The 223,979-nt window shown below is 63.4% G+C and carries 229 protein-coding genes, 1 tRNA gene and 1 pseudogene (2 of these 231 cut by a window edge); 135 read left to right on the forward strand and 96 right to left on the reverse strand.

Features of this window, described 5'->3' with window-relative positions; translation table 11 throughout:
- Positions 1-163, forward strand: the final stretch of a protein-coding gene (locus FJ953_RS09710; RefSeq protein ID WP_140624125.1) for a DUF2314 domain-containing protein. The gene continues 332 nt to the left of window position 1, outside the view; the window shows 163 of its 495 coding nt (coding positions 333-495); its start codon lies beyond the left edge, outside the window; the stop codon is at positions 161-163.
- Between the two features lie 16 nt (positions 164-179).
- Here the strand turns inward: FJ953_RS09710 and FJ953_RS09715 are convergent, their stop codons facing one another.
- Both FJ953_RS09715 and FJ953_RS09720 read right to left on the reverse strand, forming a co-directional pair.
- A complete protein-coding gene (locus FJ953_RS09715) occupies positions 180-1,130 on the reverse strand; it encodes a DUF3137 domain-containing protein (protein ID WP_181171614.1) in 951 nt (316 codons plus the stop codon).
- A gap of 183 nt (positions 1,131-1,313) precedes the next feature.
- Positions 1,314-2,342, reverse strand: coding sequence for a CapA family protein (locus FJ953_RS09720; RefSeq protein WP_140624128.1), 1,029 nt, complete (start codon positions 2,340-2,342; stop codon positions 1,314-1,316).
- A gap of 143 nt (positions 2,343-2,485) precedes the next feature.
- On the opposite strand from FJ953_RS09720, the gene FJ953_RS09725 reads away from it, so the two are divergent.
- The 9 genes from FJ953_RS09725 (at position 2,486) to FJ953_RS09765 (ending at position 13,284) form a co-directional block, all read left to right on the forward strand.
- Positions 2,486-3,739 (forward strand): hypothetical protein, encoded by a 1,254-nt coding sequence (locus FJ953_RS09725; protein ID WP_140495988.1) that lies wholly within the window; start codon positions 2,486-2,488, stop codon positions 3,737-3,739.
- A 618-nt stretch (positions 3,740-4,357) separates the two neighbouring features.
- Entirely contained in the window at positions 4,358-6,016 is a 1,659-nt protein-coding gene (locus tag FJ953_RS09730) for a DUF2778 domain-containing protein (RefSeq protein WP_140567039.1), read from the forward strand.
- Positions 6,017-6,143: 127 nt separating this feature from the next.
- The gene (uvrB, locus tag FJ953_RS09735) at positions 6,144-9,305 is read left to right on the forward strand and encodes an excinuclease ABC subunit UvrB (protein WP_140624130.1); all 3,162 of its coding nucleotides are present in this window, start codon (positions 6,144-6,146) and stop codon (positions 9,303-9,305) included.
- Positions 9,306-9,720: 415 nt separating this feature from the next.
- On the forward strand, positions 9,721-11,247 hold the full coding sequence (locus tag FJ953_RS09740) for an ABC-F family ATP-binding cassette domain-containing protein (RefSeq protein ID WP_140624132.1): 1,527 nt from the start codon (positions 9,721-9,723) through the stop codon (positions 11,245-11,247).
- 64 nt (positions 11,248-11,311) lie between these two features.
- Positions 11,312-11,590: a type II toxin-antitoxin system RelE/ParE family toxin gene (locus FJ953_RS09745; RefSeq protein ID WP_140624134.1), complete on the forward strand. Its 279-nt coding sequence runs from the start codon at positions 11,312-11,314 to the stop codon at positions 11,588-11,590.
- A gap of 27 nt (positions 11,591-11,617) precedes the next feature.
- Positions 11,618-11,926 (forward strand): HigA family addiction module antitoxin, encoded by a 309-nt coding sequence (locus FJ953_RS09750; RefSeq protein WP_140556065.1) that lies wholly within the window; start codon positions 11,618-11,620, stop codon positions 11,924-11,926.
- 129 nt (positions 11,927-12,055) lie between these two features.
- Positions 12,056-12,238 (forward strand): hypothetical protein, encoded by a 183-nt coding sequence (locus tag FJ953_RS09755; protein WP_140556066.1) that lies wholly within the window; start codon positions 12,056-12,058, stop codon positions 12,236-12,238.
- A gap of 153 nt (positions 12,239-12,391) precedes the next feature.
- Positions 12,392-12,817, forward strand: a complete 426-nt coding sequence (locus FJ953_RS09760) for a glyoxalase/bleomycin resistance/extradiol dioxygenase family protein (protein ID WP_140624136.1) — start codon at positions 12,392-12,394, stop codon at positions 12,815-12,817.
- Positions 12,818-12,930: 113 nt separating this feature from the next.
- Positions 12,931-13,284 carry a DUF1428 domain-containing protein gene (locus FJ953_RS09765; protein WP_140624138.1) on the forward strand — a complete coding sequence of 118 codons (354 nt, stop codon included), beginning with the start codon at positions 12,931-12,933 and terminating at the stop codon, positions 13,282-13,284.
- A gap of 51 nt (positions 13,285-13,335) precedes the next feature.
- On the opposite strand, the gene FJ953_RS09770 is transcribed toward FJ953_RS09765, so the two are convergent.
- Together FJ953_RS09770 and FJ953_RS09775 are read right to left on the reverse strand one after the other, a co-directional pair.
- On the reverse strand, positions 13,336-14,970 hold the full coding sequence (locus FJ953_RS09770) for a tetratricopeptide repeat-containing sulfotransferase family protein (RefSeq protein ID WP_140624140.1): 1,635 nt from the start codon (positions 14,968-14,970) through the stop codon (positions 13,336-13,338).
- Between the two features lie 187 nt (positions 14,971-15,157).
- Positions 15,158-15,382, reverse strand: a complete 225-nt coding sequence (locus FJ953_RS09775; RefSeq protein WP_140495997.1) for a hypothetical protein — start codon at positions 15,380-15,382, stop codon at positions 15,158-15,160.
- A 323-nt stretch (positions 15,383-15,705) separates the two neighbouring features.
- Between FJ953_RS09775 and FJ953_RS09780 the strand changes: the two genes are divergently transcribed.
- The 5 genes from FJ953_RS09780 to FJ953_RS09795 all read left to right on the forward strand — a co-directional run bounded on the left by FJ953_RS09780 (position 15,706) and on the right by FJ953_RS09795 (position 17,125).
- Positions 15,706-15,912 (forward strand): cold-shock protein, encoded by a 207-nt coding sequence (locus tag FJ953_RS09780; RefSeq protein ID WP_140495998.1) that lies wholly within the window; start codon positions 15,706-15,708, stop codon positions 15,910-15,912.
- A gap of 168 nt (positions 15,913-16,080) precedes the next feature.
- Entirely contained in the window at positions 16,081-16,350 is a 270-nt protein-coding gene (locus FJ953_RS09785) for a hypothetical protein (RefSeq protein WP_140516870.1), read from the forward strand.
- A complete protein-coding gene (locus tag FJ953_RS09790) occupies positions 16,347-16,631 on the forward strand; it encodes a hypothetical protein (protein ID WP_140560619.1) in 285 nt (94 codons plus the stop codon). The genes FJ953_RS09785 and FJ953_RS09790 overlap by 4 nt, the downstream gene beginning before the upstream one ends.
- A 42-nt stretch (positions 16,632-16,673) precedes the next feature.
- Positions 16,674-16,811, forward strand: coding sequence for a hypothetical protein (locus FJ953_RS30405; RefSeq protein WP_181165218.1), 138 nt, complete (start codon positions 16,674-16,676; stop codon positions 16,809-16,811).
- A gap of 89 nt (positions 16,812-16,900) precedes the next feature.
- Positions 16,901-17,125 carry a hypothetical protein gene (locus FJ953_RS09795; protein WP_140496001.1) on the forward strand — a complete coding sequence of 75 codons (225 nt, stop codon included), beginning with the start codon at positions 16,901-16,903 and terminating at the stop codon, positions 17,123-17,125.
- Positions 17,126-17,202: 77 nt separating this feature from the next.
- Here FJ953_RS09795 and FJ953_RS09800 read toward each other — a convergent pair whose 3' ends face one another.
- A complete protein-coding gene (locus tag FJ953_RS09800; RefSeq protein WP_140496002.1) occupies positions 17,203-17,607 on the reverse strand; it encodes a Kazal-type serine protease inhibitor in 405 nt (134 codons plus the stop codon).
- A 581-nt stretch (positions 17,608-18,188) separates the two neighbouring features.
- Here FJ953_RS09800 and FJ953_RS09805 point away from each other — a divergent pair.
- The 3 genes from FJ953_RS09805 to FJ953_RS09815 all read left to right on the forward strand — a co-directional run bounded on the left by FJ953_RS09805 (position 18,189) and on the right by FJ953_RS09815 (position 19,549).
- Positions 18,189-18,401, forward strand: a complete 213-nt coding sequence (locus tag FJ953_RS09805; protein ID WP_006202520.1) for a cold-shock protein — start codon at positions 18,189-18,191, stop codon at positions 18,399-18,401.
- Positions 18,402-18,723: 322 nt separating this feature from the next.
- A complete protein-coding gene (locus FJ953_RS09810) occupies positions 18,724-18,936 on the forward strand; it encodes a cold-shock protein (RefSeq protein WP_006202521.1) in 213 nt (70 codons plus the stop codon).
- Between the two features lie 190 nt (positions 18,937-19,126).
- Positions 19,127-19,549, forward strand: coding sequence for a BA14K family protein (locus FJ953_RS09815; RefSeq protein WP_140516874.1), 423 nt, complete (start codon positions 19,127-19,129; stop codon positions 19,547-19,549).
- 87 nt (positions 19,550-19,636) lie between these two features.
- Here the strand turns inward: FJ953_RS09815 and FJ953_RS09820 are convergent, their stop codons facing one another.
- From FJ953_RS09820 to FJ953_RS09830, 3 genes are all read right to left on the reverse strand, one after another.
- Positions 19,637-20,275 carry an MBL fold metallo-hydrolase gene (locus tag FJ953_RS09820; RefSeq protein ID WP_140496004.1) on the reverse strand — a complete coding sequence of 213 codons (639 nt, stop codon included), beginning with the start codon at positions 20,273-20,275 and terminating at the stop codon, positions 19,637-19,639.
- Positions 20,276-20,445: 170 nt separating this feature from the next.
- Positions 20,446-20,760 carry a hypothetical protein gene (locus FJ953_RS09825; RefSeq protein WP_140496005.1) on the reverse strand — a complete coding sequence of 105 codons (315 nt, stop codon included), beginning with the start codon at positions 20,758-20,760 and terminating at the stop codon, positions 20,446-20,448.
- A 146-nt stretch (positions 20,761-20,906) separates the two neighbouring features.
- Entirely contained in the window at positions 20,907-21,800 is an 894-nt protein-coding gene (locus FJ953_RS09830) for a branched-chain amino acid aminotransferase (protein WP_140496006.1), read from the reverse strand.
- A 258-nt stretch (positions 21,801-22,058) separates the two neighbouring features.
- Between FJ953_RS09830 and FJ953_RS09835 the strand changes: the two genes are divergently transcribed.
- The 4 genes from FJ953_RS09835 to FJ953_RS09850 all read left to right on the forward strand — a co-directional run bounded on the left by FJ953_RS09835 (position 22,059) and on the right by FJ953_RS09850 (position 26,033).
- Positions 22,059-22,592 (forward strand): MarR family transcriptional regulator, encoded by a 534-nt coding sequence (locus FJ953_RS09835; RefSeq protein ID WP_181165219.1) that lies wholly within the window; start codon positions 22,059-22,061, stop codon positions 22,590-22,592.
- The gene (locus FJ953_RS09840) at positions 22,579-23,298 is read left to right on the forward strand and encodes a response regulator transcription factor (RefSeq protein ID WP_140496007.1); all 720 of its coding nucleotides are present in this window, start codon (positions 22,579-22,581) and stop codon (positions 23,296-23,298) included. Before FJ953_RS09835 ends, FJ953_RS09840 begins: the two co-directional genes overlap by 14 nt.
- A 48-nt stretch (positions 23,299-23,346) precedes the next feature.
- Complete coding sequence (locus FJ953_RS09845; RefSeq protein WP_140624142.1) at positions 23,347-24,762, forward strand: ATP-binding protein; 1,416 nt, start codon at positions 23,347-23,349, stop codon at positions 24,760-24,762.
- 248 nt (positions 24,763-25,010) lie between these two features.
- Entirely contained in the window at positions 25,011-26,033 is a 1,023-nt protein-coding gene (locus tag FJ953_RS09850) for a glycosyltransferase family 1 protein (protein ID WP_140624144.1), read from the forward strand.
- Positions 26,034-26,046: 13 nt separating this feature from the next.
- Here the strand turns inward: FJ953_RS09850 and FJ953_RS09855 are convergent, their stop codons facing one another.
- From FJ953_RS09855 to FJ953_RS09865, 3 genes are all read right to left on the reverse strand, one after another.
- Complete coding sequence (locus tag FJ953_RS09855) at positions 26,047-26,406, reverse strand: tRNA-binding protein (protein ID WP_140567062.1); 360 nt, start codon at positions 26,404-26,406, stop codon at positions 26,047-26,049.
- A gap of 16 nt (positions 26,407-26,422) precedes the next feature.
- Positions 26,423-26,923, reverse strand: coding sequence for a YbjN domain-containing protein (locus FJ953_RS09860; RefSeq protein ID WP_127855850.1), 501 nt, complete (start codon positions 26,921-26,923; stop codon positions 26,423-26,425).
- Positions 26,924-27,239: 316 nt separating this feature from the next.
- On the reverse strand, positions 27,240-27,542 hold the full coding sequence (locus FJ953_RS09865; protein ID WP_140516880.1) for an accessory factor UbiK family protein: 303 nt from the start codon (positions 27,540-27,542) through the stop codon (positions 27,240-27,242).
- Between the two features lie 216 nt (positions 27,543-27,758).
- Here FJ953_RS09865 and FJ953_RS09870 point away from each other — a divergent pair, with 216 nt between their 5' ends.
- The 7 genes from FJ953_RS09870 to FJ953_RS09900 all read left to right on the forward strand — a co-directional run bounded on the left by FJ953_RS09870 (position 27,759) and on the right by FJ953_RS09900 (position 34,235).
- Entirely contained in the window at positions 27,759-27,998 is a 240-nt protein-coding gene (locus FJ953_RS09870; RefSeq protein ID WP_031250360.1) for a BrnA antitoxin family protein, read from the forward strand.
- A 131-nt stretch (positions 27,999-28,129) separates the two neighbouring features.
- Complete coding sequence (gene lgt / locus FJ953_RS09875; protein ID WP_140624146.1) at positions 28,130-28,990, forward strand: prolipoprotein diacylglyceryl transferase; 861 nt, start codon at positions 28,130-28,132, stop codon at positions 28,988-28,990.
- On the forward strand, positions 28,987-30,084 hold the full coding sequence (locus FJ953_RS09880) for a class I SAM-dependent methyltransferase (RefSeq protein WP_140624148.1): 1,098 nt from the start codon (positions 28,987-28,989) through the stop codon (positions 30,082-30,084). The genes lgt and FJ953_RS09880 overlap by 4 nt, the downstream gene beginning before the upstream one ends.
- Before the next feature lie 357 nt (positions 30,085-30,441).
- On the forward strand, positions 30,442-31,236 hold the full coding sequence (gene pgeF / locus FJ953_RS09885) for a peptidoglycan editing factor PgeF (protein ID WP_140516884.1): 795 nt from the start codon (positions 30,442-30,444) through the stop codon (positions 31,234-31,236).
- The gene (locus tag FJ953_RS09890) at positions 31,236-32,387 is read left to right on the forward strand and encodes a Xaa-Pro peptidase family protein (protein WP_140516886.1); all 1,152 of its coding nucleotides are present in this window, start codon (positions 31,236-31,238) and stop codon (positions 32,385-32,387) included. Before pgeF ends, FJ953_RS09890 begins: the two co-directional genes overlap by 1 nt.
- A gap of 43 nt (positions 32,388-32,430) precedes the next feature.
- Positions 32,431-33,060 (forward strand): hypothetical protein, encoded by a 630-nt coding sequence (locus tag FJ953_RS09895; RefSeq protein WP_140624150.1) that lies wholly within the window; start codon positions 32,431-32,433, stop codon positions 33,058-33,060.
- Positions 33,061-33,299: 239 nt separating this feature from the next.
- The gene (locus FJ953_RS09900) at positions 33,300-34,235 is read left to right on the forward strand and encodes a ribose-phosphate pyrophosphokinase (RefSeq protein WP_140496017.1); all 936 of its coding nucleotides are present in this window, start codon (positions 33,300-33,302) and stop codon (positions 34,233-34,235) included.
- 117 nt (positions 34,236-34,352) lie between these two features.
- Here FJ953_RS09900 and FJ953_RS09905 read toward each other — a convergent pair whose 3' ends face one another.
- Positions 34,353-35,222: a helix-turn-helix transcriptional regulator gene (locus tag FJ953_RS09905; RefSeq protein WP_140496018.1), complete on the reverse strand. Its 870-nt coding sequence runs from the start codon at positions 35,220-35,222 to the stop codon at positions 34,353-34,355.
- 151 nt (positions 35,223-35,373) lie between these two features.
- Between FJ953_RS09905 and FJ953_RS09910 the strand changes: the two genes are divergently transcribed.
- Entirely contained in the window at positions 35,374-36,597 is a 1,224-nt protein-coding gene (locus FJ953_RS09910) for an MFS transporter (RefSeq protein ID WP_140666080.1), read from the forward strand.
- 40 nt (positions 36,598-36,637) lie between these two features.
- Here the strand turns inward: FJ953_RS09910 and FJ953_RS09915 are convergent, their stop codons facing one another.
- The 5 genes from FJ953_RS09915 to msuE are packed head-to-tail and all read right to left on the reverse strand — an operon-like array spanning position 36,638 to position 41,283.
- The gene (locus FJ953_RS09915; RefSeq protein ID WP_140496020.1) at positions 36,638-37,396 is read right to left on the reverse strand and encodes an ABC transporter ATP-binding protein; all 759 of its coding nucleotides are present in this window, start codon (positions 37,394-37,396) and stop codon (positions 36,638-36,640) included.
- A gap of 17 nt (positions 37,397-37,413) precedes the next feature.
- Positions 37,414-38,412 carry an ABC transporter substrate-binding protein gene (locus FJ953_RS09920; RefSeq protein ID WP_140524904.1) on the reverse strand — a complete coding sequence of 333 codons (999 nt, stop codon included), beginning with the start codon at positions 38,410-38,412 and terminating at the stop codon, positions 37,414-37,416.
- 47 nt (positions 38,413-38,459) lie between these two features.
- The gene (locus FJ953_RS09925; RefSeq protein WP_140496422.1) at positions 38,460-39,308 is read right to left on the reverse strand and encodes an ABC transporter permease; all 849 of its coding nucleotides are present in this window, start codon (positions 39,306-39,308) and stop codon (positions 38,460-38,462) included.
- A gap of 24 nt (positions 39,309-39,332) precedes the next feature.
- The gene (locus FJ953_RS09930; protein ID WP_140524905.1) at positions 39,333-40,691 is read right to left on the reverse strand and encodes an LLM class flavin-dependent oxidoreductase; all 1,359 of its coding nucleotides are present in this window, start codon (positions 40,689-40,691) and stop codon (positions 39,333-39,335) included.
- A gap of 34 nt (positions 40,692-40,725) precedes the next feature.
- Positions 40,726-41,283, reverse strand: coding sequence for an FMN reductase (gene msuE / locus FJ953_RS09935; protein ID WP_140524906.1), 558 nt, complete (start codon positions 41,281-41,283; stop codon positions 40,726-40,728).
- 97 nt (positions 41,284-41,380) lie between these two features.
- On the opposite strand from msuE, the gene FJ953_RS30410 reads away from it, so the two are divergent.
- Positions 41,381-41,527: a hypothetical protein gene (locus FJ953_RS30410; protein ID WP_181168390.1), complete on the forward strand. Its 147-nt coding sequence runs from the start codon at positions 41,381-41,383 to the stop codon at positions 41,525-41,527.
- Between the two features lie 185 nt (positions 41,528-41,712).
- Here the strand turns inward: FJ953_RS30410 and FJ953_RS09940 are convergent, their stop codons facing one another.
- Entirely contained in the window at positions 41,713-43,683 is a 1,971-nt protein-coding gene (locus FJ953_RS09940; protein WP_140524959.1) for an EAL domain-containing protein, read from the reverse strand.
- 321 nt (positions 43,684-44,004) lie between these two features.
- Here FJ953_RS09940 and FJ953_RS09945 point away from each other — a divergent pair, with 321 nt between their 5' ends.
- The 5 genes from FJ953_RS09945 to FJ953_RS09965 all read left to right on the forward strand — a co-directional run bounded on the left by FJ953_RS09945 (position 44,005) and on the right by FJ953_RS09965 (position 49,042).
- Positions 44,005-45,039, forward strand: a complete 1,035-nt coding sequence (locus FJ953_RS09945; RefSeq protein ID WP_140524907.1) for a class I SAM-dependent methyltransferase — start codon at positions 44,005-44,007, stop codon at positions 45,037-45,039.
- 379 nt (positions 45,040-45,418) lie between these two features.
- The gene (locus FJ953_RS09950) at positions 45,419-46,057 is read left to right on the forward strand and encodes a 50S ribosomal protein L25/general stress protein Ctc (RefSeq protein WP_140496025.1); all 639 of its coding nucleotides are present in this window, start codon (positions 45,419-45,421) and stop codon (positions 46,055-46,057) included.
- Between the two features lie 23 nt (positions 46,058-46,080).
- Complete coding sequence (gene pth / locus FJ953_RS09955) at positions 46,081-46,794, forward strand: aminoacyl-tRNA hydrolase (protein WP_140524908.1); 714 nt, start codon at positions 46,081-46,083, stop codon at positions 46,792-46,794.
- A 95-nt stretch (positions 46,795-46,889) separates the two neighbouring features.
- The gene (gene ychF / locus FJ953_RS09960) at positions 46,890-47,993 is read left to right on the forward strand and encodes a redox-regulated ATPase YchF (RefSeq protein WP_140524909.1); all 1,104 of its coding nucleotides are present in this window, start codon (positions 46,890-46,892) and stop codon (positions 47,991-47,993) included.
- Between the two features lie 143 nt (positions 47,994-48,136).
- Complete coding sequence (locus tag FJ953_RS09965) at positions 48,137-49,042, forward strand: EamA family transporter (RefSeq protein WP_140524960.1); 906 nt, start codon at positions 48,137-48,139, stop codon at positions 49,040-49,042.
- A 25-nt stretch (positions 49,043-49,067) separates the two neighbouring features.
- Here the strand turns inward: FJ953_RS09965 and guaD are convergent, their stop codons facing one another.
- Positions 49,068-50,432 (reverse strand): guanine deaminase, encoded by a 1,365-nt coding sequence (gene guaD / locus FJ953_RS09970; protein WP_140524910.1) that lies wholly within the window; start codon positions 50,430-50,432, stop codon positions 49,068-49,070.
- Between the two features lie 135 nt (positions 50,433-50,567).
- On the opposite strand from guaD, the gene FJ953_RS09975 reads away from it, so the two are divergent.
- The 4 genes from FJ953_RS09975 (at position 50,568) to FJ953_RS09990 (ending at position 54,197) form a co-directional block, all read left to right on the forward strand.
- On the forward strand, positions 50,568-51,902 hold the full coding sequence (locus FJ953_RS09975) for a solute carrier family 23 protein (protein ID WP_140624152.1): 1,335 nt from the start codon (positions 50,568-50,570) through the stop codon (positions 51,900-51,902).
- Between the two features lie 267 nt (positions 51,903-52,169).
- Entirely contained in the window at positions 52,170-53,144 is a 975-nt protein-coding gene (corA, locus tag FJ953_RS09980; RefSeq protein WP_140624154.1) for a magnesium/cobalt transporter CorA, read from the forward strand.
- 124 nt (positions 53,145-53,268) lie between these two features.
- Positions 53,269-53,739, forward strand: coding sequence for a MaoC family dehydratase (locus FJ953_RS09985; protein ID WP_140624156.1), 471 nt, complete (start codon positions 53,269-53,271; stop codon positions 53,737-53,739).
- Positions 53,736-54,197: a MaoC family dehydratase gene (locus FJ953_RS09990; protein ID WP_140516910.1), complete on the forward strand. Its 462-nt coding sequence runs from the start codon at positions 53,736-53,738 to the stop codon at positions 54,195-54,197. Before FJ953_RS09985 ends, FJ953_RS09990 begins: the two co-directional genes overlap by 4 nt.
- A gap of 44 nt (positions 54,198-54,241) precedes the next feature.
- Here FJ953_RS09990 and FJ953_RS09995 read toward each other — a convergent pair whose 3' ends face one another.
- The 5 genes from FJ953_RS09995 to petA form a co-directional block, all read right to left on the reverse strand.
- Positions 54,242-54,787, reverse strand: a complete 546-nt coding sequence (locus tag FJ953_RS09995) for an adenine phosphoribosyltransferase (protein WP_140624158.1) — start codon at positions 54,785-54,787, stop codon at positions 54,242-54,244.
- 191 nt (positions 54,788-54,978) lie between these two features.
- Positions 54,979-56,124, reverse strand: a complete 1,146-nt coding sequence (locus FJ953_RS10000; protein WP_140624160.1) for an alpha-hydroxy acid oxidase — start codon at positions 56,122-56,124, stop codon at positions 54,979-54,981.
- Positions 56,125-56,309: 185 nt separating this feature from the next.
- Positions 56,310-57,182, reverse strand: a complete 873-nt coding sequence (locus FJ953_RS10005) for a cytochrome c1 (RefSeq protein ID WP_140524913.1) — start codon at positions 57,180-57,182, stop codon at positions 56,310-56,312.
- Positions 57,183-57,209: 27 nt separating this feature from the next.
- Positions 57,210-58,511: a cytochrome b N-terminal domain-containing protein gene (locus FJ953_RS10010; RefSeq protein WP_140624162.1), complete on the reverse strand. Its 1,302-nt coding sequence runs from the start codon at positions 58,509-58,511 to the stop codon at positions 57,210-57,212.
- Between the two features lie 16 nt (positions 58,512-58,527).
- The gene (gene petA, locus FJ953_RS10015) at positions 58,528-59,088 is read right to left on the reverse strand and encodes a ubiquinol-cytochrome c reductase iron-sulfur subunit (RefSeq protein ID WP_140496036.1); all 561 of its coding nucleotides are present in this window, start codon (positions 59,086-59,088) and stop codon (positions 58,528-58,530) included.
- 372 nt (positions 59,089-59,460) lie between these two features.
- Between petA and FJ953_RS10020 the strand changes: the two genes are divergently transcribed.
- Positions 59,461-59,745 carry a cupin domain-containing protein gene (locus tag FJ953_RS10020; protein WP_246674773.1) on the forward strand — a complete coding sequence of 95 codons (285 nt, stop codon included), beginning with the start codon at positions 59,461-59,463 and terminating at the stop codon, positions 59,743-59,745.
- Positions 59,746-59,875: 130 nt separating this feature from the next.
- Positions 59,876-60,760 (forward strand): alpha/beta hydrolase, encoded by an 885-nt coding sequence (locus tag FJ953_RS10025; RefSeq protein WP_140624163.1) that lies wholly within the window; start codon positions 59,876-59,878, stop codon positions 60,758-60,760.
- Here the strand turns inward: FJ953_RS10025 and FJ953_RS10030 are convergent.
- From FJ953_RS10030 to FJ953_RS10050, 5 genes are read right to left on the reverse strand one after another with little or no spacing between them, the layout of a single operon-like run.
- Positions 60,741-61,052: a DUF6665 family protein gene (locus tag FJ953_RS10030; RefSeq protein WP_140624165.1), complete on the reverse strand. Its 312-nt coding sequence runs from the start codon at positions 61,050-61,052 to the stop codon at positions 60,741-60,743. The genes FJ953_RS10025 and FJ953_RS10030 overlap by 20 nt on opposite strands.
- 1 nt (position 61,053) lies before the next feature.
- The gene (locus tag FJ953_RS10035) at positions 61,054-61,521 is read right to left on the reverse strand and encodes a GNAT family N-acetyltransferase (protein WP_140624166.1); all 468 of its coding nucleotides are present in this window, start codon (positions 61,519-61,521) and stop codon (positions 61,054-61,056) included.
- A gap of 4 nt (positions 61,522-61,525) precedes the next feature.
- The gene (locus tag FJ953_RS10040; protein WP_140624168.1) at positions 61,526-63,409 is read right to left on the reverse strand and encodes an ABC transporter ATP-binding protein; all 1,884 of its coding nucleotides are present in this window, start codon (positions 63,407-63,409) and stop codon (positions 61,526-61,528) included.
- 13 nt (positions 63,410-63,422) lie between these two features.
- Positions 63,423-65,324, reverse strand: coding sequence for an ABC transporter ATP-binding protein (locus tag FJ953_RS10045; RefSeq protein WP_140624170.1), 1,902 nt, complete (start codon positions 65,322-65,324; stop codon positions 63,423-63,425).
- Between the two features lie 28 nt (positions 65,325-65,352).
- Entirely contained in the window at positions 65,353-65,874 is a 522-nt protein-coding gene (locus FJ953_RS10050) for a hypothetical protein (protein WP_181167235.1), read from the reverse strand.
- 283 nt (positions 65,875-66,157) lie between these two features.
- Between FJ953_RS10050 and FJ953_RS10055 the strand changes: the two genes are divergently transcribed.
- Both FJ953_RS10055 and soxR read left to right on the forward strand, forming a co-directional pair.
- A complete protein-coding gene (locus tag FJ953_RS10055; protein ID WP_140624171.1) occupies positions 66,158-66,631 on the forward strand; it encodes a tRNA (cytidine(34)-2'-O)-methyltransferase in 474 nt (157 codons plus the stop codon).
- A gap of 150 nt (positions 66,632-66,781) precedes the next feature.
- A complete protein-coding gene (gene soxR / locus FJ953_RS10060) occupies positions 66,782-67,252 on the forward strand; it encodes a redox-sensitive transcriptional activator SoxR (protein ID WP_140624173.1) in 471 nt (156 codons plus the stop codon).
- Positions 67,253-67,321: 69 nt separating this feature from the next.
- Here soxR and FJ953_RS10065 read toward each other — a convergent pair whose 3' ends face one another.
- Complete coding sequence (locus tag FJ953_RS10065) at positions 67,322-67,579, reverse strand: hypothetical protein (protein ID WP_023770299.1); 258 nt, start codon at positions 67,577-67,579, stop codon at positions 67,322-67,324.
- 119 nt (positions 67,580-67,698) lie between these two features.
- Here FJ953_RS10065 and hemF point away from each other — a divergent pair, with 119 nt between their 5' ends.
- The 3 genes from hemF (at position 67,699) to FJ953_RS10080 (ending at position 69,584) form a co-directional block, all read left to right on the forward strand.
- Positions 67,699-68,613, forward strand: coding sequence for an oxygen-dependent coproporphyrinogen oxidase (gene hemF, locus FJ953_RS10070; protein WP_140524918.1), 915 nt, complete (start codon positions 67,699-67,701; stop codon positions 68,611-68,613).
- Positions 68,614-68,922: 309 nt separating this feature from the next.
- Positions 68,923-69,183, forward strand: coding sequence for a DUF1344 domain-containing protein (locus tag FJ953_RS10075; RefSeq protein ID WP_140524919.1), 261 nt, complete (start codon positions 68,923-68,925; stop codon positions 69,181-69,183).
- A 215-nt stretch (positions 69,184-69,398) separates the two neighbouring features.
- On the forward strand, positions 69,399-69,584 hold the full coding sequence (locus FJ953_RS10080) for a DUF1059 domain-containing protein (RefSeq protein ID WP_140496047.1): 186 nt from the start codon (positions 69,399-69,401) through the stop codon (positions 69,582-69,584).
- 58 nt (positions 69,585-69,642) lie between these two features.
- Here FJ953_RS10080 and FJ953_RS10085 read toward each other — a convergent pair whose 3' ends face one another.
- From FJ953_RS10085 to FJ953_RS10095, 3 genes are read right to left on the reverse strand one after another with little or no spacing between them, the layout of a single operon-like run.
- Complete coding sequence (locus tag FJ953_RS10085) at positions 69,643-70,908, reverse strand: CCA tRNA nucleotidyltransferase (RefSeq protein WP_140624175.1); 1,266 nt, start codon at positions 70,906-70,908, stop codon at positions 69,643-69,645.
- The gene (locus FJ953_RS10090) at positions 70,905-71,537 is read right to left on the reverse strand and encodes a CoA pyrophosphatase (protein WP_140524963.1); all 633 of its coding nucleotides are present in this window, start codon (positions 71,535-71,537) and stop codon (positions 70,905-70,907) included. The genes FJ953_RS10085 and FJ953_RS10090 overlap by 4 nt, the downstream gene beginning before the upstream one ends.
- Before the next feature lie 13 nt (positions 71,538-71,550).
- Complete coding sequence (locus FJ953_RS10095; RefSeq protein ID WP_140517010.1) at positions 71,551-72,180, reverse strand: DUF1285 domain-containing protein; 630 nt, start codon at positions 72,178-72,180, stop codon at positions 71,551-71,553.
- A gap of 135 nt (positions 72,181-72,315) precedes the next feature.
- Here FJ953_RS10095 and FJ953_RS10100 point away from each other — a divergent pair, with 135 nt between their 5' ends.
- The 4 genes from FJ953_RS10100 (at position 72,316) to FJ953_RS10115 (ending at position 79,294) form a co-directional block, all read left to right on the forward strand.
- Complete coding sequence (locus tag FJ953_RS10100) at positions 72,316-73,320, forward strand: MoxR family ATPase (protein WP_140496049.1); 1,005 nt, start codon at positions 72,316-72,318, stop codon at positions 73,318-73,320.
- The gene (locus tag FJ953_RS10105; RefSeq protein WP_140624178.1) at positions 73,320-74,333 is read left to right on the forward strand and encodes a DUF58 domain-containing protein; all 1,014 of its coding nucleotides are present in this window, start codon (positions 73,320-73,322) and stop codon (positions 74,331-74,333) included. The genes FJ953_RS10100 and FJ953_RS10105 overlap by 1 nt, the downstream gene beginning before the upstream one ends.
- Entirely contained in the window at positions 74,330-77,152 is a 2,823-nt protein-coding gene (locus FJ953_RS10110; protein ID WP_140496051.1) for a DUF4159 domain-containing protein, read from the forward strand. Before FJ953_RS10105 ends, FJ953_RS10110 begins: the two co-directional genes overlap by 4 nt.
- 63 nt (positions 77,153-77,215) lie before the next feature.
- Complete coding sequence (locus FJ953_RS10115) at positions 77,216-79,294, forward strand: hypothetical protein (protein ID WP_140624181.1); 2,079 nt, start codon at positions 77,216-77,218, stop codon at positions 79,292-79,294.
- Positions 79,295-79,340: 46 nt separating this feature from the next.
- Here FJ953_RS10115 and clpS read toward each other — a convergent pair whose 3' ends face one another.
- The 4 genes from clpS to FJ953_RS10135 all read right to left on the reverse strand — a co-directional run bounded on the left by clpS (position 79,341) and on the right by FJ953_RS10135 (position 80,856).
- Positions 79,341-79,646 (reverse strand): ATP-dependent Clp protease adapter ClpS, encoded by a 306-nt coding sequence (gene clpS, locus FJ953_RS10120; RefSeq protein WP_140496053.1) that lies wholly within the window; start codon positions 79,644-79,646, stop codon positions 79,341-79,343.
- Positions 79,647-79,746: 100 nt separating this feature from the next.
- Positions 79,747-80,070, reverse strand: a complete 324-nt coding sequence (locus tag FJ953_RS10125) for a hypothetical protein (protein WP_140624184.1) — start codon at positions 80,068-80,070, stop codon at positions 79,747-79,749.
- A gap of 211 nt (positions 80,071-80,281) precedes the next feature.
- The gene (locus tag FJ953_RS10130) at positions 80,282-80,515 is read right to left on the reverse strand and encodes a hypothetical protein (protein WP_140496055.1); all 234 of its coding nucleotides are present in this window, start codon (positions 80,513-80,515) and stop codon (positions 80,282-80,284) included.
- Between the two features lie 38 nt (positions 80,516-80,553).
- Positions 80,554-80,856 (reverse strand): hypothetical protein, encoded by a 303-nt coding sequence (locus FJ953_RS10135; protein ID WP_140556114.1) that lies wholly within the window; start codon positions 80,854-80,856, stop codon positions 80,554-80,556.
- A gap of 280 nt (positions 80,857-81,136) precedes the next feature.
- On the opposite strand from FJ953_RS10135, the gene FJ953_RS10140 reads away from it, so the two are divergent.
- Positions 81,137-81,853: a response regulator transcription factor gene (locus FJ953_RS10140; RefSeq protein WP_140556209.1), complete on the forward strand. Its 717-nt coding sequence runs from the start codon at positions 81,137-81,139 to the stop codon at positions 81,851-81,853.
- Positions 81,850-83,259 carry an ATP-binding protein gene (locus FJ953_RS10145; protein WP_140496058.1) on the forward strand — a complete coding sequence of 470 codons (1,410 nt, stop codon included), beginning with the start codon at positions 81,850-81,852 and terminating at the stop codon, positions 83,257-83,259. The genes FJ953_RS10140 and FJ953_RS10145 overlap by 4 nt, the downstream gene beginning before the upstream one ends.
- Before the next feature lie 15 nt (positions 83,260-83,274).
- On the opposite strand, the gene choV is transcribed toward FJ953_RS10145, so the two are convergent.
- The 4 genes from choV to FJ953_RS31100 form a co-directional block, all read right to left on the reverse strand.
- Positions 83,275-84,456, reverse strand: a complete 1,182-nt coding sequence (gene choV, locus FJ953_RS10150; RefSeq protein WP_140496059.1) for a choline ABC transporter ATP-binding protein — start codon at positions 84,454-84,456, stop codon at positions 83,275-83,277.
- Positions 84,453-85,307 carry a choline ABC transporter permease subunit gene (gene choW, locus FJ953_RS10155; RefSeq protein ID WP_140496060.1) on the reverse strand — a complete coding sequence of 285 codons (855 nt, stop codon included), beginning with the start codon at positions 85,305-85,307 and terminating at the stop codon, positions 84,453-84,455. Before choW ends, choV begins: the two co-directional genes overlap by 4 nt.
- A 139-nt stretch (positions 85,308-85,446) precedes the next feature.
- Positions 85,447-86,382, reverse strand: coding sequence for a choline ABC transporter substrate-binding protein (locus FJ953_RS10160; RefSeq protein ID WP_140496061.1), 936 nt, complete (start codon positions 86,380-86,382; stop codon positions 85,447-85,449).
- A 37-nt stretch (positions 86,383-86,419) separates the two neighbouring features.
- A complete protein-coding gene (locus FJ953_RS31100; protein WP_263483040.1) occupies positions 86,420-86,545 on the reverse strand; it encodes a hypothetical protein in 126 nt (41 codons plus the stop codon).
- A 75-nt stretch (positions 86,546-86,620) separates the two neighbouring features.
- On the opposite strand from FJ953_RS31100, the gene FJ953_RS10165 reads away from it, so the two are divergent.
- The 8 genes from FJ953_RS10165 (at position 86,621) to FJ953_RS10200 (ending at position 96,937) form a co-directional block, all read left to right on the forward strand.
- A complete protein-coding gene (locus FJ953_RS10165) occupies positions 86,621-87,232 on the forward strand; it encodes a thymidine kinase (RefSeq protein WP_140516940.1) in 612 nt (203 codons plus the stop codon).
- Between the two features lie 136 nt (positions 87,233-87,368).
- On the forward strand, positions 87,369-87,758 hold the full coding sequence (locus tag FJ953_RS10170; RefSeq protein WP_140496063.1) for a cytochrome c family protein: 390 nt from the start codon (positions 87,369-87,371) through the stop codon (positions 87,756-87,758).
- Between the two features lie 326 nt (positions 87,759-88,084).
- Positions 88,085-89,173, forward strand: a complete 1,089-nt coding sequence (locus FJ953_RS10175) for a hypothetical protein (RefSeq protein ID WP_140496064.1) — start codon at positions 88,085-88,087, stop codon at positions 89,171-89,173.
- Between the two features lie 40 nt (positions 89,174-89,213).
- Entirely contained in the window at positions 89,214-90,359 is a 1,146-nt protein-coding gene (locus FJ953_RS10180) for a hypothetical protein (RefSeq protein ID WP_140624186.1), read from the forward strand.
- A 24-nt stretch (positions 90,360-90,383) separates the two neighbouring features.
- Positions 90,384-92,294 carry an ATP-binding protein gene (locus FJ953_RS10185; RefSeq protein ID WP_140624187.1) on the forward strand — a complete coding sequence of 637 codons (1,911 nt, stop codon included), beginning with the start codon at positions 90,384-90,386 and terminating at the stop codon, positions 92,292-92,294.
- 42 nt (positions 92,295-92,336) lie between these two features.
- Complete coding sequence (locus FJ953_RS10190) at positions 92,337-93,635, forward strand: DUF6638 family protein (protein WP_140624189.1); 1,299 nt, start codon at positions 92,337-92,339, stop codon at positions 93,633-93,635.
- Positions 93,636-93,740: 105 nt separating this feature from the next.
- A complete protein-coding gene (locus FJ953_RS10195) occupies positions 93,741-94,865 on the forward strand; it encodes a DUF2333 family protein (protein ID WP_140582174.1) in 1,125 nt (374 codons plus the stop codon).
- Between the two features lie 392 nt (positions 94,866-95,257).
- Positions 95,258-96,937: a formate--tetrahydrofolate ligase gene (locus tag FJ953_RS10200; protein ID WP_140624191.1), complete on the forward strand. Its 1,680-nt coding sequence runs from the start codon at positions 95,258-95,260 to the stop codon at positions 96,935-96,937.
- A 69-nt stretch (positions 96,938-97,006) separates the two neighbouring features.
- Here the strand turns inward: FJ953_RS10200 and FJ953_RS10205 are convergent, their stop codons facing one another.
- Positions 97,007-97,651 carry a cysteine hydrolase family protein gene (locus FJ953_RS10205; RefSeq protein ID WP_140516952.1) on the reverse strand — a complete coding sequence of 215 codons (645 nt, stop codon included), beginning with the start codon at positions 97,649-97,651 and terminating at the stop codon, positions 97,007-97,009.
- Positions 97,652-97,785: 134 nt separating this feature from the next.
- Here FJ953_RS10205 and FJ953_RS10210 point away from each other — a divergent pair, with 134 nt between their 5' ends.
- Positions 97,786-98,781 carry a helix-turn-helix domain-containing protein gene (locus FJ953_RS10210; protein WP_140624192.1) on the forward strand — a complete coding sequence of 332 codons (996 nt, stop codon included), beginning with the start codon at positions 97,786-97,788 and terminating at the stop codon, positions 98,779-98,781.
- Positions 98,782-98,796: 15 nt separating this feature from the next.
- Here FJ953_RS10210 and FJ953_RS10215 read toward each other — a convergent pair whose 3' ends face one another.
- Entirely contained in the window at positions 98,797-99,354 is a 558-nt protein-coding gene (locus FJ953_RS10215) for a sugar O-acetyltransferase (RefSeq protein ID WP_140624194.1), read from the reverse strand.
- Between the two features lie 133 nt (positions 99,355-99,487).
- Between FJ953_RS10215 and FJ953_RS10220 the strand changes: the two genes are divergently transcribed.
- The 6 genes from FJ953_RS10220 to FJ953_RS10245 all read left to right on the forward strand — a co-directional run bounded on the left by FJ953_RS10220 (position 99,488) and on the right by FJ953_RS10245 (position 107,206).
- Positions 99,488-99,949, forward strand: coding sequence for a DUF4126 domain-containing protein (locus tag FJ953_RS10220; RefSeq protein ID WP_140516958.1), 462 nt, complete (start codon positions 99,488-99,490; stop codon positions 99,947-99,949).
- A complete protein-coding gene (locus tag FJ953_RS10225; protein ID WP_140624196.1) occupies positions 99,946-101,322 on the forward strand; it encodes an FAD-containing oxidoreductase in 1,377 nt (458 codons plus the stop codon). The genes FJ953_RS10220 and FJ953_RS10225 overlap by 4 nt, the downstream gene beginning before the upstream one ends.
- Before the next feature lie 192 nt (positions 101,323-101,514).
- Positions 101,515-102,693 carry an MFS transporter gene (locus FJ953_RS10230; RefSeq protein ID WP_140496075.1) on the forward strand — a complete coding sequence of 393 codons (1,179 nt, stop codon included), beginning with the start codon at positions 101,515-101,517 and terminating at the stop codon, positions 102,691-102,693.
- A 92-nt stretch (positions 102,694-102,785) separates the two neighbouring features.
- Entirely contained in the window at positions 102,786-103,841 is a 1,056-nt protein-coding gene (locus FJ953_RS10235) for a succinylglutamate desuccinylase/aspartoacylase family protein (protein WP_140516964.1), read from the forward strand.
- A 222-nt stretch (positions 103,842-104,063) separates the two neighbouring features.
- Positions 104,064-106,253 carry an anthranilate synthase gene (locus FJ953_RS10240; protein WP_140624198.1) on the forward strand — a complete coding sequence of 730 codons (2,190 nt, stop codon included), beginning with the start codon at positions 104,064-104,066 and terminating at the stop codon, positions 106,251-106,253.
- Between the two features lie 5 nt (positions 106,254-106,258).
- Entirely contained in the window at positions 106,259-107,206 is a 948-nt protein-coding gene (locus FJ953_RS10245) for a cation diffusion facilitator family transporter (protein ID WP_140561428.1), read from the forward strand.
- 6 nt (positions 107,207-107,212) lie between these two features.
- Here the strand turns inward: FJ953_RS10245 and FJ953_RS30835 are convergent.
- From FJ953_RS30835 to FJ953_RS10260, 3 genes and pseudogenes are all read right to left on the reverse strand, one after another.
- Positions 107,213-107,596: pseudogene (locus FJ953_RS30835) on the reverse strand (type II toxin-antitoxin system VapC family toxin).
- A complete protein-coding gene (gene vapB / locus FJ953_RS10255) occupies positions 107,593-107,838 on the reverse strand; it encodes a type II toxin-antitoxin system VapB family antitoxin (protein WP_140561430.1) in 246 nt (81 codons plus the stop codon). The pseudogene FJ953_RS30835 and the gene vapB overlap by 4 nt, the downstream one beginning before the upstream one ends.
- A gap of 66 nt (positions 107,839-107,904) precedes the next feature.
- Positions 107,905-108,996 (reverse strand): hypothetical protein, encoded by a 1,092-nt coding sequence (locus tag FJ953_RS10260; RefSeq protein WP_140624200.1) that lies wholly within the window; start codon positions 108,994-108,996, stop codon positions 107,905-107,907.
- A 98-nt stretch (positions 108,997-109,094) separates the two neighbouring features.
- Here FJ953_RS10260 and FJ953_RS10265 point away from each other — a divergent pair, with 98 nt between their 5' ends.
- The 5 genes from FJ953_RS10265 to FJ953_RS10285 all read left to right on the forward strand — a co-directional run bounded on the left by FJ953_RS10265 (position 109,095) and on the right by FJ953_RS10285 (position 112,194).
- On the forward strand, positions 109,095-109,532 hold the full coding sequence (locus FJ953_RS10265) for a DsrE family protein (protein ID WP_140524937.1): 438 nt from the start codon (positions 109,095-109,097) through the stop codon (positions 109,530-109,532).
- A gap of 69 nt (positions 109,533-109,601) precedes the next feature.
- Complete coding sequence (locus tag FJ953_RS10270; protein ID WP_140496082.1) at positions 109,602-110,393, forward strand: SDR family oxidoreductase; 792 nt, start codon at positions 109,602-109,604, stop codon at positions 110,391-110,393.
- Positions 110,394-110,456: 63 nt separating this feature from the next.
- Entirely contained in the window at positions 110,457-110,765 is a 309-nt protein-coding gene (locus tag FJ953_RS10275) for a putative quinol monooxygenase (RefSeq protein ID WP_140496083.1), read from the forward strand.
- A 5-nt stretch (positions 110,766-110,770) separates the two neighbouring features.
- Complete coding sequence (locus FJ953_RS10280) at positions 110,771-111,028, forward strand: type II toxin-antitoxin system prevent-host-death family antitoxin (protein ID WP_140496084.1); 258 nt, start codon at positions 110,771-110,773, stop codon at positions 111,026-111,028.
- Between the two features lie 62 nt (positions 111,029-111,090).
- A complete protein-coding gene (locus tag FJ953_RS10285; RefSeq protein WP_140496085.1) occupies positions 111,091-112,194 on the forward strand; it encodes an AbrB family transcriptional regulator in 1,104 nt (367 codons plus the stop codon).
- Positions 112,195-112,234: 40 nt separating this feature from the next.
- On the opposite strand, the gene FJ953_RS10290 is transcribed toward FJ953_RS10285, so the two are convergent.
- Positions 112,235-113,311, reverse strand: coding sequence for a siderophore-interacting protein (locus FJ953_RS10290; RefSeq protein WP_140496086.1), 1,077 nt, complete (start codon positions 113,309-113,311; stop codon positions 112,235-112,237).
- A gap of 541 nt (positions 113,312-113,852) precedes the next feature.
- Between FJ953_RS10290 and leuA the strand changes: the two genes are divergently transcribed.
- The 4 genes from leuA to FJ953_RS10315 all read left to right on the forward strand — a co-directional run bounded on the left by leuA (position 113,853) and on the right by FJ953_RS10315 (position 119,408).
- Positions 113,853-115,589, forward strand: coding sequence for a 2-isopropylmalate synthase (leuA, locus tag FJ953_RS10300; RefSeq protein ID WP_140624202.1), 1,737 nt, complete (start codon positions 113,853-113,855; stop codon positions 115,587-115,589).
- A gap of 182 nt (positions 115,590-115,771) precedes the next feature.
- On the forward strand, positions 115,772-117,547 hold the full coding sequence (locus tag FJ953_RS10305; RefSeq protein ID WP_140524941.1) for a hypothetical protein: 1,776 nt from the start codon (positions 115,772-115,774) through the stop codon (positions 117,545-117,547).
- 329 nt (positions 117,548-117,876) lie between these two features.
- Positions 117,877-118,680 (forward strand): alpha/beta fold hydrolase, encoded by an 804-nt coding sequence (locus FJ953_RS10310; RefSeq protein ID WP_140518309.1) that lies wholly within the window; start codon positions 117,877-117,879, stop codon positions 118,678-118,680.
- A gap of 110 nt (positions 118,681-118,790) precedes the next feature.
- Positions 118,791-119,408 (forward strand): hypothetical protein, encoded by a 618-nt coding sequence (locus FJ953_RS10315; protein WP_140496090.1) that lies wholly within the window; start codon positions 118,791-118,793, stop codon positions 119,406-119,408.
- Here FJ953_RS10315 and FJ953_RS10320 read toward each other — a convergent pair.
- Entirely contained in the window at positions 119,392-120,315 is a 924-nt protein-coding gene (locus FJ953_RS10320) for a metallophosphoesterase (RefSeq protein WP_140496091.1), read from the reverse strand. The genes FJ953_RS10315 and FJ953_RS10320 overlap by 17 nt on opposite strands.
- Positions 120,316-120,368: 53 nt before the next feature.
- On the opposite strand from FJ953_RS10320, the gene FJ953_RS10325 reads away from it, so the two are divergent.
- The gene (locus FJ953_RS10325; protein ID WP_140556147.1) at positions 120,369-120,866 is read left to right on the forward strand and encodes an NUDIX domain-containing protein; all 498 of its coding nucleotides are present in this window, start codon (positions 120,369-120,371) and stop codon (positions 120,864-120,866) included.
- Position 120,867: 1 nt separating this feature from the next.
- On the opposite strand, the gene FJ953_RS10330 is transcribed toward FJ953_RS10325, so the two are convergent.
- Positions 120,868-121,866, reverse strand: coding sequence for a glutathione S-transferase family protein (locus FJ953_RS10330; RefSeq protein ID WP_140624204.1), 999 nt, complete (start codon positions 121,864-121,866; stop codon positions 120,868-120,870).
- Between the two features lie 287 nt (positions 121,867-122,153).
- Here FJ953_RS10330 and FJ953_RS10335 point away from each other — a divergent pair, with 287 nt between their 5' ends.
- From FJ953_RS10335 to FJ953_RS10355, 5 genes are all read left to right on the forward strand, one after another.
- On the forward strand, positions 122,154-122,690 hold the full coding sequence (locus FJ953_RS10335; RefSeq protein WP_140496094.1) for an N-acetyltransferase: 537 nt from the start codon (positions 122,154-122,156) through the stop codon (positions 122,688-122,690).
- Positions 122,691-122,749: 59 nt separating this feature from the next.
- Positions 122,750-123,511, forward strand: a complete 762-nt coding sequence (locus FJ953_RS10340) for a 3-hydroxyacyl-CoA dehydrogenase (protein WP_140556150.1) — start codon at positions 122,750-122,752, stop codon at positions 123,509-123,511.
- 67 nt (positions 123,512-123,578) lie between these two features.
- Entirely contained in the window at positions 123,579-124,358 is a 780-nt protein-coding gene (locus tag FJ953_RS10345) for a HugZ family protein (protein WP_140582207.1), read from the forward strand.
- A 156-nt stretch (positions 124,359-124,514) separates the two neighbouring features.
- Positions 124,515-124,859, forward strand: coding sequence for a metalloregulator ArsR/SmtB family transcription factor (locus tag FJ953_RS10350; RefSeq protein ID WP_140496438.1), 345 nt, complete (start codon positions 124,515-124,517; stop codon positions 124,857-124,859).
- Between the two features lie 139 nt (positions 124,860-124,998).
- Positions 124,999-125,802, forward strand: a complete 804-nt coding sequence (locus FJ953_RS10355; protein ID WP_140524945.1) for an RNA methyltransferase — start codon at positions 124,999-125,001, stop codon at positions 125,800-125,802.
- A gap of 2 nt (positions 125,803-125,804) precedes the next feature.
- Here FJ953_RS10355 and FJ953_RS10360 read toward each other — a convergent pair whose 3' ends face one another.
- Both FJ953_RS10360 and FJ953_RS10365 read right to left on the reverse strand, forming a co-directional pair.
- Positions 125,805-126,953: a hypothetical protein gene (locus FJ953_RS10360; RefSeq protein ID WP_140496098.1), complete on the reverse strand. Its 1,149-nt coding sequence runs from the start codon at positions 126,951-126,953 to the stop codon at positions 125,805-125,807.
- Positions 126,954-127,140: 187 nt separating this feature from the next.
- Positions 127,141-127,677: an EipA family protein gene (locus tag FJ953_RS10365; RefSeq protein WP_224704666.1), complete on the reverse strand. Its 537-nt coding sequence runs from the start codon at positions 127,675-127,677 to the stop codon at positions 127,141-127,143.
- Between the two features lie 386 nt (positions 127,678-128,063).
- Here FJ953_RS10365 and FJ953_RS10370 point away from each other — a divergent pair, with 386 nt between their 5' ends.
- Both FJ953_RS10370 and FJ953_RS10375 read left to right on the forward strand, forming a co-directional pair.
- The gene (locus FJ953_RS10370; protein WP_140564027.1) at positions 128,064-128,693 is read left to right on the forward strand and encodes a histidine phosphotransferase family protein; all 630 of its coding nucleotides are present in this window, start codon (positions 128,064-128,066) and stop codon (positions 128,691-128,693) included.
- A 242-nt stretch (positions 128,694-128,935) separates the two neighbouring features.
- Positions 128,936-129,304, forward strand: coding sequence for a response regulator (locus tag FJ953_RS10375; protein WP_140496100.1), 369 nt, complete (start codon positions 128,936-128,938; stop codon positions 129,302-129,304).
- 90 nt (positions 129,305-129,394) lie between these two features.
- Here FJ953_RS10375 and ctrA read toward each other — a convergent pair whose 3' ends face one another.
- Positions 129,395-130,090 carry a cell cycle two-component system response regulator CtrA gene (gene ctrA / locus FJ953_RS10380; RefSeq protein WP_006203583.1) on the reverse strand — a complete coding sequence of 232 codons (696 nt, stop codon included), beginning with the start codon at positions 130,088-130,090 and terminating at the stop codon, positions 129,395-129,397.
- 451 nt (positions 130,091-130,541) lie between these two features.
- Between ctrA and FJ953_RS10385 the strand changes: the two genes are divergently transcribed.
- On the forward strand, positions 130,542-130,919 hold the full coding sequence (locus FJ953_RS10385; RefSeq protein ID WP_140496101.1) for a flagellar export protein FliJ: 378 nt from the start codon (positions 130,542-130,544) through the stop codon (positions 130,917-130,919).
- A 61-nt stretch (positions 130,920-130,980) separates the two neighbouring features.
- Here FJ953_RS10385 and FJ953_RS10390 read toward each other — a convergent pair whose 3' ends face one another.
- A complete protein-coding gene (locus tag FJ953_RS10390; protein WP_140496102.1) occupies positions 130,981-131,379 on the reverse strand; it encodes a helix-turn-helix domain-containing protein in 399 nt (132 codons plus the stop codon).
- Positions 131,380-131,468: 89 nt separating this feature from the next.
- On the opposite strand from FJ953_RS10390, the gene FJ953_RS10395 reads away from it, so the two are divergent.
- Entirely contained in the window at positions 131,469-132,395 is a 927-nt protein-coding gene (locus FJ953_RS10395) for an NADP-dependent oxidoreductase (protein WP_140518054.1), read from the forward strand.
- Positions 132,396-132,462: 67 nt separating this feature from the next.
- Here FJ953_RS10395 and FJ953_RS10400 read toward each other — a convergent pair whose 3' ends face one another.
- A complete protein-coding gene (locus FJ953_RS10400) occupies positions 132,463-132,738 on the reverse strand; it encodes a DUF1153 domain-containing protein (RefSeq protein ID WP_006203587.1) in 276 nt (91 codons plus the stop codon).
- A 98-nt stretch (positions 132,739-132,836) separates the two neighbouring features.
- Between FJ953_RS10400 and FJ953_RS10405 the strand changes: the two genes are divergently transcribed.
- Positions 132,837-133,031 carry a hypothetical protein gene (locus FJ953_RS10405; RefSeq protein WP_140518053.1) on the forward strand — a complete coding sequence of 65 codons (195 nt, stop codon included), beginning with the start codon at positions 132,837-132,839 and terminating at the stop codon, positions 133,029-133,031.
- A complete protein-coding gene (gene mnmA / locus FJ953_RS10410; RefSeq protein WP_140496104.1) occupies positions 133,028-134,218 on the forward strand; it encodes a tRNA 2-thiouridine(34) synthase MnmA in 1,191 nt (396 codons plus the stop codon). The genes FJ953_RS10405 and mnmA overlap by 4 nt, the downstream gene beginning before the upstream one ends.
- Before the next feature lie 37 nt (positions 134,219-134,255).
- On the opposite strand, the gene FJ953_RS10415 is transcribed toward mnmA, so the two are convergent.
- The gene (locus FJ953_RS10415) at positions 134,256-135,221 is read right to left on the reverse strand and encodes a Gfo/Idh/MocA family oxidoreductase (RefSeq protein WP_140496105.1); all 966 of its coding nucleotides are present in this window, start codon (positions 135,219-135,221) and stop codon (positions 134,256-134,258) included.
- A gap of 240 nt (positions 135,222-135,461) precedes the next feature.
- On the opposite strand from FJ953_RS10415, the gene FJ953_RS10420 reads away from it, so the two are divergent.
- Positions 135,462-135,538, forward strand: a tRNA-Met gene (locus FJ953_RS10420).
- Between the two features lie 116 nt (positions 135,539-135,654).
- On the opposite strand, the gene FJ953_RS10425 is transcribed toward FJ953_RS10420, so the two are convergent.
- On the reverse strand, positions 135,655-136,467 hold the full coding sequence (locus tag FJ953_RS10425) for a helix-turn-helix transcriptional regulator (protein WP_140518024.1): 813 nt from the start codon (positions 136,465-136,467) through the stop codon (positions 135,655-135,657).
- A gap of 53 nt (positions 136,468-136,520) precedes the next feature.
- On the opposite strand from FJ953_RS10425, the gene FJ953_RS10430 reads away from it, so the two are divergent.
- The 7 genes from FJ953_RS10430 to FJ953_RS10460 all read left to right on the forward strand — a co-directional run bounded on the left by FJ953_RS10430 (position 136,521) and on the right by FJ953_RS10460 (position 145,482).
- Entirely contained in the window at positions 136,521-138,599 is a 2,079-nt protein-coding gene (locus tag FJ953_RS10430) for a CocE/NonD family hydrolase (RefSeq protein WP_210242376.1), read from the forward strand.
- A gap of 188 nt (positions 138,600-138,787) precedes the next feature.
- The gene (locus tag FJ953_RS10435) at positions 138,788-140,362 is read left to right on the forward strand and encodes an ABC transporter substrate-binding protein (protein ID WP_140496108.1); all 1,575 of its coding nucleotides are present in this window, start codon (positions 138,788-138,790) and stop codon (positions 140,360-140,362) included.
- Between the two features lie 131 nt (positions 140,363-140,493).
- Positions 140,494-141,432 (forward strand): ABC transporter permease, encoded by a 939-nt coding sequence (locus tag FJ953_RS10440; RefSeq protein WP_140556163.1) that lies wholly within the window; start codon positions 140,494-140,496, stop codon positions 141,430-141,432.
- A gap of 1 nt (position 141,433) precedes the next feature.
- On the forward strand, positions 141,434-142,327 hold the full coding sequence (locus tag FJ953_RS10445; RefSeq protein ID WP_224704661.1) for an ABC transporter permease: 894 nt from the start codon (positions 141,434-141,436) through the stop codon (positions 142,325-142,327).
- Positions 142,324-143,343 carry an ABC transporter ATP-binding protein gene (locus FJ953_RS10450; RefSeq protein ID WP_140556165.1) on the forward strand — a complete coding sequence of 340 codons (1,020 nt, stop codon included), beginning with the start codon at positions 142,324-142,326 and terminating at the stop codon, positions 143,341-143,343. Before FJ953_RS10445 ends, FJ953_RS10450 begins: the two co-directional genes overlap by 4 nt.
- Positions 143,340-144,356, forward strand: a complete 1,017-nt coding sequence (locus FJ953_RS10455; protein WP_140561444.1) for an ABC transporter ATP-binding protein — start codon at positions 143,340-143,342, stop codon at positions 144,354-144,356. The genes FJ953_RS10450 and FJ953_RS10455 overlap by 4 nt, the downstream gene beginning before the upstream one ends.
- Positions 144,346-145,482, forward strand: a complete 1,137-nt coding sequence (locus tag FJ953_RS10460) for a succinylglutamate desuccinylase/aspartoacylase family protein (protein ID WP_181168601.1) — start codon at positions 144,346-144,348, stop codon at positions 145,480-145,482. Before FJ953_RS10455 ends, FJ953_RS10460 begins: the two co-directional genes overlap by 11 nt.
- A 96-nt stretch (positions 145,483-145,578) precedes the next feature.
- Here the strand turns inward: FJ953_RS10460 and FJ953_RS10465 are convergent, their stop codons facing one another.
- The 10 genes from FJ953_RS10465 to FJ953_RS10510 all read right to left on the reverse strand — a co-directional run bounded on the left by FJ953_RS10465 (position 145,579) and on the right by FJ953_RS10510 (position 156,032).
- Entirely contained in the window at positions 145,579-146,325 is a 747-nt protein-coding gene (locus FJ953_RS10465; RefSeq protein WP_140624206.1) for an SDR family oxidoreductase, read from the reverse strand.
- Between the two features lie 16 nt (positions 146,326-146,341).
- The gene (locus FJ953_RS10470; protein ID WP_140522211.1) at positions 146,342-147,283 is read right to left on the reverse strand and encodes a 3-hydroxyacyl-CoA dehydrogenase; all 942 of its coding nucleotides are present in this window, start codon (positions 147,281-147,283) and stop codon (positions 146,342-146,344) included.
- Positions 147,280-148,155, reverse strand: coding sequence for an N-acyl homoserine lactonase family protein (locus FJ953_RS10475; protein WP_140518016.1), 876 nt, complete (start codon positions 148,153-148,155; stop codon positions 147,280-147,282). The genes FJ953_RS10470 and FJ953_RS10475 overlap by 4 nt, the downstream gene beginning before the upstream one ends.
- Entirely contained in the window at positions 148,127-148,744 is a 618-nt protein-coding gene (locus tag FJ953_RS10480; protein WP_140547228.1) for a hypothetical protein, read from the reverse strand. The genes FJ953_RS10475 and FJ953_RS10480 overlap by 29 nt, the downstream gene beginning before the upstream one ends.
- Positions 148,737-149,780 (reverse strand): LacI family DNA-binding transcriptional regulator, encoded by a 1,044-nt coding sequence (locus FJ953_RS10485; protein ID WP_140624208.1) that lies wholly within the window; start codon positions 149,778-149,780, stop codon positions 148,737-148,739. Before FJ953_RS10485 ends, FJ953_RS10480 begins: the two co-directional genes overlap by 8 nt.
- A 23-nt stretch (positions 149,781-149,803) precedes the next feature.
- Positions 149,804-151,093, reverse strand: coding sequence for a histidinol dehydrogenase (hisD, locus tag FJ953_RS10490; protein WP_140563985.1), 1,290 nt, complete (start codon positions 151,091-151,093; stop codon positions 149,804-149,806).
- Between the two features lie 65 nt (positions 151,094-151,158).
- The gene (locus FJ953_RS10495; protein ID WP_140624210.1) at positions 151,159-152,379 is read right to left on the reverse strand and encodes a sugar ABC transporter substrate-binding protein; all 1,221 of its coding nucleotides are present in this window, start codon (positions 152,377-152,379) and stop codon (positions 151,159-151,161) included.
- Positions 152,380-152,482: 103 nt separating this feature from the next.
- Positions 152,483-153,511 (reverse strand): ABC transporter permease, encoded by a 1,029-nt coding sequence (locus FJ953_RS10500; protein WP_181169642.1) that lies wholly within the window; start codon positions 153,509-153,511, stop codon positions 152,483-152,485.
- The gene (locus tag FJ953_RS10505) at positions 153,508-154,500 is read right to left on the reverse strand and encodes an ABC transporter permease (RefSeq protein ID WP_140624214.1); all 993 of its coding nucleotides are present in this window, start codon (positions 154,498-154,500) and stop codon (positions 153,508-153,510) included. Before FJ953_RS10505 ends, FJ953_RS10500 begins: the two co-directional genes overlap by 4 nt.
- The gene (locus tag FJ953_RS10510; RefSeq protein WP_140556178.1) at positions 154,497-156,032 is read right to left on the reverse strand and encodes a sugar ABC transporter ATP-binding protein; all 1,536 of its coding nucleotides are present in this window, start codon (positions 156,030-156,032) and stop codon (positions 154,497-154,499) included. The genes FJ953_RS10505 and FJ953_RS10510 overlap by 4 nt, the downstream gene beginning before the upstream one ends.
- A gap of 641 nt (positions 156,033-156,673) precedes the next feature.
- On the opposite strand from FJ953_RS10510, the gene FJ953_RS10520 reads away from it, so the two are divergent.
- Complete coding sequence (locus FJ953_RS10520; protein ID WP_140522221.1) at positions 156,674-157,111, forward strand: GFA family protein; 438 nt, start codon at positions 156,674-156,676, stop codon at positions 157,109-157,111.
- 28 nt (positions 157,112-157,139) lie between these two features.
- Here FJ953_RS10520 and FJ953_RS10525 read toward each other — a convergent pair whose 3' ends face one another.
- The 12 genes from FJ953_RS10525 to FJ953_RS10580 are packed head-to-tail and all read right to left on the reverse strand — an operon-like array spanning position 157,140 to position 169,041.
- A complete protein-coding gene (locus FJ953_RS10525) occupies positions 157,140-157,394 on the reverse strand; it encodes a cytochrome C oxidase subunit IV family protein (RefSeq protein ID WP_140522223.1) in 255 nt (84 codons plus the stop codon).
- Between the two features lie 5 nt (positions 157,395-157,399).
- Positions 157,400-158,041, reverse strand: a complete 642-nt coding sequence (locus FJ953_RS10530) for a cytochrome c oxidase subunit 3 (protein WP_140522225.1) — start codon at positions 158,039-158,041, stop codon at positions 157,400-157,402.
- Positions 158,038-159,681 (reverse strand): cytochrome c oxidase subunit I, encoded by a 1,644-nt coding sequence (ctaD, locus tag FJ953_RS10535; RefSeq protein WP_140496126.1) that lies wholly within the window; start codon positions 159,679-159,681, stop codon positions 158,038-158,040. Before ctaD ends, FJ953_RS10530 begins: the two co-directional genes overlap by 4 nt.
- Positions 159,678-160,637, reverse strand: coding sequence for a cytochrome c oxidase subunit II (coxB, locus tag FJ953_RS10540; protein ID WP_140518009.1), 960 nt, complete (start codon positions 160,635-160,637; stop codon positions 159,678-159,680). Before coxB ends, ctaD begins: the two co-directional genes overlap by 4 nt.
- A complete protein-coding gene (locus FJ953_RS10545; RefSeq protein WP_140518008.1) occupies positions 160,634-161,386 on the reverse strand; it encodes an SCO family protein in 753 nt (250 codons plus the stop codon). The genes coxB and FJ953_RS10545 overlap by 4 nt, the downstream gene beginning before the upstream one ends.
- Entirely contained in the window at positions 161,383-161,883 is a 501-nt protein-coding gene (locus FJ953_RS10550) for a hypothetical protein (protein WP_140496129.1), read from the reverse strand. Before FJ953_RS10550 ends, FJ953_RS10545 begins: the two co-directional genes overlap by 4 nt.
- On the reverse strand, positions 161,876-163,006 hold the full coding sequence (locus tag FJ953_RS10555; protein WP_140624218.1) for a hypothetical protein: 1,131 nt from the start codon (positions 163,004-163,006) through the stop codon (positions 161,876-161,878). Before FJ953_RS10555 ends, FJ953_RS10550 begins: the two co-directional genes overlap by 8 nt.
- Positions 163,003-163,539 carry a cytochrome c gene (locus FJ953_RS10560; RefSeq protein ID WP_140518006.1) on the reverse strand — a complete coding sequence of 179 codons (537 nt, stop codon included), beginning with the start codon at positions 163,537-163,539 and terminating at the stop codon, positions 163,003-163,005. Before FJ953_RS10560 ends, FJ953_RS10555 begins: the two co-directional genes overlap by 4 nt.
- Positions 163,536-164,063: a DUF3341 domain-containing protein gene (locus FJ953_RS10565; RefSeq protein WP_140624220.1), complete on the reverse strand. Its 528-nt coding sequence runs from the start codon at positions 164,061-164,063 to the stop codon at positions 163,536-163,538. The genes FJ953_RS10560 and FJ953_RS10565 overlap by 4 nt, the downstream gene beginning before the upstream one ends.
- Positions 164,060-165,433, reverse strand: a complete 1,374-nt coding sequence (gene nrfD / locus FJ953_RS10570; protein WP_140518004.1) for an NrfD/PsrC family molybdoenzyme membrane anchor subunit — start codon at positions 165,431-165,433, stop codon at positions 164,060-164,062. The genes FJ953_RS10565 and nrfD overlap by 4 nt, the downstream gene beginning before the upstream one ends.
- On the reverse strand, positions 165,426-168,401 hold the full coding sequence (locus FJ953_RS10575) for a TAT-variant-translocated molybdopterin oxidoreductase (RefSeq protein WP_140624222.1): 2,976 nt from the start codon (positions 168,399-168,401) through the stop codon (positions 165,426-165,428). Before FJ953_RS10575 ends, nrfD begins: the two co-directional genes overlap by 8 nt.
- Positions 168,385-169,041, reverse strand: coding sequence for a cytochrome c3 family protein (locus FJ953_RS10580; RefSeq protein WP_140496135.1), 657 nt, complete (start codon positions 169,039-169,041; stop codon positions 168,385-168,387). The genes FJ953_RS10575 and FJ953_RS10580 overlap by 17 nt, the downstream gene beginning before the upstream one ends.
- A 195-nt stretch (positions 169,042-169,236) precedes the next feature.
- On the opposite strand from FJ953_RS10580, the gene FJ953_RS10585 reads away from it, so the two are divergent.
- The 5 genes from FJ953_RS10585 (at position 169,237) to FJ953_RS10605 (ending at position 175,742) form a co-directional block, all read left to right on the forward strand.
- On the forward strand, positions 169,237-171,705 hold the full coding sequence (locus tag FJ953_RS10585) for a membrane-bound PQQ-dependent dehydrogenase, glucose/quinate/shikimate family (RefSeq protein WP_140624224.1): 2,469 nt from the start codon (positions 169,237-169,239) through the stop codon (positions 171,703-171,705).
- Positions 171,706-172,266: 561 nt separating this feature from the next.
- On the forward strand, positions 172,267-173,292 hold the full coding sequence (locus FJ953_RS10595) for an HlyD family secretion protein (RefSeq protein WP_263483076.1): 1,026 nt from the start codon (positions 172,267-172,269) through the stop codon (positions 173,290-173,292).
- Complete coding sequence (locus FJ953_RS10600; protein ID WP_140522246.1) at positions 173,289-174,887, forward strand: DHA2 family efflux MFS transporter permease subunit; 1,599 nt, start codon at positions 173,289-173,291, stop codon at positions 174,885-174,887. Before FJ953_RS10595 ends, FJ953_RS10600 begins: the two co-directional genes overlap by 4 nt.
- A 101-nt stretch (positions 174,888-174,988) precedes the next feature.
- Positions 174,989-175,153, forward strand: a complete 165-nt coding sequence (locus FJ953_RS30415; RefSeq protein WP_181165226.1) for a hypothetical protein — start codon at positions 174,989-174,991, stop codon at positions 175,151-175,153.
- A 145-nt stretch (positions 175,154-175,298) separates the two neighbouring features.
- On the forward strand, positions 175,299-175,742 hold the full coding sequence (locus FJ953_RS10605) for a PPC domain-containing DNA-binding protein (protein WP_140522248.1): 444 nt from the start codon (positions 175,299-175,301) through the stop codon (positions 175,740-175,742).
- A gap of 19 nt (positions 175,743-175,761) precedes the next feature.
- On the opposite strand, the gene FJ953_RS10610 is transcribed toward FJ953_RS10605, so the two are convergent.
- Positions 175,762-176,370, reverse strand: a complete 609-nt coding sequence (locus tag FJ953_RS10610; protein WP_140522250.1) for an isochorismatase family cysteine hydrolase — start codon at positions 176,368-176,370, stop codon at positions 175,762-175,764.
- Between the two features lie 256 nt (positions 176,371-176,626).
- On the opposite strand from FJ953_RS10610, the gene FJ953_RS10615 reads away from it, so the two are divergent.
- Genes FJ953_RS10615 through FJ953_RS10625 form a run of 3 tightly spaced genes read left to right on the forward strand, consistent with a single transcriptional unit; the run spans position 176,627 to position 178,462 of the window.
- Positions 176,627-177,025, forward strand: a complete 399-nt coding sequence (locus tag FJ953_RS10615) for a GFA family protein (protein WP_224704864.1) — start codon at positions 176,627-176,629, stop codon at positions 177,023-177,025.
- A complete protein-coding gene (locus FJ953_RS10620) occupies positions 176,977-178,032 on the forward strand; it encodes an ATP-dependent DNA ligase (protein WP_140560377.1) in 1,056 nt (351 codons plus the stop codon). Before FJ953_RS10615 ends, FJ953_RS10620 begins: the two co-directional genes overlap by 49 nt.
- A 13-nt stretch (positions 178,033-178,045) precedes the next feature.
- Entirely contained in the window at positions 178,046-178,462 is a 417-nt protein-coding gene (locus FJ953_RS10625) for an HD domain-containing protein (protein WP_140513578.1), read from the forward strand.
- 77 nt (positions 178,463-178,539) lie between these two features.
- Here FJ953_RS10625 and FJ953_RS10630 read toward each other — a convergent pair whose 3' ends face one another.
- Positions 178,540-178,878: a DUF427 domain-containing protein gene (locus FJ953_RS10630; RefSeq protein WP_318012459.1), complete on the reverse strand. Its 339-nt coding sequence runs from the start codon at positions 178,876-178,878 to the stop codon at positions 178,540-178,542.
- 364 nt (positions 178,879-179,242) lie between these two features.
- Here FJ953_RS10630 and FJ953_RS10635 point away from each other — a divergent pair, with 364 nt between their 5' ends.
- On the forward strand, positions 179,243-179,524 hold the full coding sequence (locus FJ953_RS10635) for a hypothetical protein (RefSeq protein WP_140496145.1): 282 nt from the start codon (positions 179,243-179,245) through the stop codon (positions 179,522-179,524).
- Positions 179,525-179,622: 98 nt separating this feature from the next.
- On the opposite strand, the gene FJ953_RS10640 is transcribed toward FJ953_RS10635, so the two are convergent.
- Entirely contained in the window at positions 179,623-180,240 is a 618-nt protein-coding gene (locus FJ953_RS10640; RefSeq protein WP_140513580.1) for an NAD(P)H-dependent oxidoreductase, read from the reverse strand.
- A gap of 149 nt (positions 180,241-180,389) precedes the next feature.
- Here FJ953_RS10640 and FJ953_RS10645 point away from each other — a divergent pair, with 149 nt between their 5' ends.
- From FJ953_RS10645 to FJ953_RS10655, 3 genes are all read left to right on the forward strand, one after another.
- A complete protein-coding gene (locus FJ953_RS10645) occupies positions 180,390-181,103 on the forward strand; it encodes an MgtC/SapB family protein (RefSeq protein WP_348640074.1) in 714 nt (237 codons plus the stop codon).
- Positions 181,104-181,265: 162 nt separating this feature from the next.
- Positions 181,266-181,652, forward strand: a complete 387-nt coding sequence (locus FJ953_RS10650; protein ID WP_140624226.1) for a hypothetical protein — start codon at positions 181,266-181,268, stop codon at positions 181,650-181,652.
- 77 nt (positions 181,653-181,729) lie between these two features.
- The gene (locus FJ953_RS10655; RefSeq protein WP_140496148.1) at positions 181,730-182,920 is read left to right on the forward strand and encodes an NADH-quinone oxidoreductase subunit D; all 1,191 of its coding nucleotides are present in this window, start codon (positions 181,730-181,732) and stop codon (positions 182,918-182,920) included.
- 54 nt (positions 182,921-182,974) lie between these two features.
- Here FJ953_RS10655 and FJ953_RS10660 read toward each other — a convergent pair whose 3' ends face one another.
- Both FJ953_RS10660 and FJ953_RS10665 read right to left on the reverse strand, forming a co-directional pair.
- A complete protein-coding gene (locus tag FJ953_RS10660) occupies positions 182,975-183,412 on the reverse strand; it encodes a CBS domain-containing protein (protein WP_140496149.1) in 438 nt (145 codons plus the stop codon).
- 121 nt (positions 183,413-183,533) lie between these two features.
- Positions 183,534-183,707, reverse strand: a complete 174-nt coding sequence (locus tag FJ953_RS10665; RefSeq protein ID WP_140496150.1) for a hypothetical protein — start codon at positions 183,705-183,707, stop codon at positions 183,534-183,536.
- A 202-nt stretch (positions 183,708-183,909) separates the two neighbouring features.
- On the opposite strand from FJ953_RS10665, the gene FJ953_RS10670 reads away from it, so the two are divergent.
- A complete protein-coding gene (locus FJ953_RS10670; RefSeq protein ID WP_140496151.1) occupies positions 183,910-184,095 on the forward strand; it encodes a hypothetical protein in 186 nt (61 codons plus the stop codon).
- Positions 184,096-184,119: 24 nt separating this feature from the next.
- Here FJ953_RS10670 and FJ953_RS10675 read toward each other — a convergent pair whose 3' ends face one another.
- Together FJ953_RS10675 and FJ953_RS10680 are read right to left on the reverse strand one after the other, a co-directional pair.
- Entirely contained in the window at positions 184,120-184,869 is a 750-nt protein-coding gene (locus tag FJ953_RS10675; RefSeq protein ID WP_140496152.1) for a metallophosphoesterase, read from the reverse strand.
- The gene (locus FJ953_RS10680) at positions 184,862-185,671 is read right to left on the reverse strand and encodes a nucleotidyltransferase family protein (protein WP_140496153.1); all 810 of its coding nucleotides are present in this window, start codon (positions 185,669-185,671) and stop codon (positions 184,862-184,864) included. Before FJ953_RS10680 ends, FJ953_RS10675 begins: the two co-directional genes overlap by 8 nt.
- Before the next feature lie 269 nt (positions 185,672-185,940).
- On the opposite strand from FJ953_RS10680, the gene FJ953_RS10685 reads away from it, so the two are divergent.
- Positions 185,941-187,644, forward strand: coding sequence for an HAD family hydrolase (locus FJ953_RS10685; protein WP_140624228.1), 1,704 nt, complete (start codon positions 185,941-185,943; stop codon positions 187,642-187,644).
- A gap of 99 nt (positions 187,645-187,743) precedes the next feature.
- On the opposite strand, the gene FJ953_RS10690 is transcribed toward FJ953_RS10685, so the two are convergent.
- The 5 genes from FJ953_RS10690 to FJ953_RS10710 all read right to left on the reverse strand — a co-directional run bounded on the left by FJ953_RS10690 (position 187,744) and on the right by FJ953_RS10710 (position 193,609).
- A complete protein-coding gene (locus FJ953_RS10690) occupies positions 187,744-187,941 on the reverse strand; it encodes a hypothetical protein (protein WP_140496155.1) in 198 nt (65 codons plus the stop codon).
- 173 nt (positions 187,942-188,114) lie between these two features.
- Positions 188,115-189,461 carry a sorbosone dehydrogenase family protein gene (locus FJ953_RS10695; protein ID WP_140624230.1) on the reverse strand — a complete coding sequence of 449 codons (1,347 nt, stop codon included), beginning with the start codon at positions 189,459-189,461 and terminating at the stop codon, positions 188,115-188,117.
- A complete protein-coding gene (locus FJ953_RS10700) occupies positions 189,448-189,906 on the reverse strand; it encodes a DUF2231 domain-containing protein (protein ID WP_140496157.1) in 459 nt (152 codons plus the stop codon). Before FJ953_RS10700 ends, FJ953_RS10695 begins: the two co-directional genes overlap by 14 nt.
- Before the next feature lie 106 nt (positions 189,907-190,012).
- On the reverse strand, positions 190,013-191,194 hold the full coding sequence (locus FJ953_RS10705; RefSeq protein ID WP_140624232.1) for an acetate/propionate family kinase: 1,182 nt from the start codon (positions 191,192-191,194) through the stop codon (positions 190,013-190,015).
- A gap of 27 nt (positions 191,195-191,221) precedes the next feature.
- Complete coding sequence (locus FJ953_RS10710; protein WP_140624457.1) at positions 191,222-193,609, reverse strand: phosphoketolase family protein; 2,388 nt, start codon at positions 193,607-193,609, stop codon at positions 191,222-191,224.
- Between the two features lie 164 nt (positions 193,610-193,773).
- Between FJ953_RS10710 and FJ953_RS10715 the strand changes: the two genes are divergently transcribed.
- The 6 genes from FJ953_RS10715 to FJ953_RS10740 all read left to right on the forward strand — a co-directional run bounded on the left by FJ953_RS10715 (position 193,774) and on the right by FJ953_RS10740 (position 198,589).
- A complete protein-coding gene (locus FJ953_RS10715; RefSeq protein WP_140624234.1) occupies positions 193,774-194,376 on the forward strand; it encodes an alpha-ketoglutarate-dependent dioxygenase AlkB in 603 nt (200 codons plus the stop codon).
- A gap of 147 nt (positions 194,377-194,523) precedes the next feature.
- Positions 194,524-194,964 (forward strand): DUF2267 domain-containing protein, encoded by a 441-nt coding sequence (locus tag FJ953_RS10720; protein WP_140522271.1) that lies wholly within the window; start codon positions 194,524-194,526, stop codon positions 194,962-194,964.
- A gap of 49 nt (positions 194,965-195,013) precedes the next feature.
- A complete protein-coding gene (locus tag FJ953_RS10725) occupies positions 195,014-196,783 on the forward strand; it encodes a thiamine pyrophosphate-dependent enzyme (protein WP_140513588.1) in 1,770 nt (589 codons plus the stop codon).
- Between the two features lie 354 nt (positions 196,784-197,137).
- Positions 197,138-197,602, forward strand: coding sequence for an Hsp20 family protein (locus FJ953_RS10730; RefSeq protein WP_140496161.1), 465 nt, complete (start codon positions 197,138-197,140; stop codon positions 197,600-197,602).
- Positions 197,603-197,668: 66 nt separating this feature from the next.
- A complete protein-coding gene (locus FJ953_RS10735) occupies positions 197,669-198,133 on the forward strand; it encodes a hypothetical protein (RefSeq protein ID WP_140624237.1) in 465 nt (154 codons plus the stop codon).
- 153 nt (positions 198,134-198,286) lie between these two features.
- Positions 198,287-198,589, forward strand: a complete 303-nt coding sequence (locus FJ953_RS10740; RefSeq protein ID WP_140496450.1) for a DUF982 domain-containing protein — start codon at positions 198,287-198,289, stop codon at positions 198,587-198,589.
- A gap of 141 nt (positions 198,590-198,730) precedes the next feature.
- On the opposite strand, the gene FJ953_RS10745 is transcribed toward FJ953_RS10740, so the two are convergent.
- From FJ953_RS10745 to FJ953_RS10760, 4 genes are read right to left on the reverse strand one after another with little or no spacing between them, the layout of a single operon-like run.
- Positions 198,731-199,519 (reverse strand): SDR family oxidoreductase, encoded by a 789-nt coding sequence (locus tag FJ953_RS10745; RefSeq protein WP_140624239.1) that lies wholly within the window; start codon positions 199,517-199,519, stop codon positions 198,731-198,733.
- 53 nt (positions 199,520-199,572) lie between these two features.
- On the reverse strand, positions 199,573-199,908 hold the full coding sequence (locus tag FJ953_RS10750; protein WP_140496164.1) for a hypothetical protein: 336 nt from the start codon (positions 199,906-199,908) through the stop codon (positions 199,573-199,575).
- On the reverse strand, positions 199,908-200,774 hold the full coding sequence (locus FJ953_RS10755; protein WP_140556704.1) for a DUF6772 family protein: 867 nt from the start codon (positions 200,772-200,774) through the stop codon (positions 199,908-199,910). Before FJ953_RS10755 ends, FJ953_RS10750 begins: the two co-directional genes overlap by 1 nt.
- 52 nt (positions 200,775-200,826) lie before the next feature.
- Positions 200,827-201,966 carry a mandelate racemase/muconate lactonizing enzyme family protein gene (locus FJ953_RS10760; RefSeq protein ID WP_246674774.1) on the reverse strand — a complete coding sequence of 380 codons (1,140 nt, stop codon included), beginning with the start codon at positions 201,964-201,966 and terminating at the stop codon, positions 200,827-200,829.
- A 133-nt stretch (positions 201,967-202,099) separates the two neighbouring features.
- Between FJ953_RS10760 and FJ953_RS10765 the strand changes: the two genes are divergently transcribed.
- The 17 genes from FJ953_RS10765 (at position 202,100) to FJ953_RS10845 (ending at position 221,720) form a co-directional block, all read left to right on the forward strand.
- Positions 202,100-202,858 carry a FadR/GntR family transcriptional regulator gene (locus FJ953_RS10765; RefSeq protein WP_140496166.1) on the forward strand — a complete coding sequence of 253 codons (759 nt, stop codon included), beginning with the start codon at positions 202,100-202,102 and terminating at the stop codon, positions 202,856-202,858.
- Entirely contained in the window at positions 202,855-203,643 is a 789-nt protein-coding gene (locus tag FJ953_RS10770; protein WP_140496167.1) for an SDR family oxidoreductase, read from the forward strand. Before FJ953_RS10765 ends, FJ953_RS10770 begins: the two co-directional genes overlap by 4 nt.
- A 79-nt stretch (positions 203,644-203,722) precedes the next feature.
- A complete protein-coding gene (locus FJ953_RS10775; protein ID WP_140496168.1) occupies positions 203,723-204,967 on the forward strand; it encodes a sugar ABC transporter substrate-binding protein in 1,245 nt (414 codons plus the stop codon).
- A gap of 23 nt (positions 204,968-204,990) precedes the next feature.
- Entirely contained in the window at positions 204,991-205,911 is a 921-nt protein-coding gene (locus FJ953_RS10780; RefSeq protein ID WP_140624458.1) for a sugar ABC transporter permease, read from the forward strand.
- Positions 205,908-206,750 carry a carbohydrate ABC transporter permease gene (locus tag FJ953_RS10785; protein WP_140496169.1) on the forward strand — a complete coding sequence of 281 codons (843 nt, stop codon included), beginning with the start codon at positions 205,908-205,910 and terminating at the stop codon, positions 206,748-206,750. The genes FJ953_RS10780 and FJ953_RS10785 overlap by 4 nt, the downstream gene beginning before the upstream one ends.
- A gap of 8 nt (positions 206,751-206,758) precedes the next feature.
- A complete protein-coding gene (locus FJ953_RS10790) occupies positions 206,759-207,784 on the forward strand; it encodes an ABC transporter ATP-binding protein (protein WP_140624244.1) in 1,026 nt (341 codons plus the stop codon).
- A 120-nt stretch (positions 207,785-207,904) separates the two neighbouring features.
- Positions 207,905-209,368 (forward strand): phosphatidylserine/phosphatidylglycerophosphate/cardiolipin synthase family protein, encoded by a 1,464-nt coding sequence (locus tag FJ953_RS10795; RefSeq protein WP_140624246.1) that lies wholly within the window; start codon positions 207,905-207,907, stop codon positions 209,366-209,368.
- 107 nt (positions 209,369-209,475) lie between these two features.
- Complete coding sequence (locus FJ953_RS10800; protein WP_140513604.1) at positions 209,476-210,276, forward strand: endonuclease/exonuclease/phosphatase family protein; 801 nt, start codon at positions 209,476-209,478, stop codon at positions 210,274-210,276.
- 112 nt (positions 210,277-210,388) lie between these two features.
- On the forward strand, positions 210,389-210,721 hold the full coding sequence (locus FJ953_RS10805; protein WP_140496173.1) for a hypothetical protein: 333 nt from the start codon (positions 210,389-210,391) through the stop codon (positions 210,719-210,721).
- Positions 210,722-210,846: 125 nt separating this feature from the next.
- Positions 210,847-211,449, forward strand: a complete 603-nt coding sequence (locus FJ953_RS10810; RefSeq protein ID WP_140624248.1) for an ANTAR domain-containing response regulator — start codon at positions 210,847-210,849, stop codon at positions 211,447-211,449.
- Positions 211,450-211,451: 2 nt separating this feature from the next.
- Entirely contained in the window at positions 211,452-212,678 is a 1,227-nt protein-coding gene (locus FJ953_RS10815; protein WP_181168328.1) for a CmpA/NrtA family ABC transporter substrate-binding protein, read from the forward strand.
- A gap of 210 nt (positions 212,679-212,888) precedes the next feature.
- Positions 212,889-213,209 (forward strand): hypothetical protein, encoded by a 321-nt coding sequence (locus tag FJ953_RS10820; protein ID WP_140496176.1) that lies wholly within the window; start codon positions 212,889-212,891, stop codon positions 213,207-213,209.
- A 68-nt stretch (positions 213,210-213,277) separates the two neighbouring features.
- Positions 213,278-214,579, forward strand: coding sequence for a nitrate/nitrite transporter (locus tag FJ953_RS10825; protein WP_140556650.1), 1,302 nt, complete (start codon positions 213,278-213,280; stop codon positions 214,577-214,579).
- A gap of 20 nt (positions 214,580-214,599) precedes the next feature.
- Positions 214,600-217,050 (forward strand): nitrite reductase large subunit NirB, encoded by a 2,451-nt coding sequence (gene nirB, locus FJ953_RS10830; protein WP_140624251.1) that lies wholly within the window; start codon positions 214,600-214,602, stop codon positions 217,048-217,050.
- Between the two features lie 208 nt (positions 217,051-217,258).
- On the forward strand, positions 217,259-217,588 hold the full coding sequence (gene nirD / locus FJ953_RS10835; protein WP_140522291.1) for a nitrite reductase small subunit NirD: 330 nt from the start codon (positions 217,259-217,261) through the stop codon (positions 217,586-217,588).
- Between the two features lie 3 nt (positions 217,589-217,591).
- On the forward strand, positions 217,592-220,483 hold the full coding sequence (locus FJ953_RS10840; RefSeq protein WP_140624253.1) for a nitrate reductase: 2,892 nt from the start codon (positions 217,592-217,594) through the stop codon (positions 220,481-220,483).
- Positions 220,484-220,865: 382 nt separating this feature from the next.
- Positions 220,866-221,720 (forward strand): hypothetical protein, encoded by an 855-nt coding sequence (locus tag FJ953_RS10845; RefSeq protein ID WP_140556645.1) that lies wholly within the window; start codon positions 220,866-220,868, stop codon positions 221,718-221,720.
- 187 nt (positions 221,721-221,907) lie between these two features.
- On the opposite strand, the gene FJ953_RS10850 is transcribed toward FJ953_RS10845, so the two are convergent.
- Positions 221,908-223,422, reverse strand: a complete 1,515-nt coding sequence (locus FJ953_RS10850; RefSeq protein WP_140624256.1) for an aldehyde dehydrogenase family protein — start codon at positions 223,420-223,422, stop codon at positions 221,908-221,910.
- A 171-nt stretch (positions 223,423-223,593) separates the two neighbouring features.
- Positions 223,594-223,979 carry the 3' portion of an RNA polymerase sigma factor gene (locus FJ953_RS10855; protein WP_140624258.1) on the reverse strand. The gene runs 877 nt beyond the window's last position, so 386 of the gene's 1,263 nt are visible here — the last part of the coding sequence; the start codon falls outside the window, past its right edge; its stop codon occupies positions 223,594-223,596.

Raw genomic sequence — 223,979 nt, forward strand, 5'->3', positions numbered from 1 at the left:
CGTGCTCGGTCAGAACATAGAATTCACCAGGGACGACATTTCCGACTGGGGATATACGCGGGACGGCCGTCAGGTCGGCAGCTTCACGATCTGCGTAATGTTCAAGCGAATGTCGAAAGAAGAGGCGGACAATATGCGCGGAAAGTACGGCTTCGATTGCTGACGGGAACGCCGGCTGATCAAGCCGCTTCGTCCCTGGCGCCGATCTTGCGCACCAGCGCTGCCGTCGCCAGCATCGCGCCCATGTCCGATATCACCGGCTCGACATGGGCTTGGTAGTCCAGTGGCACCGAAATGGCGGGCAGTTCGAAGAAATTCTTCGCCTGCGGCAGGAGCAGAAAACCGTCGCTGCCGTTGAGGGCCACGCGCGCCGGTTCCTCCGGCCAGGTTTCGCCCAGCCATTTCAGCGCTTGCGCCAACCGGCCGCTCACCAATGGCTGCGCCGCCTCGGCATTGTCGGTGCGGAACTCATAGGAGGCATCGAGTTCCGGCACGCCGGATGACAGTTCCTGCATCTTGCTGGCGAACATGCCACGGAAGAAGCCGACGACCGCGTTGGTGCGCCGCGTCGCCACCAATATTCCCGGAAACGGTTCGATGGCTTCGAAGGCGACGATCACGCCTTTGAAGGCCGTCGATGGGCCCTTGCCTGTCCCTTCCCGCAGTTCCGCTTCGTAGAGCTCGAACGGAAACTCTTCGTAGCGGCCGGAAACGACATCGTCGAACGACTGCCGGTTGAACGGCCCGACCGCCTCACGCGGCAGCCGGTCGAAGGAATTTGGCCCCCCGCCATGCGCGTAACGCACGTCGCGGATGAAGCCGAAGATGATGGGCAGCAGTGTTTGCCGAAATGATTGCTGCAGCCGCGTCGCCGGCTTCATCGCCTGGAAATAGAGCAGGATCGAAACCGCGAAGCCGGCGACATAGAGGAATACGTGCGGCGTCGAGAACCATTGCTCGTTGGGATCGGCGACCTTGTTGAACAGCCAGGCGATCAGCACCACCGTCGCCAGCACCAAACCGACGAACAGCGGCACCCGCCAGCGTACCTGCCGCACCACGGAGGCCCGCGCCGCTTCATAAGCCTCGACGTTTTTCCGGATGCCGGCAATCACGGCGTCGCCAGGCATGAAATCCGCTGTTTCCACCGCCACCCCCTGCTTGCCTGGACCGGTTCATGATAGCCGGTTTTGTCTGAAGTATCGACTGTGGCGCCTCTTCAACAGATGCTTGCGCGGCCCCTCATTTCTCCAATCATCAGCGCTTGGAAAAGCGCCGACATGGCGATCTTGGCCGGTGTCCACCACCTGTAGTTACGGAAAGACCGCGCTCAACCGCCTCTCCACCTTGTCACGCATGCGGGCCTCCAATCCCTCCACTGGCGCCAGCCGCTCATGATCCCCGGCGCGCAGCCGCACAAAGGGATGCATCCGGTAGGAAACGACTGACCCCTGCGTTCCCGCATCGGCGCTGACGTCGGCGACAAGAATCCCGCCAATGCGTCCCGGCCAAGGTTGGCGGACAAGGGCGGTGCCGAGGAAATCGCCAAGTCCATAGGCGACGATCGTATCGCCGATCCGCTCCACCGGCTGCACGACATGGGCATGGTGGCCGGCAATCAGCCCGACGCCCTGCCCTGCCAGGCGCTTCGCCAGTGTCCGCGTTTCGGCGCGCGGAAAGTGGCGGAACTCCCAATCCCAATGCGGCACGGCGCAGAGGAGATCGAACCCGTCACCTCGCCGGCGGGCAATATCGCTTTCCATCGAAACGCGGCCGGCGAACAGGTCCTCGCCCGCATTGCGCCACAGCGTGAAGGCGGCGAACCCGACAGTCAGCGGCCCGACTTCGACAGGCTGCACCGGGCTGTTGCCGGCGAGGCCAATAGTGCCGATACCGAGCCGCTTCAGCGCCGCCACGGTCTCATCGAAACCGGCGACGCCCTGGTCGAGCACATGGTTGTTGGCCAGCGACAGCACCAGTCTTTCACGCGAGATGCCGACTGCCGCCAACGCGTCGCCGAGAAAGCGCTCGCTCATCGCGTGATGGGTGCCGAGCCTGGTGCCGAGCACGGCGCTTGGCTTGTCCACGATCGGGCTTTCGCAATTGCCGATCACCAGGTCGGCCGCGCCAAGCAGCGTTTTGATCACCGGATCACAGTCGGGCGCGCTGCGGTTGGCCACCGCCGAAATGTCGCCGACGAAGGCGAGCCGCACCGTCCGTTTCGGCGCCCGATCCACCATCGTTCCGGCCAGGGGCGCGAAGCCTTGCACACCACCGGACAGCGACGGTTTCAGGAATCGCGGCAGCCACGACAGTTTGTAGGAGAGCGGATAGTTCGACACGCGATGTCCAATCGTTTGCCCTGTGTAGACCGTCTGCCGGGCGCGTTGAAGCCAGCCAATGGCAATCATGCATCAGCGCCCGGCAGACGCGGCATTGCAAATGCGTGTATGATTGCCGGCACGACGCGCATGGGAGGGGGAAAATGACACCACTGGCAAGCCTGCTGGCATTGGCACTTGCTCTGGTTCTGCCGATGTCTTCGGCGCAGGCCGCCATGCCCGAAACCGCGGCCGCTCTGTTCGAGGCCAAAACCGTGGTCGCGCGCGACACGGCGCTCTCGACGCTGGAGGCAGCCGCATCCACCGACCCGGCATCCGCCTATGCCGCCGGCGCCGGCGAATTCTTCACCGCGCTGGAATTGCTGGCCAGCGGCCTGCACCGCCACGGCTTCGAGAGCCCGCGATCCTTCATGCTGCCGCTGATGCGGCTGCCTGTGCCGGAAAACCCGAACCCCGAACCGCTGACCTACGAACAGTTCCGCGCCATATTGGTCGCCTTCCGCAACCGGCTCGAGAAATCCGCAGCCACGCTGGGCTCGGTGCCTGCCGATGCCGATATCGGCATTGTCATTGACCTCACCCAAGTCGGCATCGACCTTAACGAGGACGGCACGATCGCGCCGGACGAAAGCATTGCCGCCATAATGGCCTCGCTGTCGCGCGGCGTGGCGCCCGACGATGCCGCGCCTGCGCTCACCTTCCGCTTCGACCGCGCCGACGGTTATTGGCTGCAGGGCTATGCCGAGTTCCTGATGGCGCAGGCCGATTTCTGGCTGGCGCATGATTTCAGGAGCACGTTCGACGGTTCCTTCCACATGCTCTTCCCGCGCGCAAAACTGCCGTTGCAGGACATCCTCGTTCCGCCGGCTGGCGACATGGGCAGCAGCATCTTCTCCTCGGAATGGCGCATCGCCGATTTCATCTCGCTGGTGCATCTCGTCAACTGGCCGGTGGTCGAGCCCGAGCGGCGGCAGGCGGCGCGCCGTCACCTGCTGGAGATGATCCGGCTGTCGCGCGAGGACTGGAAGGCGATCCGCGCCGAGACCGACAATGACCGCGAATGGCTGCCGGGACCGCAACAGAAGGGCGAAAACCCGCTCACCGGCCTCGAAGTCGGAGAGCAGCAGGTCGCGGCCTGGCTCGCCACCTTGACCATGGCCGAGGACCTGCTCGAAGGCCGCGTGCTGCTGCCGCATTTCCGCATCACCGGCAAGGGCATCAACATGAAGCGCTTCTTCGACGAGCCGAAACCCTTCGACCTGGTGCTGTCGATCACCGGCCCGGCCATCGCGCCCTATCTCGAAAGCGGCAGGATCCTGACCAGCGACGATTTCGACCAGATCCAGAGCGAGTTCGGCGGCGGTGGCTTCCTGACGTTTGCGCTGTGGTTCAACTGAGGGCCCAAGAGGGCTGCGTTCCTGGGCGGTCAGCGCCAGCCCCCCAACCGGACCTGCGGTCCAACCTCCCCACAAGGGGGAGGTAGAAGCTCCATTGCAAACCCTAGAAAATCGCGCCTTGGTACAGCACCGCTTCCGCCTCCTCCGGCGCGAACCGCCGCGCCAACACGGTGGCCGATCAATGGTCGCCGCGAAACCGCGGTACGGGCCGGTTATCTGCGGCGGGCGGGTAGCAGTTTTGGGGCGACGCGCTGGGCCTTCTCGGGAGTACGGAATGACACGCGCCACCGTCGCGGCCCCGCTGAAACGGCCATTCGCTTCAATTAGCGAGAGCTGTTTTGCTTGACTCGGCCGTTAAAAGCAGGCAGCAAAATACTCTTGGAAGGGCTGCAATACCGCGTTCATGGTCGTGGACGAGCCTTTTTTGGCACAAAGTCCACGTCTCTCGGTTGGTTTTGAGAGGGATTGGTTAACCAACTTTGTCCATATTTTGAAGCAATCGGCAACCAAAGACAGGCGCGGCAAACGCGTCGGGGACCACCTGGGATCACTCACAGAATGGTCGTCGCGGCTATCACAGCCGCGGACGTGGGAGCCGATTGGAGCAAGATTGGTTGAATGGCGTTCTTGAGTAAGAAAATTGTCGGGGACAGGCGTTGGGACGGCGAAGCTGCCGACAACGCGTCACGTGCCTCATCCTTCAACTCTAAGCGGATCGTCCGCTGGGTCGCCGTGCCCGGCGTCAGCGCTGCCGTTGGCCTGTGGCTGGTCGGGACAATGGCTGGTCTGAGCTCAGTCGGCGCTTCGCTGTGGTCGACGTCGAGTGTCCTGCCGCAGAGGCTGGCCATGCCGGGCTCGCTCGCTCTTGCCGATCCGCTGAAACAGCATTTCCTGATGCCCGCTGCGCCATTCGCACTGGCCAACGCCGATGGCGGCACGCAGGCGCTGCAGAACCACGCCGTGCAATGCGGCTCCGGATGCTTCAGGCTGGCCGCGCTCGCTCCTCGGGCGGAAAAGTCGGCGCGCCTCGTGGCCGCGTCCACGGCACACCCTGTCCCGGTCGCCAAGACGACCTCGCAGGAGCGCTTCGAGCGCATGGAAGCATCTCTCTCGCCAAGCAAGCTCGCCGCCGCCTTCGCCAACGCGGCCAAGCCCGTGGCCACGGCCGGCGCACCCGCCCGTCCTATCATCTCGACCTCCGCTCCACAGGTCGCCGAGGCATCGCTGGTGCCGGGCGCCAAGCTCGTCGCCAGCCTGTCTGAAGACTTGCCGGCACCCGCGGCGGAGCGCTTCGCCCGGATCGACACCGGCTCGGTGGTTGTCCAGACAGCGCCGCAGCCGATGCATTTTGCCCAGCCGGATGCCGGCACGCCGGACAATTCGCAACTGGCCCTCGCGCTTGCCCGCTCGCTGCCTGTCGAGGACGAGGCATTCGCCTCGCCATTGCCGATGACGGACTCTTCGGCCGATGTCGCGGTTTCGCCTGTCGAAACCCAGCAGGAACAGCCGGGCGATGCCGCGGCCTTGCCCGACGCGCTCACCGATGACGTGCCGCTGCCGACCCGTCGGCCGCAATTCGACGCGCCGGAGCCGTTGAAGTCCGTGGAGCAGGAAAAGCCGACTCAACAGCCCAAGGTCGTGCAGCAGAAGCCGGCACCTCAGACAAAGCCGGTCCAGCAAGCCCAGCCGGCAAAGCCGATCCAGCAAGCCCAGCCGGCAAAGCCGGCCCGGCAGGGCCGGCCGGCGGATGGCGGCGACGCGTTGGCCTATGCAAAGCCAGACACGCCTTCGGGCGGCCTCGGCCAGGCGTTCAGGAACCTGTTCAACGCGCCGGGCGGCTCCAGGAGCGGAGCCGGCAGCGGTGTCGCCATCTATGACATCAGCGCCAAGACCGTCTACATGCCCGACGGTTCGAGGCTCGAAGCGCATTCGGGCATCGGCGCCATGGCGGACCAGCCGCGCTATGCCGATCAGAAGAACCGCGGACCGACACCGCCCAACACCTACAATCTGTCCTTGCGCGAGTCGCGCTTTCATGGTGTCGAGGCTTTGCGTCTGACACCCGTCGATGGCCGCAATAAATACAACCGCGACGGGCTGCTGGCCCACACCTACCTGCTTCGGGGCCGCTACGCACAGTCCAGTGGATGCGTCGCCTTCAAGGACTATGCGCGCTTCCTCGCCGCCTTCAAGAAGGGCAAAATCAAGCGCCTCGTCGTAGTGCCGCGCCTGAACGGATCGCCGACACGCGTGGCGGACAACGCACGCGGCGCCTGACCGCAATAGGCAGGCATCACCGGCACTTGCCTCCTCCTGACAGCCTTCTGTCAGGAGCTGCATCTGGAGATGCGCCTCGGCTGATCGCGCTCTTTCCATTTTCGCCAAGACCTCCCATATTCCGGCCATGGTCAAATCCACCGAAAAGAGAACGCCGTCGACGGCGAATGACGACCGCGCCGCGCCCAAGCGGCGCAGCCCGCTGACCGATTTCCTCGACGCCTCGGAACCGCTGCACAAAGGCGGCTTCGCCGAGATGCCGCAGCCCGAACTGTCGGGCACGCCGCTCACCGGTTCGGTCGCGGACTGGGCCGAGCAGATCGAGCAGGAAGCCGAACGCGAAGGGCGCCAGGCCGGCAAGGACGGCGGCAAGTCGCCGAAGCCGTCGAAGAAGATCCCCGAGCGCTCCGCAGCGCCCGGGCGCACGGCGCGTGGCACCTCGATGGGCGGCGCGGCGACAGCCCGCGAGCGCGCGGCGGCCGGCCTCAATCCCGTCGCCGGCCTCGACGTCTCGCTCGAGGAAGCCGAGACGATGACGTCGAGCGGCGTCACCGCGACGGTGGCGGCTCTCTCGGCATTGATTGAATCCGGCAATCCGCTGCACAAGGACGGCGTGCTGTGGACGCCGCACCGGCCTGCCCGGCCGGAAAAGTCCGAGGGCGGGATCATCATCAAGATGGTGTCGGATTTCGAGCCGGCCGGCGACCAGCCGACCGCCATCAAGGACTTGGTCGAGGGCGTCCAAAACAACGACCGCACGCAGGTGCTGCTCGGCGTCACCGGCTCGGGCAAGACCTTCACCATGGCCAAGGTGATCGAGGAGACGCAGCGTCCCGCCTTGATCCTGGCGCCGAACAAGACGCTGGCGGCGCAGCTTTATTCCGAGTTCAAGAAATTCTTCCCCGACAATGCGGTGGAGTATTTCGTCTCCTACTACGACTATTACCAGCCGGAAGCCTACGTTCCGCGCACCGACACCTTCATCGAGAAGGAATCCTCCATCAACGAGCAGATCGACCGGATGCGCCACTCGGCGACGCGCTCGCTGCTCGAACGCGACGACGTCATCATCGTCGCTTCGGTCTCCTGCATCTACGGTATCGGCTCGGTCGAGACCTATACGGCTATGACCTTCCAGATGCAGATCGGCGACCGGCTCGACCAGCGCGCTCTGCTCGCCGACCTCGTCGCCCAGCAATACAAGCGCCAGGACATCAATTTCGTGCGCGGCTCGTTCCGCGTGCGCGGCGACACGATCGAGATCTTCCCGGCCCACCTTGAGGATCGCGCCTGGCGCATCTCCATGTTCGGCGACGAGATCGAGGCGATCACCGAATTCGACCCGCTGACCGGCCAGAAGACAGGCGAGCTGAAAAGCGTCAAGATCTACGCCAATTCGCACTATGTGACGCCGCGCCCGACGCTGAACCAGGCGATCAAGTCGATCAAGGAAGAGCTCAAGCACCGGCTGGCGGAACTCGAACGGGCCGGCCGTCTGCTCGAAGCACAGCGCCTGGAACAGCGCACCCGTTTCGACCTCGAGATGCTGGAAGCCACCGGCTCCTGCGCCGGTATCGAGAACTATTCGCGCTATCTGACCGGCCGCCAGCCGGGCGATCCGCCGCCGACGCTGTTCGAATACATTCCCGATAACGCGCTGGTCTTCATCGACGAGAGCCACGTCACCGTGCCGCAGATCGGCGGCATGTATCGCGGCGACTTCCGGCGCAAGGCGACGCTGGCCGAATACGGTTTCCGGCTGCCGTCCTGCATGGACAACCGGCCACTTCGCTTCGAGGAATGGGACGCCATGCGCCCGTCTTCGATCGCCGTTTCGGCGACGCCCGGCGGCTGGGAGATGGAGCAGTCCGGCGGCGTCTTCGCCGAGCAGGTCATCCGCCCGACCGGCCTGATCGATCCGCCGGTCGAGGTGCGTCCGGCCAAGAGCCAGGTCGACGATGTCGTCGGCGAGATCCGCGAGACGACCAAGGCCGGCTACCGCACGCTGGTCACCGTGCTGACCAAGCGCATGGCCGAGGACCTCACCGAATATCTGCACGAGCAAGGCGTGCGCGTGCGCTACATGCACTCCGACATCGACACGCTGGAGCGTATCGAAATCCTGCGCGATTTGCGCCTCGGCGCCTTCGACGTGCTGGTCGGCATCAACCTTTTGCGCGAAGGCCTCGACATCCCCGAATGCGGCTTCGTCGCCATACTCGACGCCGACAAGGAAGGTTTTTTGCGCTCGGAGACGTCGCTGATCCAGACCATCGGCCGCGCCGCCCGCAATGTCGATGGCAAGGTTATCCTCTATGCCGACCAGGTCACCGGCTCGATGGAACGCGCCATGGCCGAGACCAATCGCCGTCGCGAAAAGCAGATGGAGTGGAACGCCGCCAACGGCATCACGCCGGAATCGGTCAAGTCGCGCATCTCCGACATTCTGGATTCGGTCTACGAGAAGGACCATGTCCGCGCCGACATCTCACAGTTCACCGACAGCGCCGGCGCCATGATGGGCAACAACCTCAAGGCCCATCTGGACGCGCTGGAGAAGCAGATGCGCGACGCCGCCGCCAACCTCGATTTCGAGAAGGCGGCCCGCATTCGCGACGAGATCAAGCGGCTGCGTGAGATGGAGATGTCGATCTCCGACGATCCGCTGGCCAAATACGCCGATATGGAAAGTCCGGTCTCGGGCCGCGAAAAAGGCAAGCACAACAAGGGCGTGGCCAGGCATCGTACATCGGAGGAACAGGAGCGTTTCCGCAAGCTCGACGAAGCACGCGCCGCCGAAGAGGCAGCCAAGGCTGCCCGGCCCAACCTCTTCCGCAAGCCCGATCTCGACGAGATGGGTGCCGATGGCGCGGTGCCGGTGAAGAAGCCGCTGTTCGCCAAACCGTCGATCGACGATATGGGTCCCGGCACCGACATGCCGACGCCGGCCGGTGCGGTGTCGCGCTCGCTGTTCAAGAAACAATCGGCGTCCGAAGCACACGGCTCGGATTTCGGCATTCCCGGCGAGCCGACCAAACCGCTGTTCAAGAAAAACTCTCTCGACGAGATGACCGTGCGCCGCACCGAGAAACCGGTCGAGGGAAAAGTGCCGGCGAAGCCTCAGCCGATCTCCCCCGTTGTTGGGGCCGGCAGGACAGACGGGGGCGCGAAGGAACGCGAGGACAAACCCGTCGTGCGCCAACGCGCCGGCATTGGTTCTTATGAAGACCCCGGCGACGCCCGCCGCGAAAAGCGCCGGCCCGCGAAGACAGGACGGCCCGGAAAGTAGTTCGTTCGAAATGCCGGCGGGACGGCGCCCCCACTGTCCTGCCCGTCCTCCGCAGCAGCTGCGCTGCAGCTGCGGAGGGTGGACCGGACATCTCCCCACGAGTGGGGAGATTGGCAGCTTCAGCGCCCCGCTCGACACTACCCTCCTCTTGCCCAGCGCATGACCTTTGGTGTACTCAGTCCCCACACTCAAACGTCTTGAAAGGAGGGCTGCGTGTTTATCGATCACCATCGTCAGCGTGGCCCGATTTCCGCCCTGCGAGCTTGCTTGCAGGGCTGACCAGGGACGGTCCGGGTTTTTCCCGCTTCGATTTTTTGGTCTGCCCTTCGTGGTGCGCATTGCCGAGCCTGATGGCCGCTTGCGCACTGACAAAGTGCATTGAGCCGGACTTTCCGGATAGACCAGAGAAATCGACATGGCCCTGATCAGCCTCAAATCCCTCGGCGTCACGATGAGTGCGCCGCTCTTTTCCAATCTCGACCTCACCATCGGCAGCGGCGACCGGCTCGGCATCGTTGCCGCCAACGGTCGCGGCAAGTCGACCTTGCTCAAATGCCTGGCCGGCGAGATGGAGCCGACCTGCGGCGACATTACCCGCACGCGCGGCTTGCGCGTCGGCCATGTCGAGCAGTCCGTTCCTGCTGCCCTGCTTGGCCGCAGCTTTCATCAGGTGGTGGCTGACGCTTTGCCGCCCGAGCAAGCCGAAAGCGAACTATGGCGTGTCAATGTGGTGCTGGATTCGCTCGACGTTCCTGAGGCGATGCGCGAGCGAGAGATGCAGGCGCTGAGCGGCGGCTGGCAGAGGCTGGCACTGATCGCGCGTGTCTGGGTCACCGATCCCGACATGCTGCTGCTCGACGAACCGACCAACCATCTCGACCTTGCCCGCATCAGCCAGCTCGAAACTTGGCTGAACGCGCTACCGCGAGAGGTGCCGGTGGTGATCGCCAGCCACGACCGCGCCTTTCTCGACGCCGCCACCAACCGCACGTTGTTCCTGCGCCCGGACCAGTCGCCGGTGTTTTCCCTTCCCTACTCCCGCGCCCGGCAGGCCCTCGATGAGGTCGATGCCTCGACGGAGCGAAAATTCCAGCGCGACATGAAGGTGGCGCAGCACTTGCGACGCCAGGCCGCCAAGCTCAACAATATCGGCATCAATTCGGGCAGCGACCTTCTCACGGTCAAGACCAAGCAGCTCAAGCAGCGCGCGGAGCGACTTGAGGACGCGGCGGCCCCGGCGCATCACGAGAAATCGGCGGGGGCGATCCGGCTGGCCAATCGCGGCACGCACGCCAAGGTGCTGATCACGCTCGACGACGCGGCGGTGGAAACGCCTGACGGCACGCTCTTGTTCAGGACCGGCAAGCGCCACATCTGCCAGGGCGACCGCATCGTGCTGCTTGGCCGCAACGGCGTTGGCAAGTCGCGCTTCGTCACGCTGATCCGCAACGCCATTATCGAACCCGACACGGTTCAGAACGTGAAGGTGACGCCGTCGACGGTGCTCGGCCACAGCGACCAGGCGCTGTCCGGCATCGGCGGCGACGATACGCCACTGGCCATGGTGTCGCGCCGTTACGATGTCGGCGAACAGCGCGCCCGCTCGCTGCTCGCTGGCGCCGGCGTCGGCATCGAGATGCAGGAGAGAAAGATCGGCGTCTTGTCCGGCGGGCAGAAAGCTCGGCTGATGATGCTGGCGCTCAGGCTCGCCAACCCCAACTTCTACCTGCTCGACGAGCCGACCAACCATCTCGACATCGACGGCCAGGAAGCGCTGGAGGAGGAATTGCTCAAGCACCAGGCAAGTTGCGTGCTCGCCTCGCACGATCGCTCCTTCATCCGTGCCATCGGCAACCGCTTCTGGCTGATCGAGAGGCGGCGGCTGACCGAAGTCGACGATCCCGAGGAGTTCTTCCGCTCAGTGGCTGAAGGGGCGGGATAGATCGGATTGTAAGTTATCCGCTTACAGGTCCTTGAATCTTGTAAGCGATCTGTTTACATACGTCATGATCAAGCCTTTCAGGAACAAGGCCCTGTCAGAGCTCTTTCAAGCCGGGAAAACCGGCAAGATCGACACCAAGATGCACAAGCGCGTTCTTGTCCGGCTTGACCGCCTGGAAGCTTCAGAAAAGCCGGAGGAGATGAACCTTCCTGGCTTTGCCTTCCATGCGCTGAGAGGCTTCGATCCCATCCGTTACACGGTCCACGTCAACGGCCCGTGGTGCATCACGTTTGAATTCGACGGCAAGGACGCCGCCCGCGTCGATTTCGAGCAATACCACTGAGGCGGCCAGATTGGAGAAGTTCGACCAATGAGCGTGCACGAGCCGACGCGTCCTATCGAGCGCTGTCCCTCCCACCCGGGAGCGCTGCTTGGGGACATTATCCCGGCAACTGGAAAGACCAAGGTGGAAATTGCAAACCTGCTCGGCATCTCCCGGCAGCAGCTCTATGATATCATCCGCGAAAAGAAGCCGGTTTCACCGGCTGTGGCCGCCCGCCTTGGGAAGCTGTTCGGCGATGGAGCCGCGATCTGGCTTCGCATGCAGGCAGCTTTCGATGCCTGGCATGCCGAACGTGAGGTGGATGTTTCGGCTATTCCGACGCTCAAGGTTGCGTAGGCCGTGGCGCTCGAATGAGAAATTAAACGCTGCGAGAAAAAAAACGACGACCTGTCGGATCGCCTGAACCTGCCTCGTCCTTGGGATGCCGACACGATGATGTCGGCGCCAACCCAGGGAGAATGCATCATGTCCGTCCTTTCCTCCATCGGCCGCATCGCAACCCGATATGCGGCGGCGCGTGCCCGCCATCGCAGCGAGCGCATCCTGCTTTCGCTCCCCGCCGAACTGCGCAAGGACGTTGGCTTTCCGGAGCTCTTCGACGCGCAGAACAGCCGCCGCTCAGCCGCCGTCTCGGCCAAGGTCATATGAGCGGCCGAGCCATGCGTCTATTGCTGGAGTTCGCCGGTCGCCCGGCCAGTCCGGGCCCGGCCCACGAGAAAAATTTCAAGCCCATCTAGGACCGCCGTCACCTCACGCGTCCTATGTCCGCAAGGCCAAATCAAACGTGAAGAGGAACACGCAATGACCGACCAGCCCCCTGTTCAGCCCAAGGCGAAAGTGCTCGGCGGATTGACCCCCTATCTGCAGGTGGACGGCGCCTTCAAGGCTGCCGAATTCTACCAGAAGGCGTTCGGCGCCGAACAGGTCTTTGCCTACCCCGCGGACGAAAAAGGCCGCACGATGCATGTCCACCTCCACATCAACGGCTCGACGCTGATGTTGGGCGACGCCTATCCCGAGCACGGCCACCCGCACCAGGCGCCGCAGGGCTATACGCTCCAGCTTCATCTCGGCAGCGACGAGATCGACGGCTGGTGGCAGCGCGCGGTCGACGCCGGCTGCGAGATCGTGACGCCGCTGCAGGTGATGTTCTGGGGCGACCGCTGGGGCCAGGTGAAGGACCCTTTCGGAGTCGCATGGGCGATGAACGCTCCAGTGGAGCAATAACCGTCGCAATTCGATAGCGGGCGTCAGCACTCTCGGCGAGAAGTGCGCGCCCACCTGCCCCGGGTCGCATCCCTGCCGGCCCGGCGCCGGATGCAGCAAACAAGGAGATTGCCATGTCCTATGTCGACGGTTTCGTGCTTGCCGTGCCAAAGGCAAAACTCGACGATTACAAGAAGCTGGCCAACACCGCCGGCGCCGTCTGGAAGGAACACGGCGCGCTCGCCTATGTCGAGTGCGTCGGCGACGATGTGCCTTATGGCGAGGTCACGTCGTTTCCACGCGCCGTGCAGGCCAAGGACGACGAAGTCGTCGTCTTTTCCTGGATCGTCTACAAATCCAGGCAGGACCGCGACGCGGTCATGGCCAAGGTGATGGCCGATCCACGATTGCAGCCGGATATGTCGACAATGCCGTTCGACGGCAAGCGCATGATCTTCGGCGGATTCCAGACGTTCATGGAATTGTAGGCAACGCACTTGGGCGGAGCGGGAGCGCTCCGCCGGAAATGCCGAGCCGCATTAAGCCAGTCTGTCCAGCAGAGGCTTCAGCCTGTCGCCGTAGCGCTTCCACAGGTCGACCGAGCCTTGATACATCGGCTGGCGCACCTGCGCGGCGGAAGCCGTGCGCACCGGCCGGTCGGTCTGGTGGAACGACAGCACGGCATCGTCCCATGGCAGCCCGAGATAGTTGATCAGCGCCCGGCTCTGGCCTTCCTGGTCGGCGACGAAATCCTCGTAGCGCACATCGTGCACGACGCCAGGCAGCACCTTGTGCCAATGCGCCATGATGTCCGTGTAGAGATTGTGGAAATCGGCGAGTTCGCCCAGATCATAGCCGTAGCGGTGGCTGTCGCCGCGGAAATGCACCTTGTAGATCGAAAGGCAGGTTGCCGCCGCATCGCGGGCGCAATGGATGATCCTGGCCTTTGGCATCATCATGTGGATGAAGCCGACAAGCAGGAAGTTGCCCGGCATCTTGTCGGTGACGTGGCGCATGTGCGGATAGCGGGCATGCAGCATGTCGAGATAGGCGCGTCCCGCCTCGGCAAAATCCGTATCGGGCGCATCCGAAACGCCCCAGGGGAAGCCGCCGGGCATGGTCGCCGGGAACTGCCTGCCGACCGCCGTCTTCAGGATGCCGAGCTCGCCGGCGCCGTAGACCTGCGGATGGCTGGCGATGATCTGCTCGACCAGGGTCGTGCCCGAACGAGGCATGCCGACGACGAAGATCGGCGTATCGTCGGAGATCGCGCTGGGCCTGTGCTTCTGGAAGAAATCCCTGTCGAACACCGTTTTCATAGCCTCGAATTCGGCGCGTGTCCTTTCCGCGTCGTAGTCGATGCCCTTGCGGCGGATGGCATTGCCTTCGGCGAAATAGTCGAAGGCTCTGTTATAATCCTTCAGATCGTCGTTGACCTTGCCGAGGCCGAAGGCAAGCTGCATGCGCGCCAGGCTGTCCGGCAGCGCCTTGGCGTGCTGTGCCTCCATCCCGGTCAATTCGGCATCGCGCTCCTTCTGACGCTTGACCTGCGTCAGCATCAGCCAGGCGCGCGCCATGCCGGGATCGGCCGCCAGCGCCTGCCGGAACAGGTCGGCCGCCTCGTCGAGCTCGCCTTTTTCCATCAACCCGACGCCCAGCCCGTGCAGCAGTTCGGCGTCCTTCGGACGGATCGACAGCGCCTCGCGGAAGACGGCCAGCGCCTCGTCCAGGCGCCCCGCTTCCTGCAAGGTTTCGGCAAGCCCGATGCGGGCGCGGAAATGGAAGGGATTGCGCGCGACCGTGCCGCGATAGATCTCCTCGGCGCCCTCGAACTGCCCAAGCTGTTTCAGTGACGAGCCGAGATTGTCGCGCGCCGCGAGTTGGTCCGGCCGCAGCGCCACCGCGCCGCGGAAGAAGTCGGCGGCCGCCGCAACACGGCCGAGATCGCGCATCACCGTGCCGAGGTTGTTGAGGAAATCCGGATTCTTCGGCTGCAAGCGCACCGATTGCTCGAGGAGACCGAGCCCCTCGGCGCTGCGCCCGGTCTGGTGCAGCAAAAGACCGAGAAAATGCGCAGCCGCCGCATGGTTGACCTTGTGCGTCAGCACTTGCCGATAGAGCGCCTCGGCCTCTTGCCGCCGCCCCGCCTGATGCAGTTGCAGCGCCCTCTGCACATGCTGGTCGAGACTCGACGGCGGCTGTCCGCCCGAGCCGGAGTTGGCGCCAGCACCCGCCGCTCGTCTCTGATCTCTGTTAATGGGAAACCTGCCGTGTTTGTCCGCCTGCCGCGATCTAGGCCATTGGCGCGGCGGGTTCAAGGCTTTGCTTGGTTTCTTGCGCTTGCCATCGGCGCGGACAAGATCAAATCAGCCGGTTGGTCTCGGCCGTCTGCCTGGCGCGCCGAACCGTTCCGTCAGTATCGGCGATCGTCCGCCTTTCAGCCTCGTCGCTTCTGATGGTCAGCCGCGCCGACTTGACGATCATAGGTTTGCCGGTACGCCCGATGGCGACGGCATATGCGGTGGCCGGCCTGATGGGCGGGTTGATCGCTGTGGTATTACCTCTTGAGCTTCTCGCAGAAACCATGGTTTTTGTCCTTTTTGGAGAAATAAAACGCAAATTTCGGGAGTGGACCCCGAAATGATTTTTTGAGAATTTTTGGAAAATATCATCAAACCATAGCAGAGTTTTTCAAATGAACGCAGCAATCTTTTTCCTTTGGCTTACTTATTTTTCCAAATCTTCTTGAAAACCATGCAAAGTCGAGCTAGATATATACGAGCGTTTGGGCCAGAATTGGCATTTCGCGGCGTCAGAGGTTCTCGACCCGCCAATCTCACTCCAAATCATCGATATCGGCAGCGCGGCGCATTTGCTCCGCGACCGTTCTCATTCTTCGAAAGACACCCATGAACACCGGAACCGTGAAATTCTACAATGGCCAGAAGGGTTTTGGCTTCATTCAACCAACCGACGGCGGCAAGGACGTTTTCGTCCACGTCAGCGCATTGGAACGCGCGGGCTTTCCTGGCCTCGCCGAAGGCCAGAAGCTGCAATTCGAGTTGGAGCGTGATGCCAAGGGCCGCGAGTCGGCCGCCAATTTGCAACTGATCTGATCCGGCCGAATTCGATGACCGCTGACCACGGATGTACTGGCAGCTCTCGAAAATGGCTTATTTCCAGCGATTGCCGGAAATAGGAAAGCGGGGCTCGTCCCCGCTTTTTTGCTTTGAGGCTCTCCGCCTCGCATGTCGCCACAGGGCTTAAAACATCAAGGCAGGACAATGCCGGACCGCACGACCCATTCCGTCGCACATTTCATGGCTCCTTTCGTACTCGGCGGGCTGGAAGGGCAACTGCCGGCGGGCGACTACGACATCGATCACGACGAAGAGCTGATCGAGGGCATGTCGCGGCTTGCCTGGCGCCGCGTCGCCACCTTCATCCATTTGCCGGCAAGAGCGGTGAAAAACCCGACCACCAGTCAACTCGTCGCCATCGATTACCTGGACCTCGAAACAGCGCTGAAGCGCGACAGGGAGAATGCAGCATGATCCGTTTCCAGCAGAATGCGCGTCCGCGCACCGACACGCCCTCGCATCTCTTCGCGGTCGGCCAGACCGTGCGCATGAAGAGCCGCACAGGGCTCCTCAACAAGACTGCGGAGCTGTTCGAGATCAAGAGCAGGCTGCCGGTCAAGGACGGCTCCCCGCAGTACCGCATCCGCAGCGAGCAGGAGACCCACGAGCGGGTCACCACGGAAGACAATCTCGAACCAGCCGACAATCCGATTGGTACCGACAATCCGATCGTTGGCAACGATCCGGCGGTCTGAGACCCCGGCGACGCCAGACCACCAGCACGAGGAGCAGACAAGATGGCCAAGGGTCAACAGCGCAGCAACCGCGAAACACGCAAGCCCAAGAAGGATAAGGTGGTGGCCAAGCCCGCCTCCCCGTTCGGCTCGTCGGTCAAGCAGGCCGAGAGCGGCCTGAAGCCGAAATCGAAGAGCTGATCGCGGACGACTTCTTCCGCGCCCATCCCTGCCGCAGAATCTCCTGCCGGAGAATCTCCCTGGCGGAACAACGCATCATGGAGGCGTCCTTGAATTTCGTCATCGAGTTTTACCGATCGCGCGAAGCCGAGGAAGCGACGCTCGACAAGGTGTCGCTGGAAGCCCCTACCCTGCGCGCAGCCTGGCAGGGCGCCACCGCGCTCTTCCATACGCTCGCAATGCCGCAAATCCCCGACCGCGTGCGCATCTGCGATGAGCACGGCAGCGAGCTTTACTCCGGGCCGGCCGACGGCGCCTATCCATCCGCGTTGTGACCGTCACACGTCCCCGAAATTTGTTTTAGACGGCATCCGCGTTTCCCAAAGTGCGGAAAAGACGAACACCCGGCCTTTCAGCAGCGCCCCCCGCCAACGATGCGGTAGTCGGCGGCGCGTGCCTCGCAGGCGTTGGGGAAGGTTCGCAACTCGCCGCCGCGCCGGGCGCAGACCGGCGCGTATTCGCGGGTGCAGAAGGTCTGCTCGCCGCCACCCTCGCCGCCGTCACGGCAGGGACCGTCGCGCACGATGCCATAACCCGCCCGGTCGGCAAGACAGGCATTGGCGAAGGTCTGGCGGTCGCCACCGCGCCGGGCGCAGACGGGCTCGTACTGTTTGGTGCAGAATTGCGGTCCCGGCCGCGGCGGCCGTGGCCGCGGTCCCGGGCCGTCGTCGACGACCACTGTACAGGCGGCAAGAACAGCCGATAGGAACAGGACGACAAAACCCTGTCGCGAGAAGATTGCCGCAAGAAACCTCATGATCGTCTCTCCCTCGATCCTCGCCTCGCTGCGTGCCGCTCCAAATACGCAGCTGTTCGGGACAATGATATTCACGAAGCAAAGGCTCAAACCAGTCGCGCTGTTGCGATCCTCCGCATTCCATCGCCGATTGCAACCCTCGTTTGCAGCCGGCTGCTAAAAAGAACGTCGCCTGGATTATCCCGGCGCCTCGCACCGCCAGCCGTCGCCGCCGCTGGCCCATGCGTGACGGGGCTGTGGCCGATGACCCCTCAGGCAACGAGGCCTATTTGCGGCGCGTCGATGCTCGGATTGGTCGATTCATGCGTCGGGACGCGCCCATCGGGGGCGGCCCGCGGCGCTATCTTGCAACCTTCACTTTTCCGTGCGATAAATTCCGTGTTCGGGCATTTGCGACCCGGAGAGCGGAACGTTTTGGACGACCTTTCCCCGATACTGTGAATCTCTGACGGCCCCGTTTTTCGGCGGGGGGTTTGACCATGCGCCAATGCATGACTGCCGAAAGCTACCACCGGGAACTGCCCTCGACGCGAGGTGGCGGGCAGGACCATCAAGACTGAACGGGTGAAGGAGTTTCCCCAATGGCCCAGACCGGCACCGTTAAATTCTTCAACGCGACCAAAGGCTTCGGTTTCATCACGCCCGACGGTGGCGCCAAGGACGTATTCGTCCACATTTCCGCGATCGAGGCCTCGGGCCTGCGCACGCTCGTCGACGGCCAGAAGGTCACCTTCGACGTCGAGCCGGATCGCATGGGCAAAGGCCCCAAGGCCGTCAACCTCCGCGCCGCCTGAGCCATCGGCCAGCAGCACGCCCTTCCTGGCCGTGCGACTGAGGCTCCGAAGCTTGAATGACTTCGGAAGAGGCAAACGAATTTTGAAGGCGCGGCGATTTTCGTCGCGCCTTTTTCATGTCGCAGCGCAGCAAAAATGCTGTCGCCCCAAAGTGGATCCGGTGTCGGGTCAACGACATGCATCATAATGAAAACTTAAAGCGCGACGCGCTTTAAGTGCCCGCAAAACTTTCTCTTGCCGATGACGCTAAAATAAAGGACAAATTTCCATTCGGGCATTTGCCGGCCCGAGACTGGAGTTTATGGGATCAAAGGAGCTTCCCATGCCGCAGACCGGCACCGTCAAATTCTTCAACCATGCCAAAGGGTTCGGCTTCATCACACCGGATGATGGCGCGAAGGATGTCTTCGTTCATATTTCGGCCGTGCAGGCGTCGGGTCTTCCCGGTCTTGAGGATGGGCAGAAAGTGACATTCGACACCGAGCCTGACAAGCGCGGCAAGGGTCCCAAGGCCGTCAACCTGTCGATCGGCTGAGCCTGCTCCGGAACGGCGGCTGTTCTGGCAGGACAGCTTCGCTCCCTGGAGCGTTCGATAGTTGATGCCCGTGCCCTCCGGTCAGGCAAAAATTCGTTCAGCCCCCGTTCAGCCACGGTCTCATATTAATCTTTCGTAAAGCCGGACCGCATCCCCGGAATTCTTACGGGCCGGCACGAAGGAGATCGACATGAACCGAATTTTCAAGACAGCCGTGCTGTCCGCCGCAGTGGTTGCCACCACGTTCGCGGCCTTGCCCGCGGCCAATGCGGGCGATTGGCGTCACCGCCACCATCATGACCATGGCGATGCCATTGCCGCCGGCGTCCTCGGCCTCGCGGCCGGCGCGCTGATCGGCGGTGCGTTGGCCAACCAGCAGCCGCCGCCCCGCGACTACTACGATGATGGCTATTACGATCGCGATGTGCGGATTCGCCCGGCGCCGGTCCGCCGCTACTATGCCGAACCGCAAGTGGTCTACGCCGACCGCTATGCCGAACCGTGGACGCGCGGCTGGTACGACTATTGCTCCGACCGGTACCGCACCTTCAACGCCCGCACCGGCACCTTCACCGGCAATGACGGCGAGCAGCATTTCTGCACTGCTAACTGATCAAGGGCTTCCCTGCCTCAACAAAAGCGCTGACCGCAAGGCCGGCGCTTTTTTGTCAAGCCGGCACCGGCTTCGGCGCGACGCGCTTCACGTCAAAAACGGATTGCTCCGCCGCTCCTCGCCGAAACGCCCGCCCGGACCGTGGCCGCAGATGAAGCCGATGTCGTCGCCGAGCGGCAAAAGCTTGTCCTTGATCGAGGCGATGAGTGCCGCATGATCGCCGCCCGGCAGGTCGGTGCGCCCGATCGAGCCGCGAAACAGCACGTCCCCGACATGGGCGAACTTGGCCGCGCGGTTGTAATAGACGACATGGCCGGGCGCGTGGCCGGGGCAATGCAGCACCTCGAAGAGATGCGAGCCGAACGAGACCGTCTCGCCTTCGGTGAGAAACCGGTCGGGCACGCAGTTGCGCACGCCGGCAATGCCATAGCGCTCGCCCTGGTTCTCGAGATTGTCGAGCAACATCCTGTCGGCCTCGTGCGGGCCGATGATCTCGACGCCGAGCGCTTCCTTCAACTCCATCGCGCCGCCGGCATGGTCGATATGACCATGCGTGATCCAGATCGCGCCGGCCGATATCGCATTGTCCTTCAGCGCCGCCAGCACCTTGTCGATATCGCCGCCCGGATCGACGACGACACCGTGCTTGTCGTCCATGTCGAACAGGATCGTGCAATTCTGCTGGAAAGGCGTGACCGGCACGATGCCGGCATTGAGCTGACCCATGATCGTCCTTTCGATGTTCACGCCGTGATGTAGAGGCGCGAGCGAAGGGCGTCCACCCTTGGGATCGGTCGTTCCAAAGCGCGTCGCGTCGAAACGCATTCATGCGGCGCGCTCTGGAAACAGAAATGGGCGGCCGAAGCCGCCCATTTGGCCAGCCCGAGATCGCAGGCTTACTTCTTCATGGCGCCCATGACCGCGCCGATAATGCCGGTCAGGATCGCGCCGCCGCCGGCGCCGCCGACGATGTTCTGCAGGTTGAGCGCGCTGCCCAGACCACTCGTCGCTGCCGCAGCCGCTGCCGGATCGACTGTGCCGCCGAGCAGGCTGCCGAGGATCGCCGCGCCGCCGACGCCGCCAATGGCGCCGCCCAGGATCTTGGGAAGCTGCCCCAGCGCCGCCGTCTTGATCGCCGCGCCGACCGCCTGACCACCGATGATGCCTGTAATGATCTGAACGATGATCGGAAGAAGCGTATTCATGTCCATCTTACCAGTCCCTCCATAGCTGCCAGCCTCCCGGGCCGACACCATCATGGAGACGCTGAATTCGGCGAAAGTCAAATGCAGAAACGCTGAAATAAAAGGGGCGGCCCGAAAACCGCCCCTGCTTGCGTGAAAAGCTGTGACTTTCGTTATTCTGCGGCGATCGCGTGCTTCGGCTGAACGGCCGCAGAATAGTCATTCATCAGAGTCTTGGCGATCTCGCCGACCTCGAATCGGTACGGCCCGATCTCCGAAACCGGGGTCACTTCCGCTGCCGTTCCAGTCAGGAAGCACTGCTCGAAGCCCTCGAGTTCTTCCGGCATGATGGCGCGCTCCACCACCTCCAGGCCGCGGTCCTTGGCGAGGCCGATGACCGTGCGGCGGGTGATGCCGTCGAGGAAGCAGTCCGGCTTTGGCGTGTGGATCCTGCCGTCCTTGACGAAGAAGATGTTGGCGCCGGTGGCTTCCGCGACCTGGCCGCGCCAGTCGAGCATCATGGCGTCGGCATAGCCCTTGGCCTCGGCGGCATGCTTGGACATGGTGCAGATCATATAGAGGCCTGCAGCCTTCGATTTGGACGGCGCCGTGCGCGGGTCGGGCCGGCGCCATTCAGCCATATCGAGACGTATGCCTTTCAGCTTCTGCGCCGGATCGAAGTAGCTAGGCCACTGCCAGATGGCGATGGCGCAATTGATGCGGTTGTTCTGCGCCGAAACGCCCATCTGCTCGCTGCCGCGCCAGGCGATCGGCCTGACATAGGCATCCTTGAAGCCCTGCTTCTTCAGCAGGGTGCTGGAGGCGTCGTTGAGCTCGGCCACCGAATAGGGGATCTTGAAGCCGAGCAGCCGCGCCGATTCATGCAGGCGCTCGGTATGCTCGTTGAGCTTGAAGATCTCGCCACCATAGGCGCGCTCGCCCTCGAACACCGCGCTGGCATAGTGCAGGCCGTGGGTCAGCACATGGATCTTGGCCTCGCCCCATTGCACGAACTCGCCATTCATCCAGATGAAGCCGTCCAGTTGATCAAAGGGAACGGATGCCATGGTAACCTCCCGCGGGCGGCAGCCCGCATATCGTTGTTCGTTGCGTGCTCTTGTCGGCCGCGCCATCTGGTTGGGGCGCCTGCCGCTGTCTAGAAAGGTAGGCGGATAATCGTGCTCTGGCAAACTCAGGAAGTTCCGGAAAACCCGGCCTGCCTTGCCTTTTCGTTCGCAATCCGCCCAAAACCTTGTCAAAAATTACCATTGCAGGGAAATTACGTCAATAGTACTGACATAATCTTCCCTGCCCATGGAGAAAAGATGACGGATCGAAGCCGAGCAGCCGGGACACCGATCAGGACCGCGATGTCAATCGAGGATGGCATTGATTTCGCCCTCATCGAGCTGTTTTTCTTCGCCTATCGCGATTTCACCTCGGATCCCGATCAGATCCTGGCCGACTATGGCTTCGGCCGCGCCCACCACAGGGTGCTGCATTTCGTCAACCGCAGGCCGGGCCTGACGGTCGCCGAACTGCTCGATGTCTTGAAGATCACCAAGCAGAGCCTGGCGCGCGTGCTGAAGCAGCTGATCGACACCGACCATGTCGTGCAGTTGCAAGGGCCGCGCGACCGTCGCCAGCGCGAACTGTATCCGACCGCCAAGGGCCGCGCGCTGGCGCTGGCGCTGGCACGGCCACAGTCGCGCCGCATCCATGCTGCATTGGAAGATTCCGGAGCCGCCGAACGGACCCAGGTGGAACGCTTCCTCGAAGCAATGGTCAATCCGGAACTGAGAGCCCAGATCGACGTTGGGTCCGCAAAAATGTCAGGGAAAAGCCATGGAGAGCACTGAACGCGCTGATCACGCGGCCGCACCGGACGACGATGCGCCGCATCTGCTTGTGGTCGATGACGACACCCGCATCCGCAACCTGCTCAAGCAATATCTGACCGAAAACGGTTTTCGCGTCACCGTCGCCGGCAATTCGGGCGAAGCCCGGCGCAAGCTCGCCGGCCTCGACTTCGATCTTCTTGTGCTGGATGTGATGATGCCCGGCGAAAACGGCGTCGACCTGACCAAGGCGCTGCGGGCCGAGAAGAACGTGCCGATCCTGATGCTGACGGCGCTATCGGAAACCGACAGCCGCATCACCGGCCTGGAGGCCGGCGCCGACGATTACCTGCCAAAGCCCTTCGATCCGCGCGAATTGATCCTGCGCATAAACAACATCCTGCGCCGCGGCGGCCCTGCGACCACGCCCAAGGTGGAGCAGCTCGTCTTCGGTCCCTACACATTCCAGATCGCCAGGCGCGAATTGAAGCGTGGCGGCGAGGCGCTGAAGCTGACCGATCGCGAGCAGGAGATCCTGGCGATATTCGCCGCGCGCGCCGGCGAAACCATCCCGCGCCACGAACTGGTCGGCGACGAATCGGATGTCGGCGAGCGCACCATCGACGTCCAGATCAATCGGCTGCGCCGCAAGATCGAGCGCGATCCCTCCAATCCGGTCTGGCTGCAGACGGTCCGCGGTATTGGGTATCGGCTCAGCGTCGAATAGACTACCGCCTTCGGCCTGCCTGACGGCCACGGAGCGAGCGAAAGGTGAATGGCGACCACGGAACTGGAACAGCCGGAATCTGACGGCTTGAGCATGCGCTCCACCCGGCTGCTCAAGAGGGTTCCGCGCGTCTGGAACCGGTTCTGGCGCCTCGTTTCGCTCTATATGCCCAAGCGCCTCTACGCGCGCTCGCTGATCATCGTCATCGCGCCGATGATCCTGCTGCAATCGGTGGTCGCTTTCGTCTTCATGGAGCGGCATTGGGCGACCGTGACGCAGCGCCTGTCGCAGGCGACCGTGCGCGACATCGCCGCCATCATCGACCTGATCGAGACCTATCCGCACGACGCCGACTACGCCAACATCATCCGCATCGCCCAGGACCGCATGCAGTTGAAGGTCGACCTCCTGCCGCCCGACCCGCTGCCGCCGCCCGGGCCGAAGCCGTTCTTCTCCATCCTCGACGACGTTCTCTCCGCCGAGATCACCCGCCAGATCAACCGGCCGTTCTGGATCGATACGGTCGGCAACTCCAACATCATCGAGGTCCGCGTCCAGCTCGAAGGCAAGGTGTTGCGCGTCTTCGTGCGCCGCAGCCAGGCCTATGCTTCGAACACGCACATCTTCCTGATCTGGATGGTCGGTACCTCGCTGGTGCTGCTGATGATCGCCATTCCCTTCCTGCGCAACCAGATCCGGCCGATCCTGACGCTGGCCGAAGCCGCCGAAAGCTTCGGCAAGGGCCGGCCGATGCCGCGTGATTTCCGCCCGCGCGGCGCGGAGGAGGTCCGCCGCGCCGGCTTTGCCTTCATCCAGATGCGCGAGCGCATCGAGCGCCAGATCGAACAGCGCACCGCCATGCTCACCGGCGTCAGCCATGACCTCAGAACCATCCTCACCCGCTTCAAGCTGCAGCTGGCGCTGGCGGGCGGCAAGGCCGAGACGAAGGCCGCGCTCAACCAGGACATCGACGACATGCAGTCGATGCTCGAAGGCTATCTTGCCTTCGCCCGCGGCGAGGCCTCGGAAGACACCGGGCGCTTCGATCTCGAAGCCTATTTCCAGAAGCTGAGCGAGGAAGCTCGGTTGCGCAAATGCAAATTGTCGACGACGCTTTCCGGCGATCCGACCGTGCATGTGCGGCCGAACGCCTTCGCCCGGCTGATGTCGAATGTCATCGGCAACGCCTTCCGCTACGCCAAGACGGTGGAGGTGGCCGCCAATCATGGCCGCGGCTCGCTCGTGGTCACCATCGACGATGACGGTCCGGGCATTCCGGCCGAAAAGCGCGAAGAGGTGTTCAAACCCTTCATGCGGCTCGACGAGGCCCGCAATCTCGATGCCAGCGGCACTGGCCTCGGCCTGTCGATCGCCCGCGACATCGCCCGCAGCCATGGCGGCGACATCACGCTCGATGTCAGCCCGCTCGGCGGCTTGCGCGCCGTGATCAAGGTTCCGGCCTGACAGGGACTTAATCGCGGGAAGCGGAAACCGTTTCCGGACGAGGTCATGTTCGGCCGATTTCATTGGCGCGTCATGAAACCATGCTGAAGAGCGCGCATGAAGCGCGCGACCTCACTTGATTCGAGCCCCCCGTCTCACTTCGATCCCGTGCCCGCCCGGGTGCGCTGGAGCGAAGCGAGGGCCGCAGGCTGGTCGCCGTCCCGGCATCATACCGAGGCAACCGCCGACCTTTCGAGCAAAGGCCCGCCATGCGCATATTGATGGTCACCGACGCCTGGCGCCCGCAGGTCAATGGCGTCGTCCACACGCTGGAGCGGCTCACCGAGACGCTGAAATCGTTCGACGTCGCGGTGGATTTCCTGACGCCCAACATCTTTCACACTTTGCCCTTGCCGACCTATCCCGATATCCGCCTGGCGCTGACCACGCCAGGTCATGTCGCGCGCCTGATCGAGGCCTACAAGGCAGACCACATCCACATCGTCACCGAAGGTCCGCTCGGCATCATGGCGCGGCGCTACTGCCGCAATGCCGGCCGGCCGTTTACCACCAGCTACCACACACGCTTTCCCGAATATCTCAGCGCCCGGCTGCCGGTGCCGGAAAGCTGGGCCTATCGCTGGCTGCGCGATTTCCACAATTCCGGCCAAGGCACGCTGGTCGCGACGCAGTCGCTGGCGGATGATCTTGCAGCGCGCGGCTTCAACAAGCTGAGGCCATGGACGCGCGGCGTCGATACCGATCATTTCCGGCCCGACAAGAGGAAGGATCTCGGCTTCCCCGGCCCGTTGTTCCTCTGTGTCGGCCGCGTCGCCATCGAGAAGAACCTCTCCGCCTTCCTCGATCTCGACCTTCCCGGCAGCAAGGTGATTGTCGGCGAGGGCCCGGAACTGGCGAAGCTCAAGGCGCGCTACCCCGCCGCGCATTTCCTTGGCCACCGCCCCAACGACGAACTGGCCGAAATCTACGCCTCGGCCGACGTCTTCGTCTTTCCGAGCCGCACCGACACCTTCGGCAACGTCATCATCGAAGCGCTCGCCAGCGGCACGCCGGTCGCCGCCTTTCCGGTCACGGGACCGATCGACATCGTCGGCGACGGCTTCGGCGGCGCGATCTCCAACGACCTGCGCGCGGCATCGCTCGCCGCCCTCGATGTCGACCGCGCCCAGGCGCGAGAACGCGCCATGCGCTACAGCTGGAAAGCCTGTGCGGAAATGTTTCTCGATACGGTCCAGGAGGCGCTGGGCACGACGCGGAAGCTGGCAGCCTGACGCTACCTCTCGGCTAAAACAGCCGCCCGCCGTCCGGCACCTTGCGCTCGATGGCGCCGAGCACCACGGCGCCCTCCTCGTCGGGAAAGCCGAGCGTCAGCACTTCCGACATGAACGGCCCGATCTGGCGCGGCGGAAAATTGACCACCGCGAACACCTGCCGGCCGATGAGCGTCTCGGGCGTATAATATTTGGTGATCTGTGCCGACGATTTCTTCACCCCGATCTCGGGGCCGAAATCGATCTTGAGCTTGAACGCCGGCTTGCGTGCCTGCGGAAACGGTTCGGCCTCGAGGATCGTGCCGGCGCGGATGTCGACACGATCGAAATCGGCGAAACTGATCTCGGGCTTGCGCTCGCTGCTTGAACTCATGTCGAAAACATCTTGGTCAGGCGTTGCCGAAAGTCTCGAACAGCACCCCCGCCAGCGCGTCCTTGGCCGATGTGCCGGACCAGACGACGAACTGGAACGCCTGGAAGTAGCATTCGCAGGCCTCCAGCGCCGACGACAGCAGCACCTCGACCTGCTGGCTCGATGGCTCGACCCCGCCCGCCAGAAGCAGCGACTGGCGGAACATGATCGCGCCTTCCTGCTCCCACAGGTCGAAATGGCCGAACAGCATCTGTTCGTTGATCAGCGACAACAGCCGCATCACTTCCAGCGCGCGCGCCTCCGGCACCTTGATGTCGAAGGCGCAGGCCAGATGCAGCGCCTCGAAATCCTCCATCCACGAGAAGGAGACGTGATAGTCGGTCCAGCTTCCGGCGACCGAGATCGAGATTTCGTCGTCGCCGGCCCGTTCGAAGGACCAGTCATTGTTGTGGGCCACCTGCTCAATGACATCCACCGGATGGATTTCGCGGGAGAATTCGAGTTCGAGAAGTTCCATGGAATGCTTCCTGTGTTCAGGGGAGCGCCACACGCTCCGCGGGGCACACACGACGAACAATCTGATCTAGAACTCGGACGGCCAGGACTTCTCGACGCAAAGACCCCAGACCGGACCCCACCGCCCGGCGCATGACCCTGCTCCGAATCATGCAACAAATTCAGTCTATTGATCGGGAGTCGCGTGAACAGCCCAATTTTTCGCGCTGCGTCATTCGCATGTGGAAAGGCGCTGTCACACAGAGTCACGCAATGCCGGTAAGCGATTCACGGCAAAGCGCTTTTCAGGCTGGTGCTTTGTGGAAAAGTTTAACGAATTATTTTTTCGGCCTGGGCTTTGCGGAAGCCGCAGGTGTGGCCTGCCCGGTCAGTTCGGCAAGCCTGGCCTCGAGCGCCTCGATGCGGTCGACAAGGCGAGCATTCTCTTCCCTGGCCTTGGCGGCCATTTCGCGCGCGGCCTCGAATTCCTCGCGCTGCACCACGTCCATCGAATTCAGGATGCGTTCGGCCTGTCCCTTGAAGGCGGTCTCCACCTCGCGCCGCACGCCCTGCGCGGCGCCCGCGGCATCGGTCATCAGCTTGGCGAATTCATCGAGAATGCGGTTCGGTCCGGTCGACATGGCAAATCCTCGGTTGCTGGAATTGAGTTAGTAGTACGGCGCGCCGAATGCAAGAACGTTGAGGGTTGCCGCGCTGTCTGCGTTGCTGTGGCGCATGGCCGTAGCATTCCTGTAAGAAGCTCTCAGACGGGCGCCAGAGCTGTACTTGAGGGCGCCAGCTCGCCTATTGTGTTCTCGTCTCGCATTGCCTCAAGCACACTTCAGTCAGGGTCACCAATGGCAACCCCTCCGCGCCGACCGACCAATCCGATGGCAGCCGCCGAAGCTGCCTTCAAACCGGTGAAGAAGCCGGCACCGCCAATTCGCGAAGCTTCGGCCGCGCCGAACGTCCGCGAGCTTGTTTCGATCCGGATCGACCGGGCCGTGCTCGATCATTTCCAGGAAGATGGCCCCGGCTGGCAGGACAGGATCAACGACGCGTTGCGGCAGTTGGTGGCCGCCAAGCCAAGGGATTGAGCTCACCGCCCGCACGGCGCGATGGGCCTGCAAGCGGTGATCCGATCCGATCTTTGAGGCCGACCACCTTGCCTTGACCCCGCCAAAACCCTGCCGCATGGTCCGCGCCAAACGCAACCGAGAGCTCCCCGTTGAACGAATATTTCCTGCTGCCGCTGGCCTCGTTGCCCTTTCCCGACATCGACCCGGTGCTGATTCAGATCGGGCCGCTGGCGGTGCACTGGTACGGCGTCGGCTACATCGTCGGCATCCTGTTCGCCTGGTGGTACGCCAAGCGGCTCGCCGCCAATCCGAAACTCTGGCCCGACGGCATCCTGCCGATGAAGCCGGAGGACCTCGATGATTTCATCATCTGGGCGGCCATCGGCGTCGTGCTGGGCGGGCGCACCGGCTACGTGCTGTTCTATGAGCTGCCGCGCTATATCGCGCATCCGCTCGACATCTTCGCCGTCTGGCAGGGCGGCATGTCGTTCCATGGCGGCCTGCTCGGCGTCATCCTCGCCATGACGCTGTTTTCGATCAAGCGCGGCATCCGCACCTGGTCGCTGTTCGACGTCGTGGCCGCTGGCGTGCCGGTCGGTCTTGGCCTCGTGCGCGTCGCCAACTTCATCAACTCCGAGCTCTGGGGCCGGCCAACCGACGTGCCGTGGGCGATCGAGTTTCCCAATGGCGGGCCGTTTACCCGCCATCCGAGCCAGCTTTACGAGGCCCTGCTTGAAGGCCTGGTGCTCTTTCTCGTGCTGCGCTTCCTCACCCATTCGCGCCTCAAGCTGAAGACGCCGCGCTTCGTCGGCGGCGCCTTCATCTGCGGCTATGGCCTGTCGCGCATAGCAGTCGAATTCTTCCGCGAGCCCGACCAGCAGCTCGGCTATCTCCTTGGCACCAACTGGCTGACCATGGGCATGATCCTGTCCTCGCCGATGGTGCTGGCCGGCATTTGGGCGATGACGACAGCCAAGCCGGTGCCGCAGTCACGGCCGCAGGCGACATGACGCGGCTGAAGGCACGCATCGTCGATCTGATCGAGGCGACAGGGCCGATCCCCGTCAACGAATACATGGCATTGTGCCTGTTCGATCCCGAGGCGGGCTACTACACCACGCGCGAACCGTTCGGCGCCGCCGGGGATTTCGTCACCGCGCCGGAGATCAGCCAGATGTTCGGCGAGCTCGTCGCCGTCTGGCTCTACCAGGCCTGGCTGGCGGTCGGCCGGCCGACGCCGGTCACTATCGGCGAGATCGGCGCCGGCCGCGGCACGCTGATGAAGGACGTGCTGCGCACCCTGTCGCGGCTCGAACCGGCACTGGCCAACGACGCTGCGTTCGCCATGATCGAGACCAGCCCGCGCCTGACCGAGGTGCAGAAACAGACGCTCGGCGCCACACCGTTCTCCATTCGCTGGCACGAGACCATCGACACGCTGCCGCCACAGCCGCTTTTCATCGTCGGCAACGAATTGTTCGACGCCATCCCCATCCGCCAGTTCGTCCGCACCGGCACCGGCTGGCGCGAGCGCGTGATCGGCCTCGACGGCGCTGACAATCTTTGCTTCTTCGCCGGCGCCGGCTCGCTCGACCCGACGCTGCTGCCCGCCGATGCCGGCGAGGCGCCGCAAGGCGCGATCGTCGAAGTGGCGCCGGCGCGCAGCGCCCTGATGGCGACCATCGCCGAGCGCATAGCGGCTCACGGCGGCTCCGGCCTGTTTGTCGACTATGGCCATCTGCGGCCGGGTGTCGGCGACACGTTGCAGGCCTTGCGTCGTCATGATCACGAAGATGTGCTGGCCAATCCCGGCGAAGCCGATCTCACCTCCCATGTCGATTTCGCCGCCCTTGCCGGGGTGGTGCGCGCGCATGGTCTCGACGCCCATCTGTCGACGCAGGGCGATTTCCTGCTCGGCCTGGGCATTCTGGAGCGCGCCGGCCGGCTTGGCGCCGATGCCAGCCAGGCGGCTCGCGACAAGATCGCTGGCGATGTCGAACGCCTCGCCGGGCCGCAGGCCATGGGCGACCTGTTCAAGGTGCTTGCCATAGTGCCGCGCGGCGTTGCCGTTCGCCCCTTTGCCCAGGCTCCGAGCTCGGATTGACAAGGCGTGACGACGGCCAGTCCGGTTGTGTCGGTAGCTTTTCATGGCCGACAACTTCTCATGATAGGAATTTTTTCTTGACAGGGTGAAGGCAACTATGGTAGATATTTGGTTATGGTGCTGAGTTGCGCCAGGGACCCGCCGCACAGGCGGGTTTTTCCGTTCAATGCTCCCTCACCGCGCAGCGGCGAAGGAACCGTTACCCCGGATTGGTTGCGTTGCCCCTTCGCCACGCCGGATTGACTTTTCACCGTCACCCCTCCCAATCTCCCGTCCGGTAAAAGAGCGGCTGAACGCCGGCCGTCTCGCTTCGGACTTTTTCTTGACGAAACCGCCCACACGGACAACAACGCCCACATGCTGAATCAGACCAAACTGGATCCCGTGCGGTCGCCGCTGCTGGACCTGGCGCAGGCACAAGGCATCCGCCACGGTTATTTCACCCGCGTCGGCGGCGTCTCGCCCGGCATCTATCAGGGCCTCAACATCGGCACCGGCTCGGATGACGACCAGGCGCTGGTCGCCGAGAACCGCCGCCGTGTCGCCGCCTGGATGGGCGTGCCGGCGGACCATCTCCTGACCGCCTGGCAAGTCCATTCGCCTGATGTCGTCGTCGCCAGGGGACCCTTTGCAGGCGAGCGTCCCAAGGCCGACGCCATCGTCACCGACCGGCCGGGCATCGCCATCGGCGCCTCGACCGCCGATTGCGGCCCTGTGCTGTTCGCGGATGCCGCGGCGCGTATCATCGGCGCGGCGCATGCCGGCTGGAAAGGCGCCTTCACGGGGGTGCTCGAGAACACCATTGCCGCCATGGAAAGTCTCGGCGCCAGGCGTGAAAACATCGTCGCCGTGCTCGGCCCCTCGATCGGCCCGGAAAACTACGAGGTCGGGCCTGAATTCGTCGCCCGCTTCGTCGAGGCCGATGGCGAAAATGACAGATATTTCGCGCCTTCGGCGAATCCCGGTCGTTCGATGTTCGACCTCAACCGCTACACGCTGGACCGGCTCGACAGGGCGGGTGTGACCGCGCAAGGTCTCGGCCGCTGCACCTATGCCGAGGAAGATCTGTTTTACTCCTACCGGCGCACGACGCACCGCAAGGAACCCGATTACGGCCGTCAGGTGTCGGCAATCGTTTTGGAGAGTGAATGATGGCGCTGCATTTTGAACGATCCGAATTCGACGCGCGCCGCGACCGGCTGGTGATCGAGATGGCCGAGAAGAAGCTCGACGCAATCCTGCTCTTCGCACAGGAAAGCATGTATTGGCTGACCGGCTACGACACGTTCGGTTTCTGCTTCTTCCAGTGCTTGGTGGTGAAAGCCGACGGGTCCATGGTGTTGCTGACCCGCTCGGCCGACCTGCGTCAGGCGCGCCACACCTCAATCATCGACAACATCGTGCTGTGGACCGATCGCGATGGCGCCAATCCGGCCGTCGACCTGCGCAATCTGCTGAACGAGCTCGACCTGCTCGGCGCCCGCATCGGGGTCGAATACGACACTCATGGGCTGACCGCCTATAATGGCCGCCGCCTCGACGAGCAGCTGCAGACCTTCGGCCAGATCGCCGATGCGTCCGGCATCGTCGGTCGGCTGCGCCTGTTCAAGAGCCCGGCCGAGATCGCCAAGGCCGAGAAGGCGGCGAACCTGGCCGACGACGCGCTGGATGCGGCCTTGCCGCTGATCAAGCAGGGCGGTGACGAGGCGCTGATCCTTGCCGCCATGCAAGGCGCGATCTTTGCCGGTGGCGGCGACTATCCGGCCAACGAATTCATCATCGGCTCCGGCGTCGACGCGCTGCTGTGCCGCTACAAGGCCGGTCGCCGCAAGCTCACCAAGAACGACCAGTTGACGCTCGAATGGGCGGGAGTCTTTCATCACTATCATGCGCCGATGATGCGCACGGTGCTGACCGGCAAGGCCTCGAAGCGTCACCAGGACTTGTTCGACGCGGCCCGTGCCGCGCTGCTGGCGGTCGAGAAGGCGATGACGCCGGGCAACAGTTTCGGCGACGTGTTCGACGCGCATGCCCGTGTCATGGAGGCGCGTGGACTGACCAAGCATCGGCTGAATGCCTGCGGCTACTCGGTCGGCGCCCGCTTCACCCCGTCCTGGATGGACATGCCGATGTTCTACCAGGGCAATCCCGAGCCGATCGCGCCGAACATGACGTTGTTCGCCCACATGATCATCATGGATTCCGAAACCGAGACGGCGATGACGCTTGGCCGCACCTATCTCACGACCGAATCACAGCCGAAGCCGCTTTCCCGCCATGATCTCGACTTGATCGTACAGTGAATCCACGATGGGAGGCGTTCTTCGCCAAGGAGTTAGAAGGCAAATGAGACGATCGCAGCTGACGACCGTGTCATTGCTCGTGGTCCTGGCGCTCGCCGCCTGCACCAACGCAAAAGACGTCCTCGAACCCTCCGCCATCACCCCGCCCACGGCCGCGGCGCCGGCCACGCCGGCAGCCCAGGGCAGCGCCGCCACCCCGGCGCCCGCTGGCCCTGCCACGACCACGGCGGGCGCTCCAGCAACGACCACGACGTCAGCCACGCCCGCACAGACCGCCGCAATCCTTGCCAGGACGCGCCTGCAGATCGCGCCGATCGTCGGCGCTTCGGTGGAAGCGGCGACGCCGCTGACGGCGGAGTTGCAGACGCGCGCTAGGCAGCGCGGCATCACGCTGGCCGGCAGCGCCGACCAGACCGCGACCCATGTGCTCAAAGGCTATTTCTCGGTGATCTCCGAAGGCAAGGACACCACCGTCATCTATGTGTGGGACGTCTACGATCCCTCGGGCAACCGCCTGCATCGCATCAACGGCCAGCAGAAGGCGGCTTCGGCCAATTCCGGCGCCAGCGCGGGCGGCGACAGTTGGAAAGCGGTGGCGCCAGCCACCATGCAGGCGATCGCCGACCAGACCATCGACCAGTTCGCGGCATGGCTCGGCGGCAAGGCGGGCTAGACTATCGGACCCGAATGGAAACGGCCGCGGGGAAAACCGATGCTCGAACAAAGGGAAGGAGCAGCGGCGCCGGACCCGCTGCCCGGTGTTGCCCATACGCGATGGCGCGAACATTTCCCAGGATTAGCCGGCGGATTTCCAATCACGGTGCTTGCAATAGCCGCGCGGGCCGCTAAAAGCCCGGTTAAAGGGCGTAGGCGAGTCTGTTGGGGCTCTCCATCCTCCACCAGGAACGGTGCATGAAACTCTTCGCGGGCAATTCCAACAGGGTGCTGGCCGAGGCGGTCGCCCGCTATCTCAACATCCCGCTGGGCAAGGCCAGCGTCAGGCGCTTCGCCGACCAGGAAATCTTCGTCGAGATCCAGGAAAACGTGCGCGGCGAGGATGTCTTCATCCTGCAGTCGACTTCCTTTCCGACCAACGATCACCTGATGGAACTGCTCATCATGATCGACGCCTTCATGCGCTCGTCGGCCAAGCGCATCACGGCGGTGATCCCCTATTTCGGCTATGCCAGGCAGGACCGCCGCGCCTCCGGCCGCACGCCGATCTCGGCCAAGCTGGTCGCCAACATGATCACCCGCGCCGGGGTCGACCGCGTGCTCACGCTCGACCTCCACGCCGGCCAGATCCAGGGCTTCTTCGATATTCCGACCGACAATCTGTTCTCGGTGCCGGTCATGGCCCGCGATGTGAAGGCGAAATACAAGCAGCTCGGCAACGTCGTCGTGGTGTCGCCCGACATTGGTGGCGTGGTGCGTGCACGCGCGCTGGCCAAGCGCTTCGACGCACAGCTCGCCATCGTCGACAAACGCCGCGAGCGTCCCGGCGAATCGGAGGTCATGAACATCATCGGCGCGGTCGCCGGCAAGGACTGCCTGCTGATCGACGACATCGTCGATTCCGGCGGCACGCTGTGCAACGCCGCCGATGCGCTGCTGGCCAACGGCGCCACCAGCGTCACCGCCTATATCACTCATGGTGTGCTGTCGGGCGGCGCGGTCACCCGCATCAGTGGCTCCAAGCTGCAGGAACTGGTGATCACCGATTCCATCCAGCCGACCCAGGGCGTGCTCGACGCCCCCAATATCCGCGTCATCTCGATCGCCGACCTGATGGGCGAAGCCATCTCGCGCACGGCAACCGAGGAATCGGTGTCGAGCCTGTTCGACTAATTGTCGATCCCGGCGGGCGCGTAGCGCAGCAAAACCGATTACAACGTGCAATCAGTGCTCCTGCAAATGGACCTTAGACCGAAGGTTGGCGCATCAGCTTGATGCCATCGGCATGCCTCAAGCGGCGATCGGACCGCCTATGCGCCGCGGGTTTTCGCCGGCATCTCGCGCACCGCGCATATAGCCGCGCGGCGAGGCGCCCAGCATGCGCTTGAACATGGTGATGAAGGCCGGCACGCTGTCATAGCCGAGATCGAGCGCCACCCGGGTGATCGGCTCCCCATCGGCGAGCCTCGGCAGCGCCGCGAACAGGCATGCTTGCTGGCGCCATGTCGACAGCGACAGTCCGGTCTGGCGATGAAAGGCGCGCGTGAAGGAGCGTCGGCTCATGCCGGCGGCGTCCGCCCACTCGTCGATCGTCGCGCGCGGCGACGGTGCCGCCACGAAACGCCGGCACAGCGCCGCCAGCCTGGGATCGGAGGGGAACGGCAGGCCAAGCGGCCGCTCCGGCAAAGTCGGAATTTCGTGCAGCAGGAGATTCATGATCAGCCCGCCACGCCCTTCCAGCACGCCGCCTTGCGGCAGTTTTTCCGATTCAACGATCAGGCTGTGCATCAGGTCGGTGACGCCGACGACGCGCAAGCCTTCCGGCAGTCCGGGGATCGCTCCCGGCATGACATAGACCGAGCGCATCGAGACATCGCCCAGCATCTCGACGGAATGCTCGGTGCCCGCGGGGATCCACATGGCGTGATCGGGCGGCACCATCCAGCGCCCGTGCCGCGTCGTCACCAGCACGACGCCGACCAGCGCATGCAGCAACTGGCTGCGGCTGTGGCGGTGCCGCGGCACATGGTAGCCGTCGGGATATTCGGTCGGCAACGCCACCGCCGGCCCGGCCACTTGCTCCAGCCATAGCCAGCGACGCTCGTGCAACTGCTCGAGGTCGGCATTGCCAGCGTGAAAAATTTCCCTGCCATGCGGCATAAGCTATGGCCCACTTGCGAAACTATTGGACCAAACCACGAAAGAAGTCGTCCCGCAAGCGGCCTATAAGCCATCCGTTCCCAAGGCGGCCGCAGGAGCGTCCGCCAGCTTGCCCGCGGGTATGCCCGCCAAAAAGACTACGGAGCCTGCCTTGACCGATACGACAGCCGTCGCCCCTCCCGCGACCGCCAGCCATGCTTCAGCCCAGGCGACGGCCTTCACCGTCATCCTGGCGGTGAGTTTTTGCCATTGCATCAACGACATCATGCAGTCGCTGCTATCGGCCATCTATCCCCTGTTGAAGGAGAATTACGGCCTCGATTTCTGGCAGATCGGCCTTCTGACCTTCACCTTCCAGGTGACTGCGTCGTTGCTGCAGCCGGTGATCGGCATGATCACCGACAAGCGGCCAATGCCCTATTCCCTGCCCTACGGCATGGCCTCTTCGCTGATCGGCCTGATCGTGCTTGCCTATGCCGGCCACTACACGCTGCTCCTGATCGGCGCTTCGCTGATCGGCATCGGCTCGGCGATCTTCCATCCGGAATCCTCGCGCATCGCCCGCTTCGCCTCAGGCGGCCGCTTCGGCCTGGCGCAGTCGCTGTTCCAGGTCGGTGGCAATTTCGGCCAGTCCATGGGACCGCTGCTGGCGGCATTTATCGTCGTGCCTTTCGGCCAGACCAGCATTTCATGGTTCGCCGTCGGCTCGCTTATCGGCATCGTCGTGTTGTGGCAGGTCGGCGGGTGGTACAGCCGCTTGCGCGCCACACAGGCGAACCGCAAGACGTCCAGTTTCGTCTCGCCCTTCCCGCGCCGCAAGGTGATGGGGGCCCTGGCCGTGCTGACGCTGCTGGTGCTGACCAAGAACGCCTACATCGCCAGCCTATCCAGCTACTACACCTTCTACGCCATCCATAAGTTCGGCGTTTCGGTGCAGATGTCGCAGGTCATGCTGTTCCTGTTCCTCGGCGCCTCGGCGCTGGGCATCCTGCTCGGCGGTCCGTTCGGCGACCGCTACGGACAGAAGGCGATGATCTGGTTTTCCATCGTCGGCGTGCTGCCCTTCACGCTGGCGCTGCCTTACGCCAACATGGAATGGACGATGGTGCTGACGGTGCTGATCGGCCTGATCCTGTCGTCGGCCTTCTCCAACATCGTCGTCTTTGCGCAGGAACTGGTGCCGGGCCGCGTCGGCATGATCGCCGGCATCTTCTTCGGCTTCGCCTTCGGCGTCGGCGGTATCGCCGCCGCCGTGCTCGGTATCGTCGCTGACATGAAGGGCATCGACTTCGTCTTCCAGATCTGTTCGTATTTGCCGTTCCTGGGCCTGTTGACGGTGTTCCTGCCCAATATGAAGGAAGCACGGAAGGCCTAACCTGGGAAAGCGCCTCGACACGTGCGAGCGCGTCGAGGCCTCAGTGCAGGCCGAATTCGCGCAGCAACTCCTCACGGTGGCGCACGAAGCGGCTTTCGCTGCGATCACGGGGGCGCGGCAGGTCGACGGTGATCAGACGCGCCGCGCCGCCTTTCTCCTTGGGCAGGATCAGCACTCTGTCGGCGAGATAGATCGCCTCCTCCAGATCGTGGGTGACCATGACCATGGTGACGTTTTCCTCGCTCCAGATGCGCGCCAGTTCCTCCTGCATGGAGATCTTGGTCATGGCGTCGAGGGCGCCGAGCGGCTCATCGAGCAGCAGAATTTCGGGCTGCACCGTCAGCGCCCGGGCGATGCCGACGCGTTGCGCCATGCCGCCCGAAAGCTGCCGCGGGTAGGCATCGCTGAACTCGGCAAGACCGACCAGCGCTATGTAGAAGCGCGCCCTCCGCTCGGCCTGCACCTTGGGCACGCCGCGAACTTCGAGGCCGAAGGCGACGTTGCCAAGCACGCTCAGCCAGGGCAGCAAGCGCGGTTCCTGGAAGATCACCGCCCGCTCCGCGCCGACGCCTTTTATTTGCTTGCCATCGATCGCAACGGCGCCTTCGTCGGCGGTTTCCAACCCGGCAAGGATGCGCAGCAATGTCGTCTTGCCCGATCCGCTGGCGCCGACAATGACCAGGCACTCGCCGGAGCGGATGTCGAGATTGAGCGAACGCAGCACGGCGAGCGAGCGCCCGCCGAGTGCAAAGGACTTCGACAGGTCGCGGATCGTGACCTCGCCGCGTGCTGTGGCCATGCTGGGTGCCTCCTTGCTCAATTGGTCTTGCTTTCGCCTGGCCGGTAGAGGATGTCGGCAGCCTTGAGCTTGCCCTTCGGCAGGCGGCCGTCGCGCTCGAGCACAGCCACCCAGAAGTCGATGTCGCGGTCGGTCGCCACCGCCTTCTCACGCAGGCCGAAACCCGTCCAGTAGCGCGCCAGTTCGCCGTTCTCGCCGCGTTTGTCGAGGATTTCGGCCAGCACCTTGCGGGCCTCGTCGGGATTCTGCCGCGACCAGTCGGCCGCACGCGCGGACTGTTCGACCAAGTTCTTGGCGGCGTCGCGATTGGCGGCGATGAAATCCCGCCGCAGCACGATGAAGCCGCCCGCGATCTCGCCCAGCACGTCGGCGTCGTTGAACACGCCGCGCACACCGCCATTGGCCACCAGGGCACCGGCGAAAGTCGCCTGCCAGTAGCCGAGCCCGGCGACATCGACCTGATGCGAGCGCAACGTCTGCTCGAGTTGCGGCCCGGGCACCACGACGAGCTTGGCGGCGTCCGGCGGCAGGCCGACGCTGTGCAGCGCTTCACGCACCGCGTAGTCGAGATGGGCGCCGAGCGTGTTGACCGAGATCGTCTTGCCGGCGACGTCCGCGATCGACCTGATCGGGCTGTCCTCCAGCACATAGAAAACGCTTTTGACCTGGCTGTTGATGCCGTTGCTCGGATAGGCGGCGACGAAGTCGTTGCCGCCGGCGATCGAGTTGATCACGGCCGGCGTGGCGGCCGAACCCAGGTCGACGCTGCCGGAGGCGAGCGCAAACAGCGATTCCGGGCCGCCGCCGGCATAGCCGACATTCTCGAGCTCGATGCCGAGGCCCTTGAAGTAGCCGAGTTGGTCGGCAAGCTCATGCGGCGAGATGCTGCCGCGGCTTGCGAGATAGCGTATCTTGACGGAAGCGGCCTGCGAGCGCGCGATCGATGGTAGCCCGACGGCGATGATGCCGGCGGCAAGAGGGGCGCGCAGAAGCAGCGAGCGGCGTGTGATGGTCATGATCCGGCCTTTCACTTTTCAAAAATGACGATGATGGGGGCGGCTGTTCAGCCGGCGGAACTGCTCCAGCGGCAAAGCCGCCGCTGCAGGCTGACCAGCACCTGGTTCGCGATCAGGCCGAGCGCGGCCAGGATGACGATCGACGCGAACATCAGCGGGATCTGGAAATTGTACTGCGCGTTCATCACCTGGAAGCCGATGCCTTTGTTGGCGCCGATCATTTCCGAGGCAATCAGCAGCAGCAGCGCGGTGGTCGCGCCGAGCCTCAACCCGACGAAGATCGAAGGCACGGCGCCCGGCAGCACGACGCGCCGGAATATGGTCAGCCGCCGGGCGCCGTAGACGCGCGCCATTTCGAGCAGCTTCGGATCGACCTCCTTGACGCCGCTGATCGTGTTGAGCAGCAGCGGAAACAGCGTTGCCCAGAAGATGACGAACACTTTGGAGGCTTCGCCTAGCCCCAGAAGCAGGATGAAGACGGGATAGAGCGCCAGGGCCGAGGTCTGCCGGAACAGTTGCAGGATCGGATCGAGCGCCGTCTCGACGCTGCGGGTCTGACCCATGACGAGGCCGAGCGGGATGGCGACCGTAGCCGCCGCGGCGAAGGCGAGGCCGGCGCGCTGCAGGCTGATGGCGATGTCGCCGAGCAGGCTGCCCCCGGCGAGGCCCTTCCAGAGCGCTACGACGATCATGTCGATCGGCGGCAACACCGCGGCATTGACCCAGCCGCCGCTCGCCGCCGCCTGCCAAAGCGCCAGGAACCCCAAAAGCACGCCATAGCGCGACAGCAGACGCGTGAGGGTTCGGCCAGCCAGGCTCAGAATATCGGCGCCGAGCCCGTTGCCGTTTTCATGCGCGCCGATGCCCGTCGGCCGTTCAATGTGCTGCAAAGTCATCGTCATGCCTTTCGCTTCAACGCATCATTCGGCGGCGAGCACGGTCGAACGGGCAACCGTCCAGGGGTTCTGCGGCCGCTTGAGGCCAAGATGCTCGCGCAGCGTCCTGCCCTCGTAAGCGGTACGAAACAGGCCGCGCCGCTGTAATTCGGGGACCACCAGGTCGACGAAATCGTCTAGCGCGCCGGGCAGCCATGGCGGCAGGATGTTGAACCCGTCGGCGGCTTCGTTGCTGAACCATTCCTCCAGCTGGTCGGCGACCTGAATGGCGCTGCCGATCACGGTGTAGTGGCCTCGTGCGGTCGCGACCCATTGATAGAGCTGGCGGATGGAGAAGTTGTGCTCGTCGGCGATCTGGCGGATCAGCGCCTGGCGGCTCTTCATGCCTTCGGTTTCGCGGCTCGGCGGCAGCGGTCCGTCGAGCGGATAGCCCCTGAGATCGAGCGTCTGCCCGGCAAGTCCGTTGAGCAGCGCGACGCCGTCCTCGGGCAGGATCAGGTCGTTCAATTGCTGATACTTGGCTCGCGCCTCTTCTTCGGTGCGGCCGACAAAGGGCGCCACGCCCGGCATGATCAGCACCTGTTCGGGATCGCGGCCGGCCGCCGCCACGCGGGCCTTGATGTCGCGATAGAATTCCTGCGCGGAGGCAAGGTTCTGATGCGCGGTGAAGATGACCTCGGCCGAGGCGGCCGCGAGCTTGCGCCCATCCTCGGACTGGCCCGCCTGCACGACCACGGGGTGGCCCTGCACCGGGCGGGGCACGTTGAGCGGCCCTTTGACACTGAAATGCTCACCCTTGTGGTCGATGTCGTGAAGCTTGTCCTTGTCGTAGAAGCGGCCCGTTTTCTTGTCGCGGATAAAGGCGTCGTCCTCCCAGCTGTCCCACAGCGCCTTGACCGTCTCGACATGCTCATGCGCTCGTGCGTAGCGCTCGGCATGGTTGGGCTGGATGTCGCGGTTGAAGTTGCGCGCCGTGTCGTCGCCCGCCGAGGTGACGACGTTCCAGCCTGCCCGGCCATTCGACAAGAGGTCGAGCGAGGCGAATTTACGGGCAAGCGTGTAGGGCTCCTCATAGGTGGTCGAGGCCGTGGCGATGAATCCGAGATGCGTCGTCAGCGGCGCCAGCGCCGCAAACAACGTCACCGGTTCGAAACCCGCGATCTTGGCGTTGCCGCCTTCGCGGGCGCCAAGCCCGACCGTCAGGTTGTCGGCGAGGAAATAGGCATCGAACAGGCCCCGTTCGGCGGTCAGCGCGAGCTGCTTGTGAAACTCGAAATTGGTCGCGCCGTCGGCCGGAGCGTCGGGATGGCGCCAGGCGGCGACATGCTGGCCGCCACCGGGTAGAAAGGCGCCGAGCTTGATCTGTCTTGATTTGATGGTCATGGCTGGGTCCCTTTGTTCGAAAACCATTTGGAGTTCAGGCGGCGAGGCCGACGCTGCGTGCCGTCCCGACGACGCGGGAAACCTCGGCAACCGCCTGCCGGGCGCGGGCATGGATGGCCTCCGACACCAGGACGCCGTCGGCGAAATCCCTGTCCGATGCGTAGATCGCGGTCGGCACGGTCAGCGCCTCGAAAAAACCGAACAGCGGCCGCAGCTGATGTTCGACGATCAGCGAGTGGCGTTCGCCGCCCCCCGTCGCGGCAAGGATGACCGGTTTTCCGCGCAGCGACGACGGATCGAGCAGATCGAACAAATGCTTGAAGAGCCCGGTATAGCTGCCTTTGAAGGTCGGCGACCCCGCGACCAGCACGTCGGCGCCGACCAGTTGTTCGATGATGGCGCGGGCCGCAGGATCGAGATCGCCGAGGCGCCTTGCCGCCGGCAGCGACGGACCGAGATTTTCAATGTCGTATATAGCCGAGGTCGCCCCGATGCGGTTCGCCGCCTCGCCGGCGATATGGCTGATAAAGGCCTTGGTCTTCGATGGGCGGGTCAGGTTGCCGGATATTCCCACCACCAGCTTGTTCGTCATCGGGCTCTCCTCGCGGTCCTTATTCATTAAGACTACCGATTTTGTAGAATTAAATGAGCGAGAAGATTTCAAAACTGGCGGAATAGGGAGATTGAGTTTGCGCCGCAGCGCCCTTCAGTGGTTCGGCAGATGCGCGGTTCCGGCCAAGGGCGTCGCCATTCTCGGACGCCAGGCCGACGAGCGACAGATCCAGGTCGACCCGACCGCCGCCGCAAGCTGCCCGTCCACTGCAACGCTCGAATGAGACCCCGACCGGACGCTGGCCGAACTCGATGCCTGAACCGAGAGATCCAGCCGCTGTGCGCGGCGTTGACGAGCGATCGTTAGCCACACCCGCGCCTGGCAGCCGTCCCGAAGGATGGATTGTGCGGGGCGAGGATCAAATCGACGGCCCGCCGTGCGGGTCGGCGGGACCTGAGCCAAGCCTGATCAGGCGGATTTCAGCACGGTGAATGGGCGCTTGACGGTCCGCTTGGCCTGGAAACTCCCGGCCGGAGCGGGACGGCCGACATGAAAACCCTGGACCTTGTCGATGCCGAATTCGCGCATGAGAGCCATCTGCTCGTCCGTTTCCACCCCTTCGACCAGGATTTTGTGGCCGCGGTTTCGGACCAGGGCGACAATGTCCTGGAGCATTGCCTTGCCGTTCGGGGTGGCGCAGTCGTGAAGGAAGGAGCGGTCGATCTTCACCGTATCGAAATCGATCAGGCGAAGCCACGAGAGGCCAGCGAAGCCGGTGCCGAAATCATCAAGCCAGATCTTGATCCCCAGCAGCTTCAGGTCGCTGATGCAGCGAAGAATGTCCGAATGCATCTCCATCTCCAGCCCCTCGGTGATCTCGAAGGCCAGCCTGTTGCCGGTTACGCCGGTCTCGCCCAGGATGGTCGCGACCGACGCCGCGAAGCCGGGCGTCTTGAGCTGGATCGGAGAGACGTTGACGCTGACCACGCGCACATGATCGTGCGCCAGGAGCTCGGCGCACACAGTCCTGATGGCCCAGCGCCCGAGTTCCAGGATGGCGCCGGTTCGCTCCGCTACAGGGATGAACAGGCTCGGCGGAACCGATGTGCCGTCCAGCATTTTGAGGCGCATCAGGGCCTCCACCGCTTCAACCCGGTCCGTCGCGACATCCTGGATCGGTTGATAGACGAGTGAAACGAGATCCTGGCCGATCGCGATCTTCAGCAAAGCCGCAATGTTCTCGCTCTCGTCGCTGCTCTGGGGATCGGTTGGGTCGAACAGCCGGGCACAGTTTCGACCGCCTGCCTTTGCCAGATAGAGTGCGCGATCGGCCTCGTGGATGATCTTCTCCAGCTTGGCACCGGTCTGCCTCCTGGTGAATGCGGCGCCAACGCTTACCGTCACAACCGAGATACCGTCGCGCCGCAGTTCGTGGGTAAGCGCCAGATTCTCGACGGTGCGGCAGATGGCTTCCGCGATATCTATGATCTGATCCTTGTTCTCCATGCGGGCCAGGACGATGAATTCTTCACCGCCGTAGCGGCCGATCGAGCCATTGTATTCCCTGATCATATCCCGGAGGGCATTGGCGACATGGATAAGGCAACGGTCGCCTTCCTGGTGGCCGTAGCAGTCATTGAACTTCTTGAAGAAGTCCACGTCGATGAGCATCGCCACGAAACTGGTGCCGACCCTTTGCCACTCCCCCCAGTAGTCCCTGAGCTTTTCGTCGATCGCCCGTCGATTCTCCAGACCCGTAAGCGGATCGGTCCGCGACAGCCGCAGCAGGGCCTTGCCGCGTTCGGTGGCTTCCTTGTGCTGGATTTTGGCCTCCAGCGCGTTCAGGAAGACGTTGTAGCGCTCCTCGTTCAGCTTCCAGTTCACATAGGACGTGAATGTGAAGCACGAAACGTAGAAGGCGCCAAATACCATCTTGTATGTTACCGTGGCAGGCACAAAGTAATTCACGGCATACAAGACACACATAATGATGGTTGATGTCACGATCGATAAATTAAAACTGAATGTAAAGAATAGATTCGCACTCATCATGAAAATGGTGCCGAATACCATATAGTAGGCGACGCTTTCCTTGTCCGCGCTCATAAAGGCCGGGAACAACCAGCCGATATAGCCGAAAATGATGGCCCCGGCGCAAGTCACGTCGAGCCATTCCGTGGCCACTCCCCGGCGAAGTTGCGCCTCCAGGATCGACAGCGCGGTCACGCCGACGGCGAAGCGCGCCATGATCGTATAGGCCGCCACGTCCGGGATCAGCAGCAGATCCGTTGCCGAAAACAGGAGATAGATGGCCACGGCGATCCAAAGCCCAGGCCGGGCTTCCAGTCTTCGCTTCGCCTGGGCTTCCCTCCGGTAAAGGACGCGAAGCTCGTCGGGCCCCGGCTCGTAGCGGGCTTCGTACGGCTCTACATGCGCCATGTCGGCCAGTCTGGATGACACGCGTTCGCTCTCGACAAATCCTGGTTGAAGGGGATTTTGCGTTCCAAGTTCTTTTTTGGCTTCTGCCCCCACGCGGGCCAACTCCTTGGACGCGACGGCGACTGCGCACCTCGCACGACAATGCAACGGCGCGAAACAAATTTCGGTTAATTCAGGCCGTGAATCCAATGCGGTGGGTTTTAACGCGCGAACATGGTTGGCGGGAAATTAAGCATACCGTTAAAATGCGTTCGGGACGACATTGGCAAATCGAGCATTGTACGCAATAAGTTAACTGACTGTTAACTATGGAGTGCTCGAGTGCAAAGTGTCTTTGATGGCAAAAGCCTGATTACTGCCGAGATGATTGCCGGCAGTTTTCCTCGAAGAAAGCCCGAGCATCACGGCGAGGCGTTCGAAACCGCCCGCGCGGAACTCGCGCTCATTCTCCACGCGACACGCCAGCAGGTCGAGGAAGAGAAAGACCCTGCCGAGATCGTTCGTCGCCTGCTGTCCTATCTCAACGCCCTGCGGGCCAAGGTTCACCCCGACGTTTGGCAGTCGTTGATCCCGGTGGCGCAGAACCATCCGATCCTTGACTACTTTCTCCAGGACCCGCTCACCCGGTGGTCATTCACCAAGCCCAGGGGCTATTCCGGCGACGCGCAGTTGCTTGACTACATCTATTGTGATCCGCACGTGGCCGAAAGCGTGGCGAGCGCCTCGGACACAGGGAAGGCACTCTACAGCCATACCAAGGACGTACCGTCCTGCGTGGCGGCGCGGGAACGGCGCGATCTCTTGACCCGGTATGTCGACGAGACGGCGGACAAGAGCGGACCGCAAGCCGAGGTCCTGGCGATCGCCGCCGGTCATTTGCGCGAGGCCAATCGTTCGACCGCCTTGGCTGAGGGCCGCCTCAAGCGTTGGGTTGCGCTTGATCAGGATCCCCAGAGCGTTGGATTGATCGCGCGAGACTTCCAGGGCACCGCGGTCGAGGCCGTCGACGGCTCGGTGCGGACCGTGCTCACCAGGGGCCACAAGCTGGGTAAGTTCGACCTCATCTACGCCTCCGGCCTTTACGACTACCTCCAGCACAACGTCGCCGTGAAACTCACGAAGACTTGCCTGCAGATGCTGAAGCCGAACGGCAGGTTCCTTTTTGCCAACTACGCCGAGGGCAATCCCGACGCCGGCTATAGGGAAACGTTCATGGACTGGGTGTTGCTGCTGCGCTCCGAGGCCGACATGTGGAACATCATCAATGCCAGCGTCGACCGCAACACCGTCGAGGCGCAGGTGTTCTTTGGCGAAAACCGCAACGTGCTGTATGGCGTCATCGAAAAGCGCGGATAGGGCAATTCCAGGAAAAATGTGCAGCGGTTTTCCCGGAGAAAGTGCGTAGCGCCTTCCCGGGCAATTGCCTAAGACAAAGAACTGGAGCGGGTCGGCGATCCTATCGACGCTGAACCGCTCCAGTGACAACCTTGGACCGGCGCCGGCGTGAAGCCTCGAGCGCTTTCGGCCGGGAGAGGCGTCCCGTCCCGGACCATTGCCTTTGGATGACTGCCTTTGGCTTGCACCTCCCGCCGCCTTCCGCTATAGAGCCGCCACCCGCGTAGACACCCTTGGAGGCAACGCGGCGGAAGGCCGCCTCACCCGGCGGCTTTCGACGTTTACGGTCCAGGCCCATTGCCAACCGCAAACGCTCCAGAACAACGCGAAAGGAAGTGCCATGAGCCACGATACTTACGAGCTCAAGGCCGAAGCGCGCGAACAGGTCGGTAAGGGGTCCGCCCGTGCAGTTCGCCGCAACGGTAAAGTGCCTGCAGTAATTTACGGTGACAAGCAGCCTCCCCTGGCGATCGCTCTCACCTACAAGGACATCTACTACAAGATCCACGGCGGCGGGTTCCTGACCACGATCGCCACGATCGATGTCGACGGCAAGAAGATCCAGGTCCTGCCGAAGGACTTCCAACTCGACCCCGTCAAGGATTTCCCTGTCCATGTCGACTTCCTGCGCATCGGCAAGGACACCGAGGTCAATGTCGACGTGCCTGTCCACTTCATCAACGAGGACAAGTCGCCCGGCATCAAGCGCGGCGGCGTGCTCAACATCGTGCGTCACGAGGTCGAGTTCCACTGCCCGGCCAATGCGATCCCGGAATTCATTACCGTCGATCTCACCGGCGCCGACATTGGCGATTCGATCCATATCTCGTCGGTCAAGCTGCCGGCCGGCGTCAAGCCCGTCATCTCCGACCGCGACTTCACCATCGCGACCGTCGCCGGTTCGTCGGCGATGAAGCCGGAGACGGAAGAGACGGTCGAGGCTGCACCTGAGGCGGCTCCCGCCGCCGAAGAGAAGTAACTTTTTCACGCCCGGAGCTGACGATGCCGCTTGTCTTTGCAGGCCTCGGCAATCCGGGCGCGAAATATGCCGCCAACCGGCACAATGTCGGCTTCATGGCGGTGGACGCGATCGCCCGCCGCCACTCCTTTTCGCCCTGGTCTAAGAAATTCCAGGGATTGATCGCCGATGGCACGCTCGGCGGTGAAAAGATCATCCTGATCAAGCCGCAGACCTTCATGAACCTGTCCGGCCAGTCGGTCGGCGAAGCGCTGCGCTTCTACAAGCTCGGCCCCGGGGCGCTGACCGTCTTCTACGACGAGATCGACCTTGCCGAAGGTAAGCTGCGCATCAAGACCGGCGGCGGCGCCGGCGGCCACAACGGCATCCGCTCGATCGACGGCCATGTCGGCAACGCGTATCGGCGTGTGCGCATCGGTGTCGGCCATCCCGGCGTCAAGGAGATGGTGCAGCATCATGTACTCGGCGATTTCGGCAAGACCGACCGCGACTGGCTGGACCCGCTGCTCGACGCGGTCGCCGACAACGCGGCGATGATCGTCAAGGGCGACGAATCCGGCTTCATGAACAAGGCCGCCCTCGCCGTTCAGGGCAAGGCCGGCGTGGAACCGGAAAAGCCGGCGCCCAAGCAGCAAAGCCACATCCGCCAGGCACGGCCGCAACAGGCGCCCGCCAAGCTGCCGGAGAGCGGCCCGATGGCCGCCATGCTGAAGAAGCTGTTCGGCAACAAGGACTGAGCTCGGGTCCATACGGCGTTACAGGGCTTGACGTTCATCACCCCTATCGCCCATAGCCCTCACCAAATCTCAAATTCCCGATAGGACCGGACAAAATGGGTTTCAAATGCGGCATCGTTGGCTTGCCCAATGTCGGCAAGTCGACGCTTTTCAACGCGCTGACGAGGACGGCCGCCGCGCAGGCCGCCAACTACCCGTTCTGCACCATCGAACCGAACACCGGCGAGGTGGCGGTGCCCGATCCGCGCCTGCAGAAGATCGCCGCGATCGGCAAGTCGAAGGAGATCATCCCGACCCGCATCTCCTTTGTCGACATCGCCGGCCTGGTGCGCGGCGCCTCGAAGGGCGAAGGCCTGGGCAACCAGTTCCTCGCCAACATCCGCGAGGTCGATGCCATCGTGCATGTGCTGCGCTGCTTCGAGGATGACGACATCACCCATGTCGAGGGCCGCATCGACCCGGTCGCCGACGCCGAGACGGTCGAGACCGAGCTGATGCTCGCCGACCTCGAGAGCCTCGAACGCCGCATCGCGCAATTCCGCAAGCGCGCGTCCGGCAAGGACAAGGAAGCCTTGACCGTGCTGCCGATGATGGAGGCAGCGCTTGAGCTTCTGCAGGCAGGCAAGCCGACCCGCATCCTGCTCGACGGCATCTCGGCGGAAGACCTGCGCATTCTGCAAGGCTTGAACCTTCTGACCTCACATCCCGTGCTCTACGTCTGCAACGTCGCCGAGGCTGACGCGGCCACCGGCAACGAGCACACCAGGGCCGTGGAGCAGATGGCCGCCGCGCAGGGCGCACGCACCGTCGTTATTTCGGCCGCGATCGAAGCCGAGGTTGCGCAGCTCTCCGACGAGGAAGAGATGGAATTCCTGTCCTCGCTCGGCCTCGACGAGCCCGGCCTGAACAAGGTGATCCGCGCCGGCTACGAATTGTTGCAGCTCATCACCTATTTCACCGTCGGGCCGAAGGAGACGCGCGCCTGGACTGTGCACAAGGGCGCCAAGGCGCCGCAGGCCGCCGGCGTCATCCACACCGATTTCGAGCGCGGCTTCATCCGCGCCCAGACCATCGCCTACAATGATTTCGTCACGCTGGGCGGCGAAGTAGCGGCCAAGGAAGCCGGCAAGGCGCGCGACGAAGGCAAGGAGTATGTCGTCCAGGACGGCGACATCATGCTGTTCAAGTTTAATACGTGATCCTTCGGTCATCTCCGCAGGGACCACAGGCCAGAGTGTGAACAGACCAGGCCGGGTCGCATTCCCGACAGGGTAAGGCCGTGCACGGGCTGCCCTCGCTAGGCTTTTCCGCTATTGGCTCAGTGAACGCGGAAGGGGACCATATGAAAAGGACCATCCCGACCCTGATCGGTTTCTCGGCCATTCTGACCTGGTCGTTCCTCGCGCTGCTTTCGACCGCCGCGGGGCCGATCCCGCCCTTTCAATTGGCGGCAATGACGTTTCTGCTGGGAGGCTCAGTCGGGGCGGCCAGCTGGATTGTCCGCCCGTCGGCGCTCAAGTCGCTGCGGCAGCCATGGCAGGTCTGGGCAATCGGCACGGCAGGGCTGTGCATCTATCACTGCGCGTACTTTTTCGCCATCCAGTCCGCCCCGCCGGTCGAGGTGAGCCTGATTGCTTATCTCTGGCCATTGCTGATCGTCGTCTTCGCCGCTTTCCTGCCGGGAGAGCGGCTGAGGTCTCACCACATAGCCGGTGTGATGCTCGGCCTGGCGGGTGCCATCGTCGTCATCACCAAAGGCGGCAGCGTGGGCCTTGCTGACGGCGTGAAGCCGGGCCACGTCATTGCCCTGTTCTGCGCCTTCGTCTGGTCCGGTTATTCCGTCCTGTCGCGCCGTTTCGGCCAGGTGCCGACCGATGTGGTGGCGGTGTACTGCCTGATCACCGCGGCCGTCGCCTTCACTCTCCATCTCGCGCTCGAGATCACTGTCTGGCCGCAGACAATGACGCAATGGAGCGCTATCGTCATTCTAGGCGTGATACCGCTCGGCGCCGGCTTCTACGCATGGGACTATGGCTGCAAGCATGGAGACATCATGATCCTGGGCGCGCTTTCCTATGCCGCGCCGCTGTTCTCGGTGATCGTGCTGCTGCTGGCCGGATTCGGTATCTTTCACTGGTCTGTTGCGCTCGCTTGCGTCCTGATCACGGTCGGCGCGGTGATCGCTGCCAAGGACATGTTGCTGAAGGTGCAAAAACAATCTCTTACCGAGGAACCATCGCGCGCATAGGGCCAGATCTGCGACTGCGACGTGGCTACTGCCCGGCCACCGTCCTTCCGCTCACCCACACCGTGGCGATGTTGGCGCGTGCCGCGTTGAGCACGATCTTCTGGAAGACATCGTCGAGCGTGTCGTCCGCCGGGATGATGTGGATGTTCGAGGCCTTCGCCGTCGTGTCGATCAGCAGCGCGTCGAATTCATGGCCGACGCGAAAGCTGCCCGTCGGCAGGTCGAGCGCTTCGGCACCGCCGGCGGTGGCCAGCCAGAACGCCTCCTGATGCGTGATCGGCGCGCCGGGCGCGCCGCGCTGCGCTGCGTCCATGCCGGCATGGACGCCGCTCTGCAGGGTCCTCGAGGCTGACAGCGCATGCCGGCAGCCGTCGAAGAGCGACGGGCTGTAGCCGCCGGAAATGTCCGTCCCGAGCCCGACATGCATGTGCCGGTCAAGCGCGTCGCGCAGCGGAAACACCGCATTGGCGAAATAGAAGTTGGACAGCGGGCAATGCGCAACCCCAGCCCCCTTCCCCTTGATGAGGTCCATATCCCGCCCGTCGATGAAGTTCGAATGCGCCAGGATGGTGTGGCGCGTCAGCAGGCCGAAACCGTCGAGGCTCGCCGCGTCGGTGCAGCCAAAGCGCGTCTCGACGAATTGCCTTGCCCAATCGCTCTCCGAGCAATGTGTCTGCACGTGGCAGCTAAATTCCGTTGCGAGTTCGCCCAGGCCTTGCAGCGCCGCATCCGTGCAGCTTGGGATGAAGCGCGGCGTGATCACCGGCCGGACCAGCGGTCTTTCGCCGGTATCCAAGGATCTGACCGCCTCGATGAAGCGTCTGGTGTCGGAAATGGCGCTTGCCGCGTCGGCATCGCGATAGAAACACGGGCACTGCTCGGGATCGTCCATCGCCACCTTGCCGACCAAAGCGCGCTGGCCCTTTTCGAGGCATATCTCGGCAAGCGCCAAGCTGGCCTCGACATGGACGGTGGCAAAATAGAGCGCCGTGGTGGTGCCGTTGGCGAGAAGATTGTCGATCAGGTCGGCATAGACCTCGCGGGCGTAGCCGGTGTCGGCATAGCGCGCCTCGAGCGGAAACGTATATTTTTGCAGCCAGACCTCGAGCGGCACGTCCAGTGCCTTGCCCATTTGGGGCCATTGCGGCGCGTGGATGTGCAGGTCGATCAGGCCGGGCAGCAGGAACTGGCCTTCGCCGAGCTCCACTAGGCTGCCCGCCTGGCGGGCATCGGTCTTCCTCGCCGCGTATTCGGGATGGCCGGGTGCGAGAATCTCCGCGATCCGTCCCTGTGCATCGATGCTGAACAGATGGTCCTCCAGCACCTCCAGCCGGCCGCGCTCCGGCGTGTGGAAGGCGGTGCCAAGCAGCGTGAAGGCCTCTCTTGTCATGGATCGCTCCGGTTGCGCTGGCGCGTGTGGCCGTTATTGCATGGCGCGCAAGAAAACAGTTGGCAAACCTTTGCGCCGCTGTCCTTTGGCGCCGACTGATCCCATGATCGGCCGGGAAATTCCAGAGGGGACATCATGGAACGCACTGCACCGGAAATCACTTTGATTGCTCAGCCGGACGATCCGCTGCCACTGGGCAAGGCCGCCCTGCTCGGCCTCCAGCACGTGCTGGCGATGGATGTTTACATCGTGCCGTTCATCATCGCATCGGTCCTGGCCTTCAGCGCGGGCGATGCCGGCGCCTTCATCCAGTCGGCCTTCGTCGCGGCGGGCATCGCCACCCTGATCCAGTCGCAGCTTCTGATGCGCCTGCCGGTGGTGCAGGGGCCGTCCTTTGTGCCGATCGGCGCGGTGCTGGCTATCGCCTTCGGCGCCGGCGGCGGCATTGCCGGTCTTTCCGCGGTGATCGGAGCGCTCATTCCCGGCGCCATACTGGTCATGCTGCTCGGTTCGCCCACGGGAATCTTCCATCGCTTGGTAGACCGCTTTGTCCCGCCCATCGTCGGCGGCGCCATCATCATCGTCGTCGGCATCGCGCTGATGCCGGTCGCACTCCGCGAAAGCGTGTTCGCGGTCCACGGCACTGCCACCGTCGGCGGCAATATCATCCTTGCCTTTGTTGCGGCGGCGGTGCTCGTCGGCTGTATGCTGACCGGCATGGCGCTCGGCGCGAAGGGCGCCTGGCTGCGCCTGCTCTCCGTAATCATCGCACTTGTGGCCGGCTGCGTGGCCGCCGCCTCCATGAGCCAACTCAACATGGGAGCGGTCTCCGAGGCGACCTGGTTTTCGATGCCGCGCGTCGCATTCCTCAACCTCGACGTGACGTTCTCGCTCTCGGCGACGCTCACGATGCTCATCGTCTATATCGTGGTCCTCGCCGAAACCACCGGCACCTGGTTCGCGGTCGGCGCCGTCATCGACAAGCCCCTGTCGAACGAACATCTCGACAGGGGCGCCACCGGCGAAGGCCTCGGCTGCCTGGTCAGCGCACTGCTTTGCAGCACCCCGGTCACCGGCTATTCGTCGAATGCCGGCATCATCGCCATCACCGGCATCGCCAGCCGCGCCGCCTTCGCCGCGGCAGGCATCTTCCTGGTCCTGTTCGGACTGGTCGGCAAACTGTCGGCGGTCATCGCCTCGATCCCGGGCCCGGTCATCGGCGGCGTGTTCGGCGTGCTCTGCGTCGTCATCGCCATGAACGGGTTCCGCGTCGTGCGCGGCACGCCGCTGACGGAAAGGAACATGCTGGTCGTCGGCCTGCCGATCCTGATGGCCCTGTTTGCCACGCTTGCGCCGCCGGATTTCGTCAAGACGCTTCCCGATATCGTGCAGTACATTCTGGGCTCGTCCATCGCCTTCGGCGCCGTCTGGGCCATCGTGCTGCACCAGATCCTGCCGAGCGCCCGATAGGGGCATTCGCAGGCCGACCCCCGCGGGTCCGGCCTGCTCTCCACGATAAGCCCGAAGCGCGGTCGATGACCCGACCCGTCGAAGCTTTCATGCTGCCGGCTGCTCGACGAATTTTTCTGAGCGCCCTTGGTGTCGGCCCCAAGTCCGGCTTGTCTTGATTTTGTCATGCGGCAAGTCTAAGCGGCGGGCACAGGCTCGGCGCACGAAGAGCCGTGCGATCCGATGCGACGCAGCAATCCGAACGCTTTCCGGCAGGGAGATCTGGCGATGATCAAGGCTTTCGTCGTGGACAATGATCGCCTGCGTCTCACAGACGATCTCCTGGGCAATGGCGACAAGGTCGTCTGGGCCGATCTCTTCAATCCGACCAAGGACGAAGAGGCAACAATCGAGAATTGGCTCGGCATCGCCATTCCGACCCGCGAGGAGATGGAGGAGATCGAGATTTCCAGCCGCCTCTATATCGAGGACGGCGCCTACTTCATGACCGCCACCTTGCCCGCCCAGACCGACGTCGACGATCCCCTGATCTCGCCGGTCACCTTCGCGCTCGCCGGCAATAGGCTGGTCACCGTGCGCTATCACGAACCGAAAGCGTTCAAGACCTTCCCTTTGCGCGCCGAGAAGGTGGCGACCGGCTGCACCAGCGGCGACACCATCCTGATCGGCCTGCTGGAAGCGATCGTCGACCGGCTCGCCGACATCCTCGAGCGCGCCGGCCGCGACGTCGAAGCGATCTCGCGCGACATTTTCGAGGCGCGATCGACCAAGGTGTCGAAGCGCAACCGTGATTTCCAGGAACTCTTGAAGGGCATCGGCCGCAAGGAGGACATCGCTTCCTCCGTGCGCGACAGCCTGATCTCCTTGCAGCGGCTGGCCGGCTTCCTCGCCCATGTCGCGACCCAGGCCAAGATGAGCAAGGACGTCCGCGCCCGCATCAAGACCTTGTCGCGCGACGTGCTTTCTCTTGCCGACCACGCCACCTTCCTGTCGCAGAAGATCTCCTTCCTGCTCGACGCCACGCTCGGCATGATCTCGATCGAGCAGAACGCCATCATCAAGATCTTCTCGGTCGCCGCCGTCATCTTCCTGCCGCCAACGCTGGTCGCCTCGATCTACGGCATGAATTTCGACGTCATCCCCGAGCTCAAATGGGAGCTCGGCTATCCGTTCGCGATCGCCATGATGGTTCTGTCGGCGATCCTGCCCTTCTGGTATTTCCGCCGCCGCGGCTGGTTATGATCGCAACGGCCGGCCGGGCGCCCGCGGCTGGCTCACCAGAAAGGGCTTGACCAAACGCCGTCCGGCCTGCATCCGGGTTTGCCGATCCATGTGGATCGCACGTTCTGCAACCGGATTCCACGCCATGACTGGAAAGAGATGGGCCTATGAGGACTTCGTCGAAGGAGCCTCGTTCGACCTCGGCACCAAACAGGTGAGCGCGGCCGAGATCATCGAGTTCGCCAGCGAATTCGATGCCCAGCCGATGCATCTCGACGAGGAGGCCGGCAAGGCAAGCATCCTGGGCGGCCTCTCGGCCTCGGGCTGGCATACCTGCGCCATGTTCATGCGCATGCTATGCGATGCCTTCCTGCTGGACTCGACCTGCCAGGGCGCGCCCGGCGTCGATCAGGTCAAATGGAAGAAGCCGGTGCTGGCCGGCGACACGCTCAAGGGCAGCCTCGTCGTCCTGGCCAAGCGTCCTTCGAAATCGAAGCCGCAGCTCGGCTTCGTGACCATGCGCAGCGAGCTGCTCAACCAACGCGGCGAAAGCGTCTTCGAGCTCGAGAATTCCGTCATGTTCCTCACGCGCAATGCCGCAGGGAGCCTTGCATGATGCTGGACGAATTCTTCCGCGTCGGCACCACCGTCACGCTGGGCTCGCATACGTTCGAAGCCGAGGCGATCAAGGCCTTCGCCCGCAAATACGACCCCCAGGTCTTCCACGTCGATGAGGATGCCGCGAAGAAGAGCGTGCTGGGCGGGCTGTGTGCGTCCGGCTGGCATACCGCCGCCACCTGGATGAAGCTCAACCTCGAAACCCGCATGGACGCCGAGTGGACCGGCCCTGGCCCGACGCCCGAATTCGGGCCCTCGCCTGGCTTCAAGAACCTGAAATGGCTGAAGCCGGTCTATGCCGGGCAGACCGTGACCTTCACCCGCACCGCCCTTTCCCACCGCCCGATCGCCTCACGTCCGGGCTGGCGGGTGCTGACCTTGCGCTCGGAAGCCTTCGATTCGACCGGCGACAAGGTACTGGAGTTCGAGAGCGCCGTGCTGGTCAAGGTGGAGTAGGCGCCTCTTCCTTCTCCCCAGGGGGAGAAGGAAGAACTGTTCTCTCAATGCCCCTCGAACCCGATCAGCGTCCGCACCGGCACGTCGAGCGCTTCCAGCTTGGCGCGGCCGCCGAGATCCGGCAGGTCGATGACGAAGCAGGCGGCGAGGATGTCGGCGCCGATCTGGCGCAGGAGATTCACCGCCGCCTCCGCCGTGCCGCCGGTGGCGATCAGGTCGTCGACCAGAATTACTTTCTCGCCCGGCGACACGCCGTCCTTGTGCATCTCCATCTCGTCCAGCCCGTATTCCAGGCTGTAGGCGACGCGCACCGTCTCGTAAGGCAGCTTGCCCTTCTTGCGGATCGGCACGAAGCCGGCCGAGAGCTGATGGGCGACGGCGCCGCCGAGGATGAAGCCGCGCGCTTCGATGCCGGCGATCTTGTCGATCTTCTCGCCGGCATAGGGATGCACCAGCTCATCGATGGCGCGGCGGAAAGCGCGCGCGTTGCCGAGCAGCGTGGTGATGTCGCGGAACAATATGCCGGGCTTGGGATAGTCCGGGATAGTGCGGATCGCCGCCAGCAGCGTGTCTTCGAGCGAAGGTTTCATGAGGCGGCTCCGGGTGGTCCAGTTTCGGCGGAAAGGCGTGAAATGGCGCAGCGCCAAATCCTATCCCGGCGCGACCGACAACGGCTAGCGCGATGTGGCGGCCGAGACAAGCGCATCCGGCAAAAGGAGCGCATACATCCAAAGGCTTGCCTCTGCCGGCGCTGCGATCTTTCGCATCGAAGCAATGGCCATCACCGAAAACGCAAATTCCGGCGGGTCAACTGTTCGATCGAGCTGCACCCCATCAGCTTCATGCCGCGTTCGATCTCGATGCGCATCTGCTCGAGTGCGCGTTCGACGCCCGGCTGGCCCGCCGCCGCCAGCGGAAACAGATAGTAGCGTCCGACGCCGACGGCCTTGGCGCCGAGCGACAGCGCCTTCAGCACATGCGTGCCGCGCTGCACGCCGCCATCCATGATGACGTCGATCTGGTCGCCGACCGCATCGACGATCTCGGCGAGCTGGTCGAAAGCCGCGCGTGAACCATCCAGCTGCCGGCCGCCATGGTTCGACAGCACGATGCCCTTGCAGCCGATCTCGACGGCGCGCCTGGCATCCTCCACCGACATGACGCCCTTGAGGCAGAACGGTCCCGGCCAAAGCCTCACCATCTCGGCGACGTCGTCCCACGTCATCGACGGATCGAGCATTTCGGTGAAGTAGCGGCTGATCGACATCGTGCCGCCGCCCATGTCGACATGCTCGTCCAGCTGCGGCAGCTTGAACGCCTCATGCGTGAAATAGTTGATCGCCCAGGCAGGTTTCATCGCGAACTGCGCCATTCCCGCCAGGTTGAGCTTGAAGGGAATCGCAAAACCGGTGCGCTTGTCGCGCTCGCGGTTTCCCCCGGTGATGCTGTCGACGGTCAGCATCATCACTTCGACGCCGATCTCCCGTGCCCGCTGCATCATCGCCCGGTTGAGGCCGCGATCGCGATGGAAGTAGAACTGATAGACCTGCGGGCCGCTGCTGATTTTTCGGACTTCCTCGAGGCTGACCGTGCCGAGCGAGGAAACTCCGAACATGGTGCCGTATTTTGCAGCGGCCCTGGCGACCGCCCGTTCGCCGTGATGGTGGAACAGCCGCTGGAGAGCGGTCGGCGAACAGTAGAACGGCATCGCCAGCTTCTGGCCCATGACGGTCACCGACATGTCGATCTCGCTCACCCCGCGCAGCACGTTGGGAACGAGATCGCAGGTTTCGAAGCTCTCGGTGTTGCGGCGATAGGTGATCTCGTCGTCCGCCGCGCCGTCGATGTAGTTGAAGATCGGCCCCGGCAGCCGCCGCTGCGCCATGCGGCGGAAATCGGAGAAGTTGTGGCAGTCGCTGAGCCGCATCATGGAACCCCAAACGCCCTATAGGCGGCAAAGCTTTCGCCGCCGTCGGGGCGTCGAATAGCAATCGCCTGCCGCGCTGCCAACCGGCTTGTTCGACAACAAAGCGATCACCTCACGCGCCAGCCTCTTCGGCAAGCAAAAGGGCGCTTCGCGGGCGCCCTTTCTTCAATCTCCGGCCGCGCGGCTTAGTGCGCGACTGCTTCCCAAACCTTGCGCTTGGTCATGTAGACCAGTGCGCCGAACAGGAGCAGGAACACCAGCACCCGGAAGCCGGTTTTCTTACGGGCTTCCATATGCGGCTCAGCCGCCCACGCCAGGAAAGCGGCGACGTCGCGGGAGTACTGGTCGACGGTCTGCGGCGCGCCGTCGTCATAAGTCACCTGGCCGTCGGAAAGCGGCTTGGGCATCTTCAGCGACACGCCGGACATGAAGTACGGATTGTAGTGCGTGCCTTCCGGGATGACCATTCCAGCCGGAGGCGTCTGGTCGTAGCCGGTCAGCAGCGAGTGGATGTAGTCGGGGCCGCCGGCATCATACTGGGTGAAGATGTCGAAGACGAACTGCGGAAAGCCGCGCTCCACGCCGCGCGCCTTGGCCAGCAGCGACATGTCGGGCGGGGCTGCGCCGCCATTCGAGGCTGCCGCGGCTTCCTCATTGGCGAACGGCGCCGGGAAATGGTCGGACGGCTTGCCGGGACGGTCGAACATGTCGCCGGCGTCGTTGGGGCCGTCATGGATGGTGTACTCGGCCGCCAGCGTCTTGATCTGTGCGTCGGAATAGCCGAGGTCCGAAAGCGTGCGGAATGCCACCAGGTTCATCGAATGGCAGGCCGAGCAGACTTCCTTGTAGACCTTGAGGCCGCGCTGCAGCTGCGCCTTGTCGTAGGTGCCGAACGGGCCGGTGAAGCTCCAGTCCATTTCCTTCGGTTCGTTGATCGGGAAATGCGTCGGCGCCGCCGCGTTATGCGCCTCTTCGGCCGCGGTCGCCCAGGTGCCCGTGGCCCCAAGGCCGGCGGCCACAAGGCCGATCAGCGCAAGCGAGGTGAGAATCTTTTTCATGCCAAATCCCCTTAGATTCTCTACCGCTCAGCCCTTGGTCTCAGGTGCGGCCGTGGCGCCCGCCGGATGCCCGCTGCCGCTCTTGTTCTTCTCGAGCACCGCCTCGGTGATCGAGTTCGGCAGCCTGCGTGGCGTCTCGATCAGGCCGAGCACCGGCATGATGATCAGGAAGAAGGCGAAGTAGAACAGCGTCGCCATCTGCGCCATGAACACGTAGCTGCCTTCCGCCGGCTGCGAGCCCAGCCAGCCAAGCAGGATGGCATCGGCCACGAACAGCCAGAAGAACAGCTTGTACCAGGGCCGGTAGACCGCCGAGCGCACCTTGGAGGTGTCGAGCCACGGCACCAGGAACAGCATGGCGATGGCGCCGAACATGCACAGCACGCCGCCGAGCTTGGAGTTGATCGGCCCGATGTTGAAGGTGATGGCGCGCAGGATCGCGTAGAACGGCAGGAAGTACCATTCCGGAACGATGTGGGCCGGCGTCTTCAGCGGGTTGGCGACCGTGTAGTTGTCGGGGTGGCCGAGATAGTTCGGCAGGTAGAAGACGAAATAGGCGAAGAAGAACAGGAACACGATCATGCCGAACGCGTCCTTGATGGTCGCGTAAGGGGTGAAGGCGACGGTGTCGGTCTTCGACTTCACCTCGATGCCGGTCGGGTTCGACTGGCCCACGACATGCAGCGCCCAGATGTGCAGCACGACGACGCCGGCGATCATGAACGGCAGCAGGTAATGCAGCGCGAAGAAGCGATTGAGGGTCGGATTGTCGACCGCGAAACCGCCGAGCAGAAGCTGCTGGATCCAGTCGCCGACCAGTGGAATGGCGCTGAAGAAGCCGGTGATGACGGTGGCGCCCCAGAAGCTCATCTGGCCCCACGGCAGCACGTAGCCCATGAAGCCGGTCGCCATCATCAGGAGGTAGATGATGCAGCCGAGGATCCACAGCAGCTCGCGCGGCGCCTTGTAGGAGCCGTAATAGAGGCCGCGGAAGATATGGATGTAGACCGCGACGAAGAAGAACGACGCGCCGTTGGCATGCATGTAGCGCAGCAGCCAGCCGGAATTCACGTCGCGCATGATCTTTTCGACCGAATCGAAGGCGAGATTGGTGTCGGACGTGTAGTGCATGGCCAGCACGATCCCGGTCAGGATCTGCGCCACCAGCATGATCGACAGGATGCCGCCGAAGGTCCAGGCATAGTTGAGGTTGCGCGGCACCGGATAGGCGACGAAGCTGTCATAGATCAGCCGCGGCAGAGGCATGCGCGCATCGAACCAGCGCTCGATACCGGTCTTGGGCGTATAGGTCGAGTGTCCCTCGCTCATCGAAATATCCCCTGCCTCAACCGATAAGGATCTTGGTATCGGAAATGAACTTGAATACCGGCACAGCCATGTTCTCGGGCGCCGGGCCTTTGCGGATGCGCCCGGCTGTGTCGTATTGCGAACCGTGGCAAGGGCAGAACCAGCCGCCGAAATCACCTTCCTGGCCGAGCGGAATGCAGCCCAGATGCGTGCAGACCTGAACCATCACCATCCAGGCTTCCTTGCCGGGCGTGGTGCGGTTGGCGTCGGTCGCCGGCGCGTCGGCCGGCAGGTTGGCGTTGCGGGCGATCGGATCCTTGAGATCGGCGAGATTGACGGCCTCGCCGTCCTTCATCTCCTTCTCGGTGCGGTTGCGCACCACGACCGGCTTGCCGCGCCACTTGACGATCAGCGACATGCCCGGCGTCAGCGAGGAGACGTCGACCTCGACCGAGGCGAGCGCCAGCGTCGAGGCATCGGGGCGCATCTGGTCGATGAACGGCCACGCGACGGCGCCCGCGCCGACCACGGCGGCCATGCCGGTGGCGACGTAGAGAAAATCTCGACGGTTGGGATCCTGGGTGTCGGTTGCGCTCACGGGTGCCTGATCCTTTCGCCTCTTCCGTGCCGGTGGGCGAGCCTTGTTCCCCGCTCATTCACGCCAACCCGACAGCGCATGGCGAACAGGCTAGCGAATTCCTCCGGCATTTGGACTTCGGTTTATGCGTGAAGCCCGTTTTTGTCCAGACGGGTGAAGGCACAAGGGCAGATTGTCGCGGGGACGAAATCCGGCACCGCGCGACAAGGCGGCGGATGACCGTGAAACACCGCCAAACAGCTGGGAAACAGTAGCGAATCCGGGGGCCAGCTTCGCCTCGACACCTGGCTCCGGGGGGGCTATCCTGCCCCCATGGCGCATGTCATAGACCGCGAGGAATGGGCTGTTCGCCCCGACCGCTGAAAGGGCGAGTTGCAATGTGCCCCCTACGGTTCCAACTCCTGCCTGATCTTCAACTACCTGCCGGAGACCGGCGGCGGACCGCGCCTGCATTCCCATCCCTACGCCGAGATCTTCATCATCCGCCAGGGCATCGGCCTGTTCACGGTCGGCGGTGAGGAGATCGAGGCCTCCGCCGGCCAGATCGTCATCGTACCGCCCGGCACGCCGCACAAATTCACCAATCTCGGCCCCGGCCCGCTGGAAACGACCGACATCCACGAGAACGGCACTTTCATTACCCAGTGGCTGGAGTGATCCAGGCCCAGGTGGTTCCTGGAAAAGTATGAAACGGTTTCCGTCCGCAACCGCGTCAAAACAATCCAGCCCTGTCGGTCTTCCGATCGCCGCCTAGATCTATGGCATAGGCAGCCGGCAGGGTCAGGACATGCAAACCTCGAACATCGAAATCGAAGGGCTGAGCATAGCGATCCGTGAGGCGGGCCCGGCTGAAGCGCCTGCATTCCTGCTGCTGCATGGCTGGCCGCAAAGCTCCTATGCGTTCGAAGGGGTGATCGGCCGGCTGACTGCCGACTACCGGGTCGTCGCACCCGACCTGCCCTGCATCGGCGGCTCGCAAGGCATGCCTGAGGCGGGCGACAAGAGAACCCTGGCGAGGCTGATGAGAGGCGTTGCCGAGGCCTGCGGGCTGCGGCACCTCGTGGCGGCCGGTCATGATGTCGGCGGCCAGATCGTGTTCGCCCTGCTGCGCGACCATCCCGAGATCCTTTCCGGCGCGGCGATCATGGATGTCGCTGTTCCGGGTGTCGCGCCATGGGAAGAGGTCATTCGCAATCCGCGGATCTGGCACTTTGCCTTCCATGCCGTCCCGGCGCTGCCGGAAACGCTGGTGAGCGGCCACCAAAGCACCTATTTCGACTTCTTCTTCAATGTGCTTTCGAAGGATCGGACATCGATCCCGGCGCAGGCCAGGGAAATCTATGCGAGAGCCTATTCCCGGCCTGAAAGCCTCCAGGCCGGTTTCGATTGGTATCGCGCCTTCCCCGAAGATGCCAAAGCCAATGCTGCACGGCCCGCGACGCCGACAGCGATTCCGGTGCTGTATCTCAGGAGCTCGGCCGAGTCCGGCGACATCGGCGACTATGTCGAGGGCCTTAGGGCCGCCGGGCTGTCGAATGTCGAGGGCGACATCATTGCCGACAGCGGGCACTTCGTCCCCGATGAGAACCCCGAAGCGCTCGCCAGCCGCCTGGCGAGATTCCACAGGGAGATCGGCGCGGCAAGCGCCAACCCTACATGGCGCCGAGCCTGACCAGCACCGCCTTCGGGATGTTGTATTCGCGGATGACGGCATCATGCTTTCGAAGGCCGCACAGTTCGCGCTGGATGAAGTAGCCATGCACCGCCACCGCCGCCTCCTTGAGCAGCTGGGGACGCAACTGCTCGTCGCCATTGTTGCGCAGTCGGGCCAGCGTTTCTTCGACGCGTTGTCCGGCGCGGCCGAGTGCCGCCGCCTTCTCGGCAAGGACTTCATGGCCGAGCGCGTCGAAGGCGGCTTCGGCGGCAGAGGCATTGGTCAGACGGGACGGCGGACGCAGGGACATTTCAGCCTCCTTTCGCGAAAATCATCCGGTGCGTGACGAATTCTTCGCCCGCCACCGGCGCGAAGCCAAGCCGCTCATAGAAGCCGAAGGCTTCCTGCGGCGCACGGGTGTTGAGCACGGTGAAATAGTGGCGTGCCCTGTCGACAACGGTCTCAACCAGCATGCGGCCAAGGCCGGTGCGCCGATGGCGCGCGCCGACGAACAGATGCCGGACCCGGCCATGGTTCCTGCCCTCGAAATAGGGATCGATGTTCAGCCCGCACACGCCGGCGAGTTCGCCGCCGTGCCATGCTCCGAACAGTGCCTCGCCGTGTTTCAGGAACTTGTTGCGGCCGCTTGTCCAGCCGTCGCGAAGCCGCACCAGCATCCAGTAGCCTTCCCGCCGGCTCTCTTCCATCAGCCCATCGAAGGCCGGTGTCGTCGGCCGCAGCCGTTTCAGCAGATAGTCGGTCTCATGCGTCGCGCCCATGCCGCTACTCCGCCGGCCGCGTCTCTTCCAGCACGGCTTCCTCATGATAGAGGAAGCCGCCGGACTGACGCTTCCACAGCCGCGCGTAGAGCCCGTCGAGCGCCACCAGTTCATCATGCGTGCCTTGTTCGACAATGCGGCCGCCGTCGAGCACGACGAGGCGGTCAAGCGCGGCGATCGTCGACAGCCGGTGGGCGATGGCTATGACCGTCTTGCCTTCCATCAGCCGCGTCAGGTTTTCCTGGATCGCCGCCTCGATGTCGGAATCAAGTGCCGAGGTCGCCTCGTCCAATATCAGGATCGGCGCATCCTTGAGGAAGACACGCGCGATCGCCACGCGCTGGCGCTGGCCGCCCGACAGTTTGACGCCGCGCTCGCCGACATAGGCCTCGTAGCCCTGTCGGTCGCGATTGTCGCGCAAGGTCAGGATGAAATCATGCGCCTCGGCTTTCCTGGCCGCCGCGATCACCTGCGCGTCGGTGGCGTTGGGCATGCCGAGTTTGATATTGTCGCGCAGCGAACGGTGGAAAAGTGCTGTGTCCTGACTGACGACGCCGATATTGGCGCGCAGCGAATTTTGCGTCACCTGCGAGACATCCTGGCCGTCGATGGCGATCTTTCCGCCTTCGAGTTCGTACAGCCGCAGGATAAGGTTGGCGAGCGTGGTCTTGCCGGCGCCGGACGGCCCGACCAGCCCGACCTTCTCGCCCGGCCGCACCACGAGATCGATGCCGTTGAGCACGCCGAACCCCTTGCCGTAGTGGAACTCGACATTCTTCACCTCGATGCGCCCGCCGGCCACGACCAGTTCCCGGGCGTCGGGTGCGTCGACCAGACCGAGCGGCTGCGAGATCAGCGCCTTGGAATTCTCCAGCACGCCGAGATTGCGCAGGATGCTGTTGAGCTGCATCATCAGCCGGCCAAGCAGCATGTTGAGCCGCAGCACCAGCGACAGCGTGAAGGCGACCGCGCCGACGGTAATCGAGCCCTCGACCCAGAGATAGACGGCAAAGCAGCCGATCGCCGTGATCATGATGCCCGACAGCGTCGTCAGCGCCATGCGCACGCCGGTCAGCCGGCGCGTGAACGGGCGCAACGCGTCGAGATAGATGTCGAAGCCGCTCCTGATGTAGCGGTCGTCGCCATCGGCGGAGAACAGTTTCAGCGTCTGTACGTTGGAGTAGGAATCGACGATGCGGCCGGTGATCATCGACCCCGCCTCGGCGGTCGCCTCGGCATGTTTGCGGATTGCCGGCAGATAGAGCCTGGCCAGCCAGGCGAAGGCCGCGATCCAGATCACCACCAGCACTGCGAGCCTGATATCGAGCCCCGCGACCAGCGCCAGCGTCGTCACCGTATAGACGATCATGAACCAGACGACCTCGATGAAGCTTTCCATCAGGTCGCCGGTCGCTTGCCCAGCCTGCCAGACTTTTGTCGCGATGCGGCCGGCGAAATCGTTCTGGAAGAAGGAGTAGGACTGGCGCGACACGTGCCGGTGCGCCTGCCAACGCACCAGATTGTAGAAGCCAGGCGTGATCGTCTGCTCGTCGACCAGGGCCGACAGGCCGACGACGATGGTGCGGACGACCAGCACCACGACGATCATGAACACAAGTTCCGGCCCGGCGGCCGTCCACAGCGCATGCCAGCTGCGTTCGCCGGGAAGCTGGTCAAGGATGTCGACCAGCCGCCCGACAAAGTAGAACAGCCCGGCCTCGACCAGCGGCGCGATGCCGCCGATGACCAGCATGGCGAAGAAGGCGAACTTGGCCTGGCCGACATAGTGCCAGAGAAAACCGGCGACGCCGGACGGCGGCCGAAGATTCGTGGGCTCCCTGAACGGATAGACCCAGTTCTCGAACCAGCGATAGACGGCTGTCATCATGCGGCGGCGGCCATCATTCAGCGGCTTGTCCCTTTGCGCCAACGTCATTGGCAACAACGTCGCTTGCGGCACCGATCGGGCCGTCATCCAGCAGGAAACCGCCCGACTGGCGCTGCCAGAGCTGCGCGTAGAGCCCGCCCTTGGCCACCAATTCCTCGTGCGAACCTTCCTCGATGACGCGTCCCTGGTCCATCACCACAAGCCTGTCCATCGCCGCGATGGTCGACAGCCGGTGGGCGATGGCGATGACGGTCTTGCCTTGCATGAGCTTGTAGAGGTTCTCCTGGATGGCCGCTTCCGCCTCGGAATCCAGCGCCGACGTCGCCTCGTCAAGGATAAGTATGGGCGCGTCCTTCAACATAACGCGAGCGATGGCGATGCGTTGCCGCTGGCCGCCGGACAGTTTGACGCCGCGGTCGCCGACATAGGCGTCGAATCCCTTGCGGCCGCTATGGTCCGAAAGCCCGGCGATGAAGTCCAGCGCCTCGGCGCGCCGCGCAGCCTCGACAAGCATGTCGTCGCTGGCGTCGGGCCGGCCATAGAGGATGTTTTCGCGCACCGAACGATGCAGCAGCGAGGTGTCCTGCGTGACCATGCCGATCTGGGCGCGCAGCGAATCCTGTTTCACCGCTGCGATCTCCTGGCCGTCGATCAGGATACGGCCGGCTTCGAGGTCGTAGAATCGCAGCAAAAGGTTGACCAGCGTCGACTTGCCGGCGCCGGAGCGGCCGACAATGCCGACCTTCTCGCCCGGTTTCACCACCAGCGACAGGTTCTCGATGACGCCCTTCTGCTTGCCATAGTGGAAGCGGATGTCCTCGAAGCGTATCTCGCCTTTGGAGACCGTGATCTCCTTCGCACCGGGCCTGTCCTCGACAAGGCGCGGCAGCGAAATCGAGGCGATGCCGTCCTGCACCGTGCCGATATTCTCGAACAGGCCCGACATTTCCCACATGATCCACTGCGACATGCCCCACATCCGCAGAACCAGGCCGATGACCACGGCGACCGCGCCGATCGTCACCGCCTGGCCCAGCCACAGCCACAACGAGATGGCGGTAACCGAGAACAGGAGAAGCGCATTCAGGATGTAGAGCGAGCCGAACAGCACCGTCACCAGCCGCATCGACCGGTAGACCGTGTCGAGGAAGCCCATCATGCCCTCCTTGGCGAAGGAGGCCTCGCGGCGGGCATGGCTGAACAGCTTGACCGTCTGGATGTTGGAGTAGCTGTCGACAACGCGGCCGGTCATGACCGAGCGCGCATTGGCCTGTTCCTCGCCGACCTTGCCCAGCCGAGGAATGAAATAGCGCAGCAGAAGGATGTAGCCGACCATCCAGACGCCGAGCGGTGCGGCCAGCCGCCAGTCGGCCGAGCCGACGATGAGCAGCATGCCGAGGAAATAGACGATGACGTAGTTCAGGACGTCGATCACCTTGATCACGCATTCGCGCACGGCGAGTGCCGTCTGCATCAGCTTGGTGGCGATGCGGCCTGCGAATTCGTCCTGGTAGAAGCTCATCGACTGCTTGAGCAGATAGCGATGCACCTGCCAGCGGATACGCATGGGATAGTTGCCCATCAGCGTCTGCTGGTTGAGCAGCGAATGCAGCCATACCGTGCCAGGCAGCGCGAACAGCACGATAAAGGCCATGCTGGCGAGCTTCCAGCCCTCCGTCTGCAGGAAGGTTTCGCGGTTCTGCGCCGAAAGCCAGTCGACGATGCGGCCGAGGAAGCCGAACATCCACACTTCCGCGATGGCGATTGCCGCCACCAGCACCGCATCGACCAGGATATAGGGCCATGCGCCGCGCGTGTAATGCAGGCAGAAGGCAACCAGCGTCTTGGGCGGCTCGACCGGCTCCGCGCCCGGGAACGGATCGAGCCTTTTTTCAAACCAGCTAAACAACAACATAGGTCATGCTCATGAAATCTGTTTCCGCTCACGCGGCGCGTGAACGTACGAAGTCCTCGGACCGCATGGCGCCGAGGGCCGACGGTCCGGAATCATCCGGACCGTCGGCCCTGCTTCGCGCTATATAGGGGTTCGCAGGCTTTTCGCCGACAGGCTCTTTTGTTGATCCTGACGGTGCGGTGTCGACAAGGCGAATCTTCGCGCCCGGCCGGATCGCCCGGATGATACGGCGCACCAACGAGGGCCGGCTCGGGTCGGGAACCGCGCGCGAGAAATCGACATCGGGCAGCATGCCGCGATGCGGACGCCGGCGAACCTCGGCGTGGACCGCCGACGAATAGGTTTCGCCGATCAGCAGCGCCCAGGTCGGCAGCCGGTGGATATGCAGGCTCCTCGAGCCCGGTATTCTGTAGGGATCGAACATCGGTCCGTCCTCCGTGTGAAAATAGAGATAAAAAGGGTGCTCGACGTCCTGCCGCGGGATCGGCGGCTGATCAGTCGAGACGCGTTGGGGCGGGGCCATCGGCCCCTTCGGCAGCTTGAAAAACATCGCAGGATTCCTTCGAAGACCAGGGAATGGTTTCGGCGGAAATCGGTGCGGAAGCGTCTAAGAGATCAGGAGAACCGTCGTACCGAAACCGCCACCGGGCATGTAAGCCCACGGAGAGGGTGCTGGATGTGCATGGTCATCATGAATTACCCCTCCTTCGGTTCGGGTTGACAATGTACGCTGTATACCCGACTTCGCAGAAAATGGCCACCCGCAGGTCCAGCAATTTCCAAAACCGCGAAGCCGCTGTGGCCGATTTGCCACTTAATAGAAGGATGCGGAAATGAACGACCGTCTCCGCATCGCCCTCTACCAGCCTGACATCGCCGGCAACACCGGCACAATCCTGCGCTTCGCCGCCTGCCTCGGGATCGGCGTCGACATCATCGAACCGGCCGGCTTTCCGCTCTCCGATAAAGCGCTCAGGCGCGCCGGCATGGACTACCTCGAAATGGCTGCCCTGACCCGGCATGTCGACTGGCACGCCTTCGAGGAGTGGCGCAAGGCCCGCGCGCACCGGCTGGTGCTGCTGTCGACCAAGGCCGCGACCCCATACACCAGCTTCAACTTCGCCACTGGCGACATCCTTTTGTTCGGCCGTGAATCCGCAGGCGTGCCGGATCCGGTCCATGAGGCGGCGGACGCGCGGCTGACGATCCCGATGCAGGCCGGTGCGCGCAGCATCAATGTGGCGCTCTCCGCCGCCATGGTGGCCGGCGAAGCCACGCGACAACTGGGCCAGAATGCCATCCGCTGAAGCGGCGGCCACGGTCCCGCCGGCGCCCGCGACACGGCCCTCGCCCGTCATCCTCACCCAGGCGCACATCGCCATCTCCTGTCGTTTGCATGTCGATGGCTTCTTCGCTACAAGCTCAACTTAACTTGAGGTCAAGCGGAAAAGTGCGAGATGGCGCCAGCAGCGGAATTAACGGTTGGCCAAGTGGCCGCGCGCAGCGGTGTCGCGGTGTCGGCGCTGCATTTCTACGAAGCTCGCGGCCTGATCCGCAGCCACCGCACGTCAGGCAACCAGCGCCGCTACGGCCGCGACGTGCTAAGGCGCGTTGCCATCATCAAGATCGCGCAGGAGGTCGGCATTTCGCTGGCCGAGATAGCGACGGCGCTTCAATCCCTGCCCGAGGGCCGCACCCCGACGCGCGACGACTGGAGCCTGCTGTCGACCGCCTGGCGCGACGGGCTCGACCGCAAGATCGGTCAATTGAAGAAATTGCGCGACGGGCTGACCGACTGCATCGGCTGCGGCTGCATGTCGATCGACAAATGTCCGCTCCGCAACAAGGATGACCGGCTGGCCAGGGAAGGAACAGGGGCGAGAAGGCTGGTTCTTCCTTCTGCCCATTCACGGAGAGACGGTGCCTGAGCGTAGTGAAGGCGGATACGAGGGGCGGCGCCTGTATTGGGTTGTCCCCGTAAACAGGGCGAGGAAATCCTAATCCGCCGCCGGCAGGCGCCTTATGGTGAATTCGATCAAATCGCCCGGCCGTTCGAACCAGCTTTCGATCTCGGTCCAGTAAGCCTGCTTGGGGAAGCGCTCGAACCATTCCTTTGCCTTGAGGCGAGCGTCCGAACGCGGCAGGACGAAGGTTTCGCGCAAAAATCCGTCGCGCGGCATGCGCGCGCGTTCAGCCCGGCTTTGATCGAGCCTTTTCTTCAGGCCATCCAGCGGCGGTCTTGCCGGGGTGCGCACGAAGGTCTCCTTGCTCCGATCAGATCAGACTTGACCCTTTCCCCTAAGAGATTAGGGATCGCGCCGGCAAAAGACGAGTCATTTGTAGGGGCCGGCCGCCCCGAAACCGGAGACAGCACTTGGAACGACCTGAAATACCGGCTGGCTTGCCCGCCGACATCGAAGAAAAGAAGATGAAGGCACGGCTGTGGTTCGAGGCATTGCGCGAACGCATCTGCGGCGCCTTCGAGCAGATCGAGCAGGATCTCCAGGGCCCGCTCGCTTCGTGGTCGCCGGGCCGGTTCGAAAGGACGCCGTGGGAGCGTGATTCCGGCAAGGGTGGTGGCGGAACCATGTCGATGATGCACGGCCGAGTCTTCGAGAAGGTTGGCGTCCACACCTCGACGGTTTACGGCGAGTTCTCGCCCGAATTCAGGAAGCAGATGCCCGGCGCCGAGGAGGACCCGCGCTTCTGGGCATCCGGCATTTCGCTGATCGCGCACCCTTGGAACCCCAACGTTCCGGCCGTGCACATGAATACGCGCATGGTCGTCACCTCGCGCCACTGGTTCGGCGGCGGCGCCGACCTCACCCCGGTGCTCGACCGACGCCGCACACAGGACGACCCTGACACAATGGCCTTCCACCGCGCCATGCAGTTCGCCTGCGAGAAGAACGCCGGCATCGCCGACCATGCGAAATTCAAGGCCTGGTGCGACGAGTATTTCTTCCTTCCGCATCGCAACGAGCCGCGCGGCACCGGCGGCATCTTTTTCGACTGGCTGCATTCGGGCGAGGACAAAGGCGGCTGGAATGCCGATTTCAACTTCGTCCAGGATGTCGGGCGCGCTTTTCTCGTGGTCTACGGCCATCTGGTGCGGGGTAATTTTAACGAGAACTGGACCGATGGCGACCGCGACGAACAGCTCATCCGTCGCGGCCGTTACGTCGAGTTCAACCTGCTTCACGATCGCGGCACCATCTTCGGCCTGAAAACCGGCGGAAACGTCGCCTCGATCCTCTCCAGCCTGCCGCCGGAGGCTCGCTGGCCGTAAAAAGATGGTGAGCGCGCCGTGAGCCGCATTGATGTCCCATTCGCTGCGAAATGGGCACCGAATGTGGCGCGGGAGCCGTCGCAAAGTTTCTTTTTCGTCTAATAGGCATCGGAAAAGACTAGGCTATTTGTCGGGACGGGTCGGGAAGCGCCGGCGGTTCGCCTGCGCAATTCCAGGAGTGCAGAGCGGTTCTCCGTTCGGAATTGCGTCAGAACGAAGCGGATCGCGACTCGACGCAACCGGACGGCCCAGGACGATGCGGGACACCTCTGCCAAAAGGGTGCCCGCGCTTTCCAGGAGTACTTCGCAATGCGCAAGATCATTGTTTCGGCCGCAGCGGTTGCCATTCTTGCTTCCGGTTCGGTGGCATTCGCCGCCGTCAAGCACACCACCGGCACGATCAAGACCTTTGATACGGCGTCCAAAAGCCTGGTTCTCGACAATGGATCGTCTTTTACGCTTCCCCGGACCTTCAAGGATCCTGGCCTGAAGGTCGGCGAGAAGGTCAGAGTTTCATGGGACATGAGCGGCAAGGATAAGGTTGCCGAGGCAGTCAAGATCATGAAGTGATGACCTGCCCATAGGGCTGGCGTAAGAGGGCGGAGCAGCGCTGCTCCGCCTTTTTGTCGTTGACGGCAATCAATGCCACCCCATCTGTGTTATGGTTTCACCCGCTCGTGGTCCAACCGGTCTCAAGGTCGGACAACGCGCCAAGAAGATGCGGAGTCCCTGCCGCCTTTTGCAGGGCGGTCGACCGGACTCCATGGAGGAAAAGGAGAAATCCCATGAAGGAATTCCACTGCGGCTCGCTCGTTCCAGGTTGTGAATGGCACACGCGCGCCGAAGAGGAAGCCGAGGTCATGCGCCGTGCCGTCGAACATATGCGCGAGACGCATGGCGAGACGATCATCCGCGAAACGATGATCGAAGCGATCCGCTCGCGCATCGAGAAGGTCCGCGACGCCGCCTGATTTGGAGCAAGTTCCGGAAATCGCGGCGATTTCCGCCCGGATTGCGTTGACTGATGCTTTATCCGGCCTTCAGGGCGTGCGCGGCGCGCTTGAGCAGCGCGTCGCGATCGGGCCCAAACCCGGCATCGACCCATTCCGCTTCGAGATTCCTGAGGATCGCGCCGAGTTTTGGCCCGGGCATCCCCCCGATCGCCGTCAGATCGGCGCCCTTGAGCGGAAACACGGGCCTTTCCCATCTCAATGCGAAGGCGAGAAGTCGGGAAAAGCCGCCTGCCTCGATGAGCGCATCGGTCTGGTCCACCGCGCGCACCCGTGCCGCTGCGAGTGACAGGCGAAGCCGGTCGACGACCCCCTGCCGGTCGCCGCGGTAGAGCGTCTTGGCCAGTTCGCCTTCGGTCGTTTTCGGCGCGATCCCCGGCGTAAGCGCCCAGTCGCGCAAACGGTTTGCTTCCGCCGTCGACAGTCTCAGCCGCTCGACCAGCGTCTTCATGCGCGCCGCATCCGGCGGCACGATCGCCTCCAGCCTGAGCAGCGGGTCCGCGGTCCAGCCCAGATCCTTCTCGGCTCTGGCCAGGCCGTGGATCGCGTCGATGCCCCATTTCTCGCTTTCCGGCAGCACGCTGGTCAAAACGCTCGCCTGCCGCATCCACAACAGCGCGCGGGACGGATCGGCCGCCGACAACAGTTTCTTGAGTTCGGACCAGACGCGCTCGGCCGAGAGCTGCACGAGCCCTCCCTTCAGCCGGGCGCAAGCCTTCAGCCCCTCGGCGTCCGGCCGGCCTTCGCCATACCAGGCGAAGAAGCGGAAAAAGCGCAGGATACGCAGATAGTCCTCGCGGATACGCGCTTCCGGATCGCCGATGAAGCGCAGCCGGCGCCCCTCTATGTCGGCGACGCCGCCGACCAGATCGACGACCGTGCCGTCGGCTTCCGCGTAGAGCGCATTGATGGTGAAGTCGCGCCGTTCGGCATCAAGCTTCCAGTCTCGCCCGAACGACACCTTGGCGCGGCGGCCGTCGGTCTCGATATCCGCGCGCAGCGTGGTGATTTCATAAGGCTTGCCGCCGGCAATCACGGTGATCGTGCCGTGCTCTATGCCGGTCGGAACCGTCTTGAACCTCGCCGCCTCGGCGCGGCGGATTGTCTCCTGCGGTAGGCAGGTGGTGGCGATGTCGATGTCGGCGACGGGCTGGCCGATCAGCGTGTTGCGCACCGCGCCGCCGGCGACCCGCGCTGCCTCGCCGCCGCTCGCCAGAATGGCAAGCAGGCGCTGCAGATGCTTGTCGCCGAGCCAGTCGGCCCTGTCAGCGATCGAGACCTTCACCCATAGAGCCTTTCATAGAGCGTGCGGATGATGCCGGCGGTGACGCCCCAGATGCGCCGGTCGCCATAGGGCATATCGTAGAAGAACCATTCGAGATCGTTCCAAATGCGGCTGTCCCTGATGTGGTTGGCCGGATCCATGAGGAAGCGCAGCGGCACTTCGAAGGCCAAGTCGACCTCCTCGGCATTGAGTGTCAACTGGAAAGGCGGCCGCACGATGCCCAGCACCGGCGCGATCCTGTAACCGCTGCCCGCGACATAATCGGGCATGCGGCCGATGACCTCGATATGGTCCCGGCCAAGGCCGATTTCCTCGAAAGCCTCGCGCAGCGCCGCCGCTTCCGGACTGGCGTCGGTCGGATCGATCGTCCCGCCGGGAAAGGCCACCTGCCCGGAATGGTTGCGCAGCGTCTCGGCCCGCTTGGTCAAAAGAACCGTGGCATCGTCCTGGTGATCGACGATCGGGATCAGCACCGCCGCTTCGCGCAGCGGTTTCGCCCGGTGGAGGCGCGGATGGCCTGGATTGAAGCGATGATCGCCATAGTCGTCGCCGGCATGCGCCTGCGGCTGCGCGGCAAAGCGCGCGCGCAAATCGGCAATGGAAAAGGGCGTCGGCGTCACCTGGTCCATCATGAACTGTCCGTCACGCGCTCAGCTGCCTCAGCCTGTCGGCCGGCATGATCGGATAGGCCTGGCCTTTCGAACGAACGGCAAACATCAACCTGCCGCCGATCTCGATCTCCTCGCCATGCTCGACCAGTTCGTACATCACCGGCCGCGCCACCAGCGCCTCCAGCCGCCCGCGCACCAGCACATAAGGCTTCAGCCCGCCGGTCTCGTGCTCGTCGACGAAGCGCAGCGGCCGCTCCGGTCCGGCCTCGACGACGTCGCCGACATTGGTGCGGAACGTGATGATCTGGCCCTCGCCGCTGCCCGAGACATCCATCTCGACGGCGATGAAGGGTGCGTCGGCGACGCGGATGCCGACCTTTTCCACCGGCGTCACCAGATAGGTCCTGCCGTCCGCGTCCTTGCGCAGCACCGAGGAAAAAAGCTGTACCAGCGGCATGCGGCCGATCGGCGTGCCGAGATAGAACCAGGTGCCGTCAGCCTTGATTTCCATATCCAAATCGCCGCAGAAGTCGGGATTCCAGCGCTCCACCGGGGCCGGCCCCTTGCCGGCGCGGGCCGCACGCGAGATCAGCGCCTCGAGGCCGCGCGCCTCGGTCGCGGCCGCCAGGCTTTGCTGTCTTTGTTCGGAGCCCTCTGCCATCGTCACGAAATAGTCACTGTTGTTGCGCTTGTCAGCCTAACTCTGTGATTTAAATTTGAAGGCAGGCGCCAGACGGAGCCGAATCGCGGCATTCTGCGTCAAGCTGGTATTTCCAACCACAAGGATCGATGCTGCATGAGCGTGATGGTCAAGGAAAGCCCGATCAGCGAAAAAGACATGATCGCCGAGGCCGAGAAGGCGCTGGCCGACATTTCTAGGGTCCGCGACGGGGTCGGTCGCATCATCTTCGGCCAGGAAAGTGTCGTCGAACGCGCTCTGGTGGCGCTTCTGGCCGGCGGCCACGCGCTGCTGGTCGGCGTGCCGGGCCTCGCCAAGACCAAGCTGGTCGAGACGCTGGGCATCGTGCTCGGCCTCGATTCGCGCCGCATCCAATTCACCCCCGACCTGATGCCCTCGGACATTCTCGGCTCCGAGGTGATGGAGCAGGACGAATTCGGCAAGCGCTCCTTCCGCTTCATTTCCGGGCCGATCTTCGCGCAGTTGCTGATGGCCGACGAGATCAACCGCGCCTCGCCGCGCACCCAGTCGGCGCTGCTGCAGGCCATGCAGGAGTATCACGTCACCATTGCCGGTGCCCGCCACGACCTGCCCTCGCCTTTCCATGTGCTCGCGACGCAAAACCCGCTGGAACAGGAAGGCACCTATCCGCTGCCCGAGGCACAGCTCGACCGTTTTTTGATGCAGGTCGACATCCTCTATCCCGAACTCGAGGCCGAGCGCCGCATCCTTTTGGAAACCACTGGGGTCGAGGACGCGAAGGCACAGAATGTGCTGCAGCCGGCGCGGCTGAGGGATATCCAGACGCTGATCCGCCGCATGCCGGTGCCTGAAAGCGTGGTCGAGGCAATCCTGGCCCTGGTGCGCTCGGCGCGCCCCGGCCAGGGCAACGCCGAAACCGACAGGCATGTCGCCTGGGGCCCGGGTCCCCGCGCCAGCCAGGCACTGATGCTGTGCACGAGGGCGCGCGCGCTCTATGATGGGCGGCTGGCGCCGTCGGTCGACGATGTGCGGGCTCTGGCCGAGCCGGTGCTCCAGCACCGCATGGCGCTGACCTTCGCCGCCCGCGCCGAAGGCACCAGCGTGCGCGATGTGGTGGCCAAGCTCGTGAAAGGGATTTGATGGCGCGCATCGGCGAGCTCCAGGCTCCGGCAGCGACGCGCGACGCGCTCGCCCGCGGCCGGTTGCGGGCTTCGCTCGTGCCCGACTTGCTGGTCGAGGCGCGCCGCATCGTCAACACCGTGATCGCCGGCTGGCATGGCCGCCGCAAGCGCGGCATCGGCGAGAATTTCTGGCAGTTCCGGCCCTATGTCGAAGGCGATTCCTCGCGCATCGACTGGCGCCGCTCGGCTCGCGACGACCACACCTATGTGCGCGACCGCGAATGGGAAGCGGCCCATACGGTGTGGCTGTGGGCCGACCCCTCGCCGTCCATGCTCTACAAATCGACCGGTGCCGCCGTTTCCAAGCAATCGCGCGGCCTGGTGCTGGCGCTGGCCATGGCCGAGCTGCTGTCCCGTAGCGGTGAGCGCATCGCCTGGCCCGGCCTTACCGATCCGTTCACCGCCCGCAACGGCGCCGAGCGCATCGCCGCCCAGCTCATGCATGCCGGCGACTTGCCGGCCAAGCCCGATCTCTCCGGCATCCGCCGCTTCTGCGACATCGTCATCGCCAGTGATTTCCTCGACCCGGTCGAGGAAACCATGGCCTGGCTCGACGTGCTCGCCCGCCATGGCGTGCGCGCGCATCTGATCGAGGTCGCCGACCCGGCCGAGGAGACATTCCCCTATGCCGGCCGCACCGAATTCACCGACCCGGAGAGCGGCGAGAAGCTGACCGCCGGCCGCGCCGAGATGCTGGCCGATGAGTATCGCCTGCTCTATGGCGCCCGACGCCAGGAACTGGCCAGCTGGTGCAAGCGGCTTGGCTGGAGCTTCACCGTCAACCACACCGATCGACTGGCTTCCGACGCCCTGGTACGCCTGCACATGGCGATGACGGATGGCGGTCAGCCCGGGCTGACCGCTATTGGCCACGTCGGCATAATCGCCGGTGGCGATCAGCCCAGGCCGATCGCTGGCGATCGTGGCGGCATGATCGCTGGTGGCGATCAGCCAGGAAAGGCCGTCGCATGAGCTGGCTGCCGCTTTCCTTTGGCGCGCCCATGCTGCTGTGGGGTCTTTTGGCGCTGCCGGTGATCTGGTGGCTGCTCAGGCTGACCCCGCCCAGGCCGCAGACCGAGGTGTTTCCGCCGCTGAAGATCCTGGCGCGCGTGCTGAAGCGCGAGGAAACCCCGCAGCAGAGCCCCTGGTGGCTGACGCTGCTCAGGCTGCTGATGGCGGCGCTCATCGTCGCCGCCCTTGCCGAACCGGTCTTCAATCCGCGCGAGAAACTGCCGGCCGAGGGCGCGGCCCTGGCGCTGGTCGTCGACAATGGCTGGGCAAGCGCCGCCGACTGGAACAAGCGCATCGCAACCGCCGAGCGGCTGATCGCCGACGCCGGTTCGAACGGCGTGCCGGTCATCATCGCCTTCACCGCCGAAAAACCCAATGCCGAGATCGGCCCCTTCGATGCGGCCGCGGCGCTCGACCGCCTGCGCGCGGCAAAGCCGCGGCCGATCCCGACCGACCGGCCGGCGGTCTACGCCCGCGTCGCCGCCGCCCTGGAGCGCCTGCCGGGCGCCAGCGTCGCCGTGCTGGCCGACGGACTGGCGGCGAAGGGCGACGAGGCCGCCTTCAACACGCTCCTGTCCAAAAACGCCGCCCGCGTCGTGTGGGCCGTTGCCGACCGGATGTCGCTGACCGGCCTGACAGGCGCCGAGAACGACGTCGACGGTTTTGCCCTCACCGCCATCCGCGCGCCCGGCGATGCGGCCCCGGCGCAAGTCACCGCTGGCGCCTTCGACGACAAGGGCCGCCGCATCGCTGATGCGACGCTGACTTTCGCACCCGGCCAATCAACCGCCACCGGCACCATGGCGGTGCCGTTCGAGTTGCGCAACGATTTCGCCTCGATCGCGCTCGACGGCGAGCGTCAGGCGGGCGCGGTGCGCGTGCTGGACGAAAGCTCCAAGCGCCGCCGTGTCGGGCTCCTGTCGCAGGCCGAGGCCGACCAGGCGCAGCCGCTGCTATCGCCGCTCTACTATATCAGGCGCGCGCTCCAGCCCTTCGCCGACCTGGTCGAACCTTCCAGCGCCGACCTGGCCGACGCCATTCCGCAGATCCTCGACCAGAAGCCGGCGATGATCGTCATGGCCGATATCGGTACCATTCCCGCACAGATCAGGCCAAGGCTCGTCGACTGGGTTGAAAAGGGCGGCACCCTGGTGCGTTTCGCCGGGTCGCGGCTGGCCGCCGCCGGCAATGACGACGACCTGCTGCCGGTGCGTCTGCGCACCGGCGAACGCTCGCTCGGCGGCGCATTGTCATGGACCACGCCGCAGCCGGTCACCGAATTCCCCAAGGCTGGCCCCTTCGCCGATCTGGCGCCGCCGACCGAGGTGACCGTTTCCAGGCAGGTGCTGGCCGAACCGACGCCCGATATCGTCGAGCGCACCTGGGCAGCGCTTGCCGACGGCACGCCTCTGGTCACCGGCCTGAAGAAGGGCAAGGGCACGCTCGTGCTGTTCCACGTCACGCCCGAAGCAACCTGGTCGAACCTGCCGATCTCAGGCAGCTTCGTCGAGATGCTGCGCCGCATCGTGCAGCTGTCGCGCAACCAGGGAGCCGCCATCGCCAATGCCGAAGCCGCCGCCACCTCGCTGGCGCCCTACCGCATGATAGCGGCCGACGGAATGCTGGTGCCGCCGACGCCGGATGCGCGCCCGCTGGTGCCGGGCGCCGGTACACTGCCGGTGACCTTCGAAAACCCGCCCGGCCTCTATGGCTCGGAAGCCGGCGTTTTCGCCCACAATTTGCTCGATGCGACAAGCACGCTTGCGCCGCTGGCGCGCCCGCAAATCACTGTCCCGGTCACCACAATTCAGTATGCCTTTGACGAATCGCGTAATTTGAAGGGCGCGCTGGTGGCCGCCGCGCTGGCGCTGATGGTGCTCGATACGCTGGCGGTGTTCTGGATGGGCGGCCTGTTGACGCGCAGGCCGCGCCGCGCTGCGGCCGTAACCACCATGGCGGCCATTCTGATCGGGCTCGGCGCGCTGTTCGGCCATGTCGGCCCCGCGCGCGCCGACGATGCCAAGCCTGGCGACACCGCCGCGATAGAGGACATCTCCAAGACCCGGATAGCCTATGTGCTGACTGGCGTGCCCGGCGACGATTCGATCAGTCGCGCCGGGCTCGAGGGCCTGACCCGCTTCCTCATTGAGAAGACCGCGCTCGAGCCGGGCGCGCCGGCCGGCGTCGACATCTCCAAGGACGAGCTTTCGTTCTTTCCCCTCATCTATTGGCCGATCGATCCGGCCGCAGCCATGCCCAGCCAGGCCGCGATTGCCCGTATCGATGCCTATATGCAGCAGGGCGGCACCGTGCTGTTCGACACGCGCGACCAGTTCGCCAACGGCATCGGCGCCGACTCGACCAGCCCCGCCACCGAGCGGCTGCGCGACATCCTCGGCAACCTCAACGTGCCGCCGCTGGAGCCGGTGCCGTCGGATCATGTTCTGACCAAATCCTTCTTCATCCTGCCCGAATTCCCTGGCCGCTTCGCCGGCAGCCCGCTCTGGGTCGAGGCATCGCTCGACGCCAGCAATGCCGAAAACCGGCCGGTGCGTACCGGTGACGGCGTCTCGCCGATCATGATCACCGCCAATGATTTTGCTGGCGCCTGGGCCGTCGACGAGAATGGCGACCCGCTGCTGCCGACCGTGCCCAACGATCCGATGCAGCGCATCTATGCGCTGCGCGCCGGGGTCAACATCATGATGTACATGCTGACCGGCAACTACAAATCCGACCAGGTGCACGTGCCCATATTGCTTGAACGGTTGGGCCAGTAAGATGACGCTCCTTCTTGCGCTCGCTCCCCGGATCGGCCCTCCCTGCAAGGGGGAGGGTAAGACGTGAACTGGTCGATCTCCTTCGAACCGCTGATCTCCTGGCCGCTGCTGGCCCTGGTGCTGGTGCCGCTGGCCCTGCTCGCGGCCGTCGGCCTGTGGTTTCGCCAGCGCGGCGCGGTCCTGCGCCTCGTCGCATTGCTGGCGCTCGCCGCCGCTCTCTTCAATCCGGTGTTCCTCAACGAGGAGCGCGAGCCGCAGCAAAGCGTGGTTGCCCTGATCGTCGACCGCAGCCAGAGCCAGGACATCGGTGAACGGACCAAACAGACCAACGAGGCGCTGGCCGGGCTTGAGCAGCGCCTCGGCCGCTTCAAGCAGTTCGACGTCCGCGTCGTCGAGGCCGGCAAGTCGGAAGCCGCCGAGGAACGCACGGAAACGCGGCTGTTCGGCGCGCTCGAAAACGCCTTCCGCGACGTGCCGCCCTCGCGCATCGGCGGCGCCGTCATGATCACCGATGGCGAAGTGCATGACGCACCCGCCGGCGCGCCTGATTTCAATGCCCCGCTGCACGCCTTGATCACCGGCAACGACCACGAGAAGGATCGCCGCATACGTTTCGAGAACGCGCCCCGCTTCGCCCTCGTCGGCAAGCCGCTCGATATGACCTATCGCGTGATTTCAACCAGCAACGAGACCGGGCCGGTCGATGTGCGCGTTTCGGTCAATGGCGAGCAGGTCGCGGTCGAGCATGCCACCGTCGGGCAGGCCATGCCGCTGCACGTGACCATTCCCAGCGCCGGGCGCAACATCATCGAACTCGCCATCGATCGCGAGCCGGGCGAGCTCACCGACACCAACAACCGCGCCATCGCGCTGGTCGACGGCATTCGCGAGAACCTGCGCGTGCTGCTCGTCTCCGGTGAGCCGCACGCGGGCGAGCGCACCTGGCGCAATCTGTTGAAATCCGACGCCTCGGTCGATCTCGTCCATTTTACCATCCTGCGGCCACCGGAGAAGCAGGACGGCACGCCGATCAATGAATTGTCGCTGATCGCCTTCCCGACGCGGGAACTGTTCGTCGAGAAGATCAAGGATTTCGACCTGATCATCTTCGACCGCTACCAGCACCGCGACGTGCTGCCGATCCTCTATTACGACTACATCTCCGAATATGTCGAAAAGGGCGGCGCGCTGCTGATTGCGGCCGGACCCGAATATGCCGGTGAAAGCTCGATCGCGCGTACGCCTCTGATGTCGGCGCTGCCGGCGATGCCGACCGGCGAGGTCGTCGACAAGGCGTTCTACCCTCGCCTCACCGACATCGGCCAGCGCCATCCGGTGACGCGCGGTCTCGACGGCTCTGCCAGCGAGCCGCCGCACTGGAGCCGCTGGTTCCGCACCATAGGCGTGCAGAATCCCGAAGGCGAGGTGGTGATGAAGGGAGCCGACAACCGGCCGCTGCTCCTGCTCGACCGCAAGGGAGAAGGCCGCGTCGGCATGCTTCTGTCCGACCAGGGCTGGCTGTGGGCGCGCGGCTTCGAAGGCGGCGGCCCGCATGTCCAGCTCTACCGCCGAATCGCCCACTGGCTGATGAAGGAGCCAGAACTCGAGGAGGAACGGCTGACCGCCGACGGGCGCGGCATGGTGCTGGAAATTCGCCGCCAGACCATGGCCGACGATCCCGGCCCGGCCCAGATCATCACGCCCTCCGGCAAGACCATCACCGTCAAGCTCGAGAAATCCGAACCCGGTGTCTTCCTGGGCAGCGCCCAGACCTCCGAGATCGGCCTTTACCAGGTCGGCAATGGCGACCTTACCGCGCTCGCCCATGTCGGGCCGGTCAACGCACCCGAATTCGCCGACGTCGTTTCCACGCAGGACCGGCTGAAGGCTCCCGCCGAAGCCACCGGCGGCAGCGTTCGCAGGCTTGCGGGATCGACCCTGGGAGGCGGCGACGTGACCTTGCCCTCGATCGTCCCCGTACGGTCCTCGGGAGAAGCGTCCGGCGCCGACTGGATCGGCCTGCGCACCACCGACGACAGCGTGCTCAAGGCGGTCTCGCGCGTGCCGCTGTTCAGCGGCTTCCTCGGCCTCGGCCTGCTGCTGCTGGCGATGGGTTCGATGTGGTACCGCGAGGGACGATAGGAGCATTTTCCCTCCTCCCCTTGTGGGAGAAGGTAAGAAACCTGCTCTACTCCTCCGGCTCCGTCGTGAACATTAGCGGATAGCCCTTGGCCTTGCCGGCGTCGGTGGCCCGTGTCGCCTTTGTCTCGGCGACGTCCTTGGTGAAGACGGCGACGACGCAGACGCCGCGCCGATGCGCCGTGATCATCACCCGATGCGCCTGGTCTTCGCTGAGCTTGAACTCGCCCTTCAGCACCGTCACCACGAATTCACGCGGCGTGAAATCGTCATTGAGCAGGATGACCTTGTAGAGCTTCGGCCGCTCAGTCTTGGGTAGGGTCTGCGTACGGGGTTTTGTCGTGATTTCAGGCATGGGAACCGGCAATTGCGCGAGCCTCGGCTACGCCCCTATTTTCGCACGGGCGAAAGCGAGCGTCCAATCACAGAGCTATGTGGGAAGTGCGGCCCGCGGTTCAACGGCCCTGGCGGCCGAAGCCGCTCCGGGAGGGCAAGTTTCCGGCAGCATCCGACCGGCGTTCCATCCAGGATGCGACCGGCCAGGCGACGACGCAGATCAGCGTCACGCTGGCAAGTGCGATGAGCAGCCAGGTCTGCGCGGGCGTGATGTAATCCCAGTCGGTGGAAATCACAGGCGCGAACAGTGACGGCTCGGTGCGGCCGCTGGCCGGATCCGGCACGGGACTGGCGGTGAGCAGGATCATAAGCCGGGCGGCGCCGGTGGCGACCAGGCCGCCGAACACGATCGAGCGCAGAATGGACGAAAGCCGCCTCTTCATGCGGATTGTCCTACGGCGCCGGCCTTGCAATCGGGTTAAGGCCGATCGAGACAAAACCGCCGGCGCCGGCTTCGGCCACATCGTTCGGACCTGTCCGTTCGCTTCACTGCCGATACACGGCCTTCGGCTTTTTCGGACAGGAAGAAGGCCGCTCCAGCAAAACGCGACTGGAGCGGCCTTGTCATAAGGCAGGCAGTGTGCCCGACCTGGATTAAGCCTTCGGAGCGACCTTCTTGTCGGTCTTCTTGACAGTCTTCTTCGCCTTCTTGTGCTTCTTGGCAACGACCTTCTTCACCGGAGGCTTGGCGGTCGTGGTCGCCGGAGCGGTGGTCGTCGAGGAAGCAGCCGGAGCGGCGGTCGTGGTGGCAGCGGCGTTGCCGAGAGCCGGCATGGCGAAGGCGAGAGCAACGGCGAGACCGGTGGCGGAGAGGATGGACTTTTTCATGGCTTCATTTCCTTTTCATGCGGGTCGGGTTTCGAGTGTCACTGAACCGGGTCGTTCGGTGTCACCCCCAGCAACTTCAAAGCGTTGGCGAGCATCCGGATGCCCTGTGCCTGTTTCTTGGCGGCGCAGTACCGGTTGCCCTTTCTCTGAAGTGCCTTTGCCGCGGTGACCTGCGTTGCCGTGGCATGGGTTTCGAGGGCTTCGTCGAATTGGTGGCTGAGATTGGCACACCGCTCGGTCCGGGTGGTGGGCGTCACTTTTGCATCCGATTGTCCAGCAGCGGCTGTGACGAGCGAAATGCCCATCAACGCACCCAACAAACTGATCGACAACCTTGGCATCGGTTAATCCGTGAACCCGGAGACTTGCGTCGCGGCCAAATGACCTGACCGCCACGGCACCGTTATGCCGGCCTAGTTTTTCAGGAGTTTTTCCCGATTGTAGAATTTTGTTTCTGGATTGTGTCTGTGCGCCCCGGCGGGAGGCTTCCAGCGCATTCAGTGTGGAGATTGCCGGATTTACCTTGCCTTGAAATCCAAGGCACTGGCCAACATATGGCCCGAATTCTATCGTGTGGGTGGCCGCCTGCCGGCTTGGCAGGTCAACGAAGACAGGATCCCCGTGAAATCCGACGCACACATACTGATCGTCGACGACGACAAGGGCATTCGCGACCTGCTGCAGGAGTTCTTCCAGAAGCGCGGTCTGCACACATCGGTTGCCGCCGACGGCACCGAGATGGAAACGATCCTGCGCCGTGCACAGGTCGATCTCATCGTGCTCGACGTCATGCTGCCCGGCAGGAGCGGGCTGGAACTGTGCCGTGACATCCGGGCCCAGTATTCGACGCCGATCATCATGTTGACCGCCGTCACCGAGACGACAGACCGCGTGGTTGGCCTCGAGATGGGCGCCGACGACTATGTGCCCAAACCTTTCGACCCCCGCGAATTGCTGGCCCGCATACGCGCCGTGCTGCGGCGCAACGGCGCCCCCGAGCCCAAGCGCGCCACATCGAAGCAGATCTACCGCTTCGCCGGCTGGACGATGGATTGTTCGCGGCGCCGGCTGACCGCGCCCGACGATGTCAGGGTCGAACTGACCATGGCGGAGTTCAACCTGTTGCAGACCTTCGTCAAGAGCGCACAGCGCGTGCTGACCCGCGACCAGCTCATCGAACTCTCCGGCGGCGACAGCGATTATTCCTTCGACCGCAGCATCGACATCCTGGTCAGCCGGCTGCGGCGCAAGATGGAAGATGATCCCAAGACGCCCAAGCTGATCCTGACGGTGCGCAGCGGCGGCTATCAGTTCCTCCCCGAAACGACTTCCGAATGAGACGTTTCCTGCCGCAGACCCTGCCTGTCTGGGTGCTGCTGATCGTCATTGCCGGCCTGCTGATCAGTCAGGTCGCGACGCTCTACATCGTGTCGCGCGACCGCGCGGCCGCCAATGACGTGGTCGATCTCTACCGCCTCAACGACCGCGCCTATTCGCTGGTGCAGCTGATGCATGCCGCCACGCCCGAGGAACGCAAGGCGACCGCATCCGGCCTGTTCAACGCCACCTATGCTCTCACGGTTTCAGACACCCCCGCGGTCACCTCGTCGATCGCCGGCGACGATGAACTCGCCGAGTTGGAAGACATTCTCGTTGGACGGCTGTCGAAGTTCGGCGTCACCGACGCGCGCGTCCGGCGCGATCCGGCGACGCAGGAATCCGACAGCCCCGGTGGCGAGGTCATGAACAGGGACGTCGGCCAGGTGGAACGCGATCTCCTGGTGCTGGCGGCGAATTTCGCCCAGAGTGACAAGCTGACCGCCTCGCTGCGCTTCGCCGACGGCCAATGGCTGAACTTCACCGAGCCGATCACGCCGGTCGGCCCGATCCTGAGCTTCGACAGCCTGCCGCTCTATTCGCTGATAGCGGGGCTGGTGGTGATCATGTCGATCTGGTCGCTGCGCCGGCTGACCGCGCCCTACCGAATGATGGAAACCGCCGTGAACCGGATCGGCAATGACCTCAAGAGCCCGCCGATCGCCGAAAGCGGCAGCCGCGAGGTGCGCGCCGCCGCCAAGGCGATCAACGCCATGCAGGCGAGACTGCGTGAATATGTCGAGGACCGTGAGCACCTGGCCGCCGCGCTGGCGCACGACCTGCGCACGCCGATGACCAGGATGCGGCTGCGCCTGGAACTGTTGCGCAAGTCGGCGGTTCGCGAGGCGCTGGCGCACGATCTCGCCGATGTCGAGAGCATCGCCAGCTCGGTGATCGACTTTGCCACTTTCGAGGTGAACGAGGAAAAGAGCGAGCGCATCGACTTCTGGTCGCTGGTGGAATCGATCGCCGACGGCTACGCCGAGGTCTCCTTCGACAATGATGATACGCGCTCGCGCGGTCTGATCTGCATGGCGCGGCCGGTCGCGCTCAAGCGCTGCGTCACCAATCTTGTGCAAAATGCAGTCACCTACGGCAAGAAGGCGCATCTCAGCCTGTACCGGTCGGGCGACATGATCACGCTGGCCATACGCGACGAAGGGCCGGGTATTCCGCAAGCCCAGATCGACGCCGTGTTCGGATCTTTCGTGCGCCTGGAACAGTCCCGCAACCGCCAGACCGGCGGCCTCGGCCTCGGCCTCACCATCGCCCGCAACATCGCGCGTGCCGCCGGCGGCGAGATCCGCCTGTCCAACCATCCGGACGGCGGCCTGCTGACGGAGCTGCGTCTGCCGCTGGCGACTTGAGACGCGACTGAGGGATTACCGCCGCAGCACCGCGCTCAGCACGTCCCTGATGCCGATCGCGCCGACGAAGCGCGACTGGTCATCGAACAGCGCCACGGGCGCAGTCTGCGACCGGTGCATGGCCAGCATCACGGTCTTCAGCGACGTTCCGGGATTGGCCCAGAACACCTGGGCCGCTTCCTCGGGCTGGCCTTCGACCTCGGCGCAGGACACCCATACCGCCGGCTTGCCGTCACGCTCAGCCGCCGCCACGAGGCCATGGTCGTCGATCTTGAAGCGCGTCGTCTTGCGCCGGTCGAGCCACACCCAGCCGTCCTTGCCCTGTTCGAGATCGCGGCGGTCGCGCATCACGTTCCAGGCGGTGAGCACCGACAGCGGATTCACATTGGCGATGAAGTCGCGGACATAATCGTTAGCGGGCTTGAGCACGATGTCCTCCGCCGCGCCGGTCTGCACGATGCGTCCGCCCTCCATGATTGTGATGTGGCTGCCGATCTTCAGCGCTTCCTCGAGGTCGTGGCTGACGAAGATGATGGTCTTCTTCAGTTCGGCCTGCAGCTGCAGCAACTCGTCTTGCAGCTTGGTGCGGATCAGCGGGTCGAGCGCCGAGAACGGCTCGTCCATCAGAAGGATCGGCGCCTCGGTGGCGAAGGCGCGCGCCAACCCGACGCGCTGCTGCATGCCACCCGAAAGCTCATGCGCGTATTTCTTCGACCACTGCTCGAGATTGACCAGCTTGAGCTGCCTGTGCACGCGCTCCTTGCGCTCGGCGTCCGGCACGCCGGCAAGTTCGAGGCCAAGCCCGACATTCTCTTCCACCGTCCGCCACGGCAGCAGGCCGAACTGCTGGAACACCATGGCAACCTGCTTCTGCCGCAGGCGCCGCAAGGTAGCCTCGTCGCAGGTGACGACATCGACGGTGCGGTCGCCATCCTTGACCAGAACCTGGCCGCGCGAGACGACGTTCAGGCGATTGACCGCTCTCAGCAGTGTCGACTTGCCCGAGCCGGACAGACCCATGAGGACGGAAATCTCGCCCTCATGCACGGTAAGGCTGGCCCCGGCACAACCGAGCACATTGCCGGTCTGCTCGAGGATCTCGGCGCGCGTCGCACCCTTGTCGATCAGCGCCAGCGAACCCGCCTGGTCGGCGCCGAAGACGATATCGACGTTCCTGAAATCGACGGCGACGGTCATTTCTTGCCTCCAACGCCAATGCGGGTCATGCGGTCGAGCACGATGGCGAGCACGACAATGGCGAGCCCGGCCTCGAGGCCGAGATCGATGCGGCGCGAACCGAGCGCGCGGTTGATCTCGGTGCCGAGCCCGCCGGCGCCGATCAGCGCCGCGAACACCACCATCGACAGCGACAGCATGATCGACTGGGTCAGGCCCGCCATGATGGTGGGCAGCGCCGAGGGCAGCTCGACCTTCCACAGCAGCTGGCTCCTGGTGGCGCCGAAGGCCTCGCCGGCCTCGATGATCGATTTGGGCACCGAGACGACGCCGAGATGCGTGAGCCGGACCGCGGTCGGGATGACGAAGATGATGGTGACGATGAGGCCGGGCGCGTTGCCAAGGCCGAACAGGGTCAGCACCGGGATCAGGTAGACGAAGGTCGGCAGCGTCTGCATCAGGTCGAGCACCGGCAGCATGAAGCGGTAGACCTTCGGCTTGTGCGCCGCCCAGATGCCGAGCGGCACGCCGATGGCCATTGCCATGGCGGCGGCGGCCACGACCAGCACCAGCGTCTGCACCGTCTGTTTCCACAGGTTCTGGTTGATGATGAAGATCAGCCCGAGGAAGACGCCGATCGCGAGCGGGCGCGAACGCTGCAGCAGCCAGGCAATGATGGCGATGATGAGCGCCAGCAGCACCGGCGGCACCACCAGCAGGAGGTCGACCAGGCCGTCGAGGATGAAGTTCAGGCCGTTGGAAAAGGCCCTGAAGACGGTGTCGAAATTGTCGGTGAGAAACCCGAAGAACGCCTTGCCCCATGGGCCGATGGGAATCTTGTAGCTGACCAGGAATTTGGAAATCGGATCCATCTTGCCCCCTCTCCTACCGGCATCGCTTTGCCGCGGTGTCCGCTGTCGTCACGTCATCTTCTCACAGCATATGAAAAAGGGCAGCCTTTTCCAGTGGCTGCCCTTTTGTTCTCACGCGTGCATGCCGAAGTCAGTCGGCTCAGCTCCCCAGTGCGGTCTTGATGGCCGCTGCCGCATCGCCGCCGTCGAAGGTGGTCACGCCGGCGATCCAGGGTGTCACGGCATCCGGATTTTTCTTCAGCCAGTCGGTGGCGACAGTCTGGGCGTCGCCGCCCTTGAGGATGGCGTCCATCAACTGGCCTTCCATGTCCAGGTTGAACTTGAGGTTGGCAATGAGCTTGCCGGCGTTCGGGCACTCGGTGGTGTAGCCCTTGCGCACATTGGTGTGGACGGTGGCGGCACCGAAGCCGCTGTCGCCCATGCCGTCGAGATAGGTGATCTTCATGGCGCCCATCACCGGGTGCGGCGTCCAGCCGAGGAAGGCGATCCACTCATTGTTCTTCATCGACTGCTCGGCCTGCGTCAGCATGCCGGCCTCCGAGGATTCGACCAGTTCGAAGCCTTCGAGATTGTCCTTCGGGTTCTTGATCATGTCGAGGATGATGCGGTTGCCGTCATTGCCGGCCTCGATGCCGTAGATCTTGCCGTCGAACTTGTCCTTGAACTTGCCGAGGTCGGTGAGTGTCTTGACGCCGGCATCCGCCACATAGGTCGGCACGACGATGCCGTAGCCGGCGCCGGTCAAGTTCGTGCTGATGGTCTCCACCGAACCGTCGGCCGTGTAGTCCTTGATGTCGTTGGTCATCGACGGCATCCAGTTGCCCAGGAAGACATCGAGGTCCTTGTTCTTCAGCGACGCCATCGTCACCGGCACCGATAGCTGGATTACCTGCGGCTCGTAGCCGAGCGCCGTGAGCAGCACCGAGGCGATGCCGGTCGTCGCCTGGATATCGGTCCATCCGACATCGGAAAGGCGTACCGCCTTGCAGCTAGCCGGATCCCCGGCGAAGGCAGCGCTCGTCGACAAGAAAGCCGCAAGGCCGAGGCCTGCGACGAAGGAATTCATACGCGACATGAACTTTCTCCCATTTCGATTCTTTGGCGAGGCGAAGTCACGGTTTTTGTGCCCGCCTTGTTTCGTCAGCCAAACACCATTCTCGTGCGGTTTCAAGCATTAAGGCAATCACGATCAACGGCGCTGGCTGGCCGATCAGCGACACGTCTGCCGCTTTTTCCATGCAAGCCGGCTTTTTTGGTGGAAGGCCTGCCAGGGGCCTTCCCCGGGCCCGGCCAAGTGGGCTTAAAAGGGCGCCATGGCCAAACTGTATTTCCACTACGCGACGATGAATGCGGGCAAGACGACGATGCTCCTGCAGGCGTCGTACAATTACCGCGAGCGCGGCATGACGACGATGCTGTTCGTCGCCGGCCACTACCGCAAGGGCGACACCGGCCTGATTTCGTCACGCATCGGACTGGAAACGGAAGCCGAGATGTTTCGTGACGGCGACGACCTGTTCGCCCGCGTCGCCGAACATCATCAGCACGGTGCCGTGCATTGCGTCTTCGTCGACGAGGCGCAGTTCCTCGAGGAGGAGCAGGTCTGGCAGCTCGCCCGGATCGCCGACCGGCTCGACATCCCGGTCATGTGCTATGGCCTGCGCACGGATTTCCAGGGCAAGCTGTTTTCCGGCTCGCGCGCGTTGCTGGCCATAGCCGATGAGCTGCGCGAAGTGCGCACCATCTGCCGCTGCGGCCGCAAGGCGACGATGGTGGTGCGCCTCGGCCCCGACGGCAAGGTCGCTCGGCAGGGCGAACAGGTGGCGATCGGCAAGGACGTCTATGTCTCGCTCTGCCGTCGCCACTGGGAAGAAGAAATGGGTCGCGCCGCCCCCGACGATTTCATCGGCTTTGTCGCGCCTTGACCGGGCTGTGGCATCACGGCCGCCACACTTGCCGCCATCGATCGGCTTTCGCGATCCCGCCACGATGCAGCGTTTGTTAAGGCCCCGGTCCTATTCTGCGTCCTCTCGTTCCAGCCAGAACTCGTCGGGGATAGCCATGTTTCGAGCCGCTTCGTCTGCCGCAGCCTTTCTGCTTGCCGGCGTCCTTGCCGCCCATGCCGGCGGCGATCCGGCACTGGGCAAGAGGGTCTTCAACCGATGCATGGCCTGCCATGAAGCAGCGAGCGACCGCGACAAGGTCGGCCCGCATCTGATGGGTGTCGTCGGCCGCGCCGCCGGCAGTGCCGAGAGCTTCCTCGGCCATTACTCCGAAGCGATGAAGAGTGCAGGCGCCGCCGGTCTCGTCTGGGACGAGGCCAACCTCGCCGAGTATCTGAAGGCGCCGCGGCAAAAAGTGCCCGGTAACAAGATGGCCTTTGCCGGCCTGAACAACGACGAGGACATCGCCAATGTCATCGCTTATCTGAAGGCCGATCCCAAGCCCTGAGCCAGGATTATTCCGTCCCCGCGATGGACGCCGAGCTGCCACCGTCCTCACCGCGCTCAATGCTCCGTCGGATTTCAGGCATTCGTGGCAGCGGGGGACTGAATGCCTGGCCGACATCCGCCGACGTTGAAGTTCAATGACAGTTGAACCACGCGTATTCCAAACGATCCTTTCGCCATGATCGCGGATCGATTGCGTTTCAAGGGCGTGGGCAAGGTTTTTGTTTTCGAAGCGCCCCTGTCTTCACGTCTTTCAATCCCCTGAAGCCCCACATATATTCGCCGCTGTTCGCAATCAGCGACCTGATGCCGGAGCGGGAGGCCCTTATGGCGACATTGCAGAATTTCGATGCCGAAATTGCCAGGACCAAGCAGGTCGTCCAGGACATGCGCACCAAGATAGATCAGTCCGGCGCCGTGCTCGACAAACTTGCCACCGCCGACAAGAAGATCGGCGACGCCAATTTCGATATCGAGAACGCCCGCATCGAAGACGTGCTGAAGCAACAGAAGGTGATGGAAGGCAATATTGCCGACCTGATCATCGGGCTGGAGGACGCCACCAACGTTTTCGGCGCCGAGTTCGAGAGCATGAAGAACTACACCGGCTGGGAAAACTTCATCGGCATCTTCTCCAGCCAGCGCAAGCAGCGTCTGCGCACCGACCGCGTCCGCAACATGTCACTGGCGGGCAACCTGCAGGAATTGCTGGCCAAGTCCGACACCATCGTCGGCATATTGAAGGCGCAGAAAGAAGTCCTCGACCAGCGCTACAAGACCTCCGAGACCAGCCTGTCGCAGGTTATCGAGCGCCGCAAGGCCACCATGTCCAACCTGGAAACCGTGCAGAAGCGCATCGAGGAGCTCAATCCGATGCTGCTCGACATCGAAAACAAGATCGCGGCCTCCACCAGCCAGAAGGAACGCACGCAGCTCGAAGGCGAACGTTCCAAGCTCGCCACGGAATACAATGAGAAGCAGGCCAAGGAACAGGAGTTGCTGGCCGAGAGCCAGACGCTGGAGCGCTACACCTCGATGTTCCAGACCTTCGTCGATTCGCTCAACAACCAGATCGCCGCACAGTCGACCCTGATCAACAAGCTGACCATCGACACCGAGCAGCGCATCGTTCTCTACAAGGCGCTGGAGGATTCGCTGAAGACCGCGGCTCAGCAGGACGTCGCCCACAAGATCAACACGCTGGGCAGCCAGGTCGACAACACCGCCGAGGAGACCATGGCCGGCATTGGTGCCGCCTCGCAGAAGCACATTGGCGACCTGCTCGAGATGCACGAGAAGAACATGGTGGCCACCGCCGACATCCAGCGCCGCAAGAAGCTGGCCGACGACGCCTTCGCCCGCCGTTTCGACGAAGTGCTGAAGAAGCACAATTCGGCCAATTACGTGCAGTCGTAATTGCCGCCCGCACCGGTGCGACAATGCCATGGCCAATAGCATGACCTCCGAAAACGACGCGGCGGCGCGGTATTTCTCGGCAATCACGGCAGCGCTCAGCGGGCTGGAAGTGTTCATGCGCGACGATCGCTCGCCGCTCTACCGGCACGGCATCGTCGCCAAGATCGTCGCCGAATACATCGCCCGGCTCGACAAGTCGTTCTCCTGCTGGCGCAACCGGCTGGGCTTCATGGACACGTTCCGCATTTCGCGCGCCGAAAGCGGATTCCCGGTGTTCCAGAACCTGCTCGAGCTCGAAAACGACCGCCGCCAGGCTGACACGCGGCTCGCCAACATCCCACTGGCCGACGAATTGCGCGAGGAGATGGCCGACTTCATCCTGCGCCACAAGGAATTCCCCCAAGCGCTGCAGAAGTCGATGGCCGAGAGGCTTTATCTCGAGGACGTCAAGAGCGAGCAGACCTTCGGCCCCTTCACCCTGGCGCAGACGGCCAAGGTTTCCGTCAATCCGAAGACGGCGCGGCCCTACTACCTGGTCCATTGGGCGACCTTCGACGGCAGCGCCAACCTGCCGCTGGTCTACATGGTGACGGTGGAAGATTCCTCCGAAGACATGATCCGCCAGCTCGTCGACCGCAATGGCAAGCTCAACGACCAGATCGACATTCCATTGCCAGTCGATGGCCTGCTCAATCCCGAGCTTGCCCATCGCTTCGACGATTTCACCGAGAAGAACTCGGCCTATACGCTGTCGCCGGCAACGATCGCCGTCAATCTCGACAAGGACTTCGAGCCGCTGCACCCCAAGCAGCTTCGGCGCGTCGTGCTCGGCCCCTTCTATTCGGCCGGGATCACCGACAACAATTCTACGGTGACCGAGGTTCTGGCCAAGGTGCGCAAGCCGGAGAACGCCTGGCTGCTGACCTGGACCATCCAGGAGGTCTACTCCAAGGGCGAAAAACCCGGCCGCAAGGGGCTGTTTTCGAGCGAGAAGACGACGCAGGAGTTCTTCATCAACACCGACGACCTCGAGGCCGCGCGCCAGGGCGTGTCGAGCTACGAAAACCACGCATTGATCCCGCACGAGGCCTACCAGGCGCTCTATGCCGCCGGCGAGGCGCAGAAGATCTTTTCCGGCTACAAGGTCCATATCCTGTCCAACGGACAGGTCATCTCGGACGTCTGACCGTCACACCACGGAGCAACCTTCATGGATACCGGCCTGACCACCATCCCGGAAGCGGCGATCGAGAAGCACCGCGCCATCGCGCAGAGCTTCATCACCCGCATCGTCGTGCTGGAAGACCCGTCCAGCTCCTCCGGCACCGCGCTTGCCGGCACCAAGCGCCGCTTCGTCTCCACCGTCTCTGTCGGTTCGGTGCGCCGCACGCGCGAGGTCGAGCTGGCGAAGACCGTCGGCGCCGTTCACCCCGACGACCAGTTGCTGACCATCCCGCAGCACACACTTTTGTTTCGTGCCCGGCGCGGTACGGCGCTCGCGCTCGCCATATCGGATGTTTTCGCCGAAGGCTCGGATCTCGAAAGCCTGCAGGCCAGGAACACCCGCGCTCCCCTCGAAGGCGACGAGGCCACCACCTTCAAGAAGCTTCTGTCGGCCTCGGCTTACATTTCCGCCTTCAGCCTGTCCTCCTACCTGTTCCAGCTCATCGACAGCGATAGCGAGGCGCCCAACGACATTCCCGAGCCGGATTTCCTCTTCGACACGCCGCAGGACGCGGTGAAGTCGATCCTGGCCGGCCTAGACAAGGCGATTTCGGGTGCATCCGACGATGCCGACCTGATGACCAGGGCGCGCGCCTTCGCCCGTGTCGCCATTGACGGCCTCCTGGCGCGAAAAGGCCGCTTCGACGGCATCGGCCCATTCGAGAACGCGCATATCCGCATCGATGCCGACGATTTCACGCTCGACGGCTTCGACGTCGCGCCGGGCAAGCGTTCCAAGCCGCTGGTGATGTCCTTCAAGAAGCCGGAAGAGGTCGTCGGCAACCACATCGCCAAATATCAGTCGGTCAAGCTCGCAAAGATGCTGATGGCCTATGATTTCGAGCGCGAGCTGAACCCGTTCGTCGAGCTCGGCGGCTTCCTGTTCACCTTCATCGGCGACGGCGCGCCGGGCACCGGCAAGACGACCCTGATCCAGATGATTGCCGGTCTTGTCAATGGTTACTGCCAGGTCGCCGGTTATCCCTTCGCCTACGAGAATTTCGGCGTCGACCAGATCTCGTCATATCAGGGCAAGTCCGGCCAGAACTGCCGCCAGTTCATCAACAATGTATTGAACCCGCGCGTCATCGGCTTCGGCACCATCGACGACATCGACCAGGTGGCGGCGCGCCGTTCCGACGACCGCGCCTCGGCCGGCCAGCAGGAGATCACCGGCGTGCTGATGGACGCCTTCGCCGGTGCCGCCACAGTGGTGCGCGGCAACTGCTCGTTCGGCATGTTCTCCAACTATCCCGAAAATGTCGACGATGCGCTGCGCCAGCGCGCCGGCGCCCGCTGGCTGGTCGACGGGCCGCAGACGCGTGACGATTACATCGACATTTTCGTGCTGCTCGCCGGCAAGAACCACAAGATCCCGCTCGGCGACCACGAACTCTACGCCGCGCAGGAGATCCAGCGCGCCGTGGCCGAAGCCTATGAGGAGCACGAGAAGCCGCAGGAGGACGGGCTGATGCGGGTCCATGAGCGCTACATGAAGGAGAATGGCGCGCCCAAGACCATGGCCGACATCGGCACCTATCTGCACCTGATCAAGCAGGCCGAGCCGCGCTTCACCGGCCGCGCCATCAAGAACGTCACCGACGCCATCAAGATGCGCGCCATGGACATCGAGCTTCCCGACGACTGGTTCGAAAAACCAGAGGTTTTCATGCACAAGAGCTATGACGAGAAGAAAGTGATGATCGAGCAACTGCGCGGCCCGTTCTCGATGGACATGGTCATGCAGGAGATCAACCGCTACGCCGACAGCGAGTTCCGCTACTCCGACAAGTCCGACGACTCCGCCGTGGAAAAGCTGCTGCGTGACGCGCGGCTGCGCGAACGGGCAGCGCGTGAGATGGAGGAGATGAAGAAAAAGGGGCTGTGGAATGCGTGATGCGCTCCGGCCTTTCCTTCTCCCCTTGTGGGAGAAGGAATAATGGCCCGCAAACCCGATCTCCTGCGCGACAACGAGCTCATTTACGGCCGGCTGCTCGTCGTCGACGAGCCGCATCTCATCGAGCGCTACAACAAGGCGCTTGCCGCCTTTGGCCTCGAGCCCACCAAGCTGAAGAGCTTCCAGATCGACCGCACCGGTTTTTCGCCGGAAGTGGCGGAGGAATGCGGCGACCACGGCTACCTCGATCCCAATGAGGTCAACCGCCGCTTCATCATCCTGACGCCGTCGCAGATCGACCTGCCGGTGGTGCACACCGCCTTCTCCAACACCTCGCAGCTGATGTTCGAGTTCATGTCCAGGAATCAGCGCGCCATCGACGCGCTGACCATCAAGGATGTCATCTACGGCGAGATCGAGGATTCCATTCCCAAGGTCAACGATATCGAGGATCTGCTGTCGATCAACCAGGTCGAGTTCAAGGTGCTGTCGGCCGAAGATGTGCTGGGCAAGGCCGCGGAGCTCGGCAAGCTCGTCGACCGCCTGAAACAGGAGCCTGACGCCTGGCGCGACAACGCCATGCTCACCCGCATGGTGGAACTGGCCAAGATCTGCGGCGACATCCGCGAGAACGCGCTGGTGCCCGACCAGGTAATCTTCCGCCACAACGCCTACTGGACCAGTCATTTTGGCGGGCTTTACGTGTTCGTCGACCCCGACATGACGACCGTCATCAGCGATCCGGCGGCCCCCGGTTTCCGCCGCTCGCGGCCGTGGCAGGTAAGCTATCTCTCGATCAAGGACGCCGACAAGGTGTTCAAGTTCCTCGCCGCCACCGGCCGCATCGAACTGCCGCGCGCCTCCTGGATCGAAGCCTCGGGCTATCTCGAGCACCGCGCCGAGATGGTGGTGCGTGCGCTGATCCGCGACGCCGAGCCGAACCGCAATCTGACCGACGTCGACAAGGTCTGGCTGCAGACCTGGATCCAGGGTCATGCCGACCTGATCACCAGGGACGGCAATTTCCCCTTCCTCAACGCCGCCAAGCGCGAGATTGCCCAGCTCGGCCATCTCAAGATCGAGGATGTGTTCCCGCAGCAGCGCTTCCTGGTGGTCCGCGCCAAGCCCGACCATCCCGACGCCTGGCTGACCAACCGGCTGATCTCGGATTTCGTGCCGTCGGACTTCGTCTCGCGCTACGTCTTCAACAAGCAGGGCTTCTACAAGGACTATGAGGACTTCAGCGACGCCTGGCGATCGCATGTTGTGGACATTCTGAAAACCACATATCTGAAGGACAAGGTGGCGTTCCGCACGCGCCTTTACGGCCTGACTGACTAGAACGAAACCGGCCGTCATTTCGTTCTAACTTGTTGTTTTGGCGCATGATGTTATCCAAAAAGTCCGCAACTTTTTGACATTATGCTTTGAGGGGGTGACACAGCCATGCTCGATCCGATCGTGAACTTCTTCGTCAGGATTTTCCAATGGATCGGCCGCGGCATCGGGCTTCTGATCGGCGTCATCTTGTGGCCGTTCATCTGGGCCGGGCGCTGGTATACGCAGCGCGGTTGGATCCTCAAGGCCGTGCTCGGCCTCGCCTTGCTCGTGCTGCTCGGCCTCTATGCCAATTTCTTCTACGCCACACAGTGGTGGAACAATTTCAACCCGAACTATCCCGACACCTACACGTTCGAGAAGCGCAACATCTCGGCGGGCGAACAGGTAGCCGCCGGTGCCGGTGCCGACACTGCCAGGACCTGCGGCAACTCCGGCATCGCCCAGATTGCCGCCGATTTGACCGACTTCAACGTTAACCAGAATGCCTGGATCTCGTCGATGATCCTCTACAAGCTCGGCCTGTTCGGCATCAGCTGGGACAACACGCCGTGGATGGACAACAAGGCCTCGTTCCAGCGCGGCATCAACCAGGCGGTGCGCCGCACCGCGACCGAGCTCGCCGACAATCTCGGCCGTGTGCGCACGACATCGCAGATCGACGCCGACCTGCAGGATGCGCGCGGCAATCTGCAGTTCGACGAGTACACCTGGTATTTCGGTGTAAGCCCGTTCGGCCCGAAGACGCCGACCCCGAGCTATTATCGCGACGCCGTGCGCAAGCTGCGCTCCTTCAACGCCCGCCTCGCCACCTGCCAGGCCACCTTTGATGCCCGTGCCGACAATCTGAAGCAATATATCGACCGTATCGCCAGCGATATCGGCTCGACCTCGGCCATCCTCAAGGAACGTGCCGAAAACCATAACAATGGCTGGTTCGATTTCCGCGCCGACGACCGCTACTGGTTCGCCTATGGCCAGCTCTACGCCTATTACGGACTGATGAAGGGCGCGCAGGCCGACTTCGAGGACGTCATCAAGGAAAAGCACCTGCAGAGCCTGTGGGATACGATGGACGCGCAGTTCGTCTCGGCGCTGCGCATCCAGCCCTTCATCATCGCCAATGGCCGCGAGGACGGCTGGCTCCTGCCCACGCATCTGACGACCATGGGCTTCTATGTGCTCAGGGTGCGTTCCAACATGGTCGAAATCAGCAACGTGCTGACGCAGTAGGGCTGGTCGGCCCAATGCATGTGGCTCAAAAGTGGTCCGGCCTGGGGAGAACGACATGCATGGAGACAAATGCCTGAAGCGCGATGCGCTTTAGGCCGGCGATGGCGGATTTGCGCCGCCTTGTCTGTCGCATTCCGTGCATTGCGCGGCTGTTTTGAGACGGCGGACGCGTCCCCGCTCTGGCTTCTATACGGCGCGGCAAGCGGAGCCAGAAAGAACCGGAGGCAGGTCGGCCCGCCGCAGAGGAATTTTCTTCATAGGAAACATAGTTGCATGAAAGTTGACGCCACGGCAGCGAGAGGGCTAGAACATGCCCTTGCCCGCGCGGCGTATCGAACATGCACCAGTGATCAACCCGTCCCCTCCACCGTCCAATCCAGAGGAAAGCCGTCATGGCAGAAGTGAAGTCCGACATCGAGATCGCCCGCGGTGCGAAGAAAAAACAGATCCAGGAGATCGGCGCCAAGATCGGCATCCCGACCGAACACCTTTTGCCCTATGGCCATGACAAGGCGAAGGTCTCCGCCGAATTCATCAAATCGGTGAAGGGCAACAAGGACGGCAAGCTGATCCTGGTCACCGCCATCAACCCGACCCCGGCCGGCGAAGGCAAGACGACCACCACCGTCGGCCTCGGCGACGGCCTGAACCGCATCGGCAAGAAAGCGATCATCTGCATCCGCGAAGCCTCGCTCGGTCCGAATTTCGGCGTCAAGGGCGGTGCGGCCGGCGGCGGCTACGCGCAGGTCGTGCCGATGGAGGACATGAATCTCCATTTCACCGGCGACTTTCATGCCATCACCACCGCGCACAACCTCCTGTCGGCGTTGATCGACAACCACATTTACTGGGGCAATGAGCTCGGCATCGACACCCGCCGCGTCGCCTGGCGCCGCGTCATGGACATGAACGATCGGGCGCTGCGCGAGATCATCTGCTCGCTCGGCGGCGTCGCCAACGGCTATCCGCGCGAGGCCGGGTTCGACATCACCGTCGCCTCGGAGGTCATGGCCATCCTGTGCCTCGCCACCGACCTGAAGGACCTGGAGAAGCGCCTGGGCGACATCATCGTCGCCTATCGCCGCGACAAGTCGCCGGTCTATGCCCGCGACCTCAAGGCCGACGGCGCCATGGCCGTGCTGCTCAAGGACGCCATGCAGCCGAATCTGGTGCAGACGCTGGAGAACAATCCGGCCTTCGTGCACGGCGGCCCGTTCGCCAACATCGCGCATGGCTGCAACTCGGTGGTCGCCACCACGACGGCGCTCAAGCTTGCCGACTACGTCGTCACGGAAGCCGGCTTCGGCGCCGACCTCGGCGCGGAAAAATTCTTCGACATCAAGTGCCGCAAGGCCGGGCTGAAGCCGGCGGCGGCGGTCATCGTCGCCACCGTACGCGCCATGAAAATGAATGGCGGCGTCAAGAAGGAAGACCTCGGCAAGGAAAACATCGAGGCGGTGAAGAAGGGCTGCGCCAATCTCGGCCGCCACATCGAGAACATCAGGCAGTTCGGCGTGCCGGCGGTAGTTGCCATCAACCACTTCTACTCCGACACGGATGGCGAAATCCAGGCGATGAAGGATTATGTCGCCTCGATGGGCGAAGAGGCGATCCTGTGCAAGCACTGGGCCAACGGCTCGGCCGGCATCGAGGATCTCGCCAAGAAAGTGGTGGCGCTGGCCGAATCCGGTGCCTCGCAGTTCGCGCCGCTCTATCCCGACGCCATGCCGCTGTTCGAGAAGATCAACACCATCGTCCAGCGCATCTATCGCGGCTCGGAAGCGATCGCCGACAAGTCGGTGCGCGACCAGTTGCACGCCTGGGAGCAGGCCGGCTACGGCCACTTGCCGGTGTGCATGGCCAAGACGCAGTATTCCTTCTCGACCGACCCGAACCTGCGCGGTGCGCCAACCGGCCACACCGTCCCGGTGCGCGAGGTCAGGCTTTCGGCGGGTGCCGGCTTCGTCGTCATTGTCTGCGGCGAGGTCATGACCATGCCCGGCCTGCCCAGGGCGCCGTCGTCGGAAAAGATCTTCCTCAACGAAGCCGGCCAGATCGAAGGCCTGTTCTAGAAATCCTCAATTCCAAAAAGTGCAAAGGGCGCCGCAGCGATGCGGCGCCCTTTGTATTTCCGCAGACGACTACGCAGCGTTGCGAGCCAGCGCCCGCTGGTTGGAGCCGAAGATCGTATCGCGTTCCGGCAAGGTGCCGGTCTTCAGGCACTCGATCCATTCGGCGGTCTTGAGCACGGCGGCGAAGCGCGACTGCAGGATGATTGTCACCACGCGGTGGATCTCCTCGGCCGAGGCATAGCCCGCGCTGTTGGCGTAAGGCACCGAGCCGGTCGCGTCGGACAGGAACTCGACGGCAAAGCCCATATGCACGGCGTGGATGATGGTCGACAGGTCGCAATTATGCGTCATGTAGCCGACCACCACGATCGTATCGATGGCGTTGGCGCGCAGCCACTCTTCGAGATCGGTGCCGGTGAAGGCGGAAGGCAGCGTCTTCTCGACATAGTGGTCGCGTGGCCGCCTCGATATCTCGGGATGCAATTCCGCGCCATGGCTGCCCTTGGCGAAGATTGGCGACGTCTCCGGCGCCATCTGCTTGACGACCACCACCTTGATGCCGGCCGCTGCTGCCGCGTCCATTGCGCGCGCCACGTTGACGACGCTGTCGCGGAACGGCGGATGCTGGATGGCGAGATTGCCGCCGTCATAGTCATTCTGGACGTCCACGACGACGAGCGCGCGGCGCGGCGTCTTGCTGGCTGGTTCGGACATGATGCATTCCTTTGAGGCTTGATGTGATGCCCGAGCATAGGTCCGCCACCATCGGACGAAAGTGGCCCGATTGACATCATTCGAAAGAATTGGGACAATCCGCCATAACCCGCGCAGAAATCCCTGGCAAAGACATGACCCACCCGATCGTCGCCGTCCTCGCCTTCGACGGCATCAGCCCGTTCCATCTCTCCGTCCCTTGCCTGGTGTTCGGCGAGGATCGCACATCGTTCGGCCTGCCGCGCTTCGACTTCCGCATCTGCGCGATCGAGGCCGGGCCCGTCCACACCGAGGCCGGGCTGAGCGTCGCCGCGCCGCATGGGCTTGAGGGGCTCGACGGCGCCGACATCGTCATCGTGCCGAGCTGGCGGGATCTCGAAGACCCGCTGCCGGAACTGCTGACGCAGGCACTGCGGCGGGCCCACCGCAATGGTGCCCTGATCGTCGGCCTTTGCCTGGGAACGTTCGCAGTCGCTGCTGCCGGACTGCTTGGCGGTCGGCGTGCGGCCACGCATTGGGCCTACGCCGAGCGGCTTCAGAAGCTTCATCCCGACATCGCGGTGGATGCCGAGGTGCTCTATGTCGACAATGGCGACGTGGTGACGTCGGCCGGCGTCGCGGCCGGGCTCGACTGCTGCCTCCATATCGTTCGCGCCCGCTACGGCGCCGAGGCAGCACTGCGGCTCGCGCGGCAGATCGTGCTCTCCCCGCACCGGCAAGGCGGACAGGCGCAGTTCATCGAGCGCCCGCTGGCGAGGAGCGCCGATACCGACAGGTTCACACAAGCACTCGACGCGGTGCGTGCGACGCTCGGCGATGCGCACAGCCTGGACCGCGTCGCCGAAGCCGCCGGCCTGACCCGGCGCACCTTCACCCGCCGCTTCCAGAAATCGATCGGCACCAGTTTCGGCGATTGGCTGATCGAGCAACGGCTTGAACTGGCGCAGCGTCTGCTCGAGGCGACGGAAAAATCGATGGACGTCGTGGCCTTCGAGGCCGGCTTCGGCAGCGCCGCTTCGCTACGCCAGCATTTTTCGGCGCGTCTCAGGACCTCCCCGGCGCAATACCGGCGTGAATTTTCCAGGCGGGCCGACCAGGGCGACCGGTCGCCGCACGCGCTTTCGCACTGAGCGCCCGCCGGGCACTCAACCGCGTTTGACCGCCCGCGCCGGATTGCCGACCACCGTCATGTTCGCGGGCACGTCGCGCGTCACCACGGCGCCGGCGCCGACGATGGCGCCCTCGCCGATGCTGACGCCGCCGAGGATGACGGCACTGCCGCCGATCCAGGCATCGGCACCGATCTCGACCGGCCTGGCGATTTCCAGCCCGGCTTGTCGCCCCGCGGCCTCCCTGTGATGCTCGGCGCAATAGATCTGCACATTGGGGCCGAGCAGCGTTCCCTTGCCGATGCGCACGCTTGCCGTGTCGAGAATGATGCAGCCGGCATTGAGAAAGACGCCGTCCCCGAGAAAGATGTTGAAGCCATAGGCACAGTGGACCGGCGCCTCGATGCGGGCGCCCTCGCCCGCGCCGCCGAGCAGATCCCGCAAGGCAGGCCCGATGTTGCCGCGCTGACGGGGCGCAAGCGAATTGTGCTCGAATACGGCGCCCGCAGCCACGCCACGCAGCGCCTCCAGTTCGTCATCCATGCACGTATACCACTCGCCCGCCGCCATTTTTGCGCGTTCGCTCTCAGCCATGCGGTGCCTCCGTCATCATTGCCACGCACCGTTGCGGCGTAAGAGAGCGCCTATGCAAGTACTGGCCAAATACCGGACCTATGGTAGCCTGCCTTTTCAGGGCTGTCCCGGCCCGGGATCGAGGGGGATCAACATGCTTTACATTCTTGCACTTCTGATCGGGGTCATTGCCGGCCTGCGCGCCATGACCGCGCCGGCCGCCGTCGCCTGGGGCGCCTGGCTCGGCTGGCTGCCGGTTGCCGGCACCTGGGCAAGCTTCATGAGCCACTGGGCCGCTGTCGGCATTTTCACTATCCTGGCCATCGTCGAGCTGGTCACCGATCAGTTGCCGTCGACGCCGAGCCGCAAGGTGCCGCAGCAATTCGGCGCCCGCATCCTGCTCGGCGCCTTCAGCGGCGCCGTGATCGGCGCCACTGGCGGCGCCACCATCGTCTGCCTGATCGCCGGCGCCATAGGGGCCGTCATCGGCACGCTCGGCGGCGCGGAGGCGCGCGGCCGGCTGGCGGCCGCCTTCGGCAAGGACCAGCCCGCGGCCTTCATTGAGGATGCGGTCGCAATCGTCGGCGGCCTCTTGATCGTGGCGGCGGTGGCATGACGGCGAAAACCTTCGATGCCATCGTCATCGGTGCCGGCCAGGCCGGCCCTTCGCTGGCCGGCCGGCTGACCGCGGCCGGCATGAGCGTGGCGCTGATCGAGCGCAAGCTGGTCGGCGGCACCTGCGTCAACACCGGCTGCATGCCGACCAAGGCCATGGTCGCCAGCGCCTATGCCGCGCATCTGGCGCGGCGCGCCGCGGACTATGGCGTGACCCTCTCCGGCCCGGTCGGCGTCGACTATGCCAGGGTCAAGGCGCGCAAGGACAAGGTGTCGAACGACGCCCGCGGCAATCTGGAAACCTGGATCGCCGACATGGATAAATGCACGCTCTATCGCGGCCATGCGCGTTTCGAATCCGCCAACATGGTGCGCGTCGGCGATGATCTCCTGACCGCCGGCAAGATCTTTCTCAACACCGGCGGCCGCGCATCGGTACCGGATCTGCCCGGCATTCACGACATCGACTTTCTCACCAACTCTTCGATGATGGACCTCGACGTGTTGCCGCGCCACCTCGTGGTGGTCGGCGGCAGCTACATCTCGCTCGAATTCGCGCAGATGTTCCGCCGCTTCGGCGCGGAGGTCACGATTGTCGAAAAGGGCTCGCGGCTGATCGGCCGCGAAGACGAGGATGTGTCCGACGCCATCCTGTCGATCCTCGAAAACGAAGGCATCGCGGTCCATCTCGGCGCCGACGCCATAAGCTTTGCTAGGCAGGGCGAGGATATTGCCGTTGCCTTCTCCGCCGGCAAGCCGCCGGCCGTCGGCTCGCATGTGCTCCTGGCTCTGGGGCGAACGCCCAATACCGACGATCTCGGCCTCGACAAGGCCGGCATCGAAGTCGACAAACGCGGCTTCATCACCGTCGACGACCAGTTGCGCACCAGCGTGCCCGGCATCTGGGCGATGGGCGACTGCAATGGCAAGGGCGCCTTCACCCACACGTCCTACAACGATTACGAGATCGTCGCGGCCAATTTGCTCGACAATGATCCGCGCAAGGTCAGCGACCGCATCGAGGCCTACGCTCTCTACATCGACCCGCCGCTCGGCCGCTGCGGCATGACCGAGGCGTCGGTGAAGAAGTCGGGACGCCGCGCGCTGGTCGGCCAGCGACCGATGACCCGCGTCGGCCGCGCCGTCGAGAAAGGCGAGACGCAAGGCTTCATGAAGATCCTCGTCGACGCCGACACAAGGGAAATCCTCGGCTGCTGCGTGCTTGGCCCCGGCGGCGATGAAGCCGTGCATTGCGTGCTTGACCTGATGTATGCCAAGGCGCCTGTGGACACGCTGGCGCGCGCCATGCACATCCACCCCAATGTCTCGGAACTGCTGCCAACCATCGCCCAGGAGTTGAAGCCGCTGGTCTGAACTCCGGCTTCAGCGGTCGGTTCGGCCGCTCGGCCGGGTTCGGTCAGGGTCGTTTAGGCAGCACGGCATAAGCACCGCTGCCAGTGCCTCTTTGCTCTCCGTTTTCTGCATTGCTGCATTGCGGCAATGGCGCTTGTGCGCCATGGGGCGCTCGCGCAGTTTCCATTTGAACCGATTCAGTCTGGACCTCCCATGCCTTTGCCGATCCTTGCGCTTGCCATTGCGTCCTTCTGCATCGGCACCACCGAATTCGTCATCATGGGTCTGCTGCCGGAGGTCGCCGCCGACCTTGGCGTGACCATTCCCGCGGCCGGGCTGCTGGTCACGGGCTATGCGCTGGGCGTGGTCTTCGGCGCACCGATCGTGGCGATGGCCACCGCGCATCTGCCGCGCAAGCCGGTGCTGGTCGGACTGGCCGCACTGTTCGTCGTCGGCAACCTGCTCTGCGCCATCGCGCCCAATTACTGGATGCTGATGGGCGCGCGCGTCTTCACCGCCTTCGGCCACGGCGCCTTCTTCGGCATCGGTTCGGTCGTCGCCGCCAGCCTGGTGCCCCGCAACAAGCGTGCCAGCGCCATCGCGCTGATGTTCGCCGGCCTGACGCTGGCTAACATCCTCGGCGTTCCCGCCGGAACGGCGCTTGGCGAAGCCTTCGGCTGGCGCGCCACCTTCCTGGCGGTGGTCGGCATCGGGCTGATCTCGGTCGCGGCGATCGCTTGGCTAGTGCCGCCGGATGTCACTGAACCAAGCGGCGACGGCTTGCGCGGCGAATTGCGCGTGCTCGGCAAGCTGCAGGTGTGGCTGGCCATGCTGATCGCGGCGCTCGCCTCAGCCAGCCTGTTTGCCGTCTTCACCTACATCAAACCCTATCTCACCGACGTGTCCGGCCTCTCGACTTCAGCGGTCACCTGGGTGCTCTTGCTGTTCGGCGCCGGCATGACCATCGGCAACATCATCGGCGGCCGGCTGGCCGACTGGAAGCTGATGCCGACGGTCATCGGCACGCTGCTGCTGCTGGCGGTCCTGTTTGTCGGCTTCATGCAGTTCGGCGCTATCGCCAGTGTCGCCATAGGCATCGTCTTCTTGTGGGGCATGCTCGTCTTCGTCGTCGTGCCGCCGTTGCAGATCCGTGTCGTGGAAGCCGCTTCCGAGGGACCGAACCTTGCCGCCACGCTGAACCAGGGCGCCTTCAATGTCGGCAACGCCAGCGGCGCCTGGATCGGCGGCGTGGCGCTCTCCTGGGGCGTTTCCTATGCCAACCTGCCGCTGGTGGGCGCGGCACTAGCTCTGCTGGCGGTCGCCGTAGCCGTTGCCTCGCGGGCACTGGACCAGCGCGCTCCGGTCGTCACTCTTCAACCTGCCGCGCAGTAGCTGCTTGCGCCCATAGCGCGACAGCCTGGACCAATCGACAAGCGCACAGTCGAAGAGGAATGTCTTCTCGCCTCTCGACGGAGAAAGACCCCATGCAGAAATCGATCGAACGCATAGCCGGCGACAGCGAGGGCGTTTCCTATGAATTCCCGCTGTTTCGCTTCGCTGGAACCGACGAATCCGCGCCTTCGGCCTATCTGCAGGCAGCACTCCATGCCGGCGAACTGCCCGGAGTAGTCGCCATTGACGCGCTGATGCCGATGCTGGCCAGGGCCGAGGCGGAGGGGCGCATCAAGGGCGACATCACCATCGTGCCCTGGGCCAATCCGATCGGCCGCGCCCAGTATCATTTCGGCGAACATCAGGGCCGTTTTCATCTGGGCACGCGCACCAACTTCAACCGCGGTTTCCCGCTGCTCGCCGCGCCCGACACGGCACTCCTGCCCGACACCGCGCATGGCACGCCCGACCAGCGGCTGAAGACGAGACTGGTGCAGCTTTCGCTCGGCCACGACATCGTGCTCGACCTGCATTGCGACGACGAGGGTCTTTCCTACCTGTATGTCCACACCAGCCTGTGGCCGGCAATGGCCGACTGCGCCGCCGCCATGGGCGTCGAGGCGGTGGTGCTGTGGAGTGAAGACACGGACGGCACTTTCGAGGGCGCCTCGATCATGCCCTATCAGAACGTTCCCGCGGATGTGGCGAAGCTCGACCGGCGCGTCGTCACGACGGTCGAATATCGCGGCATCCTCGATGTCGATGGCGCGTTCGCGGCGTCGGACGCCGCGGGGCTCTACCGGCTGCTGGTGGCGCGCGGCGTGGTCGCCGACCCGGCCCTGCCCTCACCCGGTGCCTTCACCGGGGTTGTCGCGCCGCTCGAAAACATCGACATGATGCCGGCGCCCCGGGCGGGTGCCGTGCTCTATGACGTGGAGCCCGGCGACCGCGTCGCCAAGGACACGCGGCTTGCCGTCATCGTCCACGCACCGGGCGAAGCCGATGGCCGCACCGAGGTGTTCGCGCCGCAGGCCGGCATCGTCCTGACCCGGCGCTCGCGCCGCATCATCCGCGCCGGCGAGGATCTGTTGAAACTGGTGGGCGACAGGAAGAGCGCCGACGCAAGGTCCGGCACCCTGGAAGATTGAGCCTCCACCGAATCCAGTTGCGCGGTCGCTCAATCGCCGCTATGGGAATCGCCATGAACATGCGTTCGATCAAGACCGTTTGGTGGTGGGCCTGCTGACAGCGGCCTGTTCGAACGCGTGCGCGTGAAAAGAGAGGGTGGCCGCAGCGGAATGTCCGGGCGGCCATTTGTTTTTTCCAAGCCATTCCCGGGTCCGTTGCCCAAGAAGCTGATGGAGACGGCAATGACGATGAAGGTTCTGGACAACGGCGCAGAGAGTTTTGTGACCGGGGGTGGCATCACCATCACCCGCGAGCGCCACGACCGGCCCTATGAAGGCGCCATCGACGCCTATGTTGACGGGCTGAATGCGCGCCGGGGCGCGGTGTTTTCTTCGAACTATGAATATCCCGGCCGCTATACGCGTTGGGACACCGCCATCATCGACCCGCCTTTGGTGATCTCGGCGCGTGGCCGGTCCATGCGCATCGAGGCGCTGAACCGGCGGGGCGAGGTGCTTCTGCCGGTCATCGTCAAGACGCTCGGCGATATCGCCGAGATCACGATCGCCGAGGCGTCGAAAAAGCTGATCCGCCTCGACGTCGCCAAGCCGGGCCGCGTCTTCACCGAAGAAGAACGCAGCCGCGTTCCTTCCGTCTTCACGGTTCTGCGCGCCATCACCGCCTTGTTCAAGACCGCCGAAGACGCCAATCTCGGCCTTTACGGCGCCTTCGGCTACGACCTCGCCTTCCAGTTCGATCCGGTCGACTACAAGCTCGAACGCAAGCCAAGCCAGCGCGATCTCGTGCTGTTCCTGCCCGACGAGATCCTGGTCGTCGATCATTATTCGGCCAAGGCCTGGACCGATCGATATGACTACGCCGGCAAGGGTTTTTCGACCGAAGGCCTGCCGCGCGACGAGATCGCCGAGCCGTTCAAGACTGCCGACCGTATCCCGCCGCGCGGCGACCATGAACCCGGCGAATACGCCAATCTTGTGCGCCGCGCGATGGACAGCTTCAAGCGCGGTGACCTGTTCGAGGTCGTACCCGGGCAGATGTTCTACGAACGCTGCGAGACCCAACCCTCCGAGATTTCGCGCAAGCTGAAGTCAATCAACCCCTCGCCCTATTCCTTCTTCATTAATCTGGGTGAAGGCGAATACCTGATCGGCGCTTCGCCCGAAATGTTCGTGCGCGTCAACGGCCGCCGTGTCGAGACCTGCCCGATCTCGGGCACGATCAAGCGTGGCGACGACGCCATTTCCGACTCAGAGCAGATCCTGAAGCTGCTCAATTCCAAGAAGGACGAATCCGAGCTCACAATGTGCTCGGATGTCGACCGCAACGACAAGTCGCGCGTCTGCGAGCCGGGTTCGGTGCGCGTCATCGGCCGCCGCCAGATCGAGATGTATTCGCGGCTTATCCACACGGTTGACCATATCGAGGGCAGGCTGCGCGAAGGCATGGACGCCTTCGACGCGTTTCTCTCGCACGCCTGGGCGGTGACCGTCACCGGCGCGCCGAAACTATGGGCCATGCGCTTCATCGAGCAGAACGAGAAGAGCCCGCGCGCCTGGTATGGCGGCGCCATCGGCATGGTCAATTTCAACGGTGATATGAACACCGGCCTGACACTGCGCACCATCCGCATCAAGGACGGCATTGCCGAGGTGCGTGCCGGCGCCACATTACTGTTCGACAGCATTCCCGAGGAAGAAGAAGCCGAAACCGAACTGAAGGCCTCCGCCATGCTCTCCGCCATCCGCGACGCCAAGACGGGCAATGCCGCCAGCACCGAGCGCACCACCGCGCGCGTCGGCGACGGCGTCAACATCCTGCTCGTCGACCATGAAGACAGCTTCGTCCACACGCTGGCCAATTACTTCCGTCAGACCGGCGCCAATGTCTCGACCGTGCGCACCCCCGTGCCGGAAGAAGTTTTCGACCGGCTGAAGCCGGATCTCGTCGTGCTGTCGCCTGGTCCCGGCACGCCCAAGGATTTCGACTGCGCCGCCACCATCGGACGAGCGCGCGCCCGCGAGCTGCCGATCTTCGGCGTCTGCCTCGGCCTGCAGGCGCTGGCCGAGGCCTATGGCGGCGAATTGCGGCAGCTGCATGTGCCGATGCACGGCAAGCCGTCGCGCATTCGCGTCTCCAAGCCCGGCATCATCTTCTCCGGCCTGCCCAAGGAAGTCACCGTCGGCCGTTACCATTCGATCTTCGCCGATCCGGTGCGGCTACCCGACGATTTCGTGGTCACCGCCGAGACCGAAGACGGCGTCATCATGGCCTTCGAGCACCGCAAGGAGCCGATCGCCGCGGTGCAATTCCATCCGGAATCGATCATGACGCTCGGCCACAATGCCGGCATGCGCATCATCGAGAACATCGTCGCCCACCTGCCGCGCAAGGCCAAGGACAAGGCCGCCTAGAGACGATGGTCGAAACGCGGGACACGATGGCGGTCGCGGCGAAGGCCGCGACCAGGCGCAAGGTCGCAAGGCTTGCCTTCTGGTCGATCGTCGTCGCTTGTGTGGTGCTCGCACTCAAGCTTGCCGCCTGGTACATCACCGGTTCCGTCGCACTTTATTCGGACGCGCTGGAATCGATCGTCAACGTCATCGCCTCGGCCGCCGCGTTCTGGGCGATCCAGGTCAGCTACAAGCCTGCCGACCAGGACCATCCGTTCGGCCACCACAAGGCCGAGTATTTCTCGGCCGTCCTGGAAGGCGTGCTGATCGTGGTCGCGGCACTCCTGATCCTGAACGAGGTCTGGCAATCCTGGCTCCACCCCGTCCCGCTCCAGCAGCCTTGGGAAGGGCTTGCCGTCAACGGTGTGGCGACGGTCATAAACGCCTTCTGGGCCTGGGCGCTGATCCGTACAGGGCGCAACGCAAGATCGCCGGCACTGGTCGCCGACGGCCAACACATCATGACCGACGTCGTGACCTCGGTCGGCGTCTTCGCCGGCCTTGTCGGCGCGGTGCTGACCGGATGGCAGATCCTCGATCCGGCGCTGGCCGTGATCGTCGCGCTCAACATTCTTTGGCAGGGCTGGCATGTTATCGGCTCGTCGATGAACGGGCTGATGGACCGCGCAGTCGACACCCAGGAGCATATGCGCATCCGCGACATCATTTCGGCCAATTGCAAAGGCGCGCTCGAAGTGCACGACCTCAAGACACGCATCGCCGGCCGCGCCACCTTCATCGAATTCCATCTCGTCGTCGATGCCGACATGTCGGTCGGCGCCAGCCATGTCATCTGCGACCGCATCGAGGATGCGCTGCAGGCGGAAATCCCTTCCGTGCGCGTCACCATCCATGTCGAGCCCGATGATGAGGCCAAGCTGCCGAAGGGCACGACGGCGGTGCCGTTCGCGTGAGGCAGTTCACCACGTCTCGACTGACAGAGCTTTGATCCGCTCGAAGTCCCGGATATTGCGGGTCATCAGCGTAAGATCGCGCGCGCGCCTGCCCACCAATCAACGCATCGTAGGGACCAATTGGAGTTCCCAATGTGGCAAGCGTTGCCCGAATTTCTCCGGCATGTCTCGCGTCTTCCCGATCGAATTCGAGCACAGGAAACTGCAGAGCCTCGATACGCGCCAAATTTTCGACCCGTCGCTAGCTCTTTTCAGCACCATAGTACAGTTCGTGCACGACGATAGGCGAGACGGCAAAGTCCTGCGGCCTATGCCGTTTCAGCAGGCAAGCAGACCCTCATCGCCCTTCATGACCGCGATGACGGCATTGGTGTCGAGCAGGTAGATCACTTGAAGACGTCGCCCAAGGCAGCTCGATCCTGCCCGTCCTGACGTTCCAGCGCTGCCTCTGCGAAATCATTATCAAGCGGTCCAATCACTTGGTCGAGCCACGCCCAGTCCTGCGCAAGCGGTTCCAAGATGACGGTTTGCCCGTGACGGCGTATCGAGACCTCCTCTGTGTCGAAACGGAACTCCTTCGGCAGGCGCACGGCTTGGGACCTGCCTGACCAGAACACTTTTGCTTTGTCCATCGTGCTATCCTCAAATGAGATATAGCAAAGATATATCCCTTCGCGCTGACCTAAACAGGGCTCCGCTCAAGGCGCGCAAGCCGATTGCGGCATCGGTTCCAGCCGGTAGATCTTGTCGTCCGACTTCGTCTTGCCGTCGGCTGCCTGTGAACAGAAATCGACGATCGCCAGGCTGTTGTTGGGATTGGCCAGCATCATCATGCCATTGGCGCCGCGCTTGAGGAAAATCTCCTTCTGCGTGATATCGCAGGAGAAATCGCTCATCTTCGAGCTCGCCGCGCAGCGCCACTGGTCGGCCTCGCCCTGGCAGGAATAGACCTGCGTGGCCTTGCCCGACTTTTGTCGCGTCGTGACCGAAACGGCGATGTCGGCGCCGTCAGGCCAATTGGCAAGGTCGCCGCCCGCCGCGAATGAAGCCAGTTCGACCGGCCCACGGAACACGCGGATCGACTGCGTCAGTTGGTCGGGATGCGAACCGAAATGCGCGGCATCGTAGTCGCGTCCGTAGCAGAAGGCCTGGTCGGGCTTCAGCCGGTCGCGCAGCGGCGGACCCATCGCCGGGTCAATCGGGTCGATGCGGGCGAACTCCGCCTTGCAGGTCGCTGCCGGCATCGGGTCGAGGCGGAAATTGTCGTCCTGCGAGCCCAGCGCCTGCCTATTGTATTCAGTCGTGCCGAGTTCCTCCTCGGAACCGGCATCGAGATAGATATCGGGCTGCAGGTCCGAAAGAATCAGCCGGCCCTTGTCGTCGACTTTCAGCGACGCCAGCGTACGGTCGCATTCCATGCCGCAATGGATCGGGTTTGATGCGCCATCCTCGGATGGATGATTACACCAGCCGCCGGCCCATTCCGGAGCCTTGGCGCCACGCACCGTGGTGGTGACGAAGCCATTGTAGGACGTGTCGGCATTCGCGGCCGGTTCCTCGTTCGGCCTGCTGACCGGATCATGGCCGTAGTAGAAGAAGATCCGGGCCACCTTCTGCTCCGGATGCGTGTTGAGGTGGTTGGCATCGTAGATGCGGCCGAAACAGGCGTCCTGACCGTTGGGACTGAGTTCGGTGAGCTTGGTCGCCCCGTCGGCGAAAGCTGTCGCGCCCAGCAGGCTCAACAAGGCCGCTCCGGACAGGACGCTTGCCAGTCTCTGTTCGAACGCCATGTGACCCCTCCGCATCGGCAGGACGCGACATCAATTTATGCTACACTCGGCACTGCGGCCACGCAATTCGCGGCCATCTTTCAACGGGGACGACTGTAATGCGTCGACGCGACATGTTCCGCGCGATTCTCGTCGGAGCCGGCACGCTGATTGGACTGCGGGTGGCGCAAGCCGCGGCCACCGAGGCCACGAGATTGAAGGTCGCCTATCATCTCAGTGACCTCGACAAGGTCAATTTCGTGCTGGGCAACATCAAGAACCATTACGAAGGCACCGGCGGCAATGTCGATATCGCGCTGGTCGTCCATGGTCCGGCTCTTGCCGGTTTCAAGTCGAAGGGCATATCGGCGGCGATCTCCGGTCGTTTCACCGGTCTCGTCCAGCAAGGGCTCGATCCGCATGCCTGCGCTAACACCATGCACGGCATGGATATTTCGCTCGCCGACCTGCTCGACGGTTTTCACGCGGCCGACAGCGGCGGCGTCGTCAAGCTCGCCGAGCTGCAAAGCCAGGGCTATGCCTATCTCAGGCCTTGAAGCCGCATGGACTGAATGCAAGGGTGGCAAGACCCCGCGAAGAACCGCGAAAATCCCGGAGGAACGACAGTGCCAGCGACGACCACTCCCCTCGGGCTTGTCATTCCCGATCTCGCCGGCAAGGCGGTGCTGGTCACCGGCGCCTCGACCGGCATCGGCGCGGCGCTCGCCTTGGCTTATGCGGCGCAGAAATGTCTGGTCGCACTGCACTACAATTCCAGCCGTGACGCCGCCGAGAAGCTTGGCGAGGCCATTCGCGACAGTGGCGGCGAGGTGCTTCTCGTCCAGGGCGATTTTTCCCTGGCCGCCGATGTCGAGCGTGTCGTCGAGGACAGCGCGCAACATTTCGGCCGCCTCGACGGGCTGGTCAACAATGCCGGCGGCATGCTCGGCCGCGTGCCCTACGCCGAGCAGACAGAGGCGCATTACGACGCGGTGATGGATCTCAACGCGCGTTCGGTGCTGACCGCCTCGCGCAAGGCGATGCCGTGGCTGAAGAGACAAGGCGGCTTCATCGTCAACACCTCCTCGATCGCCGCCCGCAACGGCGCCGGCGGTGGCGCCGGGCTTTACGGCTCGGCCAAGGCTTTCGTCTCCAACGTCACGCGCGGCATGGCCAAGGAACTGATCGGCTTCGGCATTCGCGTCAACGCGGTGGCACCCGGCACCATTCTCACGCCGTTCCACGAACGCTACTCGACCGAAGAGCAGATCAGGGGCATGGTTGCCACCATTCCGCAGGGGCGCGCCGGCACGGCTGAAGATTGCGTCGGTGCTTATCTGTTCCTCTCCTCCGATCTGTTGAGCGGCTACATCACCGGCCAGGTGATCGAGGTGAATGGTGGCCAGTTGATGCCTTGAGCCGCGACCTGCATACTGACGAACGGTATACTCTTGTCGAAAACGCTGAAGGGAGACGAAGGGATGTACGGTCTGATCGGCAAGATGCGGGCGGCCCGCGGCCAGCGCGACGCTGTCATGGACGTCCTGCGCGCCAGCACCGGCGCCCTGCCCGGCTGCCTGAGCTATATCGTTGCCACCGACCCGGCCGATGCCGATGCCATCTGGGTCACAGAAGTGTGGACTGACCAGGCAAGCCACAAAGCCTCGCTGCAGCTTCCCGAAGTCCAGGCGGCCATCGCCAAGGCGAGGCCCTTCATCGCCGGCTTCGAGTTCCAGGTGGAAACCAACCCCGTCGGCGGCTTTGGATTGGCTGACGACAAGACGGGCTGATCCGGGTGGACGACTCGACGCAGATCGTAAACATTAGCGATGCGAAGGCCAATCTTTCACGTCTCGTTCAGCGAGCCGCCAACGGCGAACCTTTCATTATCGCCAAGGCTGGCAAGTCATTGGTCAAGGTCATTCCTATGGATCAATCGGTGCCGGTACAATCGCGACGGGTTGGCTTTATGGCTGGTCAGTTTTCGGTGTCCGACCGTTTCGATCGCATGAGCGGTGGAGAAATCGAGCAACTGTTCGGCACAGACATCTGAGGCGATCGCTTTTCGATGCAGCGGGGGTTCGCATCCCTTACCGCTCAGTCTAAGACCAGAACATGGATTCCTCGCCCAAGCAGCCGTCTCCTGGCCAGCCGGCCGTCGAGCGCATGGCGCGCATGCGCAAGCCTTGGCAATGGCTGGCCCTCCTCGTCATTTCCGTGCTGTTTGCCGGTGCGCTCGAACTGGCCGCGCTGCCGGCGGCGCTGCTCATCGGGCCGATGCTGGCGGCTATCGTCGCCGGCACCAACGGCGCTACCGTGCGCGTGCCGCGGCTTCTGTTCGGCTCCGCCCAGGCGATCGTCGGCTGCCTCATCGCCGCTTCGATCTCGGCCGACATTTTTCGCGTCTTCTATGCCGAATGGCCGCTGTTCCTCGGCGCAGTGACAGCCACCGTCACGGCGTCCAGCCTGCTCGGCTGGCTGATCAGCCGGTGGCGCATCTTGCCCGGCACGACCGCCGTCTGGGGATCCTCCCCAGGCGCCGCCACCGCAATGGTGCTGATGGCCGGCGCCTTCGGCGCCGACCAGCGCCTCGTCGCCTTCATGCAGTATCTGCGTGTCATCTTCGTCTCGATGACGGCGGCCATTGTCGCCAAGATGTGGGTCGACACGTCAGGCGTCGAAATCCCGCCGATTATCTGGTTTCCGCCGATCGATGCCCAAGCCTTAGCAGCAACCATTGGCATCGCGCTGGTCGGCGGGCTGGCGGGAAGGCTTTGCCGGTTGCCTTCGCCCTCCTTTCTGGGCACCTTCATCTTCGGCGCGGTGATCCACCTTGGCCTCGGCGTGCCGATGCAATTGCCGCCTTGGCTGCTGGCTGTCAGTTACGCCATGGTCGGATGGTCGATCGGGCTGAACTTCACAAGGCCGATCCTGCGCCATGCGACACGTGCCCTGCCGCAGATCGTCGCTTCGATCGTGGCTCTGATCGCCTTTTGCGGCGGCCTCGCCTTCATGATCAGCCATCTGCTCGGCATCGATCCGCTGACCGCCTATCTCGCGACCAGCCCCGGCGGCATGGACAGCGTCGCCATCATCGCCGCCGCCGCCCAGAACGTCGACATCTCCTTCATCATGGCGCTCCAGTCGGCGCGTTTCCTGATCGTGCTGCTTGTTGGCCCGAGCATCGCGCGGCTGGTAGCGCGCGCGGTGAAGGAATAGGCTGCTCCGCCCCGGCTGCCGGCATACTTATGGATCGATCCTAATCCTCGTCGTCGCCCTCGGCCTGCGCGTCGCGACGCCAATAGGCCGTTACCAGGTGCCGGTCGCGGCCCAGGCCCCACTCCTTGCGCACGATCTTGCGGATCTCGCGGAAGTCGGTGAACTCGCATCCGGCCCAGACGTAGAGGCTATCGGCAAGCGCCATGTGGCTGCGCTCGCGCAGGGCGGCCGCCAGCAGGCCGGCGGTGCCGGCCGCGCGGTCGTGCCGGTAAAGCCAGGTGATTTCGATGTTGTCGCCTTGCGCCAGCGCGATGCGGTCGTCCGGGCCATCGACCTCGATGAGCGCCTCGACGCGGGTTGACGGCCGCAGTTCCTCCAGAATCCGGCCAATTGCCGGCAGCGCTGTGTCGTCGCCGACCAGCAGCAGGGTCGGCGCCGTCGGCGTCTCGCCGCCGCTTGGCCCGATCATGCCGATGACGTCTCCCGCCACCGCGTTCTGCGCGAATGTGGCGGCGGGCGTGTCATAGCCGGGGTGCAGCACGAAATCGACATCGAGCCAACCGCTTGTCGGATCCACCGCCCGGATCGTGTAGATGCGCACGGTGAGCGCATCCTCACCGGCAGGCCACACAAGCAGGCCGTCGGCGCCCATCGAGGGCCAAACGGGCGGCCTGCCCCGCGGCGGCAGCAGCAGCCGGATGTGCAGGCCGCCATGAGTAAACCGGCCAAGATCATCGCCTGCAAAGCGCAGGCGCTGCATATGCGGAGAAATCCGCGTTGACGACACAACCGTGATTTCGCGGAAGAAGAGTGGGGTGCCGGTGTCGCTGCCGTCGCCTTGCCAGCGCAGTCCGCTCGTCGTTCCAAGGTGCTGCGCGACGTGGCCGGCGACCGTCATCTTCATGTAGGACAGGCAGGTTTCGTCTACGGCCGAGACGCGGATCAGCATGGAGTCGCCCTCGAGTGCCGCGCTCAGCGAACCGTAGTACAGGCGAAGTTCCCATCGATCGGCAACACCGGTCTCGACCTCGAATTCGCTGTGCTCGGTGCGCAGCCGGTCCATCACCGACCTGATCGCCGCATCGCTGATCCGGGTTTGCGCTCGCAGTTGGTCCATCGTTCGCGTCTTTCGAAACGGTTTGAAGCAATCGGCCGCAGGAGGGCCGCGCCGGCAGCGGCATGCCATAGACGTTCCGAAGTTTCCACAGAAACTTGAATACATAGGTCATCTTATATATTGAACCGCTACGTCCCGTTGGCGGCCAGGTCCGGCCTCGGCCTGTTGGAAGGGCACGCACGTCGGCGACGACGTCAGACGGAACGTGGCCCGGCACGCGCCCGACTGTCGGCATGGCTTTCGGTACGGCTTGCCTCCGGCTGGCCGCTCCTGTATGAAAACCGCCATGAACACGCGCGCCACCACCGCTTCCCGTCAGACCGGCTTTGCCGGCGAGACCGTGCGCGCGCTTGCCTCGACGCTGCTTCTTCTCGGCCTTATCGGCGATCGCCGGGTTCGCTGAAGGAGCGCCCGGCGGTCGAGCCGCCGCGCAAGCGCATGCTCCTTGGCAGTCACATCAAGCGAACGAAAAACTGGTAAAGGCGCCACTCGCCACCCATCCGCCTGAAGGCGGATTCGAGGGTCGCCGGGAGAAACGACGATGAACGCACGAGAAGAAATCCGCGTAAGCGAGGCCCCGGCGGGCCAGCAGAACGGCGGCATGCCGGACGCCGCCCGCAAGTACCAACCCTACCCAATCGTCGGCCTCACCGACCGGACCTGGCCCTCGAAAGTGATCGACAAGACGCCAATCTGGTGCTCGGTCGACCTGCGCGACGGCAACCAGGCGCTGATCGACCCGATGGGCCACGAACGCAAGGCGCGCATGTTCGCGCTGCTGCTCGACATGGGTTTCAAGGAGATCGAGATCGGTTTCCCTTCGGCCTCGCAGACCGATTTCGACTTCGCCCGCTGGTGCATCGAAGAGGGCAGCGTACCGGCCGACGTTTCGCTGCAGGTGCTGGTGCAGTGCCGGCCCGAACTGATCACCCGCACCTTCGAAGCGCTCAGAGGCGCCACCAACCCGATCGTGCATTTCTACAATTCGACCAGCGAGTTGCAGCGCCGCGTCGTCTTCGAGAAGGACGTTGCCGGCATCAAGCGCATCGCCACCGATGCCGCCAAGATGATCACCGACATGGCAGCGAGTGCCGGCGGCGGCTACCGTTTCGAATACTCGCCCGAAAGCTTCACCGGCACCGAGCTCGAAGTCGCGCTGGAGATCTGCAACGCGGTCACCGAGATCGTGAAGCCGACGCCTGACAACAAACTCATCATCAACCTGCCGTCGACCGTCGAGATGTCGACGCCCAATATCTATGCCGACCGCATCGAGTGGATGTGCCGCAATCTCGACAGGCGCGAGAACCTGATCATTTCGCTGCACCCGCATAATGACCGTGGCACCGGCGTCGCCACCACCGAGCTCGGCCTGATGGCCGGCGCCGATCGCGTCGAAGGCACGCTGTTCGGCAATGGCGAGCGCACCGGCAATGTCGACATCGTCACGCTGGCGCTCAACATGTACACGCAAGGCGTCGATCCGAAGCTGGACTGCTCCGACATCAACCGGATGAAGGATGTCTACGAATATTCGAACCAGCTGAAGATTCCCGAGCGCCATCCCTATGTGGGCGAACTCGTCTACACCGCCTTTTCCGGCTCGCACCAGGATGCCATCAACAAGGGTATGAAGGCGCTGAAGAAGGCCAACACGCCAGTGTGGGAGGTTCCCTATCTGCCGATTGACCCGGCCGACGTCGGCCGCAGCTACGAAGCCATCATCCGCATCAACTCGCAGTCCGGCAAGGGCGGCATCGCCTATGTGCTGCAGGCGGATTACGGGCTCAACCTGCCGCGCAACCTGCAGATCGAGTTTAGCCAGGCAATCCAGGCGATCACCGATGCCGAAGGCAAGGAAGTGCCGGCCAGGCGCATCTATGAGCGCTTCCTCGATACCTATGTCGACCAGCCGGGCGCCAGGCTGAAATTCCTCGATCACCACACCTATCCGGACACCGAGGTAAAGGGCCGGCGCGTTGTCGAGGCGGTCATTATCGACGACGGCAAGGAGATGACGATATTAGGCACAGGCACAGGCCCGATCGACGGCTTCGTCGATGCGCTGTCGCGCCATGTCGGCGTCGATATGTCGGTGCTCGACTATTCCGAGCACTCGATGCAGCGCGGTTCGAACGCCTCGGCCATTTCCTATGTCGAGATGGAACATCCTGACGGCAAGCTGTTCGGCGCAGGCATCAACACCAACATCGTCGCTGCCTCGCTGGAGGCCGTGGTGTCCGCCGCCAACCGGATTATCGGCAAAAGAGCCGGTTGATACAGGCCTGGAACGAATTCGGGACCATCGTCGTTTAGCGATTGGTCCCGACTTTTGTGTCATTAACCACCGGGAAATTATCCGGTGTGGTACGCGATCGCATAATACGTGTATGCTTGTACGGTGGTGCGGTAACGATATGATCGCGCCTCAACCTGTGCCGACTTCGAGAGGATCGACACTTGCAGCATGCCACGCCTGCCGCCCCCGCAGTGCGCGAGACACTGGAGCGACTGCTTGCCAGCGAAACGTTCGGGAGATCCGAGCGCGCGCGCAAATTGCTTCGCTATCTCGTCGAGCGCGAGCAGGCCGGGGAAGCCGACAGGCTCAAGGGCTTTTCCATCGCCATGGATGTTTTCGGCAAGGACGGCGATTTCGATCCGTCCACCGATGCCGTCGTGCGGGTGCAGGCGGGCCGCCTGCGCGAACTGCTGCAACATTATTTCGCCAATGAAGGCATTGCCGAGCCGGTCCGCATAGCCATTCCGCGCGGCGGTTACGTCCCGGCCTACGAACTCAATGCCATCCGCCTGCCGCAAGCAGCGGAAGCCGCCAGTCACGCAGAGCCGACAGCCAGCCTGCCCGAACAGTCCGGTGCCGCCGATGATGCCGCACCCATGGCGGCCTTGCTCGGCCAGGTTCCTGCGGCGGGCCTCTCGGTGACGCGCCATCTCAGGTTCTTCTGGATCGCGATCGCCGTGGTTATCGCCATGTTGGGCGTTCTGATCCTGCGCCAGGGCGGCGGTGCCTTGCTGGCGGGAGGCGACATCCCGGCAACGTTCGAGACCGCCGGCGAAACCGGCAGCATCACGCCGTCGCCCATGGTCGAAGCGCTGCCGCTCGTCTACATCGCCCTCAGGGCCAACACTCCCAATGCCAGTCGCGTCGCCGCATCGCTGCGTGCCGGCCTGAGCGGCTTTGACACGATCGACTTCATCGGTCGCAACACCGTCAACAAAGCCGATCCGGTCGCCGATGCGACGAGTTTCATTTTCGATATCCTGCCTGGACCAGACGCGGGCGACGTTACCATCGAACTGCAAAGCTTGGCGTCCGGACGGGTGCTGTTGTCGCGCAACCTGACCGCCGCCGACAGCGCACCAACCGTAGTCGAGGATCGCATATCCGGCATTCTCAGTGCGGCACTTCCCGCTTCTGGCACCATCTACAATTACATCGAGCAGTCCGGCGCGGAGACCGGCCTGACGCAGTGCCTGCTGCTCAACGACAAATACTATCTCGACCAGAACGCCAGGACTCACGAGACCGCCTATCGTTGCCTCGAAGCCCTTGCCAACAGTGGCGCGAAATCGTCACTGGTTTATTCGGAACTCGCCTCATTGCATTTGGAGGCCGTGACCGACCACTACGCCTACCCGCCGGACGCAACGATCGAGAAGGCGATGACGTTTGCCCATCGCGCCGTGCAGATGGGGCCGACCAGCCCGTACGCACATCGCTCCTACGGCTACATCAATTCGCGCCTCGGCAATGCCGACGAGGCCCTGCGATGGATGCGCAAGGCCCATGATCTTAACCCCTACGATCTCGCCATGGCCGCCGCCTATGGCTACGGGCTGGTTTTCGCCGGCCGGTACGCCGAAGGAACACCTCTTCTGGCGCATGCCGTGGATGCCTCGAGCGGCCACCCGACCTGGTGGGACTTTGGGCTTTTCGCCGGAGAATTAATGCTGGGCGATACCAGCAAGGCAGCGATAGCCAGCAGCGCTCTGAGAACCACTGCGGCGAAATCGCACTATCTCGCCGCCCGTCTGATCGGCGCCAAGATCGCCGGTCGGGACAACCAGGCACGCAGGCTGCTTGATGAGCTGATAACCGAATTTCCGAAATTCGCCGCCAATCCGCGCGCAACCTTCATCGACAGAAAATATCCCGCCGATCTGACCGAGCGGCTGGTCGACGCCTTGCGTGCCGCCGGGCTCTTCAACGCGAGCTAGATGTGAGCCATTCCAGGGCAGCTAGTGCCGGGTTCCCTTCCGGAGTTGCGTGAAAATGAGGACTTCAAGCGGACAGCGAGTCCATCGAATAATGAAAGGCCCAAAAGCGTTTCGCGTCGAAACGGATTCATGCGACACGCCTTAGGTCTTTTTGCTCGTGCGTGTCGTTCGCCCAAATCGAGGTCGCTTTTGGGAGCGGCATCCACCAGCAGCCGGCTCGCTGTTCGGCCAATCGCCTAATCGCGAAAATTTTACTGGCGAATGCTCTGGACTAGGAGCAATTCAGCCACATTTCCATCGCGCCTTCTCGAATAAAGCCTCAATCTTTCATGACTTCATCACTTTATGCCGACGAACGGGGTGTGGGTTCGAAGACCATCGTCCTGCTGCATGGTTTTGGCGGCAGCCACGATGTCTGGCGCGAGGTGATCTCCTTGCTGCCGCCTTCCGTACGCACATTGGCCTATGATCTGCCGGGACACGGCCTGTCGCTCGACTTTCCGTCGGCCGGACCGGCCAAGGTCGCGGCAAACGCCATCCTTGCCGACCTCTCCGCACGCGCGATCAAGCGCGTCCACCTCGTCGGCCATTCGATGGGCGGCGCGGTTGCAGCGCTGATGGCGTTGGCGGAGCCGGCAAAAGTCGCCTCGCTGACGCTCCTGGCGCCGGGCGGTTTTGGCCCCGAAATCAATGGACCGTTGTTGCGCCGCTTTGCCCGCGCGCAGGACCTGGCCGAAGTCCAGGCCTGCCTCGCCGAAATGTCCGGCCCTCGAGCCGCGCCCTCGCGTCGCATGGCCGAATTGCTGTGCGAAATGCGCGGCCGCCCCGGACAAACCGAAAAGCTCGTCGAGATCGCGGCCGCCATGACCAGGAGCGATCGACAGGGCGTCATCCCGCGCGAGCGGCTCGATGCGCTGAACATGCCGGTGATGGTGGCGTGGGGATCGGATGACGCCGTTCTACCCTTTACCCAAGTGGATGACCCGCCGGAGCGCTTCCATGTGCACCATGTGCTGGAGGCCGGCCATATGCTGGCCGAGGAAGCGCCCGACCTGATCGCCGAGATCATTCGCCGCAACAGCAATCGCCGCGTCGGGCCGCAACGGGTGAAACTGTCCGCCGCGGCCAGCTGACTTCTTCCGTCTGCGCCGCCAACGGCGACCCTTGATGCATTGATCTCGCCAGTGCATTTTGCCGGCGGCTGTGTTAACTCCATGTTAACCAAACCCGCGAGGCCACGCCCATGAAGGATGCAGGCGAAAAGATCATCGACCCGTCGAGAAAATTGTCCGATGCCATTCGCGATGTAAAGAATGCCTTTGCCGATCGCGACGACGTCGTCGTCGACATGCGCGAGGCGCATCGCATGCGGCTCGACCTTCTTGCCACCGAACTCGCGCCCGTTTTTGCCGACGTTCCCGCCGACATGGACAGTTTCGACTTCGTCGTCTCGTCCGGTCTGCAGCCGCGCCTGTGGATCGACGCCGTCAGCCATGTCGCCATGGGGCGCGACCGCCGCACCTACCGTTTCCTGAAGGACACCCGCATCGGCCGTGTGGTGCTGGCCGAATCGAGCGAGATGAAGCCGGTTGCCGATTCCGTGACGCGCTATGTCGCCGAGCGGATCGTCGAACGTCAGAGAATGATGGAGGGTGGCGTCGAGGCTGCCGTTCCCGGGATGAAGCGGCACGTGGTGCCGGAAGCCGAGCCGCCTTTGCGATCGCCACCGCGCAGCAAGGGCTGGTCGGCCGTCCTGTCCGGCCTTGGCCTGATCGCCGCAGGCGCGCTGGTGGGACTGGCGGTTTCGATCGTGCTGTTCTGGGACCGTATCGTGGCGCTGGGGCTCAGCTTGCGGCCATAGCCGGTTGCGCCCCGAGCTCGAGCGTCTGCAGATCCGAAGGTGGTATCGCCGGCCCCGTCAAGCCGCGCCGCGTCAGGCGGATGCGCCAATCGCCTTTTTCACCGTCTATGTCGAACAGATTGTACTGCGCCGCCGGAGGCTTGCCGCCGGGAGCCTGGCCGGCCGCGGCGACGCCAACCACCGGGACCTTGGCGTCGCGCGGGCCGATCTGAAACAGCGACGGCAGATGTGAATGGCCATGCAGGACGAGCTCGGCACCGTGCCGGCGAATGATTTTGTGGAAGCGGGCGATGCCGAACAGCCGCTTGTGCTGCGGGACGGCGCCCCGCACCGGCGGATGATGGATCATGATCGCACGGAACAATCCTTGCTTCGCCGTCGCATCGAGTATTTTGCGCAGCCGCTCGGCCTGGCCTTCCATGAAGAAGCCGTTGGCCATGAAGGGTGCCGTGGCACGCGCCGTGGTGATGCCGATCAACGCGACATTGCCGCGCACGCGCAGATAGGGAAACGAATTGCGATCGACCGGACTGTTGACGCCGTCGCCCGTCATCCATGCCGCCCAGGACCGGCACACCTTGTCGAAGGCGCCAGGCACATAGGCATCGTGATTTCCCGGCACCACCGACACGTCATGCGGCGAGCCGAGCGTCTCCAGCCAGTGCTTGGCCATCTCGATCTCGCCGTCGAGTGCCAGGTTGACGAGGTCCCCGGTGACCGCGAGGTGATCGGGCGCGCTGGCCTTGATATCGGCCACGATGGTGTCGATCACCGCATCGTGCATGTGCCGGCGACGGTTGCGCTGCCAGTTGACGTAGCCCAGCACCCGCTTGGAGGCGAGATCGCGATAGGTTACTTCAGGGAGTGGCCCCAAATGGATATCGGAAATATGTGCGAGCCTGAACATTTCTCCTTCATAGGCGACGCGCACGCGGCTTTCCACCCACGGTTTCGCGACTGATGACGACCGATCCCGAGAGCACTTTGCGCCAGACCGGCTGGCCGGGGCTGCGAGCCAGGCTGTTCCATCTCTACTTCGTGCTGCGGCGGCCAATGACGCTTGGCGTGCGCGGGCTCATCCACGAAACGGCCTCCAACTCCCTCTTCCTCATCCGCCACACCTATGTGCCGGGCTGGCAGCTTCCCGGTGGCGGAGTCGAGATCGGCGAGACGATGGCCGAAGCGCTGGCGCGCGAACTGGCGGAAGAGGGCAATATCACGCTGACCGCTCCGCCGGTGCTGCGCTCGATGCATTTCAACCGCCGCGCCAGCCGCCGCGACCATGTCGGCCTGTACCTGATCGAAAAATTCAGCCAGGCGGCCCCGAAACTGCCGGACCGCGAGATCGCCGAGGCCGGTTTCTTTCCGCTCGACCGTTTGCCCCAGGGTACGACCCCGGCAACGCTGCGGCGCATCGCCGAGGTTTTTGGCGGGAAGCCGCCATCACCCTATTGGTAGTTCAGGCAGCCGCCTTGGCGAACCGTGCCCTGTCATGCCCCGCGCCGTAGTCAATTTCCGGCCCCACAGGCACTATACGCGTCGGGTTGATCGTTTCGTGGCTGCCGTAATAGTGCGACTTGATATGATTGAGGTTCACCGTGCCGGCTATGCCAGGCACCTGGTAAAGATCGCGCAGATAGTTCGACAGGTTGGGATAGTCGGCGATGCGGCGCCGATTGCATTTGAAATGGCCGACATAGACCGGGTCGAAGCGCACCAGCGTGGTGAACAGCCGCCAGTCGGCTTCGGTGATCCGCTCGCCGACGAGATAGCGCTGATTCGACAGCCGATGCTCCAGCGTGTCGAGCGCGGCGAACAACTCCCCGAACGCTTGCTCGTAGGCGGCCTGCGTGGTGGCGAAGCCAGCGCGATAGACGCCGTTGTTGATGGCAGGATAGACCAGTGCATTGACCGCGTCGATCTCGCCGCGTAGCGCCTGCGGATAGAAGTCGAGGTTGGCGTCACCCCAAGCGTCGAAAACTGAATTCAGCATCCGGATGATTTCGGAGGATTCGTTGGAGACGATGGTCTCATCCCTTTTATCCCACAGCACCGGCACCGTGACCCGGCCGGAATAGTTAGGGTCGGCCCTGGTGTAGATCTGGTGCAGGAAGTCCAGGCCATAGAGCGTGTCACCTGTGGCTCCGTCCTGCGCCAGGAACGCCCAGCCATCGGCGCCCATGAAATGATGGACGACCGACACGGAGATGATGCCTTCAAGCTTCTTCAGCGCCCGGAAGATCAGCGTTCGGTGCGCCCAGGGACAGGCAAGCGAGACATAGAGGTGATAGCGACCGGGCTCCGCCTTGAAGCCGCGGCCGCGGCCGCGGCCTTCGGCAGGCGCCCCGTCACGAGTGATCCAGTCGCGCCATTGCGACTGCGCCCGCACGAATTTGCCGCCGCTGCCTTTGGTGTCGTACCAGCGGTCCTGCCATTTGCCTTCGACCAGCAATCCCATCGCTTGTCCTTTCCTGTCTAGGACATCATGTAGGGCTCCAAGTCGTTGCATGGAATCGCCGGGCGCTGAACAGATCGTCAAGCACGTCGCGGCGCCCGTTGCTCTCTACCTGCAAAACCGCCGATTGCAGCGGCGGGAAATTGATGCTAGCGGACACTCCGCATGTTCGATTTTGCTTTGATCCGGTTCGACCGACGACGAAAGGGCGCCCACGCTTGATAAAGCGCTGATTGGCGAATGCTGCCGTTTGCAGCAAACCTTTCCTCCTGTACCGGAACGCAAAGACCATGAGCCTTGCCGACGTAGAATACCTGCCGGAAACTCCGGCGCACGACCCTCAGATCGAAGCCATCAATGACGAAGCCTTCGGGCCCGGCCGTTTTGTGCTGGCCGCCTACAAGATCCGCGAGGCCGGCGGGCATGAACGCGCGCTGTCCTTCGTCGCCATGGACGGCGATCTCGTGGTCGCATCAGTTCGCATGACCCGCATCGCCGCAGGCGCCGGACGCGCGCTGATGCTCGGGCCGCTCGCGGTGCGGCCAGCCTTCAAGAATCTCGGCATCGGCCGCCGGCTGGTGGCGATCGCGCTGGAAGCGGCCGCCAAGGCCCGAGCGCCCGCCGTCATGCTGGTCGGCGACGAGCCCTATTATGGACCGCTCGGCTTCAAGCGTATCCCGCGCGGCCAGATATCGATGCCACGCCCCGTCGATCTCGACAGGCTGCTGTCGCACGAGATCATGCCGGGCGCGGTTGCAAGGCTCACGGGCGAGGTCTGCCATGCCGACCAGGCCAGGGTCGCCGAGCACTTTGCCGCGATGGCTTGACCATTCGCGCCGATTGCGCGCCTGATCCACGCCTGACTCTCATGTGAAAGGATGACGCCATGAATCCAAACGGCGAGGTCGCGGTTGTTACCGGCGGCGGCTCCGGCCTTGGCGAGGCGACGGCGCGCGCGCTGGCCGCCAGGGGCGCCCGCGTCGCCATCTTGGATGTCGGCGTCGATCGGGCGGCCAAGGTGGCGGCCGAGATCGGCGGCATCGCCGTCCAATGCGATGTCGGCAGCGCCGACAGCGGTGTTGCCGCGCTTGCCGAGGTCGCGGCCAAGCTGGGCGAACCGCGCATCCTGGTCAATTGCGCCGGCATTGCCATCGGCGTGAAGACGATCGGCAAGGATGGTCCCCATCCGCTCGATCAGTACCGCAAGGTGATCGAAGTCAATCTGATCGGCACTTTCAACATGATCCGCCTCGTCGCCGACGGCGCCGCGAAGCTCGACCCGCTGCAGGGCGGCGAGCGCGGCGTCGTCGTCAACACCGCATCCGTCGCCGCCTATGACGGCCAGATCGGCCAGGCCGCGTATTCGGCATCAAAGGGCGGGGTCGTCGGCATGACGCTGCCGGTGGCGCGCGATCTTGCCCGTTCCGGCATCCGGGTCTGCACCATCGCACCCGGCATATTCAGGACGCCGATGATGGCCGGCATGCCGCAGGAGGTGCAGGATTCGCTGGGCGCCGCGGTGCCCTTCCCCTCGCGCCTCGGCGAGCCGTCGGAATATGCGGCCCTTGCCTTGCACATCATCGAGAACCAGATGCTCAACGGCGAGACCATTCGTCTCGATGGCGCCATTCGCATGGCTCCGAAGTAGCACTTGCCAGCCTGGCGCCATCGTCTGATAAGTGGAATAGCCAAATCAACTTAGCAGGGCGAGCATTTTGGCCGATCGAACGAAGGACGTGATCCGCGAGACCGACGCCGAGGCGATCCGGCAGGCCAAGACACTCATGCGCCGCGCCCGCTTCGGCGCCTTGGCGGTGTTGGAGCCGCAAACGGGTTCGCCGCTGGCGAGTCGGGTCGGCGTCGCCACCGACATCGACGGCACGCCGCTGATCCTGGTGTCGCAGCTTTCGGCCCATACGCCCGCCATACTTGCGGACCCGCGCTGTTCGCTGCTGCTCGGCGAGCCGGGCAAGGGCGACCCGCTCGCGCATCCCCGGTTGACGCTGATCTGCCGGGCAGCGCGGATCGAGCGCGGATCGGACGCGCATGCACGCGCCGAACGCCGCTATCTCAACCACAATCCGAAGGCCAGCCTCTATGCCGGCCTCGGCGACTTTTCGATCTTTCGTCTCGAACCGCAGCGCGCCAGCCTGAACGGCGGCTTCGGCAAGGCCTACCTGCTTGATCGCACCGATCTCATCACCGACGGGCCGATCGTCGAGGAACTGGCGGCCAGCGAGCAATCCGCGATCGACCACATGAATGCGGACCATCTCGACGCCGTCGCCCTCTACGCGCATCATTTTGCCCGGGCATCCGGCGACGGCTGGGTCATCGCCGGGTTCGATGCCGACGGCATGGATCTGGCCTCTGGCGACGATGCCGGCAGGGTCTTCTTTCCGCAGCCCTTGGTCACAGCGCATGAGTTGAGGCACGTCTTGGTCGACATGGCCAAGAGCGGCCGGGCGGCAACGTCGCCAAATAACCGCACTTAAATTACGTTTGATCAAAAGCAACGCTTGAGATTTGAATGAAATGTTCTACCCTTTGGCTGTGGCGCTGACTCGTTGGCGACCATTCACAACTGAGTTTATGGATTCAGGCACCATTGCCCCCATGGTGCCTCGATGAGCAAAGAGCATGGGGGATCGATGATCTCGACAAAGCTAATCGCCAACGCTGGATCGGCGGCCGAATTTCTGATGCTGATGGGCAATGAAAAACGGCTTTTGATCATGAGTTATCTGATCGACGGTGAAATGTCGGTCGGAGCCATCGCCGAGAAGGTGATGCTCAGCCAGTCCGCCCTGTCGCAGCATTTGGCAAAGTTGCGGGCGCTGGACCTTGTGGACACCCGCCGCGACCGCCAGATGATTTACTACTCCTGCAAATCCGACGCCGTGCGCGAACTGCTTGCCACGCTCGACGGCATTTTCGGCAGCGGCAAGGATGATCTGTCCCAGATGGCACAAAGGCTGCGCCGCGCCGGAACTTGAACGGCTGGTCGCGTAAACGTTTACGCCACCAGCGGCCTTCGGCAATGTGCGTCCATCCCGGGCGCGCAAAATACACTTTGACACTGCCTCCGCGCATCATGTTCTTGGCAACCGATTCCGATTGTCAGCCGAGGCTCAGATGATCCTTGTCCACATCGACGATCCGCGGGATCCGCGCGTCGCCGCCTATCTCGACATCCGCGAGCGTGACCTCGCCGGCCGACAGGGCCGCTTCATTGCCGAGGGCAAGGTCGTGCTCGACATGCTACTGTCGGCCGCTCGCTTCCGTGCCGAATCGGCGCTGGTTCTGGAGAACCGCTTGGCCGGCCTCGAAGAAATCCTGCACAAGGCATCTCCTGACCTGCCGGTCTATGTCGCCGCCGGGGCTGTGATGGATGCCATTGCCGGGTTTCACATGCATCGCGGCATTCTTGCCATTGGTCGCAAGGAGACGCCCCAGCTGGCCGAGGCCCTGCTGGACGGCTTGCCTGCCCGAGCATTGATCGTGGTGCTCGTGGGCATCGCCAACCATGACAACATGGGCTCGATTTTCCGCAACGCCGCCGCGTTCGGCGCCAACGCGATCCTTTTGGATGCGACCTGCTGCGATCCGCTCTATCGCAAGGCGATCCGCGTTTCGGTCGGCGCGGCCTTGAAGGTCCCGTTCGCCTCGTTCAGCGACACCGCGCGGTTCGCCGCGACGCTCGACCGGCGTGGCTTTACCCAATTTGCGCTGTCGCCGCGCGGGACATCAGACATACGCGATGCAAAACCGGCCGAACGCCTGGCACTCTACCTCGGGACTGAGGGCCAAGGCCTGCCCGAAAGCCTGCTCGCCCGTCTCAATACTGTTCGGATCAACATGTCGGAAGGCTTCGACAGCCTGAACGTCGCGGCGGCATCCGCCATCGCCCTGCATCATTTCTGCGCCGGCGGTGCCTGAATTCAATCTGCCGCAGCCGCCTTCTGTAATGCCCGCACGCGGTCGGCAAGGCTGCGGCCGCCGCTGTTCGGACGCGCATCCTGCTGCGCCTCCAGCGCCTTGGCGATCGGCGATCCCGGCCCTTCGAGCTTGGCTGTCAAGTTGACGACTTCCGCCGCCAGGTCATTCATCTGTTCGCGCAACATGGAACTTGCGTGGCGTGTATCGCCCTGCGGGCTGGCGGCCTCGGCAGCGGACAGATCCGCCTTCAGCCGCTTGTTCTCGCGTGCCAGTGCCGTCAGTCTGGCCTCCAGCCGCTCACGGTCGGCGTCGAGCCTGGCGATCGCCGTTTCGACGTCGTCGCGCCTGTCCGCCTGTACCTGCCCGCCGATCAACCGCAAGGCCGAGGCGCCGTCCCCGGCCTTCGCTTTTTCGCGCTGCCGCGCCAGATCTTTCTCGCGGCGTTCGAGCTTCTCCTCTCGGTCGGCAAGCGCGGCGAGCAACCGTTCGACTTTCTTGTCCAGTTCGGCGGTTTTTTTCCTCTCGGCCTTCAGCGCCTCACGCGCGGCCTTGCTTTCGGCCGCGATCTCCTGGTTGCGCCTGTCCGCCTCCTTGCGCTGGCCGCGCAGCAGCGCGATATCGCTGGCGAGCTTCTGCAACTCGGATTCGCGCGCCACAAGTTCGATCTGGCGGCTGCTGGAGGAGAAGCTGGCGTCGTCATACATGCGTTCCAGCTTCTCAAGCTCAAGCGCGCGCTTCTCCAGTTTGCGTTCGGTCTCCTTGAGCCGCTCGGACAGCCGGTGCAGTTCATCCTCGCGCTGGTGCAGCGCCGCGTTCTTGGCGGCCAGTTCATCGAGCACCTGGTTCTTGTCCATGCGCTCCAGCGCCAGCCCCTTCAGGGCCTCGCGGCCGCGATTGATCTCGATGAGCTGCTCGGTCGATTTCTCGCGCAGCGCCTTGACGTTCATCTCGAGGCGGCGCGTCGCCATGGCGAACTCCGCCCGGATCCGGTCCTTGTCGGCCCCGATTTCGGCTTGCGTCAGCGGGATCGAGGCTTCGATGCGTTTGCGCGTCAGAGCGACCGCCCGCCGCCAGATGGCCGGAGCCACCATCAGCGCCAGAAAGCCGGCGCAGAGAAAGCCGAGAGCAAAGAACAGGACCGACTGAACCAAGTGACTATCCGTTATCGCGCGCCGACATGCAACAATACGAGGATCAAAAGCCGGTCGCGACCTTTGACCGCTACTCTGTTGGCATGACGGAAATCCGGCGCTGCGGCAAGGGCTCGCCGCGGCGCATATGGGTCATCGGATCTGGATTCTTATCGAAGCGTATACACATTCCGGTCGTGACCTCGGGTCAGAACGGATTCCACGTCGCCCGTTCGGTAAGCTTCAGGTAGCCGAGATTGACGCCGAGCCGGGCGCCGACGCCGGTGCGGATCGGCACCAGCAGCACATTGTTGTTCTTCAGCACATTGAATCCGACGCCCGCCACCACATAGGCCGAGCCGGCGACGCCGCCATAACGGTTGTAGAGATTGCCGACGTCATCGAGATTATAGACGAGCATCATCACCCGCGATCCCTCGCCGCCGAAATCCCAGCCGAGCGACGGGCCTTGCCAGAACACTTTATGGTCGCCGGCATTCTTGGTGTAGAGCGTGCCTTCGCCATAGGTCAGGCCGCCGATCAGCGCGCCGGATCCCTCCTCGCCAAGCAGATAGCCATTGGGCAAGCCATAGGAAGCAAAAATCTTCTCCACGACTGTGGCAAGGCCGCCCGATGTCGCGCCGAAGAACTTGTGACCGGAATCGACAATCTCCTGAGCGGTGTACTCCTGGGCCCGCAGGGCCGATGTCGAGAAGACGAGAACGCCCAGGAGCGTGATCGCCATTGAGAGGACACGGAGAAAACTCCGGCCGTAGAATCGGGAAAACATGCTTCCAATCTCCGTCAGGGAGCACTTTCGCCGACGCCTCGCACCCGTACGGCTCTTTAGGCGGCCGTTAAGGATGGCTGTTAGGGGCAAACTATGCCGTAATCCTTTTTCAACCATTAAACTCGCACATGAAGATGGCGGTTCGAAGGCTGTTGGGGTCGTTCATACAGGCAAGCAGCCTGCGTGAACGCGCCATAGGCCCCAACGGCGATTTTGGGTTTGTTGCTGCACGCACGGGCGCTGTGTATTCAGAAAGCCTGGGAAGAGAGCGTGATTCGTATGGGCAGGCGACGATCGATCGCGCGGCCATGATTTATGGGATTTTGCAGGGATTTTCGCCGATGTCCGATCTTTTCACCCTTTCCGCACCCGATCTGGCGGCACTTTTGTGCAGCCGGGTCTGCCACGACATCATCTCGCCTGTCGGCGCGATCAACAACGGGCTTGAACTGCTCGATGAAGGCGGCGCCGACGAGGACGCCATGAAGCTGATCCGCCAGAGCGCCCGCAACGCCTCGGCGCGCCTGCAGTTCGCCCGCATCGCCTTCGGCGCGGCTGGTTCCGCCGGCATGCTGATCGACACCGGCGATGCCGAAGCCGTCGCTATCGCCTTCCTCAAGAATGAGAAGCCGGAACTCATCTGGAATGGAACCCGTGCACTGTTGCCCAAAAACAAGGTCAAGCTGCTGCTCAACCTGATCCTGGTCGCCAACGCCGCCATTCCACGCGGCGGCAAGCTTTCGGTGACGCTGGAGAATCTCGAGACCGAGCCTCGCTTCGCGCTTTCGGCGAGCGGCCCCATGTTGCGGGTGCCGCCGAAATTCCTCGAACTGCATTCCGGCCACAAGCCGGAGGAACCGATCGACGCGCATTCGGTGCAGCCTTACTATACGCTGCTTCTGGCGCGGGAGGCCAACATGACGATATCGATCCATGCGACCGCGGAAGAGATCGTGCTTTCGGCGGCCTGAGATCCGCACAAACCAGCAGCAAAGTATTTCAGCTCTGTAATATTGGTTGAATGGACCTGCGGACGGAAGATCAACTTCGCCTGACAGCGCGGGCCAAAGCATCTGCAAGGAAAAGCTTGCAAACCGGCATGTTTGCAAAAATTTTACCTAATGGCTTTTCGGCTTCTTTACCAGATCGGCCTATGCTGTGCGGCAGATACCCCGACGCGACCGGATTGCCACAAGGCAAAGAGGACCCGGAAATGAAACGCTGCATGTTCGTCGACGATTCTAGCGTCATCAGGAAAGTTGCGAAGCGCATCCTGGGCGGTTCCGACATGATGGTCATCGAAGCCGCCAGCGGGCTTGACGCGCTGGAGATGTGCGCCGCCGATATGCCTGATATCATCGTCGTCGACGGTGCACTGCCGGATGTACAGGCGGTCGACCTGATCCGGCGCGTGCGCGCCATGGAAAGCCCGACCAAGCCGCAGATCCTGATCTCGCTGGTCGAACTGGACATCGCCTCGATCATGCGAGCCAAACGCGCCGGCGCCCAAGGCTATCTGTTGAAGCCGTTCAACCGCCCGCAGCTACTCGAGCGTTTTCGCACCCTGAAGATCGCTGCCTGATCCATCGGACCGCGGTTACCACCGGTCTATGACGCAAAAACCCGGCTGACGCCGGGTTTTTGTTTGGAATTTCGATCGGGCAGCCGTCGCTCAGGCGCTGACGCGGATGTCTTCCGGTTCGCGCAGCACATAGCCGCGGCCCCAGACCGTCTCGATGTAATTCTGGCCGCCGGACGCCGCATCGAGCTTCTTGCGCAGCTTGCAGATGAAGACGTCGATGATCTTCAGTTCCGGCTCGTCCATGCCGCCATAGAGGTGGTTGAGGAACATTTCCTTGGTGAGCGTGGTGCCCTTGCGCAGCGAGAGCAGCTCCAGCATCTGGTATTCCTTGCCGGTAAGGTGCACGCGCTGGCCGCCGACTTCGACGGTCTTGGCATCGAGATTGACCACCAGGTCGCCGGTGGTGATGACCGATTGGGCATGTCCCTTCGAACGGCGCACGATGGCATGGATGCGCGCCACCAGCTCGTCCTTGTGGAAAGGCTTGGTCATGTAATCGTCTGCGCCGAAGCCGAGGCCGCGCACCTTGTCCTCGATGCCGGCCATGCCGGAAAGGATGAGGATCGGCGTCTTCACCTTGGAGAGACGAAGCGTTCTCAAGACCTCGTAGCCGGACATATCGGGTAGGTTGAGGTCGAGAAGGATGATGTCGTAGTCGTAGAGCTTGCCCAGATCGACACCCTCTTCGCCGAGGTCGGTCGTATAGACGTTGAAGCTTTCCGATTTCAGCATCAGCTCGATGCTTTGTGCGGTTGCACTGTCATCTTCTATCAGCAGAACACGCATTTCATTCCCCTTTTCTGCTGCCGGACCATCTTGCGACCCATCCGGGACCGGAGCAGTGATTGCCTGGTGCAGAGGCTGCCATGGAATGGTTAACAAAACCTAATTCCGCGTCGATGACGGTACCAGATTTTTTAACCACTTTCTACACCCTCTTGAATTTAATGACGAATCACAGGACCAAACCGCTAATGCAACACATTAAAAACCTGGACTAAGTGACTCCAGGGACTCATCGACATCGCTTCCATGTCGCCAGCCGGATTTTTACCCGGCCTTAAGTCCTGACCCGTATGATTAACAATGCCCGTAAACGAATGGTTACCGTCGGCAAAAAACTTTAGGGTTTTGTTTCCCATAGTGCGGGGAAAGCCGGTGGACACGGGCAGCGCTTGGGCCTTTCCAAGTGGTTTGGACGATATGTGCAGGTGTGCGTTTCCGGGAGTACCGAATCATGAAGTCACGTGAAAACCTCGTTCGGCTGAAACAGTTTCAGGTGAATGAGAAGCGGCGGCAGCTGCTGCAGCTCGACATGATGATCGCCGAATTCGAACGCATGGCCGCCGAGCTGGAGCTTCAGATCAGCGCCGAGGAAAAGAAGGCCGGTATCACCGACATCAATCATTTCGCCTATCCGACCTTCGCCAAGGCGGCCCGTTTGCGCCGCGACAACCTCAGAAATTCGCAAGGCGACCTCGCCCAGCAGCGAAGCGCCGCCGAATCATTACTCGGCGAAGCTGAAGCGGAGCTTTCCAAGGCGGAAATGCTCGAATCGCGCGACACCAAGATTCGCGAGGCCGAAACTGGCGGTCGTAGCGCGATGATCGGCTGAACCGCCCGATATCCGCGTCTTTGAGCACGTCCAAGCGGGCGCGCAACGCATTGGGCGAGCGCTAAACGGCCCACTCCCCTTCATTCACGGCCGCAGCTCGCGCCCGGGCCTCCTTGATGTCGGGAACGTGTTGTTCCGACCAGGATCTGATCTGGTTGAGCAATCCCGCCAGATTCTGGCCAAGTTCGGTCAATTCATATTCGACCCGAGGCGGGACGACCGCGAACACCTCGCGCCGCACCAGGCCGTCGCGCTCGAGCACGCGCAACGTCTGCGTCAGCATCTTCGGCGTAATGCCTTCGAGCTTGCGGGCAAGCTCGCCATTGCGCTGCCGGCCTTGGCGCAGCGCACAAACAACCAGGTAAACCCACTTGCTGGCCAGCGTCTCCAGCACCGTGTGCGAGGGACAGGTCCGCCGGAATGCATCATAGCCGTAGGGGGAGTCGAGATCACTATCCATACGGTGCCTATATATCAAAAAGGTATATACTGGACAAGAGACTATTACTCTCCAAATGATAGTGGGACCGATCAATCAGGAGAAATCTTATGCGTGCCATTATCCAGAATTCCGTCGGCGGACCCGATGTCCTTGTCATCGCCGAGCGCCCGGCGCCCTCGCCCAACGCCGGCGAAGTGCTGGTCCGCATCAAGGCGGCCGGGATCAATCCGGTCGATGGCGCCGTGCGCGCCGGCTATTACCCGCTGCTCGGCGAACCACCCTTCATCCTCGGCTGGGACCTTTCGGGAACCGTCGAGGCGCTGGGGCCTGGTGTCAGCGGCCTGAATCCAGGTGACGCGGTGTTCGGCATGCCGCGCTTCCCAAAGCAGGCGGCAGCCTATGCCGAACTGGCCGCGGTGCCCGCCGATGAAATCGCGCGCAAGCCCGCGCACGCCGATTACGTCCAGGCAGGCGCATTGCCGCTGGCCGGCCTCACCGCCTGGCAAGGCCTCGTGCGTCATGGCGCGATAAAAGCCGGCCAGCGCGTGCTGGTCCACGCCGGGGCCGGCGGCGTCGGCCATCTGGCGGTGCAGGTCGCCAAGGCGGGCGGCGCCTGGGTTGCCGCCACCGCCAGCACGGAAAAATTGGATTTCGTCCACAAGCTCGGCGCCGACGAGGTCATCGACTACACCAAGGATGATTTTACCGACAAGGCGAAGGACATCGACCTGGTGCTCGAGACGGTGGGCGGCGAGCACGCCCATCAATCGTTGAAGGTGCTCAGGGACGGCGGCGTGCTGGTGTCACTGCTCGACATCAGCGACAAGACCAGGGCGGATGCCAAGGCGCGAAGCATCCGCGTCGAACGCATGTCCGTTGTTCCCGACCGCGAAGGCCTGCTGGAACTTGGCAGGCTCGTCGATGCGGGAAAGCTTACCGTGCATGTGGCAAAGACCTTCCCGCTAGAACAGGCCGGCGCCGCGCACGCTTTCCTCGCCAGCAAGCCGGTCGGCAAGGTGGTGCTGACGGTCTGAAACGCGCAAATGCTGTCAAGAAACCAAAAGGGCGCGAACTTCGCGCCCTTTTGCAGATTCTTGAGCGTCAGTGCCGGTATTGCTGGATGCGCGTCGTGCGCAGCCCGGCGAGGCCGTATTCGTCGATCGAGGCCTGCCAGGACAGGAACTCCTCGGTGGTCAGCTTGTAGCGCTGGCATGCCTCCTCGAGGCTCAAAAGCCCGCCGCGCACCGCTGCAACCACTTCCGCCTTGCGCCGGATAACCCAGCGACGTGTATTCGTCGGCGGCAGATCGGCAATTGTGAGAGGGCTGCCGTCAGGCCCGATAACATATTTGACTCGCGGTCTAACCAGATCGGTCATCGTACTCTCTACAAAAAACTCAAAGACCCAATCCCCACCACGTTACCGCCACAGCTTTAAAAATTGCCTAAGCAGACCCTAACAGCTAGGTAATGATCATGAACGCCGCGTTAGTCTTTTCGCAAACATTTGAAATATCTGCCGGGAAGTTCCGGATTCGCTCGAAAAATCTGCGCGGTCACCGGGCCGGCAGTTGCCCGCCGATCGGTTCCCGCAAGCTGGCGCAGCCGCCAAGCTTGACCTATATTCGCGTCATTGGCATGCAAGCGCCGCGCAGAACGAAAGAACCATGAACAGCCTCGATCTTCCCGGACGTCCCGAAAACACCCGTATCGTCGTCGCCATGTCGGGCGGCGTCGATTCGTCCGTCGTCGCGGGTCTCTTGAAGCGCGAGGGTTATGATGTCGTCGGCGTCACCTTGCAGCTTTACGATCATGGCGCCGCGACGCACCGGGCCGGGTCCTGCTGTGCCGGGCAGGATATCGATGACGCCCGCCGCGTTTCCGAGACGCTCGGCATTCCGCATTATGTGCTCGACTACGAAGAGCGCTTCCGCAAGGCGGTCATCGATCCCTTCGCTGAGAGCTATGTCGCCGGCGAGACGCCGATCCCTTGCGTTTCCTGCAACCAGACGGTGAAGTTCGCTGATCTGCTGGCCACCGCCAAGGATCTCGGCGCCGACGCGCTGGCCACGGGCCACTACATTCGCTCCGGCGCCAATGGCGCCCATCGCGCGCTCTATAGGCCGGTCGACGCCGATCGCGACCAGAGCTATTTCCTCTTCGCCACCACGCAGGCGCAGATAGATTATCTGCGCTTTCCGCTCGGCGGCCTGCCGAAGCCGCAGGTTCGCGCCATTGCCGAGGAGATGGGCCTGACGGTAGCCGCCAAGCAGGACAGCCAGGACATCTGCTTCGTGCCCCAGGGCAAATATTCCGACATCATTGCCAAGCTGAAGCCGACGGCCGCCAATCCGGGTGACATCGTCCATATCGACGGCCGGGTGCTCGGCCGCCATGAAGGCATTCTGCGCTACACCATCGGCCAGCGCCGCGGCATCGGCGTGGCCTCCGGCGAGCCGCTCTATGTCGTCCATCTCGACGCCGAGCGCGCCCGTGTCGTGGTCGGGCCGCGCGAAGCGCTGGAGACGCACAAGATCTACCTGCGCAACATGAACTGGCTTGGTGACGGCGCGCTGGCCGACATGCCCGCGGGCGGGCTGGAACTGTTCGCCAAGGTTCGCTCGACCAGGCCGCCACGCCCGGCGATGCTGCGTCACGAGGCGGGCGTCACATCGGTCGAATTGGCCGATGGCGAGTCCGGTATCGCGCCTGGACAGGCTTGCGTGCTCTATTCCGACGACGGCAACGAGGCCCGCGTGTTCGGCGGCGGCTTCATCGAACGCTCCGAGCGCGGCGCCGAGGCCGAGGCGATGTTGAGCCGACTTGCCGCGTCACCGGCGCAGGTTCCCGCCGAGTAGGCAACGATCTCTCCGCCGCGACGCGGCCCGATCTTCTTCAGGGATTGGATTTGGTGTGCGTGACCGTACCCGCGGTCAGGATGCGCAGCACCCGGATTGCCTCCTCGCCGCTGGTGCGCGGTTCGGCCCGCGTTTCGATGCAATGGATGAAGTGCTCGAGTTCGCGCGTCAGCGGCATGCCTTGGCCAACCGCGACATAGGAGGGCTCATTGGTGGTGAACGCCCATTGGCCGCTGTCCTGCCAGACCGCGTGGCGATAGACGGCGAGCTTGCGCTCCCATGGTTCGACATCGTCGAAGACAGCCATCGCCTTGGTGCCGACCACGGTCAGCCGCCGTTCGCGGTAAGGGTTCAGCCGCGAGGCGAAGAGATGGCTGCGCAAACCGTTGGGAAAGCGCATGTGCAGATGCGCGAAGTCGCTGAGATTGTCGAGCAGCGCCGCCCCTTCGCCGCGCACCTCGATCGGTTCGGTGCCGGTGATGGCCAGGATCATCGACAGGTCATGCGGCGCCAGGTCCCATAGCGCATCGTTCTCGGTGTGGAATTTGCCGAGGCCGAGCCGGTGCGAATGGATGTAGCGGACCTCGCCGAGCTCGCCCTTGTCGATGAGCGCCTTCAGCGTCTCGAACGCGGGATGGAAGCGCAAGACGTGGCCGACCATGAAGACGCGGCCCTTGTCTTTCGCCGCCTGCACCGAGCGCTCGGCATCGGCAACCGTCAACGCGATCGGCTTCTCCACCAGCACGTCCTTGCCGCTTTCGGTGGCGCGCACCGCCATCTCGGCATGAAATTGCGGCGGCAGCGCCATGACGATGGCGTCGATGTCATTGCGGACGAACAACTGGTCCGGTTCGATCGCGAGGCAGTCCTGTTCGCTTGCAAAGCCTTCGGCGCGGGCACGGTTGGCGTCGGAGACCGCGTGCAGCGCGCCGAGCGCCTTGAGGGTGCGGATGTGGTTGGAGCCCCAGTATCCGCAACCGAGGACTGCAATGCGCGGCTTCATCTGTTCTCAAACTCTAAAAACTCGTGGCCGAGACATAGCGACGTGCCTCTTCGAACTCAACCCCGGCGGCTGCAACCAATTATCGGCGCGGCAAAGCTTTTCGGCAGCGAGAATAAGCGCCCCTGCCGAGCGGTTCGAAGCTTGACAGGCTCACCCTCCCAACCTTATATCCGCGCGACCTTGGCGAACGCCTCGAAATGCCTTGTGATTTAAGGCAGATTTCGGGCCTTTCGCCGCCCTGGCGGGGTAGCTCAGTTGGTTAGAGCACGGGAATCATAATCCTGGGGTCGGGGGTTCAAGTCCCTCTCCCGCTACCACCTCTCACCTGTGTACGGCCCGGAGACATAGGTAACAGAGTGTACCTAAGACATGGGTGACAACCTGAACGGGTTGGACAGGCCCACGCTGATGCGGGTCGCGTGGGGAGGAACGTCTACACCTCTTCCGTCTCGAGCACGAATGTCCCAGTGGGGATGCGGTTGGTGATCATGGCGCGGATGCCGGCATCGATGGCGGGGTCAGTTTCGTCGAATAGGCCGCAGGCCTGCAGCGCCTTGCGCTGGTCGACGGAGCGGCCGAGATATTCCAGAAGCACGACCGAGGCCGCTGGTCTCCGCCCTCGTAAAAGGGGCATGCCCGTCTGGATGCCGACCAGATAGGCGACGCTCGTCTGGTAGCTCGGATAGAGGATCACCTGGGTGATGCTGGTCTTGAGCAGGGTTTCGGATTCGAGCGCGAATATGCGATCGCCGAGCAGCAGCAGGGCGGCCGAATATTTCGAGGTCTTCACGCCATATTTGCCGAAATGGACGAGCCTTTCCATGCATTTCCAGAAATAGCGGCCTTCCTTTTCATAGATCACGACCAGGCATTTGATGATCTTGCCGGCATAGCCGAACGAGTAGAAATAGCGGAAATAGTAGCCGACATAGCGCCCGAGATCGCCGGAACGCTGATAGAGCTGCTCCATATGCACCAGCATGTCCGACGGCGCGTGGACGCCGAGCGGGCGGCGGCGCAGGCCGACGATCTCGGCAAAGCGCTGCTGGTCCATCAAAAGCTCGCCTTCGCTCACGCCGAAGAAATCGCAGATCTTGCGCATGTTGCGGCGGGACGGCCAGGTCTGGCCGCTCAGATATTTGTTGAACTGCTGGCGGTTGATCTGCAGGCGTCGGCACACGGCGGCTATCGACGGATAATAGCTGCACAGGAAGGCGAGGTTCTGGGGAAGCGGTTCGGTCTGCATGACCTAATGCATACTGACGCCAGAACAGTGTCAAGTCGCGAAGGGTCGCGAAATTGTGCGGCACCGCCGATTTGCCCAAGGTGGCGCTCTCCAACAGAGGCCTCGTCATGCGCACAGTGTCCAACTTCCCCCATCCGATCCGCTCGGTCGACCATTTCGAGATTCCGATGCCGGACGGCTGCCGGCTTGCGGCGCGCATGTGGCTTCCCGAGGGTGCCGAACAAAAGCCGGTGCCGGCTATCCTGGAATACATCCCCTATCGCAAGAACGATCTGACCGCCGCGCGTGATGTCGTCATGCACCCCTACGTGGCCGGCCACGGCTACGCAGTGGTGCGCGTCGACCTGCGCGGAACAGGCGATTCCGAAGGGCTGATGCTCGACGAGTACCTTCAGCAGGAGCTGGACGACGGCTGCTCGGTCATCGAATGGCTGGCCTCCCAGCCCTGGTGCGACGGCAACGTCGGCATGATCGGCATCTCCTGGGGCGGCTTCAACGGATTGCAGATCGCGGCCATGCGGCCGCCTGCGCTGAAGGCGGTGATCAGTTGCGCCTCGACCGACGACCGCTACGCCGACGATGTCCACCACATGGGTGGCACGCTGCTCATCGACAATCTCTCCTGGGCGGCGATCATGTTCGGGCGCAACACGCTGCCGCCCGACCCACGCAACAAGCCGCACAATTGGCGCGCTTTGTGGCACAGTCGATTGAAGGAAAGCGGGCTATGGCTGAAGAACTGGCTGGAGCACCAGCACCGCGACAAGTTCTGGAAACACGGTTCGGTCTGCGAGGATTTCGGTGCAATCACCTGCCCGGTCTACGCCGTCAGCGGCTGGGCCGATGGTTATTGCCGCTCGGTCTTCCGCCTGATGGAAAAGCTGCAGGGCCCGCGCAAGGGGCTGGTGGGGCCATGGGCGCACACTTATCCCCATATCGGCAAGCCTGGTCCTGCCATCGGCTTTCTGCAGGAATGCGTCCGCTGGTGGGATCAATGGCTGAAGGGCCGTGACACCGGCATCATGGACGAGCCGATGCTGCGCCTGTTCATGCAGGATAGCGCCCCGCCGCAAACTTCCTACGAGACGCGCGCCGGACGCTGGGTCACGGAGCCGGCATGGCCATCGCCGAATATCGAGCGGCAGTCCTTCTTCCTTTCCGGCAATGGGCGCCTGTCCCTGCGCCGGGCAGACGATGCGGCCGGAACGCAGACGGTCCGCTCGCCCTTGTCGGTTGGCCTGCGCGGCGGCAAATGGTGCTCCTATGCCGTGCCCGGCGACCAGCCGGCTGACCAGCGCGGCGACGATGCCGGCAGTCTGGTCTATGAGACGCAAGAGCTGGCGCACGATGTTGAGATCGCCGGCGATGCAATGCTCGATCTTGTCTTCGAAAGCGACAGGCCCGTCGCCATGGTGGCCGTCCGTCTTTCGGATGTCGCCCCCGATGGCGCGACGACGCGCGTCAGCTACGGCCTTTTGAACCTGACGCATCGCGATAGCCATGAGAGGCCCGAACCGCTCGAACCGGCAAGGCGCTACCGCGCCTCTGTCCCCTTCAAGCACGTAGCACAGCGCTTCAGCGCGGGCCACCGCATACGCCTTGCCATCTCGACAAATTACTTCCCGATCGCTTGGCCTTCGCCCGAGCCGGTCACGCTCACCGTCCATCCGGCGGATTGCCGCCTTGAACTTCCGGTCCGCGTCGGGGGCGCCGGAGATCCGGCACCGGCGCCTTTTGCCGAACCCGAAGGGGCGCCGCCCTTACGGGTGGAGACGATCTCAAAGCCGCAAAAGGATTGGACGATCACGGAGAATCTGGCAGTCGCTTCGACCGTCGTTGAGATCGGCGAAGGCGCCGGCACCTATCGCATCGTCGACAACGACCTAACCATTACCTCGCTCGGCCGCGAACGCTATTCCTTCCGCGGCGACGATTTCGGGTCGGCCAGGGCCGAGGCGAAATGGGAGTTCGAATTTTCGCGCGCTGATTGGCGCATGCGTTCTGTGACCGAAACGACCATGACCGCGACGCCATCGCACTTCCACGTCGAGGCGCATCTCGAGGCATGGGAAGGCGACGAGCTTGTCCACGAACAGAAATGGACCGAGGCGATAGAGCGTCGCCTGCTGTGACATTCGCGAACTGACGCTAATCTCGCTCACATCTGCGTCGGCAGCGAAATTGACCGGCTTGCCGGCTGAATTGAAGAATGCGCCGTCCGAACTCGCGGCCCCATCAGGCGGCGCGGTACCAAAAAGAGGGATCCCGGCAATCGCCGGGAAACCCGCTCAGTTGAAAGGGGAACGAAACCGTGAATGGAATGAAATTGAATCGCAGGCATTTCCTGCAGGCAGGCGCCGGCCTCGGCGCGGGGATCATCGCCTCCGGTCTGCCCTTGTCGCAGGCCGTATGGGCGGCCGAAGGCAAGGTACTCAAGGCCCGCGCCTATTCCGATATCGACAAGCTCGATCCTGGCTTCTACCAGAACGCGTACAATGTCGACGTCATGAACTGCATCTACACCAAGCTTACGCGCTATAAACCGGGTTCGGAGTGGGGCTGGGAACTCGAGGCCGCCGAATCCGTCGAGCAGATCGATCCGACGCACATCCGCTTCCGCCTGAAGAAGGGCATCAACTTCACTGGCGGATTTGGCGAAATGACCGCCGAGGACGTGAAGTTCTCGTTCGAGCGCGTCATCCAGCACAATTCTCCGGTCAAGGGCGACTGGGGTCCGCTCGACCGCATCGAGATCGAGGACGACCATACGGGCGTGATCGTGCTCAAGACGCCTTTCGTGCCGCTCTGGAACATCACTCTTCCCTATGGTTGCGGCCACATCGTCTCGAAAAAAGCGGTGACGAAGGCAGTTGCCGACGGCGGCGATTTCGGCATGAAGCCGCCCTGCTATTCAGGTCCCTACGTGTTGTCGGACTGGAAGCCGAACCAGCTCGTCCTGTTGACCCGAAATCCCGAATGGAAAGGCCCTAGGCCGGGCTTCGACGAAATTCATATCCTGCCCATGAGCGATATCAAGACCGCCGAGCGCGCCTATCAGGCAGGCGACATCGACTTCACCGATTTCAGCCTCGATTCGCTGGCCACTTTGAAGGACAGCCCGCCCGAAAACACCAAGATCGAAGAAAAGCCTTCGCTCTACTATGTCTATATCGGCATGAACTCGGACCATCCGAAGCTGAAGGACGTCAATGTCCGCAAGGCGATTCAATGGGCCATCAATGTGCCGCAGATCATGGACGCGGCCTATTCAGGCCAGGCCCAGGTCGCCACCGGCCTTATCGCTCCGGGCTTGGTGGGACACCGGGAAAAAGCGCTGATACCGCCGGAGGGCGATCTCGAAAAGGCGAAGCAGTATCTTGAGAAGGCCGGCATCACCGAACTCAGCCTCACCATCGACGCGCTCAACGTGACCACCTTCTCCACGATCGCGGAAATGGTCCAGGCGCAGCTGTCGCAGATCGGCATCACGGTCGAGGTCAATGTTCAGGATTCCGGTTCGTTCTGGACCATCGGCATGGAATCGGAAGGCGAACGTTGGAAGGACATGCAGCTGATCGTGCAGCGTTTCTCGATGGTGCCGGATCCCTATTACGCCACCACCTTTTTCGTGCGCGACCAGGTCGGTGTGTGGAACTGGGAGCGCTTCCGCAGCGAGCGCTTCGACGAGCTCAACGCCAAGGCGGTAACCGTCGAAGACCCGCAGGAACGGGCCAAGATGTATTATGAGATGCAGGACATCATGGAAGATTCCGGCTCCTACCGGTTCCTCACCCATGAAGGCTCGCCGATCATGTACCGAACGACGCAACTCGAGGCCGAGACGCGCCCAGACGGGCGGCCGCTCTATCTCGGCTTTGAGCCGAAATCGGCCTAGGGCATTCTAGGAAAAGTGCGTAGCGGTTTTCCGTCCGGAATTGCGAAAAAACAAAGGGTTAGAGCGGGTCGGCGATTCTATCAAACGCTGAACCGCTCTGACGCGGTCGCTGGGACAGGCTGAGTCAGAACATGTGGTTATATCTTGGCAAGCGTATCGTGCTGGCGGCGGCAATTGTCGTCGTTGCCGTCACGCTGCTGTTCCTGATGATCCAGGCCGTTCCCGGCGATCCCGCCGCGGTCCTGCTCGGACCGCGTGCGACGCCGGAACTGAAGGCGCAATTGCACGAGGAAATGGGCCTCGACAAGCCGCTGCCCGTGCAGATCGTCTCATTCTTCGGGGGGCTGCTGCACGGTAATCTCGGCACCGATGTCTTTACCCAGCGCCCTGTCGCGGCCATCGTTTTCGAGCAATTGCCTTACACCGTCGAACTCATCCTGGTTTCGATCGCCTGGGCCGTTATCGTCGGCGTGCCGCTCGGCTGCTATTCGGCGCTGCGCCGCAACTCCGTGATCGACAAGGTCGTGGGTGTATTCGCGGTCGGAACCATCGCCATCCCGTCCTTCGTCATGGCGATCTATGCGCTGTTGATCTTCTCGGTCGGCCTGCGCTGGCTGCCTGCCATCGGCGCCGGCTCAGGCTTCCGCGACGGGTTCGTCCATCTCATCCTTCCAGCCTTCGTCGTCGGTATCGGCTGGGTGGGCTACATCTCACGCATCGTGCGCGCCTCCATGCTGGAGATTCTTGGCGAGAACCACATTCGCATGGCGCGCTCCTTCGGTCTTTCAGAGCGGCGCATCGTGGCGCGCTACGCGCTGCCGCTCGCGATCCTGCCGACAGTGACGATCATCGGCGTCGGCATGGCGCACCTGCTCTCGGCGGCGGTTTTCGTCGAGGTGGTCTTCGCCCGGCCCGGCATCGGCGCGCTGATCGTCAAGGCGGTGGACTCGCGCAACTATCCGATCGTCATGGGCACGGTCCTCGTCACCACCGTTCTGTTCGTCATCTCCACGACGCTCGCCGACCTCGTCAACGCGGCGCTCGATCCAAGAATCCGCGAGAATTTGTAGCGTGTCCGAAGTTCAACTCATTCGCGAGGCGGTCGATGAACGCCGCGGGCCGGGCGCGGCCGCCATGTTCCTGCGGCAATTGCGCAAGTCTCCGCTCGGCATGATGGGCGCCGTGCTGGTCGTGCTTATGGTGGTGACTGCGGTCTTCGCCACCTGGATCGTGCCTTACGATCCGATCAAGATCATGGTCGGGCCCCGGCTGGCGCCGCCCTCTTTGCATTTTCTTCTCGGCACCGATCAGTTGGGACGCGATGTCTTCTCGCGGGTCGTCATGGGCGGAAGGATCGCGCTGCTCGTCGCCTTCGTCTCGTTGGGCGCCTCGCTCAGCGCAGGGCTTGTGCTCGGCCTCATCGCCGCCTTCGGTCCGCGCTGGCTGGACAATCTGCTGCTGCTGGTCTTCGACACGATCCGCTCCTTTCCGGTCATCATCTTCGCCTTGGCAGTGGTGACGCTGCTCGGGCCGAGCCTTGCCAGCGTCATCTTCGTCGTCGCGATCACGTCTGTGCCGATCTATGCGCGCGTGGTGCGCACGCAGGCCCACGCACTGCGCGAGAGCGAGTTCATCACTGCGGAGCGCGCCATGGGCGCCGGCATCGTGCGCATTCTTGCCGTGCACGTGCTGCCCAATGTGATCGGGCCGCTGCTGATCCTGGTCAGCATGGATGTTCCGCTGGTCATCACGCTGGAGGCCGGCATGAGCTTCCTAGGCATGGGTGTCCGTCCGCCGACGCCGGACTGGGGAACCATCCTCAGTGACGGCTATGGCTATATCCACAAGACGGTGTGGCTGGTGATCGCCGGCGGCATCCCGATCGTCATAACCACGCTGGGCTTCACTTTCCTCGGCGAGGCGCTGCGCGACATTTTCGACCCCAAGCTTCGGAAAGACCTATGAATCCCGGCGCTCAGGCAGGACATTCTCCAAACCGCGACGCGCTTCTGGCGATCCGTGGTCTGTCTCTCGATTTCGGCACGCCGCGCGGTCGCGCCCATGCACTGCGCGATATCCATATCGACGTGCCGGCGGGCGAAGTGGTCGGCATCGTCGGCGAAAGCGGTTCGGGCAAATCGACGCTCGCCTATGCCGTGACGGGGCTGCTGGCGGAAAATGCCGAGATGGTGAACGGCGCCATCCTGTTCGAGGGGCGCGACCTGCTCGGCATGGCTCCGGCGGAGCGGCGCGGCTTACTCGGCAACCGCATGTCGATGATCTTCCAGGATCCGATGACGGCGTTGAACCCGGTGCGCAGCATCGAAAGCCAGATGATCGATATCCAGCATCACGAGGGCGGCTCGCACCGGACCAAGCGCCAGCGCGCCCTGGGTATGCTTCATCGGGTCGGCATTCCGGACCCGGAGAGCCGCATCGGCGGCTATCCGCACGAGTTTTCCGGCGGAATGCGCCAGCGTATCTGCATCGCGATGGCGCTGCTGGTGAAGCCGGCGCTGCTCATCGCGGACGAACCGACCACAGCGCTCGACGCGACGCTGGAGGTGCAGATCATCCATCTGTTGAAAGAGCTGCAAAAGGAGATCGGCTGCTCGATCCTGTTCGTCTCTCACCACCTCGGCGCTGTCGCCGAGCTCTGCGACCGGGTGGCGGTCATGTATGCGGGCGAGGTGGTCGAATACGGCACCGTGCGCGACATCTTCCGCCGACCGGGGCATCCCTATACGCGCGCGCTGCTCGAATGTGATCCCGGACGCATCAGGCAACGCACCCGCCAGTTGCCGACGATCCCAGGCGAGGTGCCGAGCCTCCTCGGTACCCAGGCGGGTTGCATCTTCCGTCGGCGCTGCCCGCAAGCCTTTACCCGGTGCGTGGATGACAGTCCTGTCCCGTGCGCTATCGGCGCAACGCACACCGCACGTTGCCATCGTCTCGACGACACGCTGGTGGCGCCGGTATGAGCCCCCTGCTTTCTGTCGAGGATCTTCGCGTACGCTTCCGCACCATGGGCGCGCTGAAGGCGCTCGCCAGCGGCGTTAAGAACCCGTTCGTGGACGCCGTCTGCGGCGTTTCCTTCGAGATCCGCAAGGGCGAAACGCTCGGCCTCGTCGGTGAAAGCGGTTCGGGAAAATCCACCATCGCCCGCGCCATCATGGGCCTGCGGCCGCCAACGGGCGGCACGATACGCTTCGATGGTCAGGTGCTGAACGGCCTCGCCCCGACGGAGCGCAAGCCGCATCTTCGGCGCATGGCGATGATGTTCCAGGATCCGGTCGGATCGCTGTCGCCGCGACTCACTGTACGCTCACTGCTGATGGAGCCTTTCCGCATTCACGGCGTTACCGGCCGCGACCCCGCCGCCGAAGCGGAACGCCTGCTCAACATGGTCGGCCTGCCCGCCGATTTCGGGCGGCGATATCCACACCAGCTTTCCGGAGGCCAAGCGCGCCGCGTCGGCGTGGCGCGGGCCCTTGCATTGCAACCCGATCTTATCATCGCCGACGAGCCGACCGCGGGACTGGACGTGTCCGTTCAGGGTGAAGTCCTCAATCTGCTTGGACGTTTGCAGGGCGAACTCGGCATCGCCATTCTCATCATCACGCATAATCTCAATGTCGTGCGCCACATGACCGATCGCATGGCGATCATGTATCTCGGCCGCTTCATCGAGGTCGGCTCGACCGAGCGGATATTCGCGCAGCCGCGCCACCCCTATACGGAGGCGCTGCTGTCGGCCAATCCGGAACCCGACCCGGACGCCGTGCTCGACAGGGTCGAGCTCAGCGGCGAGGTGCCGAGCCTGATGACGCGCCCAACGGGCTGCGAGTTTCACACCCGCTGCCGCTATGCGCAGGGCATCTGCAAAAGCGCCTTCCCGTCCCGGGCAGCCGACCGGGAAGATCCCCGCCATGTCTTCAATTGCCACTTCCCGCTATCGGAACGTGCGCTCGCCGGAGCCACCAATGTCTCGTGAAATCCTCGATGTTCCTCTTGCCAACGGCACGCCGGGCAGCCAACACAGCGTGCGCATCATCCGGTATGGTGCCGCCGACGCGCGCCCGAAAGCCTACATACATGCCGCGCTGCATGCCGACGAAGCGCCCGGCCTGCTGGTGTTACACCATCTGGTCGAGCAGCTTGACGCCGCCGACGCGCGCGGCGAAATCCGGGGCCAGATCGTCGTCGTTCCCTACGCCAACCCGCTCGGCCTGGCGCAGTTCGTCAATGGCGATCATCTGGGGCGTTACGATCTGGCCAGCGGCCGGAATTTCAACCGCAAATGGCCTGATGTCGCCGGCGAATTGACCATCCGACTTGCCGATCGGCTCGGAAGCAGCGCCGACGACAACACGGTGCTCATCCGCAGCACGATTCGCGAAATTCTCGACGAACGCGGCGCAGGGCAGCCTGTCGATTCCCTTTACACCGCCTTGGCACGCGAGGCTTTCGATTCCGATCTTGTGCTGGATCTGCACTGCGACGACGAAGGGCTGATGCATCTGTTCGTGCGGCCCGAGATCTCGGCCGAATTGTCCGACCTTGCGCGGGAACTCGGTTGCCGGGCGGTGTTCTCACAGGGTTCGTCGGGCGGCTCAACCTTCGCCGAAGCAAGCGTCGAGCCCTGGATCAGGCTTGCGGCTGCCCTTCCCGATAAGGTGATCCCGATCGGCTGCCTCGCCGCGACGGTGGAACTGCGCGGCTTCATCGACATCAGTGATGAGATGGCGTCGGCTGACGCTTCCGCCTTGCTCAACGTGCTTCGCCGCCGCGGCTACGTCGCGGGGCAAGCGGGCCTGCCGCCCGCCGCGCTTTGCGAGATCACCGGCTTCGATGCGTGCGATGTGGTTCGCACGCCCGCTTTCGGTGTCATCGTCTACCGCGCCGAACTGGGTGAACGCGTCACTTGTGGACAGCCGATCGCGGACATCATCGTGCCTTCTTCGCTGGGCCGCGAGGCGCGCGTGACGGTACGGGCGCGCACCGACGGGCTCGTGGTGACGCGAAGGCTGAAGAAACTTGTCGCCGCCAATCAGGTCATTGCCAAGGTGGTGGGCCAAAAGCCCCTCGCCCACCGGACAGGCTATCTGCTGGAGGATTAGATCGATCAGCGGGCGCGGGCACTTCTTGACCGCAGATCGATGATTGGCGGCCACGCGTAGAAACGAGGTCCGTTCGACCTGATCCTGTCCCGGGCTCTAGGCCAGGGGCCGACCGCCGTCGACCGGAATGATAACGCCGGTCACGAAACGGAGATGGGTCGCAGCCGCCAAAACCGCCTCGGCGACATCGTCGGGCGTGCCCAGCCGCCCCAGCGGCGTCCGGCTTGCCTGTTCGTCCCGCCAGGATTCGTCACGGCCCTTGATGAAGTCGGTGTCGACGACGCCGGGCGAGACCGACACGACCCTGATTCTCGGGGCCAGGGCACGCGCCAGCGACTTGGTCAGATTATCGACAGCGGCTTTCGACGCACAGGCGACGTTGCTTCCCATGGCGGTGACCCCTGCGATCGACGAGATGTTGACAACAACCCCGCTGCCGGTGCGATCGAGCAGCGGCCGCATGGCCCGCGTCGCAGCAATCACACCGCGCACGTTGACGCTGAAGATGCGGTCGATCAATTCATCGTCCAGGCTGTCGAGATCCGGATGTGGCACGAAGCGGGTTGTCCCGGCGCAATTGACCAGGACATCCAGCCGGCCAAAGCTTTTCTCGATCTGACCAGCGAGGCGCGCGAGGCAATCGCTGTCCGTCACGGTCGCCTCGGCGACGAAGTGATCGCCGTACGCCAATGACGAAACCAGATCGTCGGCCGTCTGCCGCGAACGGTTGTAGCCGATGACAACCGAAGCCCCTTCCGCAGCAAGCCTGGATACGATCCGCGCGCCGATGCCGCCGGTTGCTCCAGTGACCAGGGCAACCTTGCCTGTGAGTGTGGCTGTCATGGCCGTCTCCTGAGTGTCAAACCCCGGTGCTTCGCTTATGGGCGGCCAGCGCCATTAGATTGCGGTCGCGCCAGGCGCTGCGTTCGGCGAGTTGGGATGCTGACAACTTTTCGCGGCGCGCTTCCTCGGCCTTGGCAACCAGCCCTTCCGACCAGGGGGCCGGATCGCGCCTGGCGAGGGCGATCGAATGGTAGAGCGGTCCCAGACGTCTCGCGTAGTCCGCGATCCCGCCGGGCGCATTCAGATCGATCGTCTCGAAAGGCCCCATGAAGGACCACCGGTAGCCGAGCCCATGCGACACCGTAAGGTCGATATCGGCGGCACTTGCCACGCCCTCCTCGAGCAGGGCCCAGGCTTCGTTCAGCAATGCCCCCTGAAGCCGGTTGAGGACGAACCCTTCGACTTCCTTGCGCACGATCACGGCAGCCTGCCCTACGGCCTCCATCTGCACCCGCAGCCACGCAACGGCCTCCGCGTCGGTCCAGGGCGCCGGGACCAGTTCCACCAACGGGATCAAATGCGGTGGATTGACGGGATGAGCGACGAGAAAACGCCGGCGGTTGGCACAGGACCCGGTGAAGGCCGAGGCCGGAATGCCGGAGCTGGAGCTGCCTACGACCGCGTCGGGCCGCATCGCCCGGTCAATCTCCAGACAGACCGCCTCCTTGATGTCGCGCACTTCCAGCACCGACTCCTGGATGTAGTCGGCATCCGCTACCGCACCCTCCAGCGTATCGACAACGTTCAGCCGCCGCATGACTGCATCGACGGCATCTACCAGCCCGGCCTCTTGCATATCGGCAAGGCTGGCCCGGATCTTGTCGAGCACCGCGGCGCGGATGTCGGCGCTGCCGTCATAGATGGTCACATCATGGCCGGCCCGGGCGAAGACGATCGCCCAGCCACGGCCGACCAGTCCGGCACCGACAATGGCGACTTTGCGGATTGCATCCATCATTGCACCCGTGACGTCTCGCCGTCCGCGAGGCAAATTTCGGTGATCCGCAGGCCATCCTGAGTGATGCGGGATGGGAACCGGTCCTTCAACCGCTCTTCGTGGATGGGAATAACCCGCCGTGCCTCGTGGCCCACCTGCTTCATCATCTCCTCGGTAGCGAGAACGAGATTGGTCTGGCTGCCGACCGCAAGCCCCACCGGAACGTAGAGCGTCTCGATATCGACGGCAGCTCCCGAGCCCTCGATGTTGTCGAAGACGTAGACCAGATCGCCAGCCAGCACCCAGGTGTCGTCCTTGCCGTTGCGCACGGTGACCCACATCGACCCGTAGGTATGGCTGTCAAAAGCGGCATGGAGATCGATGTCGGGCAGGACGTCCTGTTTCGATCCGTCGATCGTTACCAACCGCTTCTGACGGGCCAGATCGACGCCGCGCACGATGTCGCCGGGGTCGACGGCTACGTTCATCCAGCGCATGCGGTCCGGCAGCGACATCGCCCAGACCCACTTCGCGATCTCCCTCTCCTGGATGTAGAAGGTCGCATTCGGGAAGTCCTCGACATTGCCGAAATGGTCGAAATGCGCGTGCGTGACGAAAACTGTGTCGACGTTCTTGGGCGAGAGGCCGATTTCGCCAAGAACGGCGTCGGGCGAGTGCCAGTTCTCGACGCCAAATTTGTCGGCGAGATGCTTGCCGTAATCCTTGTTGTTGTAGCCGACATCGACCATGGCAACGCGACCGTTGCCCTTGATCAGCGCGTAGCAGTAGGGAAGTTTCACGTAGCCCTGGTTGTGGGCGCCGTAGAGCACCCCGCTCTTGTGGTAGTTGCTGACATAGCTGTACTCAAGCACCCAGATCGAATATTGGCCCATTGCTTCCTCCCTGTTGTCGCCAACGCTGCGCACAGCTGCAGCAGGCGTGATTGAAATCGACCGGCGTCATACCGGCCCGCGGTTCCGACGCCGCCTGCAGCCCGGCGTAGGCGCGTTTGATCCTCTCCCCGGCCCGGTCGAGCTCCTGCTGCCAGTCGCGCCGCAGTCGGGCCGAACCGAAATCGTCCAGGACCTCGCCCAGCGTTGCATGAGCGGCCCCCAGACGCGCGCAATGGCTTTCGAGCCCATGCGGCGCGTGCAAGGCGCCCAGCCGCTGCTCCACCTCCGTCCACCGTTCGCGGGCCACCGGAATGTCAGGCAGATCGAGCACGTCGCGGCGTCCGCCGGCCTGAGCCAGGACCAGCAGGCCAGCGAGTTGGCCGATCAGCCGGCGCAGGCCTTCGTAGACGGGGCGGGTTGCCACGACGTAGCGGACGATGGCTTCGTCGGCCAACGCGGCATCGTTCACGGTGGCGACGGGTTCCTCGCTTCCGGTGACGGAGACATGGGGCGCCGCGACGACCTCGCAGTCATAGCGGTGGACGCTTACCGCCCGCTCGAAGAAGCGCTTTCCCGGGATATCAGCCATGGTGCCTTTTTCGCGTCGTCGCGCGCTCGATCACCGCGCCGGGCGGGATTAGTTGAACGATCGGCTCCCGGCCGGAATTCGTGCTCAATTCCTTCGCCAGGCTGACCGTGGCCTCGAGCATCTGGTCAATGGGCTGCCGGACGGTCGTCAGCCCGTGCGAAGGCCAGTGGGCCATCTCGATATCGTCGAAGCCGACGATCGAAATGTCGTCCGGCACGCCGAGCGCCAGCTCTCGCCGCACGCCGTCGAGAAAGCCAATGGCGAGAATGTCGTTGGCGCAGAAGACACCGTCGGGAACCTCTTTCAGGTCACGCAGCTTGCGCGCCGCTTCGTAGCCGGCGTGATAGCTGAACTGGCCTGCCTCGATAACTATCGGCGCGGCGAGGCCACGCTCGACGGCGCGTTCGCTGAAGCCCCTGTGGCGTGCGACATTGGTGGAGGCATCGGGCAAGGCGGCGATGTAGGCCAGGCGCTGGTGGCCGGTATCGACGAGATAGTCGGCGATGCTGCGGCCGCCGAGTATATTGTCGCAGGAAATGCCGAACGCGTGGTCGTCGGCCGAGAGTCGGTTGAAAAAGATCACCGGAGTGCCGGCCCTACGGCATTCCTGCGCGGCCGCCGAAGACAGGGTGGCCGCCAGGATGATGGCAAGATCTGGCTGGTAGTTGAGCAGCAGGCGTAGCGCCTGGTCGACGTCTCCCGACTGGTCGGCGGCGACGAGCATCACGTTCATGTCGATGGCACGAAGGGCGGTGGTCAGCCGCGTCAGCACTTCCGGATAGAACGGGTTCTTGATGTCCGCGACGACGATACCCACGATACGCGTCTTCTTCGTGATGAGGCTGCGCGCGAAAGGGTTCGGCGAATAGCCGATCTCCCTCGCACGGTTCAGCACCAGGTCCCGCGTATTCTTGGCGATCACGGCATCGGCGTGAAAGGCCCTGGATACGGTCGAAACAGACATGCCGAGATCGCGCGCCAGATCCTTCACGGTCAGGCGGGGCTTGCTGTTCTTGTTGCGGGCGATGATCGACATGAAAACTCCGTTGGCGCGCTGGCTTAGGCCTGGTTGCGACCTCCATAGCGGCGGACCCGGATGTTCGCCTGCTCGGCATGCCCATAGAATCCCTCGAGGACACACAGGCGCGAACAGTACTCGCCTATCATGGCGCTCGCTTCGTCGGTCAGGACGCGCTGATAGGTGCAGGTCTTGATGAACTTGCCAACCCACAAACCGCCTGTGTAACGGGCCGCCTTCTTGGTCGGCAGCGTATGGTTGGTGCCGATGACCTTGTCGCCATAGGCAACATTCGTACGCGCTCCGAGAAACAGAGCGCCGTAATTGTGCATGTTGTCGAGGAAGTAGTCCGGATCGCGCGTCATGACCTGGACGTGCTCGGATGCGATCCGGTCGGCCTCGGCGACCATCTCCTCATAGGAAGCGCAGACGATCACTTCGCCATAGTCCGCCCATGCCTTGGCGGCGATCTCGGCGGTCGGCAGGACCTTCAGCTGCCGCTCGATCTCGGTGAGGGTGTCGCGCGCGAGCTTCTCCGAATTTGTCAGAAGCACGGCGGGACTGGTCGGACCGTGCTCGGCCTGGCCGAGCAAATCGGTCGCGCAGATCTCGCCGTCGACACTGTCGTCGGCAATGACCAGCGTCTCGGTCGGGCCGGCGAACAGGTCGATGCCGATACGGCCGTACAATTGCCGCTTGGCTTCAGCGACGAAGGCATTGCCAGGACCGACGAGCATGTCGACGCGCCCGATGGTTTCGGTTCCGAGCGCCATGGCGCCAACGGCCTGCACACCGCCCAGAACGTAGATCTCGTCCGCGCCGGCCATGTGCATCGCGGCCACGATAGCCGGATGCGGACCGCCCTGGAACGGCGGCGCGCAGGCAATGATCTTCTTCACCCCGGCGACCTTGGCCGTCACCACGCTCATATGCGCGGAGGCGACCATCGGGTATTTCCCGCCCGGCACGTAGCAGCCGACTGTTTCCACGGGAATGTTCTTGTGGCCGAGGACAACGCCGGGAAGCGTTTCCACTTCGAGGTCCTGGAGGCAGGCGCGCTGCTTCTCGGCGAAATTGCGAACCTGGGCCTGGGCGAAGCGAATATCCTCGATGTCGCTTGCCGACACCTTGGACATCGCCTGCTCGATCTCGCTGTCGCTGAGCCGGAAGCTTGGCGGCGACCATTTGTCGAAACGCTCCGACAACTCCCGGACAGCGGTATCGCCTCGCTTTTCTATGTCGGCAAGGATCGTCTCGACGGTCGTCCGGACGGCCGCATCGCTCTGGGCGACAGCTTCGGGATCCCTGCCCCGTTTCAGAAAAGTCGGCATATTCTCATCCTTATGTTGAGTCAGGTGGGCGGCAGGATGCCGTCCACCTGTTGCATTGCTGATCGTCAGGGTTTTACCGTCGGCTCGATCTTGGTGAGCTTGTATTCGTCGGCCGGAGCCTTGCACGATGAGCAGTTGATGCCAGGGGCATCGGGCGCCTGCTTCACGTCCGCGGGCAATGCCTGAATGGTCGCTCCTGGTGTTGGCTTGCCCTCGAGCGCCGACTGCAGCGACAGTTCCGGCAGCAAATCGGGATTGAAGACCTCGGTGACGAAGGAACTCGGAACCTTGTCGGACGGGAAAACGTTGCACCCGTCGGCGAAGGTATCGCCCTTGCAAGGCTTGACTTGATCCGCTGGCACCCAAGGCAACGGGTACTCGATGTTCATCGGTTTCAGGTCGCGCTTCTTAGTCAGGATCTCCATCATCAGCTTGAGGGCATAGCCTGACGTAGCGGGCGGCGAACCGGCGGATACACCCTTGAGACCCATGCCTTGCATCTTCGGGTCTGCCAGTCCGAGACGAAAACCGTCCGAGTTCTCGCCGGTCATCGGAACCAGTTTGTTGCCCTTGTCGAGTAGCGCTTGTACGGCGCCATATTCGCCTGCCTGAGCCCAGATGCCGTCGACGTCGGGATGCGCCGCGAGAGCCTTGGCTGTCTCCTGCTGCGTGGTGCGGTCATCCCAGTAGGAGTAGTATTCCGCGACGACCTTGATGCCGGGATACTGGTTGAAAATGTGCATCGCGCCGTCGGTGTGGCGCTTATCCACCGAGTTGCCCGGGACGCCACGGCTCAGGAAGATCTTGCCCTTGCCTCCCAGGATGTTGACCAAGGCCTGGGCGGTATTCTCGCCGAAGCCTGCGGTGATATAGCTGACATTGTAGGCGCAAGGCTCGGTCACCGTGGCGTCGTACATGAAGAAGAGCACGCCCTTCTGGCAGCCGCGATGGACCGTGCGGTTCAGCGCCGTCGACGAAATCGGGAAGCTGATGATGCCGTCGGCGCCAGCCTGTATCATGCTTTCATAGGCCGAGATCTGAGCCTGGGGGTCGGTTCCCGAGATGACTTCCTTCAGCTCCACCGTCTTGTCGTAGGGCGGCGTCTGCGCCAACGCCTTGACGATGTTCGCGGCCTCCGACTGCCACGAATTGCCGCTGTAGCTCAGCGACAGATATATCTTGAACTTCTTGTCCTGCGCTTGGGCATGGTCGACAACCGCCCCAACGCCTATGGCGGTGGCAAGCGTCAGCGACGCGGCCAGTCCCAGTCTTTTTAACAGCCTCATTTCGATCAACCTCCCGTTGGAATTTGGCCCTTGCAGGTGCCGGACCAGAGCTTGTGAGAACGTTCTCACAATTGGACAAAACGCATTTCACGCACAGGCATGGTCACTTCCTCCGCGTCAGCATTCGATTTCCGAGATCGGCCAGGAATTCACCGCGCAGCACCAGCAGGGCGGCGACAATGATTGCGCCCTCTATGACGGTGCGCCATCCTTCGTTGAGGCCGATAGCGGAGATAACGGTGCCAAGCGTCGTCAGAAGAATTGCGCCGCCGACCGTCCCGATGAAAGTTCCGCTGCCGCCGAGGATCGAGGAGCCGCCGACCACGACGGCAGCGATGGAAGGCAGCATGTAGCTGTCGCCCATCCTCAGCGTCGCCCCGTTCGAATAGCCCACCAGCATCATGCCGACGAAGCCTGCGCAAGCGGCACTGATCGCATAGGGGACGAGCTCGAGCCGATTGACAGCGACGCCGGCGATGAGAGCGGCGTTCCTGTTGGTGCCAAGGGCGTAGAGCCGGCGGCCGAGCGCAGTGAAATTCTGCAAGAACCAGCCGAACAGGATGAAAGCGACGGTGAAGTAGATGACCAGCGGCACGCCGAGGAACCATTCCTTCATCAGCCACAGCAAGGCGGACGGAGAACCGCCGCGCGGCGTCCCGCTGGTGTAGCCCAGCGCCACCGATGCCACGACGATCGAGGTCGCCATGGTCATGATGAAGGGAGGAACCTTCAGCCAGACAATTCCCAGTCCGCTGATCGTGCCGACCAGCGCGCAAATGACCAGAATGGCCGGCAGCATGTACCAGATGCCGGCATCGCCGCTACCAATCCACGTCGTCGTCAACACGCCGCCGAGCGTGATGAGGGCGGGGACCGATAGGTCGAGCCCACCGATCAGGATGACGAGCCCTTGCCCAAACGACAACACGATCAGGAAGGACGCGAGGATGAGAACCGTCAGCACCTGATCCCAGGAACCCAGCGCCGGACTGATGAAGCGCGAGCACACCACAAGCACGATACTCAGCCCAAATACGACAAGCGTATTGACCACCTCCCGGTCGAGCCTTTGCCTGCCGCGCCGGTCGGAGTTGGCCTCGAAACGCGTCGCAACGTCCTTATGCGCGTTCACCGGATCTCTTCCTTCTTGAGCAGGCGCGCCACGGCGCTGCCGAACACGATCGCAAGCACCAGCACGAAACCTTGGAATATGCCGGTGTAGAAGGACGAGACCCCACCCGAGAAAAGCACCTTCTGCAAAAGCATCAGCGTACCGGCGCCCAGGATCGAGCCAACGAGGCTGCCCCGGCCGCCACTCAACGGCGTGCCGCCGAGCGCCACTGCGGCAAAGGTGAGCATCAGGAATGGCGTGCCGGCTGTCGGATTTCCTGTCGCCGTCTGGGCGCTCAGCATGAAGCCGGCGACGCCGTAAAGGATGCCGGCGCCGACAAAGGCCGTGATGCGTACCCCTGCCACGGACACGCCGGAGAAGCGAGCCGACTGCTCGTCGGCGCCGATCGCATAGAGGCCGATCCCGGTATTGGTCCGCCGGAAGGCAAGCCAAAGCGCGATGGCGGCAACCAGAAACAGCCCGGCGATCGGGATGATACCGAACAGGGTGTCGGTCAGCGTATAGGTGACGAAGTCGGCAACCATACCGCCAGGCGCGTCCAGGATAACCAGCGCAAGTCCCTGGCAGACGATCATCGTGCCGAGCGTCGCCGCGATGGTCTGCAGTCCAAGCCTGGCCACGAGAATGCCGTTGATTGCGCCGACGGCACCGCCGATCGCACAGCACATCAGGAGGCTGGCCAGCGCACCGCCCGGACCACCGAACGGATAGACCGCCATCAGCACATTGGTCAGCGAGACGACGCCTGCGACGGACAAGTCGAAGCCGCGGCTGATGACGACCAGCGTCTCGCCCGCTGCCGCGAGCGCCAATGGCGTCGAGTTGTTGACGAGATCGGTGAAGGTGTAGACCGAAAGCGCATCCGGTTGCCAGAACGCGTAGAGCGCATAAAGCAGGACATAGATCATCGCCACGATGCCGGTGCCGCTGATGACAGCCCTCCATAACGCGGAGCGGCGGGGCGCGGGATTTGCCTGGACCGCGGTCATGCGGCCACTCCATTCACCGCGCCCGCAGCGTGGCCGATCAGCGCGCCGACGATAGTCGGCTCATCGATGGCATCGCCCTGATATTCGGCGAAGACGCGGCCGCCATAGAGCACCATGCAGCGATGCGCGAGATGGACGAGTTCCGGCAGTTCGGACGAGTAAAAGAGCACCGAGCCGCCATCGGCAGCGAACTTCCGGATCGCCTCGTAGATCGACTGCTTGGTTCCGACATCGACTCCACGCGTCGGATCGAAAAGCAGTAGAGTGCGCGCACCCGTCATCATGACGCGCGCCAGAAGCGCCTTCTGCTGGTTGCCACCGGAAAGCTCATCGATCTTGAACTGCAGATAGCGCTCCTGCAGTTCGACCGCCTCAGCGGTTTTTTTCGCAATGCGACGCTCGCTGGCCGGCCAGACGACGCCACCCTGCGCGATACGCGAAATGATAGGCAACACCATGTTGCTGGCGGTGCTGAGGCCGGCGAAAATCCCTTCCGACTTGCGGTCCTCCGGCAGGTAGGCAAGGCCGTTGCCGAAATGGAGCGCGGCGCCCGGGCTGGCGATCTGGGCGGGCACGCCGTCGATCTCGATGCCGCCGCTTTTCGCCTTGGAGAGGCCGATCATCGTCCTGAACAGGTCGCGTTGGCCCTGCCCCTCGAGCGCGGCGATGCCGACGATCTCACCTCGCCTGACATCAAACGACACGTCCCGCAAAATGCCGCCGGAGAGGCCCCGAACGCTGAGCGCGACGGGCGCGGTGTCGGCGACCAAAGGCTGCGAGGCGGTCGTCTCACGCGCGCTTCGGCCGACCATCATCTCGAAAATGTTCTCGTCCGAAGCGCCGGACAACTCGACGGTGCCGATGCTGCGGCCATTGCGCAGGATGGTGGCGCGCGAACACAGGGTGCGCACCTCGCCGAGGCGGTGGGAAATGTAGAGGATGGCGGTCTGCAGATTCTTCTGCCGGCGCACGAGCTCAAACAGCCATTCGACGTCCGCCAGCGCGGCCGTCGGCTCATCGAGGATCAAGAGCTTCGAGGCATGGGTGAAGGCGCGCACGATCTCAAGCCGCTGACGATCCGAAAGCGAAAGCACGCCGACGGGCGTGTCAGGATCAAAGTGGGAGAGAGCGTAGTCGTTAAGAACCTTGCCAGCTGATGCCGTGGCGGTGCGGCGCGAGACGAGACCTAGCTTGCCCTTCGGCATTTTCGGCAGCACGAGATTCTCGGCGATGCTGAGATTCGGCAGCAGGCTGAGTTCCTGAAAGGCCGTCGCCACGCCCTGCGCCCGCGCATCGATGATGCCATGCGGCGCATAAGGCTTGCCGAAGATCGACATGGATCCGCCGTCAGGCGTCACGACGCCGCTGAGGATTTTCACGAGCGTCGATTTGCCGGCGCCGTTCTCGCCCAACAGCGCATGGACTTCCCCTGGCCGCAGATCAATGGAGACGGAATCGAGTGCGACTGTGGGTCCGTAGGATTTTGCAATATTCGCGATGCGAACAGCCAGCCGGATCTCGTCGGTACCCATACCTCCTCCCAAAAGGTAAGTCCGCCGCAGCGGTGAGAACGTTCTCTGAGAACGTTCTCACTAATCCACAAGCACCGCCGGCTTGTCAATTGTGAATCGTTCATTCCTTGTCGAACGCACCAGGCTCCCGGCCTCCGGGCGGCACTTGGCCGTCTTTTGAGTGCTCAGAAGTGGCTGAGCCGGCGCCTTTTCTGGGCGTCTGGTCGGGGGGCGCCCGCCGGGATGGATTCTGCCCCTCGGACTGATGCGTTTTCTCATTCACCTCGCCTGAAGGGCGCGTCAGGCCTTGCCCGGACGCCGGCGGCTTGTTGCCTGCGGCGTCCTGGGAGAATGAATCGGCGGGATCGCCGTCGCTCCTGGCCGGATATTTGGTGGCACCAGTCTCGCGGCGATTTTCGCTTCCAGTCATGGCCGGTCCTCCTTTGGCACAGTCATAACCTGGTTTCGACCGGCAGGTTCCAGCGGCTAGGCCGGAAGCGCAGATTTGAATCCGCCGCCGCTCCTATGGCCGGAAACCAATTTGGCGGCGCTGCGTTGACCCCGCAGGATCAGATCCCCCAACAGCTTCGGAGAAAATTCATGCTCGACCGCAGCGGAAGCGCCGTCCTGACGACCGACAGTCTCTGACAACGGACAGCAACATGGCTCGCATCGAGCGCGGACATTGTTTTTGCGGTGCCGTCATGGCGGTGATGGAAGGAGAGCCTTTCTGGATCTGCTTCGATCATGACGACGATTGCCGGCGGGCGACCGGCGGACCGATGACCATCTGGATCGGCTATCGCCCGCACCAGGTCGAGCTGACCGCCGGGAAGCCGAAGACCTTTTCGAAGACGAAGGGGGTCATCCGCTCCTTTTGCGCCGATTGCGGTACCTCGATCTTCTATGCCGACGAAGGCCTGCGTGACGAACTCTATGTCTCGATCGGCTTCATGGACGCGCCGGAGCGGTTTCCGCCACAGGCACAGGCCTATTGGGATATGCACCTGCCATTCATCGACATGGCCGACGGCTTGCCCCGCGTCGACGGCTACACGAGGCGCCGTGATCCAGCCCTGGGCAATCCGCGCGAACGTTGATGACGCGCGCCACACTAGGCCCCGCAGGCTATTGCCCGATCAGGGTCAGGCCAAAGAGAATGGCCAGCCACAGGCCCACCGCCGCGACCGCGAGCCTGGGGAGGATGCCCTCGCCCGCCAGATGCATGAACAGCAGCGCGATCACCACTGTCTTGGCAGCCGCCGCGGCAAGGTTGATCGCGGAATTGAACCCACCGAGGTCGACAAACGAAGAGCCGACGGTAAGCGCCAGCAAGGCGAGCAGCGCGAGATAGGCGAATGTGAGCTTGGCGAGGTCGCTCATCGTCGTCAGGCCCGGTTGATCAGATAGAGGACCGGGAACAGGAACACCCAGACGATGTCGACGAAATGCCAGTAGAGTCCGATCGCCTGCACGCGGCGCGCCCGGCTCGCCTGCGCGGTCCTCGGCCAGAGCAACAGCATGCCGGCAATCACCGCGATGCCGCCTATCAGATGCAGCGCGTGCAGCGATGTCATGGCGAAATAGAGCGCGAAGAAGAATTCGGCATGGGCCGGATCTGGGCCTGCGAAGCGGAACGGCGCGCCGAGCACCGGCGCCAGGCCCTCGCTGAATTCCTTGCTGTATTCGACGGCCTTGATCACCAGAAAGATGCAGCCAAGCAGGCTCGTGGACATCAAGGCCCAGAAGGCGGGCCGCCAACGCCGGGCAGCCGTGAACATATGGGCAAGCGCCATCGCGAAGCTGCTGGTGATCAGAACCGCCGTATTCAGCGTGCCGAGCGGCAATGACAGATGTTGCGACGCCGCGGCGAATGCCGCGCCATAGCTCAATCGGGCGTAGAGGAACACCAGCACGATCGCGCCGAACAGCATCGCCTCGGAGCCGATGAAAATCCACATGCCGAACGCATCGGCCGCCTTCTCGCGGGCCCGTGTATCGAAGGCAATGCTTTCGGTCGGCCCGCTCATGAGGCTTCGTCCCTGTGCGGGCTGAACGTCTCGTGCCTCAGGCCTTTCATGGCATAGTCATAGGCCGGCCGCTTGACCACGGGCATGGTTTCGAAATTGTGCGGGGGCGGCGGCGAAGCCGTCTGCCATTCAAGGCCGGTCGCGCCCCACGGATTGGCCGGCGCCCGCGCGCCGCGAAACAGCGACCAGCCGAGATAGAGCAGCGGCATAAGGTAGCCGACGGCCAGAACGACCGCGCCGGCCGAGGACAATACGTGCCAGAACTGAAACTCCGGCGGATAGGTGTGATAGCGCCGCGGCATGCCGAGAAAACCGAGCACGAATTGCGGAAAGAACGTCAGGTTGAAGCCGAGGAAGGTCACGGTCGCGGCGATGCGGCCCCAGGTTTCGGAATAGACGCGACCGGTGATCTTCGGCCACCAAAAATGCAACCCCGCCATGTAGGCCGTCACCATGCCGCCGACCATGATGTAATGGAAATGCGCCACGACGAAATAGGTGTCATGAACGTGGACGTCGACGGCGAGAGCGGCCAGGAACAGGCCGGCCAGCCCCCCGAAAGTGAACAGCGCCAGGAAAAACAGCGCATAAAGCATGGGCGTCTCGAAAGTGATTTCGCCCTTGCGCAGCGTCAGCGTCCAGTTGAACACCTTTATCGCCGAGGGGATCGCGACGCAGAACGACAGGAACGAGAACACGATGCCGGCATAGGCCGACTGGCCTGATACGAACATATGGTGACCCCAGACCAGGAAGCCGAACACGGCAATCGCCATCGAAGACATCGCCACCGCCTTGTAGCCGAACAGCGGGCGCTTGCTGAAGCAGGGCAGCACTTCGGAAACCACGCCCATGCCGGGCAGGATCATGATGTAGACCGCGGGATGTGAGTAGAACCAGAACAGATGCTGGAACAGCAGCGGGTCGCCGCCCAGAGCGGGATTGAAGATGCCGATACCGAAGGCACGCTCCAGCACGATCAGGATCAGCGAGGCGGCCAGCACCGGTGTCGCCAGCACCATGACCAGCGCGGTCGCATACATCGTCCAGACGAAGATCGGCAGTCTGAACCAGGTCAGCCCCGGCGCGCGTAACGTGTGGACGGTGACGATGAAGTTGATGCCGGTCATGATCGTCGAGAAGCCGACGATGAAGACACCCAGCGCGGCCATCGAAACGAAGCCGTTGGCATAGAGCGTCGAGAGCGGCGTGTAGAAGGTCCAACCCGTGTCGACACCGCCGGCGAGCACCGCGGCCAGGGCAAAGGCGCTGCCGAAGATGAACACGTACCAGCTGGCGAGATTGAGCCGCGGAAAAGCGAGATCGCGCGCGCCGATCATCAGCGGCAGCAGGAAATTGCCGAGCGTCGCGGGGATCGACGGCACCAGGAAGAACCACACCATGATGATGCCATGCAGGGAAAACAGCCTGTTATAGACATCGTCCGACACCAGATCGCCCGCAGGCGACGCGAGTTCGATCCGGATCATCACGGCAAAGGCACCGCCAAGAAAAAAGAACGCCGTCAGCGACATCAGGTAGAGCCAGGCGACGCGCTTGTGGTCGGTGGTCAAGAGCCAGGCGGCAGGTCCGGCCTCCCCATGCAGATAGCTCGAAGGCGCCAAGGCTTGCCTGCTCATTGGGTCGCCCCGCTTTCCCTGGTTGCTCGCGGCGACAGGGATTTGAGATATGCCAGCAGCATCTGTAGCTCCTGCTCGTCGACAAGGCCGTCAAAGCTCGGCATCACGGGTTCATACCCGGCGGCGATCTCCTTCTTCGGATTGAGGATGGAATCGCGCAAATAGCGGTCGTCGGCGATGACGGTCTGTTGATTGTCCAAGGCCACCGGCCGTCCGAAGACCCCAGCCAGATCCGGCGCCCTCACCTTGCTGGAATTGCCATGGCAGCCGGAGCAGCCGAGCGCGCGGAAGAGTTTTTCGCCGTCGGCCGCAAGCGTTTCACCCTGGCCCTGGTTGCCCAGCCACGCCGCATATTCTTGCGGCGGCATCACGGTCACCCAGCCGCCCATCTCCGAATGCTGGGTGCCGCAATATTGCGCGCAGAACAAATGATACCGCCCGGGCTCGCTGGCGATGAACCAGACATGCGTGGTGCGCCCCGGCACCGCGTCCTGCTTGACCCGGAAGGCAGGTACGAAGAATGAGTGGATCACGTCCTGCGATGCCAGCGACACGATCACCGCCTTGCCGACCGGCACATGCAGTTCGTTGATTTCACGCTGGCCGCCAGGATGACGGAACTCCCACATCCATTGCTTGCCAAGGCCGGCGATCTCGAGTGCGTCAAGGGGCGGGTGTTCGCGGCGCAGGAACAGCACGGCTCCCCATCCGAAGATGGTGAAAGCGATCAGCAGGCTGGCGACTGTCCAGGTCACCTCGAGCGGCGTGCTGCGCGCACGCTCCCCCGTTCGCTCCACCTTGGAGCCGGCGCGATATTTGATGGCGTAGAAAACGACCAGGCTGGTCAGGAAGACGCCCAGCGCGACGGTGAAGGCAAGCAGCACGTAGAACAGGGCGTCGACACTGCCGGCAATCGAGGAGGCCTGCGGCGGCGTAAAAGGGATGCCGAACGTCAAATCGGCCTCCTTCGCGACAGAACGAGGATGGTGGCGCCAAGGCCAAGCAGCGTCGCCATGCCAGTCACCTTCACGACTGCCCAGACCGCTGGCGTGTACTGGCCCTTTGATGCATCGAAGCCGGCACACAGCAGAAAGACGTGATCGGCGATGGAGCCAAGCCGCCCGGCCGACGCCTCGACCAGGGCAAGCCTGAGATCTCGCGGCTCGAAACTCAGCGCCGGAAGTACTTGCGCGATGCGGCCTTGCGGCGTCAGCGCGATGACCGCGATCGGGTGGACATATTGCGAGATCCGGTCGCGCCGGTCGAATGTGATGCCGGCCTCCACGGCAAGGGCGGCGCCAGCGCCATCCTCGCTGGTCAGGAAGCGCCACGCGGACAACCCTGCCTGACCGGCGGACCGCCCGACTTCGGCTTGGATGGACGCCGCATCCGCGACGGTCTCGGAAGCATCTATCGAGACGAAGAGAGCGTGGTAGGTCGCGGGATCGAGGCCGGTCTTGTTCAGATCCGAGGCAACCGCCTGCTGGGTCACGCCGCAGAGGTTGGGGCATTTGTCGTAACCGAAGATGAGCAGCGCCGGCCGCCCGCCGAGAATGCCGGAAAGCGTCTGCCGTCCGCCCGAAGCCTCGCGGAAGACTGTATCGAGGCTGAGCTGCGCGCCGATCTGCGGTTCGAAAACCGGCCGCGCGCGCACGCTGGCGGTCATTGCAGCCAGGAGCACGAGCGGCAGGACCAAACGCCTCATGGCCTCGCCCCCATGGCCGGTGCGGCCTGGCCCTGCTGCGGCGCCCTGGCGTTTGGCTGCGCCGCGTCCGCTCGGGCGCGGCAAATGCCGGCCTGCGGCGCGCGCGGAACCTGGCCTTCGAGCAAGGCGCAGTCCTCACCGGCCGCAGCGGGCGTTACCGCCTCCGGCAGTCCCTGCGCGGCGATCAGCTTCATGGCGTCGTCGATCGGAATGCGCGCGATGCCACCATTGCGGTCGACCCATGCAAGCATGCCGAGTTCACGATCTTCCTGCTGACGGAACGCGGCAAGATCGGCCCCGGGGAAATCCTGCAAGGCGGGACCTGCGGCGCTGCCGTTCATCTGCGTGCCCGCAAGTGGCCAGAACGGGGCCGTATCGAAAATCAGTCTCAGCCCAAGCGCGGCGAGCGCCAGGAAGACAAGCAGGCCGAGGCCAATGAGCACGAGCGCCCTCGGCCAGACATCGCGTGTTTCGGGATGACGCACGACCTTAGCCACGGGCCAGCCTCCCGCGCCAGACGACGATGCGATCAGGCCTGGTCCAGATATAGACGAAGCACCCGAACCAGATGCCGCCCGCGCCGACCATTGCCGCGAGGTCCGGCCACGACACTCCTGCACCGAGGGCGGACAAAGCCGGCCGGACGCGCCAGGCGACATCGTCGAAATGTCCGGCCAGCAGGAACGCGCCGAGCCCTATCAGGCCAACGCGGCTGCGCTTGACGGAGCGGTTCAGGAAACCGGCGAAGGGCAAGGCAAATTGCAGCGCGATCAGCAGCCAAAGCAGATACTGCCAGCCATTTCGACCACGGATGACATACCAATGGATTTCGTCGGGCAGGTCGCCGCCCCAGACGACCAGCCACTGCATGAATGCCAGATAGGCCCAGATGAGCATGAAGCCGAACATCATGTTGGCGAGGTCTTCGCCGAGCGCCACGTCCTCCTCGCCACCCGGCGCCGACTCGATCGCACGGCCGGCCGAGAGCACCGCCAGCGCCAGCCCGCACACGCCGACGACCTCGGCCGCCGCTTCGAGCATCGCATAGATGGTGGAGGAAAAATCCGGCTCTATCGACATCATCCAATCGATGGCAAACACCGTCACGGCAAAGCCGTGCGCGACGAGCCCGATGGCGTAGCCGCCGCCGGTCCTGCTTGCGGCCGAACCGGGCGCCGTCCAGCCAAGTACAAGCCAGGCCAGCGCCAGCCAGACGACAGCATAGACGATGAAACGAACGACGAAGAATGGCACGTTGAGATAGGTCATTTTCTGGCGCACCGCTTCCGTCAGCGCCGGGTCGGCTCCTGCCCAGGGAAAGACCAGATCGAGCCGCGCAAGCACCGGCAGCATCAACAGCAGCGCGACAGGCAAGGTCGCGACGGCGGCCCGCAGCGGCGGCCGCAACGCGTCGCCCCAGCGCCCCCCGGTCAGCCCGTGCACCATGAGCAGGGTCATTGCGCCAAGCGGCAATCCGAGCAGGAACACCGCCGTCATCAGCCAGCCGGCCAGTGTCGCGCGCGGGGCGACGAACAGCCCGGCCGCGCACAGAGAGAGCCCTGCGGCGGCGGCTGCGAGCAGCAGGACGAGGTGGTCGTCGGGCCGGGCGGCGCGCTTCATCGTGCCGCCTCGGCATCGAGTTTCGCGCGAACGGATTCGGGCAGCGTGCCGGCCGCAGCATGTCGCGAATATTGCAGCGCCCGGATATAGGCCACGATCGCCCAGCGGTCCCGCGGCTCGACACGCGCGGCATAGGGATACATCGCACCGTAACCGTCGGTGATGACGTCGTAGAAATGCCGGTCCGGCGCCTTGCGCAGCGCATCTTGATGGTAGGTCGGAGGCGGCGGGAAACCACGCCTGACCACCATCCCGTGCCCGTCGCCGGTGCGGCCATGGCAGGGAGAGCAGAATATATCGAAGCGTTGCTGCCCACGCTGAAGCAGCGCCATGGTGATCGGGTACGGGAATTTGTCCGGCGTCGCCGCCAGGTCGGCGTCGCGCGTCACCGTGCCTTCGACCGGTGTCCTTGCCGACATGCCGTCGGCGAACTCTCTGCTGGTTTCGAGCGGATCGTAGCGAGGCTGGTCGGCCATGTCCTGCTTGCAGGCGCCGAGGAGCAGGCAAACCGGCAAAAGCAGCCGCGGGTTCATATCGCCACCTCTTCGACCGTCTCGGCGCCAAGCCGTGTCAGCTGCCCCTTGGTGACGCCCTTGCGGTATTTCGGGTCGGTGGCCTCGATCAGCAGGTAGAACTTGCCGCCGCTCGCGTAGGTGAAGCTCTCGGCGTTGAAGACGGGGTGATAATATTGCGGCAGCCGGTTCTCGGCCAGCATGCCGAAGAAGCCGGCGAACACGCTGGCCAGGATCGCGGCTTCGAAGGCGATGACCGTGAACGGCGGCCAGGAATGCAGCGGCCGGCCGCCGACATTGACCGGATAGTCGATCTCGACGGAATAAAGGATCAATGCATACACCAGCACGCCGCCGGCGACGCCACCCGCCAGCATGATCCATGGCAGCCGTGTCTTTCGCATGCCCAATATGTCTGTCAGGCCGTGCACCTCGAACGGCGAGAACGCATCCATATGCCGGTACCCCTTGTCGCGCATCGCTTGCGCCGCCCTGGTCAGCGCATCCGGATCGGCGAAAGCCGCGATGACGCCATGGACGCTCATGCCGCGCCGCCTTTCTGCTCGGCCAGTTCCTCGACCTCGAAGATGGTTATCGCCGGCAGGATGCGGATAAACAGGAAGACCAGCGCGAAGAAGGTGCCGATCGATCCGAACAGGATGCCGAAATCGAGCCAGGTCAGCGACTGCTCGCCCCAGGACGACGGCAGGTAGTCGCGGCTCGGGCCGGTCACCACGATGATGTAGCGTTCGAGCCACATGCCGATGTTGATGACCAGAGCGATCGAAAACAGCAGCGGCATATTGGATCGCACACGGCGAAACCAAAGCAGTTGCAGCACCGCGCAATTGCAGAAGAGCATGGTCCAGAACAGCGGCGCATAAGGGCCGACGGCGCGCTGGACCATCATCGCGCGCTCGTAAGGCTCACCCGAATACCAGGAGAAGAACGCTTCCGATGCATAGCCGTAAATGACGACCATGCCGGCCGCGATCATCAGTTTGGCGGCGTTGTCCATGTGGCGCGGCGTGATCAGGTCTTCCACAGCGAATGCCCAGCGCAAGGGAATGGCTATGGTCAGCACCATGGCGAAGCCGGAGAGGAGCGCGCCGGCGACGAAATAGGGCGGAAAGATCGTCGAATGGAAGCCCGGCGTGATGGCGAAGGTGAAATCGAGAGCGACGATCGAATGAACCGAAACGACCAGCGGTGTTGCGAGTGCCGCCATCAGGAAATAGACCGTCCGATAGCGCGCCCAATGATAGGCCGAGCCGCGCCAGCCCAGCGCGAGGACGCCGTAGAAAAGTTGCCCGCCACGCGACTTCGCCCGGTCGCGCAGCACGCCGAGATCAGGCAGCAATCCCGTGTACCAGAACAGCAGCGAGACGGTGGCGTAGGTGGAAATCGCGGCGAAGTCCCAGACCAGCGGGCTGCGCCATTGTGGCCAATGCATGTGGGTGTTGGGCAGGGGCAGGAGCCAATAGAAGAACCACGGCCGGCCAAGATGCAGGATAGGGTAGAGGCCGGCCATCGCCACGGCAAACAGCGTCATCGCCTCGGCGAAGCGGTTGATCGAGGCGCGCCAGGGCTGGCGCAGCAGCAGCAGCACCGCTGAGATCAGCGTACCGGCATGGCCAATGCCGATCCACCACACGAAACTCGAGATCATCGTGCCCCAGACCACGGGAATGTTGACCCCATAGGCGCCAACGCCGACCGAGACCAGGTAGGTGATGGAATAGAGGAACAGCAATACGAATGCGAAGCAGACGAAGAACGCCGACCAGAAGAACCGCGGCAACTTCCCTTGCAGGACCACCGCGCTGATACGGCCGCTGATCTCTGGAAAATCGTGACGCCCGCGCAGCACAGGTGTCATGCCTTTGCTCGTCCTGCGGGCGGCCACGTCAGCCATCGCCGCCCTCCGAGCCGGATGTCGCGGCGAGCCTGTCGTTAGGGTTGCTGACCTTGCCCAGATAGGTGGTGCGCGGTCTTGTGTTCAGTTCTTCGAGCAGCGCGTAATTGTGTGGCGAGGCCTTTTCCTGGACGACCTGCGAATCCTTCCTGTTGAGATCGCCGAAGGTGATGGCTTTTGTCGGGCACGCCTGCTGGCAGGCGGTGACGATCTCACCGTCCTCGATCTCCCGGTTCTCGATCTGGGCGCGGATCCGTTTTTGCGAAATGCGCTGTACGCAGTAGCTGCATTTTTCCATGACGCCGCGCGAACGCACGGTGACATCGGGATTGTGGACGGCCTGCTCCGGTCCCGCGCTGTCATTGTCGAACTCCTGGTACTCCAGGAAATTGAACCGCCGCACCTTGTAGGGACAGTTCTGCGAACAGTAGCGCGTGCCGATGCAGCGGTTGTACACCTGCGCGTTCAGACCGTCATGCGTATGGATGGTCGCATTGACCGGACAGACGACCTCGCAGGGGGCCTTCTCGCAATGCATGCACGGCACTGGCTGGAAGAACATGTCCGGATCGTCGATCCCGCCCGCATAGTAGCGGTCGACGCGCAGCCAGTGCATTTCGTGTCCGAGTGCCGCCTCGTCCGGCCCCACCGTTGCGATGTTGTTCTCGGCCTGACAGGCCGACACGCAGGCCATGCAGCCGATGCAGGCCGACAGGTCTATCGACATGCCCCAGGCTTCCTGGTCGTAGCTCCAGTCGGGGTAGAGCGATTCCACGGGCGCTGGGGGCGCGTGGTCGCGCACGAAATGGGGATTTGCCCTGAACGCATCGAGCGAAGCATGGCGGATGATCGCCCTGCCCTCCATCGCTTGATGATGTTGGGTCGTGACTACACGCGCCGAACCGCCGCGCGGGCTCAGGACGACATCGTCGGCAAACCATGGCGCATCGCTGGTCCGGATCGCGAAGGCATCGTAGCCGCCCGCGAGTGCCGCCACCGAGCCGGCCTTGCGTCCAAAACCGAGCGACAGCGTCACTGTGTCGTCAGGCTGTCCCGGCGTGATCCAGACGGGTGCGTCCAGCGTCCTGCCGTCCCGCGCCAGGTTGACCACCTGCCCGTTTTCGAGCCTCAGGCGCTGCGCGGTGGCTGGCGAGACCAGCGCCGCATTGCCCCAGACGAGCTTGCTTAACGGCCGGGGCAATTCCTGAAGCCAGGATGAATTGGCGTGGCGGCCGTCGCGAAGCCAGGGATCGGCGACGAAGCGAACCTCCAACCCCTTGGTGGCGGCATTGGGTGCCGAGCCATCGCTATCCGGCGGTGCCGAAACGGCAGCGGGACCAGCAGCAGTGTTCGGCACGATGCCCTCGCGCAGCGCCTTGCGCCAGGCCACCTCGTCCATGGCGGCCCACGTCCGGCGCACCGGTGCCTGCGCATTGGGGCCGAATTCACCGCCCAGCGCGGCAAGCAACTGATGCAGGCTCTTGCCACCGAACAGAGGCTCTATGAGCGGCTGCACGATCGAGACCGTACCGTCATAGGCCCGGATATCGCTCCAGCTCTCCAACTCGTGCGCGGCTGGGATATGCCAGCGAGCCAGAAACGCCGTCTCATCGCGGTAGAGTCCCCAGTGGACAAGAAGCTTCAGGCTCGAAAGAGCCTTCCGCGCATCGATGTCCGATGGCGCCGTGTGCAAGGGATTGGCGCCGAGCACGACGGTCTTGTCGATCGAACCATCCGTGATGGCCCGGCAGAGCGTGGCAAGATCGCCATCCACCGGCATGGCATCAGGCGGCTCGATCAATTGCAGCGTGTTGCCAAGGGCACCAAGCCTGGCATTCATCGCTAGGGCCAAGGCATGCACGATCGGTGCCTGGTGCGCTCCGGCCACCACAAGCGCATTGCGGCCGGCACTGTGCAGATCATCGGCAAGCGCCTTTATCCACTCCGGATCGAGCGGCGACAAGCCGGCCGCGGCATTGTCGCCATCGAGGGCGGCCTTGATCGCCGCCGCAACGCTTGCGACGGCGCTTGACCTGATAGCTCGGCGATGGTCGGCGGCAGCACCCGTGATGGTGGGAGTCGTCTCGACGACATAGAGGCGACTCATCGTGTCCGTCGATTTGCGCACCCGCCGCCGCTGCGCGAAATCACGAGCATAGGCCAGGCGCCCCGGCCCATCGCCCAGGAAATCGGCATCCAGGCTGACGATCACATCGGCGCGGTCGAAACGGTAGATCGCCGTCAACGGCCTGCCGAACAATGTACCCGTTGCCTGTTCACCGGAATTGGCCGCAAGCGGATCGTGGCGGAAGACGCGAAGTCTGGGATAGCGCACCCTCAGCGCCGCGATCTGCGCCTTCGTCGTCGGCGATGTCGTCGCCTCGAGCAGCAATGCCAGCCCTTGCCCGCCTGAAGCGAGGAATCCACCAGCCAGTTCGGCGATATCTTTCAGGAACTCATCGTAACTTGCGGGCTCGCCCAGCTTGAGCGGCGTGCGAGATCGCTCGGGATCGAACAGCGACAACACCGCCGCCTGCATGACGGCATCGGTGGCGCCGCGCGATGCCGGATGATCCGGGTTACCCTCGACCTTTGTCGGCCGGCCCTCATGGCTCTCGATCACGGCTCCGATGCCGTAGCCGTCGCTGGAGAGGGCTGTCGCGTAGTAGAGCGGCCGGCCGGGAATGATGTTCTCCGGCTGGCGGACATAAGGCACGATGCTCTCGGCCTCGCTGCAGGCGGCCAGTCCGGCCAGCGACAGCGATGCACCCATCAGTTTCAGGACGGTGCGCCGGTCGAAGCCAGGCTGAAGGCGATCGGCCATCGCGGGGAATTCCGCCTCCACAAAGCGCTGGAACTCCGCCGTGTCAGCCAGTTCGCCCATGCTTCGCCATGGCTCGCGCCCCGCCGCGGCGAGCCGCAATGCCGCAAGATCGAAAGCCGGATTTCGGTCAACGGTGGCAGACATAGCAATCCGTCATGGTCTCGGGATGAATGTCGAGCACGCCGATCAGGGAACGCCGGATCTGCTCGATGTCGTCAGGCGGCTTCCAGTGCATCAGGAAAACGTCCCGCGGCGGGCGAAGGTTGGGACCTGGGTCCCGGTGGCAGCCAAGGCACCATTCCATCGACAATGAATGCGCCCGTCGCGTCAGCGGCATGTCGTCGACCGCGCCATGGCAGGTCTCGCAGGCGACGCCCTTCGCGATATGGATGGAGTGGTTGAAGTAAACGAAATCCGGCACCGAATTGACCCGCTGCCATTGCAGCGGCTGTCCCGAAGCGAGACTTGCGCGCACCGGCGCCAACATCTCGGCATTGGTGAAGAGCTGCGAATGACAGGTCATGCACACTTCTGTCGCCGGCAGCCCCGCCGAGGCTGATGTCTCGACCCCGTTGTGGCAATAACGACAGTCCAGTCCGATATCGCCGACATGATGCTTGTGGCTGAACGGAACGGCCTGGGCCACCGGTTGCCCCACGCCGGTAACGAACCCTGAACGCAAAAACGCCGTGCCGCCGACGGCCGCCAGAAGCGCGAAACAGCAAACACCCCACAGAAAGAAGCGGGCAATCCCATTGGCGTTGCTGGAAAAGACCTGCGGCATCCTCGCCGATTTTTCGCTTGGAACAAGCTTTTGGATCGAGCGCCTAACGGCGGCAAAGCGACAAAGGTTCCGTCGGCGCGGAATGCTCACAAAATGGTGAGTTAGGAGCACCCTCGAAAACCGCGGCCGATCGCAACCATGCGGGACGGCCAGCGTTCGAAACAATCATGAGCCTGTCGTAATGGAAATGCTGTCATGACCTCTGCCAATCCGAATCTCGCCGACAGGCGTCGCTCCGGCGTCGCCTTCTGGTGGACCATGTTCGTGGGTGTGCTGCTGGCAATACTTGGTTTGCTGATCGGCGCAGGCGGCGCCTGGCTCGTCGCGCTGGGCGGCTCCTGGTACTATTTGCCCACCGGAGTGGCTCTCCTGGCGTCGGGTGTTTTGCTTTTGAGCGGCAATGCCGCCGGAGTCTGGCTCTACGTCCTGACCTGGATCGCGACGCTCGCCTGGGCTTATTGGGAAGTCGGCATGGACGGCTGGGGGTTGATGCCCCGGGTGCTCGCGCCGACGGTCATCCTGATCTTCGTTCTTTTGACCTTGCCTGCCTTTCGCGCCGGGCACGCGAAACGGGTTCGCGACCGCGGCTGCGCGACCGCATCCGCTGCCCTTTTCATTGTCGGCTGCGCGATCGGGCTTCAGCATTTCACGCCCTCGGCACAATCCCAGGAGGCATCCCCGGTTGCCCCGGTCACGCCACCCGCCGCAGGAAGCGCATCTGGTCAGTCTCCGGTCAGCCCTCAGCCCGATGTCGCGATACACCAGGCTGGACCGAATTGGCCCGTCTATGGCGGCTCGGAACTTGCCACCCGCTATTCGCCTCTCAAACAGATCACCGCCGACAACGTCGCGAAGCTGACCAAAGTTTGGGATTTCCACACGGGCGATATGCCAAGCAAGGCGGCGACCGACAAATACTCCCCGGAAAACACCCCCCTCGAAGTGGACGGGCACCTGTTTGCATGTTCGGCCAAGGGCATCGTCATCTCGGCCAACGCGGCAACCGGCAAGGAGGAGTGGCGCTATGATCCGAAGGTATCCGACGCCGCCATCCCATACGGCGCCAGTTGCCGGGGCGTCGCCTACTACGCCGTTCCAGGCGCAAGCGCCGATCGACCATGCGCAACACGCATCTTGTGGGGCACGCTCGATGCAAGGCTGATTGCCATCGACGCCAGGACCGGGAAGGCATGTGGCGATTTCGGCCAGCAGGGCGTCGTCGATCTCACCCAGGGGCTCGGCAAGACCGTGCCCGGCTGGTATTCGGTGACGGCGCCTCCGACCGTCGTGCGCGGCATTGCCGTGCTTGGCGCCCAGGTGCAGGACGGCCAGGCCGAGGATGCGCCGTCAGGCGTCGTGCGCGGCTATGACGTGATGTCGGGGAGACTGGTCTGGGCTTGGGACATGGGCCATCCGGACCGCACGGGCGCACCGCCCCAGGGCGATACCTACACGCGCGGCACGCCGAACATGTGGACCGTAGCCGCCGCCGATCCGCAGCTCGGCTATGTCTTCCTGCCGCTCGGCAACGCCGCCGTCGACTATTACGGCGTCGATCGCAAGGACTTCGAAAACCAATACAATTCCTCAATCGTCGCCATCGATGTCACGACGGGCAAGCCGGTCTGGCATTTTCAGACCGTCCATCACGACCTTTGGGACTATGACCTCGGTTCGCAGCCGACACTCGTCGATTTTCCGTCAGTCAATGGAAAGGTTCCCGCAATCATCGTGCCCAGCAAGCAGGGCCAGATCTATGTGCTCGACCGCAAGACCGGAAAATCGCTGTTCCCGGTCGAAGAACGGCCGGTGCCGTCGGGCGGCGTCGAACCAGAGAAATTGTCCAGGACGCAGCCTTATTCCGGCTATGCGCATCTCGACCAGCCTGTGCTGACCGAGAAGGATATGTGGGGCATGAGCCCGCTCGACCAGCTCTACTGCCGCATCCAGTTCCGGCAGGCTTCCTACCAGGGCGAATATACGCCCCCCACGGTGGACAAGCCTTTCATCGAATATCCCGGCTACAATGGCGGCTCCGACTGGGGAAGCGTCGCCGTCGACACCGATGCCGGCATCCTGGTCGCCAATTACAACGACATGCCCAACTATGATCAGTTGATACCGCGCCAAAAGGCGGACCAGATAGGCTTCAGGTCGATCGAACAGGGCGGCGCTTCGAAAAGGGCCAAGGACATGGGTGACCCGCAGATGGGTTCGCCGTACGCCATTGCCGTCAACGCGGGCTGGCGCCTCTCGACGGGGCTGCTTTGTTCCGAGCCGCCTTACGGCCATATCCGTGCCATCGAGTTGAAGACAGGCAAGACGCTCTGGGACAAGCCGCTCGGCGAGGCGGTCGAGAATGGCCCCTGGCGCATCCCGTCCATGCTGCCGCTGGATATCGGCACGCCAAACAATGGCGGGCCGCTCGTGACCGCCGGCGGCCTGATCTTCATCGCGGCGGCGACGGACGACAAGCTGCGCGCCATCGACATCAAGACCGGCAAGGTGGTCTGGCAGACGGATCTGCCCGCTGGCGGCCAGACCACCCCGATGACCTATGAGGTCGGCGGCCGGCAATATGTCGTCATCGCGCCCGGCGGTCATCATTTCATGGAGACGAAGGTCGGCGACGACGTGATCGCCTATGCGTTGCCGGCCGACTGATGGCGCGCCCGGCGTGGCCCGGACTGGCTTGCGCTTGTCGGCTGGCAAAGCGTGACCCCGGCCGTCAGCTCCCGTGATTTCTGGGGAACCTTGCCGGGATGAGCAGGTTTAGCTGCCTGAGACACTCCAAATTCGTCGGAAGGAGCAGCTCATGAGCAACGATCCCGACAAGGAGGGGCCTGTTTTTCCGCAGAGGATGCGCGGCAAGGCGAGATTATCCTGCGAACGCGAACGCGCCGTATCATCTTCATTGCGGGACTTGTCGGCATCGTGCTGGTGATGATGCTGCTGCACTTCGCCTAGCGCGGCCGGCCACAAACCCTCAATCTGAAACAGGAACTTTTTCGGACGCGGGTCCGTTGATTTACGTCCTTCCAGCACGCGGCTTTTGCCGCACCAACCCTACCGCGGACCGCTAACGTGGACACGAATTCTCCAGACGTCGCACCGGTCGACGAAAGACCTCAAACAAAACGTCGCCCCGATGCACGACCGAAGCGCGCCTCGTCGCGCCCACAACCGAAACAGGACCTCGATGCTTCCGCCGGGAACAAAGAGGGCCTGTTCGGCTCGCTCAGGCGGCACCCCTACGTCACCGCGGCGGTCATCCTTGTTCTGCTGCTGGCATCGGCCGCAGCGATAATCTGGTGGCTCCAGGCGCGACAGTATGAATGGACCGACGATGCCTTCATCGACGCCCGTACCGTAACCATAGGTGCCGAAATCGCCGGCCGCATCACCGATGTGGCGGTGACCGACAATCAGAGCGTAAAGGCCGGCGATGTCCTGCTGCGCATCGATGACAGGGATTATCAGGCATCCCTCAAGCAGGTTCAGGCGCAGGTGGCGCAGGCCGACGCCGAAACCGCTGACATCGCAGCCCAGATCGAAGCGCAGCAGGCCAAGGTGGACCAAGCCCAGAAGCAGGTGTCGCAAGGCCGGGCAGCGCTTGATTTCGCGAAAGCCGAAAATCAGCGCAACAGCGAATTGCTTGCCAAGGGAACCGGAACGCTGCAGCAGGCGCAACAGGCTGCCTCGACGCTTCGCCAGGCCCAGGCGACGCTCGACAGCTCGCAGGCGAACGTCGTGGCGGCCCAGAGACAAGTCGCCGTCCTCGAGGCCCAGCGCAAAAGCGTGGCGGCAAAACTCGACCAGGCCCATGCCAGCGAAGAGCAGGCCCGCACCGCGCTTTCCCGCACCTCGATCACCGCTCCGGTGGCCGGACGGGCGACGAACATATCCGCCGCCGTGGGCGCATATGCCCAACCGGGGCAAGTGCTGATGATGTTCGTGCCCGAGGACGTGTGGGTGAAGGCCAACTTCAAGGAAACACAACTCGACCTTATGCGGCCTGGCCAGCCCGTCGAGATCGATATCGACGCCTACCCGGAGCAGACCTTCAGGGGCCACGTCGACAGCATCCAGGCCGGCAGCGGAACCGCTTTCAGCCTGCTGCCCGCAGAGAACGCGACCGGCAATTTCGTCAAGGTGGTGCAGCGCGTGCCCGTGAAGATCGTCTTCGACAAGAAGACCGGCCTGCTGCTCGGGCCCGGCATGTCCGTCGTGCCGACGGTCAAGGTGCGATGACCGGCCAGGCGACCGCGCAAGCCGGCGAAAGCCGGTCCGCCGCGGGCGGGCGCAATCCCTGGCTTATCGCCATCGTCGTCTCCATCGCCACCTTCATGCTGGTGCTCGATACGTCCATTGCCAATGTGGCGCTGCGCAACATAGCCGGCAGCCTCGCGGCCGGAATGGACGAAAGCACCTGGATCATCACCACCTATCTGGTCGCCAATTCCGTCATCATCCCGATCAGCGGCTGGCTCGCCGGCGTGATCGGCCGCAAACGCTACTACATGATCTGCGTCGCTACCTTCACCCTCGCGTCGCTGCTCTGCGGCCTCGCGCCGAACCTGGAAATGCTGATCCTGTTTCGCATCCTTCAGGGGCTGGGCGGCGGTGGGATGGCGCCCAGCGAGCAATCGATCCTCGCCGATACTTTCCCGCCCGAAAAACGCTCGCAGGCCTTCGCGCTCTACGGCATCGCCGTCATCGTTGCACCGACGGTCGGGCCGACCATCGGCGGCTGGCTGACCGACCATTTCTCCTGGCATTGGATCTTCTTCATCAACGTGCCCTTCGGCATCATGTCGTTGGCCCTTGTGCAATGGCTGCTGGTCGAGCCAGACGTGCTGGAGCGCGAGCGCCAGGAGAGGCTGAAGGATGGCCTCAAGATCGACTGGATCGGCTTCATCTTCGTCGTGCTGGCGCTCGGATCCCTTGAGATCTTCCTTGACGAGGGCCAGCGCAACGACTGGTTTGCGTCGGGCTTCATCACGACATTCGCCGTGATCTCGGCCGTCTCGTTCTTTTTCCTGATCCCCTGGGAGTTTCGCCATCGCGATCCGATCGTCGACATGCGGCTGGTTTTCACCCGCCAGTTCGGCACATCCTTCCTGGTGATGATGGCGGTCGGCGCGGTGCTGTTCAGCACAACGCAGATATTGCCGCAGCTCCAGCAGACCACCTTCGACTACACCGCGACGCTTTCGGGACTTTCGATGATGCCTGGCGGCATCGCCATGCTGATGCTGATGCCGATTTCCGGCTTCGCCTCCGGCTTCGTGCAGCCGAAATACCTGATCATGATCGGCATGTCGGCGGTTGCCGTGGGATTGTGGCACCTGACTTCACTGTCGCCGAATGCCGGTTTCAGCTATTTCACCTATGCCCGCATTTTCATCACGGTAGGGCTTCCCTTCCTGTTCATCCCCATTTCGACGGCCGCCTATGTCGGCCTGCCGCCGCAAAAGACCAACCAGGCCTCGGCGCTGATCAATGTCGCCCGCAATATCGGCGGCAGCGTCGGCGTATCGCTCTCCAACACCGTCGTGGCGCAGAACGCACAACTGCATCAGACCCATCTGATCGGCAACACGGCGCAGTCCTCGCCTGTCTATCAGCAGATGCTTCGGCGCATGACTGACTATTTCGTCGCTCAGGGCTCGCCCGCGGTCGAGGCGAAAGTCCAGGCGGTCGGCTGGATTGGCCAGACGATAGGCCGGCAGGCGACGCTTCTGGCTTACGTGGACTTGTTTCGCTACTCCGCGATCGCGACCGCCCTGCTCGTGCCGCTCGCACTTTTGCTGCGCTCTCCCAAGTCGAGTTCCTCCGCGAAATAGCTTCTACCGAGGCAGGCGCTCCTTCGAGCAAGGCAGTTTCATGGAACCGGGCGGCGCTTGTCTGGTTACGTCCCATGACACGGAAAAAAGGAGACAGACCGATGGCCAAGGAAAAGATCCGGCCACAAGACGAAGATCGCGAAGCCGTGCATCTGGCCGAAACGACCGACGTCTCGCCCAAGCAGGCGAAAGATCTTATCCGCAAGCACGACAACGACAGGAAAGAGGTGAAAAAGGAAGCCAAGAACTTCAAGGCTGAGGGGTAGGCGTTCGGGCGGATACTGCCGGCCGCTTCGACGCCGCGCGCCTGCCGCAATATGGAACCGGGACGCGAACGGTTCGTTCGAATAAGTGGGCCGGCCTGAAAATTCACCGCCAAGGTTTCTGCACCTTGGCCACAGGACAACGGCAATGAAATCGAAACTGGTTTCGAAAGTCGCGGGACAGAGGACCTTCGTGGTGGTGCTCGAGCCTGGCGAAGAGGCGATTGGCGTGCTCACTGCCTTTGCCAGCGAAGAACAGATCGACGGCGCATCGCTGACCGCGCTCGGCGCGTTCGAGCGAGCAGCGGTCGGTTGGTTCGATTTCGAGGCAAAGGACTATCGCAAGATACCGGTCAACGAGCAGTGCGAGGTTCTCAGCGCGATCGGCGACATTGCCTTGGGCGATGACGGCAAGCCCAGCCTCCACCTGCATGCCGTGCTCGGACTGAGCGACGGAGCGACGCGGGGCGGACATCTGCTGGGCGGCGTGGTGCGACCGACCCTGGAGGTCACACTGGTCGAGTCCCCCGCTCATCTGCGCCGCACGAAACACGCCGATCTCGGCATCGCCTTGATCGACCTGAGCGCCTGACCTGGACATTGCTTCGAGATCAGGTCCAGTTGGAAAGAACCGTCTCCATCTCGACCGTTTCGACCTGCTGCGCGAACCGCTGATGATAGACGGTCATCAGCGCGTCGTGTGTTGCATCCGAAGAGCTGCACAGGGCATCCGTCACCAGAACCACGCGGTAGCCGATATCGATCGCGCCAAGCACTGTCGCCAGAACGCAGACGTCGGTCTCGCCGCCGGTGATGACGAGAGTGTCGATCCGGCGGGATGAAAGCAGCGTGTGCAGATGCCCTTCGGGCCACGGTGAGTAGATGTGCTTGTCGACAACGATCGCCGGCGGGCAGCATGCCGCCAGCGGCGGCAGGAGTTCGATCATCTCCTCGCCGATCCTGTCGATGGTCATCGATGCCCAGCGTTCATAGTACCGCTTCCAGGTGCCGGTGCCCTGCCCCGGGCGTCGCGCCGGAAGGAAGCGAGTGAAGATCGTTTGTGAAGGATATCTTTCGGCAAGGCTGACGATCCGGGGAAGGACACGGGTGATCCAGGGTGTCGCCCACTCCGACGGCTCGGCGAACAGCCGCTGCATGTCGACACACAGATGGGCACAATGATCGCCCAGAGGTCCATATGCCAGACCCGGAGCCGACATCAGCAGCGACCCGCTTTGTCGTCTTCGGCGTCGAGCCGGCACAAGGCGGCCAGGGACGGATACCTGAACGCACATGCCAGCCGCATAGGGGTTCCGTTCAAGTCGACATCCTTGCGCTAGTCCCCAGTTTCTCGAGTGCCGACCAAACGCGAGGCAGCGAAACTCGTTCCCCTCGGGCTCTCGGAAACCACATCATCGGTGGAACGTTGACCAGCATCGAGGTTCGAGAGATCGGCCAATGGTCGCGCAGCAAGAAATGAGAGAACGAACCGGGGGATGCCTGTGCGGCAACGTCCGCTATCGCACCATCTCCAGGCCGCGCACTCACTATTGCCACTGCGACATGTGCCGACGCTCGACCGGCAGTGCGTTCGCAGTCCTGGCGTGGGTACCATCAGCCAGCTTGGAATGGCTTTCCAACAAGCCTTTCTGCCGCAGGTCATCACCCATCGCACAAAGAAGCTTCTGCCGCGACTGCGGATCGCCCGTCGCGTTGGCCTACGATGCATCGCCGGATGAGATCGCCCTGCATGTCGGAACCTTCGACGATCCCGCCGATCTCGAGCCACGCTACAATTACGGATCCGCGCAACGGCTCGGATGGACATGCTGCGGTGTGGACCTGCCGCACCACGACGCCGAAGAGCGGTGGTAGAAGCCGTGGCCGCTGCTTTTCCGCTGCCTTTGGATACCCGCCCCATGGAGGCCAAGGCGGCCGACGCACTGCCGGGCGACGACGGTCTCTGGCAGTATGAGCCGAAGTGGGACGGATTCCGCTGCCTGGCCTTCAAAGGCACCGCAAGCGTCGATCTCAGGGCCAAGTCCGGCAAGCCGCTCGGCCGGTATTTTCCGGAAATAACGACACTGTTGCGCGATCTCGATACCCAGTCTTTCGTTCTTGACGGCGAGATAGTCATCGAAGTGAATGGCGATCCTTCCTTCGAGGCCTTGCAGATGCGGCTTCACCCTGCCGAAAGCAGGATTCGCATGCTGAGCGCGCAAACCCCGGCCCGTCTCGTCCTGTTCGATATTCTCGCCGATCCGGACGGGGGGATCATGCTCGACAAGAGCTTGACGGAACGACGGGCCGCGATTGAGCGCTTCGTCATGAGGTCGGGCGTTTCCTCGTTGCGGTTGTCGCCGCGCACCACCGACGTGACCACCGCCAGGCGCTGGCTGGGCGAGGCCGGCCACGGCTCCACCGATGGAGTTGTCGCCAAACTGCTGATGGACCCTTATCGGCCGGGCGAGCGCACCATGATCAAGGTGAAGCGGCTGCGCACCGCGGACTGTGTCGTCGGCGGGTTCCGCTACCTGACGGGCAGCAGCCAGGTCGGATCCCTGCTGCTCGGTCTCTATGACGACCACGGCAAACTCGACCATGTCGGGTTTACGTCGACGATCGGCAAGGACGACAGGGCAGAAATTACCGCGAAGCTCGAGAACCTGAGAGGCGGACCCGGCTTTACCGGCAAGGCTCCCGGCGGGCCGAGCCGCTGGAGCACCGAACGCAGCGGGGAGTGGGAGCCCGTGCGGCCGGAGTTGGTGGTCGAAGTCCGTTTCGATCACGTCACCGGCAATCGGTTTCGCCATGGAACGAAACTGCTGCGATGGCGGCCGGACAAGGCGCCCCGGCAATGCGGGTTCGAACAGATTGAATGAAGGGAGGCTGGCAATGAGCATGCTCTACCGCGCGGCCAAGATTGCCGAGGACGCGCATCGATCGCAGACCGACAAGACCGGGCAACCCTATATCGAACACTGCAGGCGCGTGGTCGACACGGTCGAAACCCTTGACCAGAAGATCGTGGCTTATCTGCATGACGTCCTCGAAAAAGGGGAAGGCTGGACAAGGACAAGGCTGAAATCGGCGGGGTTTGGTCCCTCGATTGTCGCTGCGGTCGATGCGCTGACGAAGAGGCCTGGCGAGAATGAAATCGCTTTCGTGCGCCGGGCTGCGTCAAATCCCCTGGCGCGGCCGGTCAAGCGTGCGGATCTGGCCGACAACCTGTGGCAAGCGCGGCGGGCCGGGATTCCCCTCGCGAAATTTGAAGAGGGCCTGCGCATTCTCGACGAAGACCGCGCAGCGTGAAGGCGACCTGGGCCCGGTGTCATCGCACGACAACCCAATGGAATCGGTTCCCTTGGATAAATCCTGCCGCTGTCCTGCTATTCCACTATGTGAGGCGTGTGGCGCTCGTCTTCAGCGGGATCGGCGTCTATGCGAGCCTTGCCGGGATCGAAGGCGGCGTGGCGAGCAAGCACCCGGACAGGCGCCTCGGGCTCTTCATACGCCCACATGAAATCATCCGCCGATCCGCCAACGGCATGCACGCGCCAATAGCTCGCAGTGCCTTTTGGCGATATCGAGGTGGTATCGGTTTTCTCGAGCAGGTCGAAATAGATGTCCTGGAACGGGATGTAGAACACAGGATCCCTCCCCGTTTCCTGGACCTGCAGCGCATGTTCGGTGGAGGCGATGATGGCGTCGGAGAATCTGACAGTCACCGTTCCATGGAAAGGCTGAATATGGAGATTGTTTCCCGACGGTGATCGGGGCTCGGCTGAAGGGTTCATTTGAGTGTCTCTGAGATTTCCAATTGGTAAAGTTCAAGGGCCGGTCTCAAAGGCAAAACGAGGTAATGCGGGATTGGTTGCGCGAATGCGGCGGCTACCCCGCGATGCTGCATCCCAGGCCCAAGGCGGAACACCAACCGATCCCACTGAGAGGAACAACGGGCCGGGTCGGCGGTTATCCGTTAGCCTTTCCGATTCCACGATCCATCAGGATAGCCGAGTTCTGGCGGCGGAAAGCGACGCAACTGGCGACAAAGGGGCCACATGAGGCACCCGTTCATATCGGAGACATGAGATGGAACCGCGCAAGAAGCAACGATCCGAACAACGGGACGAAACTGAAGCCCCGGCAATCCAGCAGGCGGACTGGGATGCAATCAAGGGCGGCAGGGTTCTTCCAGACAAGGTGTCCGACAATGTCGACGCCGTCGTCGACGTCGAGAAGGAAGGCGACCTGCCGGAGGAGGACGATGACAACGCCTACCAGAACAGCGACGAGGCATTGCCCGATGACGAAGAGGAAGGTGCCATATCGCGCGATCTGGCCAGGCGAGCCGGGCCTTTTGACGAGCCCTGACCCCAAGGGCGCCGACACTGATCTTGCTGGCGCCCGGCAACCATCGAGTGGCCGAGGGTGTCAGGGCAACGGGCACTCCGTGCGTCACGAAAATCTCTTCACTTTCCGACGCCGGGATACTGCCTTTCCTTCAGCACGCTGGCCAGATGGGCCGCATTCGAAGCCGTCATTTCGATCATCTCGACCACGGCTTCCGGCGTTCCGGGCAGGTCGACATAGTTGACGTCGCCCATAGCCTGCCCAACCCAATACACGCCGCCATTGGCAGGAATCGTGAAGCCGACGTCGTTTAGCGCCTGAAAGCACGCCGCGTGACAGGCGTGAGCGCCGTCTTCATTGCCGACGATCGCCACGATCGCGACCTTGCCGGCGGCCGGCATCCGGCCTTGTTTGTCGGTCTCCGATAGAAACGCATCCATGCGCTCCAGGATGCGCTTGGCGACACTCGACGGCTGGCCGAGCCAGATGGGCAGGCCTAGCACGAAGATGTCGGCGTCGAGGATCTTCCTGCGGAGCTGCGGCCAACCGTCTCCCTCGCCCATGTCCGACAGCACGCCGGGTTTGACGTCATGGTCGAGGGCGCGAACAATCTCGCCGCGGACCCCATGCGGCACCATTGCCGCCAGCAGATCCGCCAGCAGGCGGTCCGTGGACGATTTCTCGGCGTCGTCGGAGGCCTTCAAGGTGCAATTGAGCGCAAAGGCGGTGAGCGGCATGGAAAGATCTCCCGAGTGCGTTCTGTGCCAAACGCACCGGGACGTCGTGGGTTGCCTGAACCCGACAAGAAGCTTCACCTTCCACCTAGGGAACCATCGAACGCTCTGCGGTGTTGGAGAACGAGCCCATTGCGTGAGTCGTCCCCGCTATGACCATGCCGCTTCATCCAACCTTGACCGACCTAGCCCTGCGCCTGGCTCTTGCTTTTGTTGCCGGCGTGATCATCGGAATGAACAGGGAAGCCCGCGGCCACACCGCCGGGCTCAGAACAACCATCCTGGTCGGCCTGGCGGCCGCGATCGCGATGATGCAGGCCAATATCCTGCTCGAGGTGGGTGGCAAGGATGCGGATTCGTTCAGTGTGATGGACGTGCTGCGTTTTCCGCTGGGCGTGCTGACGGGCGTCGGCTTCATTGGCGGCGGAGCCATTCTCCGCCGCGGCGACTTCGTGACAGGTGTCACCACGGCCGCCACCTTGTGGGTCATGACCGCAATCGGCCTCGCCTTCGGCGGCGGACAACTGGCACTTGGCACAGCGGGGACGGTTTTGACGTTGATAACGCTTCAGGTGCTGAAGCAGGTCGATCTGTGGGTCCCACGAACCCATCATGCGATCCTGGCGATCTCGTCGGCGAACGGCGTTCCGCCTGACCTCGACGCGCTGGTTCAACCGCTGGGCTATCGCTGGCGCTTTCTCGGAATGCAGCACGACATCGAGCGCGGCCGGTTCGTATTCTCCTTCGAGCTGAGCTGGAAACAGCCCGACGCGGCCAAACCCTCCGTCGAGATACTGGCGCGGATCAGTCCGCGCTACGACATCGAACGGTTTGACGCGATCAGCGATAAAGGTCCCCGACCATAGGCAGGGCAGCGATGCGTCCTCGTCCCTGCCTTGGATTCGATCGGAGCCGGAACAAATCCGGACTTCGCGCTTTGAACACGCAACACTGTTCGAGGCGATGGCTTGCTGTCCCTGTCGCGCGTCATCCCGATCGACCCTCCTCGAACAAGGAAGGAAGATATCATGAATAAGGCAATCATCATCCTGGCGGCACTCACTCTGGCTTTGCCTGCCCATGCTCAGTCCCGAAACGCACCCCTTCCCCCGGACGCACCGGCACCGGAAGCCGTGCCAGGTCAGACCGGCCCCGACCAGGGCATCACCGGACAGACATTCACCAACATAGCCATCGTCGCATTGGCGGACTTGCCACCCGACCTCAAGGCCAAGGTCGAGACCGTGGTTGCCCAGACCAGCCAGGAAGACCTTCACATCCTGCAGCGTTCGGTCAGCGCATCGCCGGAAGCTTCCTCGGTCCTGGCCGCGAATGGGCTTGACGCCTCCGAAGTGGTGGCGGCCAACATTGACGGCGACGGCACGCTGACGCTGATCATCCAGACCACGACCTGACGGCGTGGGGCAGAACCCGGTGCTTCGGCGGATGTCCCATTCCCGGTGCCAGGCGGCAACGGTCGAAGGAGGGCGTCATGGCTGACGCGACGGTCCGCAATTTCACGATAAACTTCGGGCCGCAGCACCCTGCGGCGCATGGCGTCCTGCGGCTGGTGCTCGAACTCGACGGCGAAGTCGTCGAACGCGTCGATCCGCATATCGGGCTGCTGCATCGGGGCACGGAGAAGTTGATCGAGTACAAGAACTACCTACAGGCCCTGCCCTATTTCGACAGGCTTGACTATGTGGCGCCGATGAATCAGGAGCACGCCTTCTGCCTGGCGGCGGAGAAGCTGCTCGGGATCTCGGCTCCACAGCGCGGCCAGCTCATTCGCGTGCTGTATTGCGAGATCGGCCGGCTGCTGTCCCATCTGCTCAATGTCACCACGCAGGCGATGGATATCGGCGCCCTCACGCCGCCGCTCTGGGGTTTCGCCGAACGCGAGAAACTGATGGTGTTTTATGAACGGGCATCGGGCGCCCGCATGCATGCCAACTATTTCAGGATCGGCGGCGTACATCAGGATCTTCCCCCGGACCTGTTGGACGATATCTGGGATTTCTGCGATCCGTTCCTCAAGGTCTGCGACAATCTCGAAGAACTGCTCACCGAAAACCGCATATTCAAGCAACGCAATGTCGACGTCGGCGTCATCGGTCTCGACGATGCCTGGGCTTGGGGGTTTTCGGGCGTAATGGTGCGTGGGTCGGGCGCGGCATGGGATTTGCGCAAGGCGCAGCCTTACGAATGCTACCCGCAGATGGAATTCGATATTCCCATCGGCAAGAATGGCGACTGCTATGACCGCTACCTCGTACGAATGGAGGAGATGCGCCAGTCGGTCCGGATCATGAGGCAATGTCTTGACAAGCTACGGTCGCCGCAAGGCCAAGGACCGGTCGCAATTCCCAACCGGAAGATCACGCCGCCACGCCGCGCGGAGATGAAACGCTCCATGGAAGCGACCATTCACCATTTCAAGCTTTACACGGAAGGCCATCACGTGCCCGAGGGCGAGGTCTATGCCGCCGTCGAGGCGCCGAAAGGCGAGTTCGGCGTCTATCTGGTTTCGGATGGGGGCAATGTTCCTTACCGGTGCAAGATTCGCGCGCCGTCCTTCGCACATCTGCAGGCGATGGACTATCTGTCCCGGGGGCACATGATCGCCGACGTCTCGGCGATCATCGGCTCCCTCGACATCGTCTTTGGAGAGATCGATCGCTGAACCGCCGTCGCCGCCCGCGGGACGCGGGCAGCGCTCTCGCAATGTCATCGATGGTCAGTGTGCCGTCTGCGAATGCGCGCCGCCTGCCTGTGAGATGCCGTTCAGCGCTTCGCCGGCTCGTGCTGCCTCGCCGTTTTTCGTGAGATCGCCAAGCGAGATGATGCCAACCAGCCGTTTTTCACGGCTGATCACCGGCAGCCGTCTAACCTGAAGGTCCCCCATCTGCTGGAGCACGTCCTCGATCTCCTCGTCGTCGTAACAGTACCTGATCTCGGCACTCATCACTTCGCGTATCCGCGTATCCGGGCCCCTACCCTGGGCGACGCCACGGACGGCGATGTCGCGATCAGTGATCATTCCGACCAGCCGGTCGTCCTCGCCTACGGGCAGAGCGCCGGCATCGAGGCTGGCCATGGCGGCGGCGGCCTCCCGCAGGGTCTGGTCCGGACTGGCGACCTGAACGCCTTGCGTCATGCAGTTGCCAACTTTCATGATGTTCTCCTTTGGTTGAAGCGCCCCTTGCCGTTGCTGCGATGGAAACACGATGGGGGGACAATGGCGCCGGCCCAAGACGTTCCATTGCCACGGGATCGGGATCTCATGCGTCGCACGTTCAGACGACGCGGCTCCCGGCATGCATCGGCGATTCTTCGTTCTCGTCGGGATTGGGCAGAGGCGTCTCGTCCGGGAGTTGTTCCGGATCAGGCTCCTCGATCGGTTCGGGCTTCCAGGTCGGCGCCGGCATCGGCACGTCGCGATTGGGATCTGGTTTTCCTGGGTTTGGCATCGGGATCACCTCCCTTCATTCGGGACGCAACTCCTGGCCGGCGTCATTTGTTCCATCGCCAATTCGCGGTCGCCTCCGGCCTTGCCGCCACGGATCGAGACGGCGCGCTGCCGATCGGATCCGCCGGTCGACTTCAGCCCCGTCTTTCGGAACCGGACGGTTTTCCAATCCGTTGTCTCGGCATCGATCGAGGAGAAAGACGATGGCTGGTGACGAGAGAATTTCCGGCAGCAACTTGCCCCAAGTCGCGGTCGACAGTGAACAGGTCCGGCAACTGGTGGCGACAGCCGATCTGCCGTCCAATCAGGCACGCGAGCTCGTGCGCCGTCACGGCAACGATCCGCACAAGCTCGAAGAACTGGCAAAATCTATCAAAGCGGTAAGCTGACCGTCGGGACGGCGTCCGACTCCGTCAGATTTCAAGCAAGGCATAGGGTCGGCCGGTCGGTTTGGAAACGTGCATGGCGACGTTGTAGACCCTCGCCCCGCCGGGCGTGCGGCCCTCATAGCTTCCCCGATGCGCATGGCCGTGCACGACAGCACTGACCTGGAACCGGTCGATCGTTTCCGCCAGCCGCGACGAGCCCAGAAACGGAAATATCTCCAGGGGTTCGCCGGCGATGGTCTCGACGATCGGAGCGTAGTGCAAAATGACAAGCGTGCGTTTTGCGCGAACCTGGCGCATCGCGTTCTCAAGCCGCATGGCCTCGCTGACGCTCTCGGCGACCATCGACTTGATGGCCGGCTCGCCGAAGGAGCCGAGCATGCGTGAACCGAACCCCCCGACGAACCCTTTCACGCCGACAAAACCGACCTCCTCTATTTCGGTCGTCTGCCCGTCGAGGAGATGGACGCCCGCTTGACGCAGGATTTCCGCGACGTCCTCGACCGCGCCGGATTCATAATCATGGTTGCCGAGCACGCCGACCACCGGGATAGAGCAGGCGCGCAGGTCTTCGGCGAGGATCTCGGCTTCGCGGGGCTTGCCCAGATTGGTCAGATCGCCTGGAAGAACGAGGATATCGGCCTCGCGCGACATTTCGCCGAAGAGATCGCGATACGATGTCTGGGCGTCCTCCTTCACATGCAGGTCGCCAACGGCCGCCACCTTGATCGTGGCGGTGCCCTCCATCGCCGGAGCGTCTTCGGTCCGTTCAGCCATCACGAAATTCTCCTGTACCGCCGACGCCGGCGAAGCCCCATTCCTTGACGTCGATTTCGTAGTCGGTCTGCGAAAGCAGGCGCCCGCGGCAGATCTTCATTCTGGGGGAAGGCAATTGGCGCTGCTTGGCAAGGCGGTCGAGCAGTTCGTCAAGCAGCCATGTGGGGATGCGGTCGCGCTCGCTCGGATAGATCCATCTGAAACTGAGAATCTGCATCAGCAGCACTTCCCAGTGGACTTCCAGGTAGGAGAGCAGCCTGTGCCAGTCGATCTGGTCCTGCGCCTTGAGGATCGTATGGGCGATGTCCGCCCCGTCATGACGCCCTCGGTCCTGGATGAAGCATTTGGACCATATGAGCTCGGTCGGGCCGACGATCCTCACCCGGCTTCCCAGCAGTTCGGTTTGGCGGGCATGCTCCATCCACTGGTCGCTTACCGGCATCGTTCCATTCGCCGAGGCGAATATGATGTCGAAGAAATGCGTGCCCTTGAAGACCTTTCCAAGCCACCGGTCGTCCTCGATTTCGACCGCGTAGCCGAGCTGCTTGAAATGGGCCAGGATGCGCGAGAAGTCGCCTGCCTTGCAGAAGATATCGAGATCCTTGGTCTGACGGATGACGCCGGTGTAGGCGCTTACCGCGTAGGTTCCGGCGACAAGGAAAGGAATGTCGGTGGCGGCGAGTTCGCGAATGGCTTCGGTATAGAACACCTCCGCCTCGGCGTTCTTGAGCGTCGGGGCGGCCTTTGCGTCGATCGCGGGAAGGGATGCCGGAACAGTTCCCGGCAACGGATCGTTGATCATGGCACGCATGGCTCCCACACATCGGCAACCGATTGATCGCCCGCGTTGTTAACAGCGGGAACCCTGCCTGGTTCCGCCATGGTCGCGTTGCGGCCTGAAGGAAATCGGGCGCGACGGGCAAAATTACCCGCAGAGTCCTGGGTTTCAATATGGTTGCATGGGCCGTTTCCCTGCATGGAACCATCGCCATTCGGCATCGTTAGCCCGAACAGCCGGAGCTGCCTTCGGGCGATCGGGGTGTCTGGTTTCAAGCGCAGACGATATCCAGGATGTATGTTCTTGCCCTAGCGACGGACTATGACGGCACGCTCGCCGAAGACGGGGTCGTCTCCGATGCGACCTATGCTGCGCTCGAACGGCTGAAGCAGACGGGCCGCAAGCTGATCATGGTGACCGGCCGCGAGCTTGCCGATCTCGAGCGGGTCTTTCCGGCACTCGACATCTTCGACAGGGTGGTCGCCGAAAACGGCGCGTTGATCTATACGCCCGCTTCGAAGAAGGAACGGCTTTTGGCGCCGGCGCCCCCGGCTGAATTCGTCGACAGGCTGAAGCGTCGCGGGGTCGCGCCCCTGTCGGTCGGACGCTGCGTCGTGGCCACCTGGGAACCACAGGAAGCCGCCGTGCTGTCGGAAATCAAGGAGCTTGGACTTGAGCTCGAGATCATCTTCAACAAGGGCGCGGTGATGGTGCTGCCAAGCGGGGTCAACAAGGCCACCGGCCTTGCCTGCGCACTCGAGGAATTGGGGTTTTCCGCCCACAACGTCGTCGGTGTCGGCGATGCCGAGAACGACCATGCATTCCTGCGCGCCGTCGGCTTCGGCGTCGCCGTGGCCAACGCATTGCCGACCGTTAAGGAGACGGCGGATTTCGTCACAGCCAGCCCTCGAGGTGCCGGCGTGGTGGAACTGATCGAACAGCTCATATCGCGCGATGCCGGCTTCGTGGAGACGGCTCGCCAACATGTGGAAGTGGGAACCGACATATCGGGCGCGCAGGTGCACCTTTCACCGCATGGCGGCGGCGTGCTGCTGGCCGGCACATCCGGTATCGGCAAATCCACGCTTGCCACCGCGTTGACCGAGCGCTTTGTCGAGAAGGGTTTTCAGTTTTGCGTTCTCGACCCCGAAGGCGACTATCAGGAACTCGAGAATGTGGTGGTGGTTGGCGACGCCAAGACCCCGCCGATCTCGCGTGAGGTCTTCGATTTTCTGTCCAAGCCAACCAACAATGTCGCTGTTAACATGCTGGGGCTGAAGACCGCCGAACGGCCCGGCAATTTTGCCAAGCTGCTGCCGGACATGGCCAGCATTCGCGCGCGCACCGGCCGACCGCATTGGCTGATCATCGATGAGGCGCATCATCTCTTGCCCCAAGCCCGTGACGGCGCGTCTTTCGCGCTGCCCAAGAGCCTCCCCGCGACCATCCTGATCACCGTGCACCCCGATCTGGTTTCGCGCGACGTCCTGGCTGGCGTCGAAACCGTCCTGGCGCTTGGACCGGAAGCCGACAAGATCGTCGCAAGCTTCTGTGCCGCCACCGGCATCGACGTCCCCGACGGCGCCGTGCCGCCGCCAAAGGACGAAGTCCTGTTTTGGAAACGATCATCGGGCGAGCCGATCAGGACGGTCAAGGTCGAACGGCCCCGCCAGGTTCGCAAGCGGCACATGCGCAAATATGCCGAGGGCGACCTTGGCGACAACAGCTTCTATTTCCGGGGGCCGGACGGAGCGCTTAACCTGAAAGCGCAGAATCTGATGATGTTCCTTCACATCGCAGAAGGCATCGACGATCGCACCTGGGAACATCACCTGCGCGCCGGCGACTATTCGAAATGGTTCCGCAGCAAGATCAAGGACAAGAACCTCGCCGACGAGGTGGCGGACATAGAAACGGATACCGGCACGGACATGCAGGAGAGCCGCGCGGCCATCGCCGAGGCCATTGGCCGCCGTTACACTGCTCCCGCGGACTGACCTTGAGCCGGGGTAGACACAAGCCCATCCCGATTCCTCGGGATGGACCTTTCTCATGTCATGATACGGAGCGAGCGTCAGCGCGCCTGGCTGAAATGCCTAGCGGTTTTTGTGGCTCTGTTGGCCCGCTCTTACATGTTGTTCGTGCGAGCCGCCCCGCATGTTGGAGCCGTCGCCCTGTTGCCGCTCATTGTTGCCTGCGGCCTGTTGCTGCTGGCGGTTCTTGTTTTCCGTGTTCTTGTGGCTCTGCTGGCCCGCCTTCACATGTTGCTCGTGGCTACCACCTTGATTGGGCATGGTAATTCTCCTTTCAATCCAACTTCGAGACGACGGTCGTCTCCCCCGGAGAATGCAGATTTCGGCGCCGACGTTCCCTCACGTAATATTTCGTGACATCCTGCCAAGGGGACGAAGGCGGACCGAGCTTGATGCCGACCGGCGGGAGAGCGACATGCCTGAAGCAGCGATCATCACCCCGAGGGTGTGACGCGCCACACTGTGTTTCCGACATCGTCCGCGATCAGCAGCGCTCCGGTTTTGTCGATGGCAACGCCGACCGGCCGACCACGCGCCTCCTCCTGGTCGTTGAGGAAACCTGTGACGACGTCTTGAGCCATGCCGCTGGGGCGGCCACCGCTGAACGGCACGAAGACGACTTTGTAGCCATTCAGCCCGGGACGGTCCCAGCTGCCGTGCTCGCCGACAAAGGCGCCGCCCCGATATATCTGCGGCAGGCTGGTTCCGGTGTAGAAAGCCATGCCCAACGGTGCCACATGCGAACTCAGCGCATAATCGGGAACGATCGCCTTGGCGACCAGATCCGGGCGCTGCGGCATTACCCGGGGATCGACATGCTGGCCGTAATAGCTGTACGGCCAGCCGTAGAAGCCGCCGTCCTTCACCGATGTCATGTAGTCTGGAACCAGATTTGGCCCAAGTTCATCGCGCTCGTTGACGACAGTCCAGAGTGCTCCGGTCTGCGGCTCGAAGCTCAAGCCGTTCGGATTGCGCAATCCGCTGGCAAAAATGCGCGATCGTCCGGTGGCCCTGTCCACCTGCCAGATCGCGGCGCGGTCCTTTTCCGCGCCGATGCCGTTTTCGGTAATGTTGCTGTTCGAACCGACGCCGACATAGAGCAACGAACCGTCCGGGCTGGCGACGAGGCTTTTGGTCCAATGATGATCGATCGGACCGCCCGGCAATTCCGTCAACCTGACACCCGGCGCGGTGATCTTGGTGTCGCCTGGTTTGTAGGGGTAGCGCATGATCGCGTCGGTGTTGGCAACATAGAGGTCGTTTCCCACCAGGGCGACGCCGAAGGGCGAATTCAGGTGATCGAGGAACACATCCCGGACGTCAGGCACGCCGTCGCCATTGCTGTCACGCAGCAAGGTGATGCGGTTGCTCGGTCCCGTATCGCCGCCCGAGGTGACAAGCGATTCGATCAGGCCCATCACGATATCCTTCGGCCGTTTGGCTGGCGGTTCCGGCGGGGCCTTCGATTCGACGACCAGCACATCGCCGTTCGGCAGGATGTAGAGCGAGCGCGGATGCTGAAGCCCGGTCGCCAGCGCATGGATCTGCAGGCCCTGCGCTACCGTCGGCGTTTCGTCCTTCTTCCAACCGACGACGGATGCAAGATGCATCGGCGGGAACAGATATTGCTTTATCTCCGGCAAATTCGGGTTGGGGCCGATCTGAGTGCTTGGGTCGGCGGCGTCGTCGCTGCAGCCCGCGGCGCCGAGCGTGGCAAAGCAAAGGAACGCAAGCCCTGTACCATAAGCGCGTCGCTTGCCGGATCGATCAAACGGTTTCATCGGCCACTCCCACGTGGTGGCGGTAGACAAGGGCCCAGCCCAGCCAGCCGGTAAATATCAGGATGAGTACCACCAGCGCCGACAGGATCAGGCCTGTCGGCAGGACCGAGGTCCAGGCATCACGGGTATGTATGAGCATGTTGAAGAAGGAGAGTATGACCGCCAGCGCATTGCCCAGCATGTGCAGCCACGCAGTTTTATGTGCGCGCACCCGGCGATCGCCCAGGAAGTCGGTGAAGCCGGCAATGGCGGCTAGGACGCCGACGATCACCCCGACCGTCAGCAGCCAGGCGGAGAAATTCGCCCACATCATCTCCGCCGTCCGCCAGTAGTTCAGGTCCGTCAGCAATGCGCCGACGAAGCAGGCGATGGGAATGGGCACGAGCATCGGATGGATGGGATGGCCGGCGATGCTGGCCGTGGAAGCCGGATTCTCCCTTGCCATGAGGAAGTCCTTCCATATCAACTCTTGGTTGGCCCATAAACAATCCCCAAGGCCGGAGGTTCCTGCCTGATGGTCCCGGCGGGTCGCCGCGGACCGAGTTCAGCGGTCAGATCGGCACGGTCGCCAGCACCTGGCGGGCGATGATCAATTCTTCGTTAGTGGCGATTGCGTAAACATCGACCGAGCTGCCCTCGCCGGTGATCCGCCCTTTTCCCGACCGGTTTGCATTCGCGTCGAGCAACACGTCCAGCCATCGCAGGCGCTCGCAAACCGCTTCACGGATCTGCCAGGAATGCTCTCCGATCCCTCCCGTGAACACCAGCGCCTCGATACCCTGGAGCGTGGCTCCCATCGCCGCGATCTCGCGGGCGATCCGAAACGTGAAGAGATCGATCGCCTCCGCCGCACGAGGATCCTTGCTGCCAAGCAAGGTCCGCACATCTGCCGACACTCCCGAAACGCCGCGCAGGCCGGACTTGTGATAGAGCAAGGTCTCCAACTCTTTCACGGACATGCCGCGCGCCTGCTGAAGGTAGAGAAGCACGCCGGGGTCGATGGCGCCCGGCCGCGTGGCCATCATCAACCCGTCAAGCGCAGTGAACCCCATGGTGGTGTCGAGACTTCTGCCTTCGCGCATGGCGCACAGGCTGCATCCGCTGCCGAGATGCGCGACCACGCAACGCTTGCCCCGGAGTCCGGGCGAAAGCGCCTGCAGCTGGCCTGCGACGAATTCGTAGGAAAGGCCGTGGAAGCCGTAACGGCGGATCCCGCTTTCCTCGAACTCGCGCGGCAGCGCATAGCGGTTGACGGGCGGCTCCAGCGTGCGGTGAAAGGCGGTGTCGAAGCAACCGATCTGGGGTAGGCCGGGCAGCAGTTTGGAGATCGCACGAACCGGCGCTAGGCCGGCCGGCTGGTGGAGCGGTGCCATCGGCGTCAGCGCGTCGAGCGCCTCGACGATCTCGCCGGTCAGCAGGACCGGAGTCGAAAACCGCTTGCCACCATGGACGATGCGATGGCCGACCGCGCTCAGCGGAGCCTGCGCAAGATACGGATCGAGGACATCGAACAAGTCCCGCAGGAGAACCTCTACGGGCGGGCTTGCGGGCTTGACGGCGCGTTTGAAGATGGATTTGCCCGACGCGTCCTTGGCGACGAGGCTTGGCTCGTCATCCAGGTCTTCGAACGCACCGCTCACCGTGAGCACCGGTCCCTCCTGTGATCCGGCTTCGAACAGACCGAACTTCAGGCTGGACGAGCCCGCATTGAGGGTGAGTATTGCGCCGGTCACGAGCGGCGCTCCCCGGCGGGCGCGGCCTCAATCATCCGCCGCGCCCGCCTTCTCGCGCCAGGCCCAGTTCCGGATCTCGGGCATGTCCTCGCCATGTTCGCGGACATAACGCGTGTGCTCGCTCAGGCCGTCGGCAAATCGGGCCCTCGCATCGGCTGCCGTGGCGCTCAGCCCCGGCACCCGGTCGATGGCCTCGATGGCAAGGTGAAAACGGTCCAGTTCGTTGAGCACCGCCATGTCGAAGGGCGTGGTCGTCGTGCCCTCCTCTTTGAAGCCGCGAACGTGGAAGTTGTCGTGATTGGCCCGTTTGTAGGTCAGCCGGTGAATGAGATAGGGATAGCCGTGATAGGCGAAGACCACCGGTCTGGCGGTCGTGAACAGCCTGTCGAATTCCGCGTCCGCCAGGCCGTGGGGATGCTGCTCCTTGGGCTGCAGCGCCATCAGATCCATCACATTGACGACGCGTATCGCGAGATCCGGTATCGCCCGGCGAAGAAGGTCGACAGCCGCGAGCGTCTCCAGCGTCGGCACGTCTCCCGCGCAGGCCATCACCACGTCGGGATCCTCTCCTCCACGCTCGGTTCCCGCCCAATCCCATATCCCGATGCCGGCCTCGCAATGACGTATGGCGTCGTCCATCGACAGCCACTGGGGAGCCGGCTGCTTGCCGGCGACGATCACGTTGACCCGATTGTAGGTTCGCAGGCAGTGATCCGTGACCCAGAGCAGCGTATTGGCGTCCGGCGGGAAGTAGATGCGCACGATATCCGCCTTCTTGTTGGCGACGAGATCGACGAAGCCGGGATCCTGGTGGCTGAAACCATTGTGGTCCTGCCTCCACACATGGGAGGTCAACAGATAGTTGAGCGACGCGATCGGCCGCCGCCAGACAAGTTCACGCGAGACCTTCAGCCATTTGGCGTGCTGGTTGAACATGGAATCGACTATGTGGATGAACGCCTCGTAGCATGAGAAGAGGCCGTGCCGGCCGGTCAGCAGGTATCCTTCCAGCCAGCCTTGGCAAAGATGTTCGCTCAGCACCTCCATGACGCGGCCGTCGCGCGCCAGATGCTCGTCATAAGGCTCGATCTTTTCCATCCAGACGCGCTCGGTCGCGTCGAAGACCGCATCCAGCCTGTTGGACGATGTCTCGTCCGGTCCCATGAGCCTGAAATTGCGGGCATCGGCATTCAGCCGTATGACCTCCTCGATGAACGCTCCCATGAGCTTCGTCGCCTCGGCCCTTGCGCCGCCGGGTTTCGGGACCGCGACCCCGAAGTGGCGGAAATCCGGCAATCGCAACTCCTGCTTGAGCATCCCTCCATTGGCATGTGGATTGCTGCCCATGCGCCGCTCGCCATCCGGTGCCAGGGCCTGTAGCTCGTTTCGAAACCTGCCCGCTTCATCGAAAAGCGTCTCGGGCCGATAGCCGCGCATCCAATTTTCCAGAGCTGCGAGATGGCCTGCATCGTTTCGCGGGTCGGTGATCGGCACCTGGTGCGCGCGCCAGAAACCCTCGACCTTCTTGCCATCCAGCTCCTTCGGGCCGGTCCAGCCCTTCGGGCTTCTCAGCACGATCATCGGCCAGCGGGGCCGATGATCCACTCTGCCGGTCTCGCGCGCTTCCTTCTGGATTTCATCGATCCGATCGAAGACAGTATCGAGCGTTTCGGCCATCAGCCGGTGCATCGCCCGCGGTTCGTCGCCTTCGACGAAAAAAGGTTCATAGCCATATCCAGCCAGCAAGCTTCGCAACTCCTGCGCGTCGATCCGGGCGAGCACCGTCGGATTCGCGATCTTGTAGCCGTTGAGATGAAGGATCGGCAGGACAGCGCCGTCATGGACCGGATTGAGGAATTTGTTCGAATGCCAGGAGGCTGCCAGCGCCCCCGTTTCCGCCTCGCCGTCGCCGATCACGCAGGCCACGACGAGGTCCGGGTTGTCAAACGCGGCGCCATAGGCGTGAGCCAGCGCATAGCCGAGTTCGCCGCCCTCATGGATCGACCCCGGCGTTTCCGCGGCGGCATGGCTCGGGATGCCGCCCGGAAAGGAGAATTGGCGAAAGAGCTTGCGCAGCCCATCCTCGTCGCGACTGACCTCGGGATAGATTTCGCTGTAGGTCCCTTCGAGATAGGTATTGGCGACCATCCCCGGTCCACCATGGCCTGGGCCGCAAATGTAGATCACGTCGGCATCACGCTGCCTGATGATGCGATTGAGATGGACGTAGATGAAATTCAGCCCGGGCGTGGTCCCCCAGTGGCCAAGCAGGCGAGGTTTGATGTGCTCCGGCCGCAACGGCTCCTTCAGCAGCGGATTGTCGATCAGATAGATCTGTCCGACCGACAGAAAATTCGCCGCCCGCCAATAACGGTCGATGAGATCGAGCTCTCCTTGTTCAGGCCGGCTACGCATTGCCCGCACGAGTTTCTCCTTGGCAAAGCTGGTTGAAATACGATGCGTGCCGCCCGCATTGAATAATCCGACAGCGAAGTCGAGGTTCCCATCAAATGCGAGCCGCCCCACGCAGCCGGCCGGGGAAATCTTGCCTCAGCCGCGGATTTCACCATCTAAAGGCGATGCCATCGCCCCGATCCAGCAATCCCACGGACCCTCGCCAGGACGACCTCTTTGGTGCGCCCGACAGCTTACCGGAAGGATTTCGTTACCGGCCCGAACTGATCACGCCGGCGCAGGAAGCTGAACTGGTGCGGGAGCTCGAGAGCCTGTCCTTCCAGCCATTCGATTTCCACGGCTATCTCGCCAATAGGCGCGTGGCAGGCTTCGGCCTGCGCTACGACTATGAGCGGCGCCAGGTGATGGAGGCGCCGCCCATACCAGGTTTCTTGCTGCCCTTGAGGGACAAGGTAGCCGGCTTTGCCGGCCTGCCTGCCGCCGATTTCGTGCAGGTCCTGATCAACGAATATCGGCCGGGCGCCGGCATCGGATGGCATCGCGACAAGCCGCACTTCGGCATTGTCGCCGGAGTGTCGCTGTTGGCTGCGTGCAGTTTCCGCCTGCGCCGCAGGAACGGTGCGAAATGGGACCGCGAAACCGTCACGGTCGAGCCGAGATCCGCATATCTGATGGCGGGCGCCTCGCGGACCGAGTGGGAGCACAGCATACCGCCGGTGAAAGAGCATCGCTATTCGATCACGTTGCGGACGCTCCGGCCGTTGTGATTGTCGGACAGCGACTGCGACAGCCGGTGCAGCGTCTCGCGTAAACTGCCGAAGCGAAGAAATTTCGGCCGGGCATGAAACTTTCCCTGCCACCGATGGTTTTGCCGACGGGTTTTGCGGGTGAGCGATTCGATTGAGGAGGCGGCGATGAGCGCTACCGGACTCGAGATTTTCGACAAGACCACCCAAACCACCAATGTCTGGCTGGACGAGATCATGGCCGACCACGGACAGGATCGCCAGTTCGCTTGGCACCTGCTCGGCGTCGTCTTGCGCACCGTCAGGGACCGGCTTCCGGTCGACATGGCTTCGCATCTTGGAGCGCAGTTGCCGCTGCTCGTGCGCGGCACCTACTATGAGCAGTTCGAGCCGTCACGCATGCCGCAAAAGAGCCGTTCCCTGGAAGAGTTTCTCGGCCCCGTTGAGCAGGGCATGGACGATACGCGTCCCGTCGACCCGAAAGCCGCGGTTCAATCGGTCTTCAAGGTCCTCTTTCACCATATCGACCCCGGCCAGATCAGAAAGGTCCGCGCCTCGCTGCCTGAGGACGTACGGCAGCTCTGTCCCGATCCCGATACGAAACACTGAACCTCCTCCCGGTTCGAGAGGCCGGCGTGCTCAATAAAGGAAATCCGCCATGCCCAATGCCGCCGAAATCCTCGTCGACACGCTGATCAACTGGAAAGTGGAGGTCGTCTTCGGCCTGCCGGGCGACGGCATAAACGGCATCATGGAGGCGTTGCGCACCCGTCAGGACCGCATCCGGTTCGTCCAGGTCAGGCACGAGGAATCTGCCGCCTTCATGGCGTGCGCCTATGCCAAATGGACCGGCAGGCTGGGCGTCTGCCTGGCCACCTCGGGACCGGGGGGCACACACCTCCTTACCGGGCTCTATGACGCCAAGCTCGACCAGGCTCCCGTGCTTGCCATCACCGGCATGCAGTTCCACGACCTTATCGAGACTTTTACGCAGCAGGACGTCGACCTGACCCGCGCCTTCAACGACGTAGCGATCTTCAACGCACAGGTCTCCGATGCCGCCCATATGGAAAACCTGGCCGGTCTCGCCTGCCGCTCGGCCCTTGCCCGGCGCGGCGTCGCCCATCTGTCGATTGCCAGCGATGTACAGGAAAACGAGTTGCCCGAGGCGGACCGCTCGAAGCGAAACCGGCCCTCGCACACCCCCGATCGATGGTTCGAAGGCAGCCGGCTTCCGGCTGCCGACCAGCTCGACCAGGCGGTTGAGATTCTCAATGCAGCGAAAAAAGTCGCTATCCTGGCCGGGCGCGGCGCACTCGGCGCGCGCGAAGAACTTGAACGCGCGTCGGACCTGCTGGCGGCGCCCGTCGCCAAGGCGCTGCTCGGCAAAGCCGTGCTGCCCGACGACCATCCGAATACGACCGGCGGCATCGGCATTCTCGGCACCCGCGCCTCGCAGGATGCGCTGAGCAAATGCGACGCCCTGCTGATTGTCGGATCGACGTTCCCCTACATCGAATACTATCCCGAACCCGGCAAGGCGCGCGGCGTCCAGATCGACCGTGACGCGCAGAGGATCGGCCTGCGCTACCCCGTCGAGGCAGGGCTCGTAGGCGATGCCGCCGACACCTTGCGTCTTCTCAACGAACGCCTCGAGCGCAAGAGCGACCGCTCCTTCCTGGAAAAGGCGCGGCAGGAAATGACCCGCTGGCGCGATGCAATGGCATTATCCGAAGCCAAGCCGGATGTGCCGCTGAAGCCGCAACTCGTGGTCAAGGCATTCGGCAGGCGTATGCCTGAGAACGCGATCCTGGCAGCCGATTCAGGACAGAATACCGAGATGGCTGCCAGGCACATCGACATGAAGGCCGGACAGGCATTCGGGGTTTCTGGAGCGCTCGCCTCTATGGCCTGCGGCCTTCCCTATGCGATTGCCGCCGGCATTGCCTTTCCGGGGCGGCCTATCTTCGCAGTGGTTGGCGATGGTGGGCTTGCCATGCAACTCGGCGAATTCTCGACCGCGGTACGGCACGGCATTCCCCTCAAGGTCCTCGTGCTCAAGAACGGCATGCTGAACCAGATCGCCTGGGAGCAGATGATGTTCCTTGGCAATCCGCAATTCGGCTGCGAGCTGCAGCCCATCGATTTCGCCATGGCCGCCGAGGCCATGGGCGGCATCGGCTACAGCGTCTCGCGGCCGGAAGAGGTCGAGGGCGTGCTTGAGGCGGCCTTCGCCACGCAGGGACCGGTGATCATCGAGGCCGTCGTGGACGCCTATGAGCCAATGATGCCGCCCAGGATGCCGCCGGATTATGCGAGGAATTTCCGCAAGGCGCTGCCGGACACGCCTGGACACGACCAGATCGAGGACAATGTCGGCGAGGAGCCGCTGAAGTCCATGATGAACGAAGTTTCCGAGGAAGCGTAGGCACAGCCGATCTCGCCCCACGTCCGCGACGGATGGCGACGTGCGCGGCGACACTGCATAGGGATACTTCTGCCGAGTCCGTGGGATCGGTATCGGCGCCCCGACCATCGCGGAAGTCTCGGGCCATGTACCGCTTCGGGGCAGATCCTGCTGTTGCAAGAGTGAAAGGGTCGTGCGGCAGAACTACCGCAAGCCACTGTTCTTGCATGGCAACTTAGCATCAAAAAATTTTTGGGACCCCTCTTGAAGAGATTTCTGGCCGTTCCCAGATCGTTTCGCGTCGAGGCTTCGGCTCGATGAAAAAGGCGTCGCGACACCTGCGGCGTCCCATGTTGCTTTTCGGAGGATATGGATATGAGAAGCGTGGATTTTGCACCCCTTTACCGCACGACGGTCGGCTTCGACCGTCTTTTCGACATGCTCGACAGCAGCATTCGCTCGGACTGGCCTCCCTACAACATTGAAAAGAAGAATGAGAACAATTACCGCATCACCATGGCGGTAGCAGGCTACGACCTGGACGAGCTCGAACTCGTGCAGAACGGCGCCGAACTGTGCGTTACCGGACGCAAGAAGCCAGATCCAGAACAGCGGCAAGTTCTCCACCAAGGCCTTGCGATAGGTAATTTCAGACAGGCCTTCAGGCTGGCCGACCACGTAAGGGTGAAGGCTGCGACGCTGAACTGCGGTTTGCTCGCCATCGAGCTCGTGCGTGAGGTGCCCGAAGAACTCAAGCCGCGTCGCATCGAGATTGGCGTCCGCGACCCTGAAAATACAACGAAGTCGATAAGCCAGGATGTGTCGCGCAAGGCGGCATAGAATGTCGCAACAACCTGCGGTCCGCCTCCCGGCAACGCCGGGAAGCCAAGATTGCGGAGAACGGAGATGACAAGCGAAGCTGATATCTTTCTTCAAGCCGGCACAAGAAAACCGACCCGCATCGACGTCTCGCCGGTGCCGAAAAACCCCGGCGACGTTCTCAACTGCTCAACCATGAGCCTTGAGGCGAAGCGTGCCTTGCTTGCCTCATGGGCCTCGGACGCGCATGCGGTTGACGACGCTCCGTCGCTGCGCAGGCTGGATGACGGCTCGGTCATGAATGTGGATGAGATCCTTCGCGCGCTGAAGGCACTGGATGAGCGCGAGCAAGGGCATCCGCCGCACAGGGCGGCGTCTCGGTCCCAGCGGCGTTCTTTCGGCCGCTTCCGTCGAGGGAGTTGGTCCCGCTGGATCGCGGGCACCCGAGGTGAAGACGATGACGATCCACCTCCGAGCCCGGTCTGCGCGGCGATCCCGCCGAGGGCAGGCGGTGGCGGGGCATTTTCCCTGCCGGAACCTGAAGCAGCCTAGAGCAATCCCGGGAAAAGCGCAGACCGCTTTTTCCCTGGAGATTACGTAGAAACAAACAGTTAGAGCAGTTCGGCGTCTCGTGAAACGATGAACTGCCCCAATGAAGGGGTTGGGGCCAACCCCTCAAAAGCATCCAGCCAATGGAGGAAGTTCATGAATGACAAAATGTTCGAGCAGCCTGTTCTGGTGAAGAACGGGGATTTCATGATCGAGGAAGTAGCGTGCCTCGAAGATGCATTCGAGTTTCTGCAGAATTGGCCCCGGAACCGCAGAGGCCCGATTTTCGAAACCGCCCTGCGCGCGTGTCAACGCGCCTATGACGGCCATGTCCCAGCCTCGCTGGCACGCGATGCTTTTGCCGGCTTTGCGCGCTCGGCCAGGATCCTTGAAGACGTCTCGACCTCCATACCCTGGATGGCGGGGATCAAGACGGGCAGAGGCGGCATTTCCGCCTGAGGAGAACGTTCGCCGAACCTTCGGTTTCAAGTATGTCAGGTTCCGAGCAAAGTCATGGAGAGCGCCTAATTCCGTAGGTCGTGCCGCCGGCAGGGCGCGGTGACCGGTGCTAACGCCGGTCACCATGCTTGGCGGTGCCGGTCAGCGGAACATCGAGCCGCCATCAACGTCGAGCGCCGCGCCATAGACGAAGCTCGCGGCGTCCGAGCAAAGAAATAGGATCGCGGCGGCCATGTCGTCGGGCCGGCCCATGCGGCGCATCGGCAAATTGGCCGCGATGCGGTCCTTGAGAGCCTGGTCGATATGGGAATGCATCGGCGAATCGGTCGGCCCCGGATTGAGGGCGTTGATGCGCACCTTCTTTCCCGCCAATTCGCGCGCAACCGACTTCACCAGCGACAGCGTGCCGGCCTTGGACGCCGCATAGGCGGTGTCGGCGATGAGCCCGCCGCCGCCATGCACACCGGCGTCGGAGGCCACGCACACGATATTCCCCTCGCCGGCATTGCCTTGCATGCGCTGCACCGCCCCCTGGACGGTGAAGAAGGTGCCCAGCAGATTGACGCCGAGGACGCGCTGCCAGTGCGCCCAATCCTGCTCCGCGATTCTCTTGGCAGTAATGATCGCCGCGCAGGTCACGACGTTGTCGAGCCGCGCCAGCTTGGCGTCGCAATAGTCGAACATGCGCGCGATGCTGTCGGGGTCGCCCATGTCGGCCACCACCTTGTGCGGTGGTGTCCCGGCCGTTCCGCTCAATTCGTCATGGCGCTTCGCCAACCCCTCGGTATCGCGGTCGCACATCACGACCTCGGCGCCCTTGGAGAGAAAGGCACGGGCGGTCTCGAAACCCATGCCGCTCGCGGCACCGGTCACCAGCACGGTCTTGCCAGCAAAACTGTCCTGGGCAAACGTCGCATAGGGGCCCATCATGATGTCTCCGTGAACAGTAAGGGTTGGCCGGCGGTAAGGTTGGCGAGGCGTGTTCAGGCCTTCAGGTGCAGCGTCACGAGCACGCTGCACTCCGCGCCGCTGTCGAAACGCGCCGCGACGCGCAGCCAGTTGCCAAAATGGCTAAGCCGCGCCATTGCCATGCCGTCGCGCTCGGCCGGCATGACAAACTCGGTGCCTTCGCGCAGCCAGTGCATTCCATCCGGCGAGATCTCGATCCACGCCGTTGCCGCAGGGCCGACAGGTTGCTTCAACGCGCGCACGAAGAAGATCGCCTCGCGCGCCCATCCTGCCTCGTAAGGCTCGCTGGCGGCCTCGCCGCGCCAGCGCTCGTTGCGCGAGACGACCGCGGTGATGTTCTCGGGCAGCATCAGAAGTCTCCGGAAATGCAGATGGAATCGACATAGAGGAAGGCCCGTTTGGCAACGTCGGTTTCAGCGAAGAGGCCGAAATTGAGCATGCACCACAGGTTCTTCATCGCCGGAATGCGGATCGAATCGAATCCCGAGAGATCGAAGCTGCGATCGTTGCAGCGCAGCCCGAGCGCCGTCATCGATTCCAGATCGAAATCGAAGCACAGATAAGTCCAGTTCACCTTGGTGGGGATCTCGTTGTAGCACAGGCGCTGCGATCCGCCGGGAAGGTCGAGCCATCCCTCCGGCGACAGGTGATAGTGGCTGATCGTCTTGTCGTCGCTGCCGATCGGGATGATCTTCTCGGTCTCACGCTTGTATTGCCATTTTTGCAAGTGCTGGCCGTCGAGCGCGTTCAAAAAGCGCAGATGCGGCATGACCCGATCGCTGTTGCTATCCTGGTCTCCGCCCTGCAGGTCGAACAGGAAGCCGACGGAGCGCACATCGGTTTCGGACAGCTTCAGCGCATTGGCCTCGGGCTTGAAGGTGAAATACATTTCGAAGCGGATCGGTCCGCGCTTCCTGAATGTGTGGCGTTTGATGGCGACGTTGCGGGCTCCCGGCAGGGGACGTGTCGCAACCTTCAACGCATAGGATGAATCCATCCCCCCGTGTGAGCCGGCGTCCCAGTGCGCGAGCGTCGACAGCATCGCGCTGGTATGTTGCGCGTAGCCCGGCAGCATGGTGTCCAGATCGTTCTCATAGTTGCCGACAAGCTGCGACCAGCCGCAATGGCCGCGCGCGAAATCGTCGAACGACAATATCCGCGGCAGCGGGTCGAAGCGGCTGAGCGCGGGGTCCGCGCGCAACAACGCCAGCCGCATCGCCTCGGCGAGGTCAGCGCCCTGGTTTGGAACCTGGTTCTTCATCTCGGCCTCATCCGGCTTTCAGTTTCTTGACGGCGTCCCAGTCGATCTCGATGCCGAGCCCGGGTTTCTGCGGGACGTCGAGCGTGCCGTTCTTCTGCCTGACGCAACCGGGCGCGAGATCGGCCAGGCTGGCCTTGAACGGGCTGGCGTCGCACTCGCACTCCATGACGCCAAAGTTCGGCATCGCGGCTGACAGATGGACGCTTGCGGTCTCGCAGACGATGCCCGACATGCCGATATGCGGCGCGTAGCGGACATCATGCGCGGCGGCGTAGTCGGCCATGCGACGCGTCTCGGAGATGCCGCCCGCGCGCGCCACGTCGGGCTGCAGCACGGACAGCGTCCGGTTGGCGATCAGGCGCTGCGCCTGGTCCAACGTGAAATTGCTCTCGCCCGCGGCCAGCGGCACGTCGCAGCGCCGGCGCAGTTCCTCATAACCCTGCTCGTTTTCCGGTTGCAGCGGCTCCTCGAACCAGAAATAGCCGTTTGCCGAAAGCGCATGACCTACCTCGACCGCCTCGTCCAGATTGTAGGCCCAGTTCGCATCGACGCAGAGCCCGATCGCATCGCCGGCGCGCTTGCGGATGCGCTCGATCCGTTTGCAGGCTTCGCGCACGGGCCGCGCCATCTTAACCTTGATGCGCGTAAAGCCCTCGCCGAGATAACGATCGAGTTCAGCGTCGGCGGCATCGTCGTCGACCCAGTTGACCGCGGCGGCATAGACGTCGATGCGGTCGCGTCCGACACCGCCGAGAAGCTTCGCGATCGGCTGCCCGGTCGCCTTGCCCAATATATCCCATAGCGCGATGTCCACGCCGGCGATGGCCTCGATCAGCACGCCGCCCGCCCTGCCCGAAAGCACGCGGCGCATGGACTGCCATAGGGCGCCGATGTTGCGCGCGTCCTGGCCGAGCAGGCGCGGCTTGAGCGAGCTTTCGATCAGCTCGACATAAGCCTTGGGCGAGAACCGCGCCAGGGTTTCGCCTACGCCGACAATGCCCTCGCTCGTGCGCACTTCGACCAGGACCAGCGAGACCTTTTCATAGACGCCCCAGGACGTGACCGTGGCCCGGGGCAATGTCTGGCTGAGGGGATGGGCAATCACCTCGGCAATCTTCAGCGGCCCCGCCGCGATTGGATCGCTCACGTGCATCGGCTCCAGATTTCTCCCTTGGTCCTCTCGCACCGCCTTCATAGCTTTCACTTGTAAACTTAGCAACCAAAAAACTTAGTTGCTATGTTCGGGAAAACCGTGCTAGTGAGCTCGGAAAGGATTCCGAATGCCCCTGGACGAAGCACGCAAGCCGATTTTCTCCGCGAAACTCGCGAGCCCTTCCCGCCTCGCGGACGGCGTCTCGGATGCGATCGCCGCGGCGTTGTTCGACGGACGCATCGCGCCTGGCGAAGCGCTGCCGCCGGAAGGCGAGATCGCCCGGGAATTCGGCGTCTCCAAGCCCATCGCACGCGAGGCGCTGCGCCAGTTGACCAGCGCCGGCCTCGTTTCGACGCAGCAAGGAAAAGTTGCCCGCGCCAAGGCACTCAGCGGCGAGCCGATGGAGCGCATCTACGCCTATGCGGTCCGTTCGAGCCTGACGCGGCTTCAGGAAGCCAACGAGATGCGCCGCGTCATCGAGGTTGGCATAGCCAGGCTGGCCGCCGAGCGCCGCGATCCGCGCGGCCTGGAAATGATGCGCCAGGCCGTGCTCGACATGCACGCCGGCATCGGGAGGCCTGGCGATTTCACGCAAGCCGACATTCTGTTCCACCTCGGCCTCGCGACGGCCACGGGCAACTCCATGATCCGTATTCAGATGGAAGGGATGCGGTCTGTCCAACGCGAGGTTTCGGAACTGTTCTCCCAGCGCTCCAACCGCACGGAAACGGATTGGAGGGCCACCGTCGAACGGCACCAGGCGATCTACGACGCGATCATGGCGGGCGACACCGATCTCGCGGACCGGCGCATTCACGAGCATTTCGACGCCGCCGACATCGCCTCGTTCGAGGTGGCCGGCAAGCTCGGGGAGCCGTCGCCGTGAGCAAGGACCGTTTTTCCCTTGCCGGACGGCGGGCGCTGGTGACCGGCGCCAGCTCCGGCATCGGGCGCGCGGTTGCGATCGCCCTGGCGCAGCATGGCGCCAGCGTCGCGCTGCATCACTTCGGTGACGCCGCCGGCGCGCGCGAAACGGCTGCCGCTATCGGCCCGGGCACCGCGGTTCTCGAGGCCGATTTCACCGATAGCAAGTCAATGTCGGCCTTTACCGATGAAGCCGCCGGCGCCGGGCCCATCGACATCCTCGTCTCGAACGGCGCGATCGAGCGGCGCCGTGCATGGAGCGAGATCGACGAAGCGCATATCCAGGCCCATGTGGCGGCAAACTTCACGGCCCTGCTTACCCTGGCCACGCGGCTCGTTCCCGCCATGGCCAAGCGCGGATGGGGACGCGTGGTCGCGACCGGCAGCGTGATGGCGAGGCGTCCGCGCGCGGAAACGATCGTCTATGCTTCGCTGAAGGCGGCGCAACTTACGGCGGTGCGCGCCATGGCACGCGAGGTTGCGCCGCATGGCGTCACCATGAATGTGGTATCGCCCGGCGCGATCGAGACGGAGGCAACCGCCGAGCGCTACCGGGACGCAGCCTTCCGCCAAGCGGTCGCGGCGAAGATTCCCGCCGGCCGCCACGGCCAGGCCGACGACCTCGTCGGCGCCTTCGTTTTTCTGTGCAGCGACGCCGCCCGCTACGTCACCGGGGCTGACCTGCCCGTCGACGGCGGCTGGACGATCGGCGACGCGCCCAGCGCGCTGCCGGGGACAACAGCATGACAAGTCGCCGCCGCCTGCCGGCCCGTTCGTTGCGCGCCCGCAGTTGTTGATTGGACCATCGGCGTTTCGGGAGGAAACCATGAAGACCGCAATCAAACTTGCACTATCGACCTTGGCGCTGTGCGCCCTGTCGGCGCACTCGCTGGCCCAGGAACTCCGAGTGACCGTGTGGACGGGCAGCGAGGCCCACCTCAAGATGCTGAACGGCATCGCCCAGGGCTTCATCGCCAAGCATCCGGGCGTCACGGTGAAATTCGAGACCGTTCCGGTCGCCGACTACACGCAGAAGCTCACTTTCCAGGTCGCCGGGGGCAACGCCCCCGACATCGCCTGGATGATGGAGGATGCCGCACCCGCTTTCGAGAACGCCGGGCTGCTGATGGACATCGGCCCGACGCTCAAGGCGACCGAGGGATACAATTTCGACGATTTCTCCCAGCCCGCCATGGCGCTCTGGCAGAAGGACGGCAAGGTCTACGGCGTGCCCTTCTCCACCTCGCCTTTCCTGATCTACTACAACAAGGACATGTTCGACAAAGCAGGTGTCGAAGATCCCAACCAGCTCGCCGCGAAGGGCGAGTGGAACATGCAGAAATTCCAGGAGGTCGCCAAGAAGATCACCGAGGCTAATCCCGGCAAATGGGGCTTCGAATTCAAGGATGGCGAAGGTTACGCATCGCGTATGACGCACGCCTTGCTGCCGCCCGTGCGCGCTTACGGCGGCGATCTGTGGGCCGACGGCCAGTGCGGCCTCGACAAGCCTGAAGCGGTGGCTGCCATCAAGCAGCTCCATGATATGGTGTTCAAGGACAGGTCGATCGTGCCGCCGGGAGAGCAGGGCGACTACTTCTCCGGCAATTCGGCGATGACCGTGAACCAGATCTCGCGAGCCTCGAAGATGCCCGAGGCAGGCTTCAAATGGGGCATCGCCCCCTTGCCTTCGGGACCCGCCGGCGAAGCTCCGGTCATCGGCCAGGCCGCGCTGACAGTCTTTGCGTCCGGCAAGAACAAGGAGCTTGCCGCGCAACTCGTGGCCGACATGACCAGCAAGGACAATGTGGCTGTCATGGCCCAGTTCTTTCCGCCGGCCCGCAAGAGCGTCCTGGAGAGCGACGCCTTCGTCAACTCCAACAAGCTGATCCCGCCCGAGCAGATGAAAAGCGTCGCCGCAGCGATCGTCAACGGCCGCGTTCACCCTTCGCATGAGCATGTGCCGCAGATATTCGCCGCGATGGCGCCGCGCGTCGACGCACTGTGGCGGGCCGACGCCAATGTCGAGGAGGCGCTGAAGGGCGTCTGCGCCGCCATTCAGCCATTGCTCTGACAGGATTTCGGTTCATGGCCGGCATGGCATCCCCGGACAATGCGGCGCGCCCTGCCGGCGCGCCGTGGCTGAGCTTGAAGGCCAGGGAGATGCTGGAGGCGTGGCTGTTCGTCAGCCCGACCTTGATCGGCTTCCTGGTCTTCTTCCTTGGGCCGCTGGTCGCCATCTTCTATTATTCGACGACCGAGTGGAACCTGCTCAGCCAGCAGGCGGCCTTCGTCGGGCTTCGCAATTTCCAGAATGCGCTGCTGGAGAACCCCGACTTCTGGCATGTCGTGCGCAATTCCGTGATCTTCGCGCTGGGGCTCGTTCCCCTGAACATGGCGCTGGCGCTCTCCCTCGCGCTGGCGCTTTCGCGGCCGTTCTTCGGTGTCGTCTTCTTTCGCATGGTCTTCTTCGCGCCGGTGGTCACATCGGCAATCGCCTGGGCCATCGTCTGGAAATTCATGCTGCAGGGCGAAGGCGGCGCCGTGAACCAGATGCTCGCCTGGATCGGCATCGATGGCCCGAATTGGTTGCGCGAGCCCAACTGGGCGATGGCGGCCGTCATCGTCACCCGAGTCATCAAGATGGTCGGCCTCAACATGATCCTCTACATCGCCGCGCTCCAATCGATACCGCGCGACTACGAGGAGGCAGCGGCGCTGGAAGGCGCCTCGCGCTGGCAGGTCTTTCGCATGATCACCTGGCCGCTGCTCGCGCCGACGACGCTGGTCATCATGGTTCTGACGACGATCGGCTCGTTCAAGGTGTTCGACCACATCTACCAGATGACCGGCGGCGGCCCGGAAAACGGCACCCTGGTGCTGGCCTTCTACATCTATCAGCAAGGCTTCAAATTCTTCAACGTCGGCTACGCGGCCGCGCTGGCCCTGATCATGTTCGTCATCGTGATGGCGCTCACCCTCGTGCAGGTGATGTTGCGGCGGAAGGAGATGGAGTGACTCAGCGCCGGACCGAGATTCTCTATCGCATCTGCTGGACCATGGCGCTGCTGCTTTTGGCCGTGCCCTTCGTGTTCCCGTTCCTGTGGATGATTTCCGGCGGCTTCAAGAGCACCACCGAAATCTTCGGCGCGCCGACCTTGATTCCCCGCGTCTGGCGCTTCGAGAACTTCGCGGAAGTGTTCACCTATCAGCCCTTCGCGCGGCAGTATTTCAACTCGCTCTACATCGCCGCGACGGTGACGGTGCTGACCTTGTTCATCGCCTCGCTCGCGGGCTACGCGCTGGCGCGCATCCGCTTTGCCGGCGCCGGGCTGTTGATGCTGTTCCTGATGATGGCACTGATGGTGCCGGAAGAGGTCACCATCATCCCTAATTTCTTCCTGATCCGCGCCATGGGCCTGATCGACACGCACTGGCCGCTCATCCTTCTGCCGGTCTTCGGCCCGCAGGGCGTGGTGGCGACCTTCCTGATGCGTCAGTTCTTCCTGGCGCTGCCCAGGGAACTCGAAGAGGCCGGCAAGATGGACGGCCTCTCGCGCTTCGGCGTCTGGTTGAAGATCGCCCTGCCCATGGCGCGGCCGGCGCTTGCGGCGGTTGCGATCATCACCTTCCTGCATTCGTGGAACCTGTTCCTCGAACCGCTGATCTTCCTCAGTTCGCTTGAAAAATTCACGCTGCCGCTGGCGCTGTCCAACTTCAACGACAGTTACGGCCTGCCCTTGTGGAACCTGCAATTGGCGGCGACGAGCCTGGCCGTGGTTCCCATCCTCATCATCTATCTGATCGCCCAGCGCCAGATCATCGAGAGCTTCGCCCTCTCCGGCGTCAAGGGATAAGGGGAGTCATGACAAAGCTTCTGCTCAAGGACATCCGCAAGCGGTTCGGAACGGTCGAGGTGATCCGTGGCGTCGATCTCGAGATCGAGGATGGCGAGTTCGTGGTCTTCGTCGGCCCGTCGGGATGCGGGAAGTCGACGCTGTTGCGGCTGATCTCCGGCCTCGAGCATCTCAGCGAGGGCGAACTCCACATTGGCGGCCGTCTGGTCAATGAGGTTCCGGCGGCCAGGCGCGGCGTGGCCATGGTGTTCCAGTCCTACGCGCTCTACCCTCACCTGACCGTCCGCGACAATATGGGCTTCGGCCTCAAGGTCCGCAAAGTGCCGGCCGGCGAGCGCGCCCGGCGCGTCTCGGAGGCCGCCGCGACGCTGAAGCTCGAGCCGTTGCTCGACCGTTTCCCGCGTCAGCTGTCGGGCGGGCAGCGCCAGCGCGTGGCCATCGGCCGCGCCATCGTCGCCAATCCCGACGTCTTCCTTTTCGACGAACCGCTTTCGAACCTCGACGCCGAACTGCGTGTGCACATGCGCTCCGAGATCGCCGCGCTCCACCAGCGCCTGTCGACGACGATGATCTACGTGACCCACGATCAGATCGAGGCCATGACGCTTGCCGACAAGATCGTGGTGTTGCGCGACGGAAAGATCGAACAGGTCGGCTCACCGCGCGAGCTCTACGACAGCCCCCGAACCATTTTCGTCGCCCAGTTCATCGGCAGCCCGAAGATGAACATCCTGCCGCTCGCCGATGGACGGCCAATCACCCACGGGGCGTCCGTGCCTGCGGCGGCCGTCTCGATCGGCGTTCGGCCCGAGCACCTGTCGCTGGCCCAGCCCTCGTCCGCCACGCTGCGCGGCAAGGTAAAGCTTGCCGAATACACTGGCGCCGTCACGCTCATCCACGTGGAATTGAACGCGGGCCAGACATGCCTTGTCATCCACAATCAGGGGACGGCGCCCGAGATCGGCGCCGAGATCGGCCTGGACGCAGCCCCGACGAACCTGCACTTCTTCGACGGCGAGGGCCGCGCGGTCTGACGCGATCAGGAATGGCCAGCGCGTAGCCGGCGTGCGGACGCGATAACCCGCGGAAGCATGAGAACGGGCGAATGACCCGCCGCATTGCCTTCTGTACCCGCTCGCTGGATAGTTCCGGCCATGCTGCAGAGCCTGGCGACTCACTGGCCTCAAATCCTGGCGATCATCTCGGTGGTGATCGCGAGCGTTGGCATTGCCCATGCCGTCATGACCAAGGAGGACGTCCGGGCCGCCACCGGCTGGGTCGGCGTGATGGTGCTGTCGCCGATCCTGGGCGTGCTGATCTATGCCGTGGCCGGCATCAACCGCATCCGGCGCGCCTCGATCAGCGCACAGCGCTCGCTTGCCGGCGATCTGGCGTCCGCCAGGCACGACCGCGACATTGCCGCCGAGGAGGCCCTGATCGTCGAACGATACGGGCCGCGCTTCATCGGCCTCAGGACGCTGGGCGATAGGGTGGCGCGGCGCGCGCTTCATCCGGGAAATGCCATCACGGTCCTGGAAACAGGCGACGAAGCCTACACCGCGATGTGTGCGGCCATCGACGGCGCCGAACGCAGCGTCCTGCTCGAAACCTATATTTTCGACAATGACCCCGTCGGCCTGCTCTTCGTGGAATCCCTTGCCCGGGCGGTCCGCCGCGGCGTCAGCGTGCGCGTGTTGATCGACGCCGTAGGCGCCCGCTATTCCGTGCCCAGCATATTGGGCCACCTGCGCGGCGCCGACATCACCGCCGGGCTCTTCAACGGCAACATCGTCATGGGCCTGCACCTGCCCTATGCCAATCTGAGGACCCACCGGAAGATCCTGGTGGTCGACGGCACGGTTGCCTTTACCGGCGGCATGAACATTCGCAAGGGCTTTTCCGCCGAGTTTGCCGGCTCCAACAGTTCCAGGGACACGCATTTTCGCGTGACCGGTCCAGTGGTAGCCGACCTCTTTTCGGTTGCCGCCGAAGATTGGCGTTTCGCCAGCAACGAGGCGCTGAAGGGCGATGCCTGGCGAATTGCCCCGCTGTCGCCGGCGCCCGCCACGCCCATGCTGGTGCGGGCGGTCGCGTCCGGCCCGGACGCCAGCGTCGAGACCAATCACAAGCTGCTGATCGGCGCCTTCTCCGTCGCGCGCAAATCGATCCGCCTCATGTCGCCCTATTTCCTGCCGGACCGCGAACTGATCAGCGCCCTGACGACCGCGGCAAGACGCGGTGTCGAAATCGATATCGTGGTGCCGGCGGTGAACAATCTTTTCCTTGTCGACCGTGCGATGACGGCGCAATTCGACCAGGTTCTAAAGCACTATTGCCGCGTCTGGCGCACGGAAGGACCTTTCGACCATTCGAAGCTGCTTTCGATCGATGGCGCATGGGCCTATATCGGGTCTTCCAACCTTGACGCCAGGTCGCTACGGCTCAATTTCGAGATCGACCTGGAGGTACTCGACGCCGGCTTCGCCAGCGAGGTCGAAAAGCGGATTGCGGCGGCGATCGAGACGGCCGTCCCTGTCACGCTGGAAGCATTGCGGGCGCGGCCATTCGTCATCCGTCTGTTCGATCGCATCCTGTGGCTGGGCTCGCCCTATCTTTAACAAAAGGACGTGTTTGCCAGATAGCTTGAAATCGATGATGGAACAGATGCCGAAAGGTTCTATTTTTTGAGGTGCATGGTGCAAGCAGCAGGAATGGCGGGCAAACGATGCGGGTGAACGGGCGCAGCCTGCCGGCAAGCATGCTTTTGTCCATTCGCGACAAGCGGATGCGGAAGGCCAATGCCACGTCTACAAACAAGGCGGACGCCACCGGAACGCTGGTCGCCTCCTACAATGTCCACAAATGCATCGGCGTCGACCGCAAGTTCGATCCCGACCGCACCAGCCGCGTCATCCGCGAGATCGACCCGGATGTCATCGCCCTGCAGGAAGCGGACAACCGTTTCGGCGACCGGACCGGACTTCTCGACCTGTCCCGGCTCGAACTGGAAACCGGCCTGGTGCCGGTGCCGATTTCGGCGACCGGCAAGGGCCATGGCTGGCACGGCAACGTCTTGCTTTTCAAAAAGGGCGTCGTGCGCGACGTGCATCAGATCAGGCTTCCCGGGCTGGAACCGCGTGGCGCTCTGGTGGCGGAAATCGACCTCGACGGAAGCCAGTCCCTGCGCGTCATCGCGGCGCATTTGGGCCTGCTGCGCCGTTCGCGGTCGCAGCAGGCACAGGTCGTACTGGATATCATGAACAGCCCCGACGAGAAGCCGACGCTGCTGCTCGGCGACCTCAACGAATGGCGCCTCGGAAACCGCTCCGCGCTGAACACGCTGCATCTGACGTTTGGACCGTTGCCTCCGGCTGTTCCCACCTTCCCCTCGAACCTGCCCCTGCTGGCGCTCGACCGCATCATGGCCAACCGGCACGGAATGATCGCGGCCGTCGAAGCGCATGACACGCCGTTGTCGCGGGTCGCCTCCGACCATCTGCCGCTGACCGCCTTTGTCCGCCTGTAGCCACGCGCCGATAACGCCTTGATGTCGACCGCGTTGGAAAGCGTGTAGGGCGGTATCGGAACGGCGGCTCCTTTTGCGAGTTGATATGGCTTGGACAACAGGAGGACGAGACATGAGAAGCTTTTTCCTGGCCTCGATGATGGCGTTGGCCGCTTCGGCTTCCGTCATTGCGCCGACGCAGGCCGCGAGCGTCACCATCCAGTCCGGCGACGAGCCCCAGTATTCGCCCGACGACGACTATGACAATGGCGAGGTCGTCGTGCGCCGCCATCACGATCGCCAGCGTTATATCGACAATCGCTATAACGACGACGAGGACAGCGATGTTCGTTACAGCGACCGCGAATACCGCCGCTACCATCGTCACCACCGCTGCCACATCGAGTTGGTGAAACACTGGCGCCACCATCACAGGGTGATCGAAGAGGTTCGTGTCTGCACCTGACCCGAGGATCGCTGAAGTGCATCTGCGTGGCCTGATTGCAATGCGGTAAGCTGCGGCCACGCCCCTTCCGCTGCACTGGCTATGCCGCATTGCACAATTCCGCGACCTTGCCCACAATGCGGGGCATGGTCCTATCCTCCCTAGCCGTCCTGGTGATCGACGAAAACCGTATCCGCGCCTCGATCATCGAGGCGGGACTGCGCGAGGCCGGCCATCAGCGGGTGACCGTCGTCCATGACGTGGCGGGCATTGCGCGCCGCATCGCCGAGATCGAACCCGACGTGATTGTCATCGACCTCGAAAACCCCAACCGCGACATGCTGGAGAACATGTTCCAGCTGTCGCGCGCGGTGAAGCGCCCGATCGCCATGTTCGTCGACCGTTCCGACCAGGCCTCTATCGAGGCCGCGGTCGATGCCGGCGTGTCCGCCTATGTCGTCGATGGCCTCAGGCAGGAACGCGTGAAGCCGATCCTCGACATGGCCGTCAGCCGCTTCAACGCCTTTTCGCGCATGGCACGCGAACTGGAGGAAGCGCGCAGCGAACTCGAGAACCGCAAGGTCATCGACCGCGCCAAGGGGATATTGATGAAATCGCGGGGTCTGAGCGAAGACGCGGCCTACACGCTGCTGCGCAAGACGGCGATGAGCCAGAACCGCAAGATCAGCGACATCGCCCATAGCCTGGTGACGACAGCCGGGCTGCTCGGGCCGCTGGAGGATGAATGAGCATGACAGCTGCGCATCAGATCACCGCCGGCTTCATGCCCCTGTTCGACAGCGCCGTGCTGGTCGCGGCCGGCGAAATGGGCTTTGCCGCGCGCGAAGGCGTCGATCTCGTCCTCCACCGCGAAACCTCCTGGGCCAACATCCGCGACCGCATCGCCATTGGCCATTTCGACCTTGCCCATATGCTTGGGCCGATGCCGCTCGCCTGCAACCTCGGGCTCACGCCGCTGGCATCCGAGACGATCGTGCCCTTTTCGCTCGGCCTCGGCGGCAATTGCGTCACCATCTCCAACGCCGTCTGGGAAGGCATGGCGGCGCACGGCGCCGTATCGGATCTCGATCCGGCCCGCGCCGGCGCGGCGCTCGGCGCGTTTATCCGCGAACGCGCGGCGGCCGGCCGCGACCCGCTGCGCTTCGCCGTCGTGCATCCGCATTCCGGGCATAATTACGAACTGCGCTACTGGCTCGCCGCCTGCGGCATCGACCCGGACGGCGAGATCGAGATCGTCATCGTGCCGCCGCCCTTCATGGCCGACGCGCTGGCCGCCGGCCGCATCGACGGCTATTGCGTCGGCGAACCCTGGAACAGCGCCTCCGTCTCGGCCGGCACCGGCCATATCGTCACCGTCAAGGCGCTGCTGTGGCGCAACAGCCCCGAAAAGGTGATCGGTGCGCGCAAGGCCTGGGCCGAAGCGCAGCCGGAGGCGCTGGCGGCGCTGCTCAGGGCATTGCACCACTCCGCCCGCTGGTGCCAGGACCCGGCCAATCGAGGCGAACTGGCGGCATTGATGGCGCAGCCCGGCTTCCTTGGCCAGTCCACCGAGATCCAGATGCCGGTCCTGACCGGACATCTCCGCCTCGGCAGCGCCGCCGAGCGGAACGTCGAGGACTTCTTCGTTCCGTTCGACAAGGCGGCGAACTTTCCCTGGAAGAGCCATGCGCTGTGGTTCTACACCCAGATGGTGCGCTGGGGCGATATCGCGCACACGCCTGAAAACCTCGCCGTCGCCCGCGACTGCTACCGGCCCGACCTCTATCGGGCGGCGCTGAAGCCGCTCGGCGTAGCGCTGCCGGGCGCCAATGCCAAGGTCGAGGGGGCGTTGAAGATCGCAACGCCCGTCGGCTCGGCCGGGGCAAGCCTGGTGCTCGGCCCCGACGGTTTCTTCGACGGCCGCATCTTCGATCCGGACCAGATCGACGCTTATATCGGGGCGCAGCGGCCAGGGTGATCATTTCCGCGCCATTCTTGTGCATTGCACAAAATTTATGCGGACTGATCGCGTAGCTGACCAATGTTTGGCCTTGTCACCTGGTGGCCGGATCTGCCCGTGAATCGGCTATTCAGCTGAATTCATTCGAAATTCCTTTCTAAGGCGAGACTGGCACGGTTCCTGCATTGAAATAACCGGACCCTTAGTGGGTCACGGAACAGGCGTCCAATGGCGGGCGCCCACAGGCAAAGCTGCCGCTCAGGTCAAGACGCGATCCGGATTCCCGGACGCGAAGACCTGGCCGGCGGCTTTTTTGTTTGGCCGAACACGCAATCGACGGTGCTGGTCCCAGGCAGCGCCCAACCGGAGACGACGATGACGAAACGGATCGGAACTGGAACAACCCTCAAGGATTTCACGCGCCGCGATTTTGTCGCCAGCAGCGCGCTGGCGGCGGCGCTGTTCGTCGCAGCGAAGATGCTGTTCCCGGTTGGTGCCGTGGCCGAGGGCAAAGGTGCCCAAGTGAACGCGCCAAGCTCGCCGCGCTGATGCCGCGCCGCTGACCATCGATCAAGAAAACACGCGCGGTGCTTCTCCATCGCAAACCGGAGCCTGACATGACCGCAATCCTCCCAGCCGCGCCCAGCCAGGACAATGCCCCCCGGCAGGCGCTCCTGATGTCCACCATCGCGTTCACAGTCTGCTTTGCGGTGTGGACGATCTTTTCCATCATCGGCGTGCGCATAAAGCAGGAACTTGGGCTGAACGAGACGGAGTTCGGCCTGCTCGTCGGCACGCCGATCCTCACCGGCTCCCTCGTGCGCATGGTGCTCGGCGTCTGGACCGACCGCTATGGCGGACGGCTGGTTTACACCGCCACCATGCTCGCTGCGGCGGTAGCGACCTTCCTGCTCGCTTTTGCGCACACTTACGGACAGATGCTGATCGCTGCACTCGGCGTCGGGCTTGCCGGCGGCTCCTTCGCCGTTGGCGTCGCCTATGTCTCGCGCTTCTTCCCGGCGGGCAGGCAGGGCACGGCGCTCGGCATCTTCGGTGTCGGCAATGTCGGCGCCGCTGTCACCAAATTCCTGGCGCCTTTCGTGCTTCTCGCCTGGGGCTGGCAATCGGTCGCGCTGATCTGGGCGGCAGCACTCGTCATCATGGCCGCCATCTTCTGGTTCACGACCGGCGACGATCCCGTGATTCGCGAGCGCCGCGCCGGCAAGACCACGCCTGCGAGGAGCTTCTGGCAGGAATTCGCGCCGCTGAAGAACCCGCAGGTCTGGCGCTTCGCCTTCTATTACTTCTTCTCCTTCGGTGCGTTCGTGGCGCTGTCGCTGTGGCTGCCGCGCTACCTGATCGGCGTTTACGGCTTCGGGCTGGCGACCGCCGGCATGATCGGCGCGGCTTATTCGATTCCCGCGAGCATCTTCCGCGCCTATGGCGGAGTGCTTTCCGACCGCGTCGGCGCTCGTACCGTACTCTACTGGACCTTCTCCGTTTGTGCCGTCGCGACCTTGGTGCTGTCTCTCCCCTCGGCAGACTATGTGGTGCGCGGCATCAGCGGGCCGATCGCCTTCCATTTCGAGATCGGCCCGCTCGCCTTCATCGCCGTCGCCTGCGTGCTCGGCTTCTTCATGAGCCTCGGCAAGGCCGCCGTCTACAAACATATCCCGGCTTACTATCCGCAGAGCGTCGGGGCCGTTGGCGGCGTCGTGGGCATGATCGGCGGCCTTGGCGGCTTCATCCTGCCGATCGCCTTTGGCGCGCTGAACGATCTCACCGGCGTCTGGTCGAGTTGCTTCATGCTGCTCTTCGTCCTCGTCGTCGCCTGCTTTGCCTGGATGCATGTCAGCGTCAGGCGGATGGGGCGGGCCGCATCAACCAAGGCGTCGACCCTTTCCTATGCTGCAGAGTGACACCGGAGCGGATTAGGAACATGACCCAAAAACTCGTCATCATCGGCAACGGCATGGCCCCCGGGCGCATGCTGGAGCACCTGCTGGAACAGGCGCCGGACCGCTACAGCGTCACCATCTTCAACGCGGAACCGCGCGTCAATTACGACCGCATCATGCTGTCACCGGTCCTCTCGGGCGAGAAGGCCTACGAAGAAATCATCATCCATGGCGACGGCTGGTACATCGCCAACAACATCACCCTCTACAAGGGCCACAAGATCGTCGCCATCGACCGCGCAGCGAAGACCGTCACGTCGGACCACGGCGTCACCGAACCCTACGATAAGCTCGTCATCGCCACCGGCTCGGTGCCGTTCATCATCCCGGTGCCCGGCCACAACCTGCCCGGCGTTCTCACCTATCGCGACCTCGACGACGTCCAGGCGATGATGCTCGCGGCCCAGTCGCGCGCCAAGGCTGTGGTCATCGGCGGCGGACTGCTCGGACTGGAAGCAGCAGCGGGCCTCAACGCGCAAGGCATGGACGTCACCGTGCTGCATGTCATGCCGACGCTGATGGAGCGCCAGCTCGATCCGGCGGCAGGCTATCTGTTACAGCGCGCCGTCGAGCAGCGCGGGATCAAGGTTGTCACCAAGGCCAATACAAAGGCGATCACGGGCAACGGCAAGGCCGAGCAGGTCGAACTCGTCGACGGCACCGTCATCCCCGCGACGCTGGTGGTGATGGCCGTCGGTATCCGGCCGAACGCAGCGCTGGCGAAGGAGGCGGGCATCGCCGTCAACAGAGGCATCGTCGTCGATGCCGGCATGCGCAGCAACGACCCGGACATCTACGCGCTCGGCGAATGCGCCGAGGTCAACGGCCAGATCTATGGGCTGGTCGCCCCCCTATACGAGATGGCCCGCGTCGCCGCCCGCCAGCTCGCCGGCGACGAGGCGGCCGGTTTTGTCCACATGGACACGCCGACCAAGCTCAAGGTCACCGGCATCGACCTGTTCTCGCTCGGCGACTTCGCAGAGGGCGAGGACCGCCAGGAGATCGTGCTGCGCGACGCGGCGGCCGGCGTCTACAAGCGCCTCGTGCTCAAGGACGACCGCATCATCGGCACCGTGCTCTACGGCGAGACCGCGGACGGCGCCTGGTTCAACGACCTCAAGAAGAAGCAAACAGACATATCGCAAATGCGCGATACGTTGATCTTCGGCCAGTCCTACCAGGGGGGTGCCCCACTGGACCCTATGGCGGCCGTTGCAGCCTTGCCGGATGATGCGGAAATCTGCGGCTGCAACGGCGTCTGCAAGGGCAAGATCACGGGCGCGATCGCGGCCAAGGGGCTGACTTCGCTCGACGACGTGCGCGCGCACACCAAGGCGTCGGCCTCCTGCGGCTCCTGCACCGGGCTGGTCGAAAAACTGATGGTGCTGACCATCGGCGACAAGTACAACCCGGCCGCCGTACAGCCCATGTGCTCCTGCACGACGCTCGGCCATGACGAGGTGCGCCGGCTGATCAAGGCCAAGGCGCTGAAGACCATTCCCGCGATCATGCAGGAACTGGAATGGAAAACCTCCTGCGGCTGCGCCAAATGCCGGCCGGCACTCAACTATTATCTCGTCTGCGACTGGCCGGACGAATACGCGGACGACTACCAGTCACGCGTCATCAACGAGCGCGTCCACGCCAACATCCAGAAGGACGGCACCTATTCGGTGGTGCCGCGCATGTGGGGCGGCGTCACCAATGCCGCCGAACTGCGCGCCATCGCCGATGTCGTCGATAAGTTCGATATCCCGATGGTCAAGGTCACCGGCGGCCAGCGCATCGACATGCTGGGCATCCGCAAGGAAGACCTGCCAGCGGTGTGGGCCGACCTCGGCCAGGCCGGCTTCGTCTCCGGCCACGCCTATGCCAAGGGTCTGCGCACGGTGAAGACCTGCGTCGGTTCCGACTGGTGCCGCTTCGGCACGCAGGATTCCACCGGTCTCGGCATCCGCATCGAGAAATTCATGTGGGGCTCGTGGACGCCGGCCAAGGTCAAGATGGCGGTTTCGGGTTGTCCGAGGAACTGCGCCGAGGCGACCTGCAAAGACGTCGGCGTCATCTGCGTCGACAGTGGCTACGAGATCCACTTCGCGGGTGCGGCAGGCCTCGACATCAAGGGCACCGAAGTGCTTGGCCTGGTCAAGACCGAGGACGAAGCGCTGGAGCATATCGTGGCGCTGACGCAGATGTACCGCGAGCAGGCCCGCTATCTCGAACGCATCTACAAATGGGCCAAGCGCGTCGGCATCGCCGAGATCAAGCGCCAGATCATGGACGATGGCGACAAGCGCAAGGCCTTCTACGACCGCTTCGTCTTTTCCCAGAAATTCGCCCAGGTCGATCCGTGGTCGGAACGCGTGTCAGGCAAGGACAAGCACGAGTTCCGGCCGATGGCCTCGGTCGGGTTCGCGGAGGCGGCGGAGTGATGGAGATGTTCGCGCGAGCCACCCTCTGTCCCGCCGGCCATCTCCCCCTCAAGGGGGGAGATTGGATGCCACAACGGCCTTTGCCAATCGCCAACTTCGCAGAACGGACGCCATCAGCAAAACTACCGATCTCCCCCCTTGAGGGGGAGATGTCCGGCAGGACAGAGGGGGGCGCCTGGGCGCATTCGTATCAAATAAAGGCGACCCAATGACCTGGACACCGATCGGCTCCCTGTCCGACATCCCCCGCCGGGGCGCGCGCTGTGTTGCCACGCCGCAGGGCAAGATCGCTATCTTCCGCACCGCCGAGGACCAGGTCTTCGCCATCGACGATCATTGCCCGCACAGAGGCGGGCCGCTGAGCCAGGGCATCGTGCATGGCGCGGCGGTCACCTGCCCCCTGCACAATTGGGTCATCTCGCTGGAGACCGGCAAGGCGCTCGGCGCCGACGAGGGCGCGGTGCGCACCATTCCGGTGAAGATCGAGGGCGAGCGTTTGTTCATCGCGCTCGAAGCGCTGGCAAGCCGCGCGGCCTGACCCATGCAGATTGGCGAAGCACGCGAGGTGAGGACCACTTGCCCCTATTGCGGGGTAGGCTGCGGCGTGCTGGCGAAGGTCGCCGCGGACGGACAGGTGTCGGTCCGCGGCGACCCCGACCATCCCGCGAATCTCGGCCGGCTCTGCTCCAAGGGCTCTGCTCTTGCCGAGACCATCGGCCTCGACGGCAGGCTGCTCCACCCCGAGATCCACGGCCGCCGCGCCTCCTGGAATGAGGCACTCGATCTTGTCGCGTCGACCTTCTCGCAAACCATTGCCGAACATGGGCCGGATGCGGTCGCCTTATATGTCTCCGGCCAGTTGCTGACCGAGGACTATTATCTCGCCAACAAATTGATGAAGGGGTTCATCGGCTCGGCCAATATCGACACCAATTCGCGCCTCTGCATGGCCTCCTCGGTCGCCGGCCATCGCCGCGCCTTCGGCTCCGACACGGTGCCCGGAACCTACGAGGATCTGGAGCTTGCCGATCTCATCGTGCTGGTCGGCTCGAATCTCGCCTGGTGCCATCCCGTGCTCTACCAGCGCATAGCTGCCGCGCGTGAGAAGCGCTCGGAGATGAAAATCGTGCTGGTGGACCCGCGCCGCACCATGACATCCGATATCGCCGACATGCACCTGGCGATCGCGCCCGATGGCGACGTCGCCCTGTTCACCGGCCTGCTCGCCTGGCTCGGCCAGCACAATGCGCTCGACCGCGCCTACATCACGGCGCACACGACCGGCTTCGGACAAGCCCTTTTCGCCGCCTCGGCACTCGACCTTGCCGGCATCGCTGCCGCCACGGGCCTGAGCGAGGACGAGCTCGCCCGCTTCTACGGCCTGTTCGCCGCGACCGCCAAGACTGTCACGGTCTACAGCCAGGGCGTGAACCAGTCGTCGTCCGGCACCGACAAGGTCAACGCCATCATCAATTGCCACCTCGCCACCGGTCGCATCGGCAGGCCCGGCGCCGGGCCGTTCTCGGTCACCGGCCAGCCCAACGCCATGGGCGGACGCGAGGTCGGCGGCATGGCCAACATGCTGGCCGCCCACATGGAGATTGAAAATCCCGGGCATCGAGAACGCGTGAAGCGCTTCTGGAATGCACCTGACATCGTGCAAAAGCCCGGTCTGAAAGCGGTCGACATGTTCCGGGCGGTCGCCGACGGGCGGATCAAGGCGCTGTGGATCCTCGCCACCAATCCTGTCGATTCGATGCCCGATGCCGACGCCGTCGAAGCAGCGATCAAGGCCTGCCCGTTTGTGGTGGTGTCGGACGTGCAGGCCGACACAGACACGGTGCGCCATGCCCATGTCCGGCTGCCGGCCACCGCCTGGGGCGAGAAGGACGGCACCGTCAGCAATTCCGAGCGTCGCATCTCACGCCAGCGCCCGTTCCTGGCCGCGCCCGGCGAGGCGCGGCCGGATTGGTGGATCATCGCCGAAGTGGCGCAGCGGATGGGTTTTGGCGAAGCGTTCGCGCATGCGTCCCCGGCGGAGGTTTTTGGCGAGCATGCCGCGCTGTCGGGATTTGAAAACGACGGTGCGCGCGATTTCGACATTGGGATTTATGCCGGCCTCGATGGGGAGGAATACGACGCGCTGGCGCCTTTCCAATGGCCAGCACCGAGCCCGGCCACCCCTCTCTGGCCTGCCGGCCATCTCCCCCTCAAGCGGGGAGATTGGATGCCACGGCGGCCTTCGCCAATCGCCGATATCTCAGGACGAGCGCCGTCGACAAAACTGCCGATCTCCCCCCTAGAGGGGGAGATGTCGGGCAGGACAGAGGGGGGCGCCTGGGCTCGACATCTCTCGGAGGGGAACGTTCAAGCTGAGCCCCAGCCGGAGAACGATAAAGCAGGGCCACCGAACACCCGCTTCTTCGCCGACGGCAATTTCTACACGCCCGACCGCAAGGCGCGCTTCATCGCCGTCCGCCCTGTCACGGAAACCCGCACGGACGAGAAATTCCCCCTCGTCCTCAACACCGGCCGTGTCCGCGACCATTGGCACACCATGACGCGCACCGGCAAAAGCCCGCGTCTGTCGCAGCACATGGCCGAACCCTTCGTCGAGATCCATCCTGATGACGCCGTGCGATACGGCATCGGCGACGCCGACATCGCGCGCATTTCCAGCCCGCGCGGCGCCGTGTTCGTGCGCGCGCTGGTCACGTCCCGCCAGCGCCGTGGCAGCGTTTTTGCGCCGATGCACTGGACGGACCAGTTCGCCGCCAAGGGCCGACTCGACACGCTCACGGCGCCGCTCACCGACCCGGTTTCCGGCCAGCCGGCACTGAAGCACGTCGCGGTGCACATCGAGAAATTCGCCGCGATGGCGTTCGGCTTCGCCGTGACCCGACAAAGGCCCGAAGCGGTCGCCGGCGACTATTGGGCCGTGGCCCGCTGCAGGGATGGCTGGCGGGTCGAGCTCGCCTTTGCAGACGACAAAATCGACTGGACGACTTTTGCCCAATCCCTGTTCGGCGCCTCGACCGATGCCGAAATACTCGCCTATCACGACCGCGATGCCGGCCAGCATCGCATCGCCGCCTTCGATGGCGTACAGCTCGCGGGCGCCCTGTTCGTCGCTCCCGGCCCGGTCGCCGTGTCGCGCGGATGGGCAACGCAGCAGCTCGAAGAGGCCCATGCCAGCCAACGCGAGCGCTTCCGCATCGTCGCCGGCCGCGCCGGTGCCGAACGGCCCGATGCCGGCGCGACCGTCTGCTCCTGTTTCAACGTCGGGATCAAGCAGATCACGGCGGCGGTGGCTTCCGGCTGCACGAACGTGGAAGCCATCGGCGCCGCGCTGAAGGCAGGCACCAATTGCGGCTCCTGCCGCTCTGAGATCCGCGCCATCATCCAGGCACATCGCGTTCAGGCGGCCGAGTAGGCGGCAGAACCCGCCATCGGCGGCCTCCCGATGCGTATGCGCCGGCGGACCCCGCGTCAGCCCATCATAGCCGGGCGGCAGAACGACACCCGGGGCGTAGCTGCGGTTGTCCAGATCGCTAAGCGCGCCGTACTTGCCGCCGTGTGGGTTGCCGCCGACGTCTCGCCGCCATCATTGGCTACAGAACTGGACTTTAGTCCGAGCTGTCTCATCTGGACACAAAAGCGCAAGGCTGAAAATGTCTTAATGCATGTCGCCCAAAAGTAACCTCGGTTTTGGGAGGACGACATGCACGAAAAAAGCCAAAAGCGCGTCGCATGAATCCGCTTCGACGCGACCCGCTCTTGGAGCGCAGTAAGCTTGGCCAACCAGAAGGAGGCGGATGCTGGACATCGAGGACATAGCCGCTCATCCGGATCTGCACCGCCACGTCCAGGAGCAGTCGCTGGCGCTGATCCACATCTACGAAGCCAGCCCGCGGCTTGCTTCCATATTCGCCACGCAGCAGCGCTGGCTGATGGGCCATGTCGGCCTTGCCATGCATTTCAGGCGCGACCCGGGCGACCGTCGCACCGCGTTGACGGTGTCGCGCTTCATCGAGTTCGTGCATCAGCACAAGGTCGCCAGCCGCAACACCGCCGACGCTTTCATCAAGGAGATGCTGAATTACCGCATCGCCGAATACGTCGCGGGCGGAGACGGGCGCACCCACCCGTTGCAGCCGACAGCGGACACGGTGCGGACATTCACCGGATGGGTGCACGCACATCTAAGCACCCTTGACCGACTCGACGGCGCGGACAGGCTGGCGAAATACCTGGAGCGGCCCGATATGCTCGCCGCCCTGCAGCCCCTCGTGGCCGACGGCCTGCTTTCGTCCAAACCGGTGCGCGAACCCAACCAGACCTTTTCCCTGTTCATCTGGCTCAACAATGGCGGCATCGTCATGGATCGGCTCATGTCCGGCATCGACCCCGACCATGCCGGCCTAGATCGGATTCCGACCAGCGTGGTCTCGGTGGCGGAATTCGCCAGTTGGCTCAAACTGTCGCGCACCCACCTCGCCCGAAAACTACGCGATGCCGAGGCGCTCGGCAGCATCGGCTGGCTGGGCCAGCGCGGCAATTCCGTGATGTGGGTCTCGCACCGCTTCTTTCAGGAATACATGACCGTCCAGGCCGCCAAGCTGGCCATCGTGGATGCCGCCTTCGCAGCATGCTTTTCCACCGACCACTGAGAGACTCGCAGCTGCCCAGGCTATGAAGGCGGTCCGTGCCGCTGCGTATCCTCGAAACAAAAAAGCCGCCTCGGCGGCGGGACGTCAGCACCATACGAAGAATGACAGCATAACTGCCCTCAGCAGTGAACCTCAGGCCGCAGAACGGCCCGGGTGCGCAAGGTCACCCGAGCTGGAACCCGCAATGTCACTCGATGTCGAAGGAGACACCCTGGGCGAGCGGCAGCGCCTTGGAATAGTTCACCGTGTTGGTGGCGCGGCGCATATAGGCTTTCCACGCATCGGAGCCGCTCTCGCGGCCGCCGCCGGTTTCCTTTTCACCACCGAAGGCGCCGCCGATCTCGGCGCCCGACGTGCCGATATTGACATTGGCGATGCCGCAGTCCGAGCCGTCGACGCCGAGAAAGCGCTCGGACTCCTGCAGGTCGCGGGTGAAGATCGACGACGACAGCCCCGCTCCCACCGCATTGTGCTCGTCAAGCACGGCGTCGAAATCGGAATACTTCATCACATAGAGGATCGGCGCGAACGTCTCTTCGGTCACCGGCGACACTTGGCTGGGCATTTCGACTAGCGCCGGATGCACGTAGTAGGCGTCCGGATGGCCATTCTCGACCCGCGTGCCGCCGGTCACCTTGCCGCCGTGGGCGGACGCTTCCTGCAGCGCCTTCTGCATGGCTTCGTAGGCTGCCTTGTCGATCAGCGGCCCAACGAGCGCCGACGTCTCCAGCGGATTGTCGACAGAGACGCTCTGATAGGCCTTCTTCAGCCGCGGTACCAAGGCGTCGTAGACGCTGTCATGCACGAACAGGCGCCTCAGCGTCGTGCAGCGCTGGCCCGCCGTGCCCATCGCGCCAAAGGCAATCGCGCGCAACGCCATGTCGAGATCGGCGGTCGGGCAGACGATGCCGGCATTGTTGCCGCCGAGCTCCAGCACCGCGCGTGCAAAACGCTTGGCCAGGCGCGGGCCGACGTCGCGGCCCATGCGGGTCGAGCCGGTGGCGGAGACCAGCGGCACCTTGGGATGATCGACCAGGATCTCGCCGACGGCGCGGTCGCCGATCAGCACCGACGCTAGCCCTTCCGGCGCATCAGTGCCGAAGCGCTTGACGGCGCGCTTGAAGATCGCCTCGCAGGCAAGCGCCGTCAGCGGCGTTTTTTCGGAAGGCTTCCATACCACCGCGTCGCCGCAGACCAGCGCCAGCGCCGCATTCCACGACCACACCGCGACCGGGAAGTTGAAGGCGGAGATGACGCCGACCACGCCGAGCGGATGCCAGGTTTCCATCATGCGATGTCCCGGACGCTCGGTGGCGATGGTCAGCCCGTACAATTGCCTGGAAAGACCGACGGCGAAGTCGCAGATGTCGATCATCTCCTGCACTTCGCCGAGCCCTTCCGAGGGGATCTTGCCGACCTCGATCGACACCAGCCGGCCAAGTTCGGCCTTGTGCGCGCGCAATTCTTCGCCGAGCAGCCGCACCAGCTCGCCGCGCTTCGGGCCCGGTACCAGCCGCCAGGCCTGGAACGCCTTGTGCGCGGCATCGATGGTCCTGGCCGCATCGGCCTGTGAGATCGTGCTCAATGCCGCGATCTGCTCGCCCGTCACCGGGCTGCGCACGATCAGGTCGCCGCCGGCAAGCACCTCCTTGGCAACACCCAGTTTCGCCAGCAGCTCGGCGGTTTCCTTCGCTATCGTCATGTCTGTCCCTTTCAGATCCCGCCATTCATGTGGCGTGGTCAAAGCATTGCGCCGTGCGTTCCCTATGCGATGAGGCGCAGGGTGGCGCTGTCTTGGCGTGCCAATAGCGGTTTCAGGAAAAAATCGCCACCCCGGCATGGTCCAAGCCCGGGCCAGACCATTGAACCAGCGTCAGCTTGCGGTGCGCGCTGCGCTGTCCTTCATCAGCCGGTCGATATGCATGCGTATATGGGCCGCTTCCGCCGCCGTGTTGGCAAGCGCGATGGCGCGGTCGAAGGCCACCCGCGCCTCCTCGCCCCGGTCGAGCTGCATCAAAAGCCCGCCCTTGAGGCCGAAGAAATGAAAATAGCCGGAAAGCCTCTGCTCCAGCGGCTCGATCATGGCGAGCGCGGCCTCCGGGCCACGCACCTTGGAGGCCGCGACCGCACGGTTGAGGGTGACGACGGGCGACGGCTGCATCTGTTCGAGCAGGCCGTAGAGCAGGTCGATCTCCACCCAGTCCGTGTCCTCGGCCTTCGCGGCCCGCGCATGCAGCGCGGCAATCGCCGCCTGCACCT

The organism is Mesorhizobium sp. B2-3-6, assembly GCF_006442305.1.
In the GTDB taxonomy this organism is placed as follows: domain Bacteria; phylum Pseudomonadota; class Alphaproteobacteria; order Rhizobiales; family Rhizobiaceae; genus Mesorhizobium.

Bases quoted from the DNA above. Each gene is read 5' to 3' on its own strand.
- FJ953_RS09965 (WP_140524960.1), top strand. From the start codon at position 48,137: ATGAAAAGGACCATCCCGACCCTGATCGGTTTCTCGGCCATTCTGACC.
- FJ953_RS10425 (WP_140518024.1), bottom strand. From the start codon at position 136,467: ATGCAGACCGAACCGCTTCCCCAGAACCTCGCCTTCCTGTGCAGCTAT.
- nirD (WP_140522291.1), top strand. From the start codon at position 217,259: ATGACCTGGACACCGATCGGCTCCCTGTCCGACATCCCCCGCCGGGGC.
- FJ953_RS09840 (WP_140496007.1), top strand. From the start codon at position 22,579: ATGGAGAGCACTGAACGCGCTGATCACGCGGCCGCACCGGACGACGAT.
- FJ953_RS09925 (WP_140496422.1), bottom strand. From the start codon at position 39,308: ATGACTTTGCAGCACATTGAACGGCCGACGGGCATCGGCGCGCATGAA.
- FJ953_RS09815 (WP_140516874.1), top strand. From the start codon at position 19,127: ATGAACCGAATTTTCAAGACAGCCGTGCTGTCCGCCGCAGTGGTTGCC.
- pgeF (WP_140516884.1), top strand. From the start codon at position 30,442: ATGCTGAATCAGACCAAACTGGATCCCGTGCGGTCGCCGCTGCTGGAC.
- FJ953_RS10845 (WP_140556645.1), top strand. From the start codon at position 220,866: ATGCTGGACATCGAGGACATAGCCGCTCATCCGGATCTGCACCGCCAC.
- FJ953_RS10820 (WP_140496176.1), top strand. From the start codon at position 212,889: ATGGCGGGCGCCCACAGGCAAAGCTGCCGCTCAGGTCAAGACGCGATC.
- FJ953_RS09890 (WP_140516886.1), top strand. From the start codon at position 31,236: ATGGCGCTGCATTTTGAACGATCCGAATTCGACGCGCGCCGCGACCGG.
- ctaD (WP_140496126.1), bottom strand. From the start codon at position 159,681: ATGAGCAGGCAAGCCTTGGCGCCTTCGAGCTATCTGCATGGGGAGGCC.
- FJ953_RS10040 (WP_140624168.1), bottom strand. From the start codon at position 63,409: ATGATGACAGCCGTCTATCGCTGGTTCGAGAACTGGGTCTATCCGTTC.
- FJ953_RS10715 (WP_140624234.1), top strand. From the start codon at position 193,774: ATGCCATCGCCCCGATCCAGCAATCCCACGGACCCTCGCCAGGACGAC.
- FJ953_RS10465 (WP_140624206.1), bottom strand. From the start codon at position 146,325: ATGACAGCCACACTCACAGGCAAGGTTGCCCTGGTCACTGGAGCAACC.
- FJ953_RS09855 (WP_140567062.1), bottom strand. From the start codon at position 26,406: ATGAGTTCAAGCAGCGAGCGCAAGCCCGAGATCAGTTTCGCCGATTTC.
- FJ953_RS10135 (WP_140556114.1), bottom strand. From the start codon at position 80,856: ATGCCAAGGTTGTCGATCAGTTTGTTGGGTGCGTTGATGGGCATTTCG.
- FJ953_RS09920 (WP_140524904.1), bottom strand. From the start codon at position 38,412: ATGACCATCACACGCCGCTCGCTGCTTCTGCGCGCCCCTCTTGCCGCC.
- FJ953_RS10290 (WP_140496086.1), bottom strand. From the start codon at position 113,311: ATGGACCAACTGCGAGCGCAAACCCGGATCAGCGATGCGGCGATCAGG.
- FJ953_RS09915 (WP_140496020.1), bottom strand. From the start codon at position 37,396: ATGGCCACAGCACGCGGCGAGGTCACGATCCGCGACCTGTCGAAGTCC.
- FJ953_RS09730 (WP_140567039.1), top strand. From the start codon at position 4,358: ATGGCGTTCTTGAGTAAGAAAATTGTCGGGGACAGGCGTTGGGACGGC.
- FJ953_RS10415 (WP_140496105.1), bottom strand. From the start codon at position 135,221: ATGAAGCCGCGCATTGCAGTCCTCGGTTGCGGATACTGGGGCTCCAAC.
- FJ953_RS09930 (WP_140524905.1), bottom strand. From the start codon at position 40,691: ATGACCATCAAATCAAGACAGATCAAGCTCGGCGCCTTTCTACCCGGT.
- FJ953_RS09995 (WP_140624158.1), bottom strand. From the start codon at position 54,787: ATGAAACCTTCGCTCGAAGACACGCTGCTGGCGGCGATCCGCACTATC.
- FJ953_RS10340 (WP_140556150.1), top strand. From the start codon at position 122,750: ATGAATCCAAACGGCGAGGTCGCGGTTGTTACCGGCGGCGGCTCCGGC.
- FJ953_RS10205 (WP_140516952.1), bottom strand. From the start codon at position 97,651: ATGTCCGAACCAGCCAGCAAGACGCCGCGCCGCGCGCTCGTCGTCGTG.
- FJ953_RS09950 (WP_140496025.1), top strand. From the start codon at position 45,419: ATGAGCCACGATACTTACGAGCTCAAGGCCGAAGCGCGCGAACAGGTC.
- corA (WP_140624154.1), top strand. From the start codon at position 52,170: ATGATCAAGGCTTTCGTCGTGGACAATGATCGCCTGCGTCTCACAGAC.
- FJ953_RS09745 (WP_140624134.1), top strand. From the start codon at position 11,312: ATGATCAAGCCTTTCAGGAACAAGGCCCTGTCAGAGCTCTTTCAAGCC.
- FJ953_RS10315 (WP_140496090.1), top strand. From the start codon at position 118,791: ATGAAGGATGCAGGCGAAAAGATCATCGACCCGTCGAGAAAATTGTCC.
- FJ953_RS30405 (WP_181165218.1), top strand. From the start codon at position 16,674: ATGGCCAAGGGTCAACAGCGCAGCAACCGCGAAACACGCAAGCCCAAG.
- FJ953_RS10010 (WP_140624162.1), bottom strand. From the start codon at position 58,511: ATGAGCGAGGGACACTCGACCTATACGCCCAAGACCGGTATCGAGCGC.
- FJ953_RS10740 (WP_140496450.1), top strand. From the start codon at position 198,287: ATGAATGACAAAATGTTCGAGCAGCCTGTTCTGGTGAAGAACGGGGAT.
- FJ953_RS09775 (WP_140495997.1), bottom strand. From the start codon at position 15,382: ATGGTTTCTGCGAGAAGCTCAAGAGGTAATACCACAGCGATCAACCCG.
- FJ953_RS09800 (WP_140496002.1), bottom strand. From the start codon at position 17,607: ATGAGGTTTCTTGCGGCAATCTTCTCGCGACAGGGTTTTGTCGTCCTG.
- ctrA (WP_006203583.1), bottom strand. From the start codon at position 130,090: ATGCGTGTTCTGCTGATAGAAGATGACAGTGCAACCGCACAAAGCATC.
- FJ953_RS10215 (WP_140624194.1), bottom strand. From the start codon at position 99,354: ATGGCTGAGAGCGAACGCGCAAAAATGGCGGCGGGCGAGTGGTATACG.
- FJ953_RS10240 (WP_140624198.1), top strand. From the start codon at position 104,064: ATGACGATGAAGGTTCTGGACAACGGCGCAGAGAGTTTTGTGACCGGG.
- FJ953_RS10525 (WP_140522223.1), bottom strand. From the start codon at position 157,394: ATGAGCGACCTCGCCAAGCTCACATTCGCCTATCTCGCGCTGCTCGCC.
- FJ953_RS09715 (WP_181171614.1), bottom strand. From the start codon at position 1,130: ATGCCTGGCGACGCCGTGATTGCCGGCATCCGGAAAAACGTCGAGGCT.
- FJ953_RS10605 (WP_140522248.1), top strand. From the start codon at position 175,299: ATGAAATCGAAACTGGTTTCGAAAGTCGCGGGACAGAGGACCTTCGTG.
- hisD (WP_140563985.1), bottom strand. From the start codon at position 151,093: ATGCCGACTTTTCTGAAACGGGGCAGGGATCCCGAAGCTGTCGCCCAG.
- FJ953_RS10485 (WP_140624208.1), bottom strand. From the start codon at position 149,780: ATGTCGATCATCGCCCGCAACAAGAACAGCAAGCCCCGCCTGACCGTG.
- FJ953_RS10245 (WP_140561428.1), top strand. From the start codon at position 106,259: ATGGTCGAAACGCGGGACACGATGGCGGTCGCGGCGAAGGCCGCGACC.
- mnmA (WP_140496104.1), top strand. From the start codon at position 133,028: ATGAACAGCCTCGATCTTCCCGGACGTCCCGAAAACACCCGTATCGTC.
- FJ953_RS10745 (WP_140624239.1), bottom strand. From the start codon at position 199,519: ATGATGGGCCCCTATGCGACGTTTGCCCAGGACAGTTTTGCTGGCAAG.
- FJ953_RS10145 (WP_140496058.1), top strand. From the start codon at position 81,850: ATGAGACGTTTCCTGCCGCAGACCCTGCCTGTCTGGGTGCTGCTGATC.
- FJ953_RS10520 (WP_140522221.1), top strand. From the start codon at position 156,674: ATGGCTCGCATCGAGCGCGGACATTGTTTTTGCGGTGCCGTCATGGCG.
- FJ953_RS10165 (WP_140516940.1), top strand. From the start codon at position 86,621: ATGGCCAAACTGTATTTCCACTACGCGACGATGAATGCGGGCAAGACG.
- FJ953_RS10075 (WP_140524919.1), top strand. From the start codon at position 68,923: ATGCGCAAGATCATTGTTTCGGCCGCAGCGGTTGCCATTCTTGCTTCC.
- FJ953_RS10265 (WP_140524937.1), top strand. From the start codon at position 109,095: ATGCGTCGACGCGACATGTTCCGCGCGATTCTCGTCGGAGCCGGCACG.
- FJ953_RS10765 (WP_140496166.1), top strand. From the start codon at position 202,100: ATGCCCCTGGACGAAGCACGCAAGCCGATTTTCTCCGCGAAACTCGCG.
- FJ953_RS09785 (WP_140516870.1), top strand. From the start codon at position 16,081: ATGCCGGACCGCACGACCCATTCCGTCGCACATTTCATGGCTCCTTTC.
- FJ953_RS10435 (WP_140496108.1), top strand. From the start codon at position 138,788: ATGAAATTGAATCGCAGGCATTTCCTGCAGGCAGGCGCCGGCCTCGGC.
- FJ953_RS10710 (WP_140624457.1), bottom strand. From the start codon at position 193,609: ATGCGTAGCCGGCCTGAACAAGGAGAGCTCGATCTCATCGACCGTTAT.
- FJ953_RS10125 (WP_140624184.1), bottom strand. From the start codon at position 80,070: ATGAAGAGGCGGCTTTCGTCCATTCTGCGCTCGATCGTGTTCGGCGGC.
- FJ953_RS10370 (WP_140564027.1), top strand. From the start codon at position 128,064: ATGTCCGATCTTTTCACCCTTTCCGCACCCGATCTGGCGGCACTTTTG.
- FJ953_RS10035 (WP_140624166.1), bottom strand. From the start codon at position 61,521: ATGGGCGCGACGCATGAGACCGACTATCTGCTGAAACGGCTGCGGCCG.
- FJ953_RS10655 (WP_140496148.1), top strand. From the start codon at position 181,730: ATGGCTGACGCGACGGTCCGCAATTTCACGATAAACTTCGGGCCGCAG.
- FJ953_RS10695 (WP_140624230.1), bottom strand. From the start codon at position 189,461: ATGAAACCGTTTGATCGATCCGGCAAGCGACGCGCTTATGGTACAGGG.
- FJ953_RS09990 (WP_140516910.1), top strand. From the start codon at position 53,736: ATGATGCTGGACGAATTCTTCCGCGTCGGCACCACCGTCACGCTGGGC.
- FJ953_RS10840 (WP_140624253.1), top strand. From the start codon at position 217,592: ATGCAGATTGGCGAAGCACGCGAGGTGAGGACCACTTGCCCCTATTGC.
- FJ953_RS10170 (WP_140496063.1), top strand. From the start codon at position 87,369: ATGTTTCGAGCCGCTTCGTCTGCCGCAGCCTTTCTGCTTGCCGGCGTC.
- FJ953_RS10825 (WP_140556650.1), top strand. From the start codon at position 213,278: ATGACCGCAATCCTCCCAGCCGCGCCCAGCCAGGACAATGCCCCCCGG.
- FJ953_RS10795 (WP_140624246.1), top strand. From the start codon at position 207,905: ATGCTGCAGAGCCTGGCGACTCACTGGCCTCAAATCCTGGCGATCATC.
- clpS (WP_140496053.1), bottom strand. From the start codon at position 79,646: ATGCCTGAAATCACGACAAAACCCCGTACGCAGACCCTACCCAAGACT.
- FJ953_RS09765 (WP_140624138.1), top strand. From the start codon at position 12,931: ATGTCCTATGTCGACGGTTTCGTGCTTGCCGTGCCAAAGGCAAAACTC.
- FJ953_RS09750 (WP_140556065.1), top strand. From the start codon at position 11,618: ATGAGCGTGCACGAGCCGACGCGTCCTATCGAGCGCTGTCCCTCCCAC.
- FJ953_RS10055 (WP_140624171.1), top strand. From the start codon at position 66,158: ATGAACGACCGTCTCCGCATCGCCCTCTACCAGCCTGACATCGCCGGC.
- FJ953_RS09820 (WP_140496004.1), bottom strand. From the start codon at position 20,275: ATGGGTCAGCTCAATGCCGGCATCGTGCCGGTCACGCCTTTCCAGCAG.
- FJ953_RS10530 (WP_140522225.1), bottom strand. From the start codon at position 158,041: ATGAGCGGGCCGACCGAAAGCATTGCCTTCGATACACGGGCCCGCGAG.
- FJ953_RS10635 (WP_140496145.1), top strand. From the start codon at position 179,243: ATGGAACCGCGCAAGAAGCAACGATCCGAACAACGGGACGAAACTGAA.
- FJ953_RS10225 (WP_140624196.1), top strand. From the start codon at position 99,946: ATGACGGCGAAAACCTTCGATGCCATCGTCATCGGTGCCGGCCAGGCC.
- FJ953_RS09860 (WP_127855850.1), bottom strand. From the start codon at position 26,923: ATGGAACTTCTCGAACTCGAATTCTCCCGCGAAATCCATCCGGTGGAT.
- FJ953_RS10405 (WP_140518053.1), top strand. From the start codon at position 132,837: ATGAACGCCGCGTTAGTCTTTTCGCAAACATTTGAAATATCTGCCGGG.
- FJ953_RS09835 (WP_181165219.1), top strand. From the start codon at position 22,059: ATGACGGATCGAAGCCGAGCAGCCGGGACACCGATCAGGACCGCGATG.
- FJ953_RS10460 (WP_181168601.1), top strand. From the start codon at position 144,346: ATGTCTCGTGAAATCCTCGATGTTCCTCTTGCCAACGGCACGCCGGGC.
- FJ953_RS10400 (WP_006203587.1), bottom strand. From the start codon at position 132,738: ATGACCGATCTGGTTAGACCGCGAGTCAAATATGTTATCGGGCCTGAC.
- FJ953_RS10355 (WP_140524945.1), top strand. From the start codon at position 124,999: ATGATCCTTGTCCACATCGACGATCCGCGGGATCCGCGCGTCGCCGCC.
- FJ953_RS10320 (WP_140496091.1), bottom strand. From the start codon at position 120,315: ATGTTCAGGCTCGCACATATTTCCGATATCCATTTGGGGCCACTCCCT.
- FJ953_RS10390 (WP_140496102.1), bottom strand. From the start codon at position 131,379: ATGGATAGTGATCTCGACTCCCCCTACGGCTATGATGCATTCCGGCGG.
- FJ953_RS10800 (WP_140513604.1), top strand. From the start codon at position 209,476: ATGCGGGTGAACGGGCGCAGCCTGCCGGCAAGCATGCTTTTGTCCATT.
- FJ953_RS10220 (WP_140516958.1), top strand. From the start codon at position 99,488: ATGCTTTACATTCTTGCACTTCTGATCGGGGTCATTGCCGGCCTGCGC.
- FJ953_RS09740 (WP_140624132.1), top strand. From the start codon at position 9,721: ATGGCCCTGATCAGCCTCAAATCCCTCGGCGTCACGATGAGTGCGCCG.
- FJ953_RS10600 (WP_140522246.1), top strand. From the start codon at position 173,289: ATGACCGGCCAGGCGACCGCGCAAGCCGGCGAAAGCCGGTCCGCCGCG.
- FJ953_RS09780 (WP_140495998.1), top strand. From the start codon at position 15,706: ATGAACACCGGAACCGTGAAATTCTACAATGGCCAGAAGGGTTTTGGC.
- FJ953_RS10660 (WP_140496149.1), bottom strand. From the start codon at position 183,412: ATGAAAGTTGGCAACTGCATGACGCAAGGCGTTCAGGTCGCCAGTCCG.
- FJ953_RS10560 (WP_140518006.1), bottom strand. From the start codon at position 163,539: ATGAACCCGCGGCTGCTTTTGCCGGTTTGCCTGCTCCTCGGCGCCTGC.
- vapB (WP_140561430.1), bottom strand. From the start codon at position 107,838: ATGGACAAAGCAAAAGTGTTCTGGTCAGGCAGGTCCCAAGCCGTGCGC.
- ychF (WP_140524909.1), top strand. From the start codon at position 46,890: ATGGGTTTCAAATGCGGCATCGTTGGCTTGCCCAATGTCGGCAAGTCG.
- FJ953_RS10615 (WP_224704864.1), top strand. From the start codon at position 176,627: ATGAGAGAACGAACCGGGGGATGCCTGTGCGGCAACGTCCGCTATCGC.
- FJ953_RS10100 (WP_140496049.1), top strand. From the start codon at position 72,316: ATGAGCGTGATGGTCAAGGAAAGCCCGATCAGCGAAAAAGACATGATC.
- FJ953_RS10160 (WP_140496061.1), bottom strand. From the start codon at position 86,382: ATGTCGCGTATGAATTCCTTCGTCGCAGGCCTCGGCCTTGCGGCTTTC.
- FJ953_RS09865 (WP_140516880.1), bottom strand. From the start codon at position 27,542: ATGTCGACCGGACCGAACCGCATTCTCGATGAATTCGCCAAGCTGATG.
- FJ953_RS10675 (WP_140496152.1), bottom strand. From the start codon at position 184,869: ATGGCTGAACGGACCGAAGACGCTCCGGCGATGGAGGGCACCGCCACG.
- uvrB (WP_140624130.1), top strand. From the start codon at position 6,144: ATGGTCAAATCCACCGAAAAGAGAACGCCGTCGACGGCGAATGACGAC.
- msuE (WP_140524906.1), bottom strand. From the start codon at position 41,283: ATGACGAACAAGCTGGTGGTGGGAATATCCGGCAACCTGACCCGCCCA.
- FJ953_RS10200 (WP_140624191.1), top strand. From the start codon at position 95,258: ATGGCAGAAGTGAAGTCCGACATCGAGATCGCCCGCGGTGCGAAGAAA.
- FJ953_RS10815 (WP_181168328.1), top strand. From the start codon at position 211,452: ATGACAGCTGCGCATCAGATCACCGCCGGCTTCATGCCCCTGTTCGAC.
- FJ953_RS10475 (WP_140518016.1), bottom strand. From the start codon at position 148,155: ATGGGCCAATATTCGATCTGGGTGCTTGAGTACAGCTATGTCAGCAAC.
- FJ953_RS09755 (WP_140556066.1), top strand. From the start codon at position 12,056: ATGTCCGTCCTTTCCTCCATCGGCCGCATCGCAACCCGATATGCGGCG.
- choW (WP_140496060.1), bottom strand. From the start codon at position 85,307: ATGGATCCGATTTCCAAATTCCTGGTCAGCTACAAGATTCCCATCGGC.
- FJ953_RS09905 (WP_140496018.1), bottom strand. From the start codon at position 35,222: ATGCCGCATGGCAGGGAAATTTTTCACGCTGGCAATGCCGACCTCGAG.
- FJ953_RS10775 (WP_140496168.1), top strand. From the start codon at position 203,723: ATGAAGACCGCAATCAAACTTGCACTATCGACCTTGGCGCTGTGCGCC.
- FJ953_RS10275 (WP_140496083.1), top strand. From the start codon at position 110,457: ATGTACGGTCTGATCGGCAAGATGCGGGCGGCCCGCGGCCAGCGCGAC.
- choV (WP_140496059.1), bottom strand. From the start codon at position 84,456: ATGACCGTCGCCGTCGATTTCAGGAACGTCGATATCGTCTTCGGCGCC.
- FJ953_RS09825 (WP_140496005.1), bottom strand. From the start codon at position 20,760: ATGGACATGAATACGCTTCTTCCGATCATCGTTCAGATCATTACAGGC.
- FJ953_RS10310 (WP_140518309.1), top strand. From the start codon at position 117,877: ATGACTTCATCACTTTATGCCGACGAACGGGGTGTGGGTTCGAAGACC.
- FJ953_RS10350 (WP_140496438.1), top strand. From the start codon at position 124,515: ATGATCTCGACAAAGCTAATCGCCAACGCTGGATCGGCGGCCGAATTT.
- FJ953_RS10580 (WP_140496135.1), bottom strand. From the start codon at position 169,041: ATGCCGCAGGTCTTTTCCAGCAACGCCAATGGGATTGCCCGCTTCTTT.
- FJ953_RS10690 (WP_140496155.1), bottom strand. From the start codon at position 187,941: ATGCCCAATCAAGGTGGTAGCCACGAGCAACATGTGAAGGCGGGCCAG.
- FJ953_RS09895 (WP_140624150.1), top strand. From the start codon at position 32,431: ATGAGACGATCGCAGCTGACGACCGTGTCATTGCTCGTGGTCCTGGCG.
- FJ953_RS09810 (WP_006202521.1), top strand. From the start codon at position 18,724: ATGCCGCAGACCGGCACCGTCAAATTCTTCAACCATGCCAAAGGGTTC.
- FJ953_RS10330 (WP_140624204.1), bottom strand. From the start codon at position 121,866: ATGGGATTGCTGGTCGAAGGCAAATGGCAGGACCGCTGGTACGACACC.
- FJ953_RS10625 (WP_140513578.1), top strand. From the start codon at position 178,046: ATGAGCATGCTCTACCGCGCGGCCAAGATTGCCGAGGACGCGCATCGA.
- FJ953_RS10645 (WP_348640074.1), top strand. From the start codon at position 180,390: ATGACCATGCCGCTTCATCCAACCTTGACCGACCTAGCCCTGCGCCTG.
- FJ953_RS10725 (WP_140513588.1), top strand. From the start codon at position 195,014: ATGCCCAATGCCGCCGAAATCCTCGTCGACACGCTGATCAACTGGAAA.
- FJ953_RS10780 (WP_140624458.1), top strand. From the start codon at position 204,991: ATGGCATCCCCGGACAATGCGGCGCGCCCTGCCGGCGCGCCGTGGCTG.
- FJ953_RS10685 (WP_140624228.1), top strand. From the start codon at position 185,941: ATGTATGTTCTTGCCCTAGCGACGGACTATGACGGCACGCTCGCCGAA.
- FJ953_RS10325 (WP_140556147.1), top strand. From the start codon at position 120,369: ATGACGACCGATCCCGAGAGCACTTTGCGCCAGACCGGCTGGCCGGGG.
- pth (WP_140524908.1), top strand. From the start codon at position 46,081: ATGCCGCTTGTCTTTGCAGGCCTCGGCAATCCGGGCGCGAAATATGCC.
- FJ953_RS10640 (WP_140513580.1), bottom strand. From the start codon at position 180,240: ATGCCGCTCACCGCCTTTGCGCTCAATTGCACCTTGAAGGCCTCCGAC.
- FJ953_RS10790 (WP_140624244.1), top strand. From the start codon at position 206,759: ATGACAAAGCTTCTGCTCAAGGACATCCGCAAGCGGTTCGGAACGGTC.
- FJ953_RS10805 (WP_140496173.1), top strand. From the start codon at position 210,389: ATGAGAAGCTTTTTCCTGGCCTCGATGATGGCGTTGGCCGCTTCGGCT.
- FJ953_RS10185 (WP_140624187.1), top strand. From the start codon at position 90,384: ATGGATACCGGCCTGACCACCATCCCGGAAGCGGCGATCGAGAAGCAC.
- FJ953_RS10190 (WP_140624189.1), top strand. From the start codon at position 92,337: ATGGCCCGCAAACCCGATCTCCTGCGCGACAACGAGCTCATTTACGGC.
- FJ953_RS10620 (WP_140560377.1), top strand. From the start codon at position 176,977: ATGCTGCGGTGTGGACCTGCCGCACCACGACGCCGAAGAGCGGTGGTA.
- FJ953_RS10395 (WP_140518054.1), top strand. From the start codon at position 131,469: ATGCGTGCCATTATCCAGAATTCCGTCGGCGGACCCGATGTCCTTGTC.
- FJ953_RS10565 (WP_140624220.1), bottom strand. From the start codon at position 164,063: ATGAGCGTCCATGGCGTCATCGCGGCTTTCGCCGATCCGGATGCGCTG.
- FJ953_RS10095 (WP_140517010.1), bottom strand. From the start codon at position 72,180: ATGGCAGAGGGCTCCGAACAAAGACAGCAAAGCCTGGCGGCCGCGACC.
- FJ953_RS09870 (WP_031250360.1), top strand. From the start codon at position 27,759: ATGGCAACCCCTCCGCGCCGACCGACCAATCCGATGGCAGCCGCCGAA.
- FJ953_RS09975 (WP_140624152.1), top strand. From the start codon at position 50,568: ATGGAACGCACTGCACCGGAAATCACTTTGATTGCTCAGCCGGACGAT.
- FJ953_RS10050 (WP_181167235.1), bottom strand. From the start codon at position 65,874: ATGTTTTTCAAGCTGCCGAAGGGGCCGATGGCCCCGCCCCAACGCGTC.
- guaD (WP_140524910.1), bottom strand. From the start codon at position 50,432: ATGACAAGAGAGGCCTTCACGCTGCTTGGCACCGCCTTCCACACGCCG.
- FJ953_RS10180 (WP_140624186.1), top strand. From the start codon at position 89,214: ATGACCTCCGAAAACGACGCGGCGGCGCGGTATTTCTCGGCAATCACG.
- FJ953_RS10665 (WP_140496150.1), bottom strand. From the start codon at position 183,707: ATGCCAAACCCAGGAAAACCAGATCCCAATCGCGACGTGCCGATGCCG.
- nrfD (WP_140518004.1), bottom strand. From the start codon at position 165,433: ATGGCTGACGTGGCCGCCCGCAGGACGAGCAAAGGCATGACACCTGTG.
- FJ953_RS10335 (WP_140496094.1), top strand. From the start codon at position 122,154: ATGAGCCTTGCCGACGTAGAATACCTGCCGGAAACTCCGGCGCACGAC.
- FJ953_RS10025 (WP_140624163.1), top strand. From the start codon at position 59,876: ATGCAAACCTCGAACATCGAAATCGAAGGGCTGAGCATAGCGATCCGT.
- FJ953_RS10230 (WP_140496075.1), top strand. From the start codon at position 101,515: ATGCCTTTGCCGATCCTTGCGCTTGCCATTGCGTCCTTCTGCATCGGC.
- FJ953_RS10555 (WP_140624218.1), bottom strand. From the start codon at position 163,006: ATGAAGCGCGCCGCCCGGCCCGACGACCACCTCGTCCTGCTGCTCGCA.
- FJ953_RS10285 (WP_140496085.1), top strand. From the start codon at position 111,091: ATGGATTCCTCGCCCAAGCAGCCGTCTCCTGGCCAGCCGGCCGTCGAG.
- FJ953_RS10730 (WP_140496161.1), top strand. From the start codon at position 197,138: ATGAGAAGCGTGGATTTTGCACCCCTTTACCGCACGACGGTCGGCTTC.
- FJ953_RS10670 (WP_140496151.1), top strand. From the start codon at position 183,910: ATGGCTGGTGACGAGAGAATTTCCGGCAGCAACTTGCCCCAAGTCGCG.
- FJ953_RS10610 (WP_140522250.1), bottom strand. From the start codon at position 176,370: ATGTCGGCTCCGGGTCTGGCATATGGACCTCTGGGCGATCATTGTGCC.
- FJ953_RS10175 (WP_140496064.1), top strand. From the start codon at position 88,085: ATGGCGACATTGCAGAATTTCGATGCCGAAATTGCCAGGACCAAGCAG.
- FJ953_RS10455 (WP_140561444.1), top strand. From the start codon at position 143,340: ATGAGCCCCCTGCTTTCTGTCGAGGATCTTCGCGTACGCTTCCGCACC.
- FJ953_RS10105 (WP_140624178.1), top strand. From the start codon at position 73,320: ATGGCGCGCATCGGCGAGCTCCAGGCTCCGGCAGCGACGCGCGACGCG.
- FJ953_RS10000 (WP_140624160.1), bottom strand. From the start codon at position 56,124: ATGCGGCTCAGCGACTGCCACAACTTCTCCGATTTCCGCCGCATGGCG.
- FJ953_RS10005 (WP_140524913.1), bottom strand. From the start codon at position 57,182: ATGAAAAAGATTCTCACCTCGCTTGCGCTGATCGGCCTTGTGGCCGCC.
- FJ953_RS09985 (WP_140624156.1), top strand. From the start codon at position 53,269: ATGACTGGAAAGAGATGGGCCTATGAGGACTTCGTCGAAGGAGCCTCG.
- FJ953_RS10495 (WP_140624210.1), bottom strand. From the start codon at position 152,379: ATGAGGCTGTTAAAAAGACTGGGACTGGCCGCGTCGCTGACGCTTGCC.
- FJ953_RS10110 (WP_140496051.1), top strand. From the start codon at position 74,330: ATGAGCTGGCTGCCGCTTTCCTTTGGCGCGCCCATGCTGCTGTGGGGT.
- FJ953_RS09900 (WP_140496017.1), top strand. From the start codon at position 33,300: ATGAAACTCTTCGCGGGCAATTCCAACAGGGTGCTGGCCGAGGCGGTC.
- FJ953_RS10680 (WP_140496153.1), bottom strand. From the start codon at position 185,671: ATGATCAACGATCCGTTGCCGGGAACTGTTCCGGCATCCCTTCCCGCG.
- FJ953_RS09790 (WP_140560619.1), top strand. From the start codon at position 16,347: ATGATCCGTTTCCAGCAGAATGCGCGTCCGCGCACCGACACGCCCTCG.
- FJ953_RS10755 (WP_140556704.1), bottom strand. From the start codon at position 200,774: ATGCGGCTGGCGTTGTTGCGCGCGGACCCCGCGCTCAGCCGCTTCGAC.
- FJ953_RS10090 (WP_140524963.1), bottom strand. From the start codon at position 71,537: ATGGACCAGGTGACGCCGACGCCCTTTTCCATTGCCGATTTGCGCGCG.
- FJ953_RS30415 (WP_181165226.1), top strand. From the start codon at position 174,989: ATGGCCAAGGAAAAGATCCGGCCACAAGACGAAGATCGCGAAGCCGTG.
- FJ953_RS10585 (WP_140624224.1), top strand. From the start codon at position 169,237: ATGACCTCTGCCAATCCGAATCTCGCCGACAGGCGTCGCTCCGGCGTC.
- FJ953_RS10720 (WP_140522271.1), top strand. From the start codon at position 194,524: ATGAGCGCTACCGGACTCGAGATTTTCGACAAGACCACCCAAACCACC.
- leuA (WP_140624202.1), top strand. From the start codon at position 113,853: ATGAACGCACGAGAAGAAATCCGCGTAAGCGAGGCCCCGGCGGGCCAG.
- nirB (WP_140624251.1), top strand. From the start codon at position 214,600: ATGACCCAAAAACTCGTCATCATCGGCAACGGCATGGCCCCCGGGCGC.
- FJ953_RS10260 (WP_140624200.1), bottom strand. From the start codon at position 108,996: ATGGCGTTCGAACAGAGACTGGCAAGCGTCCTGTCCGGAGCGGCCTTG.
- FJ953_RS10080 (WP_140496047.1), top strand. From the start codon at position 69,399: ATGAAGGAATTCCACTGCGGCTCGCTCGTTCCAGGTTGTGAATGGCAC.
- FJ953_RS10575 (WP_140624222.1), bottom strand. From the start codon at position 168,401: ATGTCTGCCACCGTTGACCGAAATCCGGCTTTCGATCTTGCGGCATTG.
- soxR (WP_140624173.1), top strand. From the start codon at position 66,782: ATGGCGCCAGCAGCGGAATTAACGGTTGGCCAAGTGGCCGCGCGCAGC.
- FJ953_RS10375 (WP_140496100.1), top strand. From the start codon at position 128,936: ATGAAACGCTGCATGTTCGTCGACGATTCTAGCGTCATCAGGAAAGTT.
- FJ953_RS10735 (WP_140624237.1), top strand. From the start codon at position 197,669: ATGACAAGCGAAGCTGATATCTTTCTTCAAGCCGGCACAAGAAAACCG.
- FJ953_RS10700 (WP_140496157.1), bottom strand. From the start codon at position 189,906: ATGGCAAGGGAGAATCCGGCTTCCACGGCCAGCATCGCCGGCCATCCC.
- FJ953_RS09940 (WP_140524959.1), bottom strand. From the start codon at position 43,683: ATGGCGCATGTAGAGCCGTACGAAGCCCGCTACGAGCCGGGGCCCGAC.
- FJ953_RS10480 (WP_140547228.1), bottom strand. From the start codon at position 148,744: ATGGCTGATATCCCGGGAAAGCGCTTCTTCGAGCGGGCGGTAAGCGTC.
- FJ953_RS10365 (WP_224704666.1), bottom strand. From the start codon at position 127,677: ATGGCGATCACGCTCCTGGGCGTTCTCGTCTTCTCGACATCGGCCCTG.
- FJ953_RS10030 (WP_140624165.1), bottom strand. From the start codon at position 61,052: ATGTCCCTGCGTCCGCCGTCCCGTCTGACCAATGCCTCTGCCGCCGAA.
- FJ953_RS09880 (WP_140624148.1), top strand. From the start codon at position 28,987: ATGACGCGGCTGAAGGCACGCATCGTCGATCTGATCGAGGCGACAGGG.
- FJ953_RS10210 (WP_140624192.1), top strand. From the start codon at position 97,786: ATGACCCACCCGATCGTCGCCGTCCTCGCCTTCGACGGCATCAGCCCG.
- FJ953_RS10810 (WP_140624248.1), top strand. From the start codon at position 210,847: ATGGTCCTATCCTCCCTAGCCGTCCTGGTGATCGACGAAAACCGTATC.
- FJ953_RS10545 (WP_140518008.1), bottom strand. From the start codon at position 161,386: ATGAGGCGTTTGGTCCTGCCGCTCGTGCTCCTGGCTGCAATGACCGCC.
- FJ953_RS09845 (WP_140624142.1), top strand. From the start codon at position 23,347: ATGGCGACCACGGAACTGGAACAGCCGGAATCTGACGGCTTGAGCATG.
- FJ953_RS10440 (WP_140556163.1), top strand. From the start codon at position 140,494: ATGTGGTTATATCTTGGCAAGCGTATCGTGCTGGCGGCGGCAATTGTC.
- FJ953_RS10510 (WP_140556178.1), bottom strand. From the start codon at position 156,032: ATGGGTACCGACGAGATCCGGCTGGCTGTTCGCATCGCGAATATTGCA.
- FJ953_RS10195 (WP_140582174.1), top strand. From the start codon at position 93,741: ATGCTCGATCCGATCGTGAACTTCTTCGTCAGGATTTTCCAATGGATC.
- FJ953_RS10505 (WP_140624214.1), bottom strand. From the start codon at position 154,500: ATGACCGCGGTCCAGGCAAATCCCGCGCCCCGCCGCTCCGCGTTATGG.
- FJ953_RS10045 (WP_140624170.1), bottom strand. From the start codon at position 65,324: ATGTTGTTGTTTAGCTGGTTTGAAAAAAGGCTCGATCCGTTCCCGGGC.
- FJ953_RS09850 (WP_140624144.1), top strand. From the start codon at position 25,011: ATGCGCATATTGATGGTCACCGACGCCTGGCGCCCGCAGGTCAATGGC.
- FJ953_RS31100 (WP_263483040.1), bottom strand. From the start codon at position 86,545: ATGGAAAAAGCGGCAGACGTGTCGCTGATCGGCCAGCCAGCGCCGTTG.
- FJ953_RS10750 (WP_140496164.1), bottom strand. From the start codon at position 199,908: ATGCTGCCCGAGAACATCACCGCGGTCGTCTCGCGCAACGAGCGCTGG.
- FJ953_RS09830 (WP_140496006.1), bottom strand. From the start codon at position 21,800: ATGGCATCCGTTCCCTTTGATCAACTGGACGGCTTCATCTGGATGAAT.
- FJ953_RS10385 (WP_140496101.1), top strand. From the start codon at position 130,542: ATGAAGTCACGTGAAAACCTCGTTCGGCTGAAACAGTTTCAGGTGAAT.
- FJ953_RS10235 (WP_140516964.1), top strand. From the start codon at position 102,786: ATGCAGAAATCGATCGAACGCATAGCCGGCGACAGCGAGGGCGTTTCC.
- FJ953_RS10650 (WP_140624226.1), top strand. From the start codon at position 181,266: ATGAATAAGGCAATCATCATCCTGGCGGCACTCACTCTGGCTTTGCCT.
- FJ953_RS09805 (WP_006202520.1), top strand. From the start codon at position 18,189: ATGGCCCAGACCGGCACCGTTAAATTCTTCAACGCGACCAAAGGCTTC.
- FJ953_RS10450 (WP_140556165.1), top strand. From the start codon at position 142,324: ATGAATCCCGGCGCTCAGGCAGGACATTCTCCAAACCGCGACGCGCTT.
- FJ953_RS09760 (WP_140624136.1), top strand. From the start codon at position 12,392: ATGACCGACCAGCCCCCTGTTCAGCCCAAGGCGAAAGTGCTCGGCGGA.
- FJ953_RS10470 (WP_140522211.1), bottom strand. From the start codon at position 147,283: ATGATGGATGCAATCCGCAAAGTCGCCATTGTCGGTGCCGGACTGGTC.
- FJ953_RS10850 (WP_140624256.1), bottom strand. From the start codon at position 223,422: ATGACGATAGCGAAGGAAACCGCCGAGCTGCTGGCGAAACTGGGTGTT.
- FJ953_RS09725 (WP_140495988.1), top strand. From the start codon at position 2,486: ATGACACCACTGGCAAGCCTGCTGGCATTGGCACTTGCTCTGGTTCTG.
- FJ953_RS10130 (WP_140496055.1), bottom strand. From the start codon at position 80,515: ATGAAAAAGTCCATCCTCTCCGCCACCGGTCTCGCCGTTGCTCTCGCC.